The sequence below is a fragment of the Mesorhizobium sp. M3A.F.Ca.ET.080.04.2.1 genome, assembly GCF_003952525.1.
Classification (GTDB): domain Bacteria; phylum Pseudomonadota; class Alphaproteobacteria; order Rhizobiales; family Rhizobiaceae; genus Mesorhizobium.
In genome coordinates this window covers 2425248-2654832 of sequence record NZ_CP034451.1, presented here as the reverse complement: position 1 = coordinate 2654832, position 229585 = coordinate 2425248, and the positions used below count along the sequence as shown (strand labels likewise).

General features: G+C 63.3%; 204 protein-coding genes, 3 tRNA genes, 4 pseudogenes and 3 riboswitches (2 of these 214 only partly in view). Of the genes and pseudogenes, 101 read left to right on the top strand and 110 right to left on the bottom strand.

Features of this window, described 5'->3' with window-relative positions; all coding sequences use genetic code 11:
* The 3 genes from EJ074_RS12690 to EJ074_RS12680 all read right to left on the bottom strand — a co-directional run.
* Positions 1-436, bottom strand: the 5' portion of a protein-coding gene (locus EJ074_RS12690) for a TIGR02186 family protein (protein WP_129553494.1). The gene continues 359 nt to the left of window position 1, outside the view; only the first 436 of its 795 coding nucleotides appear in the window; its start codon is at positions 434-436; the stop codon falls past the left edge of the window.
* Complete coding sequence (locus EJ074_RS12685) at positions 436-1353, bottom strand: sulfite exporter TauE/SafE family protein (protein WP_129553493.1); 918 nt, start codon at positions 1351-1353, stop codon at positions 436-438. The genes EJ074_RS12690 and EJ074_RS12685 overlap by 1 nt, the downstream gene beginning before the upstream one ends.
* Before the next feature lie 192 nt (positions 1354-1545).
* Positions 1546-5553, bottom strand: coding sequence for a peptidoglycan-binding protein (locus tag EJ074_RS12680; protein WP_129553492.1), 4008 nt, complete (start codon positions 5551-5553; stop codon positions 1546-1548).
* 448 nt (positions 5554-6001) lie between these two features.
* On the opposite strand from EJ074_RS12680, the gene EJ074_RS12675 reads away from it, so the two are divergent.
* The 7 genes from EJ074_RS12675 (at position 6002) to EJ074_RS12645 (ending at position 15013) form a co-directional block, all read left to right on the top strand.
* Entirely contained in the window at positions 6002-6463 is a 462-nt protein-coding gene (locus EJ074_RS12675; RefSeq protein WP_129554056.1) for a MerR family DNA-binding transcriptional regulator, read from the top strand.
* A gap of 239 nt (positions 6464-6702) precedes the next feature.
* Positions 6703-8499: an acyl-CoA dehydrogenase gene (locus EJ074_RS12670; RefSeq protein WP_129553491.1), complete on the top strand. Its 1797-nt coding sequence runs from the start codon at positions 6703-6705 to the stop codon at positions 8497-8499.
* A 52-nt stretch (positions 8500-8551) separates the two neighbouring features.
* Positions 8552-9724: an acyl-CoA dehydrogenase family protein gene (locus EJ074_RS12665; protein ID WP_129553490.1), complete on the top strand. Its 1173-nt coding sequence runs from the start codon at positions 8552-8554 to the stop codon at positions 9722-9724.
* Positions 9725-9757: 33 nt separating this feature from the next.
* Positions 9758-10966: an acetyl-CoA C-acetyltransferase gene (locus EJ074_RS12660; RefSeq protein ID WP_095807752.1), complete on the top strand. Its 1209-nt coding sequence runs from the start codon at positions 9758-9760 to the stop codon at positions 10964-10966.
* Positions 10967-10980: 14 nt separating this feature from the next.
* On the top strand, positions 10981-13200 hold the full coding sequence (locus EJ074_RS12655; RefSeq protein ID WP_129553489.1) for a 3-hydroxyacyl-CoA dehydrogenase NAD-binding domain-containing protein: 2220 nt from the start codon (positions 10981-10983) through the stop codon (positions 13198-13200).
* Between the two features lie 294 nt (positions 13201-13494).
* On the top strand, positions 13495-14136 hold the full coding sequence (locus EJ074_RS12650) for a helix-turn-helix transcriptional regulator (protein ID WP_095807755.1): 642 nt from the start codon (positions 13495-13497) through the stop codon (positions 14134-14136).
* Between the two features lie 10 nt (positions 14137-14146).
* Positions 14147-15013: a thermonuclease family protein gene (locus EJ074_RS12645; RefSeq protein WP_245420434.1), complete on the top strand. Its 867-nt coding sequence runs from the start codon at positions 14147-14149 to the stop codon at positions 15011-15013.
* Here EJ074_RS12645 and EJ074_RS12640 read toward each other — a convergent pair.
* Positions 14976-16628 (bottom strand): lysine--tRNA ligase, encoded by a 1653-nt coding sequence (locus EJ074_RS12640; protein WP_095807757.1) that lies wholly within the window; start codon positions 16626-16628, stop codon positions 14976-14978. The two genes, EJ074_RS12645 and EJ074_RS12640, sit on opposite strands and share 38 nt — an antisense overlap.
* A gap of 154 nt (positions 16629-16782) precedes the next feature.
* On the opposite strand from EJ074_RS12640, the gene EJ074_RS12635 reads away from it, so the two are divergent.
* Positions 16783-17196 carry a tellurite resistance TerB family protein gene (locus tag EJ074_RS12635; protein ID WP_095807758.1) on the top strand — a complete coding sequence of 138 codons (414 nt, stop codon included), beginning with the start codon at positions 16783-16785 and terminating at the stop codon, positions 17194-17196.
* Between the two features lie 49 nt (positions 17197-17245).
* Here the strand turns inward: EJ074_RS12635 and EJ074_RS12630 are convergent, their stop codons facing one another.
* A complete protein-coding gene (locus EJ074_RS12630) occupies positions 17246-18061 on the bottom strand; it encodes a transporter substrate-binding domain-containing protein (protein WP_095807866.1) in 816 nt (271 codons plus the stop codon).
* Between the two features lie 278 nt (positions 18062-18339).
* On the opposite strand from EJ074_RS12630, the gene EJ074_RS12625 reads away from it, so the two are divergent.
* The 3 genes from EJ074_RS12625 to EJ074_RS12615 all read left to right on the top strand — a co-directional run bounded on the left by EJ074_RS12625 (position 18340) and on the right by EJ074_RS12615 (position 20906).
* Positions 18340-19071, top strand: coding sequence for a LuxR family transcriptional regulator (locus tag EJ074_RS12625; RefSeq protein ID WP_095807759.1), 732 nt, complete (start codon positions 18340-18342; stop codon positions 19069-19071).
* Between the two features lie 432 nt (positions 19072-19503).
* Positions 19504-20142, top strand: coding sequence for an acyl-homoserine-lactone synthase (locus EJ074_RS12620; RefSeq protein WP_095807760.1), 639 nt, complete (start codon positions 19504-19506; stop codon positions 20140-20142).
* A gap of 14 nt (positions 20143-20156) precedes the next feature.
* Complete coding sequence (locus tag EJ074_RS12615; protein WP_095807761.1) at positions 20157-20906, top strand: enoyl-CoA hydratase-related protein; 750 nt, start codon at positions 20157-20159, stop codon at positions 20904-20906.
* Positions 20907-20996: 90 nt separating this feature from the next.
* On the opposite strand, the gene ppk2 is transcribed toward EJ074_RS12615, so the two are convergent.
* Positions 20997-21902 carry a polyphosphate kinase 2 gene (gene ppk2, locus EJ074_RS12610; RefSeq protein ID WP_095807762.1) on the bottom strand — a complete coding sequence of 302 codons (906 nt, stop codon included), beginning with the start codon at positions 21900-21902 and terminating at the stop codon, positions 20997-20999.
* A gap of 195 nt (positions 21903-22097) precedes the next feature.
* On the opposite strand from ppk2, the gene EJ074_RS12605 reads away from it, so the two are divergent.
* The 3 genes from EJ074_RS12605 to EJ074_RS12595 all read left to right on the top strand — a co-directional run bounded on the left by EJ074_RS12605 (position 22098) and on the right by EJ074_RS12595 (position 25296).
* The gene (locus EJ074_RS12605; protein WP_165349922.1) at positions 22098-23363 is read left to right on the top strand and encodes an ATP-binding protein; all 1266 of its coding nucleotides are present in this window, start codon (positions 22098-22100) and stop codon (positions 23361-23363) included.
* A gap of 109 nt (positions 23364-23472) precedes the next feature.
* Entirely contained in the window at positions 23473-24198 is a 726-nt protein-coding gene (gene phoU / locus EJ074_RS12600; protein WP_095807868.1) for a phosphate signaling complex protein PhoU, read from the top strand.
* 87 nt (positions 24199-24285) lie between these two features.
* The gene (locus EJ074_RS12595) at positions 24286-25296 is read left to right on the top strand and encodes a magnesium and cobalt transport protein CorA (protein ID WP_095807763.1); all 1011 of its coding nucleotides are present in this window, start codon (positions 24286-24288) and stop codon (positions 25294-25296) included.
* Between the two features lie 85 nt (positions 25297-25381).
* Here EJ074_RS12595 and EJ074_RS12590 read toward each other — a convergent pair whose 3' ends face one another.
* Complete coding sequence (locus EJ074_RS12590; RefSeq protein WP_095807764.1) at positions 25382-25900, bottom strand: GcrA family cell cycle regulator; 519 nt, start codon at positions 25898-25900, stop codon at positions 25382-25384.
* A 356-nt stretch (positions 25901-26256) separates the two neighbouring features.
* Here EJ074_RS12590 and EJ074_RS12585 point away from each other — a divergent pair, with 356 nt between their 5' ends.
* From EJ074_RS12585 to EJ074_RS12575, 3 genes are all read left to right on the top strand, one after another.
* Positions 26257-27456, top strand: a complete 1200-nt coding sequence (locus EJ074_RS12585) for an aspartate aminotransferase family protein (RefSeq protein WP_095807765.1) — start codon at positions 26257-26259, stop codon at positions 27454-27456.
* A 16-nt stretch (positions 27457-27472) separates the two neighbouring features.
* Complete coding sequence (gene argF / locus EJ074_RS12580; protein WP_095807766.1) at positions 27473-28384, top strand: ornithine carbamoyltransferase; 912 nt, start codon at positions 27473-27475, stop codon at positions 28382-28384.
* 93 nt (positions 28385-28477) lie between these two features.
* Positions 28478-29512, top strand: coding sequence for an Hsp33 family molecular chaperone (locus EJ074_RS12575; RefSeq protein ID WP_095807767.1), 1035 nt, complete (start codon positions 28478-28480; stop codon positions 29510-29512).
* A gap of 134 nt (positions 29513-29646) precedes the next feature.
* Here the strand turns inward: EJ074_RS12575 and EJ074_RS12570 are convergent, their stop codons facing one another.
* Positions 29647-30447 (bottom strand): alpha/beta hydrolase, encoded by an 801-nt coding sequence (locus tag EJ074_RS12570; protein WP_165349920.1) that lies wholly within the window; start codon positions 30445-30447, stop codon positions 29647-29649.
* A 192-nt stretch (positions 30448-30639) separates the two neighbouring features.
* A complete protein-coding gene (gene apaG, locus EJ074_RS12565; RefSeq protein ID WP_095807769.1) occupies positions 30640-31032 on the bottom strand; it encodes a Co2+/Mg2+ efflux protein ApaG in 393 nt (130 codons plus the stop codon).
* A gap of 216 nt (positions 31033-31248) precedes the next feature.
* Here apaG and EJ074_RS12560 point away from each other — a divergent pair, with 216 nt between their 5' ends.
* Positions 31249-32394, top strand: coding sequence for a ceramide glucosyltransferase (locus tag EJ074_RS12560; protein WP_095807770.1), 1146 nt, complete (start codon positions 31249-31251; stop codon positions 32392-32394).
* 132 nt (positions 32395-32526) lie between these two features.
* On the opposite strand, the gene EJ074_RS12555 is transcribed toward EJ074_RS12560, so the two are convergent.
* The gene (locus EJ074_RS12555) at positions 32527-33717 is read right to left on the bottom strand and encodes an O-succinylhomoserine sulfhydrylase (RefSeq protein ID WP_095807771.1); all 1191 of its coding nucleotides are present in this window, start codon (positions 33715-33717) and stop codon (positions 32527-32529) included.
* A 55-nt stretch (positions 33718-33772) separates the two neighbouring features.
* Positions 33773-33850, bottom strand: a riboswitch (SAM riboswitch).
* Positions 33851-33991: 141 nt separating this feature from the next.
* On the opposite strand from EJ074_RS12555, the gene EJ074_RS12550 reads away from it, so the two are divergent.
* Positions 33992-35086, top strand: coding sequence for a 2'-deoxycytidine 5'-triphosphate deaminase (locus EJ074_RS12550; protein ID WP_095807772.1), 1095 nt, complete (start codon positions 33992-33994; stop codon positions 35084-35086).
* A 159-nt stretch (positions 35087-35245) separates the two neighbouring features.
* On the top strand, positions 35246-36013 hold the full coding sequence (locus EJ074_RS12545; protein ID WP_129553487.1) for an ABC transporter substrate-binding protein: 768 nt from the start codon (positions 35246-35248) through the stop codon (positions 36011-36013).
* A gap of 61 nt (positions 36014-36074) precedes the next feature.
* Here EJ074_RS12545 and araD1 read toward each other — a convergent pair whose 3' ends face one another.
* The 4 genes from araD1 to chvE form a co-directional block, all read right to left on the bottom strand.
* Complete coding sequence (araD1, locus tag EJ074_RS12540; RefSeq protein ID WP_095807773.1) at positions 36075-37064, bottom strand: AraD1 family protein; 990 nt, start codon at positions 37062-37064, stop codon at positions 36075-36077.
* A gap of 305 nt (positions 37065-37369) precedes the next feature.
* Positions 37370-38662 carry a multiple monosaccharide ABC transporter permease gene (gene mmsB / locus EJ074_RS12535; protein WP_095807774.1) on the bottom strand — a complete coding sequence of 431 codons (1293 nt, stop codon included), beginning with the start codon at positions 38660-38662 and terminating at the stop codon, positions 37370-37372.
* Entirely contained in the window at positions 38659-40194 is a 1536-nt protein-coding gene (mmsA, locus tag EJ074_RS12530) for a multiple monosaccharide ABC transporter ATP-binding protein (protein ID WP_095807869.1), read from the bottom strand. The genes mmsB and mmsA overlap by 4 nt, the downstream gene beginning before the upstream one ends.
* Positions 40195-40380: 186 nt before the next feature.
* A complete protein-coding gene (gene chvE / locus EJ074_RS12525; RefSeq protein WP_095807775.1) occupies positions 40381-41448 on the bottom strand; it encodes a multiple monosaccharide ABC transporter substrate-binding protein in 1068 nt (355 codons plus the stop codon).
* A gap of 291 nt (positions 41449-41739) precedes the next feature.
* Between chvE and EJ074_RS12520 the strand changes: the two genes are divergently transcribed.
* The 3 genes from EJ074_RS12520 to EJ074_RS12510 all read left to right on the top strand — a co-directional run bounded on the left by EJ074_RS12520 (position 41740) and on the right by EJ074_RS12510 (position 43903).
* The gene (locus tag EJ074_RS12520; RefSeq protein ID WP_095807776.1) at positions 41740-42729 is read left to right on the top strand and encodes a LysR family transcriptional regulator; all 990 of its coding nucleotides are present in this window, start codon (positions 41740-41742) and stop codon (positions 42727-42729) included.
* Between the two features lie 106 nt (positions 42730-42835).
* Positions 42836-43165 carry a protamine-2 (modular protein) gene (locus EJ074_RS12515; protein WP_095807777.1) on the top strand — a complete coding sequence of 110 codons (330 nt, stop codon included), beginning with the start codon at positions 42836-42838 and terminating at the stop codon, positions 43163-43165.
* Positions 43166-43429: 264 nt separating this feature from the next.
* The gene (locus tag EJ074_RS12510; RefSeq protein WP_095807778.1) at positions 43430-43903 is read left to right on the top strand and encodes a hypothetical protein; all 474 of its coding nucleotides are present in this window, start codon (positions 43430-43432) and stop codon (positions 43901-43903) included.
* A 39-nt stretch (positions 43904-43942) separates the two neighbouring features.
* Here EJ074_RS12510 and EJ074_RS12505 read toward each other — a convergent pair.
* Positions 43943-44016, bottom strand: a tRNA-Gly gene (locus tag EJ074_RS12505).
* A 307-nt stretch (positions 44017-44323) separates the two neighbouring features.
* Here EJ074_RS12505 and EJ074_RS12500 point away from each other — a divergent pair.
* Together EJ074_RS12500 and EJ074_RS12495 are read left to right on the top strand one after the other, a co-directional pair.
* A complete protein-coding gene (locus tag EJ074_RS12500) occupies positions 44324-45148 on the top strand; it encodes a galactosyltransferase Lgt5 (RefSeq protein WP_095807779.1) in 825 nt (274 codons plus the stop codon).
* Positions 45149-45232: 84 nt separating this feature from the next.
* On the top strand, positions 45233-45496 hold the full coding sequence (locus EJ074_RS12495) for a DUF6460 domain-containing protein (RefSeq protein ID WP_095807780.1): 264 nt from the start codon (positions 45233-45235) through the stop codon (positions 45494-45496).
* Positions 45497-45499: 3 nt separating this feature from the next.
* Here the strand turns inward: EJ074_RS12495 and EJ074_RS12490 are convergent, their stop codons facing one another.
* The gene (locus EJ074_RS12490; RefSeq protein ID WP_095807870.1) at positions 45500-46402 is read right to left on the bottom strand and encodes a histone deacetylase; all 903 of its coding nucleotides are present in this window, start codon (positions 46400-46402) and stop codon (positions 45500-45502) included.
* Between the two features lie 123 nt (positions 46403-46525).
* Here EJ074_RS12490 and EJ074_RS12485 point away from each other — a divergent pair, with 123 nt between their 5' ends.
* The gene (locus EJ074_RS12485; protein WP_165349919.1) at positions 46526-47860 is read left to right on the top strand and encodes an MATE family efflux transporter; all 1335 of its coding nucleotides are present in this window, start codon (positions 46526-46528) and stop codon (positions 47858-47860) included.
* On the opposite strand, the gene EJ074_RS12480 is transcribed toward EJ074_RS12485, so the two are convergent.
* Positions 47853-48932: a quinone-dependent dihydroorotate dehydrogenase gene (locus EJ074_RS12480; RefSeq protein ID WP_095807781.1), complete on the bottom strand. Its 1080-nt coding sequence runs from the start codon at positions 48930-48932 to the stop codon at positions 47853-47855. The two genes, EJ074_RS12485 and EJ074_RS12480, sit on opposite strands and share 8 nt — an antisense overlap.
* Positions 48929-49279, bottom strand: coding sequence for a DUF952 domain-containing protein (locus tag EJ074_RS12475; protein WP_165350073.1), 351 nt, complete (start codon positions 49277-49279; stop codon positions 48929-48931). Before EJ074_RS12475 ends, EJ074_RS12480 begins: the two co-directional genes overlap by 4 nt.
* A gap of 111 nt (positions 49280-49390) precedes the next feature.
* On the opposite strand from EJ074_RS12475, the gene EJ074_RS12470 reads away from it, so the two are divergent.
* Positions 49391-49828, top strand: coding sequence for a hypothetical protein (locus EJ074_RS12470; RefSeq protein ID WP_095807873.1), 438 nt, complete (start codon positions 49391-49393; stop codon positions 49826-49828).
* A gap of 114 nt (positions 49829-49942) precedes the next feature.
* The gene (locus EJ074_RS12465) at positions 49943-50602 is read left to right on the top strand and encodes a response regulator transcription factor (protein ID WP_095807874.1); all 660 of its coding nucleotides are present in this window, start codon (positions 49943-49945) and stop codon (positions 50600-50602) included.
* On the opposite strand, the gene EJ074_RS12460 is transcribed toward EJ074_RS12465, so the two are convergent.
* Complete coding sequence (locus EJ074_RS12460) at positions 50603-54088, bottom strand: PAS domain-containing hybrid sensor histidine kinase/response regulator (protein WP_095807782.1); 3486 nt, start codon at positions 54086-54088, stop codon at positions 50603-50605.
* Between the two features lie 241 nt (positions 54089-54329).
* Here EJ074_RS12460 and mscL point away from each other — a divergent pair, with 241 nt between their 5' ends.
* Both mscL and EJ074_RS12450 read left to right on the top strand, forming a co-directional pair.
* Entirely contained in the window at positions 54330-54752 is a 423-nt protein-coding gene (gene mscL, locus EJ074_RS12455; protein WP_095807783.1) for a large conductance mechanosensitive channel protein MscL, read from the top strand.
* 108 nt (positions 54753-54860) lie between these two features.
* On the top strand, positions 54861-56027 hold the full coding sequence (locus EJ074_RS12450) for a pyridoxal phosphate-dependent aminotransferase (RefSeq protein ID WP_095807784.1): 1167 nt from the start codon (positions 54861-54863) through the stop codon (positions 56025-56027).
* A gap of 145 nt (positions 56028-56172) precedes the next feature.
* Here EJ074_RS12450 and hemA read toward each other — a convergent pair whose 3' ends face one another.
* Positions 56173-57450 carry a 5-aminolevulinate synthase gene (hemA, locus tag EJ074_RS12445; protein ID WP_095807875.1) on the bottom strand — a complete coding sequence of 426 codons (1278 nt, stop codon included), beginning with the start codon at positions 57448-57450 and terminating at the stop codon, positions 56173-56175.
* A 278-nt stretch (positions 57451-57728) separates the two neighbouring features.
* Between hemA and galE the strand changes: the two genes are divergently transcribed.
* The 3 genes from galE (at position 57729) to EJ074_RS12430 (ending at position 61898) form a co-directional block, all read left to right on the top strand.
* Positions 57729-58724, top strand: coding sequence for a UDP-glucose 4-epimerase GalE (gene galE / locus EJ074_RS12440; RefSeq protein ID WP_095807876.1), 996 nt, complete (start codon positions 57729-57731; stop codon positions 58722-58724).
* 94 nt (positions 58725-58818) lie between these two features.
* Positions 58819-60069 (top strand): D-amino acid dehydrogenase, encoded by a 1251-nt coding sequence (locus tag EJ074_RS12435; RefSeq protein WP_129553486.1) that lies wholly within the window; start codon positions 58819-58821, stop codon positions 60067-60069.
* 2 nt (positions 60070-60071) lie between these two features.
* The gene (locus EJ074_RS12430; RefSeq protein ID WP_129553485.1) at positions 60072-61898 is read left to right on the top strand and encodes an alanine racemase; all 1827 of its coding nucleotides are present in this window, start codon (positions 60072-60074) and stop codon (positions 61896-61898) included.
* A gap of 70 nt (positions 61899-61968) precedes the next feature.
* On the opposite strand, the gene EJ074_RS12425 is transcribed toward EJ074_RS12430, so the two are convergent.
* The 8 genes from EJ074_RS12425 to EJ074_RS12390 form a co-directional block, all read right to left on the bottom strand.
* A complete protein-coding gene (locus tag EJ074_RS12425; protein ID WP_095807787.1) occupies positions 61969-62472 on the bottom strand; it encodes a hypothetical protein in 504 nt (167 codons plus the stop codon).
* Between the two features lie 165 nt (positions 62473-62637).
* Positions 62638-63996: an FGGY-family carbohydrate kinase gene (locus EJ074_RS12420; protein WP_095807788.1), complete on the bottom strand. Its 1359-nt coding sequence runs from the start codon at positions 63994-63996 to the stop codon at positions 62638-62640.
* Positions 63993-64307, bottom strand: coding sequence for an L-rhamnose mutarotase (rhaM, locus tag EJ074_RS12415; protein ID WP_176478409.1), 315 nt, complete (start codon positions 64305-64307; stop codon positions 63993-63995). The genes EJ074_RS12420 and rhaM overlap by 4 nt, the downstream gene beginning before the upstream one ends.
* The gene (locus EJ074_RS12410; RefSeq protein ID WP_095807790.1) at positions 64307-65308 is read right to left on the bottom strand and encodes an ABC transporter permease; all 1002 of its coding nucleotides are present in this window, start codon (positions 65306-65308) and stop codon (positions 64307-64309) included. Before EJ074_RS12410 ends, rhaM begins: the two co-directional genes overlap by 1 nt.
* The gene (locus tag EJ074_RS12405; RefSeq protein WP_095807791.1) at positions 65305-66282 is read right to left on the bottom strand and encodes an ABC transporter permease; all 978 of its coding nucleotides are present in this window, start codon (positions 66280-66282) and stop codon (positions 65305-65307) included. The genes EJ074_RS12410 and EJ074_RS12405 overlap by 4 nt, the downstream gene beginning before the upstream one ends.
* Positions 66279-67838 (bottom strand): sugar ABC transporter ATP-binding protein, encoded by a 1560-nt coding sequence (locus EJ074_RS12400; RefSeq protein ID WP_095807792.1) that lies wholly within the window; start codon positions 67836-67838, stop codon positions 66279-66281. The genes EJ074_RS12405 and EJ074_RS12400 overlap by 4 nt, the downstream gene beginning before the upstream one ends.
* 84 nt (positions 67839-67922) lie before the next feature.
* Positions 67923-68918, bottom strand: a complete 996-nt coding sequence (gene rhaS / locus EJ074_RS12395; protein ID WP_095807793.1) for a rhamnose ABC transporter substrate-binding protein — start codon at positions 68916-68918, stop codon at positions 67923-67925.
* 48 nt (positions 68919-68966) lie between these two features.
* Positions 68967-69776 (bottom strand): DeoR/GlpR family DNA-binding transcription regulator, encoded by an 810-nt coding sequence (locus EJ074_RS12390; RefSeq protein ID WP_095807794.1) that lies wholly within the window; start codon positions 69774-69776, stop codon positions 68967-68969.
* Positions 69777-69965: 189 nt separating this feature from the next.
* On the opposite strand from EJ074_RS12390, the gene EJ074_RS12385 reads away from it, so the two are divergent.
* From EJ074_RS12385 to ggt, 3 genes are all read left to right on the top strand, one after another.
* Positions 69966-72068, top strand: a complete 2103-nt coding sequence (locus EJ074_RS12385) for a bifunctional rhamnulose-1-phosphate aldolase/short-chain dehydrogenase (protein ID WP_095807795.1) — start codon at positions 69966-69968, stop codon at positions 72066-72068.
* A 168-nt stretch (positions 72069-72236) separates the two neighbouring features.
* On the top strand, positions 72237-73529 hold the full coding sequence (gene rhaI / locus EJ074_RS12380; RefSeq protein WP_129553484.1) for an L-rhamnose catabolism isomerase: 1293 nt from the start codon (positions 72237-72239) through the stop codon (positions 73527-73529).
* A gap of 90 nt (positions 73530-73619) precedes the next feature.
* On the top strand, positions 73620-75359 hold the full coding sequence (ggt, locus tag EJ074_RS12375; protein ID WP_095807797.1) for a gamma-glutamyltransferase: 1740 nt from the start codon (positions 73620-73622) through the stop codon (positions 75357-75359).
* Between the two features lie 8 nt (positions 75360-75367).
* Here ggt and EJ074_RS12370 read toward each other — a convergent pair whose 3' ends face one another.
* The 3 genes from EJ074_RS12370 to EJ074_RS12360 all read right to left on the bottom strand — a co-directional run bounded on the left by EJ074_RS12370 (position 75368) and on the right by EJ074_RS12360 (position 79092).
* On the bottom strand, positions 75368-75715 hold the full coding sequence (locus EJ074_RS12370; protein WP_165349918.1) for a hypothetical protein: 348 nt from the start codon (positions 75713-75715) through the stop codon (positions 75368-75370).
* Between the two features lie 156 nt (positions 75716-75871).
* Positions 75872-77227, bottom strand: coding sequence for a sigma-54 dependent transcriptional regulator (locus EJ074_RS12365; RefSeq protein WP_095807798.1), 1356 nt, complete (start codon positions 77225-77227; stop codon positions 75872-75874).
* Entirely contained in the window at positions 77224-79092 is a 1869-nt protein-coding gene (locus EJ074_RS12360; protein WP_095807799.1) for an ATP-binding protein, read from the bottom strand. Before EJ074_RS12360 ends, EJ074_RS12365 begins: the two co-directional genes overlap by 4 nt.
* A gap of 233 nt (positions 79093-79325) precedes the next feature.
* Between EJ074_RS12360 and EJ074_RS12355 the strand changes: the two genes are divergently transcribed.
* Together EJ074_RS12355 and EJ074_RS12350 are read left to right on the top strand one after the other, a co-directional pair.
* Positions 79326-80660: a dicarboxylate/amino acid:cation symporter gene (locus EJ074_RS12355; RefSeq protein ID WP_095807800.1), complete on the top strand. Its 1335-nt coding sequence runs from the start codon at positions 79326-79328 to the stop codon at positions 80658-80660.
* Positions 80661-80842: 182 nt separating this feature from the next.
* Positions 80843-81424 carry a histidine phosphatase family protein gene (locus tag EJ074_RS12350; protein ID WP_095807801.1) on the top strand — a complete coding sequence of 194 codons (582 nt, stop codon included), beginning with the start codon at positions 80843-80845 and terminating at the stop codon, positions 81422-81424.
* A 15-nt stretch (positions 81425-81439) separates the two neighbouring features.
* On the opposite strand, the gene EJ074_RS12345 is transcribed toward EJ074_RS12350, so the two are convergent.
* From EJ074_RS12345 to EJ074_RS30585, 3 genes and pseudogenes are all read right to left on the bottom strand, one after another.
* The gene (locus EJ074_RS12345; protein WP_095807802.1) at positions 81440-82204 is read right to left on the bottom strand and encodes a pseudouridine synthase; all 765 of its coding nucleotides are present in this window, start codon (positions 82202-82204) and stop codon (positions 81440-81442) included.
* Positions 82205-82275: 71 nt separating this feature from the next.
* Positions 82276-83016 carry a TonB-dependent receptor gene (locus tag EJ074_RS30590; protein WP_129553483.1) on the bottom strand — a complete coding sequence of 247 codons (741 nt, stop codon included), beginning with the start codon at positions 83014-83016 and terminating at the stop codon, positions 82276-82278.
* Between the two features lie 52 nt (positions 83017-83068).
* Positions 83069-84379, bottom strand: a pseudogene (locus EJ074_RS30585) (TonB-dependent receptor); the annotation flags it as partial.
* 265 nt (positions 84380-84644) lie between these two features.
* Here EJ074_RS30585 and EJ074_RS12330 point away from each other — a divergent pair.
* From EJ074_RS12330 to EJ074_RS12320, 3 genes are read left to right on the top strand one after another with little or no spacing between them, the layout of a single operon-like run.
* The gene (locus EJ074_RS12330; RefSeq protein WP_245420435.1) at positions 84645-85544 is read left to right on the top strand and encodes an ABC transporter substrate-binding protein; all 900 of its coding nucleotides are present in this window, start codon (positions 84645-84647) and stop codon (positions 85542-85544) included.
* Entirely contained in the window at positions 85537-87579 is a 2043-nt protein-coding gene (fhuB, locus tag EJ074_RS12325) for a Fe(3+)-hydroxamate ABC transporter permease FhuB (RefSeq protein WP_129553481.1), read from the top strand. Before EJ074_RS12330 ends, fhuB begins: the two co-directional genes overlap by 8 nt.
* Positions 87580-87604: 25 nt before the next feature.
* Positions 87605-88495 carry an alpha/beta hydrolase-fold protein gene (locus EJ074_RS12320; protein WP_095807805.1) on the top strand — a complete coding sequence of 297 codons (891 nt, stop codon included), beginning with the start codon at positions 87605-87607 and terminating at the stop codon, positions 88493-88495.
* A gap of 15 nt (positions 88496-88510) precedes the next feature.
* Here EJ074_RS12320 and EJ074_RS12315 read toward each other — a convergent pair whose 3' ends face one another.
* Positions 88511-89002 carry a hypothetical protein gene (locus tag EJ074_RS12315; protein WP_245420436.1) on the bottom strand — a complete coding sequence of 164 codons (492 nt, stop codon included), beginning with the start codon at positions 89000-89002 and terminating at the stop codon, positions 88511-88513.
* A 276-nt stretch (positions 89003-89278) separates the two neighbouring features.
* Here EJ074_RS12315 and EJ074_RS12310 point away from each other — a divergent pair, with 276 nt between their 5' ends.
* From EJ074_RS12310 to EJ074_RS12285, 5 genes are all read left to right on the top strand, one after another.
* Positions 89279-90082: a CoA transferase gene (locus EJ074_RS12310; RefSeq protein WP_245420438.1), complete on the top strand. Its 804-nt coding sequence runs from the start codon at positions 89279-89281 to the stop codon at positions 90080-90082.
* Entirely contained in the window at positions 90079-90837 is a 759-nt protein-coding gene (locus EJ074_RS12305; RefSeq protein ID WP_207210069.1) for a CoA transferase, read from the top strand. The genes EJ074_RS12310 and EJ074_RS12305 overlap by 4 nt, the downstream gene beginning before the upstream one ends.
* A gap of 455 nt (positions 90838-91292) precedes the next feature.
* Positions 91293-92039: an SDR family oxidoreductase gene (locus EJ074_RS12295; protein WP_095807882.1), complete on the top strand. Its 747-nt coding sequence runs from the start codon at positions 91293-91295 to the stop codon at positions 92037-92039.
* A gap of 21 nt (positions 92040-92060) precedes the next feature.
* Entirely contained in the window at positions 92061-92903 is an 843-nt protein-coding gene (locus EJ074_RS12290; protein ID WP_095807807.1) for a fumarylacetoacetate hydrolase family protein, read from the top strand.
* Between the two features lie 34 nt (positions 92904-92937).
* Positions 92938-94104 carry an aminotransferase class V-fold PLP-dependent enzyme gene (locus EJ074_RS12285; RefSeq protein WP_095807808.1) on the top strand — a complete coding sequence of 389 codons (1167 nt, stop codon included), beginning with the start codon at positions 92938-92940 and terminating at the stop codon, positions 94102-94104.
* Positions 94105-94318: 214 nt separating this feature from the next.
* Here EJ074_RS12285 and EJ074_RS12280 read toward each other — a convergent pair whose 3' ends face one another.
* Complete coding sequence (locus EJ074_RS12280; RefSeq protein ID WP_095807809.1) at positions 94319-95383, bottom strand: D-alanine:D-lactate ligase-like protein; 1065 nt, start codon at positions 95381-95383, stop codon at positions 94319-94321.
* Positions 95384-95683: 300 nt separating this feature from the next.
* A pseudogene (locus EJ074_RS30220) lies at positions 95684-96081 on the bottom strand (transposase); the annotation flags it as partial.
* A 305-nt stretch (positions 96082-96386) separates the two neighbouring features.
* On the opposite strand from EJ074_RS30220, the gene EJ074_RS12270 reads away from it, so the two are divergent.
* The 3 genes from EJ074_RS12270 to EJ074_RS12260 are packed head-to-tail and all read left to right on the top strand — an operon-like array spanning position 96387 to position 98408.
* Positions 96387-97157: a DeoR/GlpR family DNA-binding transcription regulator gene (locus EJ074_RS12270; RefSeq protein WP_095807811.1), complete on the top strand. Its 771-nt coding sequence runs from the start codon at positions 96387-96389 to the stop codon at positions 97155-97157.
* A gap of 13 nt (positions 97158-97170) precedes the next feature.
* Positions 97171-97929 (top strand): triose-phosphate isomerase, encoded by a 759-nt coding sequence (locus tag EJ074_RS12265; protein ID WP_095807812.1) that lies wholly within the window; start codon positions 97171-97173, stop codon positions 97927-97929.
* 38 nt (positions 97930-97967) lie between these two features.
* A complete protein-coding gene (locus tag EJ074_RS12260) occupies positions 97968-98408 on the top strand; it encodes an RpiB/LacA/LacB family sugar-phosphate isomerase (RefSeq protein ID WP_095807813.1) in 441 nt (146 codons plus the stop codon).
* Positions 98409-98472: 64 nt separating this feature from the next.
* On the opposite strand, the gene dhaL is transcribed toward EJ074_RS12260, so the two are convergent.
* From dhaL to EJ074_RS12240, 4 genes are all read right to left on the bottom strand, one after another.
* A complete protein-coding gene (gene dhaL, locus EJ074_RS12255) occupies positions 98473-99111 on the bottom strand; it encodes a dihydroxyacetone kinase subunit DhaL (RefSeq protein WP_095807883.1) in 639 nt (212 codons plus the stop codon).
* Positions 99112-99119: 8 nt separating this feature from the next.
* Positions 99120-100127 (bottom strand): dihydroxyacetone kinase subunit DhaK, encoded by a 1008-nt coding sequence (locus EJ074_RS12250; RefSeq protein ID WP_095807884.1) that lies wholly within the window; start codon positions 100125-100127, stop codon positions 99120-99122.
* A gap of 73 nt (positions 100128-100200) precedes the next feature.
* Positions 100201-100674, bottom strand: a complete 474-nt coding sequence (locus EJ074_RS12245; RefSeq protein WP_095807814.1) for a 6,7-dimethyl-8-ribityllumazine synthase — start codon at positions 100672-100674, stop codon at positions 100201-100203.
* Positions 100675-100752: 78 nt separating this feature from the next.
* A riboswitch (FMN riboswitch) is annotated at positions 100753-100903 on the bottom strand.
* A gap of 66 nt (positions 100904-100969) precedes the next feature.
* Complete coding sequence (locus EJ074_RS12240) at positions 100970-101548, bottom strand: CGNR zinc finger domain-containing protein (RefSeq protein WP_095807815.1); 579 nt, start codon at positions 101546-101548, stop codon at positions 100970-100972.
* A gap of 95 nt (positions 101549-101643) precedes the next feature.
* Here EJ074_RS12240 and EJ074_RS12235 point away from each other — a divergent pair, with 95 nt between their 5' ends.
* Positions 101644-102444 carry an alpha/beta hydrolase gene (locus EJ074_RS12235; protein WP_095807816.1) on the top strand — a complete coding sequence of 267 codons (801 nt, stop codon included), beginning with the start codon at positions 101644-101646 and terminating at the stop codon, positions 102442-102444.
* 134 nt (positions 102445-102578) lie between these two features.
* On the opposite strand, the gene EJ074_RS12230 is transcribed toward EJ074_RS12235, so the two are convergent.
* Both EJ074_RS12230 and oiaX read right to left on the bottom strand, forming a co-directional pair.
* Positions 102579-103910 (bottom strand): four-carbon acid sugar kinase family protein, encoded by a 1332-nt coding sequence (locus tag EJ074_RS12230; protein ID WP_095807817.1) that lies wholly within the window; start codon positions 103908-103910, stop codon positions 102579-102581.
* A 2-nt stretch (positions 103911-103912) separates the two neighbouring features.
* Positions 103913-105163, bottom strand: coding sequence for a 3-oxo-isoapionate-4-phosphate decarboxylase OiaX (oiaX, locus tag EJ074_RS12225; RefSeq protein ID WP_095807885.1), 1251 nt, complete (start codon positions 105161-105163; stop codon positions 103913-103915).
* Between the two features lie 185 nt (positions 105164-105348).
* On the opposite strand from oiaX, the gene EJ074_RS12220 reads away from it, so the two are divergent.
* Positions 105349-106062 carry a transcriptional regulator NanR gene (locus EJ074_RS12220; RefSeq protein ID WP_095807818.1) on the top strand — a complete coding sequence of 238 codons (714 nt, stop codon included), beginning with the start codon at positions 105349-105351 and terminating at the stop codon, positions 106060-106062.
* A gap of 108 nt (positions 106063-106170) precedes the next feature.
* Here EJ074_RS12220 and EJ074_RS12215 read toward each other — a convergent pair whose 3' ends face one another.
* The 17 genes from EJ074_RS12215 to thiC all read right to left on the bottom strand — a co-directional run bounded on the left by EJ074_RS12215 (position 106171) and on the right by thiC (position 128078).
* Positions 106171-108069 carry a hypothetical protein gene (locus tag EJ074_RS12215; RefSeq protein WP_095807819.1) on the bottom strand — a complete coding sequence of 633 codons (1899 nt, stop codon included), beginning with the start codon at positions 108067-108069 and terminating at the stop codon, positions 106171-106173.
* Complete coding sequence (locus EJ074_RS12210) at positions 108066-109100, bottom strand: Gfo/Idh/MocA family oxidoreductase (protein WP_095807820.1); 1035 nt, start codon at positions 109098-109100, stop codon at positions 108066-108068. Before EJ074_RS12210 ends, EJ074_RS12215 begins: the two co-directional genes overlap by 4 nt.
* A gap of 2 nt (positions 109101-109102) precedes the next feature.
* Positions 109103-110167 (bottom strand): ABC transporter permease, encoded by a 1065-nt coding sequence (locus EJ074_RS12205; RefSeq protein ID WP_095807821.1) that lies wholly within the window; start codon positions 110165-110167, stop codon positions 109103-109105.
* Entirely contained in the window at positions 110160-111716 is a 1557-nt protein-coding gene (locus tag EJ074_RS12200; RefSeq protein WP_129553479.1) for a sugar ABC transporter ATP-binding protein, read from the bottom strand. The genes EJ074_RS12205 and EJ074_RS12200 overlap by 8 nt, the downstream gene beginning before the upstream one ends.
* Positions 111713-112378, bottom strand: coding sequence for a DUF2291 family protein (locus tag EJ074_RS12195; RefSeq protein ID WP_095807823.1), 666 nt, complete (start codon positions 112376-112378; stop codon positions 111713-111715). The genes EJ074_RS12200 and EJ074_RS12195 overlap by 4 nt, the downstream gene beginning before the upstream one ends.
* Before the next feature lie 79 nt (positions 112379-112457).
* On the bottom strand, positions 112458-113399 hold the full coding sequence (locus EJ074_RS12190) for a D-ribose ABC transporter substrate-binding protein (protein WP_095807824.1): 942 nt from the start codon (positions 113397-113399) through the stop codon (positions 112458-112460).
* A 258-nt stretch (positions 113400-113657) separates the two neighbouring features.
* The gene (locus tag EJ074_RS12185; protein WP_129553478.1) at positions 113658-114485 is read right to left on the bottom strand and encodes a phosphogluconate dehydrogenase C-terminal domain-containing protein; all 828 of its coding nucleotides are present in this window, start codon (positions 114483-114485) and stop codon (positions 113658-113660) included.
* A 95-nt stretch (positions 114486-114580) separates the two neighbouring features.
* On the bottom strand, positions 114581-115630 hold the full coding sequence (locus tag EJ074_RS12180; RefSeq protein WP_095807826.1) for an ABC transporter permease: 1050 nt from the start codon (positions 115628-115630) through the stop codon (positions 114581-114583).
* Positions 115627-118110, bottom strand: a complete 2484-nt coding sequence (locus tag EJ074_RS12175; RefSeq protein ID WP_129553477.1) for an ATP-binding cassette domain-containing protein — start codon at positions 118108-118110, stop codon at positions 115627-115629. The genes EJ074_RS12180 and EJ074_RS12175 overlap by 4 nt, the downstream gene beginning before the upstream one ends.
* A 73-nt stretch (positions 118111-118183) precedes the next feature.
* A complete protein-coding gene (locus EJ074_RS12170) occupies positions 118184-119206 on the bottom strand; it encodes an ABC transporter substrate-binding protein (protein WP_129553476.1) in 1023 nt (340 codons plus the stop codon).
* Positions 119207-119633: 427 nt separating this feature from the next.
* Positions 119634-122609 carry an NAD(P)-dependent oxidoreductase gene (locus EJ074_RS12165; RefSeq protein WP_129553475.1) on the bottom strand — a complete coding sequence of 992 codons (2976 nt, stop codon included), beginning with the start codon at positions 122607-122609 and terminating at the stop codon, positions 119634-119636.
* A 367-nt stretch (positions 122610-122976) separates the two neighbouring features.
* Positions 122977-123747: a hydroxymethylpyrimidine/phosphomethylpyrimidine kinase gene (locus tag EJ074_RS12160; protein WP_245454850.1), complete on the bottom strand. Its 771-nt coding sequence runs from the start codon at positions 123745-123747 to the stop codon at positions 122977-122979.
* Entirely contained in the window at positions 123717-124322 is a 606-nt protein-coding gene (locus EJ074_RS12155) for a thiamine phosphate synthase (RefSeq protein WP_129552589.1), read from the bottom strand. Before EJ074_RS12155 ends, EJ074_RS12160 begins: the two co-directional genes overlap by 31 nt.
* Positions 124319-125092 (bottom strand): thiazole synthase, encoded by a 774-nt coding sequence (locus tag EJ074_RS12150; protein ID WP_129552588.1) that lies wholly within the window; start codon positions 125090-125092, stop codon positions 124319-124321. The genes EJ074_RS12155 and EJ074_RS12150 overlap by 4 nt, the downstream gene beginning before the upstream one ends.
* Positions 125093-125096: 4 nt before the next feature.
* Positions 125097-125294, bottom strand: coding sequence for a sulfur carrier protein ThiS (gene thiS / locus EJ074_RS12145; protein ID WP_095807832.1), 198 nt, complete (start codon positions 125292-125294; stop codon positions 125097-125099).
* Entirely contained in the window at positions 125278-126261 is a 984-nt protein-coding gene (thiO, locus tag EJ074_RS12140) for a glycine oxidase ThiO (RefSeq protein WP_129553474.1), read from the bottom strand. The genes thiS and thiO overlap by 17 nt, the downstream gene beginning before the upstream one ends.
* The gene (gene thiC / locus EJ074_RS12135) at positions 126258-128078 is read right to left on the bottom strand and encodes a phosphomethylpyrimidine synthase ThiC (RefSeq protein ID WP_129553473.1); all 1821 of its coding nucleotides are present in this window, start codon (positions 128076-128078) and stop codon (positions 126258-126260) included. Before thiC ends, thiO begins: the two co-directional genes overlap by 4 nt.
* A 112-nt stretch (positions 128079-128190) precedes the next feature.
* Positions 128191-128302, bottom strand: a riboswitch (TPP riboswitch).
* A 227-nt stretch (positions 128303-128529) separates the two neighbouring features.
* Between thiC and EJ074_RS12130 the strand changes: the two genes are divergently transcribed.
* Entirely contained in the window at positions 128530-129939 is a 1410-nt protein-coding gene (locus EJ074_RS12130) for an NAD-dependent succinate-semialdehyde dehydrogenase (protein ID WP_129554052.1), read from the top strand.
* A gap of 13 nt (positions 129940-129952) precedes the next feature.
* Here EJ074_RS12130 and EJ074_RS12125 read toward each other — a convergent pair whose 3' ends face one another.
* The 9 genes from EJ074_RS12125 to EJ074_RS12085 all read right to left on the bottom strand — a co-directional run bounded on the left by EJ074_RS12125 (position 129953) and on the right by EJ074_RS12085 (position 139558).
* The gene (locus EJ074_RS12125; RefSeq protein ID WP_129553472.1) at positions 129953-130936 is read right to left on the bottom strand and encodes a beta-ketoacyl-ACP synthase III; all 984 of its coding nucleotides are present in this window, start codon (positions 130934-130936) and stop codon (positions 129953-129955) included.
* Complete coding sequence (locus EJ074_RS12120) at positions 130933-132195, bottom strand: adenosylmethionine--8-amino-7-oxononanoate transaminase (RefSeq protein WP_129553471.1); 1263 nt, start codon at positions 132193-132195, stop codon at positions 130933-130935. Before EJ074_RS12120 ends, EJ074_RS12125 begins: the two co-directional genes overlap by 4 nt.
* Positions 132192-132830, bottom strand: a complete 639-nt coding sequence (gene bioD, locus EJ074_RS12115; protein ID WP_129553470.1) for a dethiobiotin synthase — start codon at positions 132828-132830, stop codon at positions 132192-132194. Before bioD ends, EJ074_RS12120 begins: the two co-directional genes overlap by 4 nt.
* A complete protein-coding gene (locus tag EJ074_RS12110) occupies positions 132827-133981 on the bottom strand; it encodes an 8-amino-7-oxononanoate synthase (RefSeq protein WP_129553469.1) in 1155 nt (384 codons plus the stop codon). The genes bioD and EJ074_RS12110 overlap by 4 nt, the downstream gene beginning before the upstream one ends.
* Positions 133978-134976 carry a biotin synthase BioB gene (bioB, locus tag EJ074_RS12105; RefSeq protein WP_129553468.1) on the bottom strand — a complete coding sequence of 333 codons (999 nt, stop codon included), beginning with the start codon at positions 134974-134976 and terminating at the stop codon, positions 133978-133980. Before bioB ends, EJ074_RS12110 begins: the two co-directional genes overlap by 4 nt.
* 150 nt (positions 134977-135126) lie before the next feature.
* Positions 135127-135975 carry a carboxylating nicotinate-nucleotide diphosphorylase gene (gene nadC, locus EJ074_RS12100; RefSeq protein WP_129553467.1) on the bottom strand — a complete coding sequence of 283 codons (849 nt, stop codon included), beginning with the start codon at positions 135973-135975 and terminating at the stop codon, positions 135127-135129.
* A 2-nt stretch (positions 135976-135977) separates the two neighbouring features.
* Positions 135978-137531: an L-aspartate oxidase gene (locus tag EJ074_RS12095; protein ID WP_129553466.1), complete on the bottom strand. Its 1554-nt coding sequence runs from the start codon at positions 137529-137531 to the stop codon at positions 135978-135980.
* Positions 137528-138502: a quinolinate synthase NadA gene (gene nadA / locus EJ074_RS12090; protein ID WP_129553465.1), complete on the bottom strand. Its 975-nt coding sequence runs from the start codon at positions 138500-138502 to the stop codon at positions 137528-137530. The genes EJ074_RS12095 and nadA overlap by 4 nt, the downstream gene beginning before the upstream one ends.
* A gap of 66 nt (positions 138503-138568) precedes the next feature.
* The gene (locus EJ074_RS12085; protein WP_129553464.1) at positions 138569-139558 is read right to left on the bottom strand and encodes a hypothetical protein; all 990 of its coding nucleotides are present in this window, start codon (positions 139556-139558) and stop codon (positions 138569-138571) included.
* Positions 139559-139751: 193 nt separating this feature from the next.
* Here EJ074_RS12085 and EJ074_RS12080 point away from each other — a divergent pair, with 193 nt between their 5' ends.
* From EJ074_RS12080 to EJ074_RS12050, 7 genes are all read left to right on the top strand, one after another.
* On the top strand, positions 139752-140525 hold the full coding sequence (locus tag EJ074_RS12080; RefSeq protein WP_129553463.1) for a glucose 1-dehydrogenase: 774 nt from the start codon (positions 139752-139754) through the stop codon (positions 140523-140525).
* A 182-nt stretch (positions 140526-140707) separates the two neighbouring features.
* The gene (gene hisD / locus EJ074_RS12075; protein WP_129553462.1) at positions 140708-142030 is read left to right on the top strand and encodes a histidinol dehydrogenase; all 1323 of its coding nucleotides are present in this window, start codon (positions 140708-140710) and stop codon (positions 142028-142030) included.
* Between the two features lie 12 nt (positions 142031-142042).
* Entirely contained in the window at positions 142043-143068 is a 1026-nt protein-coding gene (locus EJ074_RS12070) for an alcohol dehydrogenase catalytic domain-containing protein (protein WP_129553461.1), read from the top strand.
* 32 nt (positions 143069-143100) lie between these two features.
* Positions 143101-143832 carry a histidine utilization repressor gene (gene hutC / locus EJ074_RS12065; RefSeq protein ID WP_129553460.1) on the top strand — a complete coding sequence of 244 codons (732 nt, stop codon included), beginning with the start codon at positions 143101-143103 and terminating at the stop codon, positions 143830-143832.
* Between the two features lie 292 nt (positions 143833-144124).
* A complete protein-coding gene (locus EJ074_RS12060) occupies positions 144125-145132 on the top strand; it encodes an ABC transporter substrate-binding protein (RefSeq protein WP_129554051.1) in 1008 nt (335 codons plus the stop codon).
* Between the two features lie 28 nt (positions 145133-145160).
* Complete coding sequence (locus EJ074_RS12055; RefSeq protein WP_245454849.1) at positions 145161-146039, top strand: ABC transporter permease; 879 nt, start codon at positions 145161-145163, stop codon at positions 146037-146039.
* 10 nt (positions 146040-146049) lie between these two features.
* Positions 146050-146832 carry an ABC transporter ATP-binding protein gene (locus EJ074_RS12050; RefSeq protein ID WP_129553459.1) on the top strand — a complete coding sequence of 261 codons (783 nt, stop codon included), beginning with the start codon at positions 146050-146052 and terminating at the stop codon, positions 146830-146832.
* 1162 nt (positions 146833-147994) lie between these two features.
* Here the strand turns inward: EJ074_RS12050 and EJ074_RS12045 are convergent.
* Positions 147995-149368 (bottom strand): HlyD family type I secretion periplasmic adaptor subunit, encoded by a 1374-nt coding sequence (locus EJ074_RS12045; RefSeq protein ID WP_129553458.1) that lies wholly within the window; start codon positions 149366-149368, stop codon positions 147995-147997.
* Entirely contained in the window at positions 149361-151115 is a 1755-nt protein-coding gene (locus tag EJ074_RS12040; protein WP_129553457.1) for a type I secretion system permease/ATPase, read from the bottom strand. Before EJ074_RS12040 ends, EJ074_RS12045 begins: the two co-directional genes overlap by 8 nt.
* Before the next feature lie 402 nt (positions 151116-151517).
* On the opposite strand from EJ074_RS12040, the gene EJ074_RS12035 reads away from it, so the two are divergent.
* The 8 genes from EJ074_RS12035 (at position 151518) to EJ074_RS12000 (ending at position 163540) form a co-directional block, all read left to right on the top strand.
* Positions 151518-152966, top strand: coding sequence for a calcium-binding protein (locus tag EJ074_RS12035; protein WP_129553456.1), 1449 nt, complete (start codon positions 151518-151520; stop codon positions 152964-152966).
* A 494-nt stretch (positions 152967-153460) separates the two neighbouring features.
* The gene (locus tag EJ074_RS12030; protein ID WP_129553455.1) at positions 153461-154672 is read left to right on the top strand and encodes a glycosyltransferase family 4 protein; all 1212 of its coding nucleotides are present in this window, start codon (positions 153461-153463) and stop codon (positions 154670-154672) included.
* Entirely contained in the window at positions 154669-155931 is a 1263-nt protein-coding gene (locus EJ074_RS12025) for an O-antigen ligase family protein (RefSeq protein ID WP_129553454.1), read from the top strand. Before EJ074_RS12030 ends, EJ074_RS12025 begins: the two co-directional genes overlap by 4 nt.
* Complete coding sequence (gene asnB / locus EJ074_RS12020; RefSeq protein WP_129553453.1) at positions 155931-157919, top strand: asparagine synthase (glutamine-hydrolyzing); 1989 nt, start codon at positions 155931-155933, stop codon at positions 157917-157919. The genes EJ074_RS12025 and asnB (EJ074_RS12020) overlap by 1 nt, the downstream gene beginning before the upstream one ends.
* Position 157920: 1 nt before the next feature.
* Complete coding sequence (locus EJ074_RS12015) at positions 157921-160128, top strand: exopolysaccharide transport family protein (protein WP_129553452.1); 2208 nt, start codon at positions 157921-157923, stop codon at positions 160126-160128.
* Positions 160129-160163: 35 nt separating this feature from the next.
* Positions 160164-160916: an AAA family ATPase gene (locus EJ074_RS12010; RefSeq protein WP_129553451.1), complete on the top strand. Its 753-nt coding sequence runs from the start codon at positions 160164-160166 to the stop codon at positions 160914-160916.
* 172 nt (positions 160917-161088) lie between these two features.
* On the top strand, positions 161089-162447 hold the full coding sequence (locus EJ074_RS12005; protein ID WP_129553450.1) for a lipopolysaccharide biosynthesis protein: 1359 nt from the start codon (positions 161089-161091) through the stop codon (positions 162445-162447).
* A complete protein-coding gene (locus tag EJ074_RS12000; RefSeq protein WP_245454848.1) occupies positions 162428-163540 on the top strand; it encodes a glycosyltransferase family 2 protein in 1113 nt (370 codons plus the stop codon). The genes EJ074_RS12005 and EJ074_RS12000 overlap by 20 nt, the downstream gene beginning before the upstream one ends.
* A gap of 63 nt (positions 163541-163603) precedes the next feature.
* Here EJ074_RS12000 and EJ074_RS11995 read toward each other — a convergent pair whose 3' ends face one another.
* Positions 163604-164128, bottom strand: coding sequence for a helix-turn-helix transcriptional regulator (locus EJ074_RS11995; RefSeq protein ID WP_245454847.1), 525 nt, complete (start codon positions 164126-164128; stop codon positions 163604-163606).
* A 325-nt stretch (positions 164129-164453) separates the two neighbouring features.
* Between EJ074_RS11995 and EJ074_RS11990 the strand changes: the two genes are divergently transcribed.
* Positions 164454-166178 (top strand): PAS domain S-box protein, encoded by a 1725-nt coding sequence (locus EJ074_RS11990; RefSeq protein ID WP_129553448.1) that lies wholly within the window; start codon positions 164454-164456, stop codon positions 166176-166178.
* A gap of 95 nt (positions 166179-166273) precedes the next feature.
* Here EJ074_RS11990 and EJ074_RS11985 read toward each other — a convergent pair whose 3' ends face one another.
* Positions 166274-166930: a response regulator transcription factor gene (locus EJ074_RS11985; protein ID WP_129553447.1), complete on the bottom strand. Its 657-nt coding sequence runs from the start codon at positions 166928-166930 to the stop codon at positions 166274-166276.
* Between the two features lie 433 nt (positions 166931-167363).
* On the opposite strand from EJ074_RS11985, the gene EJ074_RS11980 reads away from it, so the two are divergent.
* The 8 genes from EJ074_RS11980 (at position 167364) to EJ074_RS11950 (ending at position 174224) form a co-directional block, all read left to right on the top strand.
* Positions 167364-168086, top strand: a complete 723-nt coding sequence (locus EJ074_RS11980; protein WP_129553446.1) for a sugar phosphate nucleotidyltransferase — start codon at positions 167364-167366, stop codon at positions 168084-168086.
* 44 nt (positions 168087-168130) lie between these two features.
* Positions 168131-169267: a DegT/DnrJ/EryC1/StrS aminotransferase family protein gene (locus EJ074_RS11975; RefSeq protein ID WP_095807858.1), complete on the top strand. Its 1137-nt coding sequence runs from the start codon at positions 168131-168133 to the stop codon at positions 169265-169267.
* Positions 169264-169938, top strand: coding sequence for a sugar transferase (locus EJ074_RS11970; RefSeq protein ID WP_129553445.1), 675 nt, complete (start codon positions 169264-169266; stop codon positions 169936-169938). Before EJ074_RS11975 ends, EJ074_RS11970 begins: the two co-directional genes overlap by 4 nt.
* A 22-nt stretch (positions 169939-169960) precedes the next feature.
* Complete coding sequence (locus EJ074_RS11965; RefSeq protein ID WP_095807895.1) at positions 169961-170965, top strand: SDR family NAD(P)-dependent oxidoreductase; 1005 nt, start codon at positions 169961-169963, stop codon at positions 170963-170965.
* Positions 170966-171242: 277 nt separating this feature from the next.
* A complete protein-coding gene (locus tag EJ074_RS30745) occupies positions 171243-171857 on the top strand; it encodes a hypothetical protein (protein ID WP_348627010.1) in 615 nt (204 codons plus the stop codon).
* The gene (locus EJ074_RS30740) at positions 171854-172228 is read left to right on the top strand and encodes a hypothetical protein (RefSeq protein ID WP_348627009.1); all 375 of its coding nucleotides are present in this window, start codon (positions 171854-171856) and stop codon (positions 172226-172228) included. Before EJ074_RS30745 ends, EJ074_RS30740 begins: the two co-directional genes overlap by 4 nt.
* A 25-nt stretch (positions 172229-172253) precedes the next feature.
* A complete protein-coding gene (locus tag EJ074_RS11955) occupies positions 172254-173477 on the top strand; it encodes a polysaccharide biosynthesis/export family protein (protein WP_245454846.1) in 1224 nt (407 codons plus the stop codon).
* A gap of 54 nt (positions 173478-173531) precedes the next feature.
* Positions 173532-174224 (top strand): HemK/PrmC family methyltransferase, encoded by a 693-nt coding sequence (locus EJ074_RS11950; RefSeq protein WP_129553444.1) that lies wholly within the window; start codon positions 173532-173534, stop codon positions 174222-174224.
* Between the two features lie 20 nt (positions 174225-174244).
* Here EJ074_RS11950 and EJ074_RS11945 read toward each other — a convergent pair whose 3' ends face one another.
* From EJ074_RS11945 to EJ074_RS11925, 5 genes are read right to left on the bottom strand one after another with little or no spacing between them, the layout of a single operon-like run.
* Positions 174245-174520, bottom strand: coding sequence for an acyl carrier protein (locus tag EJ074_RS11945; protein WP_176478413.1), 276 nt, complete (start codon positions 174518-174520; stop codon positions 174245-174247).
* A 52-nt stretch (positions 174521-174572) separates the two neighbouring features.
* On the bottom strand, positions 174573-176126 hold the full coding sequence (locus tag EJ074_RS11940; protein ID WP_165349916.1) for an AMP-binding protein: 1554 nt from the start codon (positions 176124-176126) through the stop codon (positions 174573-174575).
* The gene (asnB, locus tag EJ074_RS11935) at positions 176123-178144 is read right to left on the bottom strand and encodes an asparagine synthase (glutamine-hydrolyzing) (protein ID WP_129553443.1); all 2022 of its coding nucleotides are present in this window, start codon (positions 178142-178144) and stop codon (positions 176123-176125) included. Before asnB (EJ074_RS11935) ends, EJ074_RS11940 begins: the two co-directional genes overlap by 4 nt.
* Before the next feature lie 5 nt (positions 178145-178149).
* Entirely contained in the window at positions 178150-179133 is a 984-nt protein-coding gene (gene nadE, locus EJ074_RS11930; protein ID WP_245454845.1) for an NAD(+) synthase, read from the bottom strand.
* A complete protein-coding gene (locus tag EJ074_RS11925; protein ID WP_245454844.1) occupies positions 179130-181922 on the bottom strand; it encodes an AMP-binding protein in 2793 nt (930 codons plus the stop codon). The genes nadE and EJ074_RS11925 overlap by 4 nt, the downstream gene beginning before the upstream one ends.
* Positions 181923-182011: 89 nt before the next feature.
* Here EJ074_RS11925 and EJ074_RS11920 point away from each other — a divergent pair.
* A pseudogene (locus EJ074_RS11920) lies at positions 182012-182927 on the top strand (NAD-dependent epimerase/dehydratase family protein); the annotation flags it as partial.
* 34 nt (positions 182928-182961) lie between these two features.
* Here the strand turns inward: EJ074_RS11920 and EJ074_RS11915 are convergent.
* The 4 genes from EJ074_RS11915 to infA all read right to left on the bottom strand — a co-directional run bounded on the left by EJ074_RS11915 (position 182962) and on the right by infA (position 184491).
* Positions 182962-183037 (bottom strand) — tRNA-Phe (locus tag EJ074_RS11915).
* A 226-nt stretch (positions 183038-183263) separates the two neighbouring features.
* Positions 183264-183485 (bottom strand): DNA gyrase inhibitor YacG, encoded by a 222-nt coding sequence (gene yacG, locus EJ074_RS11910; protein WP_129553442.1) that lies wholly within the window; start codon positions 183483-183485, stop codon positions 183264-183266.
* 29 nt (positions 183486-183514) lie between these two features.
* Positions 183515-184141: a Maf-like protein gene (locus EJ074_RS11905; protein ID WP_129553441.1), complete on the bottom strand. Its 627-nt coding sequence runs from the start codon at positions 184139-184141 to the stop codon at positions 183515-183517.
* Positions 184142-184272: 131 nt separating this feature from the next.
* On the bottom strand, positions 184273-184491 hold the full coding sequence (infA, locus tag EJ074_RS11900; RefSeq protein WP_006200926.1) for a translation initiation factor IF-1: 219 nt from the start codon (positions 184489-184491) through the stop codon (positions 184273-184275).
* A 247-nt stretch (positions 184492-184738) separates the two neighbouring features.
* Between infA and EJ074_RS29675 the strand changes: the two genes are divergently transcribed.
* Complete coding sequence (locus EJ074_RS29675; protein WP_165349915.1) at positions 184739-185056, top strand: hypothetical protein; 318 nt, start codon at positions 184739-184741, stop codon at positions 185054-185056.
* Positions 185057-185092: 36 nt separating this feature from the next.
* Here the strand turns inward: EJ074_RS29675 and EJ074_RS11895 are convergent, their stop codons facing one another.
* The 7 genes from EJ074_RS11895 to EJ074_RS11865 form a co-directional block, all read right to left on the bottom strand.
* Positions 185093-185545, bottom strand: coding sequence for a low molecular weight phosphatase family protein (locus EJ074_RS11895; RefSeq protein ID WP_281033666.1), 453 nt, complete (start codon positions 185543-185545; stop codon positions 185093-185095).
* A 178-nt stretch (positions 185546-185723) separates the two neighbouring features.
* Positions 185724-186209 (bottom strand): UPF0262 family protein, encoded by a 486-nt coding sequence (locus EJ074_RS11890; RefSeq protein ID WP_095807919.1) that lies wholly within the window; start codon positions 186207-186209, stop codon positions 185724-185726.
* Between the two features lie 2 nt (positions 186210-186211).
* Positions 186212-187504, bottom strand: coding sequence for a histidinol dehydrogenase (gene hisD / locus EJ074_RS11885; RefSeq protein ID WP_129553440.1), 1293 nt, complete (start codon positions 187502-187504; stop codon positions 186212-186214).
* A 9-nt stretch (positions 187505-187513) separates the two neighbouring features.
* Complete coding sequence (locus EJ074_RS11880) at positions 187514-187948, bottom strand: DUF2948 family protein (RefSeq protein ID WP_129553439.1); 435 nt, start codon at positions 187946-187948, stop codon at positions 187514-187516.
* A gap of 196 nt (positions 187949-188144) precedes the next feature.
* Positions 188145-189437 carry a UDP-N-acetylglucosamine 1-carboxyvinyltransferase gene (murA, locus tag EJ074_RS11875; protein WP_129553438.1) on the bottom strand — a complete coding sequence of 431 codons (1293 nt, stop codon included), beginning with the start codon at positions 189435-189437 and terminating at the stop codon, positions 188145-188147.
* Positions 189438-189576: 139 nt separating this feature from the next.
* The gene (locus tag EJ074_RS29895) at positions 189577-189873 is read right to left on the bottom strand and encodes a hypothetical protein (RefSeq protein ID WP_186815486.1); all 297 of its coding nucleotides are present in this window, start codon (positions 189871-189873) and stop codon (positions 189577-189579) included.
* A gap of 66 nt (positions 189874-189939) precedes the next feature.
* Positions 189940-190569: a hypothetical protein gene (locus EJ074_RS11865; RefSeq protein WP_245454843.1), complete on the bottom strand. Its 630-nt coding sequence runs from the start codon at positions 190567-190569 to the stop codon at positions 189940-189942.
* Positions 190570-190698: 129 nt separating this feature from the next.
* On the opposite strand from EJ074_RS11865, the gene EJ074_RS11860 reads away from it, so the two are divergent.
* The 5 genes from EJ074_RS11860 (at position 190699) to EJ074_RS30580 (ending at position 195076) form a co-directional block, all read left to right on the top strand.
* Positions 190699-190947: a helix-turn-helix transcriptional regulator gene (locus EJ074_RS11860; RefSeq protein ID WP_095807924.1), complete on the top strand. Its 249-nt coding sequence runs from the start codon at positions 190699-190701 to the stop codon at positions 190945-190947.
* Between the two features lie 750 nt (positions 190948-191697).
* Positions 191698-191772, top strand: a tRNA-Thr gene (locus EJ074_RS11855).
* A gap of 101 nt (positions 191773-191873) precedes the next feature.
* Complete coding sequence (locus EJ074_RS11850) at positions 191874-193595, top strand: hypothetical protein (RefSeq protein ID WP_129553437.1); 1722 nt, start codon at positions 191874-191876, stop codon at positions 193593-193595.
* Positions 193596-193666: 71 nt separating this feature from the next.
* Positions 193667-194809, top strand: a complete 1143-nt coding sequence (locus tag EJ074_RS11845) for a hypothetical protein (protein ID WP_129553436.1) — start codon at positions 193667-193669, stop codon at positions 194807-194809.
* A gap of 132 nt (positions 194810-194941) precedes the next feature.
* The gene (locus EJ074_RS30580) at positions 194942-195076 is read left to right on the top strand and encodes a hypothetical protein (protein ID WP_281033665.1); all 135 of its coding nucleotides are present in this window, start codon (positions 194942-194944) and stop codon (positions 195074-195076) included.
* Between the two features lie 72 nt (positions 195077-195148).
* Here EJ074_RS30580 and EJ074_RS29670 read toward each other — a convergent pair whose 3' ends face one another.
* Positions 195149-195319, bottom strand: coding sequence for a hypothetical protein (locus EJ074_RS29670; protein WP_165349914.1), 171 nt, complete (start codon positions 195317-195319; stop codon positions 195149-195151).
* Between the two features lie 246 nt (positions 195320-195565).
* On the opposite strand from EJ074_RS29670, the gene EJ074_RS11840 reads away from it, so the two are divergent.
* The 5 genes from EJ074_RS11840 (at position 195566) to EJ074_RS11820 (ending at position 203478) form a co-directional block, all read left to right on the top strand.
* Positions 195566-196171 (top strand): recombinase family protein, encoded by a 606-nt coding sequence (locus EJ074_RS11840; protein WP_129553435.1) that lies wholly within the window; start codon positions 195566-195568, stop codon positions 196169-196171.
* 1583 nt (positions 196172-197754) lie between these two features.
* The gene (locus EJ074_RS11835) at positions 197755-200772 is read left to right on the top strand and encodes a M15 family metallopeptidase (RefSeq protein WP_129553434.1); all 3018 of its coding nucleotides are present in this window, start codon (positions 197755-197757) and stop codon (positions 200770-200772) included.
* Positions 200773-200859: 87 nt separating this feature from the next.
* On the top strand, positions 200860-201477 hold the full coding sequence (locus EJ074_RS11830; RefSeq protein ID WP_129553433.1) for a hypothetical protein: 618 nt from the start codon (positions 200860-200862) through the stop codon (positions 201475-201477).
* The gene (locus tag EJ074_RS11825) at positions 201470-202162 is read left to right on the top strand and encodes a hypothetical protein (RefSeq protein WP_129553432.1); all 693 of its coding nucleotides are present in this window, start codon (positions 201470-201472) and stop codon (positions 202160-202162) included. Before EJ074_RS11830 ends, EJ074_RS11825 begins: the two co-directional genes overlap by 8 nt.
* Entirely contained in the window at positions 202159-203478 is a 1320-nt protein-coding gene (locus tag EJ074_RS11820) for a hypothetical protein (RefSeq protein WP_129553431.1), read from the top strand. Before EJ074_RS11825 ends, EJ074_RS11820 begins: the two co-directional genes overlap by 4 nt.
* Positions 203479-203683: 205 nt before the next feature.
* Here the strand turns inward: EJ074_RS11820 and EJ074_RS11815 are convergent, their stop codons facing one another.
* The 3 genes from EJ074_RS11815 to EJ074_RS11805 form a co-directional block, all read right to left on the bottom strand.
* A complete protein-coding gene (locus EJ074_RS11815; protein ID WP_129553430.1) occupies positions 203684-204211 on the bottom strand; it encodes a hypothetical protein in 528 nt (175 codons plus the stop codon).
* Positions 204212-204285: 74 nt separating this feature from the next.
* A complete protein-coding gene (locus EJ074_RS11810) occupies positions 204286-205515 on the bottom strand; it encodes a hypothetical protein (RefSeq protein WP_129553429.1) in 1230 nt (409 codons plus the stop codon).
* A gap of 319 nt (positions 205516-205834) precedes the next feature.
* Positions 205835-206377, bottom strand: coding sequence for a DUF6650 family protein (locus tag EJ074_RS11805; protein WP_348627008.1), 543 nt, complete (start codon positions 206375-206377; stop codon positions 205835-205837).
* A 110-nt stretch (positions 206378-206487) separates the two neighbouring features.
* Here EJ074_RS11805 and EJ074_RS11800 point away from each other — a divergent pair, with 110 nt between their 5' ends.
* Both EJ074_RS11800 and EJ074_RS11795 read left to right on the top strand, forming a co-directional pair.
* Positions 206488-207192: an SOS response-associated peptidase gene (locus EJ074_RS11800; RefSeq protein WP_129553427.1), complete on the top strand. Its 705-nt coding sequence runs from the start codon at positions 206488-206490 to the stop codon at positions 207190-207192.
* A gap of 12 nt (positions 207193-207204) precedes the next feature.
* Positions 207205-208215, top strand: a complete 1011-nt coding sequence (locus EJ074_RS11795) for a hypothetical protein (protein WP_129553426.1) — start codon at positions 207205-207207, stop codon at positions 208213-208215.
* A gap of 10 nt (positions 208216-208225) precedes the next feature.
* On the opposite strand, the gene EJ074_RS11790 is transcribed toward EJ074_RS11795, so the two are convergent.
* A complete protein-coding gene (locus EJ074_RS11790; RefSeq protein ID WP_129553425.1) occupies positions 208226-208540 on the bottom strand; it encodes a hypothetical protein in 315 nt (104 codons plus the stop codon).
* A gap of 101 nt (positions 208541-208641) precedes the next feature.
* Here EJ074_RS11790 and EJ074_RS11785 point away from each other — a divergent pair, with 101 nt between their 5' ends.
* The 3 genes from EJ074_RS11785 to EJ074_RS11775 are packed head-to-tail and all read left to right on the top strand — an operon-like array spanning position 208642 to position 209326.
* Positions 208642-208833, top strand: coding sequence for a hypothetical protein (locus tag EJ074_RS11785; RefSeq protein ID WP_129553424.1), 192 nt, complete (start codon positions 208642-208644; stop codon positions 208831-208833).
* Positions 208834-208845: 12 nt separating this feature from the next.
* Complete coding sequence (locus EJ074_RS11780) at positions 208846-209055, top strand: hypothetical protein (RefSeq protein WP_127220180.1); 210 nt, start codon at positions 208846-208848, stop codon at positions 209053-209055.
* Between the two features lie 7 nt (positions 209056-209062).
* On the top strand, positions 209063-209326 hold the full coding sequence (locus EJ074_RS11775) for a hypothetical protein (protein ID WP_129553423.1): 264 nt from the start codon (positions 209063-209065) through the stop codon (positions 209324-209326).
* A gap of 20 nt (positions 209327-209346) precedes the next feature.
* Here the strand turns inward: EJ074_RS11775 and EJ074_RS11770 are convergent, their stop codons facing one another.
* On the bottom strand, positions 209347-209589 hold the full coding sequence (locus EJ074_RS11770) for a DUF982 domain-containing protein (RefSeq protein ID WP_129553422.1): 243 nt from the start codon (positions 209587-209589) through the stop codon (positions 209347-209349).
* A 180-nt stretch (positions 209590-209769) separates the two neighbouring features.
* On the opposite strand from EJ074_RS11770, the gene EJ074_RS11765 reads away from it, so the two are divergent.
* On the top strand, positions 209770-209961 hold the full coding sequence (locus EJ074_RS11765) for a hypothetical protein (RefSeq protein WP_129553421.1): 192 nt from the start codon (positions 209770-209772) through the stop codon (positions 209959-209961).
* 697 nt (positions 209962-210658) lie between these two features.
* On the opposite strand, the gene EJ074_RS11760 is transcribed toward EJ074_RS11765, so the two are convergent.
* Positions 210659-210955 carry a hypothetical protein gene (locus EJ074_RS11760; RefSeq protein ID WP_129553420.1) on the bottom strand — a complete coding sequence of 99 codons (297 nt, stop codon included), beginning with the start codon at positions 210953-210955 and terminating at the stop codon, positions 210659-210661.
* A 413-nt stretch (positions 210956-211368) separates the two neighbouring features.
* Between EJ074_RS11760 and EJ074_RS11755 the strand changes: the two are divergent.
* Positions 211369-211696, top strand: a pseudogene (locus EJ074_RS11755) (IS3 family transposase); the annotation flags it as partial.
* A gap of 195 nt (positions 211697-211891) precedes the next feature.
* On the opposite strand, the gene EJ074_RS11750 reads toward EJ074_RS11755, so the two are convergent.
* The 3 genes from EJ074_RS11750 to EJ074_RS11740 form a co-directional block, all read right to left on the bottom strand.
* Complete coding sequence (locus tag EJ074_RS11750) at positions 211892-212848, bottom strand: IS481 family transposase (protein WP_126063820.1); 957 nt, start codon at positions 212846-212848, stop codon at positions 211892-211894.
* A 370-nt stretch (positions 212849-213218) separates the two neighbouring features.
* Positions 213219-213965, bottom strand: coding sequence for a GGDEF domain-containing protein (locus EJ074_RS11745; RefSeq protein WP_245454842.1), 747 nt, complete (start codon positions 213963-213965; stop codon positions 213219-213221).
* A 248-nt stretch (positions 213966-214213) separates the two neighbouring features.
* Positions 214214-214915: a thermonuclease family protein gene (locus EJ074_RS11740; protein ID WP_129553418.1), complete on the bottom strand. Its 702-nt coding sequence runs from the start codon at positions 214913-214915 to the stop codon at positions 214214-214216.
* Between the two features lie 138 nt (positions 214916-215053).
* Between EJ074_RS11740 and EJ074_RS11735 the strand changes: the two genes are divergently transcribed.
* Positions 215054-215590: a hypothetical protein gene (locus EJ074_RS11735; protein ID WP_129553417.1), complete on the top strand. Its 537-nt coding sequence runs from the start codon at positions 215054-215056 to the stop codon at positions 215588-215590.
* 26 nt (positions 215591-215616) lie between these two features.
* On the opposite strand, the gene EJ074_RS11730 is transcribed toward EJ074_RS11735, so the two are convergent.
* From EJ074_RS11730 to EJ074_RS11685, 10 genes are all read right to left on the bottom strand, one after another.
* Positions 215617-216150: a hypothetical protein gene (locus EJ074_RS11730; RefSeq protein WP_129553416.1), complete on the bottom strand. Its 534-nt coding sequence runs from the start codon at positions 216148-216150 to the stop codon at positions 215617-215619.
* A complete protein-coding gene (locus EJ074_RS11725; protein ID WP_129553415.1) occupies positions 216147-216776 on the bottom strand; it encodes a L,D-transpeptidase in 630 nt (209 codons plus the stop codon). Before EJ074_RS11725 ends, EJ074_RS11730 begins: the two co-directional genes overlap by 4 nt.
* On the bottom strand, positions 216763-217926 hold the full coding sequence (locus EJ074_RS11720; protein ID WP_129553414.1) for an AAA family ATPase: 1164 nt from the start codon (positions 217924-217926) through the stop codon (positions 216763-216765). Before EJ074_RS11720 ends, EJ074_RS11725 begins: the two co-directional genes overlap by 14 nt.
* Complete coding sequence (locus EJ074_RS11715) at positions 217923-218525, bottom strand: TadE/TadG family type IV pilus assembly protein (protein WP_245454841.1); 603 nt, start codon at positions 218523-218525, stop codon at positions 217923-217925. Before EJ074_RS11715 ends, EJ074_RS11720 begins: the two co-directional genes overlap by 4 nt.
* Positions 218526-218718: 193 nt before the next feature.
* Entirely contained in the window at positions 218719-219111 is a 393-nt protein-coding gene (locus tag EJ074_RS11710) for a TadE/TadG family type IV pilus assembly protein (RefSeq protein ID WP_245454840.1), read from the bottom strand.
* A 5-nt stretch (positions 219112-219116) separates the two neighbouring features.
* Complete coding sequence (locus EJ074_RS11705; protein WP_129553413.1) at positions 219117-220718, bottom strand: pilus assembly protein TadG-related protein; 1602 nt, start codon at positions 220716-220718, stop codon at positions 219117-219119.
* Between the two features lie 68 nt (positions 220719-220786).
* Positions 220787-221080 carry a hypothetical protein gene (locus EJ074_RS11700; protein WP_129553412.1) on the bottom strand — a complete coding sequence of 98 codons (294 nt, stop codon included), beginning with the start codon at positions 221078-221080 and terminating at the stop codon, positions 220787-220789.
* The gene (locus EJ074_RS11695; protein ID WP_129553411.1) at positions 221067-222512 is read right to left on the bottom strand and encodes a type II and III secretion system protein family protein; all 1446 of its coding nucleotides are present in this window, start codon (positions 222510-222512) and stop codon (positions 221067-221069) included. The genes EJ074_RS11700 and EJ074_RS11695 overlap by 14 nt, the downstream gene beginning before the upstream one ends.
* Positions 222513-222552: 40 nt before the next feature.
* Positions 222553-223578 carry a Flp pilus assembly protein CpaB gene (gene cpaB, locus EJ074_RS11690; RefSeq protein ID WP_129553410.1) on the bottom strand — a complete coding sequence of 342 codons (1026 nt, stop codon included), beginning with the start codon at positions 223576-223578 and terminating at the stop codon, positions 222553-222555.
* A gap of 96 nt (positions 223579-223674) precedes the next feature.
* Complete coding sequence (locus EJ074_RS11685; RefSeq protein WP_129553409.1) at positions 223675-223911, bottom strand: Flp family type IVb pilin; 237 nt, start codon at positions 223909-223911, stop codon at positions 223675-223677.
* Between the two features lie 496 nt (positions 223912-224407).
* Between EJ074_RS11685 and EJ074_RS11680 the strand changes: the two genes are divergently transcribed.
* The 5 genes from EJ074_RS11680 (at position 224408) to EJ074_RS11660 (ending at position 228873) form a co-directional block, all read left to right on the top strand.
* The gene (locus tag EJ074_RS11680) at positions 224408-225784 is read left to right on the top strand and encodes a CpaF family protein (protein WP_129553408.1); all 1377 of its coding nucleotides are present in this window, start codon (positions 224408-224410) and stop codon (positions 225782-225784) included.
* Positions 225784-226758, top strand: coding sequence for a type II secretion system F family protein (locus EJ074_RS11675; RefSeq protein ID WP_129553407.1), 975 nt, complete (start codon positions 225784-225786; stop codon positions 226756-226758). Before EJ074_RS11680 ends, EJ074_RS11675 begins: the two co-directional genes overlap by 1 nt.
* 69 nt (positions 226759-226827) lie before the next feature.
* A complete protein-coding gene (locus EJ074_RS11670; protein ID WP_245454838.1) occupies positions 226828-227727 on the top strand; it encodes a type II secretion system F family protein in 900 nt (299 codons plus the stop codon).
* Between the two features lie 52 nt (positions 227728-227779).
* Positions 227780-228331, top strand: a complete 552-nt coding sequence (locus EJ074_RS11665; RefSeq protein WP_129553405.1) for a tetratricopeptide repeat protein — start codon at positions 227780-227782, stop codon at positions 228329-228331.
* Positions 228328-228873 (top strand): prepilin peptidase, encoded by a 546-nt coding sequence (locus EJ074_RS11660; RefSeq protein ID WP_129553404.1) that lies wholly within the window; start codon positions 228328-228330, stop codon positions 228871-228873. The genes EJ074_RS11665 and EJ074_RS11660 overlap by 4 nt, the downstream gene beginning before the upstream one ends.
* A gap of 8 nt (positions 228874-228881) precedes the next feature.
* On the opposite strand, the gene EJ074_RS11655 is transcribed toward EJ074_RS11660, so the two are convergent.
* Positions 228882-229585, bottom strand: partial view of a penicillin-binding protein activator gene (locus EJ074_RS11655; protein ID WP_129553403.1) — the 3' portion only. The gene runs 598 nt beyond the window's last position; the window shows 704 of its 1302 coding nt (coding positions 599-1302); the start codon falls outside the window, past its right edge — the gene reads right to left on this strand; it ends in the stop codon at positions 228882-228884.

The window sequence follows — 229585 nt, the reverse complement described above, 5'->3', positions numbered from 1 at the left end:
CGTCGGCGGGCTTCATGTAGAGGTTCTGGGAGCCGAGCGAGAGCTGCCTGTATTTGGTCGGCTCGGCAATGTCCTGCAGCGGTCGCGTCGTAGCGACCGAGTAGGACACCGGCACGTTCTCGAACGTCTCCGATTCCAGGTTGATCCAGACGCCGAGGATCCTGTCCTTGCGCCGGACCACGACCGGTCTAGGCGGCCCTTCCAGAACGACGACGACGTCATAGCGCCCCTGGCGCGCTATCAGCGGATCGGGATTTTCGAGCGATCCGAAGATGGTGAGGTCGGCGCCTGAGAATCCGGCCGTGATGGAAATGGCGTCAGTGGAAAGGCCGATCTGAATGTTTTCGGCAAGGGGCGGCGTCTGCGCATTCGCCCCCGACAGGGCGAAGAGCATGGAAAGCGAAACGGTAGCGGCGAATGCTCTCAAACCCGCCATCAGCTCAGGCCCGCGAGCGAATAGCGATTGGGCGGCGTCACGAACAAGTCGATGGCGAGGCGGACGGCGACGGCCAGCACCAGCAGCGCCAGAAGCGCCCGCAACTGCTCGCCGCGCAGTCTCTGGCCGGCCTTGGCGCCATATTGCGCCCCGGCAACGCCGCCGGCCATCAGCAGAAAGGCGAGGATCACGTCGACGGTCTGGTTGGTCGAGGCATGCACCAGCGTGGTGTAGGCCGAGGTGAAGATGATCTGGAACAGCGAGGTGCCGATGACTACATTGGTCGGCACCTTGAGCAGATAGATCAGCGCTGGCACCATGATGAAGCCGCCGCCGACGCCCATGATCGACGACAGGAAGCCGATGCCGGCGCCGAGCCCCAGCACAGGAATGACGCTGACGAACAGTTTCGAGGCGCGGAAGCGCATCTTGAGCGGCAGCCGGTGGATCCAGTTGTGCTGGCCGGACTTCTTCAGCACTGGTGCCGCGCCGCTGCGCGTGGCGCGCAGCGCGTTCACGCTCTCGACCAGCATGAGCCCGCCGACAGTGCCGAGCAAGGCGACGTAGAGCAGCGAGATGAACAGGTCCAACTGGCCGATCCGGCGCAGCAGCGCAAAGACGAAGACGCCGCCCGTCGAGCCGACGATGCCGCCGGCCAGAAGCACGCCGCCAAGCTTGAAGTCGAGCGTGCCGCGTTTCATGTGCGAAAGCGCGCCGGAGAAGGAAGAGGCGATGACCTGGTTGGCCCCGGTGGCGACCGCGATGGCCGGCGGGATGTTGTAGAAGATCAGGAGCGGCGTGATCAGAAAGCCGCCCCCCACGCCGAACATGCCCGACAGGAAACCCACCGCGGCGCCCATCGCCAGCAGCACGAAGACGTTTACGGAAATTTCCGCGATCGGGAGATAGATGCCCACCCGTCTGTCTCGATCAACTTTGCCTGTCGGCGAACGCCGCCGTCCCCAGCAGTCTCGCACCGAAAAGCCAATTTTTTCTTGCGCCGGCGCGGCGGCGGGATCAACCCCGCCGCCGCGCCGAAACAAAAAGCCATCTCAATCAGTTAACAGGCAAATCTATGGCAAGGCGTTGCGTATGCGACGCTTCTGCCGTTATTTGTGTGCCAGCAGCGCCTTGACGAGCGGTTCGTCGATCTCGCCGGTCGGTTTCATCTTGTTGTCGGTCTGGAAGGCCATGATGGCGGTCTTGGTCTTGTCGCCCATGACGCCGTCGGCGCCGCCGGCATCGTAGCCGTTCTTGTTGAGAATCAGCTGGATGTTCTGCACCGCCTTCTTCATGTCGATGCTGGCGGTCGTCTGCGGCGTGCTGTCCTGCCAGGATTCCGGGATATCGGCCGAGTTGGCGGCCGCGTTGAGCGGCTTTGGCTTCCAAAGCTCGGTGGCGGCGCGGGCGCGCTCGAGCTGCTCGGGCCTGAGCGCATTGGCGATCTCGTCCCGCTTGGCGGCCGCGTCCTTGTCGCCGGTCTTAGCGACGAGCGCGAACCACTTGTAGGAGTCCTCCAGGTTCTGCTTCATGCCGACGCCCTTGGCCGACAGGATGCCGAGATTGAACTGGCTGTCCTTGACGCCGAGGTCCGCGGCGGCCTGGAACCAGTGCGTCGCCGATTCATTGTCGGTCACGCCGTCCGCCGCCATGGCGAACAGCACAGCCAGATTGTGCATGGCGCTGGCGTTGCCCTGTTCGGCGGCGAGCTGGTAGTAGGTCTTGGCCTTCTTGATGTCGCGCCCGACGCCGATGCCCTTCTCGTAGAAATTGCCGATGCGGTATTCGGCCGGCGCGAAGCCGAGCTCGGCGGACTTCTCGTACCATTTGGCGGCTGCTGTCATGTCTTCCTTCACGCCACGCGATTCGGCGTAGCGCGAGCCGATTTCGAACAGCGCCTTGGCGTCGCCGCCGGCGGCCGCGTCGCGCAGCGCCACCGGGCCGACCTCGGTCGGAATGTCGATCTTTGCAGCCGCCGTCTCGGTCTTGCTGTCCGTTCGCGTCACCGCGCCCGTCATGTCCGCGGATGTCGTCGCCGGCGCGCTGGCCGTCGGCTGGGTGTCTGCGTCCGTGTCCATGGCAGGCGAGTTCACGACCGGAGCTGCCGCCTCGGCATGAGCAGCCGAGGCCATCGGAGCCGGCGCAGGCTGGGCCGGCGCGGCGAGAGTCGCCGCAGCAGGCGTCGAGGCGGCTGGCGCTGTGGCGGCCGGCATTTCGGGGCCGGATGGCTGGGCGGTGGCCTCCGCCTGCCTGACAGTCCGGGCGGGTGCGGTTTCGGGCCTTTTAGCACCGGTGTCGGGCTTCGGCGCGCTGGTTGCGTTGAGCGATGCGGTTTCGACCTTCTGCGCGGAGACGGCCGGTGCGTCGTTTCTGGCCACCGGCGCCGGATCGGAGAAGAAGGCCTTGCCGAGCTGCAGGCCGGCCAGCGCCATCATGATTGCGGCGGCCGCCATCAGGATCGGCTTGCGCCGCGCCTTGAGCAGATCGCCGATCCTCAGCGCCTTCACCGGTCCCGTCATGGTCGATTGCCGCTTCAGCGCGTCGGCCTCCGCTGCGGCGGCCTGGGCCGCGCGGCGTGCGGCCGCGATGAAGTCGGACTTGGCGGCGTCGGTTTCGCCGCGCCTGGCAGGCTGGGCGCCGCGCTCGTCGCGAACGCGCTTCATGATGGCGTTGAGGTCCGGCGCGCCGGAGCCCGGCTCCAGCGGCCGGTTGGCTGCCTTGGGATCGAGCGGTTCGTCGATGTCGACCGTCGGGACGTCGCCCACTGGCGCCGAGCCGGCAAGCGGCGGCGTATCCGTGTCCTTCTTGCTCCTGAAGGCGCGTGCCAGTCCGCCGAACATAGACTTCTTGCGGCCCGCCTTCTCGGGCTTTTCGGCCGTCGCATCCGATCCGAGTGCCGCGACGGCGGCGGCCGCCGCAGCCTCCGAGGGCGTGCGCGGAACAGGTTCGGCGCGCATGGCCGGTTCGTTGCGCGCAGCCGCTTCGGCATCCGCAACCGGCTCGTGCATGGCCAACTCCTCGCGCATGATCGCGGCGGCGCGCGCGTCGACATCGGCCATGTCTCCGGGCAGCGGCAGCGGCTGGTCGATGTCCATCGACGGCGCGTCCTGAACCGCGATCTTGCGGCCCGCCCGCCTGCTGGCGGGTTGCGGGTCCACCAGCTCGCTGACCGCCTCGCTGGGTTCGTCGGTCTCCAGCGAGCCCAGCCGGTCGACGATCTTGAGCAATGTGTCGTGAATTGCCTCGAAGGTCCGCGAATTGCGCTCGTCGGAGCGGCGGGTAAGCGCCTCGAGCGTCTTCAGATCCTGGGCTAGGCCGGCCACCGCTGTCGCGTTCGACGCGGCTGTGGCCGAACTCGATTCGGCGAGCGACCTGACGGCGTTCTCCGCCGCTTCGCGAGCGACCCCGAGGATGGAGTCCCGCGTGCCGGCGAGCGACTTCTCGATGTCGGTGAGCCGTGGACTGATGTCCTCGAATTCGGGCAGGGACGTGCCAGGCTTGGATAGATGCGCCGACAGGCCGGCGACCTGCGCCTCCAGGCTGCGGATAAGGGCCGGATCGATACCGGCGACTTGTGCCGCGGACAGCTCCAGTCGGCTGGAAATGTCTTCGAGTCGGCTTTCCAGGCCGCGGATCGCCATTTCGTTTCCCGGATCTGGCGTGCGCGTCTCGATGCGCTTGGCAAGCGCGGTAAAACGGGCGTCGATCGCCTCCATGAGGCTGGCGCTGTCGTCCTGCTGCATGCGCTGGTCGAGCCTGTTGGCGACCTCGTCCAGCCGCCGCTCGAGGTCGTGAAACAGCGCGTTGCTTTGTTCAATCGCATCGCCCTGGCGCCGTTCCAGCAGCGCGGAGAGCGCGTCGAAGCGCTGCTCCAGCCCCTGAAAAATCTGGTCGGCGTCAGGCATGACCGGCGCGTGGTCGATCTTGTCGGTAATCAAGGCGATCTGCTGGCCGAGACGCTCGATGGCTTGTTCGGGCAGCTGAGCGCGCCCGGCAAGCTCGTCGACCCGGCTCGACAGGAGGTTGAGGCGATCGATCACCTCGGCGCCGGGCCGCGACTGCGCAACCTCGTCGATCTGCTGTGCGAGCGATGCGATGCGCTTCTCGATCCGTCCGAATGTCTCGGGATCGAAGGCGTTGGCCTGGGCCGCGACCGTCGAGGCGACGATGGCGCGGGAGATCTCGTCCAACCGCTCGTCGATCATGGCGAGCGTCTCGCTGCCGCGCGTCGTCTGCTGGCTGGCAAAACGGTCGACAGCGCTGGCAAGCATGCGCACCTTCTCTTCCAGCGAGCGCAGCGACAGGGACTCCGGCAGATTGTTGACGGCGCTGCTGATCTGCTCGAGCCGGTCGGTCAGCACCGAAAGGTTGGGACCTTCCGCGCGCTGGCGCTGGTCGGCGTCGACGCGGTCCTCGAAGGCGCTCCAGCGGCGATCGAAATCGTCCCAACGCCGATCGACGGCCCGCACGCTCTCCTCGCGCGCCAGCGTGTCGAGCGCCGCCTTGACCTGCTCCAATTCGAGCCGCAGCAGGTTCACGCTGCGGTCGTCGCTCTTTTCGGCAAGCGTCTGGATGGCGCCGGAAAGGCGCTCGAATTCCAGGCCGAGCTCGGCGCTGCTCTTGTCCGCCGGAGCGCCGTGCGCGCTGTTCGCCTGCATCGCGCTGTCGATGTCGTTGCGCAGCGCGTCGAACTCGCGCCGCAGCCCCGCGGTCATCTGGTGGCGCAGTTCCTCGCGCAGGCCGCGCAGTTCAACCGCGATCTTGCCGACCATCGCGACGCTGTCTTCCTGGCCCCGCACTCGATCGATGTCGCGCGCGATGGTCTGGTAGTTCTGGCCGAAGGCAGGAGCGGCGGCGGCCGGCGGCTGAGGCCCGCGATTTTGCTCGCTTTGCCTGGAATAGGGGTCCTCATACCAGCGTGGCTCGTCATAGGGTTGCGCGGCGGCATAGCGGGGCTCGATTGCCGGCCGCCGCGGATCGCCGCGCTCGGGCATGTCGCCGCGACTGAGCCGCTGCTCCAGAGTTTCGAGCGAGCGATTCAGCTCCTCCAGCGAGGTGTGCGGCCGACGTTGTCTGCCGGCGTTGAGTGTATCGAGATAGGACCGCTTGGTGTTCATCGATGCGCCCGTGTCCAGAATGGCCGGCCTTGGCCGGCTCCCAAAGTCCTGCCGGGAACGATGCGGCCGCGCGGTTCTGCTGCGGCGGAAGACAGGCTTCCCGGGTTTTCACCCGCGCTTCGAAAAACCGTGAAGAATTCGCTACAGGATAACCACGGGTGACCGACCTGCGCACATTTCGCCCAACGTGGTAAACAAGGCGTTAACCAAGCTTAAGAAGTTGAAACTTCCTGCCTGTGTGCGGCGAAGCTGCGGCATAAAGTTCCTCGCCCACAACGCCCTTGCGTCACAGGGCGGCTGTCGATATAGAATTGACGTAAACGTAAAAGGTGCGAAGCGTGCCTCTTGCGATTGATTTGTCGAAACCACGATTGGAAGCACGCCCCCGCTTCCACTCAGGCGACGCTTGGTCCGCGACCGCGACGCCATCAGGGGAAAGCCAGTGACCATGAAACTTGTTTCGCCCGGCGAGGCCGCGGCCAATAGCAATGACATACAGGCCGAAGCCGGCGAAGAACTCGCCCGCATCGGCGAGATGGCCAAGAAATATGGCGTGACCTTGCGCACGCTGCGTTTCTATGAAGACAAAGGCCTGCTCAATCCGAAGCGCGACGGCTCGACGCGTCTTTACACGCGGCGCGACAAGGCTCGGCTGAAGCTGATCCTGCTCGGCCGCAAGGTCGGGTTCTCGCTGCGCGACGTCAAGCAGATGATGGACCTTTATGATCCGACCGGTTCCAACACCAAGCAGTTGCGGCTGGCGCTCGACAAGTCGGAGAAGCAGCTCGCTCGCCTGCAGAAACAGCGGGCGCTCATCGAGGACGCCATCAACGAGCTGAGCAATTCGATGACGGCGGTACGCCAGATGCTGAGCGAGCGCGCCGCGATGCAGGCGAGCGCCGCCGGCTGAGCAGTCTCGCTTAACGGCGACGCCTACCAACCAACAGGAGCCGCATGGCCATTGGCGACGCGGCTTTTCTGTTGCCGCGTTGCCCGCTCCGCTCCTCGAATATTTTTGGCTGCGACAAGATTGACGTTTACGCAAACGTCAATTTTTGCTATGCGAGCGTCAACATTGGTCGGCTTCCCGTTTAGGTTTGAAAACGGGAGCTTGCTGCCTGGCCAAGACCGCAAGGGGTGGAGGAAGGGATGACGATTTACAGGGCGCCGATCCAAGACACGCTGTTCGTGCTCAACGATGTGCTCGGTTATCAGCGCTTTTCCAATCTTCCCGGTTTCTCGGACGCAACGCCGGATGTGCTCGAGGCGATCCTTGCCGAAGGCGCCAAGCTTGCCGAGAACGTCATGCATCTGCTGAACCGGGTCGGCGACATGGAAGGCTGCGTGCGCCACGATGACGGTTCGGTGACGACGCCCAGGGGTTTCAAGGAAGCCTTCGACCAGTATCGCAAGGGCGGCTGGATGGGGCTCGCCGCACCCGCCGAGTTTGGCGGCCAGGGTCTGCCCTACAGCGTGCACACCGCCGTCTCCGAATACATGATCTCCGCCAATATGGCGCTGATGATGTATCCCGGCCTGACGCAGGGTGCGATCGCCGCCATCATTACCCATGGCACCGACGAGCAGAAAGCCACCTGGCTGCCGAAAATGGTCGAGGGCGCCTGGACCGGCACCATGAACCTGACCGAGCCGCATTGCGGCACCGATCTTGGCCTGCTGCGTACCAAAGCCGTGCCGAACGGCAACGGCACCTACAGGATTTCCGGCCAGAAGATATTCATCTCCGCCGGCGAGCACGACATGTCGGACAACATCGTCCATCTGGTGCTGGCCCGCGTCGAAGGCGCCCCGGAAGGCGTCAAGGGCATTTCGCTGTTCATCGTGCCGAAGCTCAAGCTCGATGCTTCCGGAAACCCCGGCGAGCGGAACACTGTCTCCTGCGGTTCCATCGAGGAGAAGATGGGCATCCACGGCAACTCGACCTGTGTCATGAATTACGATGAGGCCGAGGGCACGCTCCTCGGCGACTTGAACGGTGGCCTGAAGGCCATGTTCACGATGATGAACGAGGCCCGCCTTGGCGTCGGCCTGCAGGGGCTTTCGCTCTCTGAGATCGCCTACCAGAACGCCGTCTCCTATGCCAAGGATCGGTTGCAGGGCCGCTCGCTCTCCGGCGCCAAGGCGCCCGACAAGAAGGCCGACCCGATCATCGTCCATCCCGATGTCCGCCGCTCGCTGATGACCATGAAGGCCTTCAACGAGGCTGGCCGCGCGCTGGCGTTGTGGACGGCGATCAAGTCCGACGTGGCCCATCGTGCCGGTGATGACAAGGATCGCCAGGCCGCCGACGACTACACCGGGCTGCTGACGCCGGTGGTCAAGGGCGTGCTCACCGACAAGGGCTTCGACCATGCGGTGATGGCGCAGCAGGTGTTCGGCGGTCACGGCTATATCGAAGAACACGGCATGAGCCAATTCGTTCGCGATGCCCGCATCGCCATGATCTATGAGGGCGCCAACGGCATCCAGGCGCTCGACCTCGTCGGCCGTAAGCTGGGTCAGAATGGCGGTCGCGCCGTGCAGGCCTTCTTCAAGGAGGTCGGCGAGTTCTGCGAGGAGAACCGCGCCGACGAGAAGATGGCGCCCTTCACCAAGGCGCTGAAGAAGGGCCTCAACGATCTGCAGGCCGCCACCATGTGGCTGGTGCAGAACGCCATGGCCAAGCCCGACAATGCGGGGGCGGCTTCGAGCGACTACATGCATCTCTTCGGCCTGGTGGCGCTGGGCTATATGTGGGGACAGATGGCCAAGGCCGCCGGAGCCAAGCTGGCGCAGGGCGCCAATGGCGCTTCCGCCTTCTACGACAGCAAGCTGGTGACGGCGCGCTTCTTCATGGAGCGGATCATGCCGGAGACCGCGACGCGCCTCGCGCGCATTTCCAGTGGCGCGGATACGCTAATGGCGCTGCCGGCGGAAGCGTTCTAGGTTTGGCGGGCCGGCAAAGCCGGCCCACACTTGTCGGAACGCGGAGGAAATCGTGGCGACAAACCCAGCCGAAGTTCTTGGCTTGCCGAAGCCCGCCTGGGCGGCGGACGACGTCGGCATGCTTTACGACATGGCGGCCCGCTTCATGTCGGAAGAGATCGCGCCGCGATACGACGAGTTCGAGAAGAACGAGATGGTCGACCGGCAGAGCTGGCTGAAGGCGGGCGCCGCCGGCCTGCTCTGCGCCTCGATGCCGGAGCAATACGGCGGCTCGGGCGGCACCTTCGCGCATGAGAGCGCCATCATCGAGGCGATCGGCCATGTCGGCGTGGACGGCTTCGGCATCGGCCTGCACAATTCGATTGTAGCCCCTTACATCCTGCATTACGGCTCCGAGGAGCAGAAGCAGAAGTGGCTGCCGAAGCTGGCGACGGGCGATTTGATCGGCGCCATCGCCATGACCGAGCCTGGCGCCGGCTCGGACCTGCAGGGCGTCAAGACCCGCGCCGAGAAGGACGGCAACCACTACAAGATCAACGGCTCCAAGACCTTCATCACCAACGGCCAGCTCGCCAACCTGATCATCGTCGTCACCAAGACCGATCCGGACAAGGGCGCCAAGGGCACCTCGTTGATCGTCGTCGAGACCGACGAGGTCGAAGGTTTCGAGCGCGGCCGCAACCTCGACAAGATCGGCCTCAAGGCCAATGACACCTCCGAGCTGTTCTTCAATGATGTGCGCGTGCCGACCTCGAACCTGCTTGGGCACGAGGAGGGCAAGGGCTTCGTCCAGTTGATGCAGCAATTGCCGCAGGAGCGGCTGCAGATCGGCACCGGCGCCATCGCCATGATCGAGCGAGCGCTGGCGCTCACCATCGACTATGTCAAGGAGCGCAAGGCCTTCGGCAAGGCGATCATCGATTTCCAGAACACTCAGTTCAAGCTTGCCGAGCTGAAAACCGAGGCCACGATCGGCCGCGTCTTCTACAATGATTGCGTCGCGCGCCACATTGATGGCGGCCTCGACCCCGTCACGGCCTCGATGGCGAAATACTGGTTGTCCGACCTGCAGGGCAAGGTCGTCGACGAATGCCTTCAACTGCATGGCGGCTATGGCTACATGAACGAGTATCCGATCGCCCGCATGTTCCGCGACGCCCGCGTCCAGCGCATCTATGGCGGTACCAACGAGATCATGAAATTGCTGATCGGGCGCTCGCTCTGAGCGCGGCGGCCGGCAAACCCAAGGAGCACGAAAATGGCCGAAGCTTACGTCTATGACGCCGTGCGCACCCCGCGCGGCAGGGGCAAGAAGGATGGCTCGCTGCACGAGGTGCCGGCGGTACGGCTTGCCGCCAGGACGCTTGAGGCTCTGCGCGACCGCAATGGGCTGGACACCGGCAATGTCGACGACATCATCTTCGGCTGCGTCGATCCGGTCGGGGAGGCGGGCTCGGTCATTCCGCGCGCGGCCGCCTTTGAGGCGGGCTACGACACCAAGGCGCCGGGCATGCAGATCTCGCGCTTCTGCGCTTCCGGCCTCGACGCCATCAATTTCGGCGCCGCCAAGATCGCGCAAGGCGCGGACGAGATCGTCATTGCCGGTGGTGTCGAATCCATGTCGCGCGTCGGCATGGGCATGTCCGGCGGTTCCTGGTTCATGGACCCGTCGGTCGGCCTGCCCGGCTGGTTCGTGCCGCAGGGCATTTCCGCCGACCTGATCGCCACCAAATACGGCTTCAGCCGCGACGACGTGGACGCCTACGCTGTCGAGAGTCAGAAGCGCGCGGCCAAATCCTGGGCCGACGGCCGCTTCAAGAATTCGGTGATCCCGGTCAAGGACCAGAACGGCCTCACCATTCTCGATCATGACGAGCACATGCGCCCCTCGACCGACATGCAGTCGCTGGCATCGCTCAACCCGTCCTTCGTCATGCCGGGCGAAATGGGTGGCTTCGATGCGGTCGCCGTGCAGAAGCACCCGGAAGTCGAGGAAGTGAACCATGTCCATCATGCCGGCAACTCCTCCGGTATCGTTGACGGCGCCGCCGCGGTGCTGCTTGGCTCGAAGAAAGGCGGCAAGGCGATGGGCCTGAAGCCACGCGCCCGGATCCGTGCCTTCGCCAATATCGGTTCCGAGCCGGTGCTGATGCTGACCGGTCCGGTCGACGTCACCGAGAAGCTCTTGAAGCGCGCCAAGATGAAGCTGTCGGACATCGACCTCTTCGAACTCAACGAAGCCTTTGCTTCCGTTGTGCTGCGCTACATGCAGGCCTTCGAGATCCCGCACGACCAGATCAACGTCAATGGCGGCGCGATCGCCATGGGCCATCCGCTCGGCGCCACCGGCGCCATGATCTTCGGCACCGTGCTGGACGAACTCGAGCGCCGCGACCTGAACACAGCGCTGGTCACGCTCTGCATCGGGGCCGGCATGGGCACCGCCACCATCATCGAACGCGTCTGACGGGGAGAGAGAAGATGAGCTATACCAATTTCACCCTCGACGTCGACGCCGACGGCATTGCGCTGGTCACCTGGGACATGCCGGGCCGCTCCATGAACGTGTTCACCGAAGAGGCGATGCGGGAGTTGAATGCCATCGTCGACCAGGTGGCCGGCGACGCCGCCATCAAGGGCGCGGTGATCACCTCGGGCAAGGACAGCTTTTCCGGCGGTGCCGACATCACCATGCTGCAGAAGATGCTCGCCACCTTCGCCGCCGACAAGGAGAAGGACCTCGAGAAGGCCACCAAGGCGCTGTTCGACAATGCCGGCTACATGACGGGCCTGTTCCGCAAGCTGGAAACCTGCGGCAAGCCATGGGTATCGGCGATCAACGGCACCTGCATGGGCGGCGCCTTCGAGCTGTCCCTTGCCTGCCATGGCCGCGTCGCGGCCGATTCCGACAAGGTGAAGATGGCCCTTCCCGAGGTGAAGATCGGCATCTTCCCGGGCGCCGGCGGCACCCAGCGCGTGCCGCGGCTGACGGACCAGCAGCAGGCGCTGCAGATGCTGACCAGCGGCCAGAACCTGTCGCCGCAAAAGGCGAAGCAGATGGGCCTGATCCACGAGATCGCCGAACCTTCGAAGCTCGTCGAGACCGCCAAGGCAATGATCAGGAATGGCCTGAGGCCGGTCGCGCCCTGGGACGAGAAGGGCTTCAAGCTGCCCGGCGGGCCGGTCTATTCGGCGGCCGGCGCCAATCTCTGGCCGCCGGCCATCGCAATCCTGCGCCGCGAGACTTACGGCAATTATCCGGCCGCGGCGGCGATCCTGAAATGCGTCTATGAAGGCCTGCTGGTGCCGTTCGACACCGGGCTGAAGATCGAGCAGCGCTACTTCACCGAGATCATGCAGACCAGGCAAGCGGCGGCGATGATCCGCTCGCTGTTCATCTCGCTGCAGGAATTGAACAAGGGCGCGCGTCGCCCGGCCGGTGTGCCGGACACCAAGTTCAAGAAGATCGGCATCCTCGGCGCCGGCTTCATGGGTGCCGGCATCGCCTATGTCACCGCAAAAGCCGGCATTCCGGTCGTGCTCCTCGATCGTGACATGGAAGCGGCCGAGAAGGGCAAGGCCCATTCCGACAGCCTGATGACCGACCAGGTGAAGAAGGGCCGTGCCAAGCCCGAGGAGAAGGACAAGCTGCTCTCGCTGATCACCCCGACAGCCGACTATGCCGATCTGGCGGGCTGTGATCTCGTCGTCGAGGCGGTATTCGAGGATTCGGCCGTGAAGAAGGACGCCACCGAGAAGGCCGAGGCTGTGCTGAAGTCGTCGGCGATCTTTGCCTCCAACACCTCAACCATCCCGATCACCGCGCTGGCCAAGAACTCGTCGCGGCCGAAGAACTTCATCGGCATCCACTTCTTCTCGCCGGTGGACAAGATGATGCTGGTCGAGATCATCCTCGGCAAGAAGACCGGCGACAAGGCGCTTGCGACGGCCATCGACTTCGTGCGCGCCATCAGGAAGACGCCGATCGTGGTCAATGACACGCGCGGCTTCTACGTCAACCGCTGCGTCCTGCGTTACATGTCGGAAGCCTACAAGATGCTGATCGAAGGCGTCCCGGCGGCGATGATCGAGAACGCCGCCAAGGCCGCCGGCATGCCGGTCGGGCCGCTGGCGCTGACCGACGAGACGGCGATCGATCTCGCCCAGAAGATCATGAAGCAGACCATCAGGGATCTCGGCGAGAAGGCCGTTGACCCGAAGCAGATGGCGCTGATCAACACCTTGGTCGATACCCATGGCCGCTTCGGCCGCAAGAACGGCAAGGGCTTCTACGACTATCCGGCGAAGCCGGCGAAGAAGAAGCTGTGGCCGGGCCTGAAGGAGCTCTACCCGCAGCTCAAGCCGGAGAAGGTCGACTATGAGGAACTGAAGCAGCGCCTCCTGGTCACCATCGCTTTGGAAGCGGTGCGCGTCATGGAAGAGGGGATCGTCACCGATCCGCGCGAGGCCGATGTCGGCTCGATCCTTGCCTTCGGCTTCGCGCCCTTCACCGGTGGTGCGCTCTCCTATATCGACGGCATCGGCGCCAGGCAGTTCGTCAAGATCGCCAAGGCTCTGCAGAAGAAATATGGCGCCGAGTTCAAGCCGCCCCGGCTGCTGCTCGACATGGCCGAGAAGGGCGAGACCTTCTACCAGCGCTTCGATCCTTACCAGAAGGGCGAAGTCAAGGAGGCGGCTTGACGATCGGACGTTTGGGCACGCCTGCTGCGCCTTGCATCCTTGGATAGCAAGGACGCAGCAGCGCGCCCGAAGGCCACGGCTTCAAGCCGTGGCTCTTTCCGATCGGCGAAGCCGGCTTGTCTTTCGGGCACGCATCGCTTTCCTGCACGCAGGTATGTCGGAGAATTTGGCCCGACCCTTCCGTGCCCGGCGCAGATGCATTATTGCTGAGCAGCCGCTTGCTCATGTGGACAATCAGGCGGTCCCGCGGTAGACAGTCAGAGGCATTTTTTCCTGTTTCGAAGGAGAGCGAGCGTGCTCTCACACGATCGCGTATGGGCAGCCATCGACGCTCTGGCCGAGCGCTATTCGCTGTCGGCTTCCGGTCTCGCCCGACGCGCCGGCCTTGATTCAACCGCCTTCAACAAGTCGAAACGCCTGTCTTCGGACGGCCGGCCGCGTTGGCCATCGACGGAGTCCCTGGCCAAGATCATCGAGGCGACGGGAGCTTCGCTGGAAGAATTCACCGGCCTAGTCGAAGGACGCCTCGGCTCCGCCGCTCCGCAGCCGCACAGCGCCGTGCCGCTGCTTGGATTCGCCCAGGCCGGGGCTGGCGGATTCTTCGACGATGCCGGCTATCCTTCGGGGCAGGGCTGGGATCTTGTGGAACTCCCGACGCGGGCGGCGGAAAGTTCCTACGCGCTGAAGGTCCAGGGCGATTCCATGCTGCCGCTCTACCGCAACGGAGACGTGCTGATCGTCGAGCCGGGCGCCCCCACGCGCAAGGGCGATCGCGTTGTCGTCAAGACTGTTACCGGCGAGGTGATGGCCAAGGTGCTCGATCGGCAGACCGCCAAGTCGATTCTCCTGGTCTCGCTCAATCCCGCCCACCCGGACCGCGACATTCCAATGCGCGAGGTCGAATGGGTGGCGCGGATCGTCTGGGCAAGCCAGTAGGACCGGACTGGTGCGGGTCGTCCATTTTGTCCTGGCGGTTCTGACAGTACCGGCAATGGCGGCGCTGGTCGTTGCCGGAGGCCGCTCGCTGAAAGGCAACGAAAGCGTCGTCACGGTCGACCAGATCGATCCGGCCGCGGTTGCCGACCTAGCGCAAGACGCCGAGTTCGCGCCTGAGGCACCGGCCAACTCTGCCATTCCCGGTTCCGCCGCTTCTCCAAAGGCGGTGCCGCATTCGCGGATGATCGATCCTGAAGTGGTGGCACCGCCGGAACTGCCCGCCGAGGAGCTCGAACGGGTCGAGCCGCGCGCCCCGCTCAGCGATCTGGCGCTGGCCGGGCCGCTCAAGCCACGCAAATCGAAAATGCCGGATGGCCGGGATGGCACCAAGCTGTTCCAGCCTGTGGCAACCGCCGCCGGCCTGATCGAGGCCAAGGGGTATATTGTCGCCGTTTCCGGAGTGGATGTCGTCGCAGCTGACGAGATCTGCAGCGACGGGAGCAGGTCCTGGGACTGCGGCGCTCGCGCCCGGACAGCGTTTCGCGCTTTCCTGCGCGGGCGCACGGTGATGTGCGCGGTACCCGCGCAAGGCGGGCGCGACACCGTCGTGGCCGAGTGCTGGGTTGGCAACAAGGATGTCGGCCAGTGGCTGGTGGAGAACGGCTGGGCACGCGCCGCGCAGAGCGGCCCGTATCTCGAAGCGGAAGACAAGGCACGCGCTGCGAAGAAGGGCATCTTCGGTACCGCCCCGGACCTTGGCGGGCTGCCGTCTTTGCCGGCGGCCACCGGCCCGGCGCCTGACGCGCCGGATACCATCCTGCCGGCGGAAGACGGCGCCGTTACGCCGCCAACTGCCCAAGCAGCGCCCGCTCGATGAGCGCGCGTGTTTCGGCGATGCCGTAGAGCGCCGCGAAGGAACCGAAGCGCGGCCCGCGCTCCTGCCCGATCAGCACCTGGTAGATCATCTGGAAGAAGGCGACCGACACCCCGGGTCCGCCCTCCGGGCTCTGCTTGGAATGGTCCTGATAGCGCTCGATCCGCCGCGCGACGTTGAGGGCGGCGTTCTGGATCGCCTCGCCGTCGGCACCCTGGGGCAGCGCGCCAAGCGCGTCGGAAAGCTTCGCCAGGGCCTCGCGCTCCACCTCGTCGGCAGCGCGATAAACCTTGCTCGGCTTCACGAAGTCCTCGAAGTAGCGGATCGCATAGCCGGTCAGCCGGTCGAGCTCGGGATGCGTCGCTGGCGTCACGCCCGGCGCATGCCGCGAGATGAAGCCCCACAGCACCGCCTTGTCATGCGCGTTGGAGGCGCTGACCAGATTGAGCAACAACGCGAACGGCACCGGCAGGTCGATCGCGGGCGGGTTGCCGTCATGCATGTGCCAGACAGGATTGCCGAGCCGCTCCTTCCACGCCTGCCGCGGATAGGCGGAGAGGAAGGCGTAATATTCATCGACCGCCTTCGGGATGACGTCGAAGTAGAGCTTCTTGGCCTGACGCGGCCGCTGGAACATATAGAGGCCGAGGCTCTCGGTCGGCGCGTAGGTCAGCCACTCGTCGATGGTGAGACCGTTACCTTTCGATTTCGAGATCTTCTGGCCGTTCTCGTCGAGAAACAGCTCGTAGACGAAATGCTCCGGCGCCCGCCCGCCAAGGATGTTGCAGATGCGGTCGTAGATCGCCGCATTGGTCTGGTGATCCTTGCCGAACATTTCGAAATCGACGCCGAGCGCCGCCCAGCGCATGCCGAAATCCGGCTTCCACTGCAGCTTAACCTTGCCGCCCTTGATCGACAGGGTGGTTTCGGTGCCGTCCTCATCGTCAAAGGTGATGGTGCCGGCTTGGGCATCGACATGCTTCATCGGCACATAGAGCACGCGGCCGCTCTTCGGCGAGATCGGCAGGAACGGACTGTAGGTCGCCTGGCGCTCCGGCCCAAGCGTCGGCAGCATCACCGCCATGATCTCGTCATAGCGTTCGGCGGCGCGCAGCAGCACCTCGTCGAAGCGGCCCGACTTGTAGTATTCGGTCGCGCTGGCGAACTCGTAGTCGAAGCCGAACGTGTCGAGGAAGCGGCACAGCATCGCGTTGTTGTGGTCGGCAAAGCTCGCATAGTCGCCGCCGAATGGATTGGGCACCGATGAAAGCGGCTTGTGCAGATGCGGCTCGAGCGCGGCGCGGTCCGGAACATTGTCCGGAATCTTGCGCATGCCGTCCATGTCGTCGGAGAAGCACAGCAGCTTCGTCTTGATCTTGTCCCCGGTCAGCACACGGAAGGCATGCCGCACCATCGTGGTGCGGGCCACCTCGCCGAAGGTGCCGATATGCGGCAGGCCGGACGGGCCGTAGCCGGTCTCGAACAGGACGGTTTCGGGAAAATCCTTGCCCTTGTAGCGCGCGATGATTTTCTTCGCTTCCTCGAACGGCCAAGCCTTGCTGTCGGCTGCCGCGGCAAGCATCTCAGGATTGAGATCGATTGCGTTTGATCCCGTCATGTCGAAGTTCCGGTCGTGGGCAGGCTTTCGCCCGGTAAGATTTTCAACCGGTCTCTAGGCGCGACTGACCGGAGCGTCAACGATTTGCGGCGGTTTTCCTTGCGGTGCCGCAATGGCGTTCCTACGTTCGAGTCTCGCACTCAAGGAGTTTTGAATGCCTTTGCTGACGCCGCACGAAGCTTTGATCTATCTGATGGTCATCACTTCGGCTTCCGACCGCGACATGACCGATGTCGAGCTGGCTCGGATCGGGGACGTCGTCCGCACATGGCCGGTGTTCGTCGATTTCAATCGCGACAGGCTGGTTCCGGTGGCGCAGGCGTGCCAGAAAGCCTTGCACGAAGAGGACGGTCTGGAAGGCGTGCTTGCGCGCGTCGGCGAGGCCCTGCCGGAGCGGCTTCGCGATACCGCCTATGCCGCCGCCTTCGAGGTCGCGGCCGTCGATCTTGAAATGCGCATGGAAGAAGTCCGGGTCCTGCAACTCGTCCGCCTCCGGCTCGATCTCGACACGCTGACCGTCGCCGCGATCGCCCGCGCGGCCAAGGCCCGGCTGCGCACGCTGACGTGACAGTTGACTGGCAGCGGAGGGCCGGCCTCAGCTGAATATCGGCAGCCCCTCAGAAGAAGCTGACCGGGAAATAGCGCAGGTAGAACTCGGCGAAGGTACCCTTGATCGAGATCTCCTGCAGAGCATAGTCGAAGGCCGCGGCGAGCGCCGGGTCGCCTGTCCGGGTGGCGATCGCCATGCCCGATCCCAGATATTCCGGCGCCAGGTAGGGTCCGCCCGCGAAGCGGCAGCAGCCGGCCGCGTCGGAGCCGCCCAGCCAGAAAGAAAAGCGCATGCCATCGCCGAAGGCAGCGTCGATCTTGCCGGACTTCAGATCGGCATAGAGGTTCTCGGGCTTGTCGAAGGGCACGACCTGGACGGTGCCGAAATAGTCGCGCAGCATCTTCTCATGCGCCGAGCCGGCAAGCACGCCGACCCGCTTGCTGCGCAGCTTGTCGAGGATCGGCTCGGTGAAAGCCTTGGTCTTGGGCATGACGAAGCGCGCCGGAAATTGCAGGTAGGAGCGCGAGAAAGCGTATTTCTGGCGGCTCTCCGGCGTCGCGGCGATGCCGGCGATGATCGCTTCGCCTTCGCCTTTCCGCAGCGCGTCTTCGAGTTCGTTCCAGGGCATGGCCTGGATCTGGCATTTCTCGACGATGCCGAGTTCGGCGCAGATGGCCCGCGCCAGGTCGATGTGGAAACCCGACAGCCGGCCGGCGCCGTCGAGGAAGTTGAAGGGCGGAAAATCGGTCGTGGTGAGGAACCGCAATCGCGGCAGGCCGGAGAGGTCCGGCTTCGGCAGCCGCTCCTTGGCGTCCCACAGCACCGGCACCTGCGGTTCGGCGGCCTGAGCCGCGCCGAAGCGCGGCAGCGCCCCGATCAGCATCGATATCAGCGCCAGAAATATCCACCGGAATGTCACGAAAATGCTCCGCACTGTCACAAATCGAAGCTTTTCGTATGAAAATGACACATGCACAATGGTTTTTGATTTCATCCGACGGAATTAGGCGTATGGTTTAGCAGGTTTGCAAGTGGCTGCGTGGGCGCCTGCAAGGGAGGCGCAATCTCGTGGACATTGCAAATCCAAGGCTTGATGGCGTGGAGCCGTTCGGGCATTGACGAGGATTACGGAATCGCAAGCAACATAGGGTGGATGTTGCGATGAGCCAGTTCGACAGAACTTTGGAATACATAGACCAGCTGCAGCACGCCAATACGGCGGCTGCGGTTTGCGAACGCTTGCTCAGCGTCACCTCGAATTTCGGGCTGACGGCACTGATGGCTGGTACCGTGCCCCACCCGGGCACGCCGCGCGGCCAGCAGAAGGACCATGTGCTGCTCTGCGACTGGCCGGGCGAGTGGCTGGAGCGCTACGTGGCGCGAAACTATGTCGACCATGATCCGGTCGTCAGCCACATGAAGCAGCTGCAGGCCCCGTTCCAGTGGCGCGAAGCCTCCCAGAACATCGTCATCGACAAGAGCAGCGACGAGGTGATGGGCGATGCCCGCGAATTCAAGCTGCGCGACGGCCTGGCCTTCCCGCTGGTTACCCTCGACGGTCAGATCGTCATGGTGTCGCTGGGCGGCGAGGCGGTCGAGCTGTCGGAGGCCGAGTTCGGCATGGTCTCATTGGCGTCCACCTACGCGATCGGCCGTGCCATGCAACTCCATACGATGGCCGACAAGGTCATCGATCACATAGAATTGACGCCCCGCGAGCGGGAATGCCTGCAATGGGCAGCCGTTGGCAAGTCGGAGTGGGAGATTTCGCAGATCCTCGGCATCTCGGAGCACACCTCCGAGAAACATCTTCTCAACGCCAAGAGCAAACTCGGCGCCGCCAATCGGGTCCAAGCCGTCGCGGAGGCCATTAGGCGAGGCTACATTAGCTAGATCGAACATATCGGCCTAATGCCTGTCGCCCAGAAATGCGCTGGGACGATGACATGCATCGAACAAAGACGAGTGCATGTCGCCCAGAAGTGTGCAGCGATTCTGGGGCGACGACATGCATCAAAACAAAGACTTAAAGCGGGTCGGCCGAATCCGTTTCTGCGCGACCTGCATCACAATTCTTAGCGATGCGATCGCCTCATATTTTCGGGAAAGCCCGGCCGTATCTGCCTCTTTGGGAAACGGCTAATGCTTTCTTAACGCCAAAAGCAAACTCGAGCCGCCAACTGGGTCCAAGCCGTCGCGGAGCCCATTAGGCGAGGCTATATTGGGCAGGTCGGCCGTGCTGGCCTAGAATTCTTGCCTACGCGATCGCGTAATATTTTCGGGAAAGCCCGGCCGTATCTTCCTCTTAGCCCCAGGAGACGGCTGATGCTTTTTTCCCTTACCACTCAGGAACTGATGGAACGTCCCGACCTTTGGGAAGCCGTCCATCGTCTGCGCCACAAGATCTTCGTCGAAGAGATGGGCTGGACCGATCTCGATCGGCCGGACGGGCTCGAAATCGACCAGTTCGACCATGACGAGGCCGAACACCACCTCGTCATTCGCAACGGCGAGCTCGCCGGCTACCAGCGCATGCTGCCGACGACCCGGGCGCATCTTCTGACCGACGTACTGTCGGACCTCTGCGAGGGGACGTCCCCCTCGGGACCAGGCGTCTGGGAACTGACCCGCTATGCGGTGGCACCTGGCTTTCGTGACGGCAAGCGCGGCGTCTCGACCGTCGGCACCGAGCTGATTGCCGGCTTCGTCGAATGGGGGCTCAAGCGCAATGTCAACCAGGTCATCATCGAGTTCGAGCCGATGTGGGTGCTGCGGGCGCTGCAGTTGCACTTCCTGGCGACGCCCCTTGGCTATCAGCGCACCTACGGCAACCAGCAGGTCGTGGCGACGCTGCTCACCTTTACCGACCATACGTTGGAAGTGGTGCGCCAGCGCCGCAACCACTTCCTGCCGGTGCTGTCCAGGGGCTATCCCGGCCAGCTCGGCCTCAGGCAGGCTTCGTGAGGCGGGAGGCGGCCATGACTTACCATCCCGAACCAGAACTGCGCGGCCACACGCTGGTCGTCACGGTATCTTCCCACGACGGCCGGCCCGTGCTGGACAGGCACGCCTATGCCAGCCTGGCCAGGACGTTCCACCATGCCGCGGCCAATGACGAGGTGCGTGTGGTCCTGCTGCGCGGCCTCGCCGGCTGCTTCTGCCTCGGCGGCGACTTCTCGGAGTTTCTCGACGCCACCAAGCACCAGCAGCTGATCGCCGCGGTCACCGACATGTTCCGCATGCTGGCGACCTTTCCCAAGCCCGTGCTTGCCTGTGTCGACGGCGACGCCGTGGGTGTGGGCTGCACCATCCTGTTCCACTGCGACATGGTGATCGCTTCGAAGGCCAGCACGTTTCGGGTGCCGTTCGTCGACTTCGGCCTGGTGCCGGACGCGGCGACCAGCATCCTGGCCCCGCAGAAGCTCGGCTATGGCGGTGCCTTCCGCTTCTTCTGCCTCGGCGACACGCTCGGCGTCGAGGACGCCAAGGCGCTCGGTCTGGTCGGCGAGATCGTGACTGAAGGCAGTGCGGAAGAAATGGCGCTGGCAAGGGCAAGGCAGCTTGCCAAGAAACCGGTCGCAGCGCTGTTGCAGACACGCAGTCTGCTCAAGGGCGATACGGGCGTGCTGTGCGACCGCATCGACCACGAGATATCGCTGTTCCAGCAAGCGCTTCAGGACGACACGACGCTGAAGCGCCTGCAGCGGATCGCCCGCCTGGCCGCTTAGGCCAGCGCGCCTCAGCGCCGCGCCCAGAGGGGTGCGGCGCTGCAAACCGAGGATTGTCACCGGCGGCTGGCTCGGCGAAGCGAAAGAGCCTTACTCCTCCAGGAAGGAAGGCCCTTCCCCGATGATCTTCTTGTCTTCCTTGCCGATGGCATCGAGGTCGCGCCCGTCATAGGGCAGGGACGAGAGGATGCGCTGCATCACGGCGAGGCGCGCGCGGCGCTTGTCGTTGGCGCGCACGATAATCCATGGCGCGAACGCCTTATGCGTGCGCTCCACCATCAGGTCGCGCGCCTTGGTATAGTCGTCCCACTTGCTGATGCCGGCGATGTCGATGGGGGAGAACTTCCAATTCTTCAGCGGCGACCAGCGGCGGTCGTGGAAGCGTTCGAGCTGGGTTTCGCGGCCGATGTTCAGCCAGAACTTGAAGAAGTGGATTCCCTCGTTGCAGATCATCCGCTCGAAATGCGGCGTCTCGTCGAGGAATTGCTCGTGCTGCTCCGGCGTGCAGAAGCCCATCACCGGCTCGACGCCGGCGCGATTGTACCAGGAGCGGTCGAAGGTGACGAACTCGCCTGACGTCGGGAAATGGTCGGCATAACGCTGGTAATACCATTGCCCCGCTTCGGTCGGCGTCGGCTTGGTCAGTGCCACGTTGCGCGCGGTGCGCGGGTTCATGTACTGGCGCAGCACGAAGATCGTGCCGCCCTTGCCGGCGGCGTCTCGCCCTTCGAAGAGCGCCATCACCCGCTTGCCGGTCGCCTGCAGCCAGGCTTGCGCCTTGACCAGTTCAATCTGCAGCTTCTCGAGTTCCTTGTCGTACTGATCGCCCTTCATCTTCTTGTCATATGGATAGCCGCCGGCGGTCAGCTTGTTGTCCTCGACCCAGTCCGGAAGCACCGGATCGTCGATGTCGAACTCGCGTTCCTTGCCGCCGATCTTGATCTTGATCGGTCCCGCGGCGGGTGCCGCTTCGGGCTTTTCCTTGGCTTTTTTCATCCGGACGAACCTTTCCAGTTTGCGGACTCATGCTATGGGAGCCTGTGCGGCGTCGCATCCAACCGGACGCAAGGACGTCGTAGCACTTTGATTTTGCGCATGAACATTCAGAAAATCGATTCCGATTTTTGAACCATGCGCCTTGGCCCGGCGAAGCTTGGCCTGTCGGGCGGAATGCGGGGCGACGCGGGGCCTATGGCTGAGACGAGCGCGGAACGGAAGAGCACGAGGCAAGCCCTCGCCGCCCGGCTGTGGCGCGGCCGCTGGCTGCTTGGCGGCGGCACCCTCGCGATCCTGGCCGTCTACGCGTTTGCGGGCCTTTCGATCTTTGTGCCGTTGCTGGCGCTGGCGGTGCTCGCCATTGCGGCACTGCTGCCGGCCGATAACGAGCATCGCTCGGCCGACGGCGCGGCCGCGATCGAGGCAAGCGGGCTGCAGCGCCTGTCCGGCGAATATCTCGCCGCCGCGGTCGCCGATCCGCTGATCATCTTCGACCGCGCCGCCACCATCGTTCACGCCAATGCCGCCGCGTTCGCCGCCTTCGGCGGACTGGCGCCAGGCATGTCGTTGTCGCTGAAATTCCGCGCCCCGGAAATGCAAGCCTTGCTCGACGGCATCGTCTCGGGGATCGTCGCCGCCGATGTCGTCGACTATACCGAGAAGCTGCCGGTCGAACGGACATATCGGGTGAGCGCGTCCTCGGTCGGCCATGCCACCGAGCTTTACGTGCTGGTGTTCAAGGATCAGAGCGAGACGCGGCGGATCGACCGCATGCGCGCCGACTTCATCGCCAATGCCAGCCATGAGCTGCGCACGCCGCTCGCCTCGATCGCCGGCTTTATCGAGACGCTCAGAGGGCCGGCCCGCGACGATGCGGCCGCGCGCGACCAGTTCCTGCAGATCATGCAGAATCAGACCGGCCGCATGGCGCGCCTGATCGACGACCTCTTGTCGCTGTCGCGGCTTGAGATGAAGCCCTATCTGAGGCCGGGAACCGAGGTCGATCTTCGCCAGACCATCGACGCCGTGATCGACTCGCTCGCGCCGCTGGCCAAGGAGAACGGTCTCGCCATCGAGCGGGAGTTCACTGATGGATCGCTTTCCGTGCCCGGCGACCGCGACGAACTGTTCCAGGTTTTTGAGAACCTGCTCGAGAATGCATGCAAATACGGTCAGTCAGGCGGACGGGTCACCGTCTCGATCGCGCGCACCGGCTCTGGTCAGGAAGAGAGTGTCGACGTCACCATCCGGGATTATGGCCCCGGCATCGCGGAAGAGCACATCCCGCGCATCACCGAACGCTTCTACCGGGTCGACGTCGAGAGCAGCCGCACCCAAAAAGGCACCGGCCTTGGCCTTTCCATCGTCAAGCATATATTGACCCGTCACAACGCCACGCTTTCGATCAAGTCGGAAGTCGGCAAGGGCGCGGCGTTCACGGTTCATTTGCCGGCTTGCTAAAGCTGTATTATTTGCCAACTGGCGTTTTCGTTTTTCTGTCATGCGGTTCGCGTATCAGCAGGAGATCGACGAAGCGCAACAGCCGGCAAATCCGGGAAGGCATTTCATCATGCAGTCCGTGCATATCGTCAGTGCCTATGACGAGGAACTGAAATTCCTGTCCAAGCGCATCGCCGCGATGGGCGGGCATGCCGAGCGCATGGTCGAACAGGCGGTGGCGGCGCTGGTCAATGCCGATCCGGGCCTCGCCCAGAAGGTCATCCAGGACGATCTCGTCCTCGACGAGGGGCAACGCGAGATCGACGACAAGGCGATCGTCATCATTGCCAGGCGCCAGCCGATGGCCACGGACCTGCGCGAGATCGTCGGCGCCATTCGCATCTCGGCCGACATCGAGCGCGTCGGCGATCTCGGCAAGAACGTCGCCAAGCGCGTCGCGGCAGTGATCGATGGCCGCCAGCCGAGCAGCCTGTTCCGTGGCCTCGAGGCGCTGGCCAATCTGGCGCTGACGCAGCTCAAGGAAGTGCTCGACGTCTACGCTACGCGTTCGGTCGACAAGATTGGCTTCGTGCGTGACCGCGACGACCAGATCGACGCCATGTACACTTCGCTTTTCCGCGAGCTTCTGACCTACATGATGGAAGATCCGCGCAACATCGCGCCCTGCACGCATCTGTTGTTTTGCGCCAAGAACATCGAGCGTATCGGCGACCATGCCACCAACATCGCCGAAACCATCTACTACATCGTCACCGGTGACCAGATGCCGGCCGAGCGGCCGAAGGGCGACAAGACCGACAAGATCGTCGCTTCCGGAACGCTGTCCGGGAAGTGAACGGTCGCCTCTCGAACGCCCCGGTGATTTAGGCTAAGGTCTTCGCGATGCTGCTGTTTCTGCAGCCGTTTGCCTCGGGAGGTTGCGATGGAAAACGTCCGAAACCTGACCCCGGCCCCGCAGCCGACATCCGGCATCATTGCGTCCAGCGTCTATTCCGCCGGCAAGCGCGTCGCCGACATTCCGGTCGAGCAGGCCGGCGAATGGTCGACGAGGCCTGGCCATGTCGTCTGGATCGGGCTGCTCGAGCCGGACCGCAATCTGCTGCTGAGGGTGCAGGCGCAGTTCCATCTGCATGACCTTGCGATCGAGGATGCCGAGCATCCGCACCAGCGGCCGAAGATCGAGCAGTATGGCGATGCGCTGTTCATCGTCGCCCGCACCGCCCAGCTGATCGAGGGCCGCGTCACCTTCGGCGAGACGCATCTGTTCGTCGGCACCGGCTATATCGTCAGCGTCCGCCATGGACCGTCGACATCTTACGCCGCCGTGCGCCAGCATTGGGAAAGCTGCCCGTCTTCGCTCGCCAAGGGTGAGGATTTCGTCCTCTATGCCATCCTCGACTTCATCGTCGACAACTACATGCCGGTGCTCGAGCAGATCGAGGACGAGGTCGAGGCGATCGAGGACAAGGTGCTGCTCAAACCCATGAGCGGCGCCGATATCGAGCGGCTCTACATGCTGCGGCGCGACCTCCTGCGGCTGCGCAATGCGGCGCTGCCACTGGTTGAGGTTTGCCGCCGTTTGACCAGCGCCGAGCTGCCGCAGATCCACGCCGCCATGCATCCGCTGTTTCGCGACGTGACCGATCACATCCGCACCGTGCAGGAAAAGATCGACAGCCTGCGCGAGGTGCTTGCTTTCGCCTTCGAAGCCAGTCTGCTGGTTGGGCAAAGCCAGGAAACGGCGATCTCCAAGAAGCTCGCCTCATGGGCCGCCATCCTGGCGGTGCCGACAGCCTTCGCCGGCATCTATGGCATGAATTTCAACGACATGCCGGAACTGAAGATGGCGTATGGCTACCCGACAGTCCTGGTCGCCATCGCGCTGATCTGCTCGTTCCTGTACTGGCGCTTCAGGAAGAATGGGTGGTTGTGAATGGTGAATGGTGAATAGTGAATAGAAAAACTACTTCACACGGCCGGACTTGCCGTATCACCATTCACCATTCACCATTCACCATTCACCTCGCCCGCCGCCTTTCTGCCGCCGGCTGGAACGCCACGCGGGCATGGTACTTGCAGTAGGGACCGGTTTCGGCGGCGTCGTTGCCGCAGAAGCTGAACTCTTCCGACAGCGGATCGCCATTCGGCCATTTGCAGGTGCGCTCGGTCAGTTCCACGAGCTGCAGATGCCGGGAGATCGGCACAACGACATTCTCGACCGGGCGAATGTAATGGCGCGCCACCGGCTCGGCATCGAATTGTACCTGCAAGGCGGTGGCGCCGATCGAGGCCGTCACGTGGCGCGCAGCGCTCGCGGCGCGCGCCACCGATTTCTGAATCGAGGCTCCCTGTGTGGCCTTCTTCTGCCGCGCCGGCGCCGCGGTCGCCCGGCCGCGGCCCGACAGCTTGAGGCGGTGCACCTTGCCGATGACGGCATTGCGGCTCACTCCGCCGAGCTGCGCGGCGATCTGGCTGGCGCTTAGGCCCTCCGACCACAATTTCCTGAGAAGTTCGACCCGCTCGTCAGTCCAATTCATGAGACCGCGCTCCTGCTGAGGCGTACGGCAGTCAGAATCCTTTCCCGCCCCGGCTCCCGCCGGGCAAACGACACCAGATGTACCGGGTGATTAGGTCCGCCGCACGAAATCTAGTTATTTCTCGACTACAAATACCTTATGCGCTGACTCGGTGACAAGAGTCCGGAAGGCAACACCGATTCGGTTTTTGCGGTTTTCCCCAACTTGCCCGATCACTCATGAGCCGGCACCGTCTCAGGGCTTGCCGTGCACTCCTGCGCGACCTTTTCGTTGACTTCATGGCCGAAAACCACGATAAGCCGCAAAGGCCGCCGCATTGGCGGCTTTTTTGATTTCCGGTTCCGGAGACGCATATAATGAGCGGTTCGGCGCTTTACGAGACCTTTGCTCGTGCACCCCTGGCTTTCGAGCGCGGGGAAGGGACCTGGCTGGTCACAGTCAAGGGCGAGCGATATCTCGATTTCGCCGGCGGCATCGCCGTGAATTCGCTGGGCCACAGCCACCCGCATCTTGTGGCGGCGCTCACCGAGCAGGCCGCCAAGCTCTGGCACGTGTCCAATCTCTATGAGATCCCCGAGCAGCGCCGGCTGGGCGACCGCCTGGTCGAAGCGACCTTTGCCGACAAGGTGTTCTTCACCAATTCGGGCGCCGAGGCGCTGGAATGCGCCATAAAGACGGCGCGGCGCTATCATTTCGTCAAGGGCCATCCGGAACGCTTCCGCATCGTCACCTTCGAAGGTGCTTTTCATGGGCGCACCCTGGCGACGATCGCTGCCGGCGGCCAATATAAGTATCTCGAAGGTTTCGGTCCCAAGGTCGAGGGCTTCGACCAGGTCGCTTTCGACGACATCGACGCCGCCGAAAAGGCGATCACGGCGGAGACCGCTGCGATCCTGATCGAGCCGGTGCAGGGCGAGGGCGGCATCCGCCCGGTGCCGCCGCAATCCCTGAAGCGCCTGCGCCAGCTCTGCGACCAGCACGGCCTGCTCCTGATCTTCGACGAGGTCCAGTGCGGCATCGGCCGCACCGGCAAGCTGTTCGCGCATGAGTGGACGGGCGTCACGCCGGATCTGATGGCGATCGCCAAGGGAATCGGCGGCGGCTTCCCGATGGGCGCCTGTCTCGCGACCGACGAGGCCGCCACCGGCATGACCGCCGGCGTGCATGGCACCACCTTCGGCGGCAATCCCCTGGCGATGGCTGTCGGCAACGCCGTGCTCGACGTGGTGCTGGCCGACAGCTTCCTCGAAGACGTGCAGCGCAAGGCGCTGCTCCTGAAGCAGGGTCTCGCGTCGGTCGCCGACGAGTTTCCCGACGTCATCGAAGGCATCAGGGGAACCGGCCTGATGCTTGGGCTTAAATGCGCCATGCCCAACACCAAGGTGAACATGGCGCTGCGCGACCAGCACTTGCTTGCGGTGCCGGCCGGCGACAATGTCATTCGTCTGTTGCCGCCGCTCACCGTCACCGATGCCGAGATCGGCGAGGCGCTGGACCGCATCCGCGCCGGCGCCCGCGGGCTGGCGAACGCCATTGTCGCCGAAGCTGCCAAGTAGTCCTGGAAACCTGCCGATGAGTGTTCGTCACTTCACCGATCTGTCCGCCGTTTCCGAAGGCGATCTGCGCTTCATGCTGGACGATGCGATGGCGCGCAAGACCAGGCTCAAGGCCGGCGAGCGCTCGAAGCCGCTCGAAGGCAAGGTGCTGGCGATGATTTTTGACAAACCTTCGACGCGCACGCGCGTGTCCTTCGATGTCGGCATGCGGCAACTCGGCGGCGAGACGATCATGCTGACCGGCACCGAGATGCAGCTCGGCCGTTCCGAGACCATCGCCGACACCGCCAAGGTGCTGTCACGCTATGTCGATGCGATCATGATCCGCACCACTTCGCATGACCGGCTGCTGGAGCTCACCGAGAATGCCACCGTTCCGGTCATCAACGGCCTGACCGACGACACTCACCCCTGCCAGCTGATGGCCGACATCATGACCTTCGAGGAGCATCGTGGTCCGGTGGCCGGCAAGACCTTCGCCTGGACCGGCGACGGCAACAACGTGCTGCACTCGCTGTTGGAAGCCTCCGCGCGCTTCCGCTTCAAGCTCAATGTCGCCGTGCCCGAAGGCAGCGAGCCGGCCGAAAAGCATGTCGACTGGGCGAAGGCCAATGGCGGCAAGCTGAGTTTCACCCGCAACGCCGAGGAAGCCGTCGACCAGGCGGACTGCATCGTCACCGATTGCTGGGTATCGATGGGCCAGGAGCACCGCGCGCGCGGTCATAATGTCTTCCTGCCTTACCAGGTCAACGCGGCGCTGATGGCCAAGGCAAAGCCTGACGCGCTGTTCATGCACTGCCTGCCGGCGCATCGTGGCGAGGAGGTGACCGACGAGGTGATCGACGGGCCGCATTCGGTGGTGTTCGACGAGGCCGAGAACCGGCTGCACGCCCAGAAGGCGGTGCTGGCCTGGTGCCTGGGCGCTTGAATGGGGTTGCCTTGATCCGGGCCAACGTGATGCCTATCTGCGGGCCATCACGCAAATCGAGCGCGTTCCTGCGCATGCTGCCCGCCGGGCGGCATGGCCGCGCCCCGGAGCTTTGTCATGTTGGAAACCCGCCCATTGGCTGAACATCAACCCAGACTCGGTGAATTCGGCTTCGCCGGCGACGACCATGTCGTTCCGTACGAGGTCGCGCCGCTCGACGTGCGCGGCCGCACCGTGCAACTCGGGCCGATGCTCGACGCCATTTTGAGCCGCCACGACTATCCAGAGCCGGTCGCCCGCCTGCTCGCGGAGGCCTGCGTGCTGACCGTGCTGCTCGGCACCTCATTGAAGTTCGAAGGTAAGTTCATCCTGCAGACCCGCACCGACGGGCCGGTCGACATGCTGGTGGCGGACTTCACCACGCCGCACGCGCTGCGGGCCTATGCGCGATTTGATGCCGACAGGCTCGAGGCGCTGACCGCAACGGGCCAGACCTCGCAGCAGGCGCTGCTCGGCGCAGGCGTCCTGGCGCTGACCATCGACCAGGGCGCGCATACGCAGCGCTATCAGGGTATCGTCCAGCTTGACGGCACGTCGCTGGAGGACGCCGCTCGCACCTATTTCCGGCAGTCGGAGCAGATCCCGACCGATCTCAGAATGTCGGTCGCCAAGCTGGTGACGCCCGGCCCCGGCGGCGCGCGTGAGCAATGGCGCGCCGGCGGCATCCTGGCGCAGTTCCTGCCGCAGGCGTCGGAGCGGATGCGCGTTCCCGATATTTCGGGCGGCGACGGCGATCCGCGCAATGTGACGCACGAGCCGGCCGACAATTCCTGGCAGGAGCTTCTGGCACTGCTCGGCACCACCGAGCCGACCGAGTTGATCGATCCGACCGTGGGCGCCGAACGGCTGCTCTACCGGCTGTTCCACGAGCACGGCGTGCGTGTCTTCCGCGGTGTGCCGGTCGCCGACGAATGCTCCTGCTCGCGCGAAAAGATCCGCGGCATTCTCGAGGGTTTTTCGGCGCAGGAGATCAAGGACTCGACCGAAGAGGGCGGCATCCATGTCGCCTGCGAATTCTGCTCGACGCAGTACGATTTCGATCCGACGGAGTTCGTGGCGGCTGGATAAGGTCGCTTCTTGTTCACAAGACCTTTCCCCATCTGTCTTCTCTCCCCCGAGAGACCCGTCGGGGGAGAGGATTTTAGCTCGCCTTGGCGTCGTTCCCTTGTTTGATAGGGCTTCGTTGCCGCGGTATGCCGACGTCAAATGAATTCCTGGATGTGCTTGCGGACATCTGATGCTCGTTCGACTGGGGCCATATGGGTTTCTTCCGCGAGCACCATGAGCTTCGCTCCCCCGATCCCACTCGCGGCGGCTTCCATCATGCCGCTGCCGAAGAACTGGTCCCTTTCACCGCCTAGGATCAAGGTTCTGGCCGAGATGTTGCGAAGGTCTTCGTTCGTCACATTGTTGTGGAGCATTGCTTCGAGGTAGCGGACGATTGAACTCTGGGCTCCCATTCGTGCAATCAATCTGCGTTTGAACATCAGGCGAAAACGCAACAGCAGGTTCAGCCACGGTCGCCGAAATACCGTCGCGAATTCCTCCAGCACATGAAATTGTTCGTCTTTCGCGAATTGGATCTGTCTGTGGAGCCGCTTTTTTCCATCGGCCGAAAAGCCATGTGCGCTCGCCAGTAAGATCAGTTTTTCCACGGAGTCGGGATAGTCTGCGGCCACATGCGTTGCCACCACGCCGCCATAGGAAATACCCATCAAACGTGCCGGCTTGTTGAGGTTGGTGTCGATGATCTCTGAGATGTCTCGAGCCATATTCCTGAGTGAAACATCGTCTTTTGGATCTGGATCGTAGCTGATCAGCACAAAGCTCATGCCCGGTGGAAGGATCCGTTTGAGCCGTCTGGCGTCCTTTTCCAATCTGGAAGGTTCGGGCTTCATCATGAACCCTTGACCGCCGTTGATGACAATAAGACTTTCCGGTCGCGTTCCGACTTTCGCGAATGGTATCCGGCCGAGAAACAATCCTGTTTCAATACTGCTCATGAGGCTGCTGCTTCGAGCATGGCCGGACACTCCTGTTGGCGCGGCGCTTTCACGGCATCGCTTGGCATTGGACGCTGCGTTTGGCGAAAGTGCCGATCCTGCGGCAGCGCCAATCGGACTGATCCAGTTGGAGCAGAGATGGCGCATGCAGCCAGTCGATATGTGGCGCCAAGATGCGCGGACAGGCCGGCACTAATTCACCGTCCGCCTTGTGCCCGGCATGTCGAGCGAGAAGGCCGGGATCGCGACGTCGAACATCTCGCCGCGCCCGTTGCGCATCGTATAGTGGCCGACCATGATGCCGGACGGCGTCGAGAGGGGGCAGCCCGACGTGTACTGGTAGCTGTCGCCGGGGTTGAGTTCCGGCTGGTCGCCGACGACGCCCGCGCCACGCACTTCCTCGACGCGGCCATGACCGTCGGTGATGTGCCAGTAGCGCGATAGAAGCTGAACGAACTCTTCCGATCGATTGTCGATCGTCACCTGGTATCCCCAGACATAGCGGTTCTCTGATGGATCGGAGCGATCCTCCAGGAAGAACGGCCTGACCTGCACTTCTATGTTCCGCGTCACGGCGCGATACATGAGCAACTCCGGTGCTGCGGCAGGAAATATTTGTCGCGCTGCGCGGCATTATCAACGCAAGGCAGCCCAATCTCCCGACCTCGACGCGCAGTGCCGCCAAACAATGTCATTTGAGTGACACATGACAATGGTTGGTGTGCACAAACCGTGTCGGGCGACTCGGGCGCTCCGTCGAATGGATGGCCGCGGGCGGCCTTTCGGGAGTGCCAGACTTCGATGGAACTGACTTTCGCGGCCGCCGTCACCTCGTCAGCCCTACTTGTTTCCAATCTCGCCAGCATCCTCTTGGCGGCATCGCGGCTGAAGCGGCGCCACGTCATTGCTCCCCCTGCAAGCAAGCAGCCGGCCGTCTCGATCGTTGTGCCTCTGCGTGGCGTCGAGGCGTTCACAAGGGAGACGCTCCAGCGCGCCTTCTCGCTCGACTGGCCGCGCTACGAGCTGATCTTCTGCGTCGCCCATGGCGAAGATCCGGTAATCAAACTCGTCAGTGCCGCGATCGCGCGATACCCCAAGGTTCCGGCGCGGTTGCTCATCGGCGACGACAAGGTGAGCGCCAATCCCAAGCTCAACAATTGCGTCAAGGGATGGCAGGCGGCCCGGAACGATTGGGTGATCCTTGCCGATTCCAACGTGCTGATGCCGAAGGACTATGTCCAGCATCTGCTGGCGGCATGGCGGCCGGATACCGGCCTCGTCTGCTCGACGCCGATCGGCTCGCGCCCGGACGGCTTCTGGGCCGAGGTCGAATGTGCCTTCCTCAACACGTTGCAGGCGCGCTGGCAATATGCCGGCGAAGCGCTCGGCCTCGGCTTTGCCCAAGGCAAGAGCATGCTGTGGAACAAGCCGCTGCTCGACGGCAGTGGCGGCATCCACGCTTTGGCTGCCGAGATCGCCGAGGATGCGGCCGCCACCAAGCTGGTCAACGGGCTTGGCCTGAAGGTCAATCTGGTCGCAGCGCCCTTCGAGCAGCCGCTCGGCCAGCGTCGGCTCGCCGAAGTCTGGTCGCGCCAGGCGCGCTGGGCGAGGCTGCGGCGCGTCACCTTCCCGCAATTCTTCGTCCCCGAGGTCCTCACCGGCGTGGCGGCTCCGCTCTTGCTCGCGCTGATCGCGGCGGCCAGCGCCGGCGTCAGCCTGCCTGCCACGGCGCTTTGCGTGCTGGCCATCGCCTATCTGCCGGAATGCCTGCTCGCCTCGTCCAAGGGCTGGTATCTATCGCCGCGCAGCATCACCGCGATGATGGTGCGCGACGCCCTGCTTCCCGCCATCTGGGCGCGCGGCTGGTTCGGCGGTGCCGTCGACTGGCGCGGCAACGCCATGACCATCCGCGCCAATGCGATGACCGAGCTGGAAGAGGGCGCCTAAAGCGGGTCGCACTGATACGCATTAGCGAATTCAGTTCACGCGCTTCAGGCCTTTGCTTTGATGCATGTCGTTGTCCCAGAACCGCTGCACACTTCTAGCGACATGCATTAAGCGGCGCCCAACCGGCACCGCCTACTTGGCCGCCTTCAGCGCCTGTTCGAGGTCGGCGAGCAGGTCATCCGTATCCTCCAGCCCGACGGACAGCCTGAGCGTGCCGGGCCCGATGCCAAGCTCCGCCCGCGCCTCGTCGCTGAGGTTCTTGTGCGTCGTCGTCGCCGGATGGGTGATCAGGCTCTTGGCGTCGCCGAGATTGTTGGAGATCAGCACGATGTCGAGCGCGTTCTGGACGGCGAATGCCGCCTGTTTGCCGCCCTTGACGTCGAGGCAGATCAGCGTCGAGCCGCCCGACATCTGCTTCCTGACGATATCGGCCTGCGGGTGGTCGGCCCGGCCCGGATAGATGACGCGGGCAATCTCCGGCCGCTCCGCCAGAAAGTCCGCGATCTTGCCGGCGCTTTCCGTCTGCTGGCGCACGCGCAGCGGCAGCGTCTCCAGGCCCTTGAGCAGCGTCCAGGCATTGAAGGGCGAGAGGCTCGGACCGGTGTGGCGGAAATAGTCGTGCAGGTTCTCGTCGATCCACTTTTTGTCCGACAGGATGATGCCGCCGAGACAGCGCCCCTGGCCGTCGATGTGCTTGGTTGCCGAATAGACGACGATATGCGCGCCGAGCTGCAACGGCTTCTGCTGCAGCGGCGTGGCAAAGACATTGTCGACGATCAGCCTGGCGCCGATCGAGTTGGCGAGCGCGGCAACGGCAGTGATGTCGACCACTTCAAGCGTCGGGTTGGTCGGGCTTTCCAGGAAGAACAGCTTCGTGTTCGGCCTGACCGCTTTTTCCCAGTTCGCAATGTCGGTGCCGTCGACCAGCGTCGCCTCGATGCCGTATTTCGGCGCCAGCGTCTCGACCACCCAGCGGCATGAGCCGAACAGGGCGCGGGCCGCAACGATATGGTCGCCGGCCCTGGCGCTGCAGAGCAGTGCCGCCGTCACCGCCGCCATGCCCGAAGCGGTGGCGCGCGCGTCCTCTGCGCCCTCCAGCGCGCACATGCGCTTTTCGAACATGTCGACTGTCGGGTTGGCGTAGCGCGAATAGATGAAGCCCGGCTCCTCGCCCTTGAAACGGGCTTCCGCCGCCTGCGCGCTCTCATAGACATAGCCCTGGGTGAGGTAGATCGCCTCGGCAGTCTCGCCGAAGCCGGAACGCAGCGTTCCGCCATGCACGAGTGCCGTCTGAGGCTTCCAATTACGCTTTTTGCTGCTCATAGCCCTGCTTCCAAACACAAAAAGACCGGCCGCGACGTCGCAACCGGTCCATACGGCCTTGCGGCCAACGGTCCTTTAGCGACTTGTTTAACGTGGCTGCAAGCCGACCGGCCAAATCACCACGGGATAACGACCCTTTAGACCCGTGCCGCGCTTGCGTCAATTGCCGGCTTCATTAAGAGGTTGTGCCAGGCAGGTAGGGCGAAACCCTTACGGTTTTGCGGCAGGAGCCTGCTACAATCACGTGCTTGCCCGGCCTTAGCGGAGCCAGACCTTGCGGCAGACAGGCATTCTTCCGGACCAGGACATCGCGGCGCTGTTCCAGTCGGGCGCGCTGAAATCGCCGCGCGCGCTGGACACCAACCAGATCCAGCCGGCGAGCCTTGACCTCAGGCTTGGCGACAAGGCCTACCGGGTGCGCGCCTCTTTCCTGCCCGGCCCGGATCATCTGGTGGCCGACAAGCTCGACCGGCTGAAGCTGCATGAGATCAGCCTTGCCGAGGGCGCGGTTCTGGAGACGGGCTGCGTCTATATCGTGCCGCTGCTCGAAAGCCTGACCCTGCCTTCAAATATTTCGGCTTCGGCCAATCCGAAGAGCTCGACCGGCCGTCTCGACATCTTCACGCGTGTCATGACCGACCGCGGACACGAGTTCGACAAGATCGCCGCCGGCTATCATGGTCCGCTCTATCTCGAGGTCAGCCCGCGCACTTTCCCGATCGTCGTGCGCGCCGGTTCGCGCCTGTCGCAGATCCGCTTCCGCATCGGCAATGCGGTGCTATCGGAAAAGGAGCTGCGCGACCTTCACGGCGCCGAGATGCTGGTCGCGACGGAGCCGCCCAACATTTCCGGCGGCGGCATCGCGCTGTCGATCGACCTCGACGGCGACAAGGACGGCCTGGTCGGCTATCGCGGCAAGCATCACACCGGCCTCGTCGATGTCGACAAGCGCGCCGCCCAGGACGTGGTCGATTTCTGGGAGCCGCTCTACAAGAGCGGCGCCGGCGAACTGGTGCTCGACCCGGACGAATTCTACATCCTGGTCAGCCGGGAAGCGGTGCATGTGCCGCCGCTTTATGCCGCCGAGATGACGCCCTTCGACCCGCTGGTCGGCGAGTTCCGCGTCCACTATGCCGGCTTCTTCGATCCGGGCTTTGGTCACTCAGCCGCCGGCGGCAGCGGCAGCCGCGCGGTGCTCGAAGTGCGCAGCCACGAGGTGCCGTTCATCCTCGACCACGGCCAGATTGTCGGGCGCCTGGTCTACGAGCACATGCTGAAGCGGCCGCAGGCGCTTTACGGCAGCGACCTCGGCTCCAACTACCAGGCGCAGGGGCTGAAGCTTTCCAAGCATTTCCGCGCTGCGCGCTAAGCAATCCCAGGAACTGCGCAGCAGTTTTTCGTCCGGAAGCGCGAAAAATGATCGGAGCGGGAACCGCTCCGATTATCGTCAACTCAGACTCCGCTTGCCGGGACCTGCCGGCCATGATTGGCTACGTGGACCGGTCGAGCCTCACTGAGGGAGACGAACATGCAGATATCGAGATGGATCATATCGGCGGCGGCCGCTGCCATGCTGGCGATTGGTGCTGGTTCGGCCAGCGCCGCCGAAAAGATCAAGATCGGCACCGAGGGCGCCTATCCGCCCTTCAACACCATCACGCCCGACGGCAAGGTCGAAGGCTTCGACATCGACATCGCCAATGCGCTTTGCGCGCAGATGAAGGTCGAATGCGAGATCGTCACCCAGGACTGGGACGGCATCATCCCGGCGCTGCAGGCCAAGAAGTTCGACGCCATCATCGCCTCGATGAGCATCACCGAGGAACGCAAGAAGCAGGTCGCCTTCACCCATAAATACTACACCACGCCTCTTGCGCTCGTGGCCCTGAAGGACAGCGACATTGCCTCGACCGAGCCCGCCGCGCTCGCCGGCAAGACGGTCGGCGCCCAGGCTTCGACCACGCAGGCGGACTATGCCCAGGACGCCTACGCCAAGGCCGGCGCCGAAGCCAAGCTCTATCCCACTCAGGAGGAGGCGATCACCGATCTCCAGAACGGCCGCCTCGACGCCGTCATCTCGGACAAGTTCGTGCTTGTCGACTGGCTGAAGAAGGCAAGCGACGGCTGCTGCAAGCTGGTCGGCGACGTCAAGGGCACCGAGACCGAGGCCGGCATCGCCGTGCGCCTGGAGGACACTGCGCTCCGCGACCGCCTCAACGCGGCCATCGACGCCATCGTCGCCGACGGCACCTACAAGAAGATCCAGGCCAAGTATTTCGACTTCGATATTTATTGAGATTGAAGCTGCCAATCTCCCCCCTCGTGGGTCCCACGAGGGGGGAGATCACGCTCTCACCTCACAGCGCCTTCACCGCCACCTTCACCGGCTTCTCGATCTCGAGTGGGTTGCGCAGCGGCAGGCCGAAATCCTTGGCCTCGATCTCGAACATGTCGCCCTCTTCGGTCCTGATGCCGTCGGCGAAGGACAGCGTCGCGGTGCCGAACATGTGCACATGCACGTCGCCCGGCTGGCGGAAGGCCGAATATTTGAAGTGGTGATGCTCCAGATTGGCGATCGTGTGCGACATGTTCGCCTCGCCCGACAGGAACGGCTTTTCCCAAAGCACCTTGCCGTCGCGATAGATGCGTGATGAGCCGCGTATGTCGGCCGGCAGGTCGCCGATCAGGATCTCCGGCCCGAACGAGGCATTGCGCAGCTTGGAATGGGCGAGGAACAGATAGTTCACCCGCTCCGTGACGTGGTCGGAAAACTCGTTGGACAGGGTGAATCCGACGCGGAACGGCGCGCCGTCATCGCCGATGACATAGATGCCGGCGATCTCCGGCTCCTCGCCGGCGTCCTGCGCGAAGGCGGGCGACATCAGCGCCGCGCCCGGCGCAACCGCCATGGTGCCGTTGCCCTTGTAGAACCATTCCGGCTGCACGCCGATCTGGCCCTTGGCCGGCTTGCCGCCTTCCAGCCCCATGCGGAACATCTTCATGGAATCGGTCAGCTGCTCCTCGCTGTCGCTGAGCTTCTTGTGCATGGAATCGCGCGTCGCCGCCGAGCCGAGATGTGTGAGCCCGGTGCCGGTCAGGTGGAGATGGGCAGGATCAGGATGATTGATCGGCGACACCACCCGCCCCTTCTTGTAGGCGGCGTCGAGATCGACCGCTTCGCCATAGCCCTTACGCTCGATCAGCGCTTCGAGACCGGTGCCCGTGCGCGCCGCTTCCATGGCCAGCGAATAGACGCTGCGCGCGCCGTTGATGATCCGGGTCTTGCCGCCGCTGCGGGCAACGACGCGGATCGTCTCGGCGTCGTCGAGGATCTGGGAAATCAGCATGGTGCACCCTCTTTCTTCTGCCTTAGGCGGGTTGCCCATCGGCAAACCCTACCGGGCGCGGCCCGGAACCGATCCGTGCCACGGTTGAAACTCTTCATCCGGATTGCGGTCGCGAGGCTGGTCCTTGACGGGACTTCTTTGGCGCCGGCCCGCTGCCGGCAGCTTCGCGATCTGGACCCGTATGCCTCCTGCCTTCCTCGCTGGAGCGGGTCGGCATTTCGACCGAAACGCTGCCCGCTCTAAGTATTCGTCTTACGCAATTCCGGACGGAGAACCGCTCTGCGCTGTTCCTGGAATTGCTCCTGTCAGGCCTTGTTCTTGTTGTAGACGTCGAAGATGACGGCGCCGAGCAGCACCAGGCCCTTGACCACCTGCTGCCAGTCGACATTGACGCCCATGATCGACATGCCGTTGTTCATCACGCCCATGATGAAGCCGCCGACCACGGCGCCGATCACCTGTCCGACGCCGCCCATCGCCGAGGCGCCGCCGATAAAGACGGCCGCGATCACGTCGAGCTCGCTGCCGAGGCCGGCGGCCGGCACCGCCTGGCCGAGTCGGGCCGCAATGATCAGGCCGCCGAGGGCCGACAGCACACCCATGTTGACGAAGACGAGCAGCGTCAGCCGTTCGGTGTTGATGCCCGACAGCTGTGCTGCCTTGGCGTTGCCACCCATGGCGTAGATGCGGCGGCCGATGGTCATGCGCTTGGTGACGAAGACGAACAGCGAGATCAGCACGCCCATCACCATCAGCACGACCGGCAGGCCCTTGTAGCTCGCGAACTGAAAGACCAGGAACAGCGCCAGCGCGCTGCCCACCAGCGTCTTGATGACGAACAGCGGGAAAGGCTCGGCTTCATAGCCATGGCGCTCACGCTTGCGGCGGGCCCTCAGCCCGAAATAGGCGTAGGCGAGCACCGCGACCACGCCCAGCAGCACCGTGGTCATATGCAGCGTCAATCCGCTGCCGACGATGGTCTTGCCGGCGGCGTTCACGGTCGGCGGCATCAGCACCAGCGGCCCGATGACGTCCGGGATGAAGCCGGAACTCAGCGCCTTGAAGCTGTCGGGAAGCGGGCCCACCGAGGAGCCGCCGCCAAGCAGCGCCTGGCAGATGCCCCGGAAAATCAGCATGCCGGCCAGCGTCACGATGAAGCTCGGTATCCGGTGATAGGCGATCCAATAGCCTTGCGCCGCGCCGATGAGGGCGCCGACAACCAGGCAGACGATCGAGACCACGAGCGGATTGCTGAATATTCCGAGCGGCCAGATGACCATCATCATCGCCGCCAGCGCGCCGATGAAGCCGGCGACCGACCCGACGCTGAGGTCGATATGGCCGGATACGATGACCAGCAGCATGCCAAGCGCCATCACGATGATGAACGAGTTCTGCTGAACGAGGTTGCTGAGGTTGACCGGTTTGAACAGCGTACCCGACGTCGTGTACTGGAAGAACAGCATGATGACGATCAGCGCGATGATCAGGCCGTATTCGCGCAGGTTCGTCGCCAGCGCCGATACGGCGATACGCCGGCCCGGCTGGACGTCCTCGGCGACGCTGCTTTGCGGTGCGGGAGAGCTTTCCGTGCTCATGATGCTTTTTTTCCTTCTCCCCGGACGATGGCGCGCATGATCTTCTCCTGGCTGGCGTCACTCGCCGCCATTTCGCCGACCATGCGCCCATCGTTCATGACGTAGATACGGTCGGTGATGCCGAGCAGCTCCGGCATTTCCGACGAGATGACGATGATTGCTTTGCCCTCGGCGGCGAGACGGGCGATGATCGTATAGATTTCGTACTTGGCGCCGACGTCGATGCCGCGCGTCGGCTCGTCGAGGATCAAGACCTCGGGATCGGCAAACAGCCATTTCGACAGCACGACCTTTTGCTGGTTGCCGCCGGAAAGGTTGCCGGTCAGCTGATAGACGCTCGATGCGCGGATGTTGGTCTTCTTGCGATAGTCATTCGCCACGCTCATCTCGCGCATGTCGTCGATGACGCCGCGGCTGGAAACGCCTCCTAGGTTGGCCAGCGTCACATTGTGCTTGATGTGGTCGATGAGGTTGAGCCCGTAGGTCTTGCGGTCTTCGGTGACATAGGCAATGCCGCTTTCCACCGCCTTGCTGACCGACGACAGGTCGATCGGCTTGCCTCGAAGCGACACCTCTCCGGTGATGTGCCGGCCGTAGGAGCGGCCGAACAGGCTCATCGCGAATTCGGTGCGGCCGGCGCCCATCAGTCCGGCTATGCCGACCACCTCTCCCTTGCGCACATTGAGGCTGATGTTCTTGATCACCTGCCGCTCGGGGTGGATCGGGTGGTAGACCGACCAGTCCTTGACCTCGAAGATCACGTCGCCGATCTGCGGCTCGCGCGGCGGGTAGCGGTCGTCGAGCGAACGGCCGACCATCGAGGTGATGATGCGGTCTTCGCTGATGTCTTTCCTGGGCAAGGTCTCGATGGTGCGCCCGTCGCGGATCACCGTGACGTTGTCGGCGACGCGGTTCACCTCGTTGAGCTTGTGCGAGATCAGGATCGAGGTCATGCCCTGGCGCTTGAACTCGAGCAGAAGATCAAGCAGCGCCTGGCTGTCCTTTTCGCTCAGCGAGGCCGTCGGTTCGTCGAGGATCAGGAGCTTCACTTCCTTGCTCAGCGCCTTGGCGATCTCGACAAGCTGCTGCTTGCCGACGCCGATATTGGTGATCAGCGTCTTGGGGTCTTCCTTGAGGCCCACCTTCTTGAGCAGGGCGCCGGTGCGCCTCTCGTTGGCATTCCAGTCGATGACGCCGTAGGTGGCGTGCTCGTTGCCGAGAAAGATGTTTTCCGCGATCGACAGCATCGGCACCAGGGCAAGTTCCTGGTGAATGATGACGATGCCGATATGCTCGCTGTCATGGATGCCTTTGAAGTGGCACTCCTGGCCGCGGAAGACGATCTGGCCTTCATAGGTGCCGGTTGGATAGACGCCCGACAGCACCTTCATCAGCGTCGACTTGCCGGCGCCGTTCTCGCCGACGATGGCATGGATCTCACCCTCCTCGACGCTGAGGTTGACGTTCGACAGCGCCTTGACGCCGGGAAACGTCTTGGTGATGTCGCGCATCTCCAAAATCGTCGAGGTCATCAGGAATTCCGCTCCCTGGCGCATGCCTTCCTTTTCCGGAAAGTGCCATGCGCGACAATCAACAGGCTACAGCTTTCCTTGTGCCCTGACGGGCCGGTGCTGCAGAAGCCGGCAAAAACAATACCGGGGTCGCTTCTGAACGAAAAGGGGCCCTGCGTCGCGCAGGACCCCCGTTTGAAAGCTGGATTACTTCAGCTCTTCGGCCTTGATGTAGCCGGAGTCGACGACCTGCGCCTGGTAGTTCGACTTGTCGACTTCATGCGGCGTCAGCAGGATCGACGGAACGACCTTGACGTCGTTGTTGTAGGTCTTGGTGTCGAGGCCCTCGGGCTTGCCGCCGGAGAGCACCTTGTCGACCAGCTGCACGGTGGCCTTGGCCAGCTCGCGCGTGTCTTTGAACACCGTCGAATACTGCTCGCCCGAGATGATCAGCTTGACCGAGGCCGTCTCGGCGTCCTGACCGGTCACGATCGGCCACGGCTGTGCATCCGTGCCGTAACCGACGGCGCGCAGCGAGGCGGTGATGCCGCGCGACAGGCCGTCGTAAGGCGACAGAACGCCGTCGACGCGGCTGCCGTCCGAGTAGTTGGCCGAGAGCAGGTTGTCCATGCGGGCCTGCGCGGTGGCGGCGAGCCAGCGCAGCGTGCCGACCTTGTCCATGCCCATCTGGCCCGACTTGATCTTGATCGAGCCGTCGTCGATCAGCGGCTGCAGGACAGACATCGCGCCGTTGTAGAAGAAGAAGGCGTTGTTGTCGTCGGGCGAGCCGCCGAACAGCTCGACGTTCCACGGCTTGGTGTTCGGGAAGCGCTCCTTGAGGCCCTTCACCAGGGAGTTCGCCTGGATCACGCCGACGCCGAAATTGTCGAAGGTGGTGTAGTAGTCGACATTCGGGGTCTTCTTGATCAGACGGTCGTAGGCGACGACGACGACGCCGGCGTCAGCGGCCTTCTGCAGTGCGTCGGCCATGGTGGTGCCGTCGATCGAGGCGATGATCAGCGCCTTCGGGCCCTTGGTGATTTCGTTTTCCAGCTGGCTGAGCTGGTTCGGAATGTCGTCCTGCGCATATTGCAGGTCGACCGTGTAGCCGAGGGCCTCGAGCTGGGACTTGACGGCGTCGCCGTCGTTGATCCAGCGCTGCGAGGTCTTGGTCGGCATCAGCACGCCGACCAGGCCTTCGCCCGCATGCGCGGGCAGCGCCATGGCCGCGATGCCAAGAGCCGCGACCGCGGCCAGTGTCTTGATGATTTTCACAGTAACTCTCCCTGGTTGATGGACGCGACACCTCGGGGCTTCGCGGGCCGCGCAGTCGATCAGGAGCGCGGACGCGCCACTGTCGCCTATCGATCTCCGGTATCCTCCCAATCGGCTCCGCGACGCTGTTTCAATCGATACGATCTTGCTCGTCACCGATCCTTGCGCCTCGGAACGCGCGAAGGGTGGGTCCCTTTGACATAACTGTCAAATGCGATCTTTGGTTGTTGCTATACCGAAACTGATATGTGATGAAAGACCCTCGACTGCTGTAGGGCTGATGGAAAAACGATGGCCGCGTTGCGTGATCCTGACGGGATTTCAAACAGTTACGAGAAGCTTCCGGGCGATGGCGAAACCCTGCTGCGCAGCGGGTTGAGCCTGCGTCATATGCGCATGATCGCGGCTCTCGACGATCACGGGCGGGTGAGCGCCGCTGCCCAGGTCATGAACATCTCGCAGCCGGCCGCCTCCCGAATGATCGGGGAAATGGAGGCCGTGCTCGACGTGAGGTTGTGCGAGCGGCTGCCGCGCGGCGTAACCCTCACTCCTTATGGCCAGGCGCTCGCAAGGCGCGCCCGCTCGATCCTGCTCGAGATGCGCGAGGCCGATCGCGAGATTGCGGAGCTCAAGGCGGGCAAGGGCGGTTCGGTGTTCCTGGGCGCTGTCACGGCTCCTGCCATCGAGCTGGCGGTGCCGGCGATTCGCGAGATCCGCCGCATCTATCCGCGCATCGAGATCACCATGCAGGTGGAGACCTCGAACGTGCTCGCCCGCGAACTGATCGCCTCGCGTCACGATTTCATCATCGCCCGAATTCCCGACGACCTCAATCCGCGGCTGTTCGAATCGCGCGTCATCGGCGTCGAGAAAGCTTGCCTGATCGTGCGCCGCGGCCATCCGCTGGTCAGCGGAAAGATGGTGAAGCTGGAGGAGACGGCCGCCTATGACTGGGTCTTCCAGTCCGGGGGCTCGCCGCTGCGCCAGGCGATGGAGAGCAACTTCCTCAATCGCAACATCGCGCTGCCGGATCGCATCCTCAACACCTCTTCGCTGCTCTTGACGCTGGTGATGGTGGCGCAATCCGACGCCATCGCCCCCGTCTCGGTTCAAGTGGCCAAATTCATCCAGAGTCCCGACGGCCTGGCGGGAGCGATCGACGTCGTGCAGACCGAGTTCGACATCGAGGTCAGGCCCTACAGCCTGATCACGGTGAAGAACCGTGTGCTCTCGCCGGCGGCCAAGATGCTGCACGACTTCATCTTGCGCGAAGTGGGGTAAATGGAACGAGAAACGTGCCCGAGCGTTCAAATGGATCGGAAATTCGTTGGAGCCCGTTAGGGACGAGGAAACGAAGGACCGATGCTCAACAGCTCGGGAGGTTTTGATGGAACGTCGGTTGTTTCTCACTGGAATGCTTGGCGTTGCCGGCGCGGCGGCACTGGCAAGCATGGTCGGACCCGGCAAGGCGGTTGCTGGTGTCCCAAGCGGCAACGGCATTCTCGATGAACTGGACAAGCCGGATCCGGCTGTCTTCGAGGACGGAGACGACAAGGCCGAACTGGAGCAGGTTTACCATCGCTATTGGCACGAACCTCGGCGCCGCCGGCGCCGCCGTCGACGCGGCTGGAGACGGGTCTGCCGCCGCTATTGGCGTCATGGCTATTGGCGCCGCCGCTGCAGGCGCGAACGTGTTTGGATACGCGTTTGGCTGTAACACGCTAGCAACGGCAAGCCGGTCACTGCACGGTGGCCGGCTTTTGGCTTTGGTAACGCCACGCCGTTGAACGGACAACTGCGCTCACCCGTCCTTCCTTCTCCACGGCTCGGCTCGTTTCAGACGTGGCAGTGGAGCAATTGGCTTGATTTTGCAGCCGCCGTGCTGTTGATAGGCGCCGGGCAGTGGGTGACCTGGACGTTCAATGGTCTCAAAGCTGCTGCCTGTTGTTAACCATCCCGATGCTAGCCTTGATCTCGCGAGATGAGCGAGGTCAACAAGATGTATACCGATCTGCCGACTGCGCGGGTTGGGTGGAGGCTGCTGGCCAGGGCGATGGGCTTGCTAGCCGCTGTCCTGACGATGCTGCCGGCGAATGCAGAGACGGTACGGGAGAATCCCGGCGGCCAGATCGCGATCTTCGCCTTGCACGTCGCCGAATTGCGTGCCGCCGAGGAACAGGTGGAATTTGACGGCACCTGCGACAGCGCCTGCACGCTCTATCTGTCTTTGCCCCAGCAACAGCTTTGCGTCACACCGCGAGCATCATTCGGCTTCCATCTACCTTTCGGCGTCGGTGCTCAGCAAAACGCGCTAGCCGCCGAATACCTGCTCTCGCAATACCCCGATTGGGTGCGGCAATGGATCGAGGCGCATGGCGGCCTGTCGCACAGCATCATGCGGATGGGAGCCGACGAGGCGGCACAACATCTTCCGCTATGCGGCGTGCTGGCCTAGCGCGCGGCGCGCCGACAGCGTCGGCATTGGGCTGAAGAATGGAGCGGGTAGCGGGAATCGAACCCGCGCGTTCAGCTTGGGAAGCTGACAAGCTACCATTACATCATACCCGCGCAGCAGCTTCGTTACCACGACGGCCCGGCCTCAAGCAATCGTCGATGCATCGAAAGCTGCGGGTGAGGTTGCCGGTCATTGCTTCAGTTGGCAACGCCATGCGAGCGCGATACCTTGCCGAGCGCCACTGAAGGACGGGATGGTCGCCATCCTGCAGATTTCGCGATCTGCCGCTCGGATTGAAGCCGAGGCAGGCGCCGCGCGGCCGCGGCGCGACGGAGCAAAGATTTTTCTATTATTTTCAGCTATTGGCAGCAAACGGTCAGAAGGCCGTCAATGCCGTTCCTTCACCTCGGGACAAGTCAAGTGCAGCCTATCGAACCCGTCGTCAACGCCCTCTGGATCGGCGCCGCGCTGGAAGATTGGCATGCGGCCTGCCTTCGCTCTTTCACGATGGCTGGGCATCGTGTGCTGCTCCATTGCTACGACGTGCCGCGCAACGTACCGCCCGAGGTGGAGGTGTTCGACGCTTCGGCGCTGATGCCTAGAGAGCGGATTGTCTACTATCGGTCGAACGGAAGCCCGTCGCTGTTTTCAAATCTCTACCGGCTGAAGATCTTGGAGGCCGGCATGGGGCTTTATGTCGATTGCGATGTCTTCTGCCTGAAGCCGATTCCGCGGCAAGACTACATTTTCGGCCACCAGACGAATCTCGAGCTCAACGGCGCGGTGCTCAAGCTGCCGCAGGGCAGCAGGATGCTGGAGGAAGCCCTCAAGATGACCGATGATCCGTACTACATCGCGCCTTGGCTGAGTCGGGAGAAGCGTCTGTGGTATCGGTCGCGCAAGGCGATTGGTCTGCCGATCCACATCTCCCGTTACGATTGGGGCCAACTGGGACCGAGGGCGATAACCTATCTCGCCAAGGCCACCGGCATGATGCGGCACGCGGCGCCAATCGACGTGTTCTATCCCGTGCTGCATACGCAGATCACGATGCTGCTTGATCCGGCGCTTTCATTGACCGACATCGGAACACCTCGCACGCTGTGCATCCATCTGTTCGATCAGATCCTCAAGAAGTGGATGAAAGGGCGTCCGATCCCGGCAACGTCGCCGCTTGGCCAAATGCTCGACCGCTGCGCCCTGCCGGCCCGGACCAGCGCCACTGCGGTGCCTCACAATCGTTGAGCCGCGATTCTTGATGAACGGCGGCAGAGTGCGTATTTCTGAGGCCACGCTCCCGAATCGGGCAACTCGAACCGGAGAACAGCCTTGTCCGCATTGACGCGATTCCTAGGCGATACGCCGCTCAGGGTGATCCTGAAGCTGCTGGTGGTTTCCTTCCTAGTCGGCCTCGTCATGCACGCGTTCGGTTGGTCGCCGATGGACGTCTTTTATGGCATCCGCCAGTTCTTCATCGATCTGTGGAATCTCGGCTTCCACGCCATCGACCGTTTCCTGGGTTACATCCTGCTCGGTGCCGCGATCGTTGTGCCCGCCTTCATCCTGATCAGGATCGCCAGCTACAGGAAGTAACCTTCACGCGAAGCGGGCGGCGACCTCGAACAGGATGGCGTGACGGGCGGCAAGCGCCGGCACATCGGCCGAATAGCCGCCGCCGATGACGCCGCAGAGCGGGATGTCGCGGGCTCGGAAATGGCCGATCACCATCTCGTCGCGCGCACGCAGCCCGTCATCGGAGAGCGCCAGCCTGCCGAGCTTGTCCTCGGCATGGACGTCCACCCCGGCATTGTAGAAGACGAGATCCCAGCGACTGAGTTCCGAAAGCTCGGGCAGGACGGCGCCGAGCCGCGCGAGATAGGCGGCATCGCCCGTGCCGTCGGGCAAGGCGACGTCGAGGTCGGACGCGATCTTGCGAGCCGGGTAATTGCGCTCGCCATGCATGGAGAAGGTGAAGACGCGCGGGTCGTCCTTCAGGATATCTGCCGTCCCGTCGCCCTGATGCACGTCGAGATCGACGATGAGGATGTTTTTGACGACGGCTTCGGCGAGCAGAACAAGCGAGGCCACGGCAACGTCGTTGAAGGTGCAGAAGCCCGCTCCCTGCGCACGCCTTGCATGATGGCTGCCGCCGGCGGCGTTGCAGGCAATGCCGTGCCTCAGCGCCAGCCGTGCCGCGAGCACCGTGCCGGCGGTGGCAAGCTGCGCTCGCAGCGACACCCGCTCACCGACCGGAAAACCGATCTCGCGTTCGATCCTCTCCGGCACTTCGCAGGCCAGCACCTGGTCGACATAGTCGCCGGCATGCGCACGCTTCAGCCATGAAGCCGGCGCCGGTTCCGGCAGGAAGAGCGCTCCCGGCGCGGCCACTCCACGGCCGCGCAGTGTCGCCATCAGCAGCGGATACTTGCTCATCGGAAAGCGATGGTTGACGGAAAAGCCGGCGTCATAGTGAGGATGGTGGACGATCTGCAGCGGCATGATGCGGGCCTGCGCCAGCTCTGGAATTCGGTTGACCGCCACCGCTAGGCGATTGCACGGTGCCGGCAAACTGGGGCACATCGGCTGCTCGATCAAGCAGCAATCCCGCAAGGCAGCAATCCTTTGGATGCGACCCAGGCCGACACCAGATCCTTCGCCGTCACCAACCGTTCGGTGCTGGCGATCGCCGTGCCGATGACGCTTGCCTATCTGACGACGCCGTTGCTCGGCATTGTCGATACGGCGGTGGTCGGCCAGTTCGGCGATGCGGCGCTGCTCGGCGGCCTGGCGGCGGGATCGCTGGTCTTCGATGTCGTCTTCGCCTCGTTCAATTTCCTGCGCTCAGGGACCACCGGACTTGTCGCCCAGGCCTTCGGACGCGGCGACGCGCTTGAGGAGCAGGCGGTGCTGTGGCGTGCCCTGCTGATCGCGGTCGTTGCCGGCATCGTGCTGGCGGTGCTTGCGCCGCTGGTCGCGACCATCGGGCAGTGGTTCATGGCCGCCGAGCCGCGCGTCAGCGCTGCGATGTCGATCTATATCCGCATCAGGCTGCTCGCCGCTCCCTTCTCCCTCGTCAACTACGCCATACTGGGTTACGTGCTGGGACGCGGCGAGGGCGGGTTGGGGCTGATGCTGCAGTTGGTGCTCAACGGCATCAACATCGTTCTTTGCATTCTGCTCGGTCTCGAACTCAGCTGGGGTGTCGCCGGCGTCGCCTGGGCGACGGTCAGCGGCGAATTTCTGGCGATGTTGCTTGGCCTTGCCATCGTGTTGATGCGCTTTCGGAAGTTGGAGCGTCCGTCGCGCCGTCGCGTCCTCGACCTGCCGGCCTATCGCCGCATGCTGTCGCTCAACCGCGATATCATGATCCGCTCCTTCTCGCTGCTTGCCGCCTTCGCGCTGTTCACCCGGCAAGGCGCGCAGTTCGGCACAGTGATGCTCGCCGCCAACGCCGTGCTGATGAACTTCTTCCTGATCGCAGGTTATTTCCTCGACGGCTTCGCCACTGCCGCGGAGCAGCTGGCCGGCCGCGCCATCGGCGCGCGGGCCAGGACGGCGTTCAAGCAAGCCGTGCGGCTGACGTTGGCCTGGGGTTTCGGCCTGGCGGCCGCAGCCAGCCTTATTCTGCTGAGCGCCGGTGCCGACCTGGTCGCGCTGGTGACCACCTCGCCGGAGGTTCGCGCCGTCGCCGACATCTATCTGCCCTGGGCCGCCTTCACCGCGCTGAGTGGTGTGCTGGCCTTTCAGATGGACGGCGTCTTCATCGGCGCGACCTGGTCGCGCGACATGCGCAACATGATGCTGCTGTCGTTCCTGGCCTTCAGCGGGGCGCTGATCACGTTGGCGCCGGCCTTCGGCAACAATGGCCTCTGGGCAGCGCTGCACGTGTTTCTGCTGGTCCGGGGCTTGAGCCTGCTGGCGATGCTGCCGCTGCGAGCGCGAACGGCGTTCAGCTGAGCGACTTCGCGGCCCAGTGCTGGCACCTGGTGTCGCGCAAGGCTGCGATGGACTTCAGGCGCTCCTTTTCAACCAGGCGGACCATGCCGGCAACGATGCGTCCCGGCAGCGCCGGACCCGCATAGATCATGCCGGTATAGAGCTGGACGAGGTCGGCGCCGGCGCGGATCTTTTCCAACGCGGTTTCGGCAGAGTCGACGCCGCCGACGCCGATGATGGCGATCTCCGGGCCAAGCAGCTTGCGCATCCGGGCCAGCACCGCCGTCGAGCGCTCGAACAGCGGCCTGCCCGAGAGCCCGCCGGTCTCGCTGGCGGCGGTCGTGCGCCGCAATCCAGTCCGCGCCAGCGTCGTGTTGGACACGATGACGCCTTCGATCTTCTTCTCGATGACCTCGGCGGCAACGTCTTCCAGTTCTGCGTCCACGAGGTCCGGGGCGATCTTGAGGAAGACAGGCGGCTGCACCGACGATGCCGCACGCGCTGCCGTCACCCGCGACAGAAGCTCGCCGAGCTGCTCGCGCGCCTGCATGTTGCGCAGCCCCGGCGTGTTCGGGGACGAGATGTTGACCGTGAGGTAGCTGGCATAGCGGGCAAAGCGCGTCACCCCGCGCTCGTAGTCGCCAATGCGGTCGGCGCTGTCCTTGTTGGCGCCGATGTTGACGCCGACGATGCCGCCGCGCCTTTTGCGCGCGGCAAGCCGCCTTTCGGCGGCCTCATGGCCCTCATTGTTGAAACCCAGCCGGTTGATCACCGCTTCGTCCGCCGTCAGCCGGAAGATGCGCGGCTTTGGATTGCCCGGCTGCGGCAGGGGCGTGATGGTCCCGACCTCGGCGAAGCCGAAGCCGAGGCCAAGCAGCGCGTCCGGCACCTCGGCATTCTTGTCGTAACCGGCGGCCATGCCGAGCGGGTTGGGGAAATCGAGACCGCAGAGCCTTACCTCGAGCCGGGCATCGTGCGGCGCCCGTGAGGCCACCGGCAGGCCGCAACGCAGCGCCGCGATCGACAGGCCATGCGCGGTTTCGGGGTCGAATGAGAACAGCAGCTTCTGGCCGATCCGGTCGAGCATGCTCATTCGTCCTCCAGTTTCGGAAATTGATGCGACCCATCCGCACCGAGCGCCAGCGGGCGAACCCAGATCGCCGCATCGACAGCAAGCGGCGCATAGAGATGCGGGAACAGCGAGCCGCCGCGCGAGACCTCGTATTTCAGTGCCGAGCCCAATTTCTCGCCATCGATGGCGATCAGCAGAAGGTCGCTCTGGCCGGCGAAATGCTTGGCCGCCGTCTCGCGCACCTGCGCGGCGGTGGAGAAATGGATGAAGCCGTCGGCGATGTCGACCGGCGCGCCCTTGAAGCGCCCTTGCTTCTCCGCCTCGCGCCACAGAGCCTCGGGGGCGATCTTGTAGATAATCTGAGACATTGTCGCGCTATAGTCTGAACCGGACATGCGGGAAAGGCTCTGCTGGCGGTCTTCCCTCATTTCCGGCGCAAACCTGTGGTAGAGTGCCTTCATCGGCTCATGGAGGAAAACATGCGTCTGCATCATATCCTTATCCCCGCGGCGCTTTGCTCGCTGGTTGCCGCCTCTGCCTTCTCCGAGGAGACCGAACGCTACCGCCTGGAGAAATCCGCCAACGGCTATGTCCGCATGGACACCCAGACCGGTGCGATGTCGATCTGCGAGGAGCGCTCCGGCCAGCTCGTCTGCAAGATGGCCGCCGATGAGCGCGCCGCCTTCCAGGACGAGGTCGACCGGCTGCAGAACTCGGTCAAGGCGCTCGACGAGCGCGTCGCCAAGCTCGAGAATTCGCTCTCCGCCCGGCTCGAATCGCAGCTGCCGAGCGAAGAGGATTTCAACAAGACGATGAGCTACATGGAGCGCTTCTTCCGCAGCTTCATGGATATCGTCAAGGACATGGACAGGCAGGACGGTGACGACGGCACCAAGCTCAACTCGCAAAAAACCTGAGTTGGCGAGTGAAACACCGGCCCGCGCGGGCTTTGTGGCTTGAAAACGGCCCGCGCCGCCGCATAATTGTTCCGATCCCGCAAGAATAGACAATCAGCGATGGGGGAGGGATATTTGCCGTCGGGCTACAACTTCGTCATCGCCGACGACCATCCACTTTTTCGTGGTGCGCTGAAGGAAGCACTTACCGGCATCGGCGACGTTGCGGCCATCCACGAGGCCGGCGATTTCGAGAGCGCCAAGGCGCTGGTCGTCGCCAATGACGAGATCGACATGGTGCTGCTCGACCTGTCGATGCCAGGCGCCAGCGGCCTGTCGGGGCTGATCTCGCTGCGCGGCATCCATCCATCGGTGCCGCTGGTGGTGGTGTCGGCGCATGATGACCCCGTCACCATCCGTCGCGCGCTGGACCTTGGGGCTTCCGGCTTCATTTCCAAGTCGGCCAGCATGGAGGAGATACGTTCCGCCGTGCGGGCGGTGTTGGCCGGCGACATTGCCGCGCCCGCCGGCATCGAGCTTGGCGTCGAGCGCGATCCGGAAATCTCCGATCTGATCAAGCGGCTGCAGGCGCTGACGCCGCAGCAGACGCGCGTGCTCGGCATGTTGGCGGAAGGCCTGCTCAACAAGCAGATCGCCTATGAGCTCGGCGTCTCCGAAGCGACCATCAAGGCGCATGTCTCGGCTATCCTGCAGAAGCTCGGGGTCGACAGCCGCACCCAGGCGGTCATTCAGCTCTCGAAAATTGGCGGCGACCCGCTGCAGATAGCGGGCTGATCACTCGGCCGCCGAGGCCAGCGGCCTCACTCTGGCCATCATCGAGCGCAGCACCGCCGGCTTGATCGGCTTGTTGATCACCGGCACCTCGAGCTCGCCCGCGGCCGCGCGGACCTCGCTGGAGCGGTCGGCGGTGATCAGCACGCAGGGCAGGTCCTGGCCGTGAGCGGCGCGCAGCTCGGCGATCGCGTCAAGTCCGGTGCCGCCATCGAGGTGGTAGTCGGCCAGCACGATGTCGGGCCTTGCGGCGCCGGGCAACACCAGATCTTCTGATCCGGAAGCCGTCGCCACCGAGCAGCCCCAGCCCTCGAGCAAGAGCCGCATGCCGTCGAGGATACGCGTGTCGTTGTCGATGCAGAGCACGCTGAGGCCGGCAAGCGAGGAGGCAGGCCGTGCCGGCGCGTTCCTGGCCTCGCTCGCCGGTGCAGCGACCGCAACCGCGGGCAAGATGACGGAGAAACGCGTGCCTTTGCCTGGGGTGGAGAAGATGCGGATCTCGAGCCTGAGCACGCGGGCGATGCGGTCGACGATCGAGAGTCCGAGCCCGAGGCCCTCGGCCTCGCGCGCGCCTTCGTCCAGTCGCGTGAACTCGTGGAACACCGTGTTCAGCTTGTCGCTGGCGATGCCGATGCCGGTGTCGATCACCTGGATCTCGGCCAGTCCGCCGCGCCGCCGCACACCGACCAGGATGCGTCCCTTTCGCGTGTATTTGATGGCGTTGGAGACCAGGTTCTGGATCAGCCGGCGCAACAGCTTGCGGTCGGTCACCACGCCGAGCGATGAGGGGATGATCGTCAGGGCAAGCTTCTTCTCGGCGGCGAGCGGGCGGAAATCGTTGCCGATCTGCTGCAGCAGCCCGTCAAGGCTGAAGGCGGTGTCCTCGGGCTTCATCGCCCCGGCATCGAGCCGGGAGATGTCGAGCACGGCGCCAAGGATGGTCTCGACGGATTCCAGGGAGGACTCGATGTTGACCGCCGCCTTGCCGGCCGGTCCCTTGCCGGCCTTTTCGATCAGCGAGGCGCAATAAAGCCGGGCGGCATTGAGCGGCTGCAGGATGTCGTGGCCGGCGGCGGCCAGAAACCGCGTCTTGCCGAGATTGGCTTCCTCGGCCAGCATTTGCGCCTGTGCCAGCTCCTCGTTGACCAGGGTGAGCTCGGCGGTGCGGCTCCTGACCCGCTGCTCCAGCGATTCATTGGCCCGCTTCAGCGCCAGGTCCTGCTCGACGCGGCCGGAAATGTCGGCGTAGGTCGCGACGATGCCGCCGTCCGGCATAGGGTTGGAGCGAAGCTCCAGGATGCGGCCGCTGGTCTTCAGCTCCATCTGCCAGGGACCGGCGAAGCTGGTCAGCCGGTTGAGCATCGCGACCCGCTGGTCGGCGGGGATATCGCCGCGCTCGGCAAGGTGGTGCAGGATCCGGTCGAGCGACACCCCGACCTGGCCCATTTCGTCCGGCAGGTCGAACAGTGCCCGGTATTGGCGGTTCCAGCAGATCAGCCGGAAATCGCGATCGAAGACGGTGATGCCTTGCTCCATCTGGTCGAGCGCGATCTGCAACAGATCGCGATTGTGCTGCAGCGCCTCGGTGGCGTCGTCGAGCAGACGGAAAGCGTCCTTGGAATCGCGGTCGTTGCGGCGGAACAGCAGCGACAGGATCAGCCGCGCCGAGGACGAGCCGACGGCGCTCGCCAGCAACTGCTCGGAGAAGCGGATGACGTCCATGCTGGCCTGCTCCTTGCCGTGCAGCGAGACGTTCGCGTTCTTCTCGAAGGACTGGAAGGAGCGCTCGGTCCGCTCGACGCCGAGATAGCGCGAGATCGTGTCCTTGAGGTCGTTGACGGTGACGGCGGTGCGGAAGCGGCGCAGGCTCGGCATCGGACCCGCGTCGCGCGGCACGAAGATCGCCGCCTGGATGCGCTCCAGCGGCACGGAGGCGCGGGACAGCGATCCCAGCACGAAGAACAGCGTGTTGACCGATAGGCTCCAGAGCACGCCGTGGTTCAGCGGTTCGCCGACGGTGCCGAACAATGCCTGCGGCCTGAGCGCTTCGAAGCCGAACAGGCCGTGGACGACAATGCCGGTGTCGGCAGCCGCCAGTGAAGGCAGAAGCAACGTATAGCCCCACACCAATATGCCGGCGACCATGCCGAGCGCGGCACCCCGGCCGTTGGCGCGGCGCCAGATCAGGCCGCCGATCAAGGCCGGCGCGAATTGCGCGATGGCGGCAAACGACATCAGCCCGATCGAAGAGAGTCGCGCGCTGTTTGTGCTCTCTCGGTAATAGAGGAAGGCGATGAACAGCATGATGAAGATCGACGCCCGCCGCACGTTGAGGATCAGCGTCGACCAGTCCTCGTTCTCGGAGTTGGTCGTCTTCAGCAGGCGGCGCACGAACAGCGGGATGACGAGATCGTTGGAGATCATGATCGACAGCGCCACGCTCTCGACGATGACCATGGCGGTCGCTGCCGACAGACCGCCGATGAATGCGATCATCGCCAGCACGTCATGGCCGCTGAACAGCGGCAGCGACAAGACATAGAGATCGCTGCTGGTCCTGCTGCCGACCAGCGACAGGCCCGCAAAGGCAATCGGCAGCACGAACAGGTTGATCGCCACCAGGTAAAGCGGGAATACCCAGGTCGCGGTGCGCAACTCGGCCTCGCTGCGGTTCTCGACGACGGTGACATAGAACTGGCGCGGCAGCATCAGCACGGCAAAGCCGCTTAAGGTCGTCAGCACCAGCCAGGTGGCCAATGAGGTGCTGTAGCCCATGGCCTGCCGCACCTGGCCGTTGGCCGCGAGTGTCTTCAGCATGTCGCCCGGCCCGCCGAAGATCAGGAAGGCGACCATCAGGCCGATGGCGAGGAAGGCGGCGAGCTTGACCACGGTCTCGACCGCGACCGCCAGCACCAGCCCGTCCTGGTGCTCGGTGGCGTCGGCATGGCGGGTGCCGAACAGCACCGCGAACAAGGCCAGCAGCATCGCGACCACCAGCGAGATGTCGCTGACGAACGGGTCGAAGGAAGGCGGCGAGCCGGTATAGTGCTCGACCATCAGGCGGACCGATCCCGAGATGGCCTTCAGCTGCAGCGCCATGTAGGGCACGGCGCCGATCGTCGCGATCAGCGTCGCGATCGCCGCCACGATGAAGCTCTTGCCGTAGCGGGCGCCGAGAAAGTCGGCGATCGAGGTGATCTTCTCGGTCTTGGCCAGCCGGACGATACGATTGAGCAGGGGAAAGCCGAACACGAACACCAGCGCCGGCCCGGTATAGATGCCGAGGAATTCGAGGCCGCGCTCGGAGGACAGCCCGACCGAGCCGAAAAACGTCCAGGAGGTGCAGTAGATGGCGAGGCTGAGCGCATAGATGAAGGGCCGCCCCCGGCCGAGACTGGCGGCCGCGGCGCGCCGGTCACCGATGCTCGCGATCGCGAAAAGCAGCGTCACATAGGCGATCGCGATGATGACGACGAACCAGCCTTGCACGGCTCGAACTTTGCTCCCTAGGCGGTTTTGCCTTGCGGCCGGTTAGACGCAACCACAGCTTCGAACTCAAGTCCATCGCGGCTTTCGGCGCATATGCGTTTGATCCCGCCGCCTGGACAAACCGCTGCCTTAACCCTTTTTCCGATTTTGCAACCGGGGGTTTTTGCTATGGTGGGGCCGGGTCGGCGCCGAGGGGAGAGGGTGAGGCGGCAGCGCGGCCGGTCATGGCAAGGAGGGTCGAATGCTGAAAGAATTCCAGGAATTCATCTCCAAGGGCAATGTGATGGACTTGGCCGTCGGCGTCATCATCGGCGCCGCTTTCGGCAAGATCGTCGATTCGCTGGTCAATGACATCATCATGCCGATCGTCGGAGCGATCTTCGGCGGGCTGGATTTCAACAACTACTTCTTCGGACTGTCCTCGAACGTCCACTCACCCGCGCTGGCTGACGCCAAGAAGGAGGGCGCTGTTTTCGCTTACGGCAGCTTCATCACCGTAGTGCTGAATTTCCTGATCCTTGCTTTCATCATCTTCCTCATGGTGAAGGCCGTGAACAATTTGCGCAGGAGGCTGGAGCGCGAGAAGCCCGCCGCGCCGGCCGCCCCGCCGCCGGCCGATGTGCAATTGCTGACCGAAATCCGCGACCTCCTCGCCAGGAGATAGCTGACCGACAGGACGCTGGACCAAAGCCCCGGTCGCCTGCGGCCGGGGTTTTCTGTTTGCGGCCGTCATAAAAGACGCTAGCAGTCGCCAAACGGAGCAGATTTGTGCATGACCCTGATCCAGAACCTGCGCGCGGAAGCCCGCGCCGCGCCCGAAAGCGGCATTGTCGCAGTCGTCAACCATGGCCGCCTGCGCGAAGGCCTGATTCCGCTCTGGGCGGGTGAGGGCGATCTGCCGACGCCGGCCTTCATCACCGACGCCGCGGCCCGGGGACTGGCGGCGGGCGAGACCTTCTACACTTGGCAGAAGGGCATTCCCGAGCTTCGGCAGGCGCTTGCCCGCTATTACGCCAGACATTTCGGCAAGAGTTGCGCCGAGGAAGAATTCATCGTCACGGGATCCGGCATGCACGCCATCCAGCTGGCGATCGACGCGGTCGCCGGCAGCGGCGACGAGGTCGTCTACCTGTCGCCGGCCTGGCCGAACTTTGCCGCCGCCGCGGGCGTCGCCGGTGCCGTTCCGATCGCGGTCACGCTCGACCAGTCTGGCAATGGCTGGTCCTGCGATGTCGAAAAGATTGCCGCCGCGATCACGCCCAGGACGAGAGCGCTGTTCGTCAACACGCCCTCGAACCCGACCGGCTGGACCGCCGACAGGCAGACGCTGCAGTCGATCCTCGATCTTGCCCGTCAAAGAGGCTTGTGGATCATCGCCGATGAAATCTATGCGCTGTTCCACTACGGCGGCGGCCGCGCTCCATCCTTTCTCGACATTGCGACGGCGGAAGACCGGATCCTGTTCGTCAACAGCTTTTCCAAGAATTGGGCCATGACCGGCTGGCGCGTCGGCTGGATCAAGACCCATCCCGCCTTGCAGCAAGTATTCGAGAACCTGATCCAGTACTCGACCTCTGGCGTCGCCCAGTTCATGCAGCGCGGCGCGGTAGCGGCGCTTGACGAGGGCGACGGCTTCATCGCCGAGCAGGTCGAGCGCGCGCGGGCGGCCCGCGACCTCGTCTGCAATATCTTGGGGGAGACCGGCAAGGCGCGTTTCACCGTGCCGCAGGGCGCGTTCTATCTGTTCTTCACCGTCGACGGCATCAGCGATTCCCGCGCAGCCGCCTTCGACATCGTCGACAACGCCAATGTCGGTCTGGCGCCGGGCACGGCCTTCGGACCCGGCGGCGAAGCCTTCCTCAGGCTATGTTTCCACCGCCGCCTCGATCAGCTCGAGGAAGCGGCGCATCGCCTGGCGAGGTGGATGAAGACAACCTGAGCCGACCTGAAGCCGCATTGAAACTCGGTCCGGTGCGCCAGCCGGGCTTTCGAGACCCGGAGCGCAGTGGAAATTGATATCCGTGAACAGCGGGAGCGCAGAAAGTCGCGGCGGATGGCCGCCGGAGTAGAGTTTCAAACGGCTTTCAGCCGCCCGACTTCGGCACCAGCAACGGAATGATGCGCTCGCTCTTGGCGACGGCCGGCCGTCCCGCCGAGGCATAAGGGATGCCGAGCGCGTCCCAGGTCTCGACCAGCGCGTCCTGCAGCTCGGCGATCAGCGCGTCGGAATGGAACGGGGTCGGCGTGATGCGCAGCCGCTCGGTGCCGCGCGGCACCGTCGGATAGTTGATCGGCTGGATATAGATGCCGTGCACGCCGAGCAGGCGGTCGCTGGCCATCTTGCACAGCTCCGGATCGCCGACCAGCACCGGCACGATGTGGGTGGCCGATTCCATCACCGGCAGCCCGGCCGCGGCCAGCACCTGCTTGGTCCGCGCCGCCTGGCGCTGCTGCGCCTCGCGCTCGGCCTGCGAGCGCTTCAGATGCTGGATCGAGGCGGTGGCGGCCGCCGCGATCGCCGGCGGCAGCGCGGTGGTGAAGATGAAGCCGGGCGCATAGGAGCGCACCGCGTCGATGACCGCGCTGCGGCCGCTGATGTAGCCGCCCAGCGTGCCGAAGGCCTTGGCCAAGGTGCCCTCGATGACGTCGATGCGCTCGGCCAGCCCTTCGCGCTCGGTGATGCCGCCGCCGCGCGGCCCGTACATGCCGACCGCATGCACCTCGTCGATATAGGTCATGGCGTTGTAGCGCTCGGCCAGCTCGACGATCTGCTTGATCGGCGCGATGTCGCCGTCCATCGAATAGACGCTCTCGAACACGATCAGCTTGGCGCGCTCGCGCCCGGCCGCCTGCAGCAGGCTCTCCAGATGGGCGACGTCGTTGTGGCGGAAGATCTTCTTCTCGGCGCCCGAGCGGCGCACCCCCTCGATCATCGAGGCGTGGTTCAATTCGTCGGAGAAGATCAGGCAGTTGGGCAACAGCCTGGCGATGGTCGAGATCGAGGCCTCGTTGGAAACGAAGCCGGAGGTGAAGACCAGCGCCGCTTCCTTGCCGTGCAGGTCGGCGAGCTCCTGCTCGAGCTCGACCAGCGGGTTGGAGGTGCCGGAGATGTTGCGGGTGCCGCCGGCGCCCGAGCCCATCTTGCCGGCCGCCGACTGGAAGGCGGCGATGACATCGCCGTGCTGGCCCATGCCGAGATAGTCGTTGGAGCACCAGACGGTGATTTCCTGGGCGCGGCCGTTGGAACGCCAGACGGCGCGCGGAAAGCGGCCGACGATACGCTCGAGATCGGCGAAGACGCGGTAGCGCCGCTCCGCATGGAGCTGGTCGATCGCTTCCTCGAAGAACCGCTGGTAGTTCATATCGGCTTCCCAATTTTGCGCCGGATCATAGTCACTGGCCGGATGCGCGTCCACCGGGACCCGTCCGGTCAAAATGCCACGCCCTACACCTGTTCCTAACGATGGCCGATCGTGGCCTATTCCCCGGGTCTGAGCCATCTTTGTTTCGGTACGATGCCTCGGACGGGAGGAACTGTTACAGACTTAACATTCAGGGAGGATATTGGGCTTGCGGCGGGGTTTGAAGTAAGGCGGCTGTTGGGACAGTTTCCGATAAATCTTGATCAGCGAGGTAGATGATGACGGTTTTGGTGACGGGCGGTGCCGGCTATATCGGCAGCCATATGGTCTGGGAGCTTCTGGACGCCGGAGAGGACGTCGTCGTGCTCGACCGGCTTTCCACCGGCTTCGAATGGGCGGTGGCGCCGGAGGCGAAGCTGGTCGTCGGCGATGTCGCCGATCGCGATCTGGTCTCGCGTATCATCCGCGAAAACAAGGTCGACGCCATCATCCACTTCGCCGGTTCGATCGTCGTGCCGGAATCCGTCTCCGACCCGCTCGGCTATTACGAGAACAACACCTGCAAGACACGTACGCTGATCGAGACCGCAGTGCGTGAAGGCGTGCCGCATTTCATCTTTTCCTCCACCGCGGCCGTCTATGGCGGCGCCGGGCTGGAGCCGGTGCGCGAGGATGCGCATCTGGCACCGGAATCGCCCTATGGGCTTTCCAAGCTGATGAGCGAATGGATGCTGCGCGACGCGGCCATGGCGCATGACATCCGCTACACGGCGCTCCGCTATTTCAATGTCGCCGGCGCCGATCCGAAGGGCCGCACCGGCCAATCGACGCCGGGCGCCACGCATCTGATCAAGGTCGCTTGCGAGACCGCGCTCGGCAAGCGGCCCTTCATGCAGGTCTTCGGCAACGACTATGCGACGCCGGACGGCACCTGCATCCGCGACTATATCCATGTCAGTGACCTTGCGGCGGCGCACCGGCTGGCGCTGCAGCGGCTGCGCGACGGCGGCGCCAGCCTCGTCGCCAATTGCGGCTACAGCCACGGCTATTCGGTGCTGGAGGTGATCGACAGCGTCCGCCGCGCCTTCGGCCGTGATTTCGATGTTCGAATGGGCGATCGCCGCCCCGGCGACGCCGCAGCCGTCGTCGCCAATTCCGAACTCGCCCGCAACGAGCTCAATTGGACGCCGCAGCGCGACGATCTCGATCTGATCGTCAACGATGCGCTGGCCTGGGAGCGCATCCTGACCGGCAAGAACTCGGCGCGGAGCTGAACAGCCAGGGCTCGTCCGGCGCGCCAAGACGCGCTATTGAGGACGCACGGCGCGTGGAGGCGCGCCGCACGCGGTTTTTCCTCTGGGGGGCGGCATGAAGGTTCTGGTGCTCGGGGCCGGCGTCGTAGGTACGGCGGCCGCCTACTATCTGGCGAGCGACGGCCACGAGGTGACGGTGATAGAGCGTCATCAGGCGCCGGCGCGCGGCACCAGCCGGTCGAACGCCGGCCTGGTTTCGCCCGGCGATGCCACTGCCTGGGCCTCGCCGGCGGCGCTGAAGACCTTCCTGCGCGCGCTCTACAACCACGACCTCGGCATCAAGGTGCGGCTGCGCTTCGATCCTTACTTCCTCGCCTGGAGCCTGCGCTTCCTGCGCCAGTGCACGGTGGCGCGCCTGCGCGCCAACAGCCGGGTCAAGCTGCGCCTGGCGCTCTATTCGCGCGATTGCATCAACGCCATCTCTGCCGATACCGGCATCCGCTATGACGAGCGCAAGAAGGGCATCATCTATTTCTTCCGCTCGCAGCACAGTCTCGACACCGGCACCGACAATTACCGCTACCTGGCCGAACATGGCCTGCCGATCGAAATCGTTGGCCGCGAGCGGCTGGTCGAACTGGAACCGGGCCTTGCCGGGGCCAAGGAAAAGATCGCCGGCGGCGTCTATTCGCCGATCGACCAGACCGGCGATTCCAAGCAGTTCACGCAGAATCTCGCCGCTTACGCGACCGAAAAGCTAGGCGTCCGATTTCTGTACGGCACAACCGTCGAGGGCTTCGACATCGATGGCGACAGGGTGCGCGCGGTGATGACTTCGGCCGGTGCGGTCGCGGGCGATGCCGTCGTCATCTCGATGGGGCCGGAAAGCGGCCTGCTCGGACGCCGCTACGGTATCGACCTGCCAGTTTATCCCGTCAAGGGCTACACGGCCACCGTGCCGCTCGAGGATGCGAACAAGGGCCCGACCATGGGCGGCGCCGATGAGGACCAGCTGATCGGCTATTCGAGGCTGGGCAACCGGTTGCGGCTCGCCTCGACCGCCGAGTTCACCGGCTTCGACCGCAGCTTCAAGCCGCGCGATTTCGCCGCCATGTTCAGGACCGGCAAGGATCTCTTTCCCGGCGCCTTCGACGAGAACAAAGCGGAGCTTTGGGCGGGCTTGCGGCCGATGATGCCGAATTCGGTGCCGGTGATCGGCCAGGCGAAATACCGCAACCTCTATCTGGACGCCGGCCACGGCCATGTCGGCTGGACGATGGCTTGCGGCTCCGGAAAATTCCTCGCCGACCTTGTTGCCGGGCGCAAGCCGGAGATCGACCCGCAAGGGCTGCTCTACAGGAACTAGCGATGTCCGGACCGCAAGTCGCCATCGACCTTGGCCGCATCGAGCGCAATGCGCGCACCGTGGTCGAGCGCTGCGCCGGGGCAGGCATCAAGGTCTTCGGCGTCACCAAGGGCACCTGCGGCATGCCGCAAGTGGCGCGCGCCATGCTGCGCGGCGGCGTCCACGGCATCGCCGAGTCGCGTTTCGAGAACATCCGCCGTCTGCGCGACAGCGGTGTTGCCGCGCCGATCATGCTGCTCCGAAGTCCGCCGATCGCCCGCGTCGAGGAGGTCGTGCGCACCGTCGACATCAGCCTGCAGTCGGAGCTTGCCATCATCCGGGAGATCGCCCGCATCGCCGAGCGCATGGGCCGTATCCACGACATCATGCTGATGGTCGATCTCGGCGATCTGAGAGAGGGCATCTGGCCGAACGACCTGGTGGCGACGGTCGAGCAGATCCTCGAAATGAGAGGCGTGCGCATCGCCGGCATCGGCACCAATCTCGGCTGCTTCGGTGCCATCATGCCGACCGAGGAGAATCTCGGCCAGCTCGTCGCTCATGCCTACAAGACCGAGCGTCTTTGCGGCAAAAGCCTCGACTGGATTTCCGGCGGCGCCTCGTCGTCACTGCCGCTACTGCTCGATGGTCGTCTGCCCGCCGGCATCAACAATCTCAGAGTTGGCGAGGCAATTCTGCAGGGCGGGCTCGAAACCTTCCGCGATCCGCCCTGGGACGCGCTGGAGCTCGATGCCTGCCGGCTGACCGGCGACATCATCGAGGTCAAGCTGAAGCCGTCGCGGCCGATCGGCCAGTCCGGCTACGACGCCTTCGGCAACCAGCCGGTGTTCGCCGACGAGGGCGATCGCTTGCGTGCCATCGCCAATATCGGTCGCGAGGACGTGCTGGTCGAAGGGCTGGTGCCGATCGCCAAGGGTGTGCGCGTGCTCGGCGCGTCCAGCGACCATCTGCTGCTCGACGTGCAGGACGCCGATCCGCCGCCCCGGGTCGGCGACCGCGTCGCCTTCCGCATGAGCTATGGCGCCATGCTGATGGCAATGACCTCGGAATATGTCGAGAAGGCTCCGATGCACGATGTCGTGGACTATTCGGGCCGCAAATTGGTCTCGATCTCGGCCGACCCCGCCGCCGCCGGCATTCTCGCCCGCGAGGCGACGGGGGCCAGGCTGGAGGCGTTGAACTTCGACGTCGTCGAACTCGCCGATGCGGACAGGCCGCCCTCGGGCTTGATCCGGCTCAGCACGGGCGCCGACTGCCGCATTGCGCACAGGGCGATGGCCGCCACGGCGCGCGCCACGCATTCCTTCGGCCTGATCTGGATCGATTCCATTGCGGCACTTATGCCCGAGGAGATCGACGGCATCGACCTGCCGCAAGTCTCGGTGCTGGCGCGGACGTTAGGGCTCGATCACAAGCCGGGCGCGCTGCAGCCGCAGCTCTCGCCGGAGAACGTCGTCCTGGTCGGCCTTCGTCACGCCGATCCCGCCGAGGCGCGGGTGCTGGCGGATTCGCGCGTTTCAGCCTTCACCATGACCGACATCGACGCTATGGGCATGCGCGACGTCATGCGCGAGGCGATCCACATCGCTTCTTCCGGCACGCAGGGCTTCCATGTCGCCTATGCGCCCGAGGTCACCGAGTTGGCCGGCTGGGCGGCAGGCTCCGGCGGCATCACCGTGCGCGAGACGCATCAGGCGATGGAGGCGATCGCGCTGTCCGGCGGACTGCTGTCGATGAGCGTTTCCGGCTTGGGCGCAGAGTTAGAGCCCAGGCTTGCCGCTGAGATGATCAACTTCGTCATGTCTGCGTTCGGCAAACGGATTCTCTGATCACGTTCGGCTCGGATCGAGAAGACGCGGCGACGAACAAGTTCATCGCCGCGTCGAGCGGCTGCGATCGCTACTGCAGCGACTTGCGAACGCGCACGAAAGGCGCCGGATCGATCAGGTCGTCCTTGTTCAGCGTGCGGCCCGCGCAGCAGCAGCAATAGCAGTAGCACATGCTTGCGCCGAGGGGCCCGACCTTGAGGGAATAGCGTTTGTCCTTCGGGATATACATCCAATCTCCCGCATTGAGCTCGATGCCGTCATAGTAGACCGAGCCGGACATGATGAAGCGGACGCCGTCATTGTCATGAGAATGCTCGCCCACTTCCGCGTTGGGCGCGGTGGCGGTGATGAAGAACTGGCCGCCGTCCAGGTAGAAGGGCAGCTGCCATTTGGTGAACCCGGTTGGAAGCTGTTCGTGCGGAACGCCCAGGAGGTTGCACAGCGCCACGGCTTCCTTGTCCCTGGATGTCAGGATCCGTGACTTCATCTTGTGTCCGACTTTTGCCAGCGCCTCGTCGATGCGCTTCTTGCCGTCGACGAAATCGATGTGCGTAGGTTTGAATGCGGCACTCATCTTGGGCCTCCGTGAAGGATTGATTAAAAATATATCTATCTCTTACATTCGATCGAGCAGCGAATGCTTTCCATACATGATACAATACATGAAATTATTATGTGATCGGCTTCACGCTTGTTTCCGCGACGCCTTCAATTGCACTGTTGGTCAATCGACTGGTAATTAGATGGCTGCCCGCCAGGCACGCGCATATTTGCCCCAGGCGAGCTCCACCGGCGGCTTGGTGCGCTCGCCCTTGCTCATCACCGCGGCGCCGTCCGCGACCAGAAGCGCCGCGCCGACGCTGGTGCCGGTAGAACCCTCCGAGTCGATGACCGGCCGCTCCGTCGCTGCTGCCAGCATGCGGATGAAAGGCAGGTTCTGCGCGAAGGGTCCCTCGACGATGGTCGGCCCGTCGCTGCCGATCAGTTCCAGGCAGGTCGCGGTCATCAGCGCGAGATAGAATGAGATGGCGACGAAGCGCTCGCCGGGACTCAGGGCCCCGGCATCGATCCACTGCTGTTCGCGATCGGGAAACGGCCCGGAGCCCTGCTGAGCCGATGGCAGAAGCAAGGCGTTTCGCGCCAGCACGCTGGCGACATCGTCCTCGCTCCAGGCTTGGGATTTGCCACCGGTCAGCAACGAGAACTCGCGCCCGCCCATGAAGCGCGCCGAGGGCACGGGATCGCCGAGCGCGTTGACATTGACCAGCGTGTCGCGCGCCGGATCCAGTTCGACCTTCCGGCCGCCGACGGCCATCGCGACGACCCAGGTGCCGGTCGAGACAACGGAGAAGGGCGGCCGATCGGACAACAGATGCGGCAGCAGCGAGGCGTTGGAATCGTGCAGCCCGCACAACACCGGCGTGTGCGGCTCAAGCCCGGTCTTCTGCGCGATTCCCTGCCGGATCGGTCCCAGCCGGTCTTTCGCAGGTCGCACCGGCGCCATCAGCCGCCGCCAGCCCATCCGGTCGACGAGCGATGAATAGTCGGCCTGCCAGGGATTCCACAGGTCGGTATGGCAGCCGAGCGACGTCACCTCGTTGGCGGCGACGCCGGTCAGCCTGAGCGCCCAGTATTGCGGATACATAAGGATCGCGGCAGCTCGGGCGAAGTCCGTCGCAAACCGCTGCTGCTGAAAAAAGAGCTGCGCGCCGATGTTGAGGCCGGCCGGCAGACGCGGCGTGCCGGTCTCGGCGAAGGGCGGGCGGACGGCGTCATACTCACTGCTCAATGCATCGGGTCCGGCGAATTCATAATCGATCACCGGCAGCGCCAGGCTGCCTTCGGCATCCACCAGGACGGCCGTCGCGCCATGGGTGGTGATCGAGATGGCATCGATGTGCTGCTTGGCGTGCAGCGTCCCGAGGCTCTCCAGGATGAAGGCCCACAAGCGCTCGACATCGTGATGAGGGTAGAGGCCTTCCGCGGCGGCGGCGTTGGCCGTGCGCCGCAGCCCCACCTCGCGCATGGTGGCGAGATCGACCAGCGCCACCTTGGCATTCGTCTTGCCGATATCGATGACGGCGACCTTGCGGATCATGCCATATGGAACATCGTTTCCAGCGGCATTGCCACCGGCTCGTTGTCGGCCCGGGTTTCCATGATATCGGCCATATGCGCCCACCAGCGCTGCATCACCGGATGCTTCGGCAAATCGGCCATGCCGTGATCGTCACGCCGCCACAGCACCCCGAACAGGATACTGGTCTCCTCGTCGAGATGGATCGAATAGTCGGAGACGCCGGCCTGCTTGAGCAGGGCGACCAGCGACGGCCAGATCTCGTCGTGGCGGCGCTTGTACTCGGCCTTCATGCCGGGATTGATCTTCATCTTGAAAGCGTATTTTTCCATCAGGCGAAGCGCCCCTCGCGCAGCCGCCGCCAGACGATCGGCAGCGCGATCACGATGATCAGCAGCAGGCCGATGAAGATCGACATGACGATGCCCGGCACGTTGAGCAGGCCAAGGCCGAAGGTCACCAGGCCCATGATGAAGGCGGCAAGGACCACGCCAAGGATGCTGCCGGCGCCGCCGAGGATGGAGACACCGCCCAGCACCACCATGGTGATCGCCTCGAGCTCATAGCCCTGCGCGATCGACGGCCTCGTCGAGCCGAGGCGCGAGGTGATCAGCACGGAGGCGATGCCCGACATCAGCCCCGTCAGGCAGAACAGGATGAACTTGATGCGATCGACGCGCACGCCGGAGAACTGGCAGGCGACCGGATTGTTGCCGATGGCGAACACGTGACGGCCGAAGCTCGTGCGGTGCAGCACGAACCAGTAGACGAGCGCCGCGACCAGGAACAGCGCCAGCTCGAACGAGAAAACCCACCAGACATAGCCCTGCCCGAAGAAGGCAAAACTCTCCGGATAGCCCTTATAGGCCTGGTCGCCGAGAATGATGAAGGCAATGCCGCGAAACAGGCTCATCGTGCCGATGGTGACGACGATGGAGGGCAGGCCGAGCCTGGTCACCAGCAGTCCGTTGAAGGCGCCGCAGCCGAGCCCGACGGCGATGCCGATCGCCACCAGCACCGGCATGCCTGCGCCGGCTTGCAAGGCCATGCCCATCATCGTCGAGGCGAGCGCCACGATCGCGGCGACCGACAGGTCGATCTCGCCGGAGATGATCAACAGCGCCATGGCGAGCGCGATCAGGGCCTTTTCGGTGAAGTTGAAGGTCAGGTCCGACAGCGACCACGGATCGAGGAAATAGGGCGAGGCGAAGCTGTTGATCGCAAAGATGATGATGGCGATCACGACCAGCAGCGCCTCCCAGGAGAAGATCGCCGAGGAGAGCGGCTTGTCGAGCCGGTCGGGGATATGACGCGGGGCAGGGGTGTCGGTCATGCCGCTTCCGCCTTTCTGAGGATGATGCGGCCCTGCCGGCGCTCGCCGCGTGCATTGAGCACCACGGCCAGGATGATGGCGCTGCCCGAGATCGCCATCTGCCAGAAGGGCGAGACGTTGATGACCGGCAGTGCGTTGGAGATGATGCCGAGGAACAGCGCCCCTAACACCGCGCCGCCGACCGAGCCGATGCCGCCGGCGATCGAGATGCCGCCGATGACGCAGGCGGCGATGATGTTGAGCTCATAGCCGTTGGCGACTTCGACCGAGGCGATCACATAGCGCGAGATCCATAAGTACCCGGCGAGCCCGCCGATCATGCCGGAAATGCAAAAGACGATGAACTTGGTGCGGCCGACATCGATGCCGGCATAGACCGAGGCGGTCGGGTTCACGCCGATGGCATGGATCGAGCGGCCGATAGCGGTGCGTGTCATCACCAGGAAGAACAGCGCGATCACCAGGATGGCGATCCACGACAGCACCGGCAGGCCGAGGAAGGCGGCGCGCTGGAAATTGATGAAGTCCGGGCTCATCTGGTCGGCATTGACCCAGGCGCCTCCGGAAATGACGAATGTCGCCCCCCGATAGATGGTGAGCGTGCCGAGCGTCACCACGATGGAGGGAATGTTCAGCCGCCACACCAGGAAGCCGTTGAATGCGCCGAGGATCAGGCCGACGAGCAGCGCGATGACGATCAGCACCGGAATCGGGATCGCCGGATGCGCGGCATTGAGCATCGCCACCACCATGCCGGTGAAGCAAAGATTGGACGCCATCGACAGGTCGATCGAGCGCGTCAGGATCACCACCATCTGGCCGAGCGCCAGGATCATCAGGATCGAAGTGTCGTTGAACACCTGGCGCAGGTTGGCCGGATTGGCGAAACCAGGGAAGCGCGTCGAAATCAGGCCGATCAGCACGACGATGCCGGCAAGCAGCCAGATCTCGCGATATTTGAGGAAGTTCTTCATGCCGCGATCCCCGCTGCTGTCCTGACCAGCGTCTCGGCGTCGAGGCCCTTGTTGTCGTAGGTTGCCGCGATGCGGCCCTCGCGCATGACCACCACCCGGTCCGACATGCCAAGGATCTCGGGCAGTTCCGATGAGACCATGATCACCGAAAGCCCCTGCGCGACCAGCTCCGCCATGAAGCCGTGCACGGCGGCCTTGGAGCCGATGTCGATGCCCTTGGTCGGTTCGTCGAGGATGATGACCTTGGGCGCGGTGGCCAGCCATTTGGCGATGACCACTTTCTGCTGGTTGCCGCCGGAAAGCGTTCCGACGTCCTGGCTGAGCGAAGAGGCGCGCAGATCAAGGCGCTCGGTATAGGAGCGGGCGAGCGCGAACTCTTCCGCCAGCCTGAGCACGCCGGATTTCGAGGTCCGCTTGAGCGATGGCAGCGAGACGTTCTGAAAGATCGGCAGGCCGATAACCACGCCCTGCTTGCCGCGCTCTTCCGGCACATAGACGATGCCGGCCTCGATGGAATCCGCGGCCGATTTCGGCGCGATCGTCTGGCTGTCCAGCGAGATGGTGCCTCGGCTCGTGCGCGTGATGCCGGCGATCGCCTGCATCACCTCGCTGCGCCCGGCGCCGACCAGCCCGTAGAAACCGAGGATCTCGCCCTTGCGCAGCTCGAAGCCGATGTCGTCGAATTCGGTCGGATGCGACAGGCCGGACACGACAAGCACCGGCGCGCCGATCTTCGGCTCGCGCTCCGGGAAGATGTGGTCGACGTTGCGGCCGACCATCATGCGCACGATCTCGTTCTGGCCGGTATCTTTCAGCAGACCCTCGCCGACCATCTCGCCGTCGCGGAAGACGGTGTAGCGGTCGGCGATGCGGTAGATCTCGTCGAACTTATGGCTGATGAAGAGCACCGCCTTGCCTTCGCTCTTGAGGAATTCGATCAGGAGGAAAAGCTCTTCGATCTCCTTCATCGAAAGCGCCGCCGTCGGCTCGTCCATGATGACGATGCGCGCATCGATCGACATGGCGCGTGCCACAGCGACCAGATGCTTGTTGGCGATGCCGAGGTCTTTCAGACGTGCGTCGGCGTCGATATGCCCGGCACGCATCGTCTCCAGCACCTCGCGCGCGTTCTTGCGCATGGTGCGCCAGTCGATGATGCCGAAGCGGGTGCGCGGCGCGTGGCCGAGAAAGATGTTTTCGGCGACCGACAGATCGTCGAACAGCACGGTCTCCTGGTGAATGGCGGTGATGCCGTGGCCGAAGGCGGCATGGGCGCTGGGGAGCGTGGTGGTTTGCCCGTCGATGCCGATCTCGCCGGCGTCGGGCTGGTAGATGCCGGTCATGATCTTGACCAGCGTCGACTTGCCGGCGCCATTCTCGCCGATCAGCGCCGTCACCTGCCCCGGATAGAGCGATAGGCTGACATTGTGCAGCGCGCGCACGCCCGGGAAACTCTTGGAAATGCCTGAGAGCGTCAGGCGCGGGCTGGCGCTCTCAATCAGGCCTGACGGCTCGGGCCGCTCCGTCTCCATTTTGCGCTGGGCAGTCGTGTCCATATCCGTGTCAGGCCCTGAGAGAAGGTCCGTTTGAAGTTGCGGCGGGACAATTGTCCCGCCGCATGAGTTCGAAGCCGACCAGGATCAATAGATCTTGGAGAACTTCTCGATGTTGGTCTTGTCGAACTGGAAGGGCGGAGCCATCGCAGCCGAGTTGGTGTCGTCGAGCGTTACCTTGCCGACGCGGCCGATCGACAGCGTGGCGCCGGGCTTGGCCTCTTCCTTCTTCACCGCCAGGTCGTGGGCGAGGTAGATGGCCGAGTAGCCGAGGTCGATCGGGTTCCACAGCGCGACCGCCTGGCTGGCGCCATTGTCGATGAACTTCTTGAACTCCGACGGCAGCGCCAGGCCGGTGACGTTGACCTTGCCGATCAGGTTCTCGTCGGTCACCACCTGCGCCGCGGCGACGACGCCGACGGTGGTCGGCGCGATGATCGCCTTGAGATTGGGATAGGACTTCAACAGGCCCTTGGCTTCGTCCGTGCTCTTGGCCGAGTCGTCATCGCCATAGACGGTGGCGACGAGCTTGATCTTCGGGAATTTCTCCGGCAGCACCTTCTTGGCCGCCTCGATCCAGGCGTTCTGGTTGGTCGCGGTCGAGGAGGCCGACAAAATGGCGACCTCGCCGCCTTCCGGCAGGTAGTCGGCGGCGAGCTTGATGATGGTTTCGCCGATCAGGTTGGTGTCGGACGGGTTGAGATGGAGCTGGCGCCCTTCCTTGGCCACGCCCGAGTCCCACGAGATCACGGTGATGCCGCGGTCCATCGCCTTCTTCAGCACCGGCACCAGCGCGTCGGCGTCGTTGGCCGAAACGGCGATGGCATTGACCTTCTGCGCGATCAGCGAATTGATCACCTCGATCTGCGCCTCGGCGGTCGCCTTGGTCGGGCCGGTGTAGATGACGTCGACATCGCCCAGTTCCTTGGCCGCTTCCTCGGCGCCCTTGTTGGCGGCGTCGAAGAAGCCGTTGCCGAGCGACTTCACGACCAGCGCGATCTTGACGTTCTCGGCATAGGCGGCGTTGACGAACATGGCGGCGGAAAACGCCGCCGTGACCAGCAGTTTCTTCAAAAAGCTCATCGAATATCCTCCCTTGAGCGTTGCATTCCATCGCCGCTGCGGGCCGCCTCAGGCCTGCAGTGAAGATTCTTCCTTCTCGCCTGACTGTCTGCGGGCGACGACCAGCGCCACACCGGCAGTCTCGAGCATCTTGGCTTCGCGATCCTCTATGCCGTCGTCGGTGATCACCGTCGCGATGCGCGACAGCCCGCACAGGATCAGGCTGGAGCGCATGCGGAATTTTGAGGAATCGACCAGCACCACCAGTTCGTCGGCCTGGTCGATCAGCTTCTGCTCGGCCTGAATCAAGAGCGGGTCGCCTTCCATCAGCCCCAGGGGTCCCAGGCCTTGTGCGCCCATGAACATGCGGCGCGCATAGAAATTGCGCGTCACGTCATTGTCGAAGGGAGACAGGATGATGTTCTGCTCGCGGTAGATCGTGCCGCCCGACAGCATCACCGTGTTTTTCGAATGCTTGAGCAGATGCTCGGCGATCGGGAACGAATTGGTGAAGATCGGCATGCGCCGTCCGGACAGAAAATGCACCATCTGGAAGGTGGTGGTGCCGCCATTGATGATGATCGGCTCGCCATCGTTGCAGAGGTTCACCGCCTCCCGGGCTATCGCCCGCTTCTGCGTGGCGTTCAGCGTCTCGTTGACCGAGAAGGGCCGTCCGGCAAGGCCGATGAACTGCGGCGGCGAGATCGCCTCGGCGCCGCCGCGCACCCGGCGCAGGCGTTTTTGCACATGCAGCGCCGCAATATCGCGCCGGATCGTCGCCTCGGAAGAGTCCGTGAGGTCGACCATCTCCTGCACCGTCACCACAGGCTTTTCCTGGACGGCGGACAGAATGATCCTGTGGCGCTCTTTTTCGTGCATGGTTCCTCCCTGCGCGACCATCAGGCACTAGAAAGCGCGCAGTGTCAATCATTTCCGATCATATATTTTCATTGTGCAGTGCAATATGATCGATATTGATCGTTTATGATTGACAAGCCGCCCGCTTGCGTAGACATTCGCCGCGAGAAAGAGGAGCGCGACGTTCGCGCTCCAAGGGAGGATCCTCATATGCTCGACAAGCGCTCCGGCTCGCGCCTCGCCAATCTTTGGGACGATGCGAAAACCGTGGGGATGAGCGGTCCCGAGCTTCTTGTCTATCGCTCGAACACGCTCGGCTCCGACAAGCGCGTCACCAACTATGGCGGCGGCAACACCTCGTCCAAGGTCTGGCAGAAGGACCCGCTGACCGGCGAGGATGTCGAGGTGCTATGGGTCAAGGGCTCGGGCGGCGACAGCGCCTCGATCAAGCTCGACGGCTTCGCCACGCTCTACATGGAAAAGCTGCGCGCGCTGAAGGGCCTCTATCGCGGGCTCGCGCATGAGGACGAGATGGTCGGCTACCTGCCGCATTGCACCTTCAACCTCAATCCTCGCGCGGCCTCGATCGACACGCCGCTGCATGCCTTCGTGCCCAAGGCCTGCGTTGATCACATGCATCCCGACGCCATCATCGCGATCGCCGCCGCCAAGGATTCCAAGGCGATCACGAAGGAGATCTTCGGCGATGCCATCGGCTGGCTGCCCTGGAAGCGGCCGGGCTTCGAGCTCGGCCTGTGGCTGGAGACATTCTGCCTCGAAAATCCCGATGCCAAGGGCGTCGTGCTCGAAAGTCACGGACTGTTCACCTGGGGCGACACGCCCAAGGAGTGTTACGAGACGACGATTTCGGTGATCAACCAGGCCATGGAGTGGTTCGAGCGCCGGTCGGAAGGCGTGGCGATCTTCGGCGGCGAGGCGGTGCAGTCGCTCGATGCGCCGGCGCGCCGCGCCATCGCCGCGAAGCTGATGCCGAGAATCCGCGGCCTTGTCTCCGAAAAGAGCCACAAGCTCGGTCATTTCGACGACCAGCCGGCAGTGCTCGAATTCGTCAATTCGAAGCACCTGCGCCCCCTGGCGGCTCTCGGCACGTCCTGCCCGGATCATTTCCTGCGCACCAAGATCCGGCCGCTGGTCATCGAGTTCGACCCGGCGAAACCGGATGTCGATGCAGTCATCGCGCGCCTTGCGAACGATGTCGCCGAATACCGCGCCGGCTACCAGGCCTATTACGACCGCTGCAAGCATGCGGATTCGCCCCCCGTGCGCGATCCGAACGCGGTGGTCTATCTCATGCCGGGCGTCGGCATGTTCACCTTCGCCGGCGACAAGGCGACCGCGCGCATTTCCGGCGAATTCTACGTCAATGCGATCAACGTCATGCGCGGCGCCTCGACCGTCTCCTCCTATGTCGGTCTGCCGGAACAGGAAGCGTTCGACATCGAATACTGGCAGCTCGAAGAAGCCAAGCTGCAGCGCCTGCCGAAGCCGAAGGCATTGGCCGGCCAGATCGCGCTGGTCACCGGCGGCGCCGGCGGTATCGGCCGCGCTACCGCCAGCCGCCTGCTGCGCGAAGGCGCCTGCGTGGTGCTGGCCGATATCGACGAGGCGGCACTCGCCAGCGCCAACGAAGAGCTTTCCAAAGCCTTCGGCAAGGACTTCGTCCGCCCGGTGGTCATCAACGTCACCTCGGAGGAGCAGGTTGTCGCCGGCTTCGCCGAAACCGCGGTCGAGTTCGGCGGCATCGACATTCTGGTTTCGAACGCTGGCCTGGCCTCATCGGCGCCGATCGAGGAGACGACGCTGGCGCTGTGGAACAAGAATATGGACATTCTGTCGACCGGCTACTTCCTTGTCTCGCGCGAGGCCTTCCGGCTGTTCCGCGTGCAGAAGATCGGCGGCAATGTCGTCTTCGTCGCCTCCAAGAACGGGCTAGCCGCTTCCCCCAACGCTTCCGCCTATTGCACGGCCAAGGCGGCCGAGATCCATCTGGCGCGCTGCCTGGCGCTGGAAGGCGCGGAGGCGCAGATCAGGGTCAACGTCGTCAATCCGGACGCCGTGCTGCGCGGCTCCAAGATCTGGAGCGGCGAATGGAAGGAACAGCGCGCCGCCGCCTACAAGATGTCGACCGACGATCTCGAGGAGCATTACCGCTCGCGCTCGATGCTGAAGCGCTCGGTTTTCCCGGAGGACATCGCCGAGGCGATCTACTTCTTCGCCTCCGACATGTCGGCCAAGTCGACCGGCAACATCGTCAATGTCGACGCCGGCAACGCGCAAAGCTTTACGCGGTAAACTATTGAGGGCGGCGCTGCCCCTCACCCTTACCCTCTCCCGGTGAAGAACGGGGAGAGGGGGACGCCAGCGCCGGAGTGCTTCCCTTCTCCCCGTCAATACGGGGAGAAGGTGCCGGCAGGCGGATGAGGGGCAGCGCCAGCCGAACGCATTTTGGGAGGAATTGCAGTGTCCGAATTGATCATCTCGGCTGACGTCATCGAAAAGGGCAATGCCGCCCGCAAAACCGATCTCGAGCGCGACTATGCCTCGCTCGGCGAGCGCCTCGACCGGGGCGGCATCGCCATCGACGCCATCCGCGACAAGGTGGAAAAATTCGGTGTCGCCATCCCCTCCTGGGGTGTCGGCACCGGCGGCACGCGCTTCGCCCGCTTTCCCGGTCCAGGCGAGCCGCGCGACATCTTCGACAAGGTCGAGGACTGCGCCGTCATCCAGCAACTGACACGGGCAACACCCACCGTCTCGCTGCACATCCCCTGGGACAAGGCCGATCCCAACCGGCTGAAGCAGGCGGCGTCCCGCTTCGGTCTCAGTTTCGATGCCATGAATTCCAACACCTTCTCCGACGCCCTTGATCAGAAGCTCTCCTATAAGTTCGGCTCGCTGTCGCACGCCGATGCCGGCACGCGCCGGCAGGCGGTCGAGCACAATCTCGAATGCATCGAGATCGGCAATACGCTGGGCTCGAAGGCGCTGACGGTGTGGATCGGCGACGGCTCGAATTTCCCCGGCCAGGTCAATTTCGCCAAGGCCTTCGAGCGCTATCTCGATGCCATGCGCGAAATCTATGCCGGCCTGCCGGATGACTGGCGCTTGTTCACCGAGCACAAGATGTACGAGCCGGCCTTCTATTCGACGGTCGTGCAGGACTGGGGCACCAACTACATCATCGCCAGGGAGCTCGGCGACAAGGCCTTCTGCCTGGTCGACCTCGGCCACCACGCGCCCAACGTCAACATCGAAATGATCGTGTCGCGGCTGATCCAGTTCGGCAAGCTGGGTGGCTTCCACTTCAACGATTCCAAATATGGCGACGACGACCTCGATGCCGGCTCCATCGATCCCTATCGGCTGTTCCTCGTCTTCAACGAGTTGGTCGATGCAGAGCTTGCCGGCGCCAACGGTTTCAATCCCGCGCACATGCTCGACCAGAGCCACAACGTCACCGATCCGATCGAAAGCCTGATGCTGTCGGCGGTCGAGGTGCAGCGCGCCTATGCCCAGGCGCTGCTCGTCGACCGCAAGGCGCTGGAAAGCTTCCAGGAGGCCAACGACGCGCTGATGGCGACACAGACGCTGAAGGCGGCCTATCGGACCGATGTCGAACCGATTCTCGCCATGGCGCGGCTCAGGACAGGCGGCGCCATCGATCCGGTCGCCGCCTATCGCGAGGCCGGCTACCGCGCGAAGGTCGCGGCGGAAAGGCCGGCGGTGGCGGGTGGCGGCGGCGGGATTGTTTGAGCCGAAGCCGTTCGATAATTCGATTTTTATTGGACTAACGCGCTTCCACGGTCTTTCCTAGGCGTTCCCACGCCCCGGAGAGCCCCGCCAATGCCTATCACCCGCCGGACGCTGATCGCCCTCAGCCTGTCGCTCAGCTTCGCCCTTGCACAGTCAACAGCGGTTTTCGCTGCGTCGCCCGCTCCCTCCAAGGGCGAGCACGGCATGGTGGTGACCGCTCAGCATCTGGCCTCCGAGGTCGGTGTCGAGGTGCTGAAGAAGGGCGGCAACGCCGTAGATGCGGCGGTTGCCGTCGGCTATGCGCTGGCCGTCGTCTATCCGAACGCCGGCAATATCGGCGGCGGCGGTTTCATGACCATTCGCCTGAAGGACGGCCGCTCGAGCTTCATCGACTTCCGCGAGCGCGCGCCGCTGGCCTCCACCAAAACCATGTATCTCGATAAGGACGGCAATCCCATCAAAGGCGCCAGCCTCGACGGCTATCTCGCCGTCGGCGTTCCCGGTTCGGTTGCCGGCTTCGAGATGGCGCGCCAGAAATACGGGACGCGGCCCAGGCAGGATCTGATGGCAGCGGCAATCGCCTATGCCAAGGACGGTTTCGTGCTGAACCAGGGCGACGCCGCCTCCTTTGCGAGTGGCGCTGCACGGTTGGCCAAGGATCCGGCTGCGGCCGCAATTTTCTTGAAAAAGGATGGCAAGCCCTACACCGCCGGCGAGCGGCTGATGCAGCCGGACCTTGCCGCCTCGCTATCCGCCATTTCCGAAAAGGGCCCCGAGGCCTTTTACAAGGGGCCGATTGCCGACGCCATCGTCAAGGCCAGCGGCGCCAAGGGCGGCATCCTGGCCAAGGCCGATTTCGAGCAATATGCCGTGCGCGAGCTGAAGCCCGTCACCTGCTCCTATCGCGGCTACGAGATCATCTCCTCGCCGCCGCCGAGCTCGGGCGGCGTCATCATCTGCGAAATCCTCAACGTGCTCGAAGGATACCCGCTGTCCTATCTCGGCGCCGGTTCGGCCGAGACGGTGCATGTCATGGTCGAGGCCATGCGCCATGCCTATGTCGACCGCAATTCGGCGCTCGGCGATCCGGATTTCGTCGACAATCCGGTCTCGAAGCTGCTCGACAAAAGCTATGCCAAGGACATTCGCGACAAGATCGATCCGTTCCGCGCCGGCGTGTCGAAGGAATTGATGCCCAAGGGCTTCGGCGAGTCTAAGGAAACCACCCACTATTCGATCATCGACAATGACGGCAACGCGGTAGCGGTCACCTATACGCTCAACGGCTCCTTCGGCGCCGGCGTGGTCGCCGACGGCACCGGCATCCTGCTCAACAACGAGATGGACGATTTCACCCAGAAGCCGGGCGTGCCCAATCTCTACGGGCTGGTCCAGGGCGAGGCCAACGCCATCCAGCCGAAGAAGACGCCGCTGTCATCGATGAGCCCGACGATCGTGACCAAGGACGGCAAGCCGTTCATGGTCATCGGCAGCCCGGGCGGTTCGCGCATCATCACCATCACGCTGGAGGCGATCGTCAACGTGATTGATCATGGCATGAACATCCAGGAGGCCATCGACGCGCCACGCATCCATCACCAGTGGCTGCCTGACACCGTCTATATCGAGCCGTTCGGTCTGTCGCCCGACACCGAGAGGCTCTTGGCCGGCATGGGCTATCACCTCGACCTTGCCGACCAGACCTGGGGCCAGGCGGCCGGCATACTGGTCGGCGGCAAGAGCCTCGCGGAGATCGGGAAAGGCGGCGGCGCGCGCTACAACGGCGCCATCGACAGCCGCGCCGCGGCTGGCGAGGCGCTGGGCTACTGACTGGCGGATCAGGCGACCAGCGTGATCGTCGATGCGATCAGGAGCACGGCCGCGATGCCGACGAACAGCGCGTAGAGGCGCGGCCGGTCGAGCAGCAGAGCGTTGCCCGAAATCCAGGCCGAGGTGGCGCCTCCGAGCGCGAACAGGAAACCGTTGCGGTGGCCGAACGCCATCGAGGCGGCCATCAGGCCGCCGATGATCAAGGCGCCAAACACGATGATGACGGCGACGGCGTATTTCTCGAAATCATTGCCGCTGCCCATGGCCGGCCCCAGTGCGTTGAGATTCTGCAGGTCTTCCGGATCGAAAGGGTTGGCCGAGCCGTATTCGTCCTGACCGAGGGATTCGCGCATCATTCGTTCTCCGCTGGGCGGCAACAAACCATCAACGCTTGCCGAGCGCAACCAGCAACGCCATCACGGCGGTGCGTTCGAACGTGGCTGGTGCCGACGTGCCACGGTTTCCCGGCAGGGCTCAACGGCCTGGATTGGATCGGGTTCCCCAAGCTTGCCCTATCTGGAAAAATCGCTTCGCACGATGCCGTGCCGTTGCAGCTTGTCGTAAAAGGTCTTGCGCGGAATGCCGAGCGCCTCGATCGTGCGCCGGACGTCGCCATCGTTGCGGCCAAGTGTCTCGCGGATGATCTCGGCCTCGTAACGCTCCAGTCGCTCCGGCAGCGGCAGGTTGGCGTCGATCTCGCCCGAGGCGACGGAACTGCTCTCACCCATCTCTTCAAGCCCGAGCACGAAGCGCTCGGCAAAATGTGCCAGCTCGCGCACATTCCCGGGCCAGTCGTGGTCTCTGAGATGGCGTTGGATGGCGGCCGGCGCGGTGGGGACAGTGCGGCGGAACCGGGCAGCCGCCCGCTCGGCGAAATAACCGAACAGGAGCGGCACGTCGTCCCGGCGCTCGCGCAGCGGCGGGATCGAGAGCGTTACCACGTTGAGCCGGTAATAGAGATCCTCGCGGAAATTGCCGCGCTGGGCCGGGTCGCCGAGGTCGACCTTGGCGGCGGCGACGACGCGCAGGTCGACCGGCCGGACCTCGTTGGTGCCGAGCGGCGTCACCTCGCGCATTTCCAGCACGCGCAGCATCTGCACCTGCGTCGACGGCGGCATGCTTTCGATCTCGTCGAGGAACAGCGTGCCGCCGCTCGAATGCTCGATGCGGCCGATGCGCTTCTTCTGCGCGCCGGTGAAGGCGCCGGCCTCGTGGCCGAACAATTCGCTTTCGATGACGGTGTCCGGCAGCGTGCCGCAATTCAGCGCGACGAAATTGCCCTGGGCGCGGCGGCTCCAGCGATGCAGCAGGCTCGCCACGACCTCCTTGCCGGAGCCGGTCTCGCCGGTCACCAGCACGTCGACATCGGTGTCGGCGATCTGCCTCAGCGTGCGGCGCAGCCGCTCCATCGCCGGCGTCTGGCCGATCAGCGGCAGGCCTTCCTGCGCCTGCTCGGCCGCCTCGCGCAAGGCGCGGTTCTCCATCACCAAATGGCGCTTCTCCGCGGCACGCCACACACTTTGCGCCAGCCGGTCGGCGGCGAAGGGCTTGGTGATGAAATCATAGGCGCCGTCCTTGATCGCCTTGACCGCCATAGCGATGTCGCCATGCCCGGTGACCAGGATGACGGGGATATCCGGGTCGAGGTCGACCACACGGTCGAAGAGCTGCAGGCCATCCATTTCGGGCATGCGGATGTCCGATACCACGACGCCGGCAAAGCTGGCATTAAGGCCGGCAAGGGCCTCGCTGGCCGAGGAAAAGGCCGACACTGCAAAACCGGCGAGCTCCAGCGTCTGCCGCGTCGCCTTCAGCAGGTCGGTGTCGTCGTCGATCAGGATGACCGGAGACGGATTGCCGTTCGTCATGTCGCGCCGTCTGCCTTCGAGAGATGGATGGTGAAGCGGGTGCCCTGGTCGCTGCTTGCCACCTCGATGCGTCCGCCGTAGTCGGCGACAATGTCCTTGGAGATGACGAGGCCGAGGCCGAGACCCTTCTCCTTCGACGTGTTGAACGGCGTGAACAGAGACTTCAGGATCGCGGGCGGGATGCCGGGACCGTTGTCGCACACGATCAGCGCCACGCGGTCGGTTGTCTCGATCGCTGACACTTCCACCCGCGCATCGTCGCGGCCTTCCAACGCCTCCAGCGCGTTCTGGAAAAGATTGATCAGCACCTGTTCGAGCCGCAGGCGGTTGCCCATGACCTTGAGCGTCGGCGAGGGCAGCGTGATCGCCAAGGCTTCGAGCCGCCCGGCAAAGCGGCTCCTCAAAAGCACCACCGCGCCTTCGATGACGCTGCGCAGCTCGACCGGCTCGGCCGCCGTGCGGCCCTTGCGGGCAAAGGCCTTCAGCTCCTCGGTGATCGAGCCGATGCGTTCCGTCAGCGCGGCGATGGCGTCGAGATTTTCCTCGGCCGGCGCCGTCTGCTTGCGCTCCAGGAAGACACGGGCATTGTCGGCATAGGCGCGGATGGTCGCCACCGGCTGGTTGATCTCATGCGCGACGCCCGCGGCCACCTGTCCGAGGGTCGCAAGACGGTTGGCCTGCACCAGCTCCTGCTGCATGACCTGCAGCTTCGCCTCCGTGCTGCGGTGGTCGGCGATCTCGATCTGCAGCCGGTCGCGCGCGAGGCTGAGATCCTGAGTGCGCTCGGCGACGCGGCGTTCGAGCTCGGCGCGCGCCGCCTGTTCGGCGGCAATCCGCATCTGCGCCGATTGCCGGCGCCACAACAGATAGGCGGCTAAAGCGATGAGCGGGACCAGGACGCCAAGCGCCAACAGCCGCATTTCGCGTTGCGCCGCGGCGATCGGCGCTTCGGCCGGAACGAGATAGTCAAGCTGCCAAGGGGTCGAAGGCACGGCCGCCGACAGCCGCAGATACTCGGCATCGCCACCGCCCGGCGTGATGGCCTGGACCAGCGCGACATCCCCGCTGAGCGGTTGCGGCCGCGTGATCGGCAAGGGCACCAGCGGCGCGTCGCCGAACTGTTGGCTGGAGCGGATGTCGGCCCTGACCGGCTGGTTGAGCGGAGCGGTGGTCATGAAGCGCCAGGAGGGCACGCTGGTGATCAGCACCACGCCATGTTCGTCGCTGACATAGGCCGGGCGGTTCGCCTCGTGCCAATCGGCCTCGAGCTGGTCGAACTCCATCTTGACCACGACCACGCCGAGCGGTGCCGCCGCGCTGCCGACACGGCGCGAAATGTAGAGCCCGGGCCGCTTGCTGACATTGCCGAGCGCGAAATATTCGGCGGTGCCGGATTGCATCGCGCCGGAGAAGTAGGCCCGAAAGCCATAGTCGTTGCCGACGAAGCTCACGGGCTCGCGCCAGTTGCTGGAAGCGACCGCCAGCCCATCCGTGCCGGTGACATAGAGCACCGAGGCCTTGGTGCCGGAGACCAGCCCTTCGAGCTTGCGGTTGAGCACGTCGATCGAGGCGGCGCTGCGTTGCGTCAGTGCGTCGTGCACCTGCTGGTCCTCGGATAGCAGCAATGGCAGCGCGCGGGGATTTTCCAGCACCGCGCGCAGCAGCGCGACCTTGAGATTGGCATCGGTCCGCCCCTGCGCGGCCAGCGCCTCGACCTCGGTCGAGCGTCCATAAAGGCCGGCGCCGTAGAGCGCTGCGACCACGATGAGCAGCGCCACCGACGCAAACAGCAGCCACGCCTGCCGCGCCCGCCCGGCAAGCAGTTCGGGGGTCGAGGAGAGGACAGCGGCCGGGCGTTGCAGCATGGTCTATTTGTGCATGATTTCGCACAAGGCGCAATTCAGCCTATGCGGATCGCCGCACGGCCGCTTGCCACGCAACAATCGCGAGGTCAAAAAAGCATGCAGAATCAAGCAGGAATCCTCGGAACGCGAATCTGGCACGCCTATTGCTAACGTATCTGCAGCAGCCGCGAGGCTGTGGAGGTCAACTGCCCCGGGAGGTCGAGCTTCTCGATCGGGGCCGAACGGAGGACATCATGCAGACAGCAATTGCTGCCGCGGAACCACGCGGCAAGGTTCCCTTTTACCGGCATCTCTATGTGCAGGTCCTGACGGCGATCGCCGCCGGCATCCTGCTCGGCCATTTCTATCCCGAACTGGGCGCTTCGCTGAAGCCGCTTGGCGACGCCTTCATCAAGCTGGTCAAGATGGTGATCGCGCCGGTGATCTTTCTGACCGTCGCGACCGGCATCGCCGGCGTCTCCGACCTGCACAAGGTGGGCCGCGTCGCGGGCAAGGCCATGATCTATTTCCTCGTCTTCTCGACGCTGGCGCTGGTCGTCGGCCTTGTCGTGTCCAACGTCGTCCAGCCGGGCGCCGGCATGCATATCAATCCGGCCACGCTCGACGCCACGAAGGTGACGACCTTCACCGAGAAAGCGCATGATACGACCATCGTCGGCTTCCTGATGAACATCATCCCCAATACCATCACCGGCGCTTTCGCTGACGGCGATATCCTGCAGGTGCTGTTCTTCTCGGTGCTGTTCGGCGTGGCGCTGGCGCTCGTCCGCGAGCGCGGCCGCCCCGTGGTCGACTTCCTGCAGGCGCTGACGTCGCCGATCTTCCGCCTCGTCGCCATCCTGATGAAAGCCGCTCCCATCGGCGCCTTCGGCGCCATGGCCTTCACCGTCGGCAAGTACGGCATCGGCGCGATCGCCAACCTCGCCTTCCTCATCGGCACTTTTTACCTGACGTCGCTGCTCTTCGTCCTGGTCGTGCTGGGCGCGGTGGCATGGTATAACGGCTTCTCGATCCTGGCGCTGATCCGCTACATCAAGGAAGAGCTGCTGCTGGTGCTGGGCACCTCGTCGTCCGAGGCTGCCCTTCCGGGCCTGATGGCCAAGATGGAGCGCGCCGGCTGCAACCGCTCGGTGGTTGGACTGGTCGTCCCGACCGGCTATTCCTTCAACCTCGATGGTACCAACATCTACATGACGCTGGCCGCTCTGTTCATCGCCCAGGCCACCGACACGCCGCTCACCTTCGGCGACCAGATCCTGCTTCTGCTCGTCGCCATGCTGAGCTCGAAGGGTGCCGCCGGCATCACCGGCGCCGGCTTCATCACGCTCGCAGCCACGCTCTCGGTCGTGCCTTCGGTGCCGGTGGCTGGCATGGCGCTGATCCTCGGCGTCGACCGCTTCATGTCGGAATGCCGCGCGCTCACCAACTTCGTCGGCAACGCGGTGGCCACCATCGTCGTGGCGCGCTGGGAAGGCGAGCTCGATCAGACGCAGTTCGCCGCCGCCATGGCCGGCCAGTTGCCGGAAGAGGCCGATCTGGCGCTGTCGGGCGGTCTCCAGCCAGCCTGAGCGACCAAAGCAATTCCAGGACAAGTGTCCGACGGTTTTCCGTCCGGAATTGCGTAGACAAACAGAGGCAATCCTCCCAAGCCTGGACAGGCCGCTGCGTTCGCCGCGGCCTGTTCTTTTTGCCGCACGCCGCATAGGGTGGCGCGGCCGGACCTTCCGGCGCGACCCGAGAGGCCAGCGACATGAGCAACGCCTACCCCGAAGTCTACCTGGCCCGCCACGGCGAGACGGAGTGGAGCGCAACGGGAATGCACACCGGCCGCACCGATATTCCGCTGACAGCAAAGGGCGAGGCGGCCGCGCGCGGACTGGCGGAGCGCCTGCACGGGCTGTCGTTCAAGGCCGTCTGGTCGAGCCCGTCGCAGCGCGCCTTCGATACCTGCCGGCTCGCCGGGTTCGGCGCTGATGCGGTTAAGAAGCCCGACCTGCAGGAATGGGACTATGGCGCCTATGAAGGCGTGACGACGAAGGAGATCCACGCCGGGCGTCCCGGCTGGAACGTATTTCGCGATGGCTGTCCCGGCGGCGAGCGGGCCCCCGATGTCGGCGCCAGAGCCGACACCATCATCGACGAACTCCGTGCCGTCGCCGGCAATGTGCTGATCTTTTCAAGCGCTCATTTCCTGCGCGTGCTGGCGGCGCGCTGGATCGGTCTGCCGCCGGAAGGCGGCGCGAATTTCGTGCTCGACACGGCCAGCGTCAGCCTGCTCGGCTACGAGCACGACCTGTCCGAGCCGGTCATCCGCAAGTGGAACCAGAGATAGCCGCGGGCTTCCCTGTCACCGAGCAAGCTTCGCCAGCTCTTCGGCGGTCAGGTGCCGCGCCTTGCCCTTGGCGAGATCTCCGAGTGTGAGCCCGCCGATCGCCACCCGCACCAGCCTCAGCACCTCGACGTCGAATGCGCCGAGCAGCCGGCGGATCTGGCGGTTGCGCCCTTCGTCGAGCACGATTTCCAGCCAGGCGGTGCGTCCGCCGCTTCGCAGCAGCGCGATCGAGCTCGCCGTGAGCAATTCGCCATCGGCGACGGCTCCCTGGCGCATCCGTTCGAGCATCGGCTCGTCGGGCACGGAAGCGATCTGCACGTGATAGGTCTTGGCGACATGCGAGACGGGATCGAGCAGGCCGTTCGCCCAGCGCGTGTCGTTGGTCATCAGGAGCAGGCCCTCGCTTGCCTTGTCGAGGCGGCCCACCGGTGACACGAAGGGCAGGCCCGGATCGGCCAGGCAATCATAGACGGTGCCGCGGCCTTCCGGGTCGTCGCGGGTAGTGACCTGCCCGCGCGGCTTGTTGAGCATCAGGTAGACCTTGCGCTCGGCAACGACACGCTCGCCGTCGATGGTGATGCGGTCGCGGTCGGGATCGACGCGCTGCAATGGATCGCGCGCCACGTTGCCGGCGACCCGCACGCGCCCTTCAGCAATCAGCAGCTCCGCCTGCTTGCGCGAGCACAGCCCGAGCTTCGACAGCGCGCGATTGAGGCTCACCTTTCCGGCGGCGGATCGCGGCTTTGCAGATGGTGTTCGTCGTGTGGGCTTGTGCGTCATTGGCCGCTGATGCCACGCACAGCGACGCATACGCAACCTCGCCAGCCCCAATCAGGCTGCGGACACGGCGCCTAGAACTTCATGCTGAGGCTGCCCTTGACCGTGCGGCCTTCGCCGTAAATGCAGCCGGCGCCGGGATAACAGGTCGAGTAATAGGTCTTGTCGAGCAGGTTGGAGACGTTGAGCGCGGCCTGCCAGCCGTTTTTCTTGTAGCGCAGCGCGGCGTCGACAAGCGTGTAGCCGGGCACGTCGATCGTGTTGGCGTTGTCGCCGAAGCTCGCGCCGATGTAGCGCACCCCCGCGCCGAAGCTCAGGCCTTCGAGCCTGCCGGCGCCGATCTCGTAATTGGCCCATATAGAAGCCTGGTGCTCGGGCACCAGCGATGGCCGGTTGCCGATGACCTCAGGCGCGTCGCTGATAATTTCGGCGTCGAGATAGGTATAGGCCGCCGTCATGCTGAGCCCCGACACCAGATCGGCATTGGCCTCGATCTCCAGGCCGCGATGGCGCACCTCGCCGGTCTGCACCTGGAAAGGACCGCCGGCATAAGTCACGACGTTGGTCTTGCGCAGGTCGAACAGCGAGGCGGTGATGAAGCCAGGGAAGAAGCTCGGCTCGTATTTCACGCCGACTTCGTACTGCTTGCCCAGCGACGGCCGGAATGCCTCGCCCGACTTCGTCTGGCCGACATTGGTGGTGAAGGATTCGGCATAGCTCGCATAGGGCGTCAGGCCGTTGTCGAAGAGATAGCCGATGCCGACATTGCTGGTGAAGGCATGGTCTTTCTGCCTGCTGTCGCCGGCGCTGTTCAAATGGTCGACATAGGAATTGTCGACCCAGGACTGGCGGACCGCCCAGCGTCAGCAGCCAGTGGTCGGCGACCTTGGCCTGGTTCTGCGCATAGAGGCCGGCCTGGCCGATCGTCTGCGCCCGGTCGAGATAGATCGGCGGATTGCTGATCGACGTCGTGTAGTCGGGATTGAGGATATCGAGGTCGGGACCTGCGCCATAGCCGTTTTGCCCATCGACCGAGAAGCGGTTGTAGTCGAGGCCGACGAGCAGCTTGTTTTCGACCTCGCCGAAGCTTTGCTGATATTCGGCTTGGTTGTCGACGCTGAAAATGGACGCCGTTTCGTCGACCGTGAAAGCCGTGCGCGCCATGGTGCGGTCGTCGACCATGCCGCTGTAGTAGAGCTGCCGGTAGTCGGTGTCCTCATGCGAGTAGCGCAGGTTCTGCCTGACCGTCCAGTTCTCATTGAACTCATGGCTGAACTGATAACCGATCGAGCCGTGGTTGGCGTCGAAGCGGTCGAAGTCGGGCGAGCCGGTGAAGAAGCTGCGCGGCAGCTTGCCGTGTTCGGCCGGATAGTCCTGGCCAGCCACTGGCAGGAATGCGTTAGGCGCCAACCTGTCCCACTGGTAGTTGGCGAGGATTGTGAGCGAGGTCTGCGCGTCGGGCTGCCATGTCAGCGCCGGCGCGACGAAGACGCGGTCGTTGCGCGAATAGTCCGTCTCGGTCGAGCCGTTGCGCACGAGGCCGGTCAGACGATAGGACCAGACGCCGGCATCGTCGATCGGCCCGCCGACATCGAGCCCGGCCTCGACCGTGTCGAAGCTGCCATAGCTGAGGAAGCCGTCATAGATCGGCTTGTCCGTCGGCCGCTTCGAGACGGCATTGACCATGCCGCCGGCCTCGTTCTCGCCATAGAGGACCGAGGCGGGGCCCTTCAGCACCTCGACGCGCTCCAGCCCGTAGGGCTCGATCTTGAAGCCGGAGAAGTCGATCACCTTCTGCGGCAGCCCGTCACGATAGATCACCGCCGTGCAGATATCGAAGCCGCGGATCAGGCACTGGTCGAAGCGGTTGTCGACGCCCCATGGCGAGGACGTCACGCCGGCAAGATAGGACAGCGTGTCCTCGAGCTGCGCCGGCTGACGGTCGTCCAATTGCTTGCGGGTAACGACTGAGACGGACTGCGGGATTTCCTTGAGCGGCGTGTCTGTCTTGGAGCCCGTGGTGGTGTTCTTGGCGATGTAGCCCTCATCCGGGCCGATCGGACTGTCGGTCTGTCCCTCGATGTTGATCGGGCTGAGCTCGGCGGCGTTATCCTGGGCAGCGGCGGGAAAGCTGCCGAGAGCCGATAGGCAGGTTGCCGCCAACACAAATCCCACCATCCGGTTGCGCCCGACCGCAACCGAATCCATGTCCATTCTCATCTCGATACCCCCTCATGGCAGCGGTGACCCTCCATCCTTTGAAGGTCACCAAAATCTTGACTGAAATAGTCAGCTTCAATGTTGACTCTGGGAGTCATGTTTCATAGTCAACCACCATCGTCGCACGACTGTTGCATTGCTGCGCAAAATGGGGAGCCGGGGATCGTGTTGAACAATCATGGCCTTATGCCCGGTTCGACGGCGCGGCTGGCTGGCGGCCGGCATGGCGGCTGACCTGCCTCAGCGCGGCTCCCGGATGTCGAGGCGCCGCGCCTTCGGCCTCTTCACTTTGCCGTTTGCGGCCATCGGTACCTCGTCCGCGCGCACGGCATCGCTGCGCATTGCCTGTCTTGACGACGGGCTGGCCGAGACCTTGCTCATGCTCGGCGTCAGGCCGATCGCCATCGCCGACCGTGAGGTCTGGGAAAAATGGGTTGTCGAGCCGGCACTGCCGCCGGAGGTCGCCGATATCGGCACGCTGCTCGAACCCAATCTCGAATTCCTCGCGCAGCTCAAGCCCGACGTCATCCTCGCCATCCCCTATCTCGACGGCATAAAGCCGCTGCTCGAGCGCGTAGCGCCGGTGAAGACGATCGGCATCTATACCGAGGGTGGGCAACCCTATCGCAATGCCGTCGACGCTACACGGAAACTCGCCAGCCTCGTCGGCAAGGTGGAGGAAGGCGAGGCGCTGATCGCCGCGACCGAGGCCTATTTCGCGAAGGTCAAGCTGCAGCTGGCGCCGCTCTCGGCCCGGCCACTCTATGTCGTCAGCTTCATGGATCCGCGCAACGTGCGCGTCTACGGCCAAAAGAGCCTGTTCCAGGAGGTCTTCGACCGCATCGGCATCCGCAACGCCTGGACCGGCGAGACCAATTACTGGGGTTTTGCGACCGTCGGCATCGATGGCCTGGCGACGGACGACGACGCGCGCCTCGCCTATCTCGAGCCTTTGCCTGAGGGGGCCGGCGGCACGCTGACAACGAGCCCGGTCTGGGACGCGATGCCCTTCGTGCGCAACCGCTCGATCATGCGCCTGCCCCCGGTGCTCATGTTCGGTGCGCTGCCCTCCGCTGCCCGCTTCGCGCGGGTGCTTGCCGAAGCGATGGCCGCCCATGGCTGAAGGCTCGATCGTTGCGGCGAGGGGCCGCAAAGGCTCAGCCGGCGTGGCCTGGTCGCGTCCGAGCCGCTGGCCGCTTGGCGCTCTTCTGCTCTGCGCGGCACTGGCCGCATTGGGCCTCGGCGCAACGCTTGCCAATCTCGCCGCCCTCCTGCCGCCGGCAAGCTGGCTGGACGCGGCGGCCGCGCCCGATATCGATGACATGCGGCAGGTGCTTGTCCACTTCGCTTTCCTGCCGAGGCTCGCCGTCAGCCTGCTCAGCGGCGCGGCGCTCGGCTTGGCAGGCGCCGTGCTGCAGCAGGTGCTGCGCAACCCTCTGGCCTCGCCCGAAACGGTGGGCGTCTCGGCAGGCTCCCATCTGGCGCTGGCGCTGGCGACGCTCGCCGCGCCGTCGCTGCTTGCTTTCGGCCGCGAATGGGTGGCGCTCGCCGGCGCCTTCGCGGCTCTTGCGGCCGTGCTTGCGCTCTCCTGGCATAAGGGCCTGTCGCCGCTTTCCGTCGTGCTCGCCGGTCTTGTCGTCAGCCTCTATGCGGGAGCGATCGGCGCGGCGCTGGTCGTCCTCAAGCACGACTGGCTGGCCGGGCTTTTCATCTGGGGCGCCGGCTCGCTCGGCCAGCAGGATTGGACCACGACGCTTTGGCTGTTGCCGCGTCTTGGCATTGCTGCGCTGACGATCGGCCTCATGGTGCGGCCGCTGACCTTGCTCGGCCTGGAGGACGACGGCGCGCGCAGCCTTGGCGTGCCGCTTGGCATCTACCGTTTTGCCGGGCTTGGCGCCGCTGTCGCGCTTATCGCCTTCACGGTCGCCGCCGTCGGCGTGATCGGCTTCGTCGGTCTCGCGGCCGCGGCGCTCGCACGCATTGGCGGCGGGCGGCGACTAAGCCATAGGCTGGTCATGGCGCCGCTACTGGGCGCGACACTGCTGTGGGCTGCCGATCAGGCGGTGCAACTTGCGACCGGACCGCAGGGCGACCTCTTGCCGACCGGCGCAATCACCGCTTTGCTCGGCGCGCCGCTCCTGCTTTGGCTGCTGCCGCGGCTGAGCCTCGGCAGAGAACTTCCAGCGCTTGCAGCAGAATGTCTGCCGAGACTGCAGCGCCCAGGCGTTGTGCTGGCGGCGATTGGCTTTGCCCTGCTCGTGCTCCTGGCTCTGGCCTTGCTTTGCGGACCCGGGCCGCACGGCTGGAGTTTCGCCTTCGGCGATCAGCTTGATGCACTGTTGTCATGGCGATGGCCGCGCGTGCTTGCAGCACTTTCCGCAGGCGCCATGCTGGCATTGGCGGGCCTGATGATGCAGCGGCTGACCGGCAATCCGATGGCGAGCCCCGAAGTGCTGGGCATCAGCGCCGGGGCGGCGCTTGGCATGGTGGTGGCGCTGTTCGTGTTCGACGCTCCGGGTCGTGCCCTGCAAACCGGTGCCGCGACCATCGGCGCCTTCGCCGCCTTGCTCGCTGTCCTTGCCATCGGGCGCCGTGCCGCATTTGCACCGGAGCGGCTGCTGCTTGCCGGCGTGGCGCTGACGGGCCTGTTCGACGCGCTCGTCCTGGTGCTCACCGCCAGCGGCGACCCGCGCGCCATGCTGCTGCTCAACTGGATGACCGGTTCGACCTACGGCGTCGATGCCGGTTCGGCAATCCTGACTGCCTCCATTGCGCTGTCCCTGCTGCTGACGGCACCTTTGTTCATGCGCTGGCTCGACATGCTGCCGCTCGGCCCGACGGTCGTCCAGGCGCTCGGACTTGATCTCTCTAGGACCAGGCTGCTGGTCCTGGTTATGGTCGCAGCGCTCACCGCCGCATCCACTTTGATCGTGGGCCCGCTGACCTTCATCGGCCTGATGGCGCCGCACCTGGCCCGGCGCCTCGACCTTGCCCGCGCCTTGCCGCAGGCTGCCGGCGCCGTGCTTGCCGGGGCGCTGATCATGGTCTGCGCCGACTGGATTTCCCGCACCGCCATCTTCCCGCGCCAGATACCGGCGGGCCTCGTCGCCACGCTGATCGGCGGCCCGGTGCTGATGGGACTGCTGCGCCGCCGCTGATCTTTCATCCCCAGTGGAGATAAACATGCACGCATCGCTGATGCAGACGCCGGCATTGATCGCCGACACCAGCGTTCACGATCTCGTCCCGGTGAGCGGCGGCGAGCCGTGGCGGATCTTTCTGCATGTCCCGCCGGACCCTGCGCCCGCAGCCGGCTGGCCAGTTCTATACCTGACCGACGGCAACGCGGTCATCGCAACCGCGGTCGATGCGATGCGCGCGCAAGCGAGCTACCCGTCGGGCACCAATGTCGGCGAGGGCGTCATCGTCGCCATCGGCTATCCGGTCGCCGGTGCCTATGATCCGCTGCGGCGCTCCTGGGATCTTGGGCCGCCGCCCGGGCAGACCTATCCGCCCTTCCACGACGCAGGCCCGGATGTACGCACCGGCGGGGCGGAAAAATTCCTGTCCTTCATCGAGAATGACCTGAAGCCTTTCGTGGCGAACCGCGCCAGCATCGACACCAGCCGCCAGGCGCTCTACGGCCATTCCTTCGGTGGCCTGTTCGCCCTCTATGCCTTGTTCACGCGTCCACGCGCCTTCCGCACCTGGATTGCCGCCAGTCCGGCAATCTATTGGGAAGACCGCGTCATCGACCGCTACCTCGAAGCCTTCGAGGCTGATTTGCCGGAAGACATGCGGGCGGAAGTCATCCTGGCCGCCGGCGAATACGAGTCCGAAAAGCTGGCGCCATTCCAGATCGGGGCTGCGGACGAGCAGAAGCGCCTGGAGCACAAGAAGGTGACGCGCACCGACGAATTCGCCCGCCTGATGGCCGAGCGCCTCGATGCCGTTGCTGGTATCCGCGCCAGTTTCGAACTGCATGCCGGTGAGAACCACATGTCGATCCTGCCGGTCACGGTGAACCGCGCGATCCAGGCGGCGTTTCGCGTGCGCCAGCTTGCTGGCGTGTGAGACCAGGGCAGCAGGTCACGGCGCCGGCGGGGCGCTCAACCGTCGGTAGGAAACGCCGTCGAAGCTTGCCGAGACAAAATCCTTCACCGACATCTTTCGCTTGCGTCCGTCGCTGCAGGCATAGACCGGCCAGCCGTCATCGCTGCATTCGCTGGCAACACAGATGCGGGCCACGCAGTTGCCGACAGTCAGCCGGAACCCGCCCTTGCCGACGAAACCTTGCAACAGGCTGCCGTCCGCCGCGCGCCATGTCCGCGCGCGGAATTCCGTCCGCAAAAGCCGGGGCTCGAGCGGCGCAGCGAGGCTGGCGTCGCCGCCAAGTCCCGCGAACAGAAGGCGATACCGCGCCATGCCTGTTGCGTAGGCGGTGACGAGATCCGACTCCTGCGAATAGGTCGTCGCGAGATCGCCGTGGTCGAGCAAATGAGAAGTCCGCTCTGCTGCCTCTGTCGGCCCTGTCAGCGCAACGAAGCCCCCGATCAGAACAACAATGGCAGAGAGTGCCATGCAAGTTCGCGACATTTTGATTTCCAGCAGCCATTCATATCCGGCCTGCCAGCGCCCCCGGCTGCCTTTTCACACCATCCCGCCAATCGGCTTCTGGCGCAAGATGAGCCGCTGCCGGGGAACGACAAACAGCACATCCGGGAATCGAGTCCCCAAGCACATTTCTGACCGAGCGCAGGCTCAATCGGACCGTGAGCGCTTGACCAAATCCCGAAAGTCGAGATTTGTTCGGTCAGTGTCTGCCACGGTCTGAGCATGATTTCGAACATACGGCACATGGCTGAAGCGATCGCGCCCGGATCGCGTGTCGCGTTGCCGGCGGAATACGCCGGCGTATCGATGGCCATGACAAGGGCCATGATCGCCTGCGGCCATGGAGACCTGCATCTCGTCTGCGTCCCGACGGGCGGACTGCAGGTCGACATGCTGATTGGCGCGGGCTTGGTGACCTGCGTCGAGACGAGCGCCTTGTCGCTTGGCGAGGCCGGCGGCGCGCCGCGCTTCAACGAAGCCGTAAAGCGAGGGGCGCTTGCCGTCCGTGATGCGACCTGCCCGGCGGTGCATGCCGGGCTGATGGCGGCGCAGAAGGGCGTTCCTTTCATGCCCATTCGCGGGCTTATCGGCTCGGATGTGCTGGCCAACAGACCGGACTGGAAGGTGATCGACAACCCGATGGCACCCGACCCCGATCCGATCGTCCTCATCCCTGCGATCCATGTCGATTTCGCGGTCTTCCATGCGCCGCTGGCAGATCGCTCAGGCAATGTCTGGATCGGGCGTCGGCGGGAACTTGCTGCCATGGCCTACGCCGCCGGCAACGTGCTGGTGACCGTCGAGCGCATCGCCGACCACGATCTGCTCGACAAAGAAACGCTTGCTGCCGGGGTGCTCCCCTCGCTTTATGTTCGCGATATCGCGGTGGCGCCGCGCGGGGCCTGGCCGTATGGCCTGTGGGGAGAATATGCCACCGACACCGCCGAACTGCGGCGCTATGCGCAGGCCGCGCGCAGTCAAAGCGGCTTCGATGAGTATCTCTCCGGCTTTGTCGGCGAGGGCAAGCATTCGCAGGTCACCCGATGATCCCGCCTGTCGCTCCCCGTGAACTCCTGATAGCGACGATCGCCAGGCTGCTCGACGGCGTTCGACACGTCGCGGTCGGAGCCTCTTCGCCAATCCCCGCGGCGGGCGCCATGCTGCTGCGCGCCATGAAGGAGATGGCCGGCGCGGAGCCTGTCCGGATTTCCATCCTCGGCTCGGTCAAGCACAACTTTTTCACCAACGGCGCAGCGGAACTGTTCGACTGCGCCGGGCAGGGCCGGATCGACGCCTTCTTTCTCGGCGGCGGCCAGATAGACGGCCACGGCAACATCAATCTGGTCGGCGCCGGGCCATACCCGCAGTCGCAAGTGCGCTGGCCCGGATCCTTCGGCTCCGCTTACCTCTATTATGTCGTCCCGCGCGTCATTCTTTTCCGCGAGGAGCACACGCGGCGAGTCTTCGTGGACCGCGTCGATTTTGTGAGTGCGCCAGGTGTCAGCGACGCCGGGGTCTACCGCACCGGGGGGCCTTATGCCTTGCTCACCGGGCGAGCCCTGTTCTCCTTCGACAAGGCGCGACGAGGTTTTCGTCTCGAATCCGTGCATCCCGGCCACAGCCTGCCGGAAATCCTGGAGGAGACCGGGTTCGGCTTCGAGCACGAGGCCCATCCTGGGTCAACGGCATTGCCGTCCGCGGCAATCCTGGATGTCCTGCGGGGGCGGGTGCTCGACGAACTGCATGAGACGTATCCGGAATTCGCGAAGCAGTTGCGTGACGAGATCGCCGCTGCCGTCTGAACGACCGAGGAGCCGTCGGGCTTCGAACTGTCCACGACGGCCTCGGAACTTCGGATGCCAACGGCGCCAAGGCGCGTCGCCCGGATCCGTTTCCGTGCGAGGCGCCTTAGGCCGGCTCGTATTGCGAGTGGATGGATGCGCCGCAAAGCGCGGCCGACGTCTTGCCTCAGCGGCGAGCAATCATGCGCATCACCGCCAGGAATAGATCGGATTTCGAATGTGTTCCGACTTTTCCATAGGCGCGCTTCCGGTGCGTCTTGACGGTTTCCTGGCAGATCCCGAGCCTGTCGGCGATCTCGCGGTATGATCGCTAACTTGCCCCAAGTCTCGTTTTGCGCAATTTCGGTGGGAAGCCTTACGCTTTTGCTTGAGTTGCTCTAACACCAGTGAGCATGAGGGCAGAGCCGCCTTTGACAATCGACCTCTATCTGCAGAGCAAGGACCGACGAGACGCTATGACTTACGATCTCAGCCTTTCCGGAAAAAAGGCGCTGATTACAGCCGCTGGCCAAGGCATCGGCCGTGCCAGTGCCGAAGCCTTCGCCAAGGCCGGTGCGCAGGTCTTCGCCACGGACATCAACGATGCCAAGCTGGCCGAGCTTGACGCCATCGATGGCATCACCGCGCTGAAGCTGGATGTCACGAATGCCGACAATATCGCCGAGGTTCTGGCAAAAACCGGCCCGCTCGACGTGCTCTTCAACTGCGCGGGCTTCGTTCATGCCGGCAATATCCTCGAGAGCACCGAGAAGGAGTGGGACTTTGCCTTCGATCTCAACGTCAAGGCGATGTACCGGCTGACCAAGGCGGTCCTGCCCGCGATGCTCGAAAAAGGCCGCGGTTCGATCATCAACATGTCCTCGGTGGCGTCCAGCCTCAAGGGCGTGCCGAACCGCTTTGTCTATTGCAGCTCCAAGGCCGCTGTGATCGGCATGACCAAGGCCATCGCCGCCGATTATGTGACCAAGGGAATCCGCTGCAACGCGATCTGTCCCGGCACCGTGGACAGCCCCTCCCTGCATGAGCGGCTGCGCGCTACCGGCGACTACGAACAGGCGCTGAAGAACTTCATCGCCCGCCAGCCCATGGGGCGGATCGGCCAAGCGGACGAAATTGCAATGCTTGCGCTCTACCTGGCCTCGGACGCCAGCGGGTTCATCACTGGCCAGGCTCACATCATCGATGGCGGCTGGGCGCTCTAACGCACAAGGACGGAGAGAAACATGAAACTTTTGCGTTTCGGCGCCAAGGGCAAGGAGAAGCCCGGAATCGTCGATTCCGACGGCAAAGTGCGCGACCTGTCCGCCCACGTCACGGATATCGGCGGTGACCTTCTGCGCGATGAAGGCCTGGCCAAGATTGCGGCACTGGATTTGACGAGCCTGCCCGAAGTCAAGGTCGATCGCTATGGTCCCTGCGTCGCTCAGGTGGGCAAGTTCATCTGCATCGGCCTGAACTATTCCGACCACGCCGCCGAAAGCGGCCTCCAGGTGCCGCCCGAGCCGGTGATCTTTGCCAAGGCCACCAGCGCGATTTGCGGGCCAAACGACGATATCGAGATGCCTCGCGGCTCCAAGGCCACCGACTGGGAGGTCGAGCTGGGGGTCGTGATCGGCAACGGCGGCAAGTACATCGACGAAGCCAATGCGCTAGACCACGTGGCTGGTTACTGCCTGATCAACGATATCTCTGAGCGCGACTTCCAGAACAAGCGCTCCGGACAATGGACGAAGGGCAAATCGGCGGACACGTTCGGCCCCATCGGTCCGTGGCTTGTCACCCGTGACGAGGTGCCGAACCCTCAGGACCTGTCCATGTACCTCGAGGTGAACGGCAAGCGGATGCAGGATGGCAGCACCAAGACGATGATCTATGGCGTCGCCTTTGTGGTATCGTACCTGTCGCAGTTCATGAGCCTGCAGCCAGGCGACATCATTTCGACCGGCACGCCTCCGGGGGTCGGCATGGGGATCAAGCCCGAGCCGGTCTATCTCAAGGCCGGCGACAAAATGGAATTGGGTATCCAGGGGCTCGGCGTGCAGCGCCAGAACGTCGTGCAGGGATAATACGCCTTACGATCTGCCAAGAAAGAGTTAGAAGATGACTGCCTTGCTGCCGCATGTGGATCCCGACGGTCTCCTGGAATATTCCGTCGTCTTCACGGACCGCGCGCTCAATCACATGTCGCTGGCCTTCCAGGGCGTCATGCGCGACCTCTCTCAGACGCTGCGCACCGCTTACAATGCGGGCGAGGAAGGCGAGGGCGTGGCATTGGTGCCCGGTGGCGGCACCTACGCCATGGAGGCCGTGGCGCGCCAGCTCGCCCATGGCAAGAAGGTTTTGGTCATCCGCAACGGCTGGTTCTCTTATCGCTGGACCCAGATCTTCGAGGCGGGGGCCATCCCCGCCGAAAGCATCGTGCTGAAGGCGCGCCCGGTCGATACGCAGCCGGGCGGGCGCCAGCGGCCGTTCCAGCCCGTGCCGGTCGACGAGGCTGTCGCCGTCATCGAAGCGGAGCGGCCGGATCTGGTTTTCGCGCCGCATGTGGAGACCGCCTCCGGCATGATATTGCCGGACGCCTACATGAAGGCGATCGCCGATGCCGCCCACAAAGTCGGCGCCCTCTTCGTGCTGGACTGCATCGCTTCCGGCGGCATCTGGGTCGACATGAAGGCGATTAGCGTGGACGTGCTGATCTCGGCGCCGCAGAAAGGTTGGAGCGCTTCGCCCTGCAGCGGCATCGTGATGATGAACAAGGCCGCCAGGGCCGCAGTGAAGGCGAGCACCTCCTCCTCTTTCGGCTGCGACCTGAAGAAGTGGCTCGAGATCATGGAAGCCTACGAGAATGGCGGCCATGCCTATCATGCCACCCTGCCGACCGATGCCTTGCGCGGGTTCCGCGATGCGATGCTGGAGACCGAGGCGAGGGGCTTCGAAAAGGTGCGGGCTGCGCAGCTCGAGCTCGGCGCGCGCGTAAGGCAGCTCTTGGCGCAACGCGGCTTTGCCAGCGTCGCCGCGGACGGCTTTGCCGCGCCCACAGTCGTCGTTTGCTATACCGACGACCCCGGCATCAAGTCCGGCGCCAAATTTGCAGCCGCCGGGCTGCAGACAGCTGCCGGCGTGCCTCTCATGTGCGACGAGCCCAGTGACTTTCAGACCTTCCGTATCGGCCTGTTCGGCCTCGACAAGCTGGCCGACGTCGACCGCACGGTGGGAAACTTGGAAGGTGCCCTCAACCAGGTGCTGGGCACCGCGAACCTTCGCTAGCTGTGGATTGGCTCGCTGTCCGGCGGGTCACAGAGACCGGCTGAACTTGCCGCGTATAGATTGATGTAAAATGGGACCTCAGGTTTCAGACTGATCAAGGAAGCCCTGACCGGAGAACTGGCAAGCACTTCCTGGCCCTCGACTGTGCGTCCGCGCATCCCGAAGGCGCGCGGCAATGTAAGGGCACAACCGAAGCTATAGATTCAGCATCGGGTCATGGGTCTTGGCCTTTACATAGACGACGTGCCGCCGTCGCAGCAAGGGCTTCGGCCAGGCTCAGCTTCCACTGTGAGCGACAATAGCTTCGGAAGTCGAAGGACGGCAGGCCCGGAGCAACCTCGAATTCGATAAGATGGACGGTATCGTCGGGCTCGATCCGGAGGTCCATCGAAAACACGTCCCGCAATCCCAGGACGCGCATCAACCGGTCCGCGATCGCCCTGACCCTGGCATCCGCCACCGGCTGGGAAGCATCGACCGACATCAGGATCGGCTCCTGGTAGGCTCCGACGGTCTTGGCTGTCTCTCCGGCATCTCCGTACAGCGCGAGGCTTTCAGCCATGGTCAGAAAGTCTCCTGCGGAATCGACAAAGGCGATGCCCAGCGCCTCGGCTCCGGCGCCTGGTTCGATTCCAAGAAAACTCGCCCGGACATTTCGTCCTGAAACATAAGCCTGCACGACCGTATCGTCACGATAGGCTGCGAAAATGCGGCGGCTGATCTCCAGCGCTTGGGCAAGATTGCTGCAATGCGAATCCGGCCATATCCCGATCTTGGCGCCGAGGCGGTTGGGCTTTACGAACCAGCCTTTCTGCGAGGCGGGAGGCTCGACCAGCCATTCTCCGGCGCGGGCAAGGCCTGCTGCCGGCACTGGCATCCCCAGCGAGGACAGGACCGAACCAGACCGGAACTTGTCCTGGCAGAGCGCAAACAGCGAATCGTCGGCGCCAATAGTCTTCAGTCCTCGCAGGCGGGCCAGAGCGGGCGCTGCACCACCACGAAAATACGCGATACCGTCCGTCAAGGTCCAAACCAGGGCGGTTTGAGGATCGGCGGCAGCGAGCCTCACCTCCATGTCGACCAGCTCAACCGGGTTGAAGGACATCCCGTAGGCCGCGCAGACCTGCTCGATTTCGCCGAATTCGCGGGCCAGATCGGTCGACTGCGCCAGATAGGCAGAGATTTCCGCGGCGCGGTTGGAATCGAATCCATCCGACGTCAACCGGTCAAAGCAGGCTTGCTCCGGTTCATAGACAAGGATCAATTGGGGATGCATCATAGGTGCTGCGGCAGCCTTGCTCGGAATATACTGAGCTTCACAATCTCACCGCCAAAGGAACGGCCTTTCCCGAAATCCGACACGTGAAGCCAAGAGGGCGACAGAGCTGCAGCCGGGCTCCTGCCCTAACAGGCTGCGGAAAAACTTGGTCGGTTTGCCCTTTCCCGTGTGAGGTCTTCGAAATTGAAGGGGGCCGGCCGGCTGTCGGCCGGGATTTTCGGCCGATTTTGCCTTGATGGTTGGTATGAGAGCGATTGTGGGCATGGTCAGGATGTGGCCATCAGTTTGGCAGCCGGATTCATAGGCGGCAGCGGCCACAGTGAACGTCCAGCCCACCCTGTGAGTGCCGCGATGGCGTGTCTTACGCAGCACGCCGATGGTCTTGATCCAGCCGAAGACCTCTTCGATGCGCTTACGTCCACGCAGGCTGATGCCATAGCCTGCATGCCGTGTCGTGCGGCCATCGAGAGCGCTTCGACGCAAGGTGCCGTTCTTGTCCACAACTCGTTCTTGGCGATGTGCGGCGTGACCTTGCGCTCGCGTAGGTCGGCGACGAACTCGCGTGCGTCATAGGCTTTGTCCATCCCCACTGTGATCTGCTTCTCGGCGCCCAGCCGATCCACCAGCGCCAGCGCTGCTTTCCGTTCGGCCGTCCCCGTCGCCGGCGTCAGCCGCGCACCGACGACCATGCCGTTACGGCCGCGGGAGGTGGAACAGGTAGAGGCGTGAGGCGCCGCCACACCAGCGGGTGCCGAAACGCAGCCGCACGCGGCCTGTCAATTGCATGTCGCTCAACCACCTGAGGACAACGCAGCCTGGCATGCCGGTGAGGGCCCGCAGCTCGCGCGAATCGAGCAACTGCCCTTTTGATTGCACCCGCGATCTTCAAGAAAATCTCGCAATTTTTCTCAAGATCACACAACTTTCTGCTATTGTATCGTGTGGCAGTGTTATATGCATGCTCAAACAGCCTGGCTTGCCGGGCTGGTGAGGTCCGTGAAAAGTGAAAAGCGACAGCCGCCGCCAAGGCATTATGGATTTCTTGATGGATGCCGGCACGGCCTCCGTCGAGGATCTCGCCTCGCGCTTCAGCGTTTCGAAAATGACAGTTCACCGTGACCTCGACGAACTTGAGGAGAGCGGCTTCCTGCGCAAGGTGCGCGGCGGCGCCTCGATCCAGCCAAGCGGCCTGTTCGAGAGCGATTTCCGCTACCGGCAGAAGCTGGCTGGCGAGGAGAAGCGTCGCTTGGCGAAGGCCGCGGCCGCAATGATCGAGCCTGGCCAGACCGTTATCATCGATGACGGCTCGACCGCTGGCAGCATCGCTGCTCATCTGGCCGAATTGCGCCCGCTGACCGTCATCACCAACAACCTGGCCGTCATCCAGGAACTGGCTCCAATCGGCGGTATCACGCTGATCGCGCTCGGCGGGCAATACAGCAAGAAGTTCCACGGCTTTTTCGGCCTGCTGGCTGAGGAGACGCTGCGTTCGCTGCGCGCCGACGTGGCCTTCCTGTCCTCGTCGGCTATCCATGGAGCTTCGGCCTTCCATCAGGAGCAGGAGGTCGTGCAGACCAAGCGCCTGATGATGGCGGCAGCGGCACGAAAATATCTGCTGGTCGATCACGGCAAGTTCGGCCGCACGGCGCTGCATTTTCTTACCGAGCTCAAGACATTCGACACGGTCTTCACCGGCGGAGAGCTAGGCCCACCGGCGCGTGAGGTGCTGGAGGCAGCCGGCGTTTCGCTGACGGTTGTCGACGACAAGGATTAGAGGAGCGCTACGCGTGGTCTACTGGGTCGGTACAAGCTGGAAGATGAACAAGACGCTCGCACAGGCGCTGGCTTTCGCCGAGGCGCTGGCCGGGTTTGTCCCCGGCTTCGACGAGCGCATCCAGCCCTTCGTTGTTCCGCCCTTCACGGCGGTGCGAGAGGTCAAGCGGATGCTGTCGTCGACGCGCATCAAGGTCGGCGCCCAGAACATGCATTGGGACGATGCCGGTGCCTGGACCGGCGAGGTCTCGCCGCTGATGCTGAAGGATTGCGGCCTCGATCTCGTCGAACTCGGCCACAGCGAAAGGCGCGAGCATTTCGGCGAGACGGATCACGCTGTCGGTCTGAAAACGGCGGCGGCAGTCAGGCACGACCTAGTGCCGCTGATCTGCGTCGGCGAGACGCTGGCCGAGCGTGAAGCCGGGCGGGCCGACGCCGTGCTGACCGCGCAGGTCCAAGGCGCGCTGCAGTTTCTCGAAGGGCAGGCGAAGGCAGCAAGAATCCTGTTCGCCTACGAGCCGGTCTGGGCGATCGGCGACAAGGGCATTCCGGCGAGTTCCGACTACGCCGACAGGCAGCAGGCGCTGATCAAGCGTACAGCCGCCAAGCTGCTGCCGACAACGCCGCCGGTGCTCTACGGCGGCAGCGTCAATCCGCAAAATGCCGCCGAACTGATCCGTCAGCCCAATGTCGATGGCCTGTTCATCGGCCGATCGGCCTGGCAGGCGGAAGGCTACATCGACACCTTGCAGCGCGCCTCAGCGGCGGTCTGAACCAATCGCAACGCATTCGGACAAGGAAGGACACGACCATGAAGATAGCCATTGGAGCCGACAGCGCCGGCAAGCCGCTGCTCGACGTCATCGCGGCTCACCTCGCGACCAAGCCGGGGCTGACCGTCAGCGATCTCAGCCAGGCCGGCTACTATGCCGATCTGTCGCAGAAGCTCGCCCAGACCATCGTCGATGGCGAGAACGACCGCGGCATCCTGTGCTGCGGCACCGGCATCGGCGTCTCGATCTCGGCCAACAAGGTGCCGGGCATTCGCGCGGCGCTCACCCACGACACCTATTCTGCCGAGCGCGCGGCCAAGTCCAACAACGCACAGATCATCACGATGGGCGCCCGCGTCATCGGGCCGGAACTTGCCAAGGCGATCGTCGACACCTGGCTGGCATCCGAGTTCGACGAAAAAGGCCCATCGGCCGGCAACGTCCAGGCGATCAACCGGCTCGATGAAGCCAAGCGTTAGGTTATGTCTTTGACGCAATTCCGGACGGGTGAGCCCAACCGTTTCACAGTTTCCTGGAATTGCTCTAGCCAAGGCTGCTTCGGATCGCGCCGATGACGGTGACGGCCGAGGCGGCCCCCGGATCGATATGGCCGAGCGAGCGCTCGCCGAGGCGAGAGGAGCGGCCCTTGGCGGCGATCATCTCCTTGGTGGCCTCGGCGCCGCGCTCGGCCGCGGCAAGCGCCGCAGCGAGGCTTTCCGCAAGGCTCTTGCCGGCGTCATGCGCGGCACCCGCCGCTTCGGCCGCCGGCTGCCAGGCATCGACCATCGTCTTCTCGCCGGGTACGGCCTTGCCGCGATCCTTGATGCCTTGCGCCATGGCCGTGAACATCGCGATCACGTCCTCCTCCGCCAGCGTCGCCTTGCCCTTGACGGCGGCGGCGGCGCGCATGAAGGCGGTCGCATAGAGCGGTCCAGACGAGGCGCCGACAGCGTTGAGGAAGGACTTCGCCGCAGTGTTGAGCAGCGCTGTCGGCTCGCTCGCAGCGAGGTCGAGCGCCGCGACTGCATCGCGCGCCGCATTGAAGCCGAGGGCCATGGCAATGCCATGGTCGGCATCGCCGATCACGCCGTCCAGTTGGCAGAGCCGGTCCTTGTCAGCCTCGATCGTGGCCGCGATCGTGTCGAACATCATCTTCAGGCGGGTCGAGTCGATTGCCGTCATGGTCTGCCTCAGCCGGCCCGGAACATGGCGCAGTCGCACGGATGGTCGAGCATCTCCTGCAACTCGCCGTCGAGATGCTCCAAGGTCACGGAGGCGCCGGCCATTTCGAGTGAGGTGCAGTAATTGCCGACCCAGGTCGCGTGCACCGCGACGCCGATATCGTCGAGCCTCTGCCTGACCCGGCGGTTCATGATGTAGAGCTCCATTAATGGCGTCGAGCCGAGCGAGTTGACGAGCACCGCGACCTTGTCGCCGCGCGACGGCGCCATTTCGGCCAGGATCTTGTCCATCATCTCATCGGTGATCGCATCGGCGCTCTTCAGCGCCCCGCGTGCGATCCCGGGCTCGCCATGGATTCCCATGCCGATCTCCATTTCGTCGGCGCCGATCTCGAAATTCGGCCGCCGCGTCTGCGGCAGCGAGCAGGGCGACAGCGCCACGCCCATGGTGAAGGTGCGGTCATTGGCCTTGCGGGCGATGCGCTCGACCTCGTCGAAGGACAGCATCCGGTCGCAGGCCGCACCCGCTGCCTTGAAGATGAAGAAATTGCCGGCGACGCCGCGCCGCTTCTGGCGCTGGTCGCGGGGGGCGGAGGCGACGTCGTCGGTGGTTAGCACCGTGCGCACCTCGACGTCGTCCATGGCCGCCATCTCGGCGGCCATGTCGAAGTTCATCACGTCGCCGGCATAGTTGCCGTACATGAAAAGCACGCCCGCGCCGCCGCTCGCCGCCTTGGCGCATTCGAGGATCGGGTCCGGCGGCGGCGAGGCAAAGACGTTGCCGATGGCCGCGGCATCCGCCAGGCCCCTGCCGACGAAGCCGAGAAAGGTCGGCTCGTGGCCGGAGCCGCCGCCAATGACGAGGCCGACCTTGCCGGGCCGGGGACCGTCACGGGCGATGATCGAGCGCGGGCTGCCCTCCACGCTCCTGAGGTGACGCGGATGCGCGGCGAGGATTCCTTCCAGCATCTCGTCGACGGCGCGATTACCGTCGTTGATGATCTTCTTGGTCTGCACCGGCATCCTCCCGATCTCGGTATTTCCGAGATATTACAGGCTGTTGCTGCGATTTCCACCCGCCACGCCGGTTTCAGGCAGCGATGCGCTCCCGCGCGGCGAGAATCTCGACGCAGGCCTTGGCCGCCTCCTTGCCCTTGACCTTGAAGTGCTCGAGAAAGAAGCGGTGATGCTCTGCGCTGTCATGATAGTGGTGTGGCGTGAGCACCGCTGACAGCACCGGCACGCCCGTCGAGAGCTGTACGCTCATCATGCCGTCGATGACGGCACGGGCCACGAAATCGTGCCGATAGATGCCACCATCGACGACGAAGGCGCTGCCGAGGATCGCGGCGTAGCGGCCGGTCTCGGCGAGCGTCTTTGCCTGCAGCGGGATCTCGTAGGCGCCCGGCACGTCGAAGACGTCGACCGCAAAGCGACCATGGCCGAGAGCGGCAAGCTCGGTCTCGAACGACATGACGCACTGGTCGACGATGTCGGCATGCCAGCGCGCCCGTATGACGGCGACGCGGCGGTGTTGTTGGTCATTGGGGAAATGCTGATTCATGGGTCCATCCTTCCGTTTCGAACCAGAATCAGGACGCACGACACGAACAAAGGCCCGCGCGAGCGGGACCATTCTCCGTTTCGTTCTCTTCCATCCGGACTATGACCGTCGGCCCCGGAATCGCACCGGATCTGCTGACCCTTCCGCTGCCGGAAGGCGCTCGCGGGCTTGGGTTTCCGAAGATCCCCTTACCGCCGGTGGGGACTTTCACCCCGCCCTGAGAACATTGACGGCGCAGCTACGGAAGGGCAGGGTCGGCCTGTCAACCGCCGGGGCATCGGGGGAACGCGATTTATCACGTGGCCCGGAACCGCTCCATCTTTGCCCGGTTGCCGCATCCTGCCATCTTGCACCAAACTCGCCCATTGCCCCGGCCGTGATCGATGAACAGCCAGGTGCAGCGTTTGCATTCCTTGATTTTCGACATCTGTGGACTGGCCGTCAGATGGAAAAGACGCAGGGCGAGCCTATGGCGAATGAGATCCGGACCTTGATGCTCCGGCGCTACGTCCCATGCGAGTTGACGACCTGTTGAGCCCATGGTCGTTACATCCATGGCGTCATGTACCGAGGCCTCTACTGCGCGCTTGGCGTCGCTGGGTGGCTCAACTCCTTTGATAAACGCGCTAAGCAATCCAAAGGCAGCCTCGCGGAATTCGCGAAGCAGTGCAAGCGCCAGCGACTGACCCGAGGTTGCCGCCAATTGGCCGGCTTCCGCAGCGTCGACGACGCCCGCACGCGCTGCCCAGTCCAGCGCGTCTTTCCAACATGTCAGCTTTTCTATTGCGCGTTGCTTGTCGTGGTCGCCGACGGTGTTGAGGAAATCCAGAACAACGTCGCCCGCTACGAAATCGGTCTCGTTCCAGGTCGTCATGAGAGAGTAACCCCTAATCACCAATTAATCGGTTATGTCCGGCTGCTGCCTTCTGTAACCTTTATTATCCCATTAGCGGTTATCAAGAGGGAAGCATGCTGCAGTTTGATCAGTCGTTTCGTTTTGAGGACCAAAAGATTGCGTGGGGCCGAATTGGCGAAGGCCCGCCTTTGGTCATGATCCATGGGACGCCATTTTCCTCCCAGGTTTGGCGCCGGATCGCTCCGCTCCTGGCGTCCAGGCGCTCCGTCTACTTCTTTGACCTTCTAGGATATGGCCGGTCGGCCAAGGAGAACGTCCCGGACGTTTCCTTAGGCATCCAGAACAGGCTTTTTGCGGCGTTGTTGAGGGAATGGGGTCTGCAGGACCCAGACGTCCTCGCTCACGATTTTGGCGGCGCGACGGCGCTGCGAGCCCACTACCTTCAGAAGATTCGCTACCGGAGCTTGATCTTGGTCGACCCGGTTGCGGTCGCCCCTTGGGGTTCACCGCTGGTCCAGCATGTCCGAGAACATGAAGCGGCATTCGCTGGCGTGCCTGACTACATCCATGAGGCGATATTGCGGGCCTATCTGCAAGGCGCAGCCTTCAGGCCGCTCAGCGATGAAGCCATGAACCTGTACCTGGAGCCCTGGCTGGGGCCGGTCGGGAAGCCGGCATTCTATCGGCAGATCGCTCAAATGGATCAAAAATACACCGATGAAATCGAAGAGCTTTATTCTGCGATGAGCTGTCCTGTCAGGCTGTTGTGGGGAGAACAAGACCAGTGGATTCCCATCAGCCAAGGAGAGCGGTTGGCGAACAAGCTTACAAATGGCGCGTTGACGCCGGTGCCCATGGCGGGTCATCTCGTCCAGGAGGATGCACCCGAAGCAATCGTCGCAGCCCTCCGATGACGATGCCTGGCTTGCCCTTGCGTCGAGCTCGATAGAAAGCGGGACGTATGTCCACGCGAGCGAGAGACCATTCTCCGTTTTGTTCTCTCACCCCGCCCTGAGGAATTGCCGGCGGTTGAGGCCGGCTGACGCTGTCAACCGCCGAGGCCATCGCGGATGGCCGAGAAATAGCGGTCGGTTCCGACCTGGCCGCCCTTCAGCGCGATCTCCAGCCCGTCGATCGCCGCGATGCTGGAATGGGCGACGCAGAGTGGCGAGCCGGGGGAGGCTGGAAGCGGCATCCTGACTGTCAGAGCGTCTACGCCCATCTCGCCAAGGGCGTGGCTGGACGTATCGCCACCGGCGATAATGACGCGTCGCAATTTCTGCTCCACGGTCAAGTGACGCAGCAGTTCGCCAAGCCCGCGGCCGACCTTGTGCCGGGCGCCTTCCTGCCGGTCGATCTCGGCCCCGCGATCGGCTGCTGGCCCAAGCGCCGTGTAGAGGATCACGCTGCGCCCGGCCTCGAGGCTGGCCTTGCCCGCAGCGGCTGCGCGCGCGATTGCCTTGTCGGAATGCTCCGAGACCAGCTCGACCGGATCGACCTCGATGCCGTCGAAACCGTCGCTCATCGCGTGCCGGATCTGCCGTTCCGTCGTCGGCGAGCAACTGCCCGACACAACAGCGATGCGGTCAGCGGCTCCGGGTGGCGCAAAGCCGTGCCCGGTGTCCGATCCCGTCTCCCCGGTCCATTCTGCGAGCAGCGCATATTCGATGCCGGAGGAGCCGACGACGAAGTATCCCCCGGGCGGGCGTGCGCGCCAGATCTCCTTGCCGGCCAGCGCCTGGCTTTCGGGGCTGTCGACGTCGATGAGCACGATCGCCGAATCTGCGGCCAGCCTATCGAAGGCTGCGGATCGATCCGGCGACCGCAGCGTCGCCAGATCGAGCAAGCCCGACGGAAGATCGGTCTGGCGCGACAGATGCACCAGGAGGTCCGACTCGTCCATGGGAGTCGCCGGGTGGCGGCTCATCACCGGATGGCGGTCGATGCGGTAGCAGCGGTCGCGATAAGCGGCGAACAGATGGCCGAAGGCGGTGTAGCGCCTGAGTTGCGGTGCGCCGACCAGCAGCGGCACGCAGTTCTGCTCGAACACGGCGCGGCCGATCTCGGTCGCCCGGCCGATGCTGCCGATCGTAGGGCTGGAATCGAAGGTCGAGCAGACCTTGTAGTGGCAGATCTCGGCCCGAAGCGTCTTCAGCCAGGCGAACGCGTCCTTGAGATGCGTGTCCATCCATTGCGGCGACTCGCTTCGGCTGGTGCCGGCGAGGCCAATGGCGCGACAATGCGCGAAGCGTCCAAGCAGGCCGGCATCCGGCTTGCGCATGAACAGCACGGTGGGCACGCCGCCGAGCTCGAGTGCTTCCATGACGTCGGTCGAGCCGGTGAGGTCATCGCCATAATAGCTGAGGAGTAGGTTCTGCATGCTCAGGCCGCCTTGCCGTCGGCGAATTTCTCGATCGAGCGCGCCAGCTCGACATGGCTCCTGGCAAATTCCTTGAGGGGAATGCCCTCCACCGCGGCCTGCCAGGCCTGCTGCACGGCGCGCACGCCGGCGCCGGGCCCGTCCGGGTGGCTGACGATGCCGCCGCCGCATAGATAGAGGAGATCGACGGTGCGCCCGGTGCGTTCATAAGTCTCGGGCGCTTGTCCGCCCCACTGGCCCGAGCCCGCCACCGGCAGCGCGCAATCGGCGGGCGAGAACAGCGGCGTGGTCACCGCCTCGAAGGAGCGAATGAAGGAGTCATCGGACTCCCAGTATTTCGAGGCGATGCCGTTGATCTGGAATTGGTCGACGCCGAGCAGCCGCCAGAACTGCTGCCAGACCCTGAAATCCATGCCGAGGCCCGGATGGCGGGTGAGGATGTCCCAGCCGTTGCGGTGCGCATGCAGCACCAGGCCGGAGCGCTTGCGCAGGAAGGCCATGCCGCCAAAGCCGATCGAGTTGATGTTGACCACCGCGCAATTGCCGCCGGCCGCGAGCACCATATCGTGGTTGCGCATCATCTCGTCCGGATCGGCATGCGAGATGCCGAAAGCGTACATCACCTTCTTGCCGTTTTTCTGCTCGTGGTCGAGGATCAGCGGCATGATCGCCTTTACCCGCTCCGACAGGGGCGAATAGGCCGGGCTCATCAGCTTCTCGTCGTCCTTGATGAAGTCGACGCCGGCCTCGATCAGCTCGCCCACCATCTCGGCCGTCTCGTGCGGGCGCAGGCCGAGCGCCGGCTTGACAATGGTGCCGATGATCGGGCGGCCTTCCACGCCGGTCAGCCGCCGGCTGCCGGAGACGCCGAATTGTGGACCCGGATGAGCGCCTCGGAACTCTTGAGGCAGTTTCATGTCGACGACTCGAATGCCCGACAGGCCCCTGATCGAGTAAGTGCCGCCAATGGCGATCGTCATCAGCGCCGCCAGGTCGGTGCCGATCGCATCGAACGGAAAGGCGATATCGACGTCGGCGCGCTTGAACGGGCCGGGACCGGTCTCGGGGATGGAAGGGTGCTCGGCATCGGCCAAGTGCCGGATCGCCAGCACGCGCGCCGCCACGCGCGCCTTCAACGCCTCGGTCTCGCCGGGCAGTGCGACGAATGTGCCGGTCGACTGGTCGCTGGCGATCTTGGCCGCCAGCGCCTCGATGCTGCCCGAGGTCTCGATGCGGTAGGTGAGGGTGATCATGGCCGCCATACCCAGTCAAAGGCAGGAAATGAATTCCCTGTCGTCGAAATCTGGTATAATGAGTACATAAGCATTGCAAGCAATATCCTGGCTGGGCCGGGCATCGCGCGAAAGGGCGACAGCCATTCCGGAAATTGCAACTGCAATGCTAGATTGGGACTGGATCAAGGGAGTGATTCGCGGCGATGAACCGTTCGGAACCGATCGTCCGGCGCAAGCTTTCCGATGAAGTCTTCGTCAGGTTGAAGCGCCTCATCACCAGCGGCGAGTTGCAGCCGGGCGACGACATGCCGTCCGAGCGCGAACTGATGGAGCGCTTCGAGGTCGGCCGGCCGGCGATTCGCGAAGCCATGCAGGCGCTGAGCAATATGGGCCTGGTCGCCATCTCGCATGGCGAGCGCGCCAAGGTGCTGCAGCTCACCGCCAAGTCGATCATCAAGCAGGTCGACGGCGCGGCGAAGATCATCCTGTCGTCCTCGAAGGACACGCTGGAGCATTTGAAGAGCGCGCGCATCTTCTTCGAGCGCGGCATGGTCAGGGAGGCCGCCGAGAAGGCGAGGCCCGAAGATGTGCAAAGGCTCAAAGCAATCGTCGCCGAGCAGCGCGCCGCGCGCGGCAATGCGGAGGCGTTCATTTCCGCCGACATGCGGTTTCATACCCAGATCGCGGCGATATCGGGCAATCCGATCTATGTCGCCGTCAGCGAGGCGATGCTCGGCTGGCTGAAGGAATATCACACCGAGATGCTGATCTGGACCGGCAAGGAAAAGTTCACGCTGACCGAACACGAAGAGATCATCGGCCGCATTGAGAAGAAGGATGCCGACGGCGCCGAAAAGGCGATGATCAAGCATCTCGAGCGCTCGCGCGCCCTCTATGTGATGAACTGGGAGAAATAATGCATGTCGCTCAGAAGCGTGCCGCGGTTCTGAGACAACGAATGCATCAAAACAAAACTCAAAGCGCGTCGCTTGAATTCGTTTCAGCGCGACGCGTTTTAGGTCCGCTCAGCCGAGCCTGGCTATGGCGTAGGCCGGCATTGTGAAGTGCCCTGAAGCCGCGCCGGGATCAAGCCTGCCCGCTCCGGCTCCGTCCCAAATCATAACCGGGCCTGCCGCTGCCAGCGTCGAGGCGTCGACAGACACCTCGTCGGGTGTGACGTTTGCCAGCCAGATCGTGACGGCGCCGCTGTCAGCGCGGCCTGCGAGCACCGCCAGGCGGTTCTCGTCGCTTGCGCGCATGGCGATATGCGTCTGGCCGGCCAGGGCGGCAAGGCCTTGCAGTGCGTGGAAGATCGGCCGGGGCGTTCCTTCCTCGCTGGGTTCGCCCGCCTCGGCAAGCACGCCGAAGCGCCCCGCGAAGCTGGAAAGCGTCAGCATCTCTAATCCCGCAGGCGCTACGCGCGCGGCATAGCCGATGGTCCAGGCGGCCGCGAACAGGCCGGCATGACGCGGATCGCGATTGGCCATGGCGATGCGCAGCCCATCCGCATTGTCCTTGGTCGCGCCGCCATACGGGTTCTGCCGCATGGCGATGGTCGAAGGCCCGATGCGGTAAGCTTTGGTTCCGTAGATGGCCCGTGTCGATCGGGTGATGAAAGGCAGCGCCTCCAGCGATTGCATGATGCTGAGGTCGTCCGCCGCATGCACGATCGGGCAGGTGCAATGGCTGACGAAGTCGAGCGCGCCAGCTGGCACGCGCTTGCGGTTGAGTTCGGTGAAATAGCTGAACATGCCGCCACCGAGGCGAATCTCCGGGAAAGCGCGCCGAGCCGCGGCATAGACATCCTCCAGCGGTGGACAGTCCGGCCAGGCGCTGCCGGGCGGCGTCGACTGCCGGTCCACCGAAGGCGAGACCGCGATCGCATCGAGCCGCAAGCCTGCCTGGCGCACCATCTCGGCGACACCGGATAGCCCGGCATCGAGATTTCCGCTGCAAGCAACGACGCATTCGAGCGTCGTCGTGGCGGGAAAAGTGCTGGCAACCCTGGCATGAGCCCGCAAGGCGTCCAGGCCATGGCCGCGTGTCGGGTCGAAGTGGAGCAGGAGTTGTTGCGGCCCAAGCTCCGACAGCAGCGCCATTTTGCCGAGCGTCGCCTCGACATCCTCCGGATAGGCCACCACGCCGAGATCGGGCAGCTTTGGCCCCGCTTCGCCGGGTTCGATGCGGACCGGCACGGCACCCGTTGTCGCGGCCGCCCTCACATTGCCCGCGATCAGCAGGCTGACCGTCTGGCGCACTGGCTGGCCTGCCGGCAGAACATAGGGCCAGGGCAGAGCCAGCGGCCGCACATAGGTCTTGTAGGACGCATCCGACCAGTTGCGCTGGTCCTCCATCTCGAACGTGTCGCCTTCCATCCGGCACTCGGCGGTGATGCCCGGGCGGACCTGATGGGTGATGGCGCGCATGTCCTTGAACGGCTGCCAGGGGTCGATCAGCAAAGGCAGTCTCGTGTCGATCACCCGGCCGTCCGTATGCTCGACCTTGACCGGGCTGCCGGCAAGGCCGGCAATCGGATGCAGGATGCAGAAGCCGCAGCGGTTGGTCTCGAAATCGCTTTCGGGCAGCGCCGTCACGTCGAAGATCAGTCGGCCGTCGGCGTGCCCTTCGATCCTGGCGCTGAAGCCGAGCCGGCTTCCGCCCGGCCCTTCGCAGCGTGCCGAGTAGCGCACGGAGAAACCGTCACTGCCCTGTTCGACGATCAGGTCCGACAGCGCCGGCTCATAGGTGCCCCAGTCGCGGTCGCGCACGACATAGGCAATGGCGCGCAGCACCTCGATGCCGCCGTGGCGGATGCTGCGCAGATTGCCGTTGACGAAGTCGGCGCTGAGGGGACCGGCGTTGAGCCGGACCGGTTCGGCGTCCATCGCGCGTGTGCCGTAGAGGGGGAATGGATTCGTGGTCATTGCAGGAGGTCGTCGATCTCGACCGGCTGCCGGCTGCCAGCGCCGGCATAGGCGGCCTCGACCAGCGCGAATGTCTTGAGGTTGTCGGCGCCGGATGTCGCCGGCTCCTTGGCCGTCGTCAGGCAGTCCACCCAGTGCCTCTGGATGGCGACGACACTTTCCTGGATGTTGTGCCATGGCCGCGACGCCCAGGGGAGCAGCGGCGGCGAGACGTCGGAAACGCTGGTACCGCTCTTGCCGGTCACCGTGAGTTGGTAGCCCTGTGCCAGGCGGATCGTGCCGTGGCTGCCGTCGATCTCGATCAGCGTCTCGGGGAACGGCTCGGCGGCAAGCTTCGTCGCATAGCTGCAATCGACCACGGAGGTGACGCCGCCCTCATGGTCCATCAGCATCGTCGCCACGTCCTCGCCTGCGATGTTAGGGTTGACGCGCATGGTACGCGCGGTGAGGCTCGACACGTCGCCGAGCAGGAAGCGCGCGATGTCGAGAATGTGGATGCCGAGATCCTCGATGATGAAGCGCTTGCCCGTCGCGAGATAGGGCTGGCCGGAAAATACGTCATAGCCCGAGCGGAAGCAGATGCGCCCGAAGAACGGCTTGCCGATCTCACCGCTGTCGAGCACTGCGCGCACCGCCTGGATCGGCGACTGCCAGCGGAAGTTCTCATGCACCATCAGCGGTACGCCGCCCTCCGCGCAGGCTTTGACCATGGCCTTGGCGTCGGCAAGCGTCGGCGCGAACGGCTTCTGGCAGATCACCGGCACGCGGTTGGCGGCGGCCATCTCGACCAGCGGCCTATGGCTGCCGACGGTGGTGGCGATGTCGACGAAATCGAGCGTCTCGCCTGCGAACATAGCAGCCGCATCGCTGTAGCGCCGCTCGATGCCGAACTGGTCGCCGACGATGTTGAGCCGCTCCGGATCGCGGTCGCAGATCGCCACGATTGCGGCGCCATCGATGTCGCGCCAGCCATGCATCTGGTTGACGGCGAAGAAGCCGCAGCCGATCAGCGCTCCGCGCAACGGCGCCATGATCAGCCCACCTTCGCCATCTGCATCAAGGTCACGCGGCTCTGCAGCCGGCGCTGCGCCTGGTCGACGACCACCGCGACGATGATGACGAGGCCCTTGATCACCATTTGCCAGAACGAGCTCACGCCCATCATCACCAGCCCGTCGGAGAGGATGCCGATGACGAAGGCGCCGACGATGGTGCCGCCGATCGTGCCGCGTCCGCCCGACATCGAGGTGCCGCCGAGCACCGCCGCCGCGATCGCGTTGAGTTCGAAGCTTTCGCCCGTCGCCGGATGCGAGGCCATCAGTTCGGATGAAATGATGAGTCCGACGATCGCCGCGCAGAAGCCGGAGAACATGTAGACAAACATCTTCACCATGTTGACGCGGACGCCCGATATCCGCGCCGCGCGCTCGTTGCCGCCGACGGCAAAGATGTGCCGGCCGAGGGGCGTATAGCGGGCGAGATAGGCCGCCCCCAGCGCCACTACGAGCAGGATCCAGATCGACACCGGCAGGCCGAGCAGTCGGCCGGCGCCGAGATAGCCGAAGCCGGTGGTGCCGAGCTCCGGCTTGCCGACGAGATTGGGAAAGGTGCGGCCGTCCGACGACAAGAGCGCCAGGCCGCGCGCGACGTAGAGCGTGCCGAGCGTGGCGATGAAGGGCGCGACGTTCAGCCTGGTGATCAGCAATCCGTTGACGGCGCCGATCAGGATACCCACCGCCAGCGTGATGAGGGCGATCTCGACGACATTGAAATAGACGGTGTAGCCGATCTGCAGGTCGATGCCGTTGAGCACGAGGTAGCCGGCGACCATGCCGCACAGGCCGACGATCGAGCCGACCGACAGGTCGATGCCGCCGGTGATGATGACGAAGGTCATGCCCATGGCCAGAAACGCGTTGAGCGCGACGTGCTTGGCCATCAGGATCAGATTGGCGGCCGAGAGAAAGTTTGGCGCCGCGATCGAGAAGAACACCAGCACCGCGATCAACGCGATGAAGGTCCGCAGCTTCATCAGCGTCAGCAGCAGCGAGCCTCTGGATGCGGATGGAGCAGCCGCCTTGGCCGGGATGTCAGTCATGGGCGTTGCTCTCCGTGTGCGGTCTGGGTCCGTGACCGAGCGCCGACGCGGCGACGATCGCCGCTTCGCTTGCCTCGGCGCGATCGAACATGCCTGTCAGTTTTCCGTTGCTCATCACCGCGATGCGGTCGGACAGCGCCATCACCTCGTCGAGGTCGGAAGTGGCGAAGAGGATGCCCAGCCCGTCGCGCGAAAGCTTGCGCATGGTGCGGAACACGTCGGCCTTGGCACCGACATCGATGCCGCGGCTGGGCTCGTCCATCAGAAGGACTTTCGGTCCGGTGAGCAGCGCCTTGCCGATCACCACCTTCTGCTGGTTGCCGCCCGACAGCGACGATACCTCCTGCGCCGGGTCGGCGACCCTGATCGCCAGTTCGCGCACCATCTGCGTGACGGCCTGGCGTTCGGCTCCACCGCGGATGTGGAACAGGCTGACGAAGCGCGACAGGCTGGCCAGCGTCAGATTGCTGGCGACGGACAGGATCGAGACCAGGCCCTCGCGCTGGCGATCTTCCGGGATCAGCGCCAGCCCGCGCTGGATGCGCCGCGTCGTGTCGCGCTCCCTGACCTGCTTTCCATCGATGAAGATCCTGCCGCTCGCCTGACCATGGCGGCCCATGATGCAGTCGAACAGCTCGCTGCGTCCGGCGCCCATCAGGCCATAGATGCCGAGGATCTCGCCGGCGCGCAGCGAAAGCGAGACGTGATCGACCGCCAGTCCGCCGGTGACGCGCGGCAGGCAGATCTCCTCGGCCCGGAACACCTCCTCGCCGGGCCGATGGCCGTCGGGCGTGGCGAAGTCCTTGGCGTCCGAGCCGATCATCTGCCGCACGATCCACTGCGTGTCGACGTTGCGCATCTCCTCCTGGCCGGTGATGCGGCCGTCGCGCAGCACGGTGATGTAGTCGCCGATGCGGATCAGTTCTTCCAGCCGGTGCGAGATGTAGACGATCGCCACGCCGCGTGCCTTGAGATCGGCGATCACCTTGAACAGGATCTCGACCTCAGCCGCGCTCAGCGCCGAGGTCGGCTCGTCCATGATCAGGATGCGTGCATCGAGCGAGACCGCCTTGGCGATCTCGACCAGTTGCTGCTGGCCGATGCGCAGATCCTCGACCAGCATGTCCGGCCGAATGCCGGCTTCGAGCTGTTCGAGGAATTCGGCCGCACGCAGCTCCTGCGTCTTGTGGTCGATCTTGCGAAAGACGTTGGTGATCTCGCGCGTGGCGAAGATATTTTCGGCGACCGAGAGATTGCCGAACAGGTTCAGCTCCTGGAACACCATGCCGATGCCGCGGCTCACGGCGTCGCCGGACGACGCGAAGGAGACCTCGGCGCCGTCGAGCAGGATGCGGCCGGCGGTCGGCCGCTCGACGCCGGCGATGATCTTCATCAGCGTCGACTTGCCGGCGCCGTTTTCTCCCACCAGCACGTTGACGGCGCCCTTGCACACCTCGAAATTGGCAGGCTTGACCGCGACAGTGCCGGCATAGACCTTGGAAATGTCCTCCAGCTTGAGGATGACGTCGTGAGCGGGCGAGGGGCTCATGGCTTCGGCCCGATCTCGGCCTCCGCCGGTGTCACCAGCGGCAGCTCCTGGCCGCTCTCGATCGTATAGGCGCCGAGCACCTTGGCGGTTCGGCCCTCGAGTCCATCGCGCGACAGCTTGGACAGCACCGTCTTGTCGGCATAGGCGTTGAAGGCCTTGCCGAATTGGGCGAAGTCGATCTGGTTGGTGAAGTCGTTGAATTGCACGAAGTCGAGGCTGTCGCGCAGCGCCGTGCCGCGCATCGCCGGCCCGATCTGCACTCGCGCGTCCGCCTTGCCGTCGCCATCGACGTCGACATCGATGGTTGCCGCACGCGACTGCGTGTTGGCGGCGACGATCTTGCCTTCGACCCGCACCGCGAAGGTCCATGGCGAATTCGCCTGCTTCTTCGGATTGCCATACTTGGCGCCGGCTGCGGCAGGATCGGATTTGGCAAGCGCGTGCACCTCGGCGAACGGCCCCGCCTTCTGCTGCAGATAGGGAATGACCTTGGGTGTCCAGATCTCGGCGACCATCCTGTCGGGGTTGAAGGCCGAGCTGTTGGCGCTATCGCCACCTTGGGCCGACGGCGTCGGCAGGATCTTGCAGGCGCTGAGGCCGACGGCGGCGGTGAGCGCAAGGATGAGCCAACTCTTCTTGGGCACGCAAGTCGGCTTGGTCATGGCAATCGAGAATACCCGAAAAAGAAATGGAGGCGAGGGACGAACGGGCGTTCGCCCCCCGCACTTGCATCGCGCCGGCTCAGTTCTTGAGCGCGAAGGTCTCCAGCTTGGGAGCATTGTCGGCATTGATCAGGACGCAGTCCATGAGCTGCTTTTCCTTCTCCGGCGACTTCTTGTTCTTGATGTAGTCGTTGGCCTGCTCGACGGCCATCTGGGCCTGGGCATAGGCCGGCTGCAGCACCGTCGCCTTGATGCCGCCGGAGGTGATGGAGTCGCGCACGTCGTTCGAACCATCGAAGCCGACGACGATGACGTCCTTGCGGCCGGCCGCGGCCAGCGCTGCATAGGCGCCCATCGCCATCGTATCGTTGCCGGAGATCACGCCCTTGATGTCGGGGTTGGCCTGCAGGATCGATTCCATCTTCGAATAGGCTTCGGTCTGGCTCCAGTTGGCCGACTGCTGCGCCACCATCTTCAGATCCGGATAATCGTCGATGACGTCATGATAGCCTTTGGAGCGAATGCCAGCATTGGTGTCGGACTCCTTGCCGACCAGTTCGACATAATTGCCTTTCTCGCCCATCAGCTTGACGAATTCCTGCGCGCCGAGCTGCGCGCCCTGGTAGTTGTTGGAAACGATCTGCGCCACCGCGACGCCGGTGGCGTTGATCTCGCGGTCGATCAGGAAAGCAGGCACGCCGGCGTCCTTGGCCTTCTGCACGGCGGCGACGGTGGCGTCGGCGCCGGCATTGTCGAGGATGATCGCCTTGGCGCCGCGGCCGATCGCCGTGTCGATCAGTTCCGACTGCTTGTTGGCGTCGTCGTCATGCACCAGCACCAGCGCCTCGTAGCCGAGTTCCTTGGCCTTGGCTTCGGCACCCACGGCTTCCGCCTTGAAGAACGGATTGTCGTGCGAGGGCGTGATGATGGCGATGAGATCCGCTGCATAGGCAGGCATCGCGGTGCCGAGTGCGAGCACGCCGGCGAAGGCTGCAAGCGTCATTCTGCGAGTGAGTTTCATTGAAGTCCTCCCATTGAAAACTCAGCCTCGGGTCCCGAGGCGATCGTCCATGTCTGAATTCGTCAGGCAGTAGTGGCAGCGCCGCCCGGATTGAAGCCTTCTGGCGGCTTCCTCCGATCGAGCCTCGCTGCCCCTTCCCCGCCATTCCTCGGCTCGCGCAGTTTCCGGAGTCCCAGCTATGCGAGCTCGAACAGCTAAAGCCAACTGGTATGATGAGTCAACCACAAATTCAGATGATATGTATCTGGTATAAGTGAATCAGGTAATGCGCTGGATGCTGGCGGCGATCTCCTCCGGCTCGAACACGCGCTTCCAATCGTCACGCATCAGCACCGGCTTGCCGAACTCGATCGCCTTGTTGCAGGCATCCGAAAACACGCCCTGGGTTTCGCCGAAAATGACGGCGCCGAGCACGTTCATGTGGCCGAGCAGGAAGTCGAGCGCCGCCTGTCGGTCGACGCCGCGCGCGACCACCTCGTCGAGCGCTTCCTTCATGACGACGAGCAGCGACGCGCAGACCGTCTCCGACAGCCCGGGTTCCAACAGAGCCATATGCTCGACGGTGACGCGATGCGAGCGCATCACCGGCGCCCAGATGATCTGAGCGATCTTCTCGCCCTTGGCGTAGTCCTCTTCCGGCCCCTGCATCAGCGCGCTGACGAAATGCTGCTTAGCCTTGACGCCGCCGAAGAAGTCCTTCTTCGCCGCCATGTCGGTCTCGTCGTTGAAGATCGGCGGATGGCAGGGATGGGTGACGAAGTAGGTCAGGTCGGGGCGCTTGGGCAAGTGGCCGGCAAAGGGAGCGGCCGCATCGAGCACGATCACCATCGTTCCAGGGGCAAGCTTGCTCTCGATGCCGGTCGCGACCTTGCCGATATGCGTGTCGGGGACGGCCAGGATCACCACCTCAGCGCCCTTGAGCGCGTCGTCGACGCTCACCGTGTCGATGCCGAGGCCGGTCTTCAGCCGCTCCTGGCCCGCCTCGCTGATCTCGACATGGCGGATCGAATAAGGCGAACCGCGGAAATTGGTCGACAGGCGGTAGCCCATTTTGCCGCCGGCTCCGAACAGCGCGATCGTTGTCATCTAACCTTGCTCCCTGAATATTCTGACGATGGACGGTCGATCGTCAACTTGTACACTGGTATGATCACTCTACCACGACTTGGCAAGCGGAATCGTCAAGGCTGCACCTTTTCGACCAGACTCGGCGCGGTTACTTCCGCCGTGATTGCCGGATCCGCTCCGCCATCGGCAGGATCGACAGAAGCGCGCCGCGCCAGCGCCTGGCGGCCGGCCAGCGCCAGCACGAAGATGACGACGATGCCCTGCACGATGTCCTGGGCGCCGGGAGGCAGGCCGACGATCTGCATGGTGGTGACGATCAAGACGAGTAGGATGCTGGCAAAGAGCGTGCCGAGCGCCGTCGCGGAGCCGCCGAAGATCAGCGTACCGCCAAGCACCACGGCAGCGATCGACTGCAACAGGTATGGTTGGCCCATTTCGAGGAAGGCGCCGCCGATATACGCGCCGAGCAGCAGCCCGTCGAGCGACGCCAGCACCGAAGAGATGACGAAGGCCGAGGCAATCACCCGGCCGTTGCGGATCCCCGCGAGCCGTGCCGCGGCGCGGTTCTGGCCGACCGCCGACAGGAGCTGGCCGAACACCGTGTAGCGCAGCACGAAGGAGGCCGCGACCACGCCGAAAACGGCGACGATGGCCATGATCGGCACGCCGGAAATGCGTCCCGTCGCAACGGCCTTCAGCGCCGGGCTGACGGCAAAACCCGGTATCGCCTTGTTCGAGAGCAGCGTCGCCGTTGCCAGCACGTAGCCGGTCGCTAATGTCGCGATGATCGCCGGGATGCCGAGCCCGACGACAAGCAGCGAGTTGAGAGCGCCCACCGCAAGGCCGAGCAGGATGGCGGCGGCGACGCCGATGGCGAGATTTGCGTCCTGGCCCTTGACGGTGAGCAGCGCGACGAAGGCGCTGAGCGTGATCACCGAAGCGACGGACAGGTCGATATTGCCGCGTCCGGTCGTCACCACGAACATCTGACCGATGCCGACCACCGTGAGGAACGATGCCGAGAGCATCACGCCGGACAGGCTGGACAGGCTGAAGCGGTTGGTGACGACGGAGAGCACGAGCCACAACAGCAGCACGCCGACCGCCGACCAAATCCAGCGGTTACGCTGCGCCCAGATGCCGAAGCCGGCGAGTGCGTTCATGGCTCGCTCCTGCGGTCGGCGGTCAGGCTGCGCAGCGTCAGGAGTGCGATCAGTATCAAGCCTTGCGTCGCGGCGTTGTAGTCGCTGCTGACGCTGAGCGTGCCGAGCAGCGCGCCGATCAATGACAGTGTCACCGCGCCGGCGACGGCGCCGACCGGCGAAATGATGCCGCCGAGAAGCGAGCAGCCGCCCATCACGACGGCGGCAACGCTGAGCAGGGTGTAGGAATTGCCGGAATTGATGTCGCTTGCCGTGTTGATGGCCGTCAGTGATAGGCCGGCGGCCCCGGCGAACAGCCCGGCAATGAGATAGCGCACCAGCGCGTAGCGGGTCGGCGACCAGCCCGAGCGCATCATCGCTGCCGGGTTGTTGCCGAAGCCGCGCAGCACCACGCCGAGCGGCAGCCGGTCGATGACCAGCACGATCAGCGCTACGGCCGCGATCAGGATGATCGAGGTCGGCACGGCGCCGAGCGACCAGTTGAAGGGCGCCGACAGCCACTCCGGACTGGCGCCGCCCGGTGTCGGCTGCAGCGCATAGCCTATGCCGACCCAGATGAAGGACGCGCCGAGCGTCACCACGATGGCGGGGATCTTGCGCGCTTGGATCAGGCCGCCGAGCCCGGCATAGGCGGCAACGGCCGCCGCCAGCGCCAGCGCCCCGAGCCATGGCTGGTCGTAGAGCAGCGTGGCGCTGAGCACGCTGACCAGGCCGGCAAAAGCGCCGGCGCCGAGATCGATCTCGCTGCCGCCGACGATGAACATCTGTGCTGCCGTCACTAGCACCAGAGACAATGCCGGCATCAAGAGCAGGTCGAGGCCGAAGGAAGAGGCGACGGCGGGGTTGATCGCGATCATGATGGCAAGCACGGCGGCAAGCCCGATGAAGGGCGCGGCGTTGACCAGCCTGCGGCCGAATGCGGTCATGGCGGTTTGGTTTGGCGCTTTGCTCGCCTGCCTGTCCGTCGAGTGCGTGAAGGAGGCACCGACGATTGCCTGCTCGGTGATGCCGTCGCCTGCCAACTCTTTGACGATCCGACCGCTAGAAAAGACCAGCACGCGGTCGCAGGCCAGCAACTCGGCGTCCTCTGTCGTGTGCCAGACCAGCGCCCGGCCGCTGCGCGCGACCTCGTTGCAGAGCCGGTAGAAATCCTGCTTGGTGGCTATGTCGACGCCGCGCGTCGGATCGTCGAGCAGGATGATCGGCGTGTCGGCAACCAGCGCCCGCGCCACCAGCGCCTTCTGCTGGTTGCCGCCGCTGAGCTCGCTGATGTTGGAACGGAAGCGCCCATCGTCGAGCCGCAGGCGGCCGGCGGCCTTCGAAGCGGTGTCGCGGTTGGCACGGTCGGAGACAACGCTGAGTGCCGGGCGGCGGGCAATGGCACCGATGCCGATGTTTGCGAGCACGCTCCACAGCAGAAACACGCCTTCCTTCTGCCGGTCGCCGGCAATGAAGCCCGCGTCCGCGTGCCTGGCAATGGCCGCGTGTCGCGTGCGCCCGGGGTTGAAGATCGCGTGCAGCAGCTCCTTCTGCCCGCTGCCTTCGAGCCCGGCCAACCCGACGATCTCGCCGCGCACGATGTCGACGTCGTGGCCGAGATCGGCCGTCAGCGGCCCGGAGAGCCGCACCAGCACGTCCTGGGAGGAGGTGACGGACACCATGTGCTGGTGAACCGGGTTGGTGTCTCCACCCATCAATTGCACGAGCCTGCCGATCGAGGCGTCCGCGGCATGGCCCTGCCATGCGGTGCGGCCGTTGCGCAGCACCACCACCTCGGTGGCGATGTCGATGATCTCCTGCAGCTTGTGGCTGATAAAGATGAAGGCGAGCCCGCCCTTTGCCCGTTCGCGGATGAAAGCCCGCAGTTGTTTTGAGCGGTCGAGATCGAGCGAGGATGTCGGCTCGTCGAGCACGATCAGTTTGACCCCGGGCGTCGCCGCGGCGCGCGCGATCTCCACCATCTGCCGTTCGGCGATGGTGAGGTGTCCGACCTCCGCGTCGGCATCGATGCCGTTGCCCGGGAAGACGGCGTCCAGCGCCGCGCGGGCGCGGGTGCGATAGAGCGTGCGCCAGCCCGGCCGGCTCGCCGCGTCGCCTGGCGTTTCCAGGAAGAAGTTCTCGGCGACGGAAAGATTGGCGCAGAGCGACAGCTCCTGGTGCACCATGCGGATGCCGCGCCGCTGCGCTTCGCCGGTATCATAGGCAGAAAAGGGAACCTCCTCGCCGGCAAATGAAATCACGCCGAGCGTCGGCCACATCGCCCCGCACAAAATGCGCATCAGCGTCGATTTGCCGGCGCCGTTGCCGCCGACCAGCCCGATCACCTCGCCTGCGCCGACCGAGAGCTCTATTCCCGCATTGGCGAGCGTCGGTCCGAAACTCTTGGTGATCCCGCTGAGCGCAACGACGCTTGGCCGGGCAGCAGCGCCAGGTGCGGCGGCCGCGGCGCTGTCCTGATCGGCAACGGCAAGCTGGGACATTCGTCCTCCGTATTGTTGGCAAGATCGGGCGCGCAATTTTTGCTCGGCGCCCGATCTGAGCCGGCTAGCCGTCCTACTTGCTGAGCAGGTTCTGCTTGACCCAGTCCAGCGAATAGCTCGGGCTGATGATCTGGCCGCCCGGCAGCTTGGCATACTCCTTGAGGTTGCTGGCGTCGACGGTTGCCACCGGCATGATCATCAGCTTCGGCGCCTTGGCGCCCTTCAGCAATGACAGGCCGAGCCAGAAGGCGGCGCCGCCGATTCCGGGCGTGGTGTTCATCGACACCGTCTGGTAGCCGTTCTTGGCATTCTCGTCGGCCCACCATTTGACGAAGTCGGTGCCGCCGCCGCCTTCGATGATCGGCATCTTGCCGGCATAGTCGCCGCCATACTGGACGAAGGCCTGCGCGATGCCGACATCGTCGCTGCCGCCCTGGCCGAGCACGGCATCGACATGCGGCAGCGAGGGCAGCACGTTGGCGATGGCCGCCTGCGCCACCGAGGCCGTCGCCTGGCCGTAGACGGTCGCCACCACCTTGATGTCCGGATATTTAGCCAGCACCGATTGCTGCGCGTTGAACATGTCGTTGTCGGGCGCCGAGCCCTTCACGCCGCGCACCTGGATGACGTTGCCCTTGCCGCCGAGCATCTTGAAGACGGCTTCGGCCTGGGCTGCCTTGTAACCCTTGAAGTCGAAATTGAGCTGGTAGTTGCAGGGCGCCGAGGCGACCGAGTCGAATGAGATGACGATGATGCCGGCCTTGCAGGCCTTCTCGATGATGCCGTTGACGGCGGTCTCGGAAGCGGCGTCGACGGCGAGCACATCGACCTTCTTCAGGATCAGTTCGGCGATCTGGCTGTTCTGCTGCGCGACCGAACCGTCGCCGTTCATGACGATGTAGTCCGCGATCTGCCCCGCGGCCTTGGCCTCCTTGGCCGAGGCTTCGAACGCTTCCACCATCTGGTGGCGCCAGGTGTTGCCGTAATAGGCGTTGGCGAGCGCGATGACCGGAGCGTCCGCAGACGCCTGAGCCGGCAAAGTCGCAGCACTTGCCAGCACGGCGCCGGCCAGCGCCGCCAAGATTGAACCCTTCATTGTATCTCCTCCCAGAAAGATCGCGATGCACAGCGTCGCTGCTGATGATGACGCCATGTCAGGTACACATTATACCAGCATACCAATTAGGCAAGGGGCTTCGATGTCACAGCGCGAAAGCTGCGATCAGGACTTGGCCACGTGGAAAGAGAACGAAAGACGGAGCGGCATCGTCCGTCGACTTGGATGCCCTTGCAGGCCTACCAGCGTGATGACAGGAGCGGGGAGAGGATGACCCTATGACGGTCGTGTGGCCAGGGTCTAAGCGAATAGAACTGGACGCGTGGCGCAAATGGGGACCGCGCGTAGGTCGCGAGCGCTGTCAGCAGAACGCGGAGGTTTGCACGGGTAAGATTGGGTTGGACGCGGTGGCGGGGCGGCAGGTTTGAACCCGCCACCCCGCAAATCCTTTATGGCTGGTCGGTTTTCAAGCGACCGCTGGAGCAAACAGACCTGCTTCCTCGAGGATGCGCCGGTGGTTGAGCAGGTCGAGCGCCAGCTCGCTGTGATATCGACCGACCAAGGTTGCGCGCCTTTCCGGGTCCGTGGTCGCGTCGATGCCGCCGATGACAGCCGCGATCCGCTCGGAGAGCTGACGTAGCGCCTTCCACTGTTCGGCTTGATCCGCAAGGGCGCCGAGATTGGCCGAGGTCGACTTGCCGACACCGACGGGAACGGTCGAGCCCAGGTTGACATATCCCTCCGGCAAGGCGCCCTTCAGATTCCGCACGGCCTTGAACTGGATCGCGTCGTAAATCTGATCGACGGCCTGCTTGGCGCCGGCAACACGCGTCGGGTGATCGGTGTCGGCCGCCACGTGCGGAAGAAGCTCCAGCCGGCCTGGATGCCGCTCGCTCAAGGGCAGGTAGGGCGTGAGCGGCCCTCGCAGCGTTCCGTCCTTCGCGTCGCTGAAGATGTCGGCATCGACCGCCACATGGCTGACCTTACCCGACTGCAGGGCGGCATCGAGAGCCTCGATGTCGACGAGCTCGCCGCGATCGTAGTTGATCAGCACCGCCCCATCGGCCAGGCTCGAGAGCACGTCGCGGTTCACGAAACCTGCATTGCTGAACTTGCCGGTCGACTTGTCGAGGCGGCCGAGGCCGACGTGAACCGAAAGCACGTTGGCGTCTTTCGCTGCCTTGACCGGACTGTCGGCATATTCAAAACCCTCGGCCTCGATCCAGGCGCGATGGGCTTCCCTGGCATAGACGCAAACGTGCATGCCGAACGCCGATGCCAGCTTGGCGACTTCCCGGCCGATGTTGCCATAGCCCAGGACGGCCAGTTTCTGGCCTTCGAGCTTGGAGGTCGGGAAATCCTTCAGGTCGCGCCCGGTGTCGAACTTCCCGGCCACCGTCCGTTCGTGCAACTCATCGACGGGGATGTTCGGAACGACTTTGAGAAGGGCCTTCATGGCCATCTGGGCTGTCGCGCGGCTGTTGATGCCGGGCGTGTTCATCAGCGGCGCTACGCCACCGTCGCCGTCAGGGCCGCCCCACGAGTTGGAACCCATGTTGCCGGTCCCGGCGCCAATCCGCACGCCCCCGAGCGGGAAGACGGACTGCTTGGGAATGAAGGTGGCTGCCGCGATCAGGGCATCGTATTCGCCTTGGGCCGTGCAGCCCAGAAGCTCAGCTTCGGTGCTCAGCCCTGGCTGATAGAAGAAGTGGATCTTGCCTTTTTGCAGGGCGTTCCGGTCCTGCAGGGCGCCAAGGTGGAATTCGCCGCCTTTTTCCCGAATATAGGCCGCGATCTCGCTGCTGTCGGGTGCATTGTTCTCTCCGAGGCGCAGGCCAAGCAGATCGGCGATCAGGACCGTGTAGGCGCGCTCGGGATCGTCCTTCCTGACCAGGCCGGCGGCCGAAGGCGCGCTCTCGAACCGCTCGCCCTGCGCCGCCAGTTCTTCCTCGAGCACGGCAACCTTGGCCCTGCGGTAGGCATAGGCGAGATTGTCGAGAAGCAGGCGCACGTCCTCGGGGTCGCGGATGCCGCCGATCCAGGCCCGGTAGTCGCCGGGCATGCCGGGAAACGCGTTCACGTACCGGGCAGCGTCCAGGCCTTTCTCGTGGTCGCCGTTGGCATGCGTGATGCCCTCATAGCCGAGAAGCTGCTTCGAGCGGGCAATGATGCGCGCGTGGATCTGTTTGTCGGTGATATCGGGATCGACGACTTTGAGGAGGACAACGGCGGCCCCGCGCTTTTCAGCTTCGCTGACGGTGAACTTCAGCAACGAGTTGTTGTCGACCCACTCCGAGATCACCCGGCGGTTCTCGACCGAGCGACGGTTCAGATCGCTGACGGAGCCGACACGCCGGGCAGCCTGCAGGAGGCCGAAGGTGGTTTCGGCGAAGGCGAGCGCGCTGTAGGTGTTGATGACGCCGCCGAGCATGCGCTGCTGTTCCGCATCGTAGAAGGGGCCGATCGTCAGCGATCTCTTGCCGCTGACCGGAAGCTTCGCGTCGACAGGAGGAGCAAGCTTGAGCTGGCGCGGAATGGCCCAGGCCGGATCGTTCTGGTTGTTCTCGACGAGCTTCAACGCCTGCGGCGTGAATGAGACGACGAAGTATCCGGAGATGCCGCCAATCGCCTTCTGGAACGGCATGAAGACGCAGCATTTGGCAAGAGCTTCGCGCACGACAGCCTCGCCCCACGGCATCGCTCCCAGCATGGATGTAGCGTCGAGGACGGCGTGCCGGTTGTCGGGATCGCGATCGAGCCACTTCAGAAGCTCCTCGATCTCCGATTTGCTGTAGGTATTCGCACCCGTCGTCTCGTGTCCGACGCCGAGGAACAGCGTTGTTCCGAGGGCCTCGAGTTCCTTTGCTGTGGGGATGGACCCCTCGACGGTCGCGAACTGGATTTTGTCGGCGCTGCCATTCTGCGCGAACTTCTGCAGTTCGAGAAGCTGGGTCGCCCAGGACTGCCTGAAGAATCCGGCGCCATGGGACTCGGAGGCTTCCGGTTTCGTGGTGTCCACGTAGACGCGCTGGTTTGCGTTGTTGGGGTTCATCAGGTGCATGACCGCGACGGTAAAGCCGCTGTGCCCGCCACCGAGACCGACGGCCATCAAATTCTGTTTGGGGAATTCGAAGTACTGATGGATCGAGCCCATCATGTCGGTCAGGATCTTGTCGGCGGGATAGCCCCTATGCATGCTGCGCGCGATCTCGGCCGTCGTGAATGGACCGAGGTCGTTGCCCTTGTCGTCGAGCTTGCGGTAGTTGGCCTCCAGCCAGGCATCGAATTCGACGCGCCGCAGTCTTCCAGCGACCTCGTCAATCGTCGCGTCCGTGATGGGGCCTACGCCGAAGAAGGGATTCGATGGCGCCTTTGGCGGACCTGAGCGAGTAATGGTGTTCTCGCGGGCAAGTTGTTCCTTCATCTCAGCAATAGTCACCATGCGGGAGTTGTCCTCTCTGTGAGATCCTGTTTGTGCCCGTGAATGCTCGACTGGTGCGGGATATTCTCGTGCAAGCCGCGCGCCAAATCTCTGGCCCTAGGCGACTCTGGGGTCCCCGTCCGGCGGCGCATCGTAGATATCCGTTGAGCCGTCGCTGTGATGCTTGCGACAATCACACCACCAATTGAGACATCGGGTCAGATTCATTCGCAGTGCGGGCAGGACGATCTGGCTGATTGTTGGAGAGCATGGCACGGCCCAGATCTTAGCAAGCCGGACAACCATAAATTGCATCCGCCGGCGGAGAGGCGCGATCTCATCAGCGTCGGTTTGGTCTTCGCCGAATTCCGCGCCTTTGTCGGCCCGATCACGCGGATCGGACCAGGGCGTCCAGGACAAATTGCTTCGCGCCGCGCACGCTCTTTTCCAGGTCGGCCCCGAGGGCAAGAGAGGCGGCGATGGCGCTGGACAGCATGCAGCCTGTTCCGCGCATCTCGGAATGCAAGCGGAGCGCTACGAACCGAACGGCGGGACAGTTCGGCTGCAGCAGGATGTCGACCGATTGGCTCGACTGCGCGTGTCCGCCTTTGACAAGCACGGCCGTTCCTATGGTCCTTGAAAGTTCCTCGCCTTGGAGAGAGGCGCTTTCTTCATCCGGCGCCGGCGCCGATCCGGTCAGCTCTGCCAATTCGAGCAAATTGGGCGTGACGAGCCGGCAGACCGGCATCAGATCGCGGCGCAATGCGCCGATTGCATCGTCCTCCAGCAGCAGCCGGCCCGACGTTGAGGCCAGCACCGGGTCGAGCACTACGGACGCTTGGCGATTGCTCGCCAGGACGGAGCCGACCGCCTCGATCGCCGCTGCCGTGCCCAGCATGCCGATCTTGACCGCCGCGACTTGGTTGGCGGCAAAGGCGGCCTTCATCTGGGCGACGACAAGCTCCGGCGGCATCTGCTCGATGCGCTCGACCGCCGCGTGAGTCTGGACGGTCACGGCCGTGATGGCGAGGCAGCTGCGCAACCCGAACGCCGAAACGGTCTCGACATCGCGGGCTATTCCCGCGCCGCCGCTCGAATCGGAGCCGGCGACAATCAAGACATGCGGCGTCATCGCCATGGCGCCGTCGCCGTCAGCCATTCCAGCGCGCGCGCCTCGGGGTGCGCGTTGCGGGTGATGTCGGTAACCACCGCGGCGCTCTCAGCGCCTTGGGCGAAGACACCGGCAATGCGATCGACGGTGAGCCCGCCGATGGCCACGAGCGGAAGACCGCCGACGCGCCTCTTCCAGACAGCGATACGGTCCAGTCCCTGCGGCGCCCATTTCATCGCCTTAAGGATGGTCGGGTAGATCGGGCCAAGCGCGACATAGTCGGGCTCGGCTTGCAGCGCGGTCTCGAGTTCCGCATCGTCGTGAGTGCTGAGGCCGAGCCTCAGGCCCGCCCTGCGGATGGCCTTCAAATCGGCTTCGAGCAGATCCTCCTGGCCGAGATGGACGAAATCGCAATTCTCCTCGATCGCGAGGCGCCAGTAGTCGTTGACGATGAACTGGCAGCCATGACGGTCGCAGACCGCCTTCGAAGCATGGATCTCGCGGCGTAGCGAAGCTTCGTCCCGGTCCTTGATGCGCAGTTGCACCAGTTTCAAGCCGAGCGGCACCAGCCGTTCGATCCAGGCGGCGGAATCGACGATCAGGTAAAACGGATCGAGCCTCATGAGAACGCTGCCATGCCGATGACGGGGGTCGAGGGGACGGCCATGTCGCGCGGCTCGAGCAAACCGGCGCAATAGGCCTCGCGGCCGGCCTCGACCGCCTTGCCGAAGGCCGCTGCCATGGCGACGGGATCGCCTGCCTTGGCGACCGCCGTGTTGAGCAGCACCGCGTCGTAGCCGAGCTCCATCACGGCTGCGGCGTGCGATGGCCGGCCGATGCCGGCATCGACGATCAGCGGCACGCCGGGAAAATGCCCGCGCAGGCTTCGCAGCGCATCGGGGTTCTGCGGCCCGCGCGCGGAGCCGATCGGCGCGCACCAGGGCATCAACAGCCGGCAGCCGGCGTCGAGCAGGCGCTCGGCCACGATGAGGTCGTCGGTCGTGTAGGGAAAGACCTGGAAACCTTCCGCGGCAAGGATCCTGGCTGCTTCGACCAGCCCGAAGACGTCGGGCTGCAGCGTGTCGTGGTTGCCGATCACCTCGAGCTTGATCCAGTCCGTGCCGAACACCTCGCGCGCCATTCGCGCCGTCGTCACCGCTTCGCTCACCGAATGGCAGCCGGCGGTGTTGGGCAGGACGCGAACCCCCAGCGACTGGACCAGCGACCAGAACTGGCCGCCGGCTTTGCCGCCCGATGTTTCGCGGCGGAGCGACACGGTGACGATCTCCGTGGCGGACGCCTTGATCGCCTCGGCCATGATGGCAGGCGAGGGGTAGAGCGCGGTGCCAAGCAGAAGGCGGGACGAGAATTTATGTCCATAGAGGTCGAGCATTGGATCAGCCCCCCTTCATCGGCGAGAGGATTTCGATGCGGTCGCCATCGCTGAGACGGCAGCGGTCGCGTTCCCTGGCAGGCACGACGTCGCCGTTCCTCGCCGTGGCGAGCCAGCTGCCCTGGAAGTCAAGTTCGCTGAGCAGCGCGGCAAGCGTTTCGGCCGCGACTTCATGGGTTTGGCCGTTAACGATGAGCTTCAAGGGCAAACTCCTTTGCTGCCGGATTTCCCAGGATGAGGTCGGCTGCCTGTCGCGCCATGGCCGGCGCGAGCAGGAAGCCGTGGCGGTAGAGGCCGTTGATGCGAATGTGCCCCCCGTCGCGCTCGACGCGCGGCAGGTTGTCGGCGAATGCAGGACGCACGCCGACGCCTGTCTCGACCAGTTCGGCCTCGCCGAAGGCGGGATGCAGCGTGTAGGCTGCGCTGAGCAGCTCCATGCTCGAGCGCACGGTGATCGGGCCATCGGCATCGCACTCGATCATCGTCGCGCCGACCATGAACAGGTTCTGCTCGCGCGGCACGACATAGACGGGGATGCGCGGATGCAGCAGCCGCACCGGGCGGGCCAGCGAGACCTCGTCCGTTCGCAGCATCAGCATCTCGCCGCGCACGCCACGCAGCTCCGGTCGCCTGTCGGCGATGCCGGCGCAGTCTACCTCGATTTCCGAAGATGCAGGCGCCAGGCCGCGGCCGAACTCCAGGCGCACGCCCATCCCGCGCAGCTTGTCGCTGAGGGAAAGCATCGCCTTGCGCGGGTCGAGATGCGCTTCCTGAGCGAAGTACAACCCACGTCCGAACCGGCCTTGGAGGGCCGGTTCGAGAGCCGCGATCTCACCGGCGCCGAGCTGCCTGAAACCGGACGTGCGGCGCCCGAACCGGTCCAACTCACGAGCGTCGCGGGCAGGAGCCAGCACCAGCGTGCCGCGGCGCGAGACATGGCCGGGCAAGGCCGCGTTCCACCAGTCGGCGGCGCGGCGCCCGAGCGTCAGCACCGCCTCTTCGGCGCTCTCGCGCTCGCACCAAGGCGCGAGCATGCCGCCTGCCTGCCAGGAGGCGTTGCCGGCGATCTCCATGCGCTTCTCGGTGACGGTCACCTCGGCGCCGCGCGTTGCCAGCTCGTGCGCGAGCGTCAACCCGGCAACGCCTGCGCCGCGAATGAGCACCTTCATGGCCGGCCGGTGCTCTCCGATGCGTTGTCGAGCGGTATGTAGAGATCGCCGCCGTCCCGGTACTTCGCCGCCATGGCCGCAAGCCCTTCCTTCTGCGCTTCCGCGCGGATGTCGTGCGAAATCCGCATCGAGCAGAATTTGGGGCCGCACATCGAGCAGAAATGCGCCACCTTGTGCGCCTCCTTGGGCAGGGTTTCGTCATGGAAGGCGCGCGCCGTCTCGGGATCGAGCGACAGGTTGAACTGGTCCTCCCACCGGAACTCGAAACGCGCCCGCGACAGCGCGTCGTCCCTGATCTTGGCGGCCGGATGGCCCTTGGCCAGATCCGCGGCATGGGCGGCGATCTTGTAGGTGATGACGCCTGTCTTGACGTCGTCGCGGTCCGGCAGGCCGAGATGCTCCTTCGGCGTGACGTAGCAGAGCATCGCCGTTCCGAACCAGCCGATCATCGCAGCGCCGATGCCCGATGTGATGTGATCATAGCCGGGCGCGATGTCGGTGGTGAGCGGTCCAAGCGTGTAGAACGGCGCCTCGCCGCAGACCGCGAGCTGCTTGTCCATGTTCTCCTTGATCTTGTGCATGGGCACGTGGCCGGGGCCCTCGATCATCACTTGGCAGTCCTTGGCCCAGGCGATCTTGGTGAGTTCTCCCAGCGTTTCCAGTTCGGCGAATTGGGCCGCGTCGTTGGCGTCGGCGATCGAGCCGGGGCGAAGACCGTCGCCGAGCGAGAACGCCACGTCATAGGCCCTGGCGATGTCGCAGATCTCCTCGAAATGCTCGTAGAGAAAACTCTCCTGGTGGTGATGCAGGCACCACTTGGCCATGATCGAGCCGCCGCGCGATACGATGCCGGTGACGCGGTCGACGGTCAGCGGGATATAGGGCAGGCGCACGCCGGCATGGATCGTGAAATAGTCCACGCCCTGCTCGGCCTGCTCGATGAGGGTGTCGCGGAACACCTCCCAGGTCAGTTCCTCGGCGACCCCGCCGACTTTCTCCAGCGCCTGATAGATCGGCACCGTGCCGATCGGCACCGGCGAGTTGCGCACGATCCAGTCGCGGATGTTGTGGATGTTGCGCCCGGTCGAGAGGTCCATCACCGTGTCGGCGCCCCAGCGGATCGCCCACACCATCTTCTCGACCTCCTCGGCCATCGACGAGGTGACGGCGGAGTTGCCGATATTGGCGTTGATCTTGACCAGGAAATTGCGGCCGATGATCATCGGCTCGCTTTCGGGATGGTTGATGTTGGACGGGATGATGGCGCGTCCGCGCGCCACCTCGTCGCGCACGAATTCCGGCGTGACGAAATCCGGGATCGCGGCGCCGAAGCTCTCGCCGTCGCGGCGAAGTTTCGAACGCAACTGCTCCCGGCCGAGGTTCTCGCGGATGGCGACGAACTCCATCTCAGGCGTAATCATGCCGGCGCGCGCATAGGCGAGCTGGGTGACGGCGCGGCCGCCGGCCGCGCGCAACGGCCTGTTGTGCACCGGGAACTCCGGCGTCAGCCGATCGGCCGAGACGAAGCCGTTGTCCTCGGGCTTGATCGTGCGGCCCTCGTAGCGCTCGACGTCGCCGCGTGCCTCGACCCATGTCTCGCGCAACCGCGGCAAGCCGCGCTCGATATCGGTTTTCACCGAGGCATCGGTATAGGCACCGGACGAGTCGTAGACCGTGACCGGCGGCTCGCCGGCGCTTGGGTGGACCGAGATTTCGCGCATCGGCACCCGCAGTTCCGGATGAAGCTGGCCCGGTTTGTGGACCTTCTTGGAAGCGGGCAGTTCGCCGACGGTGACGGTCGGAGTGTGGGCATTCATGAGTGAGCCTCCTTGCTCGAGTGCAACGGAGACCCAGTTCACGCGATGAGGAGGAAGTGACGCTTCGCTTAGGATGCGGGCATTGCCCGAATGCCGAAGCCGGATTGCCGACCCGCGAAGCCTCGCACCGTCCCTACGCCAGTATGAACTGGATCAGGTTCAACGGGTCACTGCGCGCGATAGCAGTATCTCAGCCCCTTGCCGGGACTCCCCTGGTGAGGTGCGCAGGTTGGACGATGCGACGCTGCCCTGTCAACTCAAGTGCGTCCTGTTTCGACAATCGGCTGCCGGCCAGGTTCGACAAAAATGGTGACGCTGGGATAAATGCCGGGTGTCGCGCTGCGGCTATGTTGCGTCCAGCGATATCCTAAGGAGCTTTTCCGTGTCGGGCATAAAGAGTTCGCTGCTTCGCCATCTCAAACAACCGGGCCTGTTCGCGACACTGGATCGCATGGCATCCGGGGGAGAGCAGGGGGATCGGAGCGCGTTCAAGGTCTTCAACCCCTCGACCGGCGAATTGCTTGCCGAGCTTCCCGATATGGGCGTCGAGCAAACGAAGGCCGCGATCGACAGGGCCTATGTCGCGCAAGCCAGATGGGCAGCTCTCACCGCCCGGGACCGCAGCGACACATTGTGGCGCTGGCACCAACTGATTCTTGATCACACCGATGATCTCGCTGCGATCCTGACCGCCGAGATGGGTAAGCCGCTGCCCGAGGCAGTATCGGAAGTCTCGCACGCCGCCGCCTACTTGCAGTGGTATGCGGAAGAAGCCAATCGCATCTACGGCGAGACGATTTCTGCTCCTTCGACGGATCGGCGCATGCTGGTGATCAAGCAGCCGATCGGCGTCGTCGGCACCATTACGCCCTGGAATTTTCCTGCTTCGATGGTGGCCCGCAAGATTTCACCGGCGCTGGCAGCCGGTTGCGCGATCGTGCTGAAACCGGCTGAGCAGACCCCGCTCGTCGCCGGCGCGATGTTCGCGCTGGCGGCGGAGGCGGGTTTCCCCGACGGCGTCGTGAATTTGATCTATGCCTCGGAAGGTGCAGCGGTCGGGCGCGAACTCTGCACCAATCCAAAAGTGCGCAAGATCAGCTTCACGGGCTCGACTGAAGTCGGGCGGCTGCTGATGCGCCAGTGCTCGGATCAGGTTAAGAAAGTCAGCCTCGAACTGGGCGGGAACGCGCCGTTCATCGTCTTTGATGATGCCGATGTCGATGCTGCCGTCGATGGCGCGATCCAGGCAAAGTTTCGCAATGCCGGGCAGACCTGCGTTTCCGCCAATCGGCTCTATGTGCAATCGGGCGTGCACGACGAATTCGCCGAGAAATTTGCCGCACGGGTTCGCTCGCTCTCGGTTGGCGACGGCTTCAGACCGGGTGTCGCCATCGGACCGTTGATCGACACCCATGCGCTCCTCAAGATCGAGGCTCATATTGCCGACGCGATCGGGAAGGGCGGAGCGATCTGCTGCGGCGGAAGCCGGGCGGGTCACGGCGGCACTTTTTTCGAGCCGACGGTTCTGACGGGCATCACCAGTGAAATGCTGCTCGCCCAGGAAGAGACCTTCGGGCCGCTCGCGCCGATCATCCGTTTCGAGGACCCCGATCAGGTGGTGCGCGAGGCCAATGATACGATATACGGCCTCGCCGCCTATTTCTATGCCTCCAATCTCAAACGCGTCTGGCATGTGGCCGAGGCGCTCGAATACGGCATGATCGGCATCAACACCGGCCGGATGTCATCGGAAGCCGCTCCCTTTGGCGGCATGAAGCAATCGGGGATCGGTCGCGAAGGCTCGCGACACGGCTTGGAGGAGTACCTCGAGATGAAGTATCTCTGTATGGGTGGACTCTAGCTCCAGTCCAAAGCTAAGCGCCAACCACCAGTGCCCCGCCGATAAGCCCCGCGCCGGCCGCCGTCAGCAGCAGCTTCTCGCCCGGCCGAAGAGGGTTGGCGCTGTGGGCGACCGACAGCGACAGGGGGATCGTTGCGGCCGACGAGTTGCCATAGTCGGCGATGGTCTTGACCATGCGCTCGTCCGCGATACCGAGCGACTTGCCGACGGCGTTGAAGATGCGGGCATTCGCCTGGTGCGGCACGAAGCGGGCGACGTCCGGCACCGAGACACCCGCCGCCGCCAGCGCCTCGAGCGAGCAAGTTCTCATCATCTCCACCGCCTTGGCGAAGACGTCGCGGCCGTTGGCGATGGTCATGCGGGTTTCGACGACGCCGATCTCGTCGGCGAACGGCCTGTTGCTGCCGCCGGCCGGGATGTGGATCAGGCCGTAAGCGGACCCATCCGAGGCAAAGGAAGAACCGAGTATGCCGTGGCTGGGATCGCCTGACGGGGCGAGCACCACCGCACCGGCGGCGTCGGCGAACAGCACGGCGCTGGCGCGCTCGTCCGGATTGATCCGACGGCTCAAGATGTTGGCGGCGATCACGATGGCCGGCTTGTTGTGCAGGCGCACGAAGCCGTCGGCGAAGGTCATGGCGTAGATGAACCCCGCGCAGGCGCCGGCGAGGTCGCCCCCGCCGGCCCTTTCAAGGCCGAGCCTGTGCGCCACCAGTGGCGCGCTGGGCGGTAAGAGATGATCCGGTGTCGAAGTCGCCAGCAGCAGCAGGCCCATCTCCTTGCGCTCGATGCCGGCCACCTCAAGCGCCATGTCGCCAGCCTTGGCTGCAAGCCCGGACAACGTGTCGCCGGGCTCCGCCCAGAAACGCGTGCGGATGCCGGTGCGCCCCTCGATCCAGCCTGCCTCCAGCCCGAGGCTTGCCTCGATCTCGGCATTGCCGACTTTTCGAGCCGGCACGTGATGGCCAAACCCGATGATGCGCGCCGTGCGATTCATCGCTGGTCGCCCGCAAGCCCGGCGGCCTCGTCTATTGCCGCGTAAAGCCGGTCGAGTTCGTCCGACGTCACGCAATAGGGCGGCAGCACGTAGATGACGTTGCCGAGCGGCCGCACCAGCAAGCCGCGCTCCAGGAAGAAGGCGCGCAGTTTTGGTCCCACCTCGGCCAGATAGCCTGTCTTGCCGACACGGAGATCAAGGGCAGCGATGGTGCCGCTGGTGCGTACATTCTCGAAACGCGAATCCTGGCTGAACCGCGCGACCTTCTCCGCTTGCATCCGTGAGAGTGCGCCCACGCGCTCCGCCACAGGCTCGTCCTTCCAGATGCCGACATTGGCGAGCGCTGCCGCGCAGGCGATCGGGTTGGCCGTATAGGAGCTCGAATGGAAGAAGGTCTTGGCACGGTCGCCGGAGTAATGCGCGCGGAAGATCGCATCGGTGGCAAGCGTTACCGCGAGCGGTAGCGAGCCGGCGGTCAGGCCCTTGGAGGTGCACAATATGTCGGGCGAAATCCCTGCCTGCTCGCAGGCGAACATGGTGCCGGTGCGGCCCCAGCCGGTCATCACTTCATCGGCGATGAACAGTGTCCCGCTGCGCTCGGCAATGCGCTTGAGTTCGGCCAGCACCGAGGCCGGATACATCAGCATGCCGCCGGCGCCGAGCACCAGCGGCTCGACGATCAGCGCGGCAACATTGCAGTCGCGCGCCAGCCGTTCGAAGGCGTCGAGCGTTTGCTGCTCCTGGCCGGCGGCGGGGAAGGGGATGGTATCGACCTCGAACAGCAGCGGCTCGTAGGCGGCGTTGAAGACGCCGCGCGCGCCGACGCTCATCGTGCCGATGGTGTCGCCGTGATAGCTGTGTTCCATCACGACGATGCGCGAACGCGGCGCGCCGGCGTTGCGGTGAAAGCCGAGCGCCATCTTCAGCGCCACCTCGACGCTGGTCGAGCCGCTGTCCGAATAGAAAACCCAGTCGAGGCCCGGCGGCGTCATGTCGACCAGCGCGGAGGCCAATCGCTCGGCCGGCTCATGGCTGAGCCCGGCGAAGATCACCTGGTCGAGCGTCTCGGTCGCATTGCGGATCGCCTCCATGATCTTCGGGCGGCGGTGGCCGTGGGTGATGACCCACCAGGAGGAGATCGCATCGAGGATGCACTTGCCGTCGCGCGTCTCGACATAGGCGCCCTCGGTGCGCGCGATGGTCGGCGGCACCAGCTCGGTGGCATGCTGGGTGAACGGATGCCAGACGGCGGAGCTCATGGTCGGACCTCCGTAAAGTCGGACACATGGAACGAGGATCGCATGGCCACGGCAAGCGCTTCGGACGTGAGCGGATCGAGCCGAGGCAGGCGGCCGAGCACCCGCACCTTGACCATCTCGGCGATCGTCCTTTGCGTATCCGTCATCTCGTCGCCGATGAAGGCGATGCCGAGCAGCGGTATCGACCGCGCGCGCAGAGCCTCGATCGAGAGCAGCGTGTGGTTGATGGTGCCGAGCCCGGTTCGGGCGCAGAGCACGACTGGCGCGCGCCAGCGCGCGAAGACGTCGATATAGAGCGCACGCCGGTTCACCGGCACCATCAGCCCGCCAGCGCCTTCGACGACCAGCGGCCGGTCGGTCGCGGGCAGCACCAGGGCCCGCGTATCGATCTCCACGCCGTCCAGTTCTGCGGCGCGGTGCGGCGACAGCGGTTCGGTGAGGCGCCAGGCTTCCGGCAGCACCCGCTCCGCGGACAACCCTGCGAGCCGGGAAACCGTCTCGCTGTCGGTCCCTTCATCGATGCCCGCCTGCACCGGCTTCCAGTAGACGCCGTCGAGCAGACCGGCCAGGCCCGCCGCGAACACCGTCTTGCCGATGCCGGTGTCGGTGCCGGTCACGACAATCTGCACCGTCATCGCGCGCGCTCCCATTCCTCGCCAAGCGCATCGAACACTGCCGAAACATCGGCCTCGGCGACATTCAGCGTCAGCGAGATCCTGAGCCTTGCGGTGCCCTCGGGCACGGTTGGCGGGCGGATGCCGCGCACGTCGAAACCACGCAATTGCAGCGCTTCGGCCAGCGCCATGGCGCGGCTATTCTCGCCGACGACGACCGGCAGGATCTGCGAACCGCTCGCGGGCAGGCCAAGGTGTTCGGCCCTCTTGCCGGCGAGCGCAACCAGCTTCGCCAGCCGCTCGCGGCGCGCCGGTTCGTCAGCGACGATGTCGAGGGCCGTTGCCGCCGCCACCGCCATCAGCGGCGAGGGCGCGGTGGCATAGATGAACGGCCGGCAGCGGTTGACGAGAAAGTCGCAAAGCGCAGCCGGCGCCGTGACCAGCGCGCCGGATGCGCCCAGCGCCTTGCCGCAGGTGTGGAGCACCACGACATTGTCGCGGCCCTCGAGATCGTGCGCGAGCCCGCGCCCATCCGGACCGTAGACGCCGGTGGCATGAGCCTCGTCGACGAACAGGAACGCATCGTGGCGATCCGCGACCTCGATCAGTTCACCGAGCGGAGCCCGGTCGCCATCCATGCTGTAGAGGCTCTCGGCCACGATCCAGGGTCGGCCGGCGCCGCCCCTCGTGCGCCAGCCCCGGATCGCACCGTCGACGGCGCCTGCATCGTTGTGCGCCGCTTCCGCCACATCGGCGCGACCGGCTCGCGCGCCCTCATGCGCGCTGGCATGGATCAGTTCGTCCAGTACGATCAGATCGCCCTTCTGCGGCAAGGTCGTGAGCACCGCGAAATTGGCGACATAGCCGCCGCCGAAGAACAGCGCGCGCTCGGCGCCGAAGAAGCCGGCCGCCTTGGCTTCGAGGGCCTCGTGTTCGGGGTCGTTGCCGCGCAGCAGCCGAGAACCCGTCGCCCCAATGGGCGTACCGGCGGCGAGTGCCGCCGCAACCGCCTCTGCCATGCGCTTGGAGCGCGCCAGGCCGAGATAGTCGTTGGAGGCGAAGTCGGCGCCCGAGCGGGCGCTGAGGCTCCGCAATCGGTCCTTGCGGGCCAGCCCGCGCAGGCTGGCCTCGTAGCGGTCGAGCAAAGCCCGGCCGTTCGCGCGCCCGTTCACTGGGCTTCGCGCTCCATCGGCTTGATGCCCAGCCGGCGGAACAGCGCGCTGTCCTTGTCCTCTCCGGGGTTTTCGGCGGTCAGCAGGGTGTCGCCGACGAAAATGGAGTTGGCGCCGGCGAAGAAGCACAGCGCCTGCATCTCGTCGCTCATCGCCGTGCGGCCGGCGGAGAGCCGCACATGCGATTTCGGCATCATGATGCGGGCCAGCGCGATGGTGCGCACGAATTCGATCGGCTCGATCGGTTCGGCCTCGCCGAGCGGCGTGCCCTCGATCGGGATCAGCATGTTGATCGGCACGCTGTCGGGCGGCTCCGGCAGGTTGGCTAACGTCACCAGCATGTCGATGCGGTCGGCCTTCTCCTCGCCCATGCCGACGATGCCGCCGCAGCAGACCTTGATGCCGCTGTCGCGGACATTGGCAAGCGTGTCCAGCCGTTCAGCGAAGGTCCGGGTCGAGATGATCTCGCTGTAGTAGCGCTCCGACGTGTCGATGTTGTGGTTGTAGTAGTCGAGGCCGGCTTGCTTGAGCCGCTGTGCCTGGCCGAGGTCGAGCATGCCGAGCGTCATGCAGGTCTCCATGCCGAGCGCCTTGACGCCCTCGACCATCGCGATCACCGCATCCATGTCGCGCTCCTTGGGGCTGCGCCAGGCGGCCCCCATGCAATAGCGCGTGGCGCCCGCGTCGCGTGCCTTCCTGGCTTCCGCGATGACGCGCTGAACCTCCATCAGCTTCGAGGCCTTGAGGCCGGACTGGTGATGCGAGGACTGGCTGCAATAGCCGCAATCCTCCGGGCAGCCGCCGGTCTTGATCGAAAGCAGGCGCGACAGCTGCACCCGGTTGGGATCGAAATTCTCGCGGTGGATGGTCTGAGCCCGGAAGAGCAGATCGTTGAAGGGCAGGTCGTAGACCGCCTGCGCCGCTTCCCGATTCCATTGGGAAGACGCCCCCGGGATCGACCGCAAGGTGGCATTCAACTGCAATTCGGCGTCCATGCCATCTCCTTCGTTTGAATATCCATTCGCAACCGATTTCCGATGCACGAGCATTGAAACCTCTATTGGCCACCTGACCGGCTTTCACAGGCTCATGAGCGGCGGTTTCTGTTCAAAGGCCGCGTGCGCGGCGATCAAGGACATGTTCCGCTACCGGCAATCCAGCCCAATATCAAGGATCGGCGCGCTATGTGTGATCCATCCGACCGAGATCAGGTCGACCCCGGTCGCGGCGATCGCAGGTGCCGTCTGCGCGGTCACCCGGCCGGATGCCTCGGTGATGGCGCGGCCGCCGACCATCGCCACCGCTTCGGTCAACTGCTCGACGGACATGTTGTCCAGCAGCACCGCGTCGACGCCTGCCGCCAGCGCGATATCGAGTTGATCGAGCGTATCGACTTCGACCTCGATCTTGACCATGTGACCTGCCGCCGCCCGCGCGCGGTCGATCGCCGTGCGCATGTCGCCGGCAAGCGCGATGTGGTTGTCCTTGATCAGCACGGCGTCGCCGAGGCCGAAGCGGTGATTGGCGCCGCCGCCGGCGCGCACGGCATACTTCTCCAGCGCACGCAGGCCAGGCGTGGTCTTTCGCGTGCAGACGATCGTGGCCTTGGTGCCGCGCACGGCGTCGACGATCGCCGCGGTTTGCGTGGCAATGCCGCTGAGATGGCAAAGCAAATTGAGCGCCGTCCGCTCGGCGGTCAGCAAGGCGCGGGCAGGTCCGTGCACCGTGGCGACGACATCACCGGCCGCTGCGGCGGAGCCGTCAGCAAGGACAATCGCGACCTCGGTCCTGGGATCCATCAGTTCGAAGGCAAGGGCGGCCATATCGAGCCCGGCAATCACGCCCGGCTGTCTTGCCGCGAGCACCATCGTCGCGGTGGCATCCGCCGGAACGATGGCGTCGGTGGTGATATCCCCGGCGCGTCCCAGATCCTCGAGCAGCGCGGCCCGCACCAGCGGCTCGACCATCACGCGCGGCAGCGGCGTCAGCGTCATGGTCAAGCCCTCCTGCCGACTTGCGTCGCGGTGTCGGAAATCGTCTCTGAAAATAGCGCGGCCGCCTCGAACGCCTCGCCCATCGTCAACCGCAGCGATCGCGACCGAGCATCGCGTCGCGAGAAATCAATCCGGAAGTGCGAGCCCCGGCTTTCCTCGCGGCGAAGGGCAGCAATTGTGATCATCAGTGCGACCAGGGCGGGGTCTGATGTGGCATCATGGCCAACCGCAATCGGCGCGAGGGCCTTTGCTGCTTCGCGCAGCGTCTCGCCGTCGCGCTCGATGCCGAGCGCACGCGAGGCGATCGGGCGGATGCGCGTGGCGTCCGGCCGCCGCGGCACGATCGCCGGCCTCAGCCGTTTCGGCGCGCCAGGCGACGCGGCCGCGACGCTTGCCGCCACCCAAGCGGCCGAAACCACAGCCTCAATCAGCGAGTTGCTCGCGAGCCGGTTGGCGCCATGCAGCCCGCTTCGGGCAACTTCGCCGCAGGCCCACAGCCCGCGAAGCGAACTGCGGCCCTCAGCATCCACAGCGATGCCGCCCATATGATAATGCGCCGCCGGCCGTACGGGGATCGGCTCCACCGCAGGATCGATGCCGGACTCGCGGCAGAGCGCCGCGATCGCGGGAAAGCGCTCGGCGAATCTCGGCCCGAGGCACTGCCGCGCGTCGAGGAACACGCGATGCCCGGCGTCAAACTGCCGCCACAAGCCGCGCGCCACGACATCGCGCGGCGCCAACTCTGCGCCCGGCGTATCGGCGAGGAAACGGCAGCCTCTCTCGTCGACGAGCACCGCGCCTTCGCCCCGCACCGCTTCACTCACCAGCGGCATCGGGCGCCGCGGGCCATCGAGTGCGGTCGGATGGAACTGGACGAATTCGAGATCGGCGAGTTCGGCGCCGGCACGCGCGGCAAGCGCCAGACCTTGGCCGAACGAGTCGAGCGGGTTTGTCGTATGGTCGAACAGGCCGCCTATGCCCCCGGTCGCGATCACCACGCGGTTTGTCGAAAGCGAGACGGCTTCGCTGTTTCCGACCGCAAGCACGCCGGTGACTTCGCTCTCTTCGACAAAGAGCTGTCGAACCTCCACGCCTTCCAGCATGGTGATCGACGGTGTCCGCCGCACGGCAGCCGTCAGCGCGCGGATCAGCTCGCGGCCGGTGGCGTCGCCGCCGGCGTGCACGATCCGGCGGCGCGAATGCGCGGCTTCGAGCCCAAACCGCAACGAACCGTCAGGCGCACGGTCGAATGCAACACCCAAGCGCGCAAGAAATTCGACGGCTGTCGGAGCCGCCTCGACGACGCGCCTTGCCGCCGCTTCGTCGCAAAGCCCGTCGCCGGCTGCGAGCGTGTCGGCAAGGTGCAGGTGTGGGCTGTCGTCGTTCCCAAGGCTCGCCGCGAGTCCGCCCTGGGCAAGCGTGCTGGAGGTTTCTTCTCCCAGCGAGGCCCTTGATATGAGGACGACCGGTTCCGGGGCCAGATGAAGCGCCGTTATCAGGGCGGCAATGCCACCGCCGATGATGACCGGCCGACCGTGGAGGTGGTGGATGGTCATATGGCGAGCATCCGCTCAACGGCTTGTCGTGCCCGCTCGGCGACGTCTGGATCGATGGTCACGATGTGACGGTCCTCCTCGAGCGCGGTGCGGATGTTGGCAAGCGTGATGCGCTTCATGTGCGGACAGAGGTTGCAGGGGCGCACGAAATCCACGTCCGGGTGCTCGACGGCGACGTTGTCGCTCATCGAGCATTCGGTCATCAGCACGACGCGCGCCGGCTTGTGCCGTCCGACATAGTCGGACATCGCCGCCGTCGAGCCCGCGAAATCCGCTTCGGCGACGACCTCCGGCGGGCACTCGGGATGGGCAAGCACCGTGACGCCTGGGTGCGCCTCGCGCAGCTCGCGTATGTCGGCGGGCGTGAAGCGCTCATGCACCTCGCAGTGCCCCTTCCAGGCGATGATGTCGACCTTCGTCTGCGCCGCGATGTTCTTCGCCAGATACTCGTCGGGCAGCATGATCGCGCGCGGCGTGCCGAGCGATTCAACGATCGCCAGTGCATTGCCCGAGGTGCAGCAGATATCGGACTCGGCCTTCACGGCGGCGGAGGTGTTGATGTAGGTCACGACCGGAACGCCGGGGTAGCGCTGCCGCATCAGGCGCACGTCCGAGGCGGTGATGGAGTCGGCCAGCGAGCAGCCGGCGCCGGGATCCGGAATGAGCACGGTCTTGCCGGGATTGAGCAGCTTCGCGGTCTCGGCCATGAAGTGCACGCCGGCGAGCACGATAACGTCAGCATCGACCGACATCGCCTTGCGCGCGAGCGCCAGGCTGTCGCCGACGATGTCGGCCACGCAGTGGAAGATTTCCGGCGTCTGGTAGTTGTGCGCCAGGATGACCGCGTTGCGCTCGCGCTTCAGCGCCAGGATGGCGTCGATATCCTCGGCGAACGCCGGCCATTCGATGGGGGGAATGACCCGCCGAACACGATCGTAAAGCGACGCGGCGGAAGGCAGTGAAATGGCCATGGGCGCTCCAATTATTCTCGAGATGAGTATAATTGCGACATATACTTACTTTGAGAATAAGGCTTGTCAAGCGCGCGATAAGGGCAATTTCGTCCCGGCAGCAACCCGCTCGTCGAGAACGGCGTGGCGGAAGCGGAACAGCTTCGCCGGCCGTCCGACAGTGTCGGCTGTAGTCTCTCCGGTCTCCTCGACCAGTTCCTGCTGCTCGATGAGACGGCGGAAGTTCGGCTTATGGACCAGCCGCCCGGAGAGCGCTTCCACCGTCCGTTGCAACTGGAGGAGGGTGAAGACGGGCGGCATCAGTTCGAAAACGACGGGCCGGTATTTGATCTTGGAACGCAGCCGCGCGATCCCGGTCGCCAGAATGCGACGATGGTCGGCTGTCATCGGAGTTCCGGTTATCGGCAGGAAAGCGCTCTGCCCCAATCTGCGCGTGGCCTCCTCGACCATGGCCGCCTCGTAGAGGAGCTCGTAACGCTGCAGGACGAGTTCTTCGTTCCAATCCCGGCCGTCGAGGCCGAAGGCGATTGCAGCCCGCCGCTGGCGCTCCCGCTCTTCCGTGCCCAGGCCGGCCTCGGCAGCCCATGCCGCCAGGTGCGGCTGCAGAACCTCCGCGATCATCGGCGGAATGCCGGAGCGGTAATCTTCCCACGGAAAATAATCGTACCAGCGCCGCCAGGCGCGGCTGGCCTCGCCGGCGGCATGTTCGGCGCGTGTCAGGGCAAGATAGCTGATCGAGATCACCCTCTGCTGGCGCTGTCCGCCAATCCGGTCGCTGTCGGCGCCGATCCGGTCGCTATCGGCAAATGTGTAGAGCTGCTCGATATAGCCGAGCTGATGGCCGGTCTGATGCTCCACCCATGCCCGCAGGCCGGACTGCAGGGACCGGTGGCCGAGCTCGAAGGGACCCGAGGGCAGGGCGCTGCCTTGCTCGACGGTGAGAACGCTCGGGCCCTGGTTCGTCACCGCAACGACCACGGCAATCAGATCGACGCTGGCGTCGCGGATTTTTTCTGACTGGGCTTGTGTGCTGCTTGCTGCTGCCAGGCCTTGCATGGTCCACTGAGCTGTTCTGCGGTTCGGCCCGGGAGCTGAACCCCGAGTCGCTGCGACGTTGGACTGCGCTGGTTCGTCCGTCAATGTTCAGCGTCGAGGCGGACGAGTAGGCGCCGGAAGAAATTTGTATATGCTTGTATAGATAACAATCTGGCGGAGTCGCCGGGCCGCGAAGCCGGTACAGGAGGGTCCTATGCGCAATGCTTCCCTTTTCGATCTCTCGGGCAGGAAAGCGCTCATCACCGGCGCAAGTCGCGGCATCGGGCGCGGCATTGCCGAGGCGCTCAGCGCGGCTGGCGCCGACGTCGCCGTCACCGCGCGCGATCTCGCCTCCCTCGACGCGACGAAGCGGGCCATTCATGACGCCGGCGGGGTTGCGCATGCCATTGCCCTGGACGTCACGGATGTCGCCCGGTGCCGCGCGGCGACTGACGAAGCCGTTGGCCTGCTCGGCGGTCTCGATATTCTCGTCAACAATGCCGGCATGGAAGAGGTCCGGCCCTCGCTGGACGTCGACGAAGCACTTTGGGACAGGATCGTCGACACCAATCTCAAAGGCGCATTCTTCTGCTCCCAGGCGGCCGCCCGGCATATGAGGGACGCCGGACGGCCCGGTGCCATCATCAATCTCTGCTCGCTGACCTCCGAGGTCGGAATTCCAACGGCCGTGCCCTATGGCTCGTCAAAATCCGGGCTGCTCGGCATGACGCGTGCGCTGGCGGCGGAATGGGCGAATCTGGGGATCAGGGTCAACGCCATCGCTCCTGGTTATTTCAGGACCGCGATGACCGAGGTGTTCTACGCCGACGAGGCTTGGCAGCAGTCCATGCTTGCCAAGATCCCGCAGCATCGTTTCGGCCTGCTGTCGGATCTGCATGGCATTGCCGTGTTTCTCGCTTCGGACGCGGCGGCATACATAACCGGACAGTCCATCCCGGTGGATGGGGGCTTTCTCGCCTCGATTTGAAGCCCCGTGTTTCAGGGAGGTCGGCGTGCAAAAAATCCTGGCAGCCGTCATACATACATGTATATACTTTTGCGCCGAAGAGCGCCGCGCTTGGAATCCATCTCCATCCCGCCGGTCTGGAACCGACGGGGGAGTGACCGGTCCATGCCAGCCATCCTTGCGGACGCAGAGAAGGAGCAGCCATGCCTGACGTCAGCTTCCACGACCTGTCGGCGCTCGGCGCCGACGAGAGGGCCGGTCTGCTGAAGCGCGCTGAAACCGACTTGTCGGTCTTCGCTGAGAAGGTCCGTCCGATCATCCACGCGGTCAAGGATGAAGGCGACGCGGCCTTGCTCCGGTTCGCGAAGGAATTGGACAAGGCCAACATTTCCGACGGCAATCTCAAGGTTTCGGAAGCTGAATTCGACGCGGCGTTCGACAAGGTCGAGAAGGATGTCATCGAGAGCATCCGGTTCGGCATCGGCAACATCAGGCATTTCCATGAGGAGCAGCGGCCGGAGACGATGTGGCTCAAGGAGGTCAGGCCCGGCGCCTATGCGGGCGACAGGTACACGGCCATCGCCTCCGTTGCGCTGTACGTCCCGCGCGGCAAGGGCGCCTTCCCGTCGGTGACGATGATGACCTCCGTTCCGGCCGTGATTGCCGGCGTGCCGCAGATCGCGATCGTGACACCGCCGACCGCGGATGGATCCGTCGATGCGGCGACCCTGGTTGCCGCCCGCCTTGCCGGTGTCGACACCGTCTACAAATGCGGCGGCGCCCAGGCGGTCGCGGCCGTGGCCTACGGCACCGAGACGGTGAAGCCCGCCGTCAAGATCGTTGGGCCGGGCAGCCCCTGGGTGGTCGCGGCAAAGAACCTGTTGTCCTCGGTCATCGACACGGGTCTTCCGGCCGGACCGTCCGAAGCGATCATCTTTGCCGATGACAGCGTCGATGGGGGTCTGGCTGCGCTCGATCTTTTGATCGAGGCCGAGCACGGACCTGATTCATCGGCCTATCTCGTCACCCACAGCCGCAAGGTCGCCGAGGCGGCCTTGGCTGCGCTCCCCGGACATTGGTCCCGCATGACCGAGCAGCGCGTCGAGTTTTCGCGCGCGGTGCTGACCGGCAAGCGCGGCGGCATCGTGCTGACCGCTTCCCTCGAAGACAGCTACCGCTTCATCAACGACTATGCGCCCGAACATCTCGAAATTCTGTCCAGGGAGCCCTTCGCGCATCTTGGGCATATCACCGAGGCGGCCGAAATCCTCATGGGCCTGCACACGCCGGTGACGCTTGCCAACTTCGTCCTCGGGCCCAACGCCGTGCTGCCGACCAGCCGGTGGGCGCGCACCTACGGACCGCTGTCGGTGACCGATTTCCTCAAGCGCTCGTCGGTCGGCTATGTGACCTCTGCGGCCTACCCGGTTCTCGCCAAGCATGCCCGCCGGCTCGCCCGCTACGAAGGCTTCAGCTCGCATGAGAACGCGGTCTCGGAGATCCGCGATGGCTATCTCGGCGCGTGACCGGGAAACGCGATGAAGGCCGTACGACTCCATGGACCCGGCGATCTGCGCGTTGAGGATGTGCTCGCGCCAGGCGCTCCCGACGCGGGCTGGGTGAAGCTGCGGGTCGACGCGGCCGGCATTTGCGGTTCCGATCTCCACAATTTCCGCACCGGCCAATGGATAAGCCGTTCGCCTTCGACGGCCGGCCATGAACTGACCGGCACGGTGCTTGCCGTCGGTGAGGGCGTGCAAACCGTCGCCGTGGGCGACCGCGTGGTCGCCGATTCCCGTTTCTGGTGCGGAGAATGCGCGCAATGCATCGCCGGCAACCGGCATCTGTGCGCCTCGCTGGGCTTCGTCGGCGAAGTATGCGACGGCGGCTTTGCCGAACAGACGGTCCTGCCGTCGCGGCTGTTGCATGTCGTCGACCGCAAGCTTGACGAACGGGCGGCGGCAATGGCCGAGCCGCTGGCCGTAGCGTTGCATGCCGTGCGGCGCCTGCCGAAGACGGCCGGTTCGGTGCTCGTGGTCGGCTGCGGCACCATCGGCGGCCTGGCCGCGCTGCTGCTGTCGCGGACATTCGCCGGCAGGGTGTTGATCGCCGACCGCAATCAGGCCCGCTGCGCCCGCGTCGCGCGGGTGACCGGCGCCACGATCGTCGATCTCGATCGCGACGCCATCGCCGTCGCGACCGCAAATGCTCCCCTGCTTGCGGCGGTCGAAGCGACCGGCAGCATCGCCGCGCTCGCCCAGTTGCTGGATGTTCTCGGCCCCGGAGGCGCCGTCGCGCTGGTCGGCATATTCCACGGCCGGCTGGACATCGATCCCAACCTGCTGGTCGAGCGCGAGATCGCGCTGCTGGGCTGCCACGCCTTCGCCGGCGAGCTTCCCGATGCCATCCGGATGCTGGGTGAACTGAGCGAGCCGCTGATCCGCCTGATCGATCGCGAGATCGGCCTGGACGAGGTTCCCGCGGCCTATGAGCGGCTGCTGGCGGGGCAGGGCGACGGCTTGAAAACGATCATCCGTATGCCGCGACCTGCCGAGGGCGTGTGATCCGAGAGTTCGCCGGGAAAGGACTACTGACGATGAATGCTTTGCCCGATACGGCCAGCCCCCTCTACGAGAAGGTCAAGGACTACATCCTGACCAATATCGGAACGGGCCGGTGGAGCAAGGATCGCAAGCTGCCGTCCGAAAATGAGTTCGTGGCCGCGCTGGGGGTGTCGCGGATGACGGTCCATCGCGCCTTGCGGGAATTGACCGCGGCGGGGTTTCTGATCCGGCTTCAGGGCGTCGGAACCTTTATCGCGCCGCCTCGGCCGCAATCGGCCCTGATCGAAATCAACAACATCGCGGCCGAGATCGTGGCGCGCGGCAACCGGCATCGCTCCGAAGTGCTGGTCCTCGAAAAGATCATGCCGACGAAGGAGCTCGCGCTCTCGTTCGAGTTCGCGAGGCGCGCGTCGGTCTATCATTCCGTTGTCGTCAACTTCGAGAACGACCTGCCCGTTCAACTGGAGGAGCGTTTCGTCAACCCGAGCTTGATACCCGACTACGACAAGCAGGACTTTTCCAGGACGGCGACGTATGACTACCTGATGCAGAAGACCCCGGTGACCGAGGTCGAGCATATCATCTCTGCCATTCCGGCCGATGCCGAAACCGCACGGCATCTGGGCATCGACGCCGGCGCCTGCTGCCTTCTTCTGCATCGCCGCACCTGGACCGGCGCGATCGTGGCCACGATCAGCAAGCTCACCTATGTGGCAAGCCGCTACTCGCTCGGCAGCCGCTACTCGCCCACGCGGAAAAGCTGACCATGGCAAAAGGCTGGAACCAGCGAAGACTTCCAGTCGCGCGCCGCCGATCAGACTCTCTCCCAAAGTCGCTCCGATAGGGCGGGAATCCAGAAAATCCGGCCAGTCCAGCTTGTATATGCATGTATGTATTTCAGCCTTGACATCGCCTGTCGCTGACGTTGAATATCGTTTGCTTCATCGAAGCGGCAGGCAAGGCGCTGGGCCGCAGCGCCGCTCAAGCAGAAGCCAGCATTCTCGCCAGGCCGGATGTTGGTGCAAGACCGGTCTGACAAACAAGGGGAACAGGATGATGCGTAACCTAGCAGGACAATTTCGCGCGCTTATGACCGCTGCCGCCATCGGGTTCGCCGCGGCTCCGGCGGCGCATGCCGCCGATGCCGCCATACCCGCGACGCCCGAGGCAGGGTCTTTCAAGATCGGCATCGAGCCGTGGCTTGGATACGGCCAGTGGCATGTTGCCGAAGCCAAGGGCTTGTTCAAGGCGAGCGGGCTTTCGGATGTCCAGATCGTGAATTTCGCGGAGGACAAGGACATCAATGCCGCCCTGGCGAGCGGGCAGCTCGACGCCGCGAACATCGCCACCCACACCGCCATGGGCATGGTCGCGGCCGGCCTGCCGGTGAAGATCGTGCTCCTGCTCGACGTCAGCATGACGGCCGATGCCATCATCGCGGGCAAGGACATCGCTTCGATCGCGGACCTCAAGGGCAAGCAGGTCGCCTTCGAAGAGGGCACCACCAGCGACATCCTGCTCAAATACGCCCTTGCCAAGAACGGCATGTCGATCGCCGACGTCCAGCCGGTGCCGATGCCGGCGGCCGATGCCGGCAGCGCTTTGATCGCTGCTCGCGTCCCGGTCGCGGTCACCTACGAGCCCTATCTCACCACGGCCATGGCGCAGAACAAGGACGTCAAGCTTCTCTTCACCGCGGGCGAGGATCCGGGCCTGATCAGCGACGTGCTGGTGGTGCGCGATGAGGTGATCAAGTCGCGGCCTGGTCAGGTGCTTGCCATGATCAAGACCTGGGATGCAGCCCTGAAGGACTACAATGCCGACACCGCGGGTGGCCGCGCCATCATTTCCAAGGCGGTCGGTTCGAGCGTCGAGGACCTCAATACCGCTTTCGACGGCGTGCGCTACTACTCCCTCGCCGAGAACAAGGACGCCCTCACCGGCGAGTTCTCCACCAAGACCTTCGCCGATGTCGAGGCCGCGGCCAAGAATGCCGGGCTGCTCCAGGCCGACGTGACACCTGAGCAGATGATCGACCCGGCCTTCGTCAAAGCCGCGCAATGACCATGGCCCGGTCCCGGCGGTAACGCACATGTCGGAGCAGCCTGCGGCCAAGGCCAGTCCGTCCGGCGCCAGACCGGGACATGTCGCCAGGCAAGCGGCGGGACAGGCGGCGCGGCGTCGCCGGTCTTCCGGGATCGGCGCCCCGATCAAAAGATCGCGCTTCCTCACCATCGCGGTGGCGGTCTTCGCCGGTCTCGGCCTCGCCTGGTGGGCGGCAACAGGCCTGGAACTGGTGAAACCCATCTTTCTGCCTTCGCCGCAGAGCGTGGCGATGCAACTCGCCAAGCTCTGGGGCGACGGCACGCTGTGGCTCGACCTCAAGGCCTCGATATACCGTATTTCGATAGGCTTCCTCATTGCCTCGGCGCTGGCAATCCCGATCGGGGTGCTGATCGGCAGCTTCAAGGCCTTTGAGGCAGCAATCGAGCCGCTGGTGGATTTCATCCGCTACATGCCCGTGGTGGCCTTCGTGCCGCTGTCGATCCTGTGGTCGGGAACGAGCGACGCCCAGAAATTCCTGATCATCTTCATAGGGACATTCTTCCAGCAGGTGCTGATGATCATGGACAATGTGAAGCGCGTTCCCCCCGACTTCGTCGGGCTGGGCAGGACGCTCGGCTTGCCGGACCGCAAGATCCTGACCCGCATCGTTGTTCCAAGCGCCTTGCCCGGCATCTGGGACACGCTGCGCATCAGCCTGGGCTGGGCATGGACCTGGCTGGTGCTGGCCGAGCTCGTCGCGGCGACATCCGGCCTCGGCTACCGCATCACGGTCTCCCAGCGCTATTTCCAGACCAACACGATCATCGGCTACATCCTTTTGCTCGGCCTGCTCGGCCTCGTCACCGACCAGGTCATGAAGGCGCTCGGCAAGGTGCTGTTCCGGCAGGAAGGCCATGCGCAATGAAGGGCGGCCGATGAGTTCCCCAAAACTGCGCATCGAAGGTCTTCACAAGAGCTTCGGCACCGGGGCACGGCGCACGGAAGTGCTGCGCGACATCAATCTCGATCTCGCCGACAACGAGTTCGTATCTCTGGTCGGCATATCCGGCTGCGGCAAGAGCACGCTGCTGTCGATCGTTGCCGGGCTGCAGGATTTCGACGCGGGCGAACTCGATATTGACGGCTCGCCAATCCTGCAGCCCGGGCTCGATAGAGGCGTTGTCTTCCAATCCTATACGCTGCTGCCGTGGCTGACGGCGCAGCAGAACATCGAGTTCGCCCTCAAGGCCGCGGGCCATGATCGCTCGACCTGCCGCGAGATCGCTCGCCAGCATCTCGATCTCGTCAAATTGTCGGACAGCGCCAACCGCTACCCGACGGAACTTTCCGGCGGCATGAAGCAGCGCGTCGCCATTGCCCGGGCGCTGTCCTATCGCCCCAAGATGCTGCTGATGGACGAGCCCTTCGGCGCGCTCGATGCCCTGACCAGGCATCAGATGCAGGAGCTGCTCACGCAGATCTGGGAGGAGCACAGGCTCACCGTGCTGTTCGTCACCCATGACGTGGAAGAGGCCGTCTATCTGTCGGACCGCATCGTCGTCATGGGGATCGGTCCGGGACGCATCATGCGCACCTTCAATGTCGACATCGAGCGTCCGCGCCGGGAAGAGGTCATGGAGAGCGCCGCCTTCATGAACCTGCAGCGCGATGTGCACAGGGCCATACGCGAAGCGTCCAAGCGGCCTAAAATGGCGTGAAGCCTTTTCGGGCGGGATGGGATCGATCAGGGTCGCAGGAAGAGGCAAAATGGCCGAGCCGATCAACGCACGTCGCGCCGCCCGTGGCGCTGATGACCCGGCCGGTCGGCGGAGTTGGTGGGTCGCAAGTGCTTATGCTTTTCGAACAAATCGAGTTTGTCGCCATAACCAAGCCTCAGCGGGGCTCCGCACTGCTCGCATCGAAAGGTGGAGATCACCCGAAACCAGGAGCCCTTCCTGATGATCGGATGATTGCAATTCGGACACTCGAATCTGAGATCCAAGTGGCGCATATCGTCAGGTAAAGGCACTGTTCTCCCCACAGACCTCGGATTGCGTTCGCCGTCCCGTAAGAGGCCGATCGAGCAGTCGACGCACACTCGCAGCCAGCTAATGAATAACGAAACAGATTCGATGTTCCGTCCCTGAGACTTAATAAGTTCGGTGATGAGACGTTCGAAAGCGGCCGCGTGCGACTGAAGGCCAAGACCAAGTGAACTGGGGAACTTCCATCAGCGCTGCCGGTTGTGGCTGTCCGCTTGCGCATCGTGTCCCCTCGTATGCGCAACCGGGAACCTCCGGCTACTATCTGCCTGTGGAACCGCGCTCGTTCGGTATCGGCATCTACAGTCAGGCTGGTTATACGAAGTGCAGCGCAACCATTGGCGTGCGTTTCCACCTTCTTTGAGAGGCCATTGGTCAGGCGGCTGAAGATGCATCAGCATGGGGGACACCTGACCACAAGCAGGCGGGCGACACGGGAGCGGCCCGGCGCTTTGGCGGGGTGGCTCACCACTAGCCGGGCCTAACCGGCGGGGGCTCAGAAGAAAAACTCGGCACCGGCTGTACGACATTATATGAGTGATCGCTCGTTCTTGCGCCATGCGAACGAAGGAGGAAGGCTTGCCGGACCAGCACGCCCGCAAAGGGCTTTAGAGGCATCGCGAGCGACCGTCTGCCATACTTCTGACGGGTGAGGCCTGAGGATGTCCAGCGGATAGTCCGGCTTGCTTTGGCGGACTCGGCATCGGGTTTGACAAACTTATGATCGCCGACGCTCAGGGCCATGGGCCTGCGTTCAACCTCGGCTTACACTCGGCCTTATGAACTGGCGCTGCAATCGGCCTCGCGCGGTTTCGCGTAGTTTGCGTCTTAAACGGTCCTAGCGGAAAGCGCGTGACATCTGATCGGTAAGGGGCTTCAGCAGATAGGACCAGACGCTGCGCTGACCTGTGCTTATGTGGACCTCGGCCGGCATTCCGGGCTTGAGGACCTTCGCGTCTGTCAGGCAACTTGCCTTGTTTTCGACGCCGATCCGCGCCGAGAAATACGAAAGCTGGCGCTGCGGGTCGTTGATCAGGTCGGCGGAAACCCACCTCACCGTACCCCGGCACGCCGGCGTCGTGCCGGCATCGAAAGCCGGAAAGCGAATTGACACGGGCTGACCGGAACGAACGTCATCTACCCGAGAGGGTGGAATGAGCGCGTCCACGACAAGATTGTCGGTATCGGGAACGATCGTCATCAGCGACTCCCCAGGTGCAATGACGCCGCCAACCGTGTGGACCGTGGACTGTTGTACCGTCCCAGACTGCGGTGCGCGGACTTCCGTCTTGGTCAACTCGTCCTGCGCGACGATCTTGCGTTCGGTGAGTTCAGTCCGCTTGGCTTCCGTTTCGCGCAGTTCCTTCGTCACGTCGCTGCGCCGCTGCTCGTCAAGTTGCAGGATCTGCAACTCGGTTTCGCTGATTTTGATCTGCGCTTCAGCTACCGCCGCCGCCAGGCGTCCAGACTCGCCTTTGGCCCGCGTCGCATCCAATCTCACATTGCTCAAGCGCTCTTTCGAAACCAGTTTCTTCGAATAGAGCGCATCGACATCCGTAAGGTCGCGGTCGAGCAACCCCGCCGATTCATCGATCGCCGCCTGCTGGGCCTTCAGGCCCTCGAGTTGACGCTCAATCTGCTTTGTCTGGCTCTTTAGTAGCGACTTTTGCCCCGTCAATTCTGACGCCCGCGTTTCGAACAGGGCACGCTCGCCATTGACCAGCGCCACCAGGTCCGGATCGCCCATTTCCGCCTGCAGACTGGCTGGGAGCTGCATGGTCGTCTGGCCTTGGCGTTCGGCCTCCAGCCGGGCAAGCCGTACCGTGGCGCGGTCGAGATCCTCGCTGATGATCTGCAGATTCGCCCGAGGCAGCGTATCGTCCAGCCTGACCAGCACGTTGCCGGCCCGGACATGATCGCCGTCTTGCGCGAAGATGCCGCTGATCGTGCCGCCGGTCTGGTGCTGGACCTTCTTGGTGTTGCTTTCGACCACGACGGTTGCCGGCGCGATCACAGCGCCCGCTATCTTGGTCAGGCCAAGCCATAGCCCGGCGCCGACGACCAGCAGGCAGGTCACCGCCAGTCCGAGCATCAGGCTAGGCCCGATGCTGCCAGGCGCCTTGAGCGAGTTCGCATCCCCGGGACGCTCACCAGCATCGAACCAAGGCCAAGATCGCAGGAGCGCTTGGAGGCGAAGCACGACGTCACGCATGCCCGCTCACACCCCTCTGCATCGGAATGACCGGGGACGACCGCTGGGCGGCAGGAGCGGATGGTCGCGCCACACTCGCCAGGACCTTCTCGCGGGAGCCAAACGAGCGGACCATGCCGTTGGCCAGCACGAGCACCTGGTCGATATTGGTAAGGGCGGAGGGGCGGTGCGCAACGACGATGACGATGCCTCCGCGTTGGCGCACAGCCAAGATCGCGCCCGCGAGGGCGGCGTCGCCTTCGACATCGAGGTTGGAATTCGGCTCGTCCAGGACGACGAGAAACGGCTCGCCATAGAGCGCCCTGGCAAGGCCGATCAGCTGCCTCTGTCCCGCCGACAGGGCCCTGCCTCCCTCGCCGATACGCGTTTGGAAGCCTTCCGGCAGGTGGATGATCATCGAATAGACGCCCGCGGCTCTGGCGGCCGCCAGCACGCCTTTGGGATCGCTCTTGCCGCCGAACCTGGAAATGTTGTCCGCTACCGTCCCGTCAAAAAGTTCTACGTCCTGTGGCAGATAGCCGATATGGGCTCCGAGCGAATGCGGGTTCCACTGCTCGAGAGACGCCCCGTCCAATCGTACTTTGCCGTGCAGCGGCTTCCAGGCGCCGACCAGCGCGCGCACGAGTGTCGTCTTGCCGGAACCGCTCGGCCCGACGATGGCCAGTCCTGCGCCGCTGGACAGCTGAAAGCTTGCATCGAGCACGGTCGGCTTCGGCACGCCAGGCGGCGCGACTGTCAATCTTTCGACGGTCAGCCGCGTCTGCGGCCGGGGCAATTCCATGGGTTCGATCGGATCTTCGAACGCACCCAGCGTCGCCTGGAGTTGGAAGTAGCTATGACGGGTCGTCAGGAACCCTTTCCAGTTCCCGATGGCCGCATCGACCGGAGCCAGCGCGCGGCCAAGCAATATCGAAGATGCGATGATCACTCCGGGGGATGCTTCGCCGCCGATCACCAGATAGGCGCCAAGGCCCAGAACCGAGGACTGCAATGCCATCCTCAGCGCCTTCGACAGCGAACTGGTACCACCTATGATGTCGGAGAGCCGCTCCTGATGCGTGAGGTAGCCATGAACGGTGTCGCTCCAGCGCCGCGCCAGCCTGGAAGAAAGGCCCATGGCGTGAACGACCTCTGCATTGCGGCGGCCGGACTCGGCAAGAGCGCGCTGCGAGATCATGGCTTCCGATGTCAGCCTGGCAGGCCTGCGGCCAAGAATTTCCGCGGCTGCGGTCAGCGCTACGACGGCAAGTGCACCGATCGTCGCCAGCACCCCGAGGGAGGGGTGCAGCATGTAGATGATCAGCAGATAGAACGGGATCCAGGGCGCATCGAAGATGACCGTCGGCCCGGATCCTGAAAGAAAGCCGCGCAGATGCTCGAGATCCCGCAGTGGATCCACCCGGTCGGCCTCCCGACCGGCCTTGAGCGGCAAAAGCACCGATATGGCGAATGCCCTTTGATGCAGGTTCCTGTAGAGCCGACTGGCAATGCGGACCAGCAGGCGAAGCCGCACGAAGTCGAGCAGTCCGTAGGCTGCGTAGAGGCCCAGCATTCCAATGGTCAGTCCGACCAGGGTCGGAACGCTTTGGGACGGCAGCACGCGGTCATAGACCTGCAGCATATAGAGGGAACCAGTCAACGCCAGGACGTTTGTCACCGCGGAAAAAAGCCCAATCCCAAGCAATCCCGGTGCGCAGTCAGACATTGCGGTGCGTAAAAGGGAGGACAGCTCTTGTTTTTTATTCATAGCCTGCTGTTTTTCACGCGGAAGTGCCGCGTGGCTTTCTTGGATTTATTCAATATGGAAAGTCCCCAGTGCTTGAATAGTATCGGATCCGAGCGGTTTTTCCCGGATATGAGGCGCTGCTAACGTATCCTAGTTTAATCGAAATGAAGCAAAATCGTGGCCCTGCGGGCGATCGGGAGCCGGCGGATCGGTGAGTTTCGGGGACAACGGTCGCGAGAAGCTTTGTCATTCCTCGGCGGACTGCGCTGAAAATATTAACCTTTTTCGCAAGGTCGCCAACGATCGATTTGGCGCCAATCAATTATTTTGACCACTGAAATCGGTATGTGACTTTTGTCTAATGTAGCTTTCGGTTAGGCAAACGGGGCTGGGGGGCGTTGCCGGACATAAGAAGGAACAAGCATGGCAACTCTCCATTATGCGTCGGGCGGTTCGGCCGCCGACGTTGCGACGGCCGGATTCAATTTGGTCGACGTTCAATATCTTTCCCAGGTGAACGAGCTGCCTGACGGAATGAAGGCGCTGGTTTACCTGGGCGCTCATGATGGCGTTACCCAGTCATTCATCGACAAAGTCACGCCTTTTCTTAACAATCCGAAAGTGTTCGGTTTCTTTCTCATGGATGAGCCGGATCCTACTGGCAAATGGGGAACCTATGCCAGCACTGAAAATCTGAAGGCCGAATCCGATTGGATCCATTCTCATTTTCCAGGCGCCAAGACTTTCATTACCATGATGAACATGGGGTCATCCACCAATCCGGATTTCACCAATACCTATAATCCCGCGAGCACTGGAATCGATTATTACGGCCTGGATCCGTATCCGGTTCGCACGGGCACGACCACCGTCGACTACGATATGATCGACCGAGCCGTGGCCGCGGCTGTCAAGTCAGGCATCCCGGTGGACAAGATCATCCCCGTCTACCAGACCTTCGGCGGTGGCGGGTGGGAGACTGATACAGGCGGAAAGCACGTCCTTCCCACCACGTCGCAGATGCAGACGATGATGGATCACTGGGCCAAGCTCGTTCCGTCGCCGGCGTTTGACTATGCCTACGCCTGGGGCTCGCAGAACGGCGACACGGCGCTTGAGAACTCGCCGGATCTGCAGGCCTTCTTCCGGGAGCACAATGCCAGCTCCACCTCGTCGACGCCAGTGGCGACCACCGAGCCGGCACCGACGCCAACCTCCGATATGACACCGCCAACAACCGAGCCAACCGCGCCGACAACCGCGGATGCTTCAGTTGGTGACCACATTGTCCAAGGAGGCAAGGGCAACGACACCTACCATGTCAACAATGCCCACGACAAAGTCATGGAAGCTGCGGGCGCCGGCTTCGACAAGGTGATGGCCTCGGTCAGCTATGCTCTGTCTGCCGGCTCGCATATCGAGCAGCTCTCCACCTCCAGGACGGGCGGCAAGACCGCTATCGACCTGACAGGCAACGAGCTCGCCCAGAAGGTCAACGGCAACTACGGCGACAACAAGATAAACGGTGGTGGCGGCTCCGACACATTGAAGGGTTATGGCGGCCACGACGCTTTCGTCTTCGACACGGCCCTTGGCTCGGGCAATGTCGACAGGATCCGCGACTTCCAGGTTTCCCAAGACAAGATCCACCTCGACCACGCCATATTCGCAGGACTCCAGCAGGGAGCGCTTGCGTCCGGCAATTTCCACGTTGGTCAAGGCGCGCGTGACGCCAACGATCACATCATCTACAACAGTTCAACCGGAGCGCTCTCCTTCGACAGCGACGGAATTGACGGCCATGCCCAGACGCAATTTGCCACCCTCGCTTCGCATTTGCACCTTGGCGCTAGCTCTTTTCTCGTAACCTGACAAAGCGCCTGACCGGCAGGGGCGAACCGATCGCTTCTGCCGGTCCAGCCAGGGAGAACGGCTCGGATACCGTTCGACCATTCGGCCAAACTGGAATAGTCCTTGGCTTGGACGACCGGGTTCGGCTCTCGTCCATCAGTTGCCGCCCACAAATTCGATCCGCAGACGGCGCTCTGCGTTCCTCGCCTGACGCGTGAAGGCATCGCAGGAGCCGGAACGACCGCATCGCTAGCAGGCAGCCCTCCTCCAGACGCCACCCACCGTCAGCCTCCTGTTGAGCCTGTGTTGGCCCGCCTTTTTCATGATTGGTCCCAATCACCGCCGGGCGGCCCGTCGTCTTCTCATTCGAACGTAGGAGGACAACAACTGGACCCGCCCATAGCTTGGGTAGGCGACTGAGCGCACCCCTCGCGGCGACAGCGGGCCATGAAAGACGATCCAAGTTCGAGCCATTTCAGGCAACTGGTGGACCGCACGTTCTTGGGAGCGGCAAAATGAGGCCGCACCTGGTCTGCGTCGGAGGTGAGGACCACGCCCTAAGAATTCCCTTTCTTGAAGAACTGCGCGACAGAGGCTTTCAGGTCACGGCCGTCTCCAGTGGCGACGAGGCCCCATTCCTGCGCCACGACATTGCGCATCGGAGCTATGGCTTTGACCGCTTCGCGACCGGCAGCGGCAAAGCAGGCACGGTCAGGACCCTTCGCAGACTGCTGGCGGAGTTGCGCCCGGACATCGTGCAGAGTTTCGATACCAAGCCGAACCTTTTGACCCCACTCGCGGTGCGAGGGCAAGTACCGGTCATCCGCACGATCAACGGATTGGGCTGGACCTTCTCTTCTCCTGCCCCGCGCGCCCTGGCGCTGCGGCCGATCTTCTGCGGGCTGCAATGGCTGGTATCCTTCTGGACGGCCGCGACCGTTTTCCAGAACCGGGACGATCAGGCATTCTTTCAACGATACAGGCTGCTCGGACATGGCGACGCGCGCCTCATCGGTGGGTCCGGCGTCGATGTTGGCAGCTTCACCGCTGCGAGACGCCTTGCGCCGCCGACGGCGCAGATGCGCGAAGAATTAGGGCTTCAATCGGCTGAAATCGTCATGTTTGTCGGCCGGCTGACCCGTCAAAAGGGCATACCGACGCTCCTCAAGGCGGTGCCGAAGGTTCTGGCCAAAAGGCCAAATGCCCGGTTTGTCCTCATCGGCCCGTGGCAATCCGAAGGACCATTTGCGGTCGAAGAAGCCGAGCTGCAACGACATGGTTCCAATGTGATCGTGCTGGGGAAACGCCAGGACGTTCCTGCGCTCCTGGGCATGGCCGACATATTCGCCTTTCCGACCGAATATCGCGAGGGAATCCCGCGTGTGTTGCTGGAAGCCGGACTGGCGCAATTGCCGATCGTCGCCTCCAGCATGCCCGGCTGCAGTGATGTCGTCGAAGATGGTTGGAACGGTTATCTGGTTGCGCCGCGCGACCCGGACGCTCTCGCAAATCGCATAGTCGGCCTTCTCGCCGATCGTCCCCTTGCGAGGACCATGGGCAGCCGTTCCGCTGCGGTTGTGAGGGAGCGTTTTGCCCTTCCAGGGATCGTCGACCAGTATTGCGAGCTTTACAGGCATGTCCTAACGGCTCGGCCAGGAGGCGGTCTTGCTCACACCGCCATGGCGAAGCGCATCGCGAACCGACGGTTGGACGAGGCGCGACGATGATACGCGATGCATTGCTCGCCGCGGGCGTTGCCCTCTCCTTCGCTTCGCAGATATCCGTTCCGGGTCTGCCATTGGGGTACGGCGAATTTTTCCTCGCGATCTGGATCATGCTTTCGATCGGCCGAATCCTGGCGGGAGGCCGCATCGAAGTGACGGCGGCCTCTCTGCAACTGGCGGGTTTTTGGCTTCTCCTGTCGCTGACTTTGGCGATCGGCACGGTAGTGGGCTATTTCACCACCGTGCTCTATCTCACCGGGCTGTCGCACGACGCCATGGCCTATGGGCTATTGGCGAGCTTCACCTGCCTCGCGGTATTGGAGCCCAATGCCGAGTTCCATCTGCGGCGTAGCGCCTGGTGGATGGTCGCAATCGCCGTCTGTGCCTTTGCGATCCAAGTTGGACTGGCCTTTGGCGGAATCCATCAGCCCGGAGTCGATCCGTGGTATTGGGATCGTTTCCGCGGCTGGTCCGAGAACCCGAACCAACTCGCGCTCTATTGTGCCGTCTTCGGTCCATTGGCACTGCATTTGGCAGCGACCAGCAGAAATCGATGGGCTCAGTTCCTGGCGCTCTCCAGCCTGATCCCCATCATCTATGTCGGACGGCTGACCAAAAGCGATACATATCTCTACACGACCATTCTGAGCGGTCTCGTATTTCTGGGTCTGCGATCGAGGGCATGGTTCGCATCCAATGGCAACAGGCCCAGCCTTGCTCGGCAAATCGCGCTTTTGCTGATGATCGGCGCCGCTCCTCTCGCGTTGGCGGCGGCGCCATATGCTGTCACCGAGGAGAGCAGCGTCGCAAGCTTCGCCAAGAGCCTCACCAAGGACGGAGGCGGCGAAGCGACGGCAGAGACATTCGAACTTCGGGTCTTTCTATGGAACGAGGCAATCGAGAAGGGACTGCAATCCGGTTCGCTTGGCCTTGGCCCCGGTCCGCACCTGGAGCGTCCGCCGGTGGCGGACAGGCAGTTCCTGGAGCGACCGTTCGAAGCTCACAACACCATTCTTGATCTTTACCTTCAGGGTGGGCTGGTGGCGGTCCTCGCCTTGGTCTGGATCGTCGGATCAGCAGCCATGTCGGCCTGGCGCAGCCGCTTCGACGCGCTGTCGGTGCTTCTCGCTTCGGTGGTGGTCTTCAGCATGCCGCATCTGATCATCCGCCACCCGATCGTCTGGTTCGCGCTGACTTTCTGCCTGGTTGCAGGAATGCGCCAGGAACTCCGCCACGGGCTCCAGCATGCAAGGATTGCGTGATGTGTGGGATTGCTGGAATCCTCGTCGCCGCCTGTAGGGATCCGAAGTCGCTCGAGGCGATAGGGGAGATGACGCGGTCACTTCGCCACCGCGGGCCTGACGGCGAGGGACTCTGGACAGATCGCGACGCGGGGATTGCGCTGGGCCACCGTCGGCTGGCGATCGTGGACTTGTCTGGGGCAGGGCGGCAGCCAATGCGTTCCGCCAGCGATCGGTATGTGATCTCCTTCAACGGTGAGATCTACAATTTCCGTGACCTGCGGCGCGAGCTCGAAGCTGCGGGGCACCAGTTTCACAGCACCGGCGACACTGAAGTGATGCTGGTTGCGATCGAGACCTGGGGTCTCGAAGCGGCGCTCAAGCGCTTTGCCGGCATGTTTGCGTTTGCGTTGTGGGACCTGAAGACCAGAACGCTTCACCTAGCCCGGGATCGAATGGGCAAAAAGCCGCTCTACGTCGCTCTCGCCGGGCATGCCCTGGTCTTTGCTTCGGAACTCAAGGCAATCAGTCGCTTTCCGCTCTTCTGCCCAGAACTCGACCTTGATGCCGCGGGGTCCATGCTCTCGAAAGGATGGGTGCCCGATCACAAATGCATCTGGCGAGGCGTGTTCAAGCTGCCACCCGGTTCGCTGCTCTCGGTCAGATCCACGGATCTTGCCGAGGCGGGCAGTGCGGTCTCGCTCTGCCAGCGTGTCGATCACTGGTGGTCGCTGGCCGAAGTGGCCGCGAAAGGCCTCGAACGGCCGATCCTCGGCAGCGACGACGAATTGACTGATGAGCTTGACGAGCTGCTTCGGCTGGCGGTTCGCGAACGGATGGTCGCCGACGTGCCGTTGGGCGGCTTTCTGTCGGGCGGGATCGACAGCTCCACCGTCGTAGCCCTGATGCAGGCGCAATCCAGAAGCGCGGTTCGCACGTTCACTATCGCTTTTGCGGAGGGAGGCTTTGACGAGGCTCCCTATGCGGCCGAGGTGGCACGACATCTCGGTACCGATCATACCGAGCTTCACCTTTCGCCAGATGCGGCGCGCGAGGTCATTCCCGAGCTGCCGCGGATATGGGACGAGCCGTTCGCCGACGAATCCCAAATTCCAACTTTGCTGGTGGCGCGGCTCGCCCGCCAACACGTCACGGTCGCCCTGTCGGGCGACGGCGGAGACGAGTGCTTCGCCGGCTATGGCCGCCACTTTATGGCGAACCGGTTGAAGCGCCAACAAAGCCTTCCCCTGATGGTGCGGCGAACCATGGCGTCGGGACTAAGCTTGCTGGCCCGTGTGGCGCGCGAGGATTTCCTGCGCGGTCTGCCGCTTGCGGCAAATGTGCGCCATATGCTGCGCAGCGACCGGCTCGATCGTCTCGCCGGCTTGCTTACCGCAAGGCATGAGGATGAATTGTATCGGCGGTTGGTGACACCACCGGCTGCGCGCCTCACTCGCCACAGTCAGTCCGGGTCGATCGACAGCGCACCGAAACTCGACGGGCTGCTGTCGCGACTTCTCTACGACGACATGGCCGGCTATCTGCCCGGCGACATATTGGTAAAGCTGGATCGGGCGACCATGGCCAACGGCCTTGAAGGGCGTTGTCCACTGCTGGACCACCGGGTTGTGGAGTTCGCCTGGCGCCTTCCTTCGGAAGCGAAGGTGCGCAACGGCAGCGGCAAGTGGATTCTTCGCAATCTGCTGCGCCGCTATCTTCCGGACCGGTTGATCGACCGGCCGAAGCAGGGGTTCGACGTGCCCGTCGCCGCTTGGCTGAGGGGACCGCTGCGCAACTGGGCGACCGATCTTCTCGCAGACATGCGGCGCGACGGCGAGAACGTGCTGGATAGCACCAGGGTGCAAGATTGCTGGCTCGATCACATGCGAGGCCAGGATCGCTCTCGCGAATTGTGGTCGGCGTTCATGTTTCAAGCCTGGCTGAACGAAGCCAGGCGGGAAAAGGTCCCGATTGATCCATCTCGCACCCTCGACATGGCAGGAGTATGAAATGGCAGGTTCAGCCATCAGCCGCATTAGACTCCCACGAGCCGCCGCTCAACCAACGCCCCCGCTTCTTGAAAACAGGGAGCGGATACGGCCGCGACGTGAACGCGCCGACACGCAAGCTGCATCGAGCCAGCTTGCAGTGGCGTTGGGGAGAAGAAAATGGTCAATCCTTGCCTTTGCCGTTGTTGGAGGGGTCCTCGCGGCACTTGTGGGCCTCGTTCGTCCCGTGATGTTTGAGGCTACCAGCCAATTGATAATCGATCCGCCTGCACGCAGTTCGCTTGCACCCGGCGGCTCTTCTGCACAGGATCTCATCGATTCCAGCATCGACGATCACATCACCATGCTCTCGTCGCAGGGCCATCTGCGCCGTGTCGCGACAGCGCTTCATAAGGTGGAAGGCAGCACGCCGGGGCAGGGCGCGTCCAAAACCGGGATTTCCAGGCCCGGCCCGGGCCCTGCACCAAAAAGCGCATTTGCAGCGGGGATTCTCGAGCGGCTTTGGCCGCAAAGCGCGCAAGCGGCGGTCGATTCCGACCTGAAGCTGCTCAGGAACAGGACAAGGATTGGGCAGGAACTGCGATCGAGGATCATCTCCGTCGCTTTTGCGGATGAAGATCCGGTGCGAGCCGCCACGGTGGCCAATACTTTTGCCCAGGTCTATGTCGACGAGCTCGCGAAAAAGCGGCAGGCCGAGGACAGGCTGGAGCTCGACGCAGTCGTCGCCAATCTGCCCCGCGTGCAGACCGACCTCGTTGCGGCGACCGATCGGTTGGAAAAATACCGGCTGAGCCATGGCGCCGTCGATCAAGGCTCGGCTGATAGCGCGGCCAGGGAAAGAGCCGATCTCAGCCAGCAAATATCCATGTCCAAGGCCGATCTGGCGGCGATGGAATCGCGCCTTCAACACATCCATGATCTTCGCAAGGAGAACGCTCCGGTCGGCTCGCTCGCCGATGCCCTGGGCACGCCGGAGTTGGCCGACCTTGCGGTTCGTCAGGCCAGCGCGCCGGCGGACAAGGATCTAAGCACCGCCATCGCCAATGAGATCGAGCAAGGCGTTGCGCGCGTTGAGGCGGAGGTGAACACCTATCGGGCTCAGGTTGGCGCCCTGGAAGATCGCAAGAATGTTCTCGATGCGGTCGCAGCCGACACCGCTACCCGGCTCTCCGGGCTGCGCGCGCTCGAGCCCCAGGTCAGCCTTCTCACGCAGCGATACAACGAGTTGCTGAGCCGCCAGCAGGATCTGATAAGGCGCATCGGAGCTCCCTCAGCTGGCGTCTCCATCCTTTCGCCAGCATGGCCGCCGGCCAAACCGCAGACCTTGCCGCCGATTTTCCTGGTGCCGCCGGGGATGGTTGCGTTCGCCATTCTTGGTGCGGTCTTCGTGCTGGTTCGAAACCGCTTCAATCGTACCCTGCGTGGTGAGGTTGAGACCGAAGCAGCGCTTAGAATCCCTTGCATTGGCCTAATTCCAGATCCCGGCAAGATGCACATGAAGCAGCTGCGGGAATTGGTCTTGGGGGAGTCTAGATCCGCCTACAGCCGGGCGGTGACGTCACTATTGGTCGCGGCTGCGCCAAATCAAGCCAGGACGCGTTCCCCACATACCATCTTTGTCACCTCGAGCCTGCGCGAAGACGGTGCGAATGAACTTGCATGGAGCTTGGCATTAGCCGCCACACGGCTGGGCGGCCCTGTCCTTCTGATCGATCTGGAACGTGCGCATCATCAACTTACCCAAGAATTCCTCCACCAGCGCAGCGGGCCAAAAGCGCTCCGGTCGTTCGGCGACTTCATCAGCAACCGCTGCAGTCTCGAGGATGCAGTTGCTACTATGCCTGAAGCTGGCGTCGACCTGATGACCGTTGCTCCGTCCGAGGATCTGCTTAGGCTTCTTGCGCGCGCCGACAGCCTTGAATGCAGAGACGAATTGCAGGCTGCGTACGGACTGGTCATCATAAACGGCCCGCCCGGACTTGCGGGACCGGAAGCCAGGTTCCTCACGAATTGGGCGGATGCGATCCTGTTTGCCATTCGCTGGAGCAGGACCCCGCGCAATACCGCACGCGCGGTTTTGGACCTGCTTCAAAGGGACGGGGCGATTTCGGTTCCCACCGGCAGTGTCCTTACGGGGGTCAATCTCAAGCGGCATGCCAAGTATCAATTCGGCGACAGCGCGGATTTGTTATTCGCGAAGTTGCCCTGAGCGTTGCGGCGACCCGCCATGATCGAGTTTGAACCTTGATCGTCGAGCTCTTCGGACCGCCCGGTTCGGGCAAGACAACCTTCGCCCACGCCCTTGCAAGGCGATTGCGCGAGGACGGATACTGCGCAGAAGTCGTCCGCAGCTACCGACCGGGGGTAAGGTCCGGAACCCTCGACCTCGGCGTTTTCCTGTCTGTGGCAAGGATCGTGTCGGCGACGGTTTCCACGGCCAAAATCATTTTCTTCCCACGAAACGGCGGCGAGGACCTGTCGAAATCGCTGTTGCTGCTCAAGGCAATCCCACCGAAGAAGCCGATCTGGCGAGCCCGAATATGGCAGCATATATTGAAGCTGTCGCACGCTTGGGATCGCGCCGAGACGATCGAAGACATTCAAATTTTCGACGAGGGCTATGTTCAGGCCGTCGGGTCTCTGGCACTTCTCAACGGGAACGCCGACAAAGCCACTCTCGAAACCGTGCTGAGCAATTTGCCTGTCGCGGATCTGACAATCAGAGTTGTGTTGCCACGAGCTACGGTGGCGACGCGTCTGCGCGAACGAATAGAACGCGAACCCCCTGCGGAGCGGCTCTTCGAGGCCGATTTCGAGGTCAACATGCGTGCCTTCGGGGTCTTCAACACGATAAGCGAAATACTGTCTGCGTCTGGTCGAGACTTCATTTGTGTGGAGACGTCCACTCAAGGGGCCACTGCAAGAAGCGCCCAGGATGTTGAACGCGCAATCATCGCCAAATGCAGTCTGGCGACGAATTTGCAACGGCGACAGTGAGGCGCCCGACTCCGAAGCGGATGGTCAGCCGGGGAGCCCGTGAACCATAGCGTAGCCGGGGCGGCCGGTCGCCCAGGCATGCGCAATCTCATTCAGGTGAATGATGGCGAGGTCCGGCACCCACCGTAAGCTCCGTGTCCCGTCGTCAGCCGCTTCTCGGAATCGCGAGCCAATGTCCCACAGCGACTTTCTGAGATCCAGGAGTGTTCGGGTAACAGCAAGCCCGATCGGCAAGATCATCCGCACGGCGGGTGGCGTATCGGCAATGGCGATCACTGGGCAGCTCATCCTGGTCGCCACCATTCCCATACTGGCCCGGCTCTATTCTCCGGCAGATTTCGGCCTGTTCACGATCTATCTTTCGGCGGTCAACATACTCGGCGCGGTCGCAGCCCTGCGCTTCGAACCCTCGCTCTACGGAGTCAAGGAGGCCGGGCAGACCTATGTCACCGTCAAGCTCATTCTGCTGGCTGTGTTGGTCACCGGCGTCCTGACCTTTGCGACCGGGCAGTTGCTTTTGAGCGTTGCGCCTCCCCAACTGAGGCACCTGGTCTGGCTCGTTCCGATCGGGATGAGCGGCGCGGCGCTCGTTGAAACGATGAATTGCTGGGCGTTGCGTGCGGGTCTGTTGCGCGATTTCGCCGTCGGCCGTCTGATCCTGCCGGCAACCATGGCCCTGCTGCAATTGGCCTTTGGCTTCGCCCGTCTCGGTGGTGAAGCCATGGTGCATGCGCATATCCTCAGCCAATTCGTCTTTCTCGCCTTCCTAGGCTTTCGCATTCTGAATTGGGGCGACGTGCGCGGCATCTATCGAGCGCCATGGAACAGCGTCTTCGACAAGGCCAGAAGGGAATACAAATTCCCATTGTTCGATATCCCCGCGACCCTTGGCAGCTATGCCATCAACAATCTTCCGGCGATTCTGGTCGGTTCCTTGTTCGGCGCAGCTTTCGCTGGTTACCTCGGCGTCGCCGCACGGCTCGTGACCGGACCTATCGTGCTGATCGCCACGCCGCTGAGCAACGTCTTTGTTGCCGAGGCCAATAAGAACAGCAATCATGGCCATATGCTTGCCATCGCGCGGGGTCTCCTGATTCTTGCTGCTGGCCTTACCGCATTCCCGATTTTGGTGCTTGGGCTGGCAGCCCCTTACCTCGTCGTCCCCGTCCTGGGTCAGGCCTGGATGCCGACCGCACAGATCATCACCGCATTGGCATTCATGGGCGCCGTGCAGGCATTGTCGACGCCTCTCAGCGAGGTTCCTGCTCTGCTGCGGCGGCAGGAAGTGCGACTCGCCGTCGACGCCGCGCGCATGGTGCTCGTCTTCGGTCCCCTGCTCGCCGGCGCCAAAGCGGGTTGGGAGCCTATCGACGTCATCTATCTCATGGCCGCCGGCGGGACGGTCGGCTTTGCCCTCAAGACTGCAGCCTCGCTGTACCTTCTGAAGCGGGATGCCGAACCGGCACGGGCAACATTGCCGAGCTTATATTCGATCGCAAGGAAAGAGCACCATGAAGCTCCAATCGAGTAGCGACACGCGCGCCGAGCGAACTATGCGCTCCGCGGAGTCCGTGGCCCACGATGAAGGGAAGACAAATCTGTGGCGCCTAGGTCCCCGCGATGTGAACAATGTTGCCCATTCTGCCGATGCTTCGACAATGCGCCCGTTCATCTCGGTTGCCGTGCCAACATTTCGCCGGCCAGACACCATCCGACGCACCATCGACAGTATTGTTGGACAGGATTTTTCCAATTGGGAACTTGTCGTCAGCGACGACGAAGGAAGCGAGGGCTCGAGTTGGCCCATCTTGGAGGAATACGCGCGAAAGGACCCCCGCATCCGAATTTTGGAAAACCATAGGGGTAGAGGGCAGGTGGAGAACACCAACAACGCAATGCTTGCCTGCATGGGTAAGTGGATCAAGTTGTTGCATGACGACGACTGGTTGGCTCCGGGAGCCCTGAAGAGGTTTGCCGAAATTTCTATAAGATATCCCTCAGCAGCTTTCATGACGTGCGCGGCGCGTGTTGTTGAGGAGAGCCGGGTAGTGATGCGCTCGGATCCACCCGAGCAAGATCGGGTTTCGCTCTATTCGAGCCAGCAGTGCCTGACGGACCTGTATCTGGTGCGCATGACAAGGAGCCTGGGCATCATACCGTCGACGCTCTTGATCAACAGCGCCGTAATTCAGGCCGGATGCCGGATGCGTGCCCATAAGTCGATCCCGGCGGGCGTCGATCAGTTGTTCTTTGTCGACCTGGCCCGGCACGGAGAGATGATCGCCATCAATGAAGGCCTGATCTTCTACGATGCGACACGCCATCCGAGCATCACGACGACCAAGAGCTACGAGGACGTGGACGAGGTCACTCTTGCGGTCAAAGAACTCAATTGGGATCTTATCGAGGACAGGAACGGTCTCCCCACCCCGGAGACTCTTTTGCGTGCGCTGCAGGTGGCCCGCATCCCTGCCAGATTCCGACATCAATCCTGGCGGACGACAATGCGAGACGCAATGCAGATCCTTCGACCGTCAGTCATGAGGATCGCAAACCAGTACATGCTGGAATATCTGTTCAGGATACGCCCGAAACTCGGCGCGTTGCAGACCCGCAGGCGCTGACGCGCACTCGCCAAGGCCGGTGGCCCGCAATTGCGCTGCAGGAGGTCGGGATGGGTTGAGGTGCTACGGCAGCACCGAGATCCGCCCCAGAAGCGCTACCAGTTCGGCCTGCCGCCTCGTCTCCGTCTTGGCAAATAGCGATGCAAGCTGTGTACGGATGGTGGTGCGGCTAAGCCGAGTCCGCTCGGCAATTTCCAAGGGGGCATCGCCTCTCGCCAGGCGCAACGCCAGATGCGTCTCCGCACCCGTCAATCCAAACATTTTCTGCAACGTCTGTGGGTTCGGTCCGTTTCTCGCCTGACGATCGAGAAGTGCGAGGATAATCGACCTGTCAGGCGTGACCACGCCTTCTTCGTCGAGAATGACCGGCCGGTCTCCAGCGTTGCGGATTACGATCCAAGACAACGATCCGGGCACAAAATGCGTAGGCACGCCAGCTATCAAGCTCCTCAGCGCCGCTGATAGATCGGTGGGCGGATCATGAGAATCGTCACAGCCCGCAAGGATGGTTTCAGCGGCCGCATTCCATTTGAGCAGCCTTTTCGACTCGCTCAGCACAAGCCAGCCACAGCCCATGCGTTCGAGCATGCCGGTTATTGAGTCGAGGCCCGGTCGCTCGCAGTTGCTGGCCGGGGTCGGCCGCACGGGTTTGCGGTCAGAGCCTCGCGCGTAGGCTCTCGGCGACCCTGCCGATATCGTGCCAGGTCGCGCGACGAATCTCGGTTCGTTCAGTCGATTGACCAGGTTCATTAATCATCCATCCTCGTTGTCATTTTGCTTCGACGTCGCAGTCGGGACGTTGTTTGCCAGTATTTTATAAGCCCTAGGTTTTGGGGTGTGAAAGCGAGCAGACGTACTAGTCGCGTGCCCGACGGTCTAAGCTCGACGGGCTAGGCCGGAAGTTGTAGTTAGGTTGGATGAGGGTTGCCGAAGGAGGTCCATCCTGCCGCGAACTCATCTGGCGTCCCTGACCGTTCTGATCGCTACGCTGCTCTTTGAGGTAAGGGTTTCCCTGACAGGTGCCGCTGACCCAGGCTTTCTTGAATTCATTCCGGCAATAGTCGTCATCGCTTTCCTTGAGAACCGTTGGTCGGGGGTAGCAGCAACCCTTGTGATGGCGGCCGCCGGGTTGGGTGCCCGCGGAGTCATGAATGGCCACGCTGTGGCCGATGATTGGGTACGCGCCGTCCTGCTTTTGCTTTCCGGCGGGATGATCAGTTTTCTTTTCGACCGTTCGAGGCGAAGCTTGCGTGCGGCGCTCGACGTCAAGCTCGCTGCCGTCGAGGCTGCCGAGTCACGTTATCGTCGGGCTTTTGAGCGAGCCGACATGGGTTTCGCGACCGCCAACGACACAGGTGAACTGCTGCAGTCGAACAGGAGCCTCTGCGCCATGTTGGGCTATCCCGAAGGCGAACTCGCCGGCCGGCAGATCGATGCGCTTGTCCATCAAGACGATCGCGACTTGTTCACAAAATCGCTCGCGGGGTTGAGCGTCGAGACGCCCTCTTTCAGCTCGGAAATGCGCATGATCAGAAAGGATGGCAGCACGCTGTGGACCCGGCTCTTGCTTTCTTGGTCCGCTCCGGATGCTGTTCCCTTGGACAGTCTGTTTGTGGTCGTCGACGACATCACCACCCGGCGATCTGCTCGCGAAGCACTCGTGGCTCAGAAGGAATGGCTCGACCTCGCGCTGTCCGCCGGCCGGCTGGGCACGTGGCGAATAGACTATGACGATCAAGTCGTCTCGGGTTCGAGCCAGTTCTGGGAGATTTTGGGGTTGCCACCAGCTGCGCTCCGTCCCCTGGACGCGCTGTCAGATATCGTTCACCAGGCGGACTGGGGAAAGCTCGCATCGCCCCCGCGGAAGCGTCATTTTGCGGCCAGCTATGACGTGGAGATCCGTATCAAGCGACCAGGCGGCCAGATCCGCTGGATTGCCTTGAGGGGACGCGAGGAAAGCCACGGCGGCCGCAATCAGCGGATTGGCATCGCAGCGGATTTGACGGCGCGCCGGCAAACGACACTGCTGCGTGCGGCGGCAAGAAAGCAAGAGCGGCTGATGCTTGAACAGCGCCACAGGTTCAGCAACTTGTTCGCCGTCATTATCGCCATAGTGAAGATGATCAAGGCGCCGGATGGCAACGTCGCCGAATTCAAGAACATGCTCGTCGAACGAATTCGCGCCCTCGAGTCGACGCATAGGCTGCTCACGGACAGCGCTGACGCGTCGCCCACCATTCGAGAGCTCGTCCTTCAGGAACTGCGGCCCTTCTCACAAGCAGGCAAGACGTCCGTCACGGGCCCCGAGATCAAGATATCAAGCGGAGCGGCCGAGAGTTTTGCAATGATCGTCCACGAACTTGCCACCAACTCGATCAAGCACGGGGTGCTCGGCCACGCGCAGGGCAAGGTAAAGGTGCGATGGACCATCGTTTCAGGCGGAACCGGCGACGAGATTGAATTTGACTGGATCGAAACGGGAGGCCGACCCACTGCTCCGATCAAGCGCCAAGGTTTTGGATCCATGGTTCTGGGGACCGATGGAACACCCATTGTGGGTCATTCTTCGAAATTGGAAATGGGAGAGGACGGGCTTCGGTATTCTCTTCGGCTGTCGCCGAATGAGATCCAGGACTAATGCAGGTCGCTCAGAGGTGCGCAGCGGTTCTGAGACAACGACATGCATCAACAAAGCGCATCGCCTGATCCGTTCTCAGCGCGACTCGCTTTAGCTCACATTGTTCCCAGCCAGTTCTTGATCAAAATTGCCGCCTCGGTCCGATTTCGAACCCCCAGCACCCGCATGATCGCGGCGGCGTGGATCTTCGTAGTGGCCTCGGCGATATCGAGATCTCGAGCGATCTCCTTATTCGAATAGCCCTCGGCCATCAGCCTCAAAACATCCTTTTGTCGCGATGTTAGCTTTCCCAGAGCGCCTGCGCCGGTGCTGTTCCCGTGCGGAATTTCAAGCCCCTGCTCGTGGCTTGCAGAGGTCCGGGACAGAAGTGCTGGCACGTAGATTCGACCCGATAGGATCTCCTTCACGGCCAGCACGACTTCCTCGTCAGGCTGCGATTTCACAATGTAGCCGTGCAGCCCAACCGAGAGGGCGGTTATGATTTCGGATCGTGAATCGTTGCCCGAAACAATTGCAAATCGCGTGTCCGGGTAAGCAGCCAAAACGTCGCTAAGCACTTCCTGCGAGAAGAGTCCCGGCATATTGAGATCGAGCATCGCGAGGCTGATGGGCTTGTGTTCGGCAAGGAGGCCAACCACGGCATCGAAACATGTCGCCTCAAAGATTTCGACGCCTTCGATGGCGGCGGTCAACGCCAACCGTAAGCCACGCCTGTACAGTCCATGATCATCGGCGATGACGATCTTGTACATTTCACCCCAACGCACACCACTTTCGGCCTGGGACGAACGGCAAACATCCAGAACGCTATTCTGAATGTGAAGATGCGCACCCCGTCCGGTAGCTGAAACCCAACAAGAATTCCGACCTTCTAATGCACCTGGCTGGACCGAAGAGGCTACTATGCGTTTACCATGATGCAAGTCGGACCTTGGTCCCCTGCCAGCACGCCGTTGCATCCGTGCCTGCGTGAGCGATGTGGCCGCGCCTTGCCGTCCGGCCCGTCCCCAGGACAGCGCCATTCGAACGCACGACGACACGTCTGCAGCCGGAGCGTATTTTCCGCCCAATCCGGAGCACGTGCAGCGACCCCTTGGGTCACAGCCAATCAACGCGGCCGGACGTGAGCTTCGGACGCTGACCTGATTATTGGCCTGTGTCGGCCATATGGGCCGGGAGGATCGTATGAAAGCGGTTATTCAATGCGGTGGAATGGGCATGCGCCTTCGGCCATTCACCTCGGTTCTGCCGAAGCCTTTGATGCCGATCGGTGCCCGGCCTGTGCTTGAGTTGCTGCTGAAATGGCTGCGGCGAAACGGCATTGAAAACGTCTATGTCACGACGGGCTACCTGGGCCACCTCATCCGCAGCGTCTGCGGTGATGGTTCCCAGTGGAACGTCAAGATCCGTTACACGCAAGAAATGGAACCGCTTGGGACTATAGGCCCACTCTCCTTGATCAGAGAGGAACTGGACGAACCCTTTCTCGTCCTCAACGGCGACGTGCTTACCGACTTGAGCCTCAGTCGGTTTGTGGCGGCGCACCGTGCCCACAGCGACCTGGTTACAATCGCGACCGCTTCACGCGTCACCAAGATGGACTTCGGCGTCATCGACGAGGTCAACGACACTGTCCAGGTTTTCCGCGAAAAGCCCTCGCTGACGCATTTGGTAAGCATGGGAATCTACTGCATGAATCCCGATGTTCTGCGCTTTATCCCGTCTGGCATCCCGTTCGGATTCGACGATCTGATGCTGCAAATGCTTCAAGATGGACAGGTCGTGCACGTTTATAAGCATGAAGGGCTCTGGCTGGATATCGGCCGCGTCGAAGATTTTCAGAAGGCGCAGGCGGTCTCCTGGGAGGAGCAGTCGGCGTCCATGGAGGTCGCCGCCGCAGCAGCCTGAAGCAGCTTGTGGAGACGGAAGCAGACGATCACCGGGAGGTTGGGATGCTCTTGGTTAGCGCACCCGTGCTGGGTGTTCCAGAGAAGGCCGCCTTGTCGAAAGTGATCGACAGCGGCTGGCTGACCATGGGCGAGCGGGTTCGGGCGTTTGAAGCGGCATTTGCCGCGGTGCACGGCGCCGACGATTGCGTCGCGGTCAGTTCCTGCACTGCCGCCCTTCACCTCATTCTTTACGGACTCGGCATTGGGCCCGGTGACGAGGTCCTGGTGCCTTCCCTGACCTTCGTGGCGACCGCGAACGCAGTGTTGTATGTCGGCGCCAAGCCGGTCTTTGTCGATATTGAATCCGACGACGTTCCGCTGATGTCGGTTGCAGAGGCAGAGGCGCGCTGCACGTCGCGCACCAGAGCTGTGATCCTCGTCCATTTCGCAGGCTACCTCGCCAACAAGGAGGAGTGGCAGACCTTCGCCAGCGTGCGGGGTCTCTACATCATCGAGGACGCCGCACACGCCCCTGGTTTGAAGGAGGTAGGGACCTTCGGTGCCGGAGCGGCGTTCAGTTTCTACGGCAATAAGAACATGACCACCGCGGAGGGCGGCGTGGTCATCACGCGAGATCCCGACTTGCGGGAGAAGATTCGCCAGGCGCGTGCGCATGGCATGACCACTGGAACGCGCCAGAGACTGAACAGCCGCACACCGCAATATGACGTGACCATGCTCGGCTTCAACTACCGCATGGATGAGATGCGGGCTGCCATCGGCCTGGTTCAGCTTCGCAATTTGCAGGAGTGGAATGAGGTCAGACGCATCCTTGTCGTGCTGTACAGGCGTCTTATCGCCATGCGCTGCCCGACCATCTCGATGCCATTTGCGGAACCGCGCACCTCCGCATATCACATCATGCCGATCCTCTTGCCCCGCTATGTCAACAGGCAAGACGTCATCGACGAGCTGCGCGCGCAGGGCATACAGACCACAATTCACTATCCGCCTGTGCATCAAATGACCCTGTATCGGGAACTCTTTCCCGGGGTTCACCTGCCGCGCACGGAGTCTTTCGCCGACCGTGAACTGACCATTCCCCTGCATCCCCAGATAACATCTCCGGTCGCGGAGGCAGTGGTGGATGCGCTGGCGTCGGCTCTCGACAGCGGTTCTCGGGCCGGGACAGCCGCATGAACGCATTCGACATCCCCATTCACCAGCTTGGTATGGCACGGGTCCGCCACGGACTTGGCAGGCGCGCCATGGATATCATCGCCGCATCCGCAGGGCTCATTGCCCTGTCGCCGCTGATGCTCCTGATCGCAGCAGCACTGCTGCTGGAAGGCGGCCGCCCCGTCGTCTTTGTTCAGCCCCGCATAGGTGCCGGCGGACGGCTTTTCCACATGTACAAATTCCGAAAATTCGATCCCCGTTGCGATGCGGGAGGCCCTGCGCTGACCCTTGCCAATGACGACCGAATGACGATGGTGGGCAGGTTTCTAGCTCTCAGCAAGTTCGACGAACTGCCGCAGTTGTGGAACGTCCTGAAGGGCGAAATGGCCCTAGTCGGCCCGCGCCCTGAGAGTCTGCCTTTCGCCGAGTGTTTCAGGGACGGCTACGAAGCTGTCTTGCAATACAAGCCGGGCTTGTTCGGTCCTGCTCAGATCATGTTCCGCCGCGAGGACCTTTTCTACCCTCGCGATGTCGAGCCGGCCACGTTCTACAAGGAAGTGCTGTTTCCGGCAAAAGCCAGGATCGATCTTTCCTACTATGGTCGCCGGACCATCATCTCCGACGCGGTGCTTGTCGTTCGCGGTGTTTTCATTGTCCTTGGCATGGCCTCGGCGCGCTCAGGCGATGCTTGAAAGCGGTCCGGGGATTGTGGTCATGACCTATCAGGGAAAAAGAGTTCTGGTCACCGGCGCGGACGGGTTCATCGGGTCGCATCTGACCGAGGCACTGGTTCGCGGCGGCGCGGACGTAACTGCTTTGGCCCTCTATAATTCGTTCGACAGTCACGGGTGGCTGGATGACCTGCCGGACGGCATCCGAAACCAGCTGAAGCTCGTCCGCGGCGACGTTCGCGACAGCGCGTTCGTGAACAGGATCGTAGCTGGCCAGGCCGTCGTTTTTCATCTCGCGGCACTGATCGCCATTCCGTACTCATACGCCGCCGCTCAATCCTATGTAGAGACGAACGTGATGGGCACGCTCAATGTGCTCGAAGCGGCGCGCCAGTGGGACATCGAGCGCGTGGTGCACACCTCAACCAGCGAGGTTTACGGCACCGCCCTGACCATGCCCATCAGTGAATCCCATCCGCTGCAGGGGCAGTCGCCATACTCGGCCTCCAAGATCGGAGCCGACATGATGGCGGAGTCCTACGCTCGATCCTTCGATGTGCCTGTCGTTGTGCTTCGTCCATTCAACACATTCGGACCGCGCCAAAGCGAACGAGCAATCGTGCCGACGATCATCAGGCAGGCCCTCGATCCTAAATGCGCGGCCATCATGGTGGGAGATACCAGCCCGGTCCGCGACCTCACCTTCGTCGAAGACACCGCGGCGGCTTTCCTCGCCGCAGGCTCTGCTGAACTCGAATTCGGGCATGCGTACAATGCCGGAAGCCAGCGCGCGGTCACCATATCGGACGTGCTGGACCTGGTGCTTGAGCTGAGCGGTTCGAACAAGCCGGTGCATCGCGACGAAAGCCGGCTGCGGCCGCAAAATTCCGAGGTCCGGGCGCTGTTGGCAAATTCGTCGCGGCTCGAGACGGCAACGGGATGGAAGGCACAGACCAGTCTGCGCGAAGGCCTGAGCCGAACCATTGCGTGGTGGCGCAAACGCCTCAGTGAAGGACTCGTACGTCAAGAGATGGGCTACATGACATGAGGCTCACCCCGGTCGCTGCCGCATTGCTCATGGTTTGCGCTGCCGCGCTCCTCAACCTGCGGACGGCCGGCGGTCAGGGAAGCAACGCGTCCACCGGATTCGTGGCGCCGGTGGCGATGGATCTGCCCGACTATCTTCGTCCCGCGACCGACCCGGCATTCGGCACCAGCTTGTTCGCATCACCAAGCCCGGAAGTCTTGGCAACGGCGTTGTCTGCGGGCCCAAATATTGCAGCCACCGTTATTCAAGTGCGCAAGCCTGGAATGCTGACCAGACGTTGCTGCTCCTCGACAACGGCTGCAATGGAATGTGCTTTCTCGACGGGCACACTTATGTGGCGCTGTTTCACCGCAACAGAGGCGGGGAATGCGAGTGGCATCCCCGCAATCCCGAGCTGATGATCTGCGTTCACAACCGAGCGATTTCGACCTGGGCACCGCGGACGAACCAGGAACAAATCCTGTTCACGTCCACAGCGTATCGCGACCTGCAATTCGGCCCCTCGAAGGGCAATCCTAGTCGGGACGGCAGCCGCATCGCGGTGCGCGCAGTCCGCAAGGATGGCGCGAAGGTTGTCTTTGCCTACGATCTGGATCGGCGCGGGAAATTCCCGGACATCGATCTTGCTCAAGTTCCTGGAACGACCAGTTCCTGCACCATCTCGCCACTCGCAGCGTATATCCTGTGTTTCCAAAATCTGATGGACGGCACAGAACAAAGAGCCATTTTCGCCGTTGACGGGAGCTTGCGGCAGAGATGGACGGACCATCATCGGCCCGGTCACGGCGATCTGACGGTCGACGAAGATGGCAACGAGGTCTATGTCGGCATCAGCAAGTCCGGGCCCGACAAGTTCCAGATAATCAAACGCAGGCTGTCGGTGGGAAGGTGACACCACTTACCGCCTATGGCCAGGCGGAGCACGCATCGACCCGCGCTCTGGCCAGGAGCGACTGGGCGTTCCTGAGCTATGGCGGCAATCCGGAACAGGTTTCCGCCAATCCGGGATGGGCCCCTTATGCGCGCGAGGTGATCGCGCTTCGCATCGACGGCAGCGGCGCCGTTCGGCGCATCGTGCAAACGCGCAATCCTCCCTCCGACTATTGGAGCGAGACGCATGCCTCGCCTTCTCCGGACGGGTCGCAGGTTATCTGGTCAAGCAACTGGGGCGTGCCGGGCGGGCCGGTTTACGACTTTGTCGCCCGTCTCGATTGGGCCCAACAGGAGAACCCGAAGGAGCTTGTCGCCAATGGTAAACCTTAGCCGCTTCTTGCTCACGGCGGTTGCCGTGCTGGCCACCCTGCCCATGGCCTTTGCGGGCGATCTATCGGCTGCTTATCGGATTTCGCCCGGAGATACTGTCGAAATCGGGATAACCTCCATTCCGGGCCGGACACAGCGTGCGGTGGTCCAGATGGATGGCACGATCCTGCTCCCCGATGCGGGCACGATATCGGTCGGCGGCCTGACTTCGCCGGAATTGCAAACGCGCCTGCAGGCGATCTTGCCGACCAAGATCTTTCACATGCGCATGGCCGACGGCCGCGAGCAGATGGCGGTTGTAAGACCGAGCGACGTCACGGCGATCATCGCTGAGTACCGTCCGATCTATGTGACCGGCGATGTGCTGACCCCGGGACAGCAGGCTTTTCGCCCGCTGATGACCGTGCGGCAGGCGATTGCGGTGGCCGGCGGCTTCAGCCTCTTGCGGTCGCGAAGCAACCAAGTCGGACCAGACCCGACGGATCTGCGGCGCGACTATGAGATGATCTGGGGGGAATATACCAGGGACTACTTCCACAGCGCCCGGCTGCGCGCGGAACTCCAGAAGCAAGCCAGTTTCGACATGCAGCCTCCACAGGGATCCCCCCTTACTCCGGCGCTCGCGGCCGGCGTAGCGAAGGCAGAAGCGGAAGCGCTGAAGCTCTCGCTGGACAACTATCAACAAGAGCAGAGCTTTGTGGAGAAGGGCGCCAGGGACGCCGCAGCACAGGTCGAAGCACTGATCAAGCGCGCGCAGGACGAAGCCGATGGCGTGAAGGCCGACGAGGAGGACCTTGCGCAGGTGACGAGGCTGTTCAAAGCCGGCAACCTGACGAACAACAGGCTCGCCGACGTCCGGCGTGCAGTCCTTTTATCGTCCACCCGGGCGCTGGAAACATCCGTCGAGCTCATGCGGACGCGGCGCCTGCAGGACGATTTCGCCAGGCAGCTCGAGCGAAACGAGAACCAGAGGCGGATCGGCCTGCTGAACGAACTGCGCGACACCGAGGTCCGGCTGGCCGACATCAGCGCAAGACTTCGCGCAGCCAGTCAGAAATTGCAGCCCCAGGGCGCGACTGCCGCGCCTTTGTCGATCGCCGGCGAGACCGTGCGGGCCCAGCTGACGATCATCCGCAAGATCGACGGGCAGTGGCGCAAGCAGGCGACGGACGAGGACGCCGAGGTGGCGCCAGGAGATACGATCGAGGTCAGATTCAGCAACGAGCTGGAAAGCGCGGCAGCACAATAGCGCTATCGCTTCCGCACAATCGACGAACGCTCGATCTCGCCGTGGAGACAAATCTTGAGCGAGGACATCAACGTCGCGGATGCCTATAGCAGAGGCAGCGCGGTCTTCATGGGAATGGAAATGCTTGTCGCTTCCGGTGCGCTCGTTCCGAGACCGGAGACGGAGCTGTTGGGCTCGACCGCGCTCGATGTCCTGCACCAAATGAACCTGCCGGCGCCACGCGTTGTCGACATGTGCTGCGGCGCCGGCAATCTCGCTTGTGCCATTGCCCGCCATGTTCCAAGCGCGCGGGTCTGGGCCAGCGATGTTACCGATGCCTGTGCCGAGGTGGCGAGCCGCAATGTCCTACACCATGGGCTGGCTGATCGGGTGTTCGTTCTAAAGGGCGATTTGTTCGAAGCGCTGTCTGCTTTGGTGCCCCCAGCCACGATCGACGTCGTGGTGTGCAATCCGCCCTACATCTCTGAGAAGCGGCTTGAAGGCGATCGCTCGCATCTGCTTGCGCTCGAGCCGCGTGAGGCTTTTGCGGCCGGGCCCTATGGCATCGCCATCCACATGCGCGTGGTGAAAGATGCCGCGCGGTATCTGCGGCCGGGCGGCGCACTGCTATTCGAGGTCGGCCTCGGCCAGGATCGCCAAGTTGCAAGCCTGCTGGAGCGCAGCTGGGCCTACGACAATATAGGCGTCGTCACCAATCTCGCCGGCGAGGCGCGCGTCGTGATCGGATACGCAAAGCCGCAGCCCTGAGAAATTGGCGGATCGGAGCTTCATCCCCGCTTGCGGGCGATGAATTGCGCAATGCCCTGGATGGAATCGAGGTTCTCCGGCAGAAGCTCGCTGTCCTCGACAGTGATGCCAAAGGTCTCTTCGATGAAGCCGATGACCTCGAGCACCCCCGTAGAGTCGACGATGCCCTGATCGAGCAGCGATTGCGTGGTGCTCAGAGATTTCACGTCGGCGATGTAGAAGTTCGAAGCCAGGAAATCGCGAATTTGTTTCGTGTAGATGTCGCCCGCAGGCCTCGTTGCCAAAATCGAATCCATCTAATCCACCCTCCAAAAGAGACAAAATGCAGTCGGCGCCGTCCAACAGGCACTAGGAAAGAGCCACCTTCTTGAGTTTTCCGGTATCCGTCATGGGCAGGCTGGGCACGATGACGATGGATTTCGGGACCATGAAGCTTTCAAGCCGCTTCTGGCATTCCATCTGCAACTGCCTTTCGCCGACAATGCGTCCTTGCTCGATCACGACGAAAGCCTTGACCGCCTGGCCCAGAAGCTCGTCAGGCACGCCGACAACGGCGGCCTCCTTGACGCCCGGAATATTCACCAGCACGTTTTCAACTTCCTTCGGCGGAACCTTCTCGCCCCGGGATTTTATGATCTCGTCGCCGCGGCCGATGAAGTAGAGATAGCCGTCGGCGTCCATGCGGCAGTAGTCGCCGGTGTAGAGGACCTGCTCGCCGGGCAAGGGGCCGGGCTTCAATTTTCTCGCGGTCGCTTCCGGCTTGCCCCAGTAGCCCTTCATCACCGTGGCGCCACGGATAACCAGCTGTCCGACGGTACCCGGCTCGACCCGCTTGTCGTTCTCGTCGACGAGCCACATTTCCGTGTTCGGGATTGCGATCCCGACGCTCAGAGGCTTTCGCTCGAGATCTTCCGGCGGCAGATAGGTGCAGCGCTTGCACTCGGTAAGACCGTACATCGAATAGATCCGAGCGTCCGAAAAGATCTCCTTCAGCATGTTGATGTGCTTGAGCGACAAGGCGGCTGCGGTGTTGGTGACGTAGCGGATGCTCGAGAAGTCGTGATCCTTCAGCGACTTGAGCTCCGAAAGCGAGGCAAAGATGGTGGGCACGCCGGGAAAGCCTGTGACCCTCTCTTCCTTGATCACCTTAAGAATCTGCGCCGGGAAAGCGAAGGATCGTTCGAGGACAAGGCGGGCGCCGGTACGGAACGCCATCAGCATCTGATAGAGGCCGTAGTCGAAGGCGAGCGGCAGGACGTTGAGGATGACGTCATCCTCGCGGAGTTCCAGATAGGATGCTATCGATGTGCATGCCGCCGTCATGTTGCGGTGCGTCAGCATCACGCCTTTGGGCTCGCCGGTCGACCCTGAGGTGTAGATGATGGCGGCAAGATCGATGTCGATCGAATTGCGCGCCGGAGCGGCGGGAGCTCTTTCAGCAGCCGCTTCCCAGCGCACCCCGTGCGGCAGGCGGGTGAGTTCGTCGTCATCGATCGGCCCCGATACGATCACCTTTCGCAGGGAGCGGCAGTTCTGCGCTGGTGCAACGAAGGCCGAGCGCAGGTGCTGGTCGGTGATCAGCGCCGTCGGCCGGCAATCATTCAGAAGGTAATCGAGCTTTTCGCTTTTCGTGAGCGGGTTGACGAGGCAAACGACCGCGTTTGCCTTCAGCACCGCCCAGAAGCTGACAACCGTCTCGACCGTGTTGTCGGCGAAGATCATCACGCGGTCGCCGCGTTGCACGCCGCCTGATGCCAGGGATTGCGCCATCCCGTTGGAGCGCTCGTCGATCTCGCCGTAGGTGAGGCGTTGTCCGTTGCAAACCAGCGCCACCTTGTCGGCGAGCCGCCCGGCGGAGTGGATCAGATAGTCGTGCAGGAGCGGTACGGCACCATGGATCATGCGAGCTCTCTTTCCCGATGCTCGTAGTCGACATCGATGCTGAGATCCGGCCTTGTCGCGCCGACTGGACGGGTTGCGACAAATTGCTGATGCAGGAGCTGCGTCGACAGCACGCCCACCAGGGCCATGTTGTCGGAATTCGACATGTCGCCGTCGCCAACTCTGGCTCGGCATTTCCCGACCAAACCCTCAACCGATGAGGCATCGAATACGCCCGCCGTCCGCAATGCCGCCTCGGACAATGCGTCACGAATGTATGCCGGGGCGTCCGCGGCGAAGAAACTCAGCGCATTCGGCGCCCGGTAGGGCTGCTTCTTTCGGGCAACGATCTGCGGCGGCAGGATCGGTGCGGCGACGCGTTTCAGCACGTGTTTCTCGTCGAGCCCCCGAAGCTTGTAGGCGTCGGGAAGCGCATTCGCCAGGGCAATGACGTTGTCATCCAGGAACGGGAAGCGGCCCTCGACGGAATGGGCCATAAGCATCCTGTCTCCTTGCGACGAGAGCAGATAGCCCGACATCAAAGTCCGGATTTCTAGATACTGGTCTTGGGCGAGGGCACTCCACTGCGGGAATTCGGCCGGCAATGTCGAAAGCAGCTCGCTCACCGCATCGCGGCGTTGCGAGGCGGCGCGCATATCGGGGCAGAACAGCCGTTTGATCGCGCTGGTCGTGCGCCAGCGCGTGTCATGCGCAAAGCCCGGCATGTCATGAGCATGAATGTTGCGGCCGAAAAACTGCCTCGCCAATGCCTGCTGGCGAACCGGTGAACGCGAGAGGTAGGGGTAGAGGCGCTCGAGCAGCCCGGCGCGTCTGGTCGAGGCAGGCTGGCGTCCCCAGAAGCGGCGCACCTTTCCTTCGCGGAACAGGTCGTAGCCGGCAAACATCTCGTCGGCGCCTTCCCCGGTCAGCACCACCTTGATGCCGTGTTTGCGCACCAAGCCCGACAGCAGGAACAGCGGTGCCGGGGCGGTCCTGAGGATCGGCCGCTCGGTATGGCGGATCACCTCGGGAAAGACCTCGGCGATATCGCTGCGCGAGACGACCACCTCGTGGTGCTCGCTTCCGGTTTGGGCGGCAACAAGCCGCTGGAAACGGGTCTCGTCATATTCGGCATCCGCAAAGCGCAGGGAGAAGGTCTGGAAACGCTGGCCGGCGAAGCGTCTTCCCAGAGTGGCGACAAGGGAGCTGTCGAGCCCCCCGGACAGATAGCAGCCGACAGGCACATCGGCCTGTACGATCCGCAAGGCCGTCGCGGCTTCGAGCGCGAGGCCGACCTCCTCGACCGCCTCATCCAGGGAGCCGCTAAACCGGTCCGGGTCCGGACCAGGGATTTCCGGAAAGCGCGGTTGCCAGAATGCATGTTCGCGCGCCGCCCCGTTCTCATAGACGCGAACATGTCCAGGCGGGAGCTCCCGGATGCCCTGGAAGACATTCTGCGGAGCGACAACCGTCCACATGGTGAATATCTGGTCGATGCCTGCCGGATCGAATGTGCGCGGTATCGCGACGTCGGCGGCGAAAATCGCTTTGACTTCGCTGGCAAAGAATAGGCGTCCGCCATGCTCGCACCAATGCAGCGGGCAAATGCCGTAGCGATCGCGCGACAATACCAGCCGACCGGCAACGGCGTCCCAGATTGCCAGCGCCCATTGACCGTTCATGCGCTCGAAGACGGCCTCGCCCCACTGCTGATAGGCGTGCAGGACGACTTCGGTATCGCTGCGGGTGCGGAACCGATGACCGAGAACGATCAGTCTGTCGCGCAGTTCGAGGTAGTTGAAAATCTCGCCGTTGAAGACGATCCACGTCAGGCCACTGGCGTCGGCAAGGGGCTGTTGCCCAAGCTGAAGATCGACGACCGACAGACGGGCATGCGCCAGCCCTGCACGTCTGTCCCGGTACAGGCCCCGCTCGTCGGGGCCGCGATGCGCAAGCGCACCAGCCATGCGCAACAGGGCTTCGCGCGAAGGCGGTTCAGCGGTGGCATTCAGCGCCAATATTCCGGCGATCCCGCACATCGGGGTCAGTCCAGGTCCATCGGCACGGACGGCAAGGGCCGGGCATGCAGATAGCGCGCGGCCCGACGCTTGGCTTCGATGTCCTTGAAGACCTTCTCGACCTGGCCGCCGGTGAGGCCCGAAGCCGCCGCCACCTCGTCCGCACACACTCCGTGGTTCACGCCGTAGAGGCATAGATCGGTCAGCTGGTAGGGCAGCGCGAAATAGAACTCCTCCTGGCTCTGCGCCATGGAGAACGTGTCGGTGGTCGGCGGCCTGCGCCGGATTTCTTCATCCACGCCGAGATATTCCGCCAGCTGGTAAACCTGGGTTTTGTAGAGGTGCACGATCGGCATCACGTCGGCGATGCCGTCGCCTTGCTTGACGAAGAAGCCCTGGTCGAATTCGAGCCGGTTGGGCGTTCCAGCTACCGCGTAGCCAAGGCGATCCGCGTGGTAATATTCGGTCATCTTGCGGATGCGCTGCTTGTAGTTGGTCGCCGCAACGATCTGCAGGTAGGCTGCCGTGGACAGCCGAACCGTGTTGATGTTGCCATCGGGATCTTCAACCGTGAGCCGGGTGATGTTGAGCCCTTGGCTCTTCAGGACCGGAGTAAGCACAAGCTTGCATTTCCATCCTTGATCGTAGTCCGGAACGACGGAGCGGATGGCCTCGGACTGCCGGCGATAGGCGCCGATGGCATCGAGCGCCGGCGCAATGTCTTCCACCAGAGTGTCGATGCCGAGCTGGGCTGCGACGACACGTCCGAGCCTCAGCGAGTCTCCGGAGGAATCGCGCTCCGGCATGAAGATTCCCAGCACCTTGTCCCTGCCGAAGGCACGCACGCACAACGATGCGACGACGGAACTATCGATGCCGCCCGACAGCCCAACCACCACCCCGCGCCGCCGAAGCGTGACCAGTACCTGTTCACGTGTCGCCGTCACGATGCGCTCTGCCTCAGCGGCGGCATCCAACGCCAGCACATCCTTGGTGAATCTCGAGATCACGCAGCCTGGCCCTCCAAGCGCAGGGATTCGGCAGGTGTATAGGTTTGCAGGACGGCCTTTTCGATCAGCGGACGGTTCGTCGCCACATGCGGCTCGACGACAAGATCGATATGGGTGCCGACGATCGAAATCACCTGCAGATCGCAGAACACGCGATCCCAGCCGATGGCGCGTGACATGCCTGGGCGAGCACAGCGAAACAAAGTGCCTTGAATGGGAAGCGGCGCCTTGGGTTGCTCCAACCAGCGGAAAAAGGCCTGGGCCCGCAAGACTTCCTGCAATTCCAGCTTGATCCGGAAGCACGCGCCGTTGAACTGGCCGTCGGTGTAGTGGTCGATCGCGCGAGCGAGACGCGTTTCATAACCTGTTCTGACCGCGATCTTCGCCAGGGCTCGGCAAGCAACGCGGTGGAACGAGATGCGGTTGGACCGGAGCCGACGCGCCGTGCGGGCGATTGTCTCCCAGCGGCGGCTGCGTTCGCCCTCGAGGCTTGTATCGAGGATACCGACGAACTTCACCGATCGTCCCGCCTTGAGCAGGCGCAGAGCGACTTCCAGGGCAACTGCTCCGCCAAGCGAGTGGCCAAGAAGCCTGACATGGCCCGACGGCTGCGCTCGGTTGACCTGTTGGACCGCCGCATCCGCCATGCTCGCCAGATCATTCTGCCCTTTAAGGATCAGTGCCAGGCCTGGATATCGAATTGGCATGACCTTGGCTGTCTTGCCCATGGCGGAGGCGAAGGCGGCAAGGCTCGGTCCGTAGCCGACCGACCCGGGAAACAGGAAAAGAAGCGGCGGGTTATGGTCCGGCGCGGCTTTGCCCGAGGCGGTTGCTTGCGCGGCGGCCACTGCCGTGACCATTTCGTCCGCGCTCATCCCCACGGTGAAGCTCTCAAGCCCGAGTTCCTGGCCGATGAGGTTTTCTATCTCCATCACGCAGTGCAACAGCTTGAGCGAATCTCCTCCTGCCTCGTCCCACCTGCCTGCGGCTGCTCGCGTGTTGAGAACCTTGCTCCAGGCCTTCTGCACCACCTGACGCACTTTGAGGTCGCTGCCGGGACTTGGCGGATCGGCGGTGGTGGCCGGCTTTCTGGCCAACAGATCCATCTTGCCCAGTTTCGCGAGGTCTATCTTTCCGCTGCTCAGGCGGGGAATCTCGCCCACGCGGTGAAGCCGCAGGGGTCGCAAGGGCGAGGGCAGCGTGTTTGCGATCAACTGGCGCAGACCATCCACAAAGTCCGGACCGGCGGAATCGTTCGGTACCGCGAATGCGACAAGCTCGGTTGCCTCGGTCACGATGGCCACGGCGTCCTGGACCGACGAGGCCGATCGCATCACCCGTTCGAGCTCGGCCGGCTCGATCCGTCGGCCATTGATCTTTATCTGCCGCCCCTTTCGGCCGATGATCCTCAACAGACGTTGGCTGTCCAATCGGACGAGATCACCGGTTGGAAAGATCCGTTTGCCCGGATCGTCAGGGTCCGCTTCGGCAGGCAGGACGGCGCCGTTTTCCCAATGCCCAAGCAGGACGTAAGGGCTCTTGATCACCAGCTCTCCGGTCTCACCGGACGGGACGGGTCGTCCTTCCTCATCCACGATCGCGAATGCGATGCCCGGCAAAAGGCGTCCGACCGGCGCGTCCGCCTCCGCATTCGGCTGTTCTGACGGCAAAAACCACTGGGAGCCTGTCGTTTCCGTAGACGAATAGCCGATCTGGATCACGCACTGCTGGGGGACGGCTTGGCGCAACAGGGCAATGTCGGTCCAAAGCACCTTTTCACCCCCGACGCGGACCACCCTCAGCGACCTGAACGTGCCCTCGGGGGCGTCTGCCATGAGCGTGCGCAGCAAGGCGGGCACGAGATAGATGACCGTCACGCCTTCGTCGCGCATCCTGGCGCGAACGCCACGCAGGCCGGTCGCTTCCAGTTCGACGAGGTGCAGGGTGGCGCCGGTGAGGATGGCCGTCAAAATCTCTCGGCAGCCGGCTATCGTGGCCAGACCCGTCAGGGGCAGAAAGACGTCCTCGGAATTGATGTGACATGCGTCGACATATTGTTGCACTCGCCTGAGCAGGCTGCGCTCGCTGTTGACGATGCCTTTGGGACGCCCGGTGCTGCCGGACGTATAGAGAACGATCGCCGCCTTATCGACACAAGGCGAGGGAAGGAGCGGGGCGGGCAAATAGGACTCCGAGGCCGCACTTGCGGCCATGTCGATCCATTGGACATCGGCCGGCAGGTCGCGGGGCCTGTCCCCCATGCCCAGCATAGCCGAGAGCTTGGCCGCGGACACAATCTCCTGGATCCGGGGGCTGGGGTCTCTTGCGTTGAGGGGAATTGAGATCCGCCCGGCGGCGACTGTTGCGAGCATCGCAACAATGCTCCAGACGGAATATGGCTGGCAGATTCCGACTGGACTGCCTTGGGCAACGGCTGTCGCGATTCGGCGGGAGAGGATCTCGACGGCAGTGCCGAGCGCCGAATAGGAGAGTCCGTTGACACCGTCATGCAGTGCGATCTTATGCGGATATTGCCTTACGGCGGTCTCCAGGTGAGGACCGATGCCGATTTCCGCAAACCCGGCCGGCAGAGGCCGATAGGAGCGCAGGACGGGCCCGCCATGATCGAGAGCGTAGTCGGGCACGTCTTCCCATTTGGAGGACCCTGCCGGAAGAGGAGCCTCATCAAGATCCTGGTCCGCCGCTGGTGCCTTCAAGTACGCCGGGAGCATGGCTTGCCTGAGCGAAAGGTGATGCTGGGTTATGGATCTCCACAGCGGGATTTTCATCGATCATTCTGATGATGCGGCTTCGGATAAATGGACGCGAGGTGGAATGACCCTTTGAACTGGGCAGAGATTAACGTGAGGAATATGCCGTGACATCAAACAGACCGATTCTGATCACGGGGGCAGCCGGGTTCATAGGTTTTCATCTATGCCGGAGGCTGCTTGCTGATGGTCGGCAGGTAGTCGGTCTCGATTCGATGAATGGGTACTATGACATTAACCTGAAGCGAGCTCGGCTCGAGCAGTTGGAAGCGTTTCCGCATTTCCGCTTCGAGCATATCGACCTTACGGATCGGAGTCGATTTCCACGCTGTTCGTCCCCGTTGCTCCCGAGATCGCAGTCAGTCTCGCAGCTCAAGCCGGCGTTCGCCATTCGCTGAGGAATGCTCACGCTTATGCGGAAAGTAATCTCAATGGGTTTCTCAACATCCTTGAGGGATGCCGGCACGCGTCAACCGGCCATCTAGTCTATGCATCCTCGAGCTCGATCTGTGGCGGCAGCACCCGGATACCGTTCTCCGTTCACGATTCGGCCGACCATCCGCTCAGCCTCTACGCTGCTAGCAAGAAAGCGAATGAGTTGATGGCGCATACGTACAGCCATGTTTTCGGACTGCCGACGACGGGTCTGCGTTTGTTCACTGTCTATGGCCCGTGGGGGCGGCCCGACATGGCCCTCTTCATTTTCACCAAGCCCAGACTCGCCGACGAGCCGATCGACGTCTTCAACCATGGCAACATGCAGCGCGATTTCACCTATATCGACGACATCGTCGAGGGCATGGCCCGCGTCATGCAACATCCTGCGACAGCCAGTCCGCAGTGGAGAAGTGCGGCACCTGATCCAGCGACCAGCAGCGCACCGTTTCGAATCCACAATATCGGCGGCAATTCGCCTGTTGAGTTCAACCGACTAATCGAAGTGCTCGAAGAGGCAGAAGAGCAATTCGCAATCTGATGCCGCTCCAGCCAGGTGATGTGCCGGCGACATATGCCGACGTCAGCTCACGTAACAGCTTGAATTTCTTGGGGAAAATGATGGTGCCCAGAGGCGGATTCGAACCACCGACACGCGGATTTTCAGTCCGCTGCTCTACCAACTGAGCTATCTGGGCCTGTACCGGCTAACGGGATCGCGCGCCGGGTTTCCTGGGGCGCCGGGCGGCATCCCTTGAAAGCGCGTGGGTTATAGCACGGGAATTGGGCCTGTCCAGAGCGATTGCAGGAAAAGTGCGCAGCGGTTTTCTGTCCGCAAATGCGTAAAAACAATCACTTAGCTTGGCTGCCCGTTTCATCGGGAAAGAAAAATCGCCGCCAAACGGCTGAACGCCGGGTGAGCGCTCACTCCCCGTCTTCAGGCGAGGGGCCTTGCGTCGGGCTGTCGTCCTCTTCCTCCTCGCTGTCACGCCCGGGGATGACGTAGGCGCCCTTCAGCCAGCGATTGAGGTCGATGTCCTTGCAGCGCGCCGAGCAGAACGGATAGTGCTCGCGCGCCGAAGGCTTGCCGCATTCGGGACAGGGCCGCTTCGGCCTGAGCGGCGTCACCTTGTCGTCAAGACTCATGCTGGTCAGGGCTCATGGGTGATCCAGGCTCATGGCCGCGCGGCTTGCCAGTTCCGGTAAGCCTTGAACCCTTCGCCAGAAAGCAGCGCGACGCTTTCATAGAGCGGCAGGCCGACCACATTGGTGTAGGAGCCGACCAGCTTGACCACGAAGGAACCGGCCAGGCCCTGCACCGCGTAGCCGCCGGCCTTGCCGCGCCACTCGCCGGAAGCGACATAGGCGTCGATCTCCTCGCGCGGCAGCCGCTTGAAGCGAACCCGCGTCTCCACCAGCTTCTGGCGCAGCTTGCCGCCCGGCGTGATCAGGCAGATGCCGGAATAGACCCGGTGCGAGCGGCCTGAAAGCAGGCCGAGGCAGTTGACAGCGTCATCGATCGTCTCGGCCTTGGGCAGGATGCGCCGCCCGACCGCCACCACCGTATCGGCGGCAAGAATGAAGGCCGGTCCGGCCCCTTCCTCGCTCTTCAGCGATGCCAGCGCTTTTTCGGCCTTGTCTTTGGACAGGCGTTTGGCCAGCGAGCGCGGATGCTCGGCGCGCAGCGGCGTCTCGTCGACATCGGCAGGCAGGATCCGGTCCGGCTCGATTCCGGCCTGCTGCAGCAGTTCGATGCGGCGCGGCGAACCCGAGGCAAGCACGAGCTTCTGCAGGCTGCTCATGGGAGCATGGCGCCGAAAAGTGTGAAGCGGTTCTCGGACGACATCATGCTCCACTCTTTGATTTGGAGCCGGATTCAGATTCCAGGCCGGACAGGCCTGAAATCATCCGGCTCCAGGTTCCCGCCAGGCTGTTACTTGAAACGATAGGTGATGCGGCCCTTGGTCAGGTCGTAAGGCGTCATCTCGACCAGGACCTTGTCACCGGTCAGCACGCGGATGCGGTTCTTGCGCATGCGGCCGGCCGTATGGGCGATGATCTCGTGTTCGTTTTCGAGCTTCACCCGGAACATCGCATTGGGCAGCAGTTCCGTGACCACACCTGGAAACTCGAGGACTTCTTCCTTCGGCATTCGATACCTTTGCTTGGATGGCGGTTCCGGCGGCTAGAGCATGATGCCGAAAAGTGTCAAGCGGTTTTCGGACGACATCATGCTCTACTTCTTTGATCCGCAGTCGGATGATTTCCGGCCGAACAGACCGGAAATCATCCGACTCCGGCCGGAATTTGCGGCGGAACCTATATGATAATCGTCCGCTTGTGAACATGCTTAGAACCTTTCCGGTCCGGATTGAACCGTTCTGTTCTGCGATGGCGAGATGATCCGCGCGCAGGACGGCGAACGCCTCGTGTGGTGCATCAGGCGAGCCGCCCGGCAAAGTGGGCGTCCGCCAGCGGAAAAGTCTTCGGGCCGGGCGAACGGCTCGATCCAGGCCGGAAAGGTTCTACTGCATGCCGCGCAAAAGTCTGCAGCGGTTTTGCGAAACGGCATGGATGAAAACAAAGACCTATGCATGTCGCGCAAAAGTGCGCAGCGGTTTTGCGGAACGGCATGGATGAAAACGAAGACCTATGCATGTCGCGCAAAAGTGCGCAGCGGTTTTGCGAAAACGACATGCATGAAAACAAAGACCTGAAGCGCGTCGCCTGGATCCGTTTCAGCGCGATGCGCTTTAGTCGGCGGCGCCTTTGGCCTCTGCAGCCGCAAAACGCTTGCCGATGCGTGCTCTCAGCCGCTCACGCAGATCGCGATAGGCGGCCATGATCTGGTCGCGCGTGCCGCCTGTGTCGGTGGGATCCGGCATCGGCCAATACTCGACCTCGACGGCTAGCGAACGGGTGAGCTCGAGCGCGGCGTGGTGCGCCTCCGGCGCCATCGTCACGATCAGGTCGAAATAGTCGTCCTCCAACTCGTCGAGCGTTCTGGGCTGCCGCCCGCCGAGCGTCAGACCTTCCTCGGCAAGCACGGCATCGACGAAGGGGTCGCGCTCGCCGCCGCGCACGCCGGCCGAGGCCACAAAGACCGTGGCAGGCAACATCCGTTTGGCCAGTTGCTCGGCCATCGGCGAGCGCACGGCGTTCATACCGCACACAAACAGGATCGAATGGGGCAGCGCGGGCAGCACTAGAGCATGATCCGGAAAAGTGGGAACCGGTTTTCGGAGAAGATTATGCTCCAACAAAACAGCATGATCCCGAACCGGCGGTCAGCGAACGCAAAAAGTGGGAACCGGCTTTCGGAGAAGATCATGCTCCGCCAGAGAGTTAGATCAGGATGGCGGTTCACCGAAACGTCATCCTGATCTAACCCCGCCAATGCAGCACGCAGACGAGCGTGAACAGCCGGCGCGCGGTGTCGAAGTCGATCTCTATCTTGCCCGCCAGCCGGTCCATCAGCGTCTGCGAGCCTTCGTTGTGCAGGCCGCGCCGGCCCATGTCGATCGCCTCGATATGGCTGGGCGTCGAGGAGCGGATGGCCTCGTAATAGCTCTCGCAGATCAGATAGTAGTCCTTGACGATGCGCCTCAGCGGCGTCAGCGACAGAATATGGGTGACCACGTCGGCGCCGTCCTCGCGGCTGACGGCAAAGACCAGGCGCGACTCGGCCAGCGACAGCTTGAGCCTGTATGGGCCGGCCCCATCGTCGTTGAGCGGGCGAAAACTGTTCTCCTCGATCAGGTCGAAGATCGCCACCGCCCGCTCGTGCTCGACATCGGGCGTCGAACGGCCGATCGTCTCGTCGAGCTCGACGTCGATGAGCCTGTCGCGGTTTTGATGATGGCCGGACATCGCTACATGTTCAACCGTATGCCGACGGACCGCCCATGCGCCTCGAGCCCTTCCGCCTTGGCGAGCGCGATCGCCGCCGGCGCCAGCATCCTGAGCTGCTCCGGGCCGAGCTTTAGGATGGAGGTGCGCTTGACGAAGTCGAGCACCGACAGCCCCGAGGAGAAGCGCGCCGAGCGTGCCGTCGGCAGCACGTGGTTGGAGCCACCGACATAGTCGCCGATGACTTCCGGCGTGTGCCGGCCGACAAACACGGCGCCGGCATTGCGCATTTTGGTGAGGAAGCTCTCCGCGTCGTCGATTGCGAGCTCGACATGCTCGGCCGCGATGCGGTCGACCAGCGGCAGCGAGGCCTCGAGCGTCGGCACCAGGATCACGGCGCCGAAATCGCGCCAGCTCGCCGCCGCCGTCTCGGCGCGCGGCAGGCTCTTCAGCTGGCGCTCGACCGCTTGCTCCACCGCCTTGCCGAACCCGGCGCTGTCGGTGATCAGGATCGACTGCGCCGATACATCATGCTCGGCCTGGGCCAGCAGGTCGGCGGCAATCCAGTCTGGGTCGTTGTCGGCGTCGGCCACCACCAGCACTTCCGACGGCCCGGCGATCATGTCGATGCCGACGGTCCCGAACACCTGGCGCTTCGCCGCCGCGACATAGGCGTTGCCGGGCCCGACGATCTTGGCGACCGGCCTGATCGTCTCGGTGCCATAGGCCAGCGCCGCAATCGCCTGCGCGCCGCCGACGCGATAGATCTCGGATACGCCGGCCAGATCGGCCGCCACCAGCACCAGCGGATTGATGACGCCGTTCGGCGCCGGCACCACGATGACGATCCGCTCGACCCCGGCGACCTTGGCCGGCACCGCGTTCATCAGCACCGAGCTTGGATAGCTGGCCGTTCCGCCCGGCACGTAGAGTCCGACCGCCTCGATCGCCGTCCAGCGTGAGCCGAGCTCGACGCCCGCGGCGTCGGTGTAGCGGTCGTCCCTGGGTTTCTGCCGCTCGTGATGGGAGCGGATGCGGTCGCGCGCGAATGTGAGCGCCTCGATTGTGGCCGGGTCGGCGGCCGCGTAGGCGCCGGCGATGTCGCTGCTGGAAACGGCGACGCCGAGCTTGCCGAGATCGGCCTTGTCGAAGCGGAGCGTGTAGTCGGCGAGCGCCTTGTCGCCTTCGCCGCGCACGCGGGCGATGATATCGCGCACGGCGGCGTCGACATCAGCCGATACTTCGCGCTTGGTCGACAGGAAGGCCGAGATGCGCTGCTCGAAATCGGGATCTTGCTGGTTGAGTGTGATGGCCATTTGATACGCTCAGGCCCTGTGGATGGGACGTGACGTGGCTTCCCAGGCGCCGCCCACATCGGCAAGCCTGGCTTCGATGCACTCGACGTCGAGCATGATTGCGCCGCCGCCCGCAAACACCAGCTCGATGATGCCGGCCGGTCTGCTGATCGCGACGAAGCTGATGGCCAGCAGCGACAGCACCTCGTCTGGCTTGTTGCGCGCAATGCCGCTGGTCTTGACGCCGAGCACGCGGTCGAAATGCAGGACGCTGCGCCGCCGCTCGTTGTGCTGGCGCAGAAAGCCGGACTTCGCCTCCCAGACGAAGCGGTTCATGGTCAGCACGAAGCGCTTGGCCGCCGGCAGGTATTCGAGGTCGGACACCTTCATCACGGCGTCCTGGACATGGGCCGAGACAATGCCCAGGTCCTGGTCGTCGAGCGCGATGAGCTTGAGAGCGGCCATGCGGAATGCGCACCTGAAGGTTGGTGGTTCAAGCCTCTGTTAGAGCATCATCCCGAAAAGTGGAAACCGGTTTTTCGGCAAAAGATCACGCCCAAACAAAAAGCCGGAGCCTTTTGCTCTCGTTTGATCGAGACGAAAAGGCTCTAGGAGGTCTTTGCCGCTGGTGCAACCTGCCCGAAATGGGTGCGGCGAAGCGTCAGCCCGAAATCCGTTCGATCACCGCGCCGCAGCCGGAGAGCTTCTCCTCCAGCCGCTCGAAGCCGCGGTCGAGGTGATAGACGCGGTTGACCGTGGTCTCGCCTTCCGCGGCAAGGCCGGCAATCACCAGCGATACCGAGGCGCGCAGGTCGGTCGCCATCACCGGTGCGCCCTTCAGCTTGGCGACGCCATCGACGATCGCCGTCTGTCCGGAGAGCGTGATGTGGGCGCCGAGGCGGGCGAGTTCCTGCACATGCATGAAGCGGTTCTCAAAGATCGTCTCGGTGATGCGCGACTTGCCCTTGGCCATCGTCATCAGCCCCATGAACTGCGCCTGCAGGTCGGTCGGGAAGGCGGGGAAGGGCGCGGTCGTCACGTCGACCGGTGAGATCCCGGCGCCGTTGCGCTGCACCCGGATGCCTGCGTTGGTCGGCGTGATCTCGGCGCCGGTCTCGGCGATGATGTCGAGCGCGGACTGCAGCAGGTCGGGCCGGGCGCCTTCGAGCACGACGTCGCCGCCGGTCATGGCCACCGCCATGGCATAGGTGCCGGTCTCGATCCGGTCCGGTATGACGCGGACACGCGCGCCGGACAAGGCTTCGACGCCCTGGATGGTGATGGTGGAGGTGCCGGCGCCATGAATCTTGGCGCCCATGGCGACCAGGCATTCGGCGAGATTGACGATCTCGGGCTCGCGGGCGGCGTTCTCGAGCACCGTTTCGCCCTTGGCGAGCGACGCCGCCATCATCAGCACATGCGTGGCGCCGACCGATACTTTCGGAAAGACGAAGCGGTTGCCCTCCAGGCGGCCGTTCTTCGTCTTGGCCATGACGTAGCCATTGTCGACGTCGAGGGCGGCGCCAAGCGCCTGCAGGCCTTCGAGAAACAGGTCGACCGGACGCGTGCCGATGGCGCAGCCGCCGGGCAGCGAGACCTTGGCCTGGCCCATGCGGGCAAGCAGCGGGCCGATCACCCAGAACGAAGCGCGCATTTTCGACACCAGCTCGTAAGGCGCGGTGGTGTCGACGATGTTGCGAGCCGAGAAATTGATGGTGCGGGAATAGCCTTCCTGCTGCTTTTCGCGCCGGCCGTTGACCGAATAGTCGACGCCATGGTTGCCGAGGATGCGGATCAGCTGCTCGACATCGGCCAGATGCGGCACATTCTCCAGCGTCAGCGTGTCGTCGGTGAGCAGCGATGCGATCATCAGCGGCAGCGCCGCGTTTTTCGCGCCCGAGATCGGAATGCTTCCGGCGAGCTTGTTGCCGCCGACAATTCTGATGCGATCCATGAAACAGGTCCCCTCGGCCGAATGGCCGACTTCAAATCGGTTGAGTATGTCCGGCTCTAGACGATTGGCCGGCATGGTTCAAGAAATAGGATTTCCCCGCTGCCCGGCCAGCGTGGCCGTTCAGTGTGGCTGATTTGAGTTAGTCTTTCTGCATTTTTCCAGCACCTGGCAGCCCGTCCGGCTGTTGGTCGACATCGTCGGCGCGCTTTTTGTCAGTGTCGTAGGCGCGCTGCTTGTCGGCGTCGTCAGCGCGCTGCTTGTCAGCGTCGTCAGCGCGCTGCTTGTCAGCGTCGCCCGCGCGCTGTCCGGCAGCGTCGCCAGCGCGCCGTGAGCGCGCCTGCGCCTTGCGTTTCTGCAGGTTGGCGCGCAGAGCCTCTGCCAGCCGGCTCCTGCGGTCGGTATCGCCTTTTTTGGGTGGATTGGTTCCGTCGTCCATCGTTCCATCCTGACCGGCGACCGTCGGTTTCGATTCAGGAATGGCTAGCACTATGGCACGGCCTTGTCATGAAAGCCCACGGGAAGGGAATTTTGTGGCCGATGCACTTTGAATTAGGTGCTCCGCCGCGCTTTCCTCTTTCAGCGCCGCGACCAGCTTGACTGCGGACTCCCAATGCTTGGCAATATCGCTCCGAGTCCTTTCCCGGCTCCGGCGACCAACCGGCAAACCTCCTGCGATCGCCTTCAAGTCACGCAGTACGGAAGCTATGTGCGGCCACGGGAAGTCGGTAGGGTCACCAATATCTCGATCAGCACCGACGATCATTTCCAACTTGGCGATGACGCCGACGAGCGACGTGGCCGCGACTTCGGGGATCGAATCTTGAAATTTCAGAGCTTCGGTCATCGCAAAGACCTCGGCCTCCCGCGCAACCGCATAGTCCCGTGGACCACCGAGACTGAGCGCCGTCTGGTCTTGAACTCGCGTCAGTGAATCTGCGGTCAATCCCTGAATTCCGGGATTGACCATGATTTGGCTCTCCAATCGCTGCTGCACGCGACATAGCAGCAGGGAGATATACCGAGCCATTTGCCAATCGCTCACCAGCAGAAGTGCGGGATCGCGTAGGAGTGCCGGTTGCAATTCCGTCTCCTTGCGGCCTGCGGCGAGAACAGTCGGCTTTTTCGCTGCCACAGCACGGTCTCCTTCCGCGAGCAGGTCGGTGAGTGGGTTTAAAACCCCTCACAGAGCCCGGTTCTCCGAATTTGATTTGTAGAGAATACTCCGTGGTGAAATACTCTGCAAGGCGCTGGTGTCGGATTCATGGAAATCCGAGAAGCGTTTGCGCAAAACCTAAGAGCCTTACGGCGGGCTAGAGGCCTGTCACAGGAGGAGCTTGCGCACCAGGCTGGGATTGATCGCACCTATATCAGTGCGTTGGAACGCAACGTGTACAACGCGAGCATCGATGTCGTTGACCGGCTGGCTGAAGTGTTGGGCGTAGATGTTGCAGAATTGCTGAAACGACCTTCCGCTGATCCGCGGAGATCGAAGTCTGAGCTTGATGAATAGGAAAAGTCGACAAGCCAATGCGTGTAACCTCGATTGTCTGACGCATGGACATGCGTCAGGTGACTTCGCGCGTATTCGGCAAGAGAAAGGTCTGACGTAGGCAGATGTTGAAGCGCGCTCTGAATTCAGTCAAAGTATCTGGGCAGCCTCGAACGCGGTAGGCTAAACCCACGGTGATCACTCTTTACGAATTTGCCAAGGCAGGAGTAAGTCTTGGAGTTGGCCAAGCCAATCGATTCCCAGTCAGTGCTCCGGGATGATCACCACTAAGCAGCGCAGTAGCGAGCGAGTGGCGGCTTCGCGCTCTCTTTTCCAGACATTCATCTTCCATCAGCGAGTTCCCGAATGTGGACAGCCGTTCGTGGGGAAGCGATCAGCAACTCGCGTCGCGAACGAGATTGCTGGAGCCCGTCGGTCCTCAAATTCCTGCGCCAGAAGATCAAATCCCGCCAATCCAAACTGCAGTTACAAGGACGCTTTAACCGCGCGCTCGCTCGCTAGCGCCTACTGAGCGGGGAGGGTGGACTTTGCCCTCGCCTCACTTCGAGGCACGAGTAGGCCCCGATCGTCGGTAGCTTGATCACCAACGACACGCGGCTGCTCGATATTGCGGTAGCTGGTCAATCCAAGACTAGCCGTTGTGGAACTCCAAAACCGTGCCGCTGTTTTGAGCTGGCGACATGCGACGCTTTTGGCTTTTCTTGGCCTTGCGCTTGCCGGTTCGTTATGGCAGAAGCGCCGCCATCGCAGGCTGCGGTAGCTCAGTGGTAGAGCACTCCCTTGGTAAGGGAGAGGTCGAGAGTTCAATCCTCTCTCGCAGCACCAGATTTTCCGAAGCAGCATCAAAAACTTAGGGTTTTCCGTGGCTTCCGCCAATGCGGACTGTTATGGAAATATGCTCTGAGATGGCTGGAAGTCGGTGGAGAATGCGGGGTCTATCCAAGCGCAAGGGCTCTGAGGTTTGGCAGGGCAAGTTCCGAATCCCGCAACGGCTCTGGGATCGGCGCGACGACTTGCTGAAACTGGGGGCCTCGGGGATCGGCGGAAGCCAGGAGTTCACCAAGTCGCTAGGGGAGCGGGACCGAAGCCAAGCAACACGCGTCTACCGCGAACGGCTGGATGCTTGGGAGCGGCTCCTGGACGCCTGGCAGGCGCTGCTAGACCACGGCCCGCAAAGCCTTAGCCAGATGGACGCGGTGAGGGTGGCCGCGCTTGGGGCCGCTCGGCGGTGGGAGGCCTTCAAGGATAATCCGCTGGAAGCCCCCGTTGCGGCCCACGGCTCATTCCCTCGCCCGGTCTTCGTCCCATCTGACACCACGAGAATCCATCTCGCAGCACTGTCACCGGAGGCACGGGAAGCGGCGCGGCTGGAAGGCACTGCCAATGCTCGGCGGCTGCTTGATGGCGGGCCTATTGAGCGGGCCAAGGCCTTGCAAGATGTCCGCGACGGCAGGGGCTTTCCGTGGTGCTTCCCCGAGTTCCGCGCAATCGGACTCGCCATGATGGAAGACATGCGGGGCTCGGCCATAACGGAAGACCTGGGGGCGGCGGGCATCACGGCGGCCGATGAATGGTCACGCTTCCTGGTCGGCCTTGAGGGAATGGGTGCCAAGGGACGGCTGGCGGCAAGCCTTGAGGCGCGTCTATCGGGGGACCTTAGCGAACCGGCATGGGTCGCCGATGCGAAGCAGGCGGCTCCTCCTGTGTCGAGGCCGAAGGGGGCGAGTGCCAAAGGTATAACCTTCGAGGCGATCATTGACACGCAGGCCACCAAGCGGAAGGCAGGGCAGGGCTCCAGGCCGATGCCCGAGAAGTCGGTCAAGAAGTACAAGCGGATCGCGGAGGCCTTCGCTACCCATCGCGGCTCTGACGATGCGGCCACCGTGACCGTCTCCGAGGTCGAGGCTTGGCTGGATGCCATGCAGGACGAAGCTGGGGTATCGAACCGCACGATTGCCGACAGGCTGGTGGCCATCGGGACCATCATCAACTGGGGCAAGAAGCAGCGAGACCACCGGGACGCCATGGCCCAGGCGGAGACCATCTCGGGGCGAGTGGAACTGCCCAGCTACATGGAGAAGCCGGCAGACGAGACCTCCTATACCCTGGAGGAGGCCCGCACGGTTCTGTTGGCCGCTCGGAGGGAGGAGGACGCCAGCAAGCGGTGGCTGCCCTGGCTGTGCCTCTATGCCGGCCTGCGGATCAGCGAGGCGAACACCCTTCGGAAGTCTGATTTCTTCCAGGCGGAGGCACTCTGGTTCTTTAAGGTGACTAGCGCCGGCAAGCGCTCCCTGAAGACGGCAAACAGCGAGAGGCGCATCCCGGTCCATCCAGCACTGGAGGCGGAGGGGTTCCTGGCCTGGGTGGAGGCGGCTCCTCAGGGCCAGCTATTCAGGGATGGCGCTACGTCCCTCATCGGGCGGTGGGTGCGGAGCAAGACGGTGGGTCTGGCCAGGCCTGGGCTGTCCCCGAACCACGGCCTACGCCACCTCTTCGTCGGCCTGTCCCGCCGCTATGGACTTGAGGGGAGCGCGGCGGAATATCTCGCGGGGCACTCCACCCAGGCAGTCCACGCCAAGTATGGCTCGTCGGATGTCATGCTGCCTGGGCTTGCGGCGGAGATTCGCAAGATCGATCCGCTGTTGTAGAAGATGAAGACAATCGCGTGGGGTGGCCGTCAAGCTGCCCGAGCGGCTCGGAGAAATTTGGGGGGCGCAGGGTGGAAATTCGTAAGCTGGGCGAGGAGTTCGAGAACCTCTGCGACGAACTGCTTCGGGCCATGGGCTATACAACAACGAAGAATTGGCGGCCCATCGAGAGCTGGCCCCAGGCGGCGGACATCTTGGCCCTGTCGAATGACGAGCGACTGTCGATTGACACTAAGGTCGTGCCTGCCAATCCGCCAACTCTCAGCGAATTACGAGACAACGTGGCCCGGTCGAAGGCCCTGCTGTCACTCGTCGATCAGGCCGGAAGCCATGCGGTGATGTTGAGTTGCAACGTGGAACCAGAGCATCGCGGGTGGGCAGAGAACAACTTTGCAATCAAAGTGTGGGACCGGACCCACTTGGTGCGAGAACTCGGCAGGCTGGCTCCCGAGCATACCGAGCTGACTAACCGGTTTGTCGCGTTCTTTAGAGATTTGGCTGGGGTCGAGTACGTCAGCGACTTAGCCCGAAACTTTGCTGTGGATGCGGCTCAGCCCCATCGGCTCGAAGCTGAGACCGGGCGGATCAAGCTTACGGGCGGAGAGGCCACCTTCGGTACCGTTGGAGACCCTGCGAGGGAAGGGCGTCGGTTACGCAAAAGGCTCGCCGGTCTTCGGCCAGGGCTGGACGACGCCAAGGCCTACGAGGCGTTAGTGCAGGAGATAGTGTTCTATCTATTTGGGGACTACCTGGTTGACCCGAGGCCACAGAGCCGGACCCAAGATGGCCTGGACATTCTGGATATCGTCTATCGAGTGAGGGCCGGGCATCCGTTCTGGGACACGCTAACCCGCGACTTCCGCACGAGAGCAATCATTTTCGAGTGCAAGAACTATAAGGAAGGCATCACGCCTGCCCAAATCTACTCGACCGAGCGCTACGTGAATGTGGGCGCGTTGAGGTCGGTCTGCTTTCTACTTAGTCGCAAAGAACCGCATGAACATGCCGAGCTGGCAGCATCGGGGGCAATGCGGGAAGGCGGGAAGCTTTTTGTGCTGCTACATGACAAGCACCTCGAACAAATGCTCGATATCCGCCAGACCCAATTGCGCCGGGAGGCGGAGACTGGGGCATCAGATCGCGACTTCGCCAATGACCCTTCAGAGGTTCTGGATCAAGTCATCTACGATTTCCTGACTCGCGTTAGCCGTTGACCGGTTCGCCACTAGGGGTCGCTCACGCGAGGTCTCCAATTTACGTGACAGAGCGTGGGCTTCCCCCCGGTGGGGGTGACAGGAACCCAGACTCCGCTACACTCCAATGGGCCGGGAAAGCCGGGAGGGGTCATGCATCAAGTCGCCACCAAGGCGGACATCGCCAGCCTGAGGGAAGCCATTGAGCGTCGAACGCGGGCGCTCATTCTCGGCGGCGTAATGGCGTTCGCTGCGGTGCTCGGGGTCGCACTACTCCGCCTCATCTAGCGGCCGAGCACACCCCAAAAGGAAAGGCCCCCAGTGTCACCACTGAGGGCCTTTGTTGTGCCGGGCCTGCTTCTATGCCGCCGCCATCTGCTGATCCTGCTCCAGCGCCGCCAGCCACGGCCCCAGCGGCTTCCCTTCCCGCCATTCCCTGAGGAACTCCGCGACCTCCCAATCCTGAAGGCGGTCGAGCGCGAAGACGATTGCGGCGCGGGGTGGCAAGCGGTGCATTTCGGCATGGGACATTTCAGGCTCCGTGTGTTGGTTGCGTCTAGAGCCTCATAGTATCAATAGGATCATAAAAGTCAAAGACTTTGTGATACTATGCGCGGGCTGGTCATGTGGGAGCCGTTCTTCCGTATCACTAGGGCTTGCCCTAGCGAGGCCGCGAGGACTGTGTGCAAATGCGTATCATAAGAATGGGTATTGACATTTTGAGACTGTTGGATCAGAGGGTCCAAGAGTCCAGTGATCCCAACAGGAGCCCTCGCGATGAAGACCCCAGTGACTACGCCTACCGGAGCCGGCCAGCTCGTCGGCTACGCCCGCACCTCCACCACCGACCAGAAGGCAGGGCTTGAGGCCCAGCTAAGGGACCTCACCGGAGCCGGGTGCGCCAAGGTCTTCCGCGAGGAGCTGTCCTCCGTGGCCGCCACCAGACCGGAGCTGGAGAGGACCCTGGACTACGTGCGAGAGGGGGACACCCTCATCGTCACCAAGCTCGACCGGCTGGCCCGCTCCGTGGCGGACTTGGTGGAGATCACCGCCAGGCTCCGGGCCAAGGGCGTCGCCCTCCGCATCCTCGCGATGAACCTCGACACCGGAACCCCCACAGGCAAGCTCATGCTCAATCTACTAGGCTCCATCGCGGAGTTCGAGCGGGAGCTGATGCTGGAGCGGCAGCGGGAGGGCATCGCCAAGGCCAAGGCCGAGGGGAAGTACAAGGGGAGGGCTCCCACCGCGAAGCGCAAGGCCGCCGAGGTGATCAGGCTCAAGGCAGAGGGTAAGACCGGGGACGCCATCGCCCAGGAGCTGGGGATCGGCAGAGCGAGTGTCTTCAGGATACTCAGGGCACAGACAGGAACGGCGGCGGACTGATGCGGCCACGGCGGGGTGACTGCTTCCTCAAGGGATGCCGGCAGCGCCCCGACCCGACCGGATACTGCCAGTTCCACTATCGTCTCAGTGTGCGGAAAGGCTGGAGGTTGCCCAATAGCATCTGGGAGCTGCCGCGCACTCAGCTAACTCAGCGGCAACTCGGTGCCATATCCAAGCTCCCGGTCGATGCCCCTCTATCCGAAGTATCTCGCGCCCTCGTAGCCGCGACTCCCGTCCCGGCTTCGGGCGCTCCTCCACGCCTAGGTCCTCCACCTCGCACCAAGTGCCGACGTTGCCAGCGCCCGGAGGTTCGCGAAGGGCTCTGCCCCAAGCATTGGCTGGAGTGGGCTACAGGGCATAGACTTCGCTGGAACCTGGCGGAGAAAATACCGATTTCCAGAATTACGGCCGCCCAGACCGAGGCCATTCGCAACCTGGCTTCAAGGGGCGACTGGATGGTGATCCATGGGATCGCCTCAGTGCCGGACCCCACGGTCGAGACCCTGGCTGCCGAGGCCGAGAGAGCCGAGCGTCATGTCGCCTACAGCCTCGCGGGCCGAGCGGTCGTGGCCCTCCTTTACTGGTGGTCCGTCAAAGAGCTTCGCCTAGGGCCGCCCGCCAGGTGGAGACTGCTGCCGATACGACCAGCCAGCCCCGAGGAGTGCATTGCGGTCTCGCTGGCCGGTTACCTGGCGGAGTGCGTCCACCGTCACCTGGAGCCACGCCGGCCCGATGAGCACGTATGGCGAGCTGTCACCCGCCCCGCCTTCCGACCTCATGGCATGGATGACGATGAGGACGCAGTGTCGATCATCAAGACCCAGCATGGAGGGGCCGACGACCTGGCGACCCTAGCCAGCTACCGGCAGCATGAGGCGACGACAGCGGGGCTGCTCCAGGACCCGCGAATGTGGGCAGCAACAGAATGCGTGGCCGGCGAGCTGATTCGGCGGAGACAGCTCAATACCCGCGAGGTCTTGTCGCTCTTGTTGGACGCCTCCTTGTTTCCGCTGCCACTCCCTGGGAGTTGAAAGCGGCACGTTTGCTGAAAATATTCCGCTCGTTGATCGAGTTCATCGAGTAATCACGCCACTATTAGGCCGCTCGATTTATAGTATTGAAATCGTAAGAGTCTTGATCTATCTTGCGGGACGTATAGTCAAAACTCCCAAAACTCGCAAAATACTCCTGCACGACCCTCCCTAACCGGAGGGGCACCAGGATTACATCCGGGGCACGCACCCGGAGGCCGCCCTCTATTTGGGCGCGGCAGTTCCTATACCGCTCCCCCTTGGAGCGATGGACCACACGGACTTACGGCCCTCCACGCGGGGGTTAGGGCGGCCTCTGACAGATAGGCCTAAGCACAAACCATCTGTCCACTCGGCTCGAAGAGGGTCGGTGCTGCTCCTCCCATACGGTGCCTAGGTAGCTAGGTGGAGAACACGGGATGAGGAGCGGGGAATGGTCCGGGAGTGAAGCCCTCCCGCTGATGAAGACGCGGCAGCGTCGAAACCACTTTGCGCGACCAGCGCCCAACCTCTCCTCCAGAAAGGACAACGCCAACCATGGCACGAGCACCCGTGCGCGAAATCTCCGCGCCCTCCGCACTCCAGGGCATCGCCGCCCCGGTCAACACATACGTCCGCCCCGCCGACCCAGCTCCGAGCGGCCTCCACCAGTTGGCCGAGGGTCTCGCCGCGCTGGATGACGGCCTGGGCGCCTTCATGACCAAGCGCAAGGCCAAGACCGACGAGGCCGATAAGCAGCGGGCCATCCGGGACTCATACCTCAACAACGGCGAGGGCCAGGACGAGGCTGTGAAGCGGGGACTTATCCCTCCGCACGAGTCCACCACCTACATGAAGTGGTACAAGGCGACCCAGGGCGATGTCCGAGGCCGCCAGCTCATCGACCAGTTCGACGTGGCCTACAACCAGTGGCCCGAGCGCAACTCGGGAGACCCGGAGAAGTTCAAGCAGTTCGTCGGCACATTCCTCAAGGAGCATGTCGGGGAGGATACGGACCCCGAGGTCCTGGCCGGCCTCAACCCGCACCTGGAGCAAATCTTCTCGGGCGGCTACGCGAACTTCACCAAGGACCGCGCCGATACCGTCTACGGGGGAGCCCTGGCCGCCACGGGTGCCTCGATGACCGACCACATCAGCAAGGCCGGAGGTGCCGCCCGCGCTACCGGCAAGGACATCGACTACGAGGCCCTTTGGGGCACCCTCATGTCGGAACGCAACGAGGCCCTGAAGCGGAACCTGGAGAAGGACGTGGACGGCTTCATGGTGGACAGCATCATCCTCCAAGCCGAGCAGACCAGCAACGAGGACCTCCTCACGCTCCTGGACCGGAAGCTCCCCGGCAAGGAGTACGCGATGTCGTCGGACGTGGAGGTCAGCCGGAAGGTCTACGCAGCCCGCGAGCACATCACCTCCAAGCTGGCCTCCGCTGCCACCACCCTGGCCGCCCAGGAGGAGAAGGAGGACAAGTCACGGCACAACGCCCTGGTCGCCGGCGAACTCACGAAGATCGACAAGGACCCGAACTACCAGATACCGGAAGGCACTCTGAAGGAGATCAGCAAGCGCGACCCCGAGTTCCGCTCCAAGCTCCCAGGGTATCGCCGCAACCTGGCTGGCGACGGCACCGCCGAGGACCCGGATGCGCTCCTGGAGGTCTACGCGCGGGTCGATGGCGGGGCGGGCGCGGCCTATGTCCTGGAGATGCGTAAGAAGGGGGTCATAAAGGACCCCGAGACGTTCACCAAAGCGCTGGACCGGGTAACCGCCGTGGAGAAGGCCAACCAGTCGGACGGCATCCTTCAGTCGCCAGCCTATAAGGACACGGTGAAGCTGATCACCAACGCGACCGGCCAAGGCGGTATGGATTACCTGGATCAGGTCCGAGGTCTCACCGACGATGGGGCGAGGGCGCTCTTCGACTACCGCACCCAGCTCCTCAAGTGGTCCCAAGAGAATCCGAATGCCGGCATCCTGGAGCGCGAGAAAGCAGCCATGGACATCGGCAAGTCGATCCGCGACCGCATCGTTGCAACGCCCGACAGCAAGCAGCAGGGCACCTATCCACAGCCAGGCGAGAAGCCGCAGCCAGAAGAGCAACCGCCTAGCCCCGCACAGGCCCCTAGCAGCCCTGCCAGCGAGCCGCAGCCCGCCGAGCAGCCGCCAGCAGCCGAAGTGCCGAGCGACGCACCTACGCCCCTGCCTCCTGGCCCGCGAGCGGACGCTGCCAATGTGCTGGCCCGCAAGTACGGCATCACGCCCCAAGCGGCGCACGACATGCTCCTGGAGGAGGAACAGAACGACGCCGCACCGGCTCCCGCCCCGGCCCAACCCGAGGCAGCTCCCGAGACGGTGGACCCAACCCTGGATGCATCTGGAGCCCCCAGCGGCTTCGGCACCATCGGCACCATCTTCCGGGGTATCGGCTCCATGCTGGGCTTCGGGGGTGGCTCCCAGGAGCAGCCCCAGAGTCCCGACAACCGCGGTTCCCTCCCAGAGGATACCCGCAACAGGCTGACCAACCTCCTTCAGAACCCTCCCATGCTCGAGGATGGAAGATCCTCCGCCGGTAATACTCCGGTGGCGCCCCTCCTCAACCTCATCGGCAGGACCGAGGGTACGGATAAGGGGGAGGGCTACAACGAGACCCTCGGCTACGGGGCGTTCACCGGGGGCAAGGTCAACCTGGAGGGCATGACCCTCGACCAGATCGACCAGCTACAGACCCAGATGCTGTCCCACCCGGACAACAAGTGGAACTCCTCGGCGGTGGGCCGCTACCAGATCGTCAGGACGACCCTTCGGGACCTCCGTCGTGACTTGGGGCTCTCCGGCGATGAGGTGTTCGACCGGGGCATGCAGGACCGGCTGGGCATGGCTCACCTGGAGAAGCGAGGCCTATCCCGGTGGCAGTCCGGCCAGATGTCGGACGCAGCGTTCATGAATGAGCTGGCCAAGGAGTGGGCCTCCCTGCCTACCCCATCCGGTCGTGGTGCCTACAAGGGCCAGCGAGCGGCGGTCAGCCCTGGTGGCGTCCTCACGGCCCTCGGCCAGGTGAAGAGCGGGAAGGGCGTTCAGGTGGCGTCCCTAGACCCGTCACCCGGCGTGGCGGAAGCCCTCGGGTCAGTCCCGCAGGCCTACTCCAAGATACCCGCCAAGGACGACCGGGGCGAGGACCAGATCGGCAAGTTCATGAGGTGGAACTCCGACCCTGTGGCGAACCACGAGGCCAACCTGGCGCAGCTCAAGCCGAACCTCCAGTCCGTCATCAGGCGAGCCCAAGAGATCGGCGGCGTCAAGTTCGTGATCGGCTCCGGGGTCCGCGATGCCGAGAAACAGGAGGAGGCCGTCAAGTGGGGCTGGTCGAAGACCGAGGAGTCGGACCACCTTCATGGGGACGCCGTGGACCTCTGGCCGCTCGACAAGGACGGCGCAGTGGTCTTCGAGCCCAAGCTCCAGGCCCAGGTCGTCAAAGCCATGAAGCAGGCCGCCAGGGAGGCCGGCGTCAAGCTCGACATCGGGGCTGACTGGAAGCGGTTCAAGGACGCTCCGCACTTCGCCCTGAAGTCCTAATCCACCCATCGGGCCGGCAAGCCTCTGCGTCCTCCACCGGAGGTCTGCTGGCCCACCCTCTATTCCATTCAAGAAGGAGACAGCCTAGTGTCTGTCACAGATATTCCATTCGACTCCGACCAGATAAACGACCCCAATACCCTCCGCGCAATCATTGAGATCGACCGAGGGCCTCGACCGGAAGCAGCTTCATTTGCACCGCCACAATGGGCCGGAGCCTACGGGGCTGTCCTCTGGGGCCAGGGCGACGTGCTGCGCCTCTGGGGAGCAGGCTGCGCAAAGAGCGACGATATCCTCAGAGCCTTCGCTGTAGCGCGTCTCCTGGAGTGCCGGCAGGGAGACGCCAAGCTCATCGTCCACTCCAAAGGGCTGGAAGGTATCCTCGGCCACGTCTCAGTCAGCAAAGGCTTCAAGGCGGGCGGTAAGACCCCGTTCGAGGGCTTCGGGTTCCTGAAGCCGATCCAGGACGCAAGGGGTCGGGGAGAGTGGGGACTGGTGCCGGTCAAGGCGCGGGTGGGAGAGCCGGAAGGGTACCACCTCGCGGTTCGGGAGTCCAAGTCCGGTCTCCGTGTCGCCCTCAAGATGCTCCCGGTGATCTCCACCATCGCCGCCAAGCACTGCGACCCTCTCAACTTCATCGAGGCTACCGATGCAGACCCCAACCCGGATGGCCTAATGGGCCACCTGGAGGCGGCTCGTGGATAGCGGCGAGTCTCCTCACGACATCGAGTGCCGTGCTGCCGCGCCCTCGGACCTCTCACCCCGCCGCTGTGCTGCCCACGGCTGCAAGAACCTCACCCAGCGCTCCGCCAGGAACGGCCTCTCGGAGACCCTGTGCAAGCGCCACGTCGAGTTCAGACGCCGCCACGGCACCCACTGGCGGAGGAGCTACACGATGGCAGAGCTACGGCCGTTCCAGATGGCAGCGAGGCGGTGGCTCAGGGCGCACGAGGGCGACCACAACGTGACCCAGGTCGTCGGAGCCCTGGATGCTCTCCTAGCCGGGAGCGGCACCGCTAGGACTGCGCAAGACGCGCGTTGGGCCGGCACGGAAGAGAAGGCGCGGAATGCCTTGGCGCGGCTCAAGGAGGCCGGGAAGTCGGGAGAGCAGCTCCTGCTGATCACCCTCACTGTGAAGGCCGCTCAGTCGGCGCTCGGGCCGAGGGCCAACCTGGAGTTCCAGTATGTCCAGATCGCCAAGATGGCCCACCGCCTTGCCTCGGGGACCCATGTCCACTCCGCCCTCTACGGCACCTTCTCCCGGTACCCTCGCGCCGAGGGGGCCTTCATGCGGCTCCTCGGGCAGACCGTCGAGGACATCGCCGGGATCGTCGCGGACTCTGGGGCGGTGAGCGAGGTGGCGGAGACGGCGGGGAGGCTCCAGCGGTGACGCACTTTGACGAGAGATCGGACCGGGACGACCATGGGCCGTTGGTCCTTCTAGGCGTCGATCAAACGATGGGGGCGGCAAGTCTGCCCCCATCGACCACCCTCATGCAAGACCTGTGGCTGACTGTCCGGGAGCCATCCCCCACGGCCGACCTGGCGGCCACGCTCCATGCCAAGCTTGAGACCACCTCCGCCCGAAACCCGAACCGGAAGCCCCGGGCCGACGCCGCCGAGCGCCGCCTAGCGATTGTCCAGAACCTCGTGGCCAACCTTGCACTGGTGGCCCTCCGCCATCCGCCAGGGACGCGCCTTGCCGTCCAGGCCGACAAGAAGGCCGCCACACGCTACGACCGCAAGGACTTGCCGCGCGGTCCCCTCATCGACACTCTCAAGTCGCTGACTGAGGCCGAGCTGGCGGTCTATCACGCGGCGATCTTCAAGCATCTGCGGACGACCGTCGAGCCCTCGGCACGGCTGCGCTCCATGCTGACCCAGGCCCGCGTATCGCTAGCGGACATCGGTCGGGCTCCTGGTGGGGAGACGGTCATCCTCAAGGCAGTCGTAGGGAGGAACAGGCCGAAGATACTGGTGGACTACCCGGACTCAGGAGAGACTCTCCGGCTTCGAGCGGAAATGAAGACCATCAACGATGCGCTGGCGCGGGCCGACATAAGGCTCTACGGCGAGCGCCAACCGCCTGACCAACTTGTCCGGGTCTTCCTCGTGGGCGGCGCGGAGGCTCCCGCCACGTTCGGCGGCCACGGGAGACTCTTCGGAGGCTTCTGGCAGTCCCTCCCACGGGCGAGGCGGGCTGGCCTCACAATTGGTGGGGAGCGTTTGGTGGAGTTGGACTATCGCGCGATGTACGTCCATCTGGCTTACGCCCTCATCGGGGCGACCCCGCCGGCCGGAGACCCGTATGCGGTGGCGGGCCTGGAGGGGCACCGGGACGCCGTAAAGAAGGCAGCCGCCTCCCTCTTCTTCCGCGACGGGGCCTTGCGCCGCCTCTCGGGGGGACTCCGAGAGTTGCTGCCTGCGGGGTGGACGGCCAAGAGGCTCTCGGCGGCGGTGGAGGCCAAGCATCCCGCCATCGCCGCCCTCCTCGGGACCAACATCGGGCCGAGCCTTGCCAATACCGAGAGCAACATCCTGGTGGCTGTCCTCCTCCAGCTCCTAGCCCAGGGCGTCGTGGCGCTGCCCATCCATGACTGTGTGCTTGTGGCACAAAGCGGCAAGGCGGCGGCCATGGCGGCTATGCGTGAAGAGTCCAGGCGGCTGGTGGGGGTAGCCCTGCCGGTCGAGGAGAAGGCTGGCTAATAAGTCGCTGCTATAGGGAAAATAACTCGCTGCTAAAGGGCTCCAGGTGGGGCCTTAGGTAATGGAAGGCCTCCGCTCCGCCTCATCGTCGGCCGATTAGGTGCTCAATGTGACTGCTTTAAGCACCGAACCCTCGCATTACCATGAGGTGACGATGAGGGGCGAAGCCCTATCCCAACCACAGGGTCTCCCCCAGACGGGCTGCTTAGCGGCCCGGCGACGGGAGGTATTGCGCCACGTCATTGCCCTGGTTGTAGCGCTGAGCCAGTGACAAACATGCAGGAATGTCTGCACAGGCGGCCAGCGTAGCTTGTTTCGCCTCGCCCTCCCAGGAGGTCCTCTCGGTGTAGCCATGGTAAGCCCCGCCAATCAGCAAGCCGACAGCAAGCGTGGCAAAGTGGACATATTTTCGTGCAGTCGCCGCCAGCCACTCCTTCCGCCTTCTCCCGGCATCTCCGTCCATCCCCAGGTTGATTGCCAGTATGGTGCCTGCGAATGCGGCAAGGCCAGCCCACAGGGACCATTTGGGCGATATCAGAGCGAACACGTACGATGCCGCCTCCGCCACCAGGTAGGCTACCGCTCCGATCATTACGTACTGGGTGAGCAGCTCAAAGAGCCCGTGCTCCGTGGTCTCCTTCAGGCCACTTCGCATGGCAGCCACAAGAAGCTGCCGGTCCCTATCAGTTGCGGCAAGTGAAAAGAGTCGCGCTTTGTCGTCGTCCGAAAGCATGGTGCTCATCCCCCTGGAAGCCCTTCACTCTAAGTCTCGCATAATTTGCTTTCAACCTCGGGCGATCATGACTTCTAAGCAGGCTGAAGGGCGACCTCAGTACTAACCGCCCTAGGTAGTGGGGACGCCCATCCAGGCAAAGCCTCGCTCTGCTCCAGCTCCTCCCGCACCGCCTCGTCAAATACTTCGGGCACCAGCCAGGACAAGCCATCATAGAACGGATGGTGAGGTCGCACCTGTTCGTCCGGCTCCATGGCTATTGCCTTCCCGATGGCCTCCCGAACGGTGGGTCTGAGTATGCTAACAAGGGCTGTTCTATCGACCAGCACCCGAAGCACCTCCGCGCACCTTTGCTGGGGACCCCCGCGTGAGAGGAAGGTGTTGAGGGCTGCCGTGGCGTTCGGCATGTGGCGATACACCAGGTCCTGGTAGCGCCCGCCGGCTTCGGAGAGGAGCGTCATTGTGATCGCCACGAGACGGGCAAAGTCGTAGCGGGCCTCAGGGTCCTGAGGGGCTGCCGGCAAGGTATTGAATGCCTCGACCACCTCAGGCAGGCCCATATGCGAAGCATACCAGTTGCCGTCAGTCTCCGCCTTCAGCGCCTTCAATGCCTCGATCCATGGACGCCTCCGGGCGCGAAAAGCCGCCATGTCGGGCAGGAGCATATTGCGGAAGTAAGGGAGGCCCCTTTTGGGGAACGTCAGAGCATCGAAGCGGACCAAATGGGTCTCTACCACGGCCCCGGCGTTGAGCAGGAAGCACTTCAGGACAAGCGTCTTCTCGCGTTCCGATGCCGCGACCGCCTCCTGGTCCAGCGCGAAGGCATTGTTCTTGTGCCGCAAGATCACATCCCGGAACGAGGACGGGAGGTTCTCCAGGCGCGGCTCGACGCCATGCAGTATCCACACCAGCGGCATACCCTTGCCCTCATAGAATATTCCCCGTTGGGATATCTCGGGCTGGAACGTATTGGAGAGTTGGACCTCGCACACGCATTCCGGTAAGCCCTCCCAACGGAAGCGGACATCGGGGTAGCGCCCACCCTGCCCATCATCCCCGGCAATGTAGGTCTTGTCGATTTCGACCGCCTGGAACCGAGCGTCTAGCCTCACGAGACGAGCTAGCTCCGCGCACAGGAACTCATGGGCGGCAGATACCTGGTTGCCTTTGTATTGCGCTGCTCGGGCTTCATCCGAACTTAGCTTCGAGGCAGGGTGCCAGGGGCATCCCAGGCCCTCTCCCTGGCGGTGCGCGAAGTAGGGATAACGGCGGGTGCCCTTCGGCTTTTCGGACACATAGACCAACCCTCCGCATCCGGGAAACATACAGACGGCTTTGAGGCCGTTGGGGTCACCGTTATGCCCGTCCGAAATCCGGTTCCGAAGTGTCCGCCATTTGTCTTCAGGCATGGCGACTAGGTCACTACTAGATACGACACCAGGAGCTGGGAGGATTAATGCTCCCCTTACTGTTCTTCTGAGATCAGGCAAATCATCGGTTAGCATCGCGACTCAATCCTTGTTGCGGGAATGGTATCATTACCGACACAAGGTTGTGCGCTTCTACACGCTTTGAGGCTCGGACTCCTGACAGGGGGCGAAAAAGCACGCCATCATATGGTCGCTACGGACTGTCGAGACCGATGGGGAAGATAGAGGCAAGGTCTTCCTCAACATCAATCTCAAATTCGGCGGCCAGCGCGGAGAGCTGCAATCCGAATGTAGCCCGTAGTTCCCCCAAAGCGACAAAATAACCAGGCGCTAGGATACGTTCTTCACTGTGATGGTGCGGGCTGACAGGCGGCTGCTCGTAATGATCGCGCAGGCGATATGTAATGTTTCGATAGTCCGGAGGCGCGTCCTCCAGAAAGTGACGGCTCGCGGTGCGCAGATGCCGAACACGACGGGCGGCCACCGAGTTTTCAGGAAGCTGGTTCAGGATTTCGGTAAGCTCATTTCGGATTTGGATTACCGACTGATCTACGTCGCCGGGCACCTCGAAGTGCATCGGCACGAAGAGCACGCGCCGATTTTCCAAAAAGTTGAAGAGCCGTAATATTACGGTTCTCTGTGCCGGTGGTGGATTCCAGCTTGTGCTTAGGCCAAGGAAGCCGATCCCAGTTAGCCTGCTTCGGATAGCGTCGAAGCTACGTCGGACAATCGGCATTTCGATTTACCCCCTCGTGATTCTGCCCGCATGATCGACGCGACGGGACAAAAAGAAAAGACCACCCAATGAGCCTTGACACCCGCGCCTAGCCGGGCACCTTGGCTTCAATGTGCAATCTCTACAACATCACCACTAGCCAAGACGCCATCCGCGAGTGGACCCGCGCCATGCGAGACATCATGGGGAACCTAGAGCCCTCCCTGGATGTCTACCCCAACATGCCCGGCGCAGTGGTCCGCAACGCCCCGGATGGCCAGCGGGAGCTTGCCAAGCTGCTCTGGGGGATGCCGACGCCGGCGGAGAGGGTAAAGGGCAAGGCGGACTACGGCACCACCAATATCCGCAATCCGCAGTATGGCCACTGGCAGCAATACGTTGGCGTAGAGAACCGCTGCGTGGTGCCGGTGACCAGCTTCGCAGAGCCGAGCCCAACGCCGAACGACAAAGACCCCGAGACCGGCATCCAACGAAACTACTGGTTTGCCCGAAGCGAGGACCGGCCGCTGTTCTTCTTCGCGGGCATGTGGACGCGCTGGCAGGGGGTCCGCAGGGTCAAGGACGGGCCGGGCGACTTCGAGCTTTACGGCTTCCTCACGACTAAGCCCAACGCCCTCATAGCGCCCATCCATGAGAAGGCTATGCCCGTGATCCTCACCACCCGAGCGGAGGCGGAAACCTGGCTAACGGCCCCATGGTCCGAAGCGCGGCACATGCAGCGGACAGCCCCGGACGATGCCCTGGTGATTGTCGAGAAGCCGGCCACACAGATCAAGTTTCCACAACAAGCGCCTGCCCAAAGGTCGTTGTTCTAGGGGCAGGGGAACATGTCATACATTCTTGAGGACTCAGCGAGAGCCGTCTCAGAGGACAGCATTTCCCGTCGCCAGTGTTTCGCATGTGGAGGTCCGCCCAGCTCAGGGCGCGGCGAACATGTCGTTCCGCAGTGGTTGCAAAGGCTGTTCAAGCTGGCCAATCAGCGCCTTACCCTTATCAACCAAAGCTTGATACAATATCGACACTTAACGGTGCCGTGTTGCGTAGACTGCAATACGGGCTTCTTATCAAGGATAGAGAGTGCCGTTCAGCCGATCTTTCGACATGGAGAACTGCAATCCATCACCGAAAAGATGGTGGTGGGGCGTTGGCTGGCAAAGATACTCATCGGCCTACTTGTCAAGGAAACTAGCCTGCTCTTTGACCGCGCGAGGCCGGAGAGCGGGCCGATTGTCTCCTCAGAGTTTATCGAGGAACTGCATCATTGCCACTTCCTGATGCAAAGCGCCCGGAAGCCAACCGTATTCCAGTGTCTGCACGGTGACCTACCGTTTTCGCTTTATCACTTCAAGATTGCCGACGGAGGAGAAGACTGCTTCGATTTGTCAACGAACATCTTCGGGCAGTCCGTGGCTGTAATGGCCGGGCAGTTGGGGGTTTGTTTCGTTAGTGATGGTGGGCTGCAAATGGAGGTCGGGCCGCTAGGACCCTTCAACCTCGCCGGGTCAACCGTATCCCGCACACAATTCAGAGAGCTGGCGGCTCGGGTGCATTACAAGGCGGCATTGCGAGATGCTACTCATTTCTACCTGACCGCCGAGAGCCCAGAGGCGCTCCAAGTGGATCAAGTTAGAGTGGCCCCCTATTCCAGAGGTTTCTTACCAGGTACTGAGGAAGTCCGAATTTTCCGAGACTGGAACGATGAAGAATTTAGCTACGCCCTGGCTAATGCCCTTCGCACTACGCGGTCAGCCTTGTTAGATGAGGCAACGGGACGGTGCGGTACTACGCTGTTTGATAAGGAGGGAAATCTCGCAGTAGTTTCGGTCCAGGGCCGCTAGCAGTCTCTACTCAGTTGTCATCCTTCCACATCACCCGCCGCACCATACGGACCCCCACAAGCCGCCTCACGCGTATCTTCACGCCCTGCGCACCGCTGGGTAGCAGTATGTCCACATCGAACTCCCGCCGCCTGCACCGCTCGCACCGCATGTGCCGCTCGACATCCCAGAACGGAATGTCCCCCATGAGCTTGAGGAGGTCGCCGGGGAGGTAGTGGCGCGTGATGTTGCAGTTGATGCAGCGGACGCGGATTAGCTGCCCAACCTCATGGGCACGGCTTAGCGTCTGGACGACGCGGTGGGTTCGGCTGCTGGGCTCCGGCATGGCCAACCGATAGGAAGCTATTCCTCAAAGAGTCAATTCGCCCATTGACATTTGTGTTCCCTTTTTGTTCACTGCCGGATGGACCATTAGGAGTCAATGAAATGGACCACATTGTCAGGCTCGACAGCCGCCAAGAGGCTGTACTCCACGCCGTCGCGGAGAAGTTCGTTGGCACCCACCAGGGCGACGTGATGAAGGCCCTCAAGGAAATGATCGTGCTCAACGGCCACCTTCAGGAAAAGCTCGATGCCGCCGCCCGGCCATCCCCGCGTTCGCGCCGGCTGGTGGGATGAGGAGCGGAGCCCGTGAGCACCTACAATCTCGACCCGACCGCCAAGGCCGAACTGCACGCGGAGGCCCAAAAGCTCATCTCCAAGTATGAGAGCCCCGTGGACGCCGTGGAGGCGCTGATGGCCTACAACTGCGAACTGGAGACCCAGATACTCGCCATCGCTCATCGATATCCGGGGCTGGTCGCCATCAGCTTTGACGACACGCACCCCACCGTGGCGTGAGGCAGCCATGGGCGAAAGCATTCTCCCGCAGCGGCAGACCCCGAAGCTCATCGTGGTTACCGCCTTCGACCGGGACGAAGAGGGCACCCTCCAGGCCGTCTACGGGCCGGCAGAACAGCAGAGCGAGGAGCGGGCCATAAGGACGGCAAGGGCGCTGGCGGGCAAGCATGCCGGTGCCATTGCGTGGTCCCGCGAGGCCAACCCCGCCGTTGGCGAGTATGGGGAGCCGAAGACCCTCTTTGTCGGGGGCGACGTGCCGGACATGGAGTAGTGCTTCTGTCTCCTGTGCCCCTAGGAAGACAGTAGCTTACCCTCCTCCTTGGCGGCTTCAAGGAAAGCCCTGCGGACTAGTTCCGGCTTCACCCGCTCGACCATGGCATCCATGCAGAGTTGCACTGCGCTGTGCCACTTAGGACCGCGCTTGGTCCATTGCAGAAGCTGCTCGGCGGCCCCTTCCACACTGTTGCACTGGTAGGTGACTCCAACGCGGCTTGTCTTGACCGCCACCGGCGGGGAAAACCAATGCAGCGACATTCATATATAAGCAGTTGCTTAAATTAAGGTTCCGCGCATCGGCCCTCAGACCACAGTCCGAGGCCAATTGACTGGTAGCTGACTTTTTTTGGGTGTATTCTCCGAGGGTCGCCCGTATCGAGCAGAGGCACACGGATGTTTGGAAGCGGTTGTGATGTCGTCCCGCTTAGGGAGGCGGTCATGTCGGCATATGGGGTCGCTGATGCCGATGAACTGGCAATTCTCACGAAAGCTCTCAACGATTATTGCTCAAAGCATCGAATTGTCAGCGCGGATGAACGCGAACGGATTGCGGTCAAGGTCATGTGCCTTTTCAAGCAGGGCCTAATTGACCCTGACCTGCTTTCGGCGGAACTTGAAAGGGTAGGCTAGGTTCACTAGCCCTGCTGGGTAGCCCGGCGTGCAAATCCTGTGTCACCTAGATAAGCACGGCCGGGCTATTCAGTTTCAGGCTCTCACTGCCTTCGCCTCTTGCGCCAGGCTCTTTTGCAGCCGTCGCTCCTTCCTTTTCGAGTGGCAGAAGGACTCGTGGATGACCTCGGGTTCCGCGACTGTGTAGGTTGCACATGTTGTGGGTCGCTGTTATGAGATCGGATGCGAAAGCCCCGAAAAGCTTTTTGTTTTCAATGCTGAGGTGCCACCTCTGAGGGACTTCAATCCTCTCTCGCAGCACCAGCTGATTTCTTTGGCAATTGAGTTGGCGCGCGACTGAGCTGAGACGCCCTCTTTATGGGTTTTGATCGACTTCGTGTCCGAGTCAATCTGTGATATCGGTCACTCGGAATCTCAATAACTGCGACACGGTCAAGATTGGCGTATCGCGCTCGGTAGTAGCCCTCTTCCTCAATTTGAGCGAGGGTATGTGGTGGGACCTCAAAGGTTGCAGCTTCCAATCCGAAGAATGTATTAGCAGTTCCTTTGTCTAAGAAGTTCCACTCGTCCTCTCCCGCGTCGTAGGTGATGCGAACAAAGGAGACTATCCGCATGGCTTTTTCATCACCTATATCAGCGATAACTGCTTGGCAGTTAGTTTTAACGCCATCAGAAATCTCGCCTGTATCCAAATCGTCTAGCGCTCGATAAATTCCGGAGGATAATAGCAAGGCATCGCTTCCACGTCATCGCCAATCAACTCAATGGATTTGGCATACTGGAGGTTTGAAAGGACAAGTTTGTTGTCAAGGGTATAGAAATAAATCCAGCTGTGGGGTTTATGAGGTTTACGGAAAGAGCACAGACATTCCAATTGAAGCAGAATGGACAAGCGCGCATTTTGATTGACCGGATATCTTCGAATGCCGGAAGCTGTTCGCAAGCTGACTGTTCCGTAGCTTGTCTCGGTATCAAAAGCTGCAAAAGGCTTCATGCGACACTCCCTAGCGTTGCAGCGATTAGGTGGGATATTTCTCGCTTTTGCATGCGCGGCGACGCGCTCGCCGAGCCGCGCCTCAACCACGTAGAATTGAGATCGCATTTCAGGCAGTTTGTCTGTCTGGTTGTTCGTGCAAGCGTGTCGACGTGCCGCCTGATGCCCATGGCGGCAGGAAGCGGCATACTTTCGGACGGACTAACCAGCACGTGACTTAGATTCTGGAGGGGCGCTTTGGACATTCGCGGAGTATGTCCTGTTTCGGGCGAATCTGAAAGAAATCGCCTTTTGCCGCCTCTTCCCCTCTTTTGCCCCCTATTCCCCTTTCAAGAGGGTGCATTGGCCGGAATGCGACGGCTGTATGCTGTTGTCCCTTAGCTTTAGTGACAATTTTTGCGGCTTGGGATTCCCTTCGATAGGCGTTGCGCGAGCTTACCAACGAACGCCGACGCTTCGGCTATGGCGGCTGTTCATTCTGCTGCGGCGTGAAGGCGAGGCGTCTGGCATCAACCGGAGCTTTACCGGGAGGGAGGGGCTGACCGTGCGCAAGCGTGGATCACGACGAGTCGGGACGCGGGCTTCGATCCTGGTCGAAGCGGTGGTCGCTGGGTTTCGCCATGACCAGTTTGCGTGTGGGCGGCGCTCCGCATGCTCCACATCGTCGACCGACGTAACGCGCGATGCCTGGCCGCGATCTCGGACACTTCGATCCTCGGCCGACGCGTTGCTCGCGAGCTTCGTCGCTTGGCTAACAGACCCACGGCGGATTTCGCCGAGGCCATCACCGCAACCGGCTCCGACGCTGCGCTATTTGGTGGCTCCGCGTCTTCGCCGGTTGCTCAACCCGCGCCACACGGCGTAACAGAAACGGTCGGGGCCCGGATGAAATCTCAGTGGCACTACGTTGAATTCGGATTCGGCCGTGTTGCCGAACTAGCTGTGGAGCCTCAACAGGTTGTCCTCGGTTAGAGCGAGGCGACTGATAGGTGTTTTGGACTTTAGGCTCCCGTGGGGACGGTGCCAATTGTATCTGTGCAGCCAGACCGGCAACTCTGCGGCGCGGTGATCTGAAGTCGGATAAGCGATGGCATAAGCCCATTCGCGCAGTGCTGTCTGGATGAAGCGCTCGGCCTTGCCATTGGTCTTGGGTGTATAGGGTCTTGTCCTGACGTGCTTGAGGCCGAGATCGCGGCAGGCCTTGGCGAAGGCCTTTGATCTGTAGCAGGAGCCGTTGTCGGTCATGACGCGGGCTATCGTGACGCCGAGGCTGGCGTAGTAGGCCACCGCCGCCTTGAGGAAGGCGATGGCGCTTTCTTTTTTCTCGTCGGGCAGGATCTGCGAGAAGGCGATGCGGGAGGCGTCGTCGATGCAGACATGGACGAACTCCCAACTGCTGCCGCGCGAGCTGGCATTGCCGGTGCGCTTGCCGGTAATGCGATGACCGATGCGCTCGAAACGACCGAGCTTCTTGATATCGATATGGATCATCTCGCCAGGATGCTCGCGCTCGTAGCGTCGGATCGGCTCGGCCGGTTCGATATCCCGCAACCGCGACAGTCCGGCACGCTTGAGAACCCGGCTAACGGTGGCGGGCGAGACGCCGACCTCATGGGCGATGTGCTTGCCGGTCCAACGTTGCCGCCGCAGCGCCATGATGCGCTCGGCGATCAACGCAGCGGTGGCCTGCGGCATATGGGCGGGCCGCGAGGAACGGTCGATCATGCCGGCCCGCCCTTCGGACTTGTAGCGCTCGACCCAGCGCGCCACGATCTTGGCCGACACGCCGTAGACACGCGCCGCATGGGCTTTGGAGAAAGCGCCTTCTATCACCGACAGCGCCATCTCCTCTCGACGCAGCGGTGTGAGACGGGCATTCTTATGGATGTTCATTCGGATCCTCCGATGGATGCTGAAGCGTGGTAACTCCAGTCTCCTCGGTCCGGTCCGAATGGACAACCTCCCGAAAGCTCACAACTAGCGAACTCAGTCAGCCGCAATGCCGCACGAGCGCTCCTAGCCTAGGCTGGTCCCAGGACGACCTGGCAGCGCGCTCGGCAATTTCTGAACGATCGCACTTTTGGAAGTGGAGGATGGATTGCTGGGCCGTCGCCGCGAGACCGGGGCGAAAATCATTCGTGCGTTCTAGGGATTTTGTTTGTCCCCGAGAATGGTGGCGGCAATCGGCGTGCGTTTGCTGAACCAACCTAAGCGGCTCGATCATAAGCCAAGTGTCCGCCGTTTGGACTTGCCCAAACGCGACTCAGTTGCTGATGTGCGACAAGGCCATGTTTGCCTCGTCCTGGGCATCCAGCAGCAGTTCCTCCGCCGAGCGGAACATGTCCTCGAAAGCCAGTTCATGCTCGAAGACGACGCCTCCGGCGCGGATGGCAAGCACGTCCTTTTCGCCTTTTGGCGCGAAATAGATCTGGCCCACCGCCTCTCGAATGCGTTCGCCAACCTCCTTGGCGTCCTGCTTCGTGGCGCCTGGAAGGAAGACACCGAACATCGAGTTGCCGAGGCGGCCAATAAGGTCGTCCTTGCGCACCGAGGAGCGGATGGCCGAGGCAATGAGCCGCAAGGCCTCGTCGCCCCACCCGAGCCCGAAGCGCAGGTTGATCGATGCGAGATGTTCGGGATGGATGACCAGAAAGGCGCCGGAACGCGGGCCGGCCGCCCTTGCCGCCCTTCTGTCGACCATGGACATGAACACGGCGCCGTTGAGGCAGCCGGTCAACCGATCGTAGGTTCCGGACCTGGTGAGTTCCTGGCGGTAGCGGAGGATCTCGACCTGTTTCCATCCGAGCAGGGCAAAGAGCGGCAGGCCGATGACGATGGGGACCAGCGTTGCAGTGACGACGCTGCGGCCGAATGGCGTCAACACGTCGCTCAGCAGAAGCAGGTAGTTCAGGCCGAGCGACAGCCCGAGGCAGGCGGCGGTGCCCAGCAAGGGCAGCCAAACCATGTGCTTCCATGTCTGAACCGGCGCGATCTGCGCTTTTGTGGTCACGGGCCAATCTCCTGTTGGACGCATTGGCTTTAGAGAAGGTGTGTTACGATTTCGATGTCAGCAAAACTTACAATTTGAAGGAACTCGGCATCTTTCTGGATCCGGCGCTCGCCGGCGGCTGCGGCTTCACTTCCGCTTCGGACGATTCGCGCGGCGCCAGAGCCGTTCACTAGAATCGCTGAACGGCTCTGACCATTCTGCTTTCACGCAATTCAGGACGGAAAACCGACGCTCACCTTTCCGATATGCTATTGCGGCGGGCCGAAAATGCCCATTTCCGCGCTTCTGGCCACGGATTCGGCTTTGCCGTAGATGCCCAGCGGCGAGGCCATCGCCCAGCCGTTGGACACAAGCCAGGCACCGACATCCTGGTTGCCGAGCTTGCAGGACGCGGCTATGGCAAAGCGTTCGACGTCCGGCGGCAGGACGCATTTCAGCGCCCGGCCGCGCAGCCAGGCGTTGAAGGCGGCACGGGCGCGCTGGCCGCACGGCCAGCTGGCATCGCCGAATTGACAGATCCGGCCGGGATCGATGTCGATGGTGCCGGTGATGGCGACCGTGCGCCCCATGGCTTCGAAGGTCGCCGATGACGTGGCGGTCGGCCGATGGAGCAGCGTCTCGCGCCAATCCTGCGGCATCGGCGTCTTCGGCGGCGATGCGAGGCCAAGCTCGCCAAGCGGGGGACGGGGCTCGAGGCGCTCGATGCCGGCGGCGTCGAGCGGTGGCGGCGCAATGAGGTGCTCGGCGATCCTGCGCGCCGGCTGCGTCGGTCGGCTATCACGAACGGGCATGCGAGGGGCCGGTTGCGCATCGTCTACGTCCTGGGCCGGTGGCGGCGAGGGGGCGGCAGGCAGCCATTGCCTGCTCAGGATGATCAACAGCGTTCCCGCGGCCAGCCCGAGACTGCCGAGCGTCAAGCCAAGCCTGCCGGTCGACCTTACCTCGCCCACAAGGACCACCGCGCCTCAATTCCCACCATCGCATCATACATTAAGCGGCGGCGACATTGCCTGAAAAGCAAGGCGTTGCGTTAAGTGTCGCGCAACTTATGCGACATACACTCCGGCATCGGATGTCGAGGGGGTGACATGACGCGCAAGCCGCTACTGCTCTTTGCTTTCCCGGCCCTCATGCTGCTTGTCCTGGCGGCGGAGCGAACGGCGACCTTCCTGCTCGGATCCTATCCGGCCAGCCCCGTGATGTGGCAGGCCTGGGGCGAGTTGCGCCCCTTCTCGACGATGTTCTGGCAGCAGTTGGATTTCTACCTCGGCGGCTCGATGATGCTCGACGCCGCGATCATCCTCGTCGCTTCGGCCGCCTGCTGGATGGCGTGCTACGCAAAGCGGCCTGCCGGCTTCTTCCTCGCCAACCATGCGGCTTTGCTCTTCGCCGGGCTGATGATCGCGGGCGGCAGCCATTCCGAAACGGCGAGCACGATCGCTTCGTTCACGGCTCCGCATGGCTTCCAGTATTCGCTGATGATCGACTTCAGCTTCAAGAACAGCCTGGTTCTGTGTCTTGGCCTGGCGGCATGCGCTTACTGCCACATCGCCTTCCTTGGCGAAGCGCGGCAGCGCGAGGAAGCTCGGGCGGTCCGCATTCTCGCCCTGCAGCGCGACCTTTAATCAAGGCGAACACGGCCCGCCGCAGATCAGTTGATCTTCTTGTAATAGACCTTGCCGTCGGCCTGCTGGATGCGCTGATAGGCCGGATTGGGGCCGGGAGGCGCGGTCATCCTAGGCGGCGCGTCGCCGTCCTGGCCTGTCGACGCTTCCGCCATTGTCGTGCCGGCAAAGGCGGGCTGCGGCGCGCGCGGCATCTCGGCGCCGACGGCAGCCGGCTGGGACTGCTCCAGCCGGACGAGATTGCCGTTGATCTGGCCGAAGCTTGCCTGCAACTGCCGGTCCAGCGTCTCGAACCGGCTCTGGAAGCCGTTGTTGACGGTATCGATGCGGGCGCCGATCCGCTGCTCGAACTGGCCGAGTTGCCCCAGCCGCGCCTCGATCTGCCGCAGGTCGTTGACGCCACGATAGAGGTAGACCGCGGCGGTCACGTTGATCGTCGTGACCAGCGCTGCACCCACCGCGATGGCGCCGATGGTTCTTGCCCGGCTCGGTTTGCTTAAGGTCGGCTCTGGCTGGCCAAGCTCGATTGCCGGAACGTCCGGCTCGCTGATCATCGTCATTCAACCACCACCTTTGCGCCCACCGCGACGCGCTTGAAGAGATCGATCACATCGGTGTTCGTCAAGCGAAAACAGCCCGACGTGCCGTCGAAGCCGACACCTTTGGGATCGTTGGTTCCATGGATGCGATAAAGCGTGTCGCGACCCTCGCGCGCAAGATAAAGCGCCCTGGCGCCGAGCGGATTATAGGGGCCCGACGGCACCATCGCCGGCAGCTCCGGCTGGCGGGCGCGCATCTCCTTCGGCGGTCGCCATTCCGGCCATTCGGTCTTGGCCGAGACCTTGACGGTCCCGGTCCAGCCGAACCCGTCGCGGCCGACGCTGATCTGGTAGCGCAGCGCGTGGCCCTGGCTCGTCACCAGATAGAGCGCCTTTTCTTGTTTGCGGATGACGATCGTTCCCGGCTGCTCGGCGCTCTGGAAGGCGACCGCCTTGCGCAGGCTGGGACCCATTGCCGGAAGCGGCGGTGCCGATCCGGCGGCGGCGGGCTCGCCGCCCGACACCAGCGCAATGCCGACGACGCAAACGGCGGCCAGCTGCCTGGCGACCGCAAGCCTCTGTCGCGACGCAATTCCGGACGGAAAACCGCTGCGCACTTTTCCTGGAATTGCTTCAGCGCTGAGCATTATCCAGCCGCTCTTTGAACATCGCCTTCAGGTCCTTGTTGAAGCGCGCACGCCCGTCCACCTCGGTGGGCAGGATGGCGCGGTTCAGCGCGTCGGTCAGCAAGGCATTGTCGAGCGCCAGCGACTTGATGTGCGGCGCCTTGAAGATCTTCTCCAGTTCGCTGCGCGAGAAGTGGTTGCCGAACCATTTGCGCTTGTGCTTGTTGGCGACCAGCGTGATCGAGACGCCGTTGCCGCGCAGCTCGCGGATCTTCTTGTAAAGCCGCTTGCCTTGCCTGAGCGAGGCGACGTTGAGTTCGAATACGATGAAGATCTCGTCGCTCGTGCGCAGCACCGCATCGTGCCACGGCGTCTCGATATTGGGCAGGTCGATGACGATGTCGTCGAAGCGATAGGCGACGAGGTCGAGCAGCCGCAGCACGAAATCGGCCCCCTGCTGCTCGAACGGCAGTTGCGGCCGCTCGAAGGAATAGAGCGTCAGGCCCGACGGCCGCGACAGCTTGATGACATCCATCAGCTCGACGTCGAGCCGGTCCGGCTGGCCGATGATGCCGGTAAGGTCGAACTGGTTGAACTGGTTGAGATAGGCGCCGCAATTGGCGCTCTGGAAATCGAGGTCGACGAGGCAGGTCGAGGCGGCCCGATCGGGCGATTTGGAGGCGAGGTGCTCGGCCGCCGAGATCGCCAGCGTGGTGGCGCCGGCGCCGCCGCTGGCGCTGATGAAGGTGATGATGCGGCTCTTGGTGCCCCTGTTGCCGGTGTCGTGGAAGGTGACGGCGTTGAGCAGCTCCTTGGCGTCGAGTGGCTTGTGCAGCCAGTCGGACGCGTTCATGCGCACCAGCACGCGCGTCTGCTCGGAGGTCAGCTCGTCCGAAATCGCGATCAGCGGCACGGACGACCACGCCGCGCGCGCCTCGACGATGCCCGCATTGCCGAGCAACTCGCCGCTGCCGAGATCGAGGATGATGATGCCCGGCCGCGCATCGACCGGCGGCCCCTTCAGGAACTCGACCGCTTCCGAAACCCTGACGTCATAGATCGCCAGCGCGTCGAGCCTGGTCGTCACGTCGCGCTTGAAATTCGGATCGGAGGAAAACAGCGCGACTTGCTTGCGTTTCGTGGGTGTCACTCTGGTGTCTATGGCGTTCATGGCGACGTACTCTTCAAATCCTCGCCGGTTACAGTACTCAACATGGAGGGCACATTGATATTTGAGAACCCGAGCAGACCGCCCAGGAAGAAGAACTGGAAGTTGATGTTCTGGAGGCTGACGGTGATGGTCGGCACCGGGCCGCCCAGCCGCGTCTGATAGCCGAGACCGGTCGCCGCGTAGGTCACCACGACGTTAGCGCGCTGCAGGCCGGGGAAGAATTGACACATCCCGGGCCGTTGATTGGCGGCGAGGCCAGGGCAGGCATCGTCATTGGTTACTGCCGTGTCGCCGCGGAAAATCCGGCTGAAAGCGGTCGCGTTGAATATCGAGGAATTGCCGTTGCATGCGCCGGTACCGCCGGAATATTTGCACTCGAACGAGTACTGTCCTGCCTTGATCGGCGCCCCTGGATCCGTAGCCGGGTCGGCCGCCGCAAACGTGGCTGTGTTTACCGCCGGATCGGAGATCGAGGCGAGCCTCGCGCCGATCTGCACCGCCTTGGTTGCGGCGTTCCACTGATAGAATGCGTAGCCGAAATCGATAAAACCCAAGGTAAGAGTGAGCAGCAGTGTCATCGCGATGGCCATTTCGACCATCGTCGCTCCGTCTTCTGATCGCAGGAACCGTTTCAGCATCATCAAAATCGGAATAGCCGCTCCTGATGGCTGGCCCCTAGGGTGACGGTGGTGATGTTGAACAATGACAGCAGGCCAACGCTGTCTAGATTGCTGTAGGCGTAAGTGCCGGAAGCCGTCACGATGCAGACCTGCGATGTGGTCGACAGATACATCACAGTGCCGGTGCCGGGGTCGATCGCATCTTTGCAGGTGGTCGGGTCGGCAATGCTGATCGTGACGTCCGTTTTTTGCCAGCCAGGGATGCGTGAGGGCGCTGTCCCATCCCAATTGCCGAAGACAGCAATGTTCTTGGCGCGATCGGCGCAGTCGATCGTGCTAGGGGGGTAGCATCAGCGTAAAGCTTGCTGTTGCAGCGGGCGGCGAACCGGGCTCCGTCAGTGAGGCCGGCCTCCATCAGGAGCTTATCGTGGATCAGGTTGCCGAATTCGAACACGCCTGCCGACAGGAGCAGCATCAGTGGCGCAACCAAGGTCATCTCTACGAGGACTGTGCCGTGCTGGTCCGAGCGAAAACGTTTGACGATGCGGGACAGCAGGTTCGACATTGCCGTCACCGATAGAGCTGCGCTTCATCGCGCAGGAAGTTGTCGAGCGTTCCTGCCCCGCTGCGGCCGGTAATGTCGACCAACTCAACGAAGACCGAGGCGTCGTCATTCGCTCCCGCGACCGGCTGTGTGAGAAAGAAACTGGCGAAAGCTTCGACGGGAAGGTTGGTGCTGTTGCCGTTCAGATCGTAACCCTCTGCCTCAAGCGCTTGGCAGTTAAGGAGTGCGCCATAGATCAGCCTACGATCAACAGTATTGATGGGCGGCAGGCACTGGGTTGGCGGAGTCCCGATATCGCCGCCAGGTGATTTCACGCCAACCATTGACTGATCGACAGTCGGTGGTAACGACGGTAGCGTGCCATTGGCCAAAGCCGCGCGTTCGTATTTGTAGACCTCATAGCGCATCGGCGTGGTCGTATTCCAGGAACTGGGATACGACGCGTTGCCAAAATTGGTCTGCCAATAATTGCCGGGTCCAAGTAGCTGATAATCCCCGGCACCCATGCGCCCGCCCATGTAAGGTGTGCTCTGATCTTTAGGAAGGCCCATTGTGCCGGGGTCGCCGAATGTCAATTTGTTGTACGCTACACATTTATCCTTGGTTATGTTGCCGTTCTGGTCCTGCCAGTCCTTGGACGTTGCTCCCATCCGTACATTTTCCGCCGGCCCATATTCGGGATCATCGAACCCGCTGCCGTTTGCTTTGATCCCGAAGCGTAAATTGAACGCGTCCTGCACCTGACCGGTGTTCTGGCCTGTCTTGGTGCTAACACCCTCAGCCGAATAGCAGCCACGGGGTTTGGAGGTGGCGATCGCCTGGGCCAGCGCCTGCGCGCCATGGCCGAGATCCAGCGGCGGCGCGAGGAAACCGAAATTGCCCGGACCATAGGCGGCGCCGTTGCCCACTTTGCGGAGCTCGATCAGCCGGCGGTGGATAGCCGGGTCCGTCACCGCTTGCTCGAGCGTGGCCCCACCGGCGGAATTGGTGCCGTTCACCATCTCATACGGATTGCACATAAAGACCGGAGTGTAGTTGCAAACTCCCGACGTGAAGCCTGCCACCGAGACGTCAGTAAGATTGTAACTCTTATCGGTCGCCGTTCCAGGAGAGGAGACTGAGACTGGGAACATGGGCGTGATGCCCTCCGGCTGCGCCCATACCTGGATGAAACGGGTCGCAGTCGCCGACGCGGCGTAGTTGGCCGACGTGATCGGGTCGGAATCATTTGCAGGAATACTCGCAAGGAAGCACCACGAAACCTGCCCCTTCGACCGGCATGCGGAATAGGTCGCATCCACCGTGGCGGCTCCGGTGCCAGTTGTCAGCGAAACAGGTCCGCCGTCGGCGAACATCGTGTTGTTAGACACCAGGTTGGTGAGGGCATTCTCGGCGCGCGTCCAAGCATCGGACCTGCCGTTCAATTCGGCTGCTGCGGCGAGTGCCAGGGCATCCGTGCCCTTCTGCAGGTCGTTGTCCAGATTGTTCATCCGGCTCATGTCGATTGCCAAGAGCGACAAGCCGATGATCGCGGGCAACATCACGCTGACCAGGATCAGCGCTATCCCGCTTTGATCGTGCCAGAACGCGCGAACAGTTCGCAACATGGCCCTACCCTCTACCCCTTAGCGCCAAGCCCTCCTATGCCCGGCACAGCCGCATCGTTTCGTTCACTTCACTGCGTGCTCGCACCTGCCGGACCGACGTTGACCGTCATGTTGGTTGTTGGCGGCGGGGCCGGTGGAACTTTATACCGTTGGACGGCTCCGACGGCACGCGTCCCATCGCCCTCGATCTTCGTGTTGTTCGAAGCGGGATTGTAGGGATCAACCGTCTGCAGTAGCTGATTGGCTTTCTGCGAGTCGCCTGCAGCCAGCGTCATCGTGTCGTAATTGTTCAGATAGTCGGCGGCGCAGCCGGCAAGCAGGCTGCAGCCGAGAAGGACGAGCAGGAGCCTATTTCTTGACATAGAGCATCTTGTCCTTCGATTTGACGTCCAGCATATGGCCGTAGGGGCCCGTGACACCTTCGCCGAGCTCATATCTGCGGATCATATCCTTGTTGACTTCGAGCTGGCCAAGCAGGAAGAGCTCCGGGTCGTTTGCCGGCTTGGTCTTGTCGAATGGCGTCGCCAATTGCTGGCCAGGCTTGACCGGCCGCACGACGTTCGGGGTGACGATGATGACCAGTTCGGTCTCTTCCTTCTGCGTGCTGGAATTGTGGAACAGGGCGCCGATGATCGGCACCTGCCCGAGCCACGGCACCTGCTCCTGCAGCCTGGTGTTCTTGCTGGAGAGCAGCCCGCCCACAGCAAAACTCTGGCCGTCGCGAAGGTCTACCACGGTTGCCAGCTTGCGGTTGGTGAAGATCGGGTCGCCAGCGGGTGTAAATCCCGTTAGGTCGCTGACTTCAGGCGCGAGCCTGATGTGGATCTTGCCGTCGTCGAGCACGACGGGCGTGAAGTTCAGATTGACGCCGAACTGCTTGTATACGATCTGGACCTCACCATCGGTACCTATGCTGCGGATAGGTACCTCGCCACCGGCATTGAAGCTGGCGACCTCGCCGGAAACTGTCGTGAGATTTGGTTCGGCCAGCAAGCGCACGACACCTTTCGACTCCAGTGCCTGGATGAGCAAATCAACCTTGATGTTGCTGTCGATGACGCGCGTAACGAGCGCCGCGAAGGGGCTGGAGCCGGACAAAAGGCCGCTAATCAGCTCGCCAGGTCCGAAAACCGCTCCGTCCTTGTCAGTAGTATAGTCGCCTGTGGCGAAGGCGGTCTTGCCGCTGCGGTTTACACCCCTCCAAGACACACCGAGGTCGCGGCCGGCATTGCGTTTGGCTTCCAGGATGCGCACCGACAGATTGACCTGCTGGCTGTCATCGATCGTAACGGCATTGATGATCGCATCAGGACCATACTGTTGGGTTACCTCCACGATGGATGCCAGCGTTGCGGCGTCCTTGACGTGACCGGAAAGCCGGATCTTGCCGTTGATTGAACCGATCTCGATACGAGCCTTTGGAGCCACTTGGCGGATCGCCGACGCCATATCGCTCACGTCCTGACCGACCTCGACCTGGATGGCGCCCAGTGAGCGCTTGTCCTCGGAAAACAGATTGACAGTTGTAGTGCCAATACCCTTGCCGATGACATAGAGCGTCTTGTCGGTCATCGGCTGGGCGTCGGCGATCTTTTCGTCGCCGACGACAATGTCGCCCAGCGTCGCATTCACCTGGATCGTGACCGATTGCGAGACGGGAACGAACACACGGTGGATGGACGGGTTCGACACGTCGATGAAGCGGTCAGCCGCATGGGCCGAAACGTCAGAGAACACCGACACCACCAGGAGGATTAGCGCAGCCGCCGCTACCCTCACACACAAACACTGCATTCCCGTCTCCCCGAATGCTGCGATTTGCAGCCGTCCCTCGTTACTTCAGTCGCGGCACATCGTATGTTTCGAGTTTCACGCCGCGGAACACGCCGATTGTAGCGCGGGCTGGCGGTTCCGGCTGCACATATTTGACCACTTCCTTTACAACTTCTTGCGTCTGTGGTGCGGGCGCAACAGCCGGCTCGGGCTTCACCTTACTTAACTCATCGATCTGGCTGCCCACGCGTTCCACGGCTTGAGCGAGCCCATCGATCCGCTTGCGGTCTGCGGCGGCGGCCGCCTCGGCGGCCTTCTGTCGGTCGAGCTCGGCCTGTCGCTTGGCGACGTCTTCCGGCGTGTCCCCGGTGAGATCCGAGACCGTTACGCGCTCGGTCGTCTCGCCCTTGCTGGCAGCGGCCTGGCGAAGCGCCAACGATAACTGTCCGGCACCCGCGGCGAGCGTCAGCTTTTGCGCGTCCTTGGTGTTGACTTCAACCGTGACCGCCTTGACGACTGTTGGGCTGTCCTTGCTTTCGTCGGCTACCTGGTCGACAGCGAGAACCTTGACGCTCTGCAGCAGCACATCAACAAAACTTTTTTGCGCGCCTCCGTCTAGGGACGTGCGGGTCAGCAGGATGTCGACACGATCGCCGGGAAAGACAAATCCGGCGACACCCAGCACGTCGTTGACCCTGATCGAAACAGCCTTCATGCCTTCCCCAAGCACCGCGGAAAGCGTTGCGCGTTGGCCCGGGCCTGTGATCTTGCCGGCGAGAACAGGTTCGTTGACGCCGATCGTTTGCAGGGCTTGCTTGCTGCCTTGGCCGGCCAGCAGATCCTTGGTCGTCCTGAAAGCGCCGGCGGGAACGGCGCCCGCGGGCCACGCAATTTCCTGAAGCTTGTCCTCAGACAGCGTGTCGCCGAACTTCAGCGCCACCGCCGCCACCACCACGGTGTCGCGTTTGACATTGTCGTTCTGGGCCATCGCGTTTCGCTGGTTGGCAAGCCAGATGTTGGCAAGCACAACCGCCAGAACGCCAAACACGCAGGCGAGGATGATCATGATGACAGTATTAGCGCGCATAGCCCAACCCCAAAAAGCCCGTTACAACCGGCCGCGTCACCCCATCGCGTACCTGTATCAGGCCCGGGCCTGAGACCCGGGCCTGAGAAATAAATATCAGGAGCCTGCGCCAGTGCCCTTGACGCAAGTGCCGGTGCCGCCGCCGGTCACAGCACCCTTGCCGTTAAGAATGTCGCAGAGATTGCCGAAACGTCCGCTGACCCAGAGACCAATGGCGACGATCGCAAGAATGGCGGCGCCGGCAATGATGCCGACCAGGATTGAATATTCGACCATAGCAGCGCCGTTTTCATCGTCGCGGAACTGCCGGGCCATCGTCATGAGCATGTTCATGCCAATTTCTCCCTTTGGAGGTTTGAACCCGACGAGACGAGCCTAAGGATGAACCCCATACCCAAGCATCCCCCGTCGAATGCAATCCTAGGTCCGCTGAAAAAGCAGTGTCAAACGGATTAACAATCCCTTAACCGTTCAATACCTGAAAATTTAAAACTTCATTTTCGACAAGGGCTTGATTCGTCTCACTTTTCAAGCCGTCTTAACCATTCATTCACAATTCTGCCTCCTTCGGACAGGGGATGTACCCATATTAGGGGTCCAGCATAGCCCTTTATATTAAACGACTTAGTGGTATCGATGCCGACATGGGGACAAAGGTCTTAGGACTTTAGTCCCCGACCGGACAGTGGGCGGAAATAAAAACGATTTCCCGAAACCGCATTCTTAACTATGTCTCAAGTAATACACGCGGTGTGTCCTTCCTGCGCTTGTGCCCCCTGTGGTTAACGCTTAGTTTCGACCCGGGGAAAATCACAAGGGGACAAGCGGCATGTTGGGTCGCTTCATCAAAGGGTCGAACGAACAGAAAGCGCCGGTGCCGGTCGCGGCGCTTAACGGGGCGGCAAGTGCCCCTGTTGCGGAAGCCGAATCGCAGAGCGACGACTTCCTGACGCTGAAGGTTGAGCTGCACCGGCATCTTATCGACCGGTTCAATCTGACCGCGCTGGAGAACGCGTCCAAGGACGAGATCCTCAATGAGATCCGGCCGATCGTTCGTGAGTTTGTACGCGCCCGCAACGTTCCTTTGAATGCTCGCGAACTGGATCAGCTGACTAGCGACACCGCCGACGAGATGCTGGGGCTTGGCCCGATCGAACCGCTCCTGAAAGACGATTCGATCGCCGACATTCTGATCAACACGCACAACCATGTCTTTATCGAACGCCGCGGCGTGCTCGAGGAGACCTCGATCCGTTTTCGCGACGAGGCGCATCTGCTACGCATCGTCAATAAGATCGTCTCCAACATCGGCAGGCGAGTCGACGAATCTTCGCCGATGGTCGATGCGCGCCTCGACGACGGCTCGCGCGTCAACATCGCCGTGCGGCCGATTTCGGTGGACGGCCCGCTGGTCTCGATCCGCAAATTCTCGAAGCATCCTTACTCACTGGAACGGCTGATGGCCTTCAACTCCATCCGCGCGCCCATGGTCGACTTGTTGCGGATCGCCGTGCAGACGCGCAAGTCAATCCTGGTTTCGGGCGGCACGGGCAGCGGCAAGACGACTTTGCTCAACGCGCTGTCGAGCTATATTCCGGCCAGGGAGCGTTTGATCACCATCGAGGATGCGGCGGAACTGCAGTTGCAGCAGCCGCATGTCGGCCGGCTGGAAACCCGCCCTCCCAATGTCGAGGGCAAGGGCGAAGTGCGTCAGCGTGAGCTGGTCAAGAACGCGCTGCGAATGCGGCCCGATCGCATCATCGTCGGCGAGGTACGGGGCGAGGAAGCCTTCGACATGCTGCAGGCGATGAACACCGGCCATGAAGGCTCGATGACGACCATCCATGCCAACACGCCGCGCGACGCGCTCTCACGACTCGAGCAAATGGTCGGCATGGCCGGCATGCCGATGACGCATGAGTCTATCCGCGCCCAGATCGCTTCGGCCATCGACATCATCGTGCAGACCCAGCGTCTGTCGGACGGCGGCCGGCGGGTGATTTCCATATCGGAGCTGACCGGCATGGAAGGCAACGTCGTCCAATTGCAGGAACTCTACCACTTCGTCCGCCGCGACGTCGCAGCGGACGGCCAGATTGTCGGCGAGTTTCGCGCCACCGGCATCCGTCCGCGTTTCGCCCAGGAAGCGGCCACCCTCGGATTTCACTTCGGCAAGGACGCCTTCAACCCGCAGGTTCCGCTCTGATGCTGACCAGCCAGACCATAATATACTTCATCTATGTGCTGGCAGCGGCATCCGTCATCCTCGCGGCGGAAGCACTTTACGTCTCCTATTCAAAGGGTCGCTCACGAGCCGGAACGATCAACCGGCGGCTGACGCGCCTGGCCGAGGAGGACGAGCCCGCTGAGCGGACCTTGCAAAACCTGCTGCGCGAACGCGGACTGACCGACTCTGGCGACTATATTTTTGGCGCCGTTGCGCTGAACAGGCTTTACACGCAGTCGGGCGTCACCGGCAATCCGCTGACCTTTGCCGCCGTCTTCATCTTGGCAGGACTGGTCGTTGCGCTGTTGCTCAAGCTGCTGGCGGGGTTTTCGGCGATGCCGACCTTGCTGGCCTTCATTATCGTGGGCTTCGTACTGCCGGTCCTCTTCCTCCGCCGGGCTCGCAACAAGCGGATTTTGAAGTTCGCCAAGCAATTGCCCAACGCCCTTGACATGATCGTGCGTTCATTGCGAGCAGGCCATCCGGTTTCGGTGGCGGTTGGGCTCGTCGCGCGCGAAATGCCTGACCCGCTTGGTACCGAATTCGGCATCGTTTCCGACGAAATCACCTTCGGGCTCAGCATCGAGCAGGCGGCTCGGAAACTGGCTGAGCGCGTTGGCTTCGAGGGCTTGAACCTTCTTTCCGTCTCTCTTTCCATCCAGAGCAAGACCGGCGGCAACCTCACCGAAATTCTTGCCAATCTTTCGTCCGTGCTGCGCGAGCGGCAGAAATTGAGAATGAAGATCAGGGCCCTCTCCGCCGAGGGTCGCTTTTCGGCGTGGGTCATCTCGCTCTTTCCGTTCGTCATGTTCGCGATCCTTTGGGTCGCTGCCCCGAGCTATTATGGAGCGGTCTGGGGCAATCCGCTTATCTTTCCGGTCTTCACCATCTTCGGCCTGTGGGCCCTGCTTGGTGACTTCATCATGTATCGTATGATCAACTTCGATTTCTGATGGGAGTGGGTTATTAGCGTCCTTTCGAACATCCTGAGTTCCGGGCTTCTTGTCTCGCTCACGGTTTTCTTGGCGGCGGCGGCGCTGTTCCTGTTCGGCGCGCTCGTCTTCCTGCCCGCCTTTCAGACCCGCAAGCTCGTCGGTGAAAGCCTACTGTCGGAAGGAGGACTCAATAGGCGTTCGCTGGACGCGCAGCAGCAACTCGTCAAGATCGCGGCACAGCGACCGATAGATGCCTATTTCCGTGCACTCGAAAAGGAACGTGGCGAGCCAAATGCGCTCGAAGCGCGGCTTTTCCGGGCGGGGTTCTATCACTCCAGCGCACCAGTCATCTACACCTTGTCGCGTATCGCCGCCGTCGGCATCGGTTTTCTCGGGTGCTATGCTGGGCTGGTTGCTGCGGTCCCGCCGCAAATCCCAGGCTTCATCCTGTTCGGTGGCGCAGCCCTGTTCGGGCTCGCTTGTCTGGTCATACCAAGCATCGCGCTCGATCGGTTCGAGAACGCCCAGCAACAGACCTACCGCCGCGGCTTCCCCGACTTCATGGATATGATGATCACCTGTGCCGATGCCGGTATGAGCCTGGAGGCGGCAGTCGAGAGGGTCAGTCAGGAAATGGCTGGCACTCACAAATGGCTCGGCATCCAACTTGCAATCATGAATCTGCAGCTGCGCGCGGGCAAACCTCTTCGCGAAGCGCTGCGTGAACTCGCCGATCGCATCGGTCTTGAAGAGGCACGTGCGCTTGCCGTGCTATTTAGGCAATCGGAAGAACTGGGCACCAGCCTCACCGAGGCGTTGCGAGTCTACAGCGATGAAATGCGTACCCAGAGAATCCTGCACGCCGAGGAGCGTGCCAATGCTTTGCCTGTGAAGATGATGATTCCCCTAGGCATCTGTATCTTCCCCGTGGTGCTCATGATCGTGCTTTTGCCGGTGGTTATCCGCATGAGAGGCATTTTCTTCTAGCCGGTCGTATGATTAGCCTCTAAAACTGAGTCGGGACTTCGTGGGACACACAATGATACGGCCAACGCGCCTCGCATTCGCGACCAGCCTGCTGCTTATCTTCCTGGCGGGCTGCCAGACGAAAGACCTCGACAACGGTGTCGTTCGCACCAACGAGCCGGCCAAAGGCGACTACACCGCCTTTGGCGATACGTTCGACGGGCTGAAGACAGTCAGCAATGTCGACTACTATGCTTCGGACCAGGCAATAACCGAGGCCAAGACCCAGTTCCGCTCCGAAAATTACGGCAATGCCGGCGCGCTGTTCTACAAGGCAACGCGGCTCGCACCCAATGATGGCGTCGCCTGGCTGGGTCTGGCCGCTTCCTGCGACCGCATCCGGCGCTTCGATCTCTCCGATCTCGCCTACAGCCGGGCCTACAAGCTGCTCGGCGCGACGCCGGAATACTACAACAATCTCGGCTATTCCTACCTGCTGCGCGGTAAGCTGCAGTTGGCGCGCAACAACTTCCTCAAGGCCTATGAACTCGCGCCCAACGATCCGACCGTTGCCAACAATCTGAAACTACTTTCTTCGAGCGTGCGGAACATAGAGCGCTCATGAGCCTCTTGCTCGTCGCATCGCTTTTGTTCAAGGCGGTGGCGATCCTCCTGCTGGCGAGGATCGCTTGGACCGATTTCTCCACGCAGAAAATATCCAATCGTGATGTGCTCCTGCTGCTCTGCCTGGGCCTCGGAACACTGCATTTCCATTCACTGCAAACGGGTTCGTGGCTGGACATGGGCATCAGCGCGATTGGTGGCTTCATCCTTTTTGTCGCGCTGTTTCCGTTCTGGCTCTTGCGCAAGGTTGGAGCCGGCGATGTCAAGCTGATGAGCGTGATGCCATTTCTTATCGGTGGAAGCGATCTGGTCGTGTTTTCACTGCTGTTGCTGGTTTTCGCCATCCTTACCGCGATGGTGGTCAAGAATCCTTTCCTTCTCCCGGCAGGCATGTTCCGCCATTATGTGCAGCACCTCGATCGCAAAGGTGTTGTGCCATTCGGTGTTCCAATTTCGGCAGCCGCCATCTGTGCGATAGCTTTGCAAATGTATTTCGCCCTGATGGTCGCAACCAGCTCCGGGATACTGCAGCAGCTTAACTAGCCGCCACCTCAAAACCCCGACGTCGACTTCTCCACCAGCTTCAGCTTGCCTTTCTCCACCTTGAAGAAAGGCATCGACCTCTGGCTCGAGCCGTCGGCACGGAAGCGGAACAGGCCTGTCGAGCCGCGGAAGCCGGTCGCGTTCTCCAGCACCTTCTTGCTGAAGCCGTCCGGGCCGGCCGAGCTCGCTATGCCGGCCGACAGCGCCACCGTGTCATAGGCATAGGCGACGTTGACGTCGGGCTGGTAGCTGTAGGTGGCCTTGAAGCGGTCGGCGATCGGCCCGGTCTCGCTCTGGTCGAGCGTCGCGATATAGGCGCCCTCGTAAAGCGGATCCATCGGGCGCTCCAGCCATCGGTCGGTGCCGATCAGCTTGACCGCCTTGCCCGGGATGCCCTTCGCCTTCAGCGCCGCAAGCGCGGCGCTCGGGCTGCCGTCGCCGCTGGCCACCACGATCGCCTCGGGCGCCTCCACCAGCGAGCCCATGTCGGACACCGCCTTTGCGGCGTCGGCGGGCGAATAGGGCAGCGTCACCGCAAGCGTCGCGCCATAGATGCTGAGCGCGTTGTTGACCCTGGCCTCGATGGCGCTGGAGTTCGCGCCCGCCGGCACCATCAGCACGAATTTCCTCGCGCCTTTGCTGGCGATTGCCGCGGCCCCGGCCGCAGCGCTGTCGGCTTCGCTCAGCCGCACCGAATAGACGCCCGGACCGC

Bases quoted from the DNA above. Each gene is read 5' to 3' on its own strand.
- ppk2 (WP_095807762.1), bottom strand. From the start codon at position 21,902: ATGAAAAAAGCCAAGGAAAAGCCCGAAGCGGCACCCGCCGCGGGACCG.
- EJ074_RS12680 (WP_129553492.1), bottom strand. From the start codon at position 5,553: ATGAACACCAAGCGGTCCTATCTCGATACACTCAACGCCGGCAGACAA.
- EJ074_RS12520 (WP_095807776.1), top strand. From the start codon at position 41,740: ATGGCCGCGTTGCGTGATCCTGACGGGATTTCAAACAGTTACGAGAAG.
- infA (WP_006200926.1), bottom strand. From the start codon at position 184,491: ATGCCGAAGGAAGAAGTCCTCGAGTTTCCAGGTGTGGTCACGGAACTG.
- EJ074_RS12175 (WP_129553477.1), bottom strand. From the start codon at position 118,110: ATGTCCCAGCTTGCCGTTGCCGATCAGGACAGCGCCGCGGCCGCCGCA.
- EJ074_RS12390 (WP_095807794.1), bottom strand. From the start codon at position 69,776: ATGCACGAAAAAGAGCGCCACAGGATCATTCTGTCCGCCGTCCAGGAA.
- EJ074_RS12310 (WP_245420438.1), top strand. From the start codon at position 89,279: ATGGCTGAAGCGATCGCGCCCGGATCGCGTGTCGCGTTGCCGGCGGAA.
- mmsB (WP_095807774.1), bottom strand. From the start codon at position 38,662: ATGAGCACGGAAAGCTCTCCCGCACCGCAAAGCAGCGTCGCCGAGGAC.
- oiaX (WP_095807885.1), bottom strand. From the start codon at position 105,163: ATGATCACCCTCACCTACCGCATCGAGACCTCGGGCAGCATCGAGGCG.
- EJ074_RS12130 (WP_129554052.1), top strand. From the start codon at position 128,530: ATGGCATCCGGGGGAGAGCAGGGGGATCGGAGCGCGTTCAAGGTCTTC.
- EJ074_RS11750 (WP_126063820.1), bottom strand. From the start codon at position 212,848: ATGAACATCCATAAGAATGCCCGTCTCACACCGCTGCGTCGAGAGGAG.
- EJ074_RS12515 (WP_095807777.1), top strand. From the start codon at position 42,836: ATGGAACGTCGGTTGTTTCTCACTGGAATGCTTGGCGTTGCCGGCGCG.
- EJ074_RS11705 (WP_129553413.1), bottom strand. From the start codon at position 220,718: ATGTTGCGAACTGTTCGCGCGTTCTGGCACGATCAAAGCGGGATAGCG.
- EJ074_RS12195 (WP_095807823.1), bottom strand. From the start codon at position 112,378: ATGACCAAGCCGACTTGCGTGCCCAAGAAGAGTTGGCTCATCCTTGCG.
- EJ074_RS12615 (WP_095807761.1), top strand. From the start codon at position 20,157: ATGACTTACCATCCCGAACCAGAACTGCGCGGCCACACGCTGGTCGTC.
- EJ074_RS12040 (WP_129553457.1), bottom strand. From the start codon at position 151,115: ATGAATAAAAAACAAGAGCTGTCCTCCCTTTTACGCACCGCAATGTCT.
- EJ074_RS11945 (WP_176478413.1), bottom strand. From the start codon at position 174,520: ATGGATTCGATTTTGGCAACGAGGCCTGCGGGCGACATCTACACGAAA.
- EJ074_RS12095 (WP_129553466.1), bottom strand. From the start codon at position 137,531: ATGACCATCCACCACCTCCACGGTCGGCCGGTCATCATCGGCGGTGGC.
- EJ074_RS12470 (WP_095807873.1), top strand. From the start codon at position 49,391: ATGCGTCTGCATCATATCCTTATCCCCGCGGCGCTTTGCTCGCTGGTT.
- EJ074_RS11790 (WP_129553425.1), bottom strand. From the start codon at position 208,540: ATGCCGGAGCCCAGCAGCCGAACCCACCGCGTCGTCCAGACGCTAAGC.
- EJ074_RS12245 (WP_095807814.1), bottom strand. From the start codon at position 100,674: ATGAATCAGCATTTCCCCAATGACCAACAACACCGCCGCGTCGCCGTC.
- EJ074_RS12315 (WP_245420436.1), bottom strand. From the start codon at position 89,002: ATGGCACTCTCTGCCATTGTTGTTCTGATCGGGGGCTTCGTTGCGCTG.
- EJ074_RS11860 (WP_095807924.1), top strand. From the start codon at position 190,699: ATGGAAATCCGAGAAGCGTTTGCGCAAAACCTAAGAGCCTTACGGCGG.
- EJ074_RS11725 (WP_129553415.1), bottom strand. From the start codon at position 216,776: ATGCTCAGCGCTGAAGCAATTCCAGGAAAAGTGCGCAGCGGTTTTCCG.
- nadA (WP_129553465.1), bottom strand. From the start codon at position 138,502: ATGGCCATTTCACTGCCTTCCGCCGCGTCGCTTTACGATCGTGTTCGG.
- EJ074_RS12560 (WP_095807770.1), top strand. From the start codon at position 31,249: ATGGAACTGACTTTCGCGGCCGCCGTCACCTCGTCAGCCCTACTTGTT.
- EJ074_RS12490 (WP_095807870.1), bottom strand. From the start codon at position 46,402: ATGCCGCTGCAGATCGTCCACCATCCTCACTATGACGCCGGCTTTTCC.
- EJ074_RS12670 (WP_129553491.1), top strand. From the start codon at position 6,703: ATGACGATTTACAGGGCGCCGATCCAAGACACGCTGTTCGTGCTCAAC.
- EJ074_RS12050 (WP_129553459.1), top strand. From the start codon at position 146,050: ATGAGTTCCCCAAAACTGCGCATCGAAGGTCTTCACAAGAGCTTCGGC.
- EJ074_RS11985 (WP_129553447.1), bottom strand. From the start codon at position 166,930: ATGTACAAGATCGTCATCGCCGATGATCATGGACTGTACAGGCGTGGC.
- EJ074_RS12280 (WP_095807809.1), bottom strand. From the start codon at position 95,383: ATGATGCATCCCCAATTGATCCTTGTCTATGAACCGGAGCAAGCCTGC.
- EJ074_RS12360 (WP_095807799.1), bottom strand. From the start codon at position 79,092: ATGCTGCAACGCCCGGCCGCTGTCCTCTCCTCGACCCCCGAACTGCTT.
- EJ074_RS11785 (WP_129553424.1), top strand. From the start codon at position 208,642: ATGGACCACATTGTCAGGCTCGACAGCCGCCAAGAGGCTGTACTCCAC.
- EJ074_RS11805 (WP_348627008.1), bottom strand. From the start codon at position 206,377: ATGCCGATTGTCCGACGTAGCTTCGACGCTATCCGAAGCAGGCTAACT.
- araD1 (WP_095807773.1), bottom strand. From the start codon at position 37,064: ATGCTGATTTCCCAGATCCTCGACGACGCCGAGACGATCCGCGTCGTT.
- EJ074_RS11995 (WP_245454847.1), bottom strand. From the start codon at position 164,128: ATGCTCGAACGCATGGGCTGTGGCTGGCTTGTGCTGAGCGAGTCGAAA.
- EJ074_RS11760 (WP_129553420.1), bottom strand. From the start codon at position 210,955: ATGAAGCCTTTTGCAGCTTTTGATACCGAGACAAGCTACGGAACAGTC.
- EJ074_RS12320 (WP_095807805.1), top strand. From the start codon at position 87,605: ATGCACGCATCGCTGATGCAGACGCCGGCATTGATCGCCGACACCAGC.
- EJ074_RS11710 (WP_245454840.1), bottom strand. From the start codon at position 219,111: ATGTCGAACCTGCTGTCCCGCATCGTCAAACGTTTTCGCTCGGACCAG.
- EJ074_RS12230 (WP_095807817.1), bottom strand. From the start codon at position 103,910: ATGCAGAACCTACTCCTCAGCTATTATGGCGATGACCTCACCGGCTCG.
- EJ074_RS12430 (WP_129553485.1), top strand. From the start codon at position 60,072: ATGTCCGGACCGCAAGTCGCCATCGACCTTGGCCGCATCGAGCGCAAT.
- EJ074_RS29675 (WP_165349915.1), top strand. From the start codon at position 184,739: ATGATCCGCGCGCAGGACGGCGAACGCCTCGTGTGGTGCATCAGGCGA.
- rhaS (WP_095807793.1), bottom strand. From the start codon at position 68,918: ATGAGCTTTTTGAAGAAACTGCTGGTCACGGCGGCGTTTTCCGCCGCC.
- EJ074_RS12345 (WP_095807802.1), bottom strand. From the start codon at position 82,204: ATGACGCACAAGCCCACACGACGAACACCATCTGCAAAGCCGCGATCC.
- rhaM (WP_176478409.1), bottom strand. From the start codon at position 64,307: ATGGAAAAATACGCTTTCAAGATGAAGATCAATCCCGGCATGAAGGCC.
- EJ074_RS12330 (WP_245420435.1), top strand. From the start codon at position 84,645: ATGGCGGCTGACCTGCCTCAGCGCGGCTCCCGGATGTCGAGGCGCCGC.
- EJ074_RS11880 (WP_129553439.1), bottom strand. From the start codon at position 187,948: ATGGCCGCTCTCAAGCTCATCGCGCTCGACGACCAGGACCTGGGCATT.
- EJ074_RS12590 (WP_095807764.1), bottom strand. From the start codon at position 25,900: ATGAATTGGACTGACGAGCGGGTCGAACTTCTCAGGAAATTGTGGTCG.
- EJ074_RS12510 (WP_095807778.1), top strand. From the start codon at position 43,430: ATGAGCGAGGTCAACAAGATGTATACCGATCTGCCGACTGCGCGGGTT.
- fhuB (WP_129553481.1), top strand. From the start codon at position 85,537: ATGGCTGAAGGCTCGATCGTTGCGGCGAGGGGCCGCAAAGGCTCAGCC.
- EJ074_RS12655 (WP_129553489.1), top strand. From the start codon at position 10,981: ATGAGCTATACCAATTTCACCCTCGACGTCGACGCCGACGGCATTGCG.
- EJ074_RS12420 (WP_095807788.1), bottom strand. From the start codon at position 63,996: ATGATCCGCAAGGTCGCCGTCATCGATATCGGCAAGACGAATGCCAAG.
- murA (WP_129553438.1), bottom strand. From the start codon at position 189,437: ATGGATCGCATCAGAATTGTCGGCGGCAACAAGCTCGCCGGAAGCATT.
- mmsA (WP_095807869.1), bottom strand. From the start codon at position 40,194: ATGACCTCGACGATTTTGGAGATGCGCGACATCACCAAGACGTTTCCC.
- EJ074_RS12545 (WP_129553487.1), top strand. From the start codon at position 35,246: ATGCAGATATCGAGATGGATCATATCGGCGGCGGCCGCTGCCATGCTG.
- argF (WP_095807766.1), top strand. From the start codon at position 27,473: ATGAGTGTTCGTCACTTCACCGATCTGTCCGCCGTTTCCGAAGGCGAT.
- EJ074_RS29895 (WP_186815486.1), bottom strand. From the start codon at position 189,873: ATGGACGACGGAACCAATCCACCCAAAAAAGGCGATACCGACCGCAGG.
- phoU (WP_095807868.1), top strand. From the start codon at position 23,473: ATGCAGTCCGTGCATATCGTCAGTGCCTATGACGAGGAACTGAAATTC.
- EJ074_RS12400 (WP_095807792.1), bottom strand. From the start codon at position 67,838: ATGGACACGACTGCCCAGCGCAAAATGGAGACGGAGCGGCCCGAGCCG.
- EJ074_RS11685 (WP_129553409.1), bottom strand. From the start codon at position 223,911: ATGAACATGCTCATGACGATGGCCCGGCAGTTCCGCGACGATGAAAAC.
- EJ074_RS11815 (WP_129553430.1), bottom strand. From the start codon at position 204,211: ATGCTTTCGGACGACGACAAAGCGCGACTCTTTTCACTTGCCGCAACT.
- EJ074_RS11800 (WP_129553427.1), top strand. From the start codon at position 206,488: ATGTGCAATCTCTACAACATCACCACTAGCCAAGACGCCATCCGCGAG.
- EJ074_RS12180 (WP_095807826.1), bottom strand. From the start codon at position 115,630: ATGAACGCACTCGCCGGCTTCGGCATCTGGGCGCAGCGTAACCGCTGG.
- EJ074_RS29670 (WP_165349914.1), bottom strand. From the start codon at position 195,319: ATGTCCCATGCCGAAATGCACCGCTTGCCACCCCGCGCCGCAATCGTC.
- EJ074_RS11700 (WP_129553412.1), bottom strand. From the start codon at position 221,080: ATGTCAAGAAATAGGCTCCTGCTCGTCCTTCTCGGCTGCAGCCTGCTT.
- EJ074_RS11905 (WP_129553441.1), bottom strand. From the start codon at position 184,141: ATGAGCAGCCTGCAGAAGCTCGTGCTTGCCTCGGGTTCGCCGCGCCGC.
- EJ074_RS30580 (WP_281033665.1), top strand. From the start codon at position 194,942: ATGCATCAAGTCGCCACCAAGGCGGACATCGCCAGCCTGAGGGAAGCC.
- EJ074_RS12605 (WP_165349922.1), top strand. From the start codon at position 22,098: ATGGCTGAGACGAGCGCGGAACGGAAGAGCACGAGGCAAGCCCTCGCC.
- galE (WP_095807876.1), top strand. From the start codon at position 57,729: ATGACGGTTTTGGTGACGGGCGGTGCCGGCTATATCGGCAGCCATATG.
- mscL (WP_095807783.1), top strand. From the start codon at position 54,330: ATGCTGAAAGAATTCCAGGAATTCATCTCCAAGGGCAATGTGATGGAC.
- EJ074_RS12235 (WP_095807816.1), top strand. From the start codon at position 101,644: ATGCTGCAGTTTGATCAGTCGTTTCGTTTTGAGGACCAAAAGATTGCG.
- EJ074_RS11940 (WP_165349916.1), bottom strand. From the start codon at position 176,126: ATGATCCATGGTGCCGTACCGCTCCTGCACGACTATCTGATCCACTCC.
- EJ074_RS11680 (WP_129553408.1), top strand. From the start codon at position 224,408: ATGTTGGGTCGCTTCATCAAAGGGTCGAACGAACAGAAAGCGCCGGTG.
- EJ074_RS12120 (WP_129553471.1), bottom strand. From the start codon at position 132,195: ATGAGCTCCGCCGTCTGGCATCCGTTCACCCAGCATGCCACCGAGCTG.
- EJ074_RS12405 (WP_095807791.1), bottom strand. From the start codon at position 66,282: ATGAAGAACTTCCTCAAATATCGCGAGATCTGGCTGCTTGCCGGCATC.
- EJ074_RS12170 (WP_129553476.1), bottom strand. From the start codon at position 119,206: ATGAAGGGTTCAATCTTGGCGGCGCTGGCCGGCGCCGTGCTGGCAAGT.
- EJ074_RS12370 (WP_165349918.1), bottom strand. From the start codon at position 75,715: ATGATGCGCGAATCCCTCGGTCAGGACGAATACGGCTCGGCCAACCCT.
- bioB (WP_129553468.1), bottom strand. From the start codon at position 134,976: ATGGACGCCGAATTGCAGTTGAATGCCACCTTGCGGTCGATCCCGGGG.
- EJ074_RS11730 (WP_129553416.1), bottom strand. From the start codon at position 216,150: ATGACGATGATCAGCGAGCCGGACGTTCCGGCAATCGAGCTTGGCCAG.
- yacG (WP_129553442.1), bottom strand. From the start codon at position 183,485: ATGAGTCTTGACGACAAGGTGACGCCGCTCAGGCCGAAGCGGCCCTGT.
- EJ074_RS12635 (WP_095807758.1), top strand. From the start codon at position 16,783: ATGCCTTTGCTGACGCCGCACGAAGCTTTGATCTATCTGATGGTCATC.
- EJ074_RS12000 (WP_245454848.1), top strand. From the start codon at position 162,428: ATGAAGCTCCAATCGAGTAGCGACACGCGCGCCGAGCGAACTATGCGC.
- EJ074_RS12660 (WP_095807752.1), top strand. From the start codon at position 9,758: ATGGCCGAAGCTTACGTCTATGACGCCGTGCGCACCCCGCGCGGCAGG.
- nadC (WP_129553467.1), bottom strand. From the start codon at position 135,975: ATGACGCTGACGCCGCTGCCGCGCGTGATGGTCGAGCCGCTGGTGCGG.
- EJ074_RS12575 (WP_095807767.1), top strand. From the start codon at position 28,478: ATGGCCGCGCCCCGGAGCTTTGTCATGTTGGAAACCCGCCCATTGGCT.
- EJ074_RS12035 (WP_129553456.1), top strand. From the start codon at position 151,518: ATGGCAACTCTCCATTATGCGTCGGGCGGTTCGGCCGCCGACGTTGCG.
- EJ074_RS11965 (WP_095807895.1), top strand. From the start codon at position 169,961: ATGACCTATCAGGGAAAAAGAGTTCTGGTCACCGGCGCGGACGGGTTC.
- EJ074_RS12160 (WP_245454850.1), bottom strand. From the start codon at position 123,747: ATGGCTGACGGCGACGGCGCCATGGCGATGACGCCGCATGTCTTGATT.
- EJ074_RS12015 (WP_129553452.1), top strand. From the start codon at position 157,921: ATGGCAGGTTCAGCCATCAGCCGCATTAGACTCCCACGAGCCGCCGCT.
- EJ074_RS12595 (WP_095807763.1), top strand. From the start codon at position 24,286: ATGGAAAACGTCCGAAACCTGACCCCGGCCCCGCAGCCGACATCCGGC.
- EJ074_RS12350 (WP_095807801.1), top strand. From the start codon at position 80,843: ATGAGCAACGCCTACCCCGAAGTCTACCTGGCCCGCCACGGCGAGACG.
- EJ074_RS12185 (WP_129553478.1), bottom strand. From the start codon at position 114,485: ATGACAACGATCGCGCTGTTCGGAGCCGGCGGCAAAATGGGCTACCGC.
- EJ074_RS11980 (WP_129553446.1), top strand. From the start codon at position 167,364: ATGAAAGCGGTTATTCAATGCGGTGGAATGGGCATGCGCCTTCGGCCA.
- EJ074_RS12480 (WP_095807781.1), bottom strand. From the start codon at position 48,932: ATGAGCATGCTCGACCGGATCGGCCAGAAGCTGCTGTTCTCATTCGAC.
- EJ074_RS12205 (WP_095807821.1), bottom strand. From the start codon at position 110,167: ATGACTGACATCCCGGCCAAGGCGGCTGCTCCATCCGCATCCAGAGGC.
- asnB (WP_129553453.1), top strand. From the start codon at position 155,931: ATGTGTGGGATTGCTGGAATCCTCGTCGCCGCCTGTAGGGATCCGAAG.
- asnB (WP_129553443.1), bottom strand. From the start codon at position 178,144: ATGTGCGGGATCGCCGGAATATTGGCGCTGAATGCCACCGCTGAACCG.
- EJ074_RS11665 (WP_129553405.1), top strand. From the start codon at position 227,780: ATGATACGGCCAACGCGCCTCGCATTCGCGACCAGCCTGCTGCTTATC.
- EJ074_RS12085 (WP_129553464.1), bottom strand. From the start codon at position 139,558: ATGCAAGGCCTGGCAGCAGCAAGCAGCACACAAGCCCAGTCAGAAAAA.
- EJ074_RS12055 (WP_245454849.1), top strand. From the start codon at position 145,161: ATGTCGGAGCAGCCTGCGGCCAAGGCCAGTCCGTCCGGCGCCAGACCG.
- ggt (WP_095807797.1), top strand. From the start codon at position 73,620: ATGCCTATCACCCGCCGGACGCTGATCGCCCTCAGCCTGTCGCTCAGC.
- EJ074_RS12070 (WP_129553461.1), top strand. From the start codon at position 142,043: ATGAAGGCCGTACGACTCCATGGACCCGGCGATCTGCGCGTTGAGGAT.
- EJ074_RS12060 (WP_129554051.1), top strand. From the start codon at position 144,125: ATGCGTAACCTAGCAGGACAATTTCGCGCGCTTATGACCGCTGCCGCC.
- EJ074_RS12640 (WP_095807757.1), bottom strand. From the start codon at position 16,628: ATGACGGGATCAAACGCAATCGATCTCAATCCTGAGATGCTTGCCGCG.
- EJ074_RS11840 (WP_129553435.1), top strand. From the start codon at position 195,566: ATGAAGACCCCAGTGACTACGCCTACCGGAGCCGGCCAGCTCGTCGGC.
- thiO (WP_129553474.1), bottom strand. From the start codon at position 126,261: ATGAAGGTGCTCATTCGCGGCGCAGGCGTTGCCGGGTTGACGCTCGCG.
- EJ074_RS12355 (WP_095807800.1), top strand. From the start codon at position 79,326: ATGCAGACAGCAATTGCTGCCGCGGAACCACGCGGCAAGGTTCCCTTT.
- hisD (WP_129553462.1), top strand. From the start codon at position 140,708: ATGCCTGACGTCAGCTTCCACGACCTGTCGGCGCTCGGCGCCGACGAG.
- EJ074_RS12570 (WP_165349920.1), bottom strand. From the start codon at position 30,447: ATGAGCAGTATTGAAACAGGATTGTTTCTCGGCCGGATACCATTCGCG.
- EJ074_RS12165 (WP_129553475.1), bottom strand. From the start codon at position 122,609: ATGGTGACTATTGCTGAGATGAAGGAACAACTTGCCCGCGAGAACACC.
- EJ074_RS11720 (WP_129553414.1), bottom strand. From the start codon at position 217,926: ATGAACGCCATAGACACCAGAGTGACACCCACGAAACGCAAGCAAGTC.
- EJ074_RS12155 (WP_129552589.1), bottom strand. From the start codon at position 124,322: ATGAGGCTCGATCCGTTTTACCTGATCGTCGATTCCGCCGCCTGGATC.
- hutC (WP_129553460.1), top strand. From the start codon at position 143,101: ATGAATGCTTTGCCCGATACGGCCAGCCCCCTCTACGAGAAGGTCAAG.
- EJ074_RS12200 (WP_129553479.1), bottom strand. From the start codon at position 111,716: ATGAGCCCCTCGCCCGCTCACGACGTCATCCTCAAGCTGGAGGACATT.
- EJ074_RS12555 (WP_095807771.1), bottom strand. From the start codon at position 33,717: ATGAGCAGCAAAAAGCGTAATTGGAAGCCTCAGACGGCACTCGTGCAT.
- EJ074_RS11890 (WP_095807919.1), bottom strand. From the start codon at position 186,209: ATGTCCGGCCATCATCAAAACCGCGACAGGCTCATCGACGTCGAGCTC.
- EJ074_RS12675 (WP_129554056.1), top strand. From the start codon at position 6,002: ATGAAACTTGTTTCGCCCGGCGAGGCCGCGGCCAATAGCAATGACATA.
- EJ074_RS12080 (WP_129553463.1), top strand. From the start codon at position 139,752: ATGCGCAATGCTTCCCTTTTCGATCTCTCGGGCAGGAAAGCGCTCATC.
- EJ074_RS11765 (WP_129553421.1), top strand. From the start codon at position 209,770: ATGTCGGCATATGGGGTCGCTGATGCCGATGAACTGGCAATTCTCACG.
- EJ074_RS11715 (WP_245454841.1), bottom strand. From the start codon at position 218,525: ATGGTCGAAATGGCCATCGCGATGACACTGCTGCTCACTCTTACCTTG.
- EJ074_RS12450 (WP_095807784.1), top strand. From the start codon at position 54,861: ATGACCCTGATCCAGAACCTGCGCGCGGAAGCCCGCGCCGCGCCCGAA.
- EJ074_RS12365 (WP_095807798.1), bottom strand. From the start codon at position 77,227: ATGACGAACGGCAATCCGTCTCCGGTCATCCTGATCGACGACGACACC.
- EJ074_RS11795 (WP_129553426.1), top strand. From the start codon at position 207,205: ATGTCATACATTCTTGAGGACTCAGCGAGAGCCGTCTCAGAGGACAGC.
- EJ074_RS11775 (WP_129553423.1), top strand. From the start codon at position 209,063: ATGGGCGAAAGCATTCTCCCGCAGCGGCAGACCCCGAAGCTCATCGTG.
- EJ074_RS12305 (WP_207210069.1), top strand. From the start codon at position 90,079: ATGATCCCGCCTGTCGCTCCCCGTGAACTCCTGATAGCGACGATCGCC.
- EJ074_RS12285 (WP_095807808.1), top strand. From the start codon at position 92,938: ATGACTGCCTTGCTGCCGCATGTGGATCCCGACGGTCTCCTGGAATAT.
- EJ074_RS11695 (WP_129553411.1), bottom strand. From the start codon at position 222,512: ATGCAGTGTTTGTGTGTGAGGGTAGCGGCGGCTGCGCTAATCCTCCTG.
- EJ074_RS12030 (WP_129553455.1), top strand. From the start codon at position 153,461: ATGAGGCCGCACCTGGTCTGCGTCGGAGGTGAGGACCACGCCCTAAGA.
- EJ074_RS11660 (WP_129553404.1), top strand. From the start codon at position 228,328: ATGAGCCTCTTGCTCGTCGCATCGCTTTTGTTCAAGGCGGTGGCGATC.
- EJ074_RS11675 (WP_129553407.1), top strand. From the start codon at position 225,784: ATGCTGACCAGCCAGACCATAATATACTTCATCTATGTGCTGGCAGCG.
- EJ074_RS11975 (WP_095807858.1), top strand. From the start codon at position 168,131: ATGCTCTTGGTTAGCGCACCCGTGCTGGGTGTTCCAGAGAAGGCCGCC.
- hisD (WP_129553440.1), bottom strand. From the start codon at position 187,504: ATGGCCATCACACTCAACCAGCAAGATCCCGATTTCGAGCAGCGCATC.
- EJ074_RS12240 (WP_095807815.1), bottom strand. From the start codon at position 101,548: ATGACGACCTGGAACGAGACCGATTTCGTAGCGGGCGACGTTGTTCTG.
- bioD (WP_129553470.1), bottom strand. From the start codon at position 132,830: ATGACGGTGCAGATTGTCGTGACCGGCACCGACACCGGCATCGGCAAG.
- EJ074_RS12190 (WP_095807824.1), bottom strand. From the start codon at position 113,399: ATGAAACTCACTCGCAGAATGACGCTTGCAGCCTTCGCCGGCGTGCTC.
- EJ074_RS12150 (WP_129552588.1), bottom strand. From the start codon at position 125,092: ATGCTCGACCTCTATGGACATAAATTCTCGTCCCGCCTTCTGCTTGGC.
- EJ074_RS12005 (WP_129553450.1), top strand. From the start codon at position 161,089: ATGTCCCACAGCGACTTTCTGAGATCCAGGAGTGTTCGGGTAACAGCA.
- EJ074_RS12425 (WP_095807787.1), bottom strand. From the start codon at position 62,472: ATGAGTGCCGCATTCAAACCTACGCACATCGATTTCGTCGACGGCAAG.
- EJ074_RS12585 (WP_095807765.1), top strand. From the start codon at position 26,257: ATGAGCGGTTCGGCGCTTTACGAGACCTTTGCTCGTGCACCCCTGGCT.
- thiC (WP_129553473.1), bottom strand. From the start codon at position 128,078: ATGAATGCCCACACTCCGACCGTCACCGTCGGCGAACTGCCCGCTTCC.
- EJ074_RS12475 (WP_165350073.1), bottom strand. From the start codon at position 49,279: ATGTCTCAGATTATCTACAAGATCGCCCCCGAGGCTCTGTGGCGCGAG.
- EJ074_RS11850 (WP_129553437.1), top strand. From the start codon at position 191,874: ATGCGGGGTCTATCCAAGCGCAAGGGCTCTGAGGTTTGGCAGGGCAAG.
- dhaL (WP_095807883.1), bottom strand. From the start codon at position 99,111: ATGACGGCAATCGACTCGACCCGCCTGAAGATGATGTTCGACACGATC.
- EJ074_RS12210 (WP_095807820.1), bottom strand. From the start codon at position 109,100: ATGGCGCCGTTGCGCGGAGCGCTGATCGGCTGCGGCTTCTTCGCCGTC.
- EJ074_RS12220 (WP_095807818.1), top strand. From the start codon at position 105,349: ATGAACCGTTCGGAACCGATCGTCCGGCGCAAGCTTTCCGATGAAGTC.
- EJ074_RS11970 (WP_129553445.1), top strand. From the start codon at position 169,264: ATGAACGCATTCGACATCCCCATTCACCAGCTTGGTATGGCACGGGTC.
- EJ074_RS12290 (WP_095807807.1), top strand. From the start codon at position 92,061: ATGAAACTTTTGCGTTTCGGCGCCAAGGGCAAGGAGAAGCCCGGAATC.
- EJ074_RS12435 (WP_129553486.1), top strand. From the start codon at position 58,819: ATGAAGGTTCTGGTGCTCGGGGCCGGCGTCGTAGGTACGGCGGCCGCC.
- EJ074_RS11770 (WP_129553422.1), bottom strand. From the start codon at position 209,589: ATGTCGCTGCATTGGTTTTCCCCGCCGGTGGCGGTCAAGACAAGCCGC.
- EJ074_RS12260 (WP_095807813.1), top strand. From the start codon at position 97,968: ATGAAGATAGCCATTGGAGCCGACAGCGCCGGCAAGCCGCTGCTCGAC.
- EJ074_RS12045 (WP_129553458.1), bottom strand. From the start codon at position 149,368: ATGCGTGACGTCGTGCTTCGCCTCCAAGCGCTCCTGCGATCTTGGCCT.
- apaG (WP_095807769.1), bottom strand. From the start codon at position 31,032: ATGTATCGCGCCGTGACGCGGAACATAGAAGTGCAGGTCAGGCCGTTC.
- cpaB (WP_129553410.1), bottom strand. From the start codon at position 223,578: ATGCGCGCTAATACTGTCATCATGATCATCCTCGCCTGCGTGTTTGGC.
- EJ074_RS12620 (WP_095807760.1), top strand. From the start codon at position 19,504: ATGCTTTTTTCCCTTACCACTCAGGAACTGATGGAACGTCCCGACCTT.
- EJ074_RS11925 (WP_245454844.1), bottom strand. From the start codon at position 181,922: ATGAAAATCCCGCTGTGGAGATCCATAACCCAGCATCACCTTTCGCTC.
- EJ074_RS12410 (WP_095807790.1), bottom strand. From the start codon at position 65,308: ATGACCGACACCCCTGCCCCGCGTCATATCCCCGACCGGCTCGACAAG.
- EJ074_RS12385 (WP_095807795.1), top strand. From the start codon at position 69,966: ATGCTCGACAAGCGCTCCGGCTCGCGCCTCGCCAATCTTTGGGACGAT.
- hemA (WP_095807875.1), bottom strand. From the start codon at position 57,450: ATGAACTACCAGCGGTTCTTCGAGGAAGCGATCGACCAGCTCCATGCG.
- EJ074_RS12125 (WP_129553472.1), bottom strand. From the start codon at position 130,936: ATGAATCGCACGGCGCGCATCATCGGGTTTGGCCATCACGTGCCGGCT.
- EJ074_RS12295 (WP_095807882.1), top strand. From the start codon at position 91,293: ATGACTTACGATCTCAGCCTTTCCGGAAAAAAGGCGCTGATTACAGCC.
- EJ074_RS11735 (WP_129553417.1), top strand. From the start codon at position 215,054: ATGACGCGCAAGCCGCTACTGCTCTTTGCTTTCCCGGCCCTCATGCTG.
- EJ074_RS12630 (WP_095807866.1), bottom strand. From the start codon at position 18,061: ATGCTGATCGGGGCGCTGCCGCGCTTCGGCGCGGCTCAGGCCGCCGAA.
- EJ074_RS12215 (WP_095807819.1), bottom strand. From the start codon at position 108,069: ATGACCACGAATCCATTCCCCCTCTACGGCACACGCGCGATGGACGCC.
- EJ074_RS12025 (WP_129553454.1), top strand. From the start codon at position 154,669: ATGATACGCGATGCATTGCTCGCCGCGGGCGTTGCCCTCTCCTTCGCT.
- EJ074_RS12625 (WP_095807759.1), top strand. From the start codon at position 18,340: ATGAGCCAGTTCGACAGAACTTTGGAATACATAGACCAGCTGCAGCAC.